The organism is Zhihengliuella alba (assembly GCF_039538765.1).
Taxonomy (GTDB): domain Bacteria; phylum Actinomycetota; class Actinomycetes; order Actinomycetales; family Micrococcaceae; genus Zhihengliuella; species Zhihengliuella alba.
Map to the genome: position 1 here is coordinate 1 of NZ_BAABCJ010000006.1, position 222,646 is coordinate 222,646.

At 71.7% G+C, this 222,646-nt stretch carries 210 protein-coding genes, 4 tRNA genes, 2 pseudogenes and 7 riboswitches (1 of these 223 cut by a window edge); of the genes and pseudogenes, 91 read left to right on the forward strand and 125 right to left on the reverse strand.

Annotation, left to right across the window (positions count from 1 at the left end; all coding sequences use genetic code 11):
• The 5 genes from ABD784_RS11545 to ABD784_RS11565 all read right to left on the reverse strand — a co-directional run.
• The coding region (locus ABD784_RS11545; RefSeq protein WP_344884676.1) for a hypothetical protein at window positions 1-371 on the reverse strand (371 nt) is incomplete at its 3' end.
• Window positions 372-871: 500 nt separating this feature from the next.
• Entirely contained in the window at window positions 872-1,549 is a 678-nt protein-coding gene (locus tag ABD784_RS11550) for an SRPBCC family protein (RefSeq protein ID WP_344884681.1), read from the reverse strand.
• A 194-nt stretch (window positions 1,550-1,743) separates the two neighbouring features.
• The gene (locus tag ABD784_RS11555) at window positions 1,744-3,360 is read right to left on the reverse strand and encodes an ABC transporter permease (protein WP_344884684.1); all 1,617 of its coding nucleotides are present in this window, start codon (window positions 3,358-3,360) and stop codon (window positions 1,744-1,746) included.
• Window positions 3,357-4,400, reverse strand: coding sequence for an ABC transporter ATP-binding protein (locus ABD784_RS11560; protein ID WP_344884687.1), 1,044 nt, complete (start codon window positions 4,398-4,400; stop codon window positions 3,357-3,359). Before ABD784_RS11560 ends, ABD784_RS11555 begins: the two co-directional genes overlap by 4 nt.
• On the reverse strand, window positions 4,400-5,113 hold the full coding sequence (locus tag ABD784_RS11565) for a TetR/AcrR family transcriptional regulator (protein WP_344884690.1): 714 nt from the start codon (window positions 5,111-5,113) through the stop codon (window positions 4,400-4,402). The genes ABD784_RS11560 and ABD784_RS11565 overlap by 1 nt, the downstream gene beginning before the upstream one ends.
• Window positions 5,114-5,269: 156 nt before the next feature.
• On the opposite strand from ABD784_RS11565, the gene ABD784_RS11570 reads away from it, so the two are divergent.
• The gene (locus tag ABD784_RS11570) at window positions 5,270-6,319 is read left to right on the forward strand and encodes a hypothetical protein (protein ID WP_344884693.1); all 1,050 of its coding nucleotides are present in this window, start codon (window positions 5,270-5,272) and stop codon (window positions 6,317-6,319) included.
• A gap of 25 nt (window positions 6,320-6,344) precedes the next feature.
• On the opposite strand, the gene ABD784_RS11575 is transcribed toward ABD784_RS11570, so the two are convergent.
• The gene (locus ABD784_RS11575; RefSeq protein WP_344884696.1) at window positions 6,345-6,665 is read right to left on the reverse strand and encodes a putative quinol monooxygenase; all 321 of its coding nucleotides are present in this window, start codon (window positions 6,663-6,665) and stop codon (window positions 6,345-6,347) included.
• 9 nt (window positions 6,666-6,674) lie between these two features.
• A complete protein-coding gene (locus tag ABD784_RS11580) occupies window positions 6,675-7,697 on the reverse strand; it encodes an NAD(P)H-binding protein (protein ID WP_344884699.1) in 1,023 nt (340 codons plus the stop codon).
• 150 nt (window positions 7,698-7,847) lie between these two features.
• On the opposite strand from ABD784_RS11580, the gene ABD784_RS11585 reads away from it, so the two are divergent.
• Entirely contained in the window at window positions 7,848-8,528 is a 681-nt protein-coding gene (locus ABD784_RS11585; protein WP_344884701.1) for a TetR/AcrR family transcriptional regulator, read from the forward strand.
• Window positions 8,529-8,557: 29 nt separating this feature from the next.
• On the opposite strand, the gene ABD784_RS11590 is transcribed toward ABD784_RS11585, so the two are convergent.
• Entirely contained in the window at window positions 8,558-8,938 is a 381-nt protein-coding gene (locus ABD784_RS11590) for an MmcQ/YjbR family DNA-binding protein (RefSeq protein WP_344884704.1), read from the reverse strand.
• Between the two features lie 23 nt (window positions 8,939-8,961).
• Between ABD784_RS11590 and ABD784_RS11595 the strand changes: the two genes are divergently transcribed.
• Window positions 8,962-9,789, forward strand: a complete 828-nt coding sequence (locus tag ABD784_RS11595; protein WP_344884707.1) for a DUF1206 domain-containing protein — start codon at window positions 8,962-8,964, stop codon at window positions 9,787-9,789.
• A gap of 39 nt (window positions 9,790-9,828) precedes the next feature.
• Here the strand turns inward: ABD784_RS11595 and ABD784_RS11600 are convergent, their stop codons facing one another.
• Window positions 9,829-10,278: a CoA-binding protein gene (locus tag ABD784_RS11600; protein WP_344884710.1), complete on the reverse strand. Its 450-nt coding sequence runs from the start codon at window positions 10,276-10,278 to the stop codon at window positions 9,829-9,831.
• Between the two features lie 113 nt (window positions 10,279-10,391).
• Between ABD784_RS11600 and ABD784_RS11605 the strand changes: the two genes are divergently transcribed.
• From ABD784_RS11605 to ABD784_RS11660, 12 genes are all read left to right on the forward strand, one after another.
• Complete coding sequence (locus ABD784_RS11605) at window positions 10,392-12,020, forward strand: DUF3375 domain-containing protein (protein ID WP_344884713.1); 1,629 nt, start codon at window positions 10,392-10,394, stop codon at window positions 12,018-12,020.
• Complete coding sequence (locus tag ABD784_RS11610) at window positions 12,017-12,940, forward strand: DUF4194 domain-containing protein (RefSeq protein ID WP_344884715.1); 924 nt, start codon at window positions 12,017-12,019, stop codon at window positions 12,938-12,940. Before ABD784_RS11605 ends, ABD784_RS11610 begins: the two co-directional genes overlap by 4 nt.
• Window positions 12,940-16,326, forward strand: a complete 3,387-nt coding sequence (locus tag ABD784_RS11615) for an ATP-binding protein (RefSeq protein ID WP_344884718.1) — start codon at window positions 12,940-12,942, stop codon at window positions 16,324-16,326. The genes ABD784_RS11610 and ABD784_RS11615 overlap by 1 nt, the downstream gene beginning before the upstream one ends.
• Window positions 16,327-16,495: 169 nt before the next feature.
• Window positions 16,496-17,497, forward strand: coding sequence for a LacI family DNA-binding transcriptional regulator (locus tag ABD784_RS11620; RefSeq protein WP_344884721.1), 1,002 nt, complete (start codon window positions 16,496-16,498; stop codon window positions 17,495-17,497).
• A 46-nt stretch (window positions 17,498-17,543) separates the two neighbouring features.
• Window positions 17,544-19,208, forward strand: a complete 1,665-nt coding sequence (locus tag ABD784_RS11625) for an ABC transporter substrate-binding protein (RefSeq protein ID WP_344884724.1) — start codon at window positions 17,544-17,546, stop codon at window positions 19,206-19,208.
• Window positions 19,209-19,339: 131 nt separating this feature from the next.
• Window positions 19,340-20,317 (forward strand): ABC transporter permease, encoded by a 978-nt coding sequence (locus ABD784_RS11630; protein WP_344884726.1) that lies wholly within the window; start codon window positions 19,340-19,342, stop codon window positions 20,315-20,317.
• A 13-nt stretch (window positions 20,318-20,330) separates the two neighbouring features.
• Entirely contained in the window at window positions 20,331-21,284 is a 954-nt protein-coding gene (locus ABD784_RS11635) for an ABC transporter permease (protein ID WP_344884728.1), read from the forward strand.
• A complete protein-coding gene (locus ABD784_RS11640; protein WP_344884730.1) occupies window positions 21,281-22,195 on the forward strand; it encodes an ABC transporter ATP-binding protein in 915 nt (304 codons plus the stop codon). Before ABD784_RS11635 ends, ABD784_RS11640 begins: the two co-directional genes overlap by 4 nt.
• Window positions 22,192-23,178: an ABC transporter ATP-binding protein gene (locus tag ABD784_RS11645; RefSeq protein ID WP_344884733.1), complete on the forward strand. Its 987-nt coding sequence runs from the start codon at window positions 22,192-22,194 to the stop codon at window positions 23,176-23,178. The genes ABD784_RS11640 and ABD784_RS11645 overlap by 4 nt, the downstream gene beginning before the upstream one ends.
• Entirely contained in the window at window positions 23,175-24,701 is a 1,527-nt protein-coding gene (locus tag ABD784_RS11650; RefSeq protein WP_344884736.1) for a glycoside hydrolase family 32 protein, read from the forward strand. Before ABD784_RS11645 ends, ABD784_RS11650 begins: the two co-directional genes overlap by 4 nt.
• Before the next feature lie 107 nt (window positions 24,702-24,808).
• Window positions 24,809-26,443, forward strand: coding sequence for a glycoside hydrolase family 32 protein (locus tag ABD784_RS11655; RefSeq protein ID WP_344884739.1), 1,635 nt, complete (start codon window positions 24,809-24,811; stop codon window positions 26,441-26,443).
• A 583-nt stretch (window positions 26,444-27,026) separates the two neighbouring features.
• Window positions 27,027-27,908: an alpha/beta hydrolase family protein gene (locus tag ABD784_RS11660; RefSeq protein ID WP_344884742.1), complete on the forward strand. Its 882-nt coding sequence runs from the start codon at window positions 27,027-27,029 to the stop codon at window positions 27,906-27,908.
• Window positions 27,909-27,981: 73 nt separating this feature from the next.
• On the opposite strand, the gene ABD784_RS11665 is transcribed toward ABD784_RS11660, so the two are convergent.
• From ABD784_RS11665 to ABD784_RS11675, 3 genes are read right to left on the reverse strand one after another with little or no spacing between them, the layout of a single operon-like run.
• Window positions 27,982-28,875 carry a carbohydrate ABC transporter permease gene (locus ABD784_RS11665; RefSeq protein WP_344884745.1) on the reverse strand — a complete coding sequence of 298 codons (894 nt, stop codon included), beginning with the start codon at window positions 28,873-28,875 and terminating at the stop codon, window positions 27,982-27,984.
• Between the two features lie 3 nt (window positions 28,876-28,878).
• Window positions 28,879-29,841, reverse strand: coding sequence for a carbohydrate ABC transporter permease (locus ABD784_RS11670; protein ID WP_344884748.1), 963 nt, complete (start codon window positions 29,839-29,841; stop codon window positions 28,879-28,881).
• Window positions 29,838-31,229: an ABC transporter substrate-binding protein gene (locus ABD784_RS11675; protein ID WP_344884751.1), complete on the reverse strand. Its 1,392-nt coding sequence runs from the start codon at window positions 31,227-31,229 to the stop codon at window positions 29,838-29,840. The genes ABD784_RS11670 and ABD784_RS11675 overlap by 4 nt, the downstream gene beginning before the upstream one ends.
• Before the next feature lie 237 nt (window positions 31,230-31,466).
• Here ABD784_RS11675 and ABD784_RS11680 point away from each other — a divergent pair, with 237 nt between their 5' ends.
• On the forward strand, window positions 31,467-32,408 hold the full coding sequence (locus ABD784_RS11680; protein WP_344884754.1) for a sugar-binding transcriptional regulator: 942 nt from the start codon (window positions 31,467-31,469) through the stop codon (window positions 32,406-32,408).
• Window positions 32,409-32,465: 57 nt separating this feature from the next.
• On the opposite strand, the gene ABD784_RS11685 is transcribed toward ABD784_RS11680, so the two are convergent.
• Genes ABD784_RS11685 through ABD784_RS11695 form a run of 3 tightly spaced genes read right to left on the reverse strand, consistent with a single transcriptional unit; the run spans window position 32,466 to window position 35,535 of the window.
• Window positions 32,466-33,596 carry a LacI family DNA-binding transcriptional regulator gene (locus tag ABD784_RS11685; RefSeq protein WP_344884757.1) on the reverse strand — a complete coding sequence of 377 codons (1,131 nt, stop codon included), beginning with the start codon at window positions 33,594-33,596 and terminating at the stop codon, window positions 32,466-32,468.
• Between the two features lie 31 nt (window positions 33,597-33,627).
• On the reverse strand, window positions 33,628-34,518 hold the full coding sequence (locus tag ABD784_RS11690; RefSeq protein ID WP_344884760.1) for a PfkB family carbohydrate kinase: 891 nt from the start codon (window positions 34,516-34,518) through the stop codon (window positions 33,628-33,630).
• Window positions 34,519-34,533: 15 nt separating this feature from the next.
• Window positions 34,534-35,535, reverse strand: coding sequence for an SIS domain-containing protein (locus ABD784_RS11695; protein WP_344884763.1), 1,002 nt, complete (start codon window positions 35,533-35,535; stop codon window positions 34,534-34,536).
• Window positions 35,536-35,807: 272 nt separating this feature from the next.
• Between ABD784_RS11695 and ABD784_RS11700 the strand changes: the two genes are divergently transcribed.
• From ABD784_RS11700 to ABD784_RS11715, 4 genes are read left to right on the forward strand one after another with little or no spacing between them, the layout of a single operon-like run.
• Window positions 35,808-37,124 (forward strand): ABC transporter substrate-binding protein, encoded by a 1,317-nt coding sequence (locus tag ABD784_RS11700; protein WP_344884766.1) that lies wholly within the window; start codon window positions 35,808-35,810, stop codon window positions 37,122-37,124.
• Window positions 37,093-38,154: a carbohydrate ABC transporter permease gene (locus ABD784_RS11705; protein ID WP_344884769.1), complete on the forward strand. Its 1,062-nt coding sequence runs from the start codon at window positions 37,093-37,095 to the stop codon at window positions 38,152-38,154. Before ABD784_RS11700 ends, ABD784_RS11705 begins: the two co-directional genes overlap by 32 nt.
• Window positions 38,154-38,987 (forward strand): carbohydrate ABC transporter permease, encoded by an 834-nt coding sequence (locus ABD784_RS11710; protein WP_344884772.1) that lies wholly within the window; start codon window positions 38,154-38,156, stop codon window positions 38,985-38,987. The genes ABD784_RS11705 and ABD784_RS11710 overlap by 1 nt, the downstream gene beginning before the upstream one ends.
• The gene (locus tag ABD784_RS11715) at window positions 38,984-39,844 is read left to right on the forward strand and encodes a TIM barrel protein (RefSeq protein ID WP_344884775.1); all 861 of its coding nucleotides are present in this window, start codon (window positions 38,984-38,986) and stop codon (window positions 39,842-39,844) included. Before ABD784_RS11710 ends, ABD784_RS11715 begins: the two co-directional genes overlap by 4 nt.
• Window positions 39,845-39,947: 103 nt before the next feature.
• Here the strand turns inward: ABD784_RS11715 and ABD784_RS11720 are convergent, their stop codons facing one another.
• The gene (locus tag ABD784_RS11720) at window positions 39,948-42,623 is read right to left on the reverse strand and encodes an ATP-dependent DNA ligase (RefSeq protein ID WP_344884778.1); all 2,676 of its coding nucleotides are present in this window, start codon (window positions 42,621-42,623) and stop codon (window positions 39,948-39,950) included.
• Between the two features lie 160 nt (window positions 42,624-42,783).
• On the opposite strand from ABD784_RS11720, the gene ku reads away from it, so the two are divergent.
• Window positions 42,784-43,890, forward strand: a complete 1,107-nt coding sequence (ku, locus tag ABD784_RS11725; protein WP_344884781.1) for a non-homologous end joining protein Ku — start codon at window positions 42,784-42,786, stop codon at window positions 43,888-43,890.
• On the forward strand, window positions 43,891-44,898 hold the full coding sequence (locus ABD784_RS11730; protein ID WP_344884784.1) for a DNA topoisomerase IB: 1,008 nt from the start codon (window positions 43,891-43,893) through the stop codon (window positions 44,896-44,898).
• On the opposite strand, the gene ABD784_RS11735 is transcribed toward ABD784_RS11730, so the two are convergent.
• Window positions 44,885-46,135, reverse strand: a complete 1,251-nt coding sequence (locus ABD784_RS11735) for an MFS transporter (protein ID WP_344884787.1) — start codon at window positions 46,133-46,135, stop codon at window positions 44,885-44,887. The two genes, ABD784_RS11730 and ABD784_RS11735, sit on opposite strands and share 14 nt — an antisense overlap.
• Window positions 46,132-47,154, reverse strand: coding sequence for a zinc-dependent alcohol dehydrogenase family protein (locus tag ABD784_RS11740; protein ID WP_344884790.1), 1,023 nt, complete (start codon window positions 47,152-47,154; stop codon window positions 46,132-46,134). Before ABD784_RS11740 ends, ABD784_RS11735 begins: the two co-directional genes overlap by 4 nt.
• 130 nt (window positions 47,155-47,284) lie before the next feature.
• On the opposite strand from ABD784_RS11740, the gene ABD784_RS11745 reads away from it, so the two are divergent.
• The gene (locus tag ABD784_RS11745) at window positions 47,285-48,256 is read left to right on the forward strand and encodes a helix-turn-helix domain-containing protein (protein ID WP_344884793.1); all 972 of its coding nucleotides are present in this window, start codon (window positions 47,285-47,287) and stop codon (window positions 48,254-48,256) included.
• Window positions 48,257-48,384: 128 nt separating this feature from the next.
• Window positions 48,385-49,488 (forward strand): PQQ-dependent sugar dehydrogenase, encoded by a 1,104-nt coding sequence (locus ABD784_RS11750; protein WP_425582978.1) that lies wholly within the window; start codon window positions 48,385-48,387, stop codon window positions 49,486-49,488.
• Between the two features lie 90 nt (window positions 49,489-49,578).
• Here ABD784_RS11750 and ABD784_RS11755 read toward each other — a convergent pair whose 3' ends face one another.
• Entirely contained in the window at window positions 49,579-51,141 is a 1,563-nt protein-coding gene (locus ABD784_RS11755) for a mannitol dehydrogenase family protein (RefSeq protein ID WP_344884799.1), read from the reverse strand.
• A gap of 350 nt (window positions 51,142-51,491) precedes the next feature.
• Here ABD784_RS11755 and ABD784_RS11760 point away from each other — a divergent pair, with 350 nt between their 5' ends.
• On the forward strand, window positions 51,492-51,899 hold the full coding sequence (locus tag ABD784_RS11760; RefSeq protein ID WP_344884802.1) for a hypothetical protein: 408 nt from the start codon (window positions 51,492-51,494) through the stop codon (window positions 51,897-51,899).
• Window positions 51,900-52,017: 118 nt separating this feature from the next.
• Here ABD784_RS11760 and ABD784_RS11765 read toward each other — a convergent pair whose 3' ends face one another.
• The 11 genes from ABD784_RS11765 to ABD784_RS11815 form a co-directional block, all read right to left on the reverse strand.
• Window positions 52,018-52,899: a MetQ/NlpA family ABC transporter substrate-binding protein gene (locus ABD784_RS11765; RefSeq protein WP_344884805.1), complete on the reverse strand. Its 882-nt coding sequence runs from the start codon at window positions 52,897-52,899 to the stop codon at window positions 52,018-52,020.
• Window positions 52,896-54,182, reverse strand: coding sequence for an acyl-CoA dehydrogenase family protein (locus tag ABD784_RS11770; protein WP_344884808.1), 1,287 nt, complete (start codon window positions 54,180-54,182; stop codon window positions 52,896-52,898). The genes ABD784_RS11765 and ABD784_RS11770 overlap by 4 nt, the downstream gene beginning before the upstream one ends.
• Complete coding sequence (locus ABD784_RS11775) at window positions 54,179-55,639, reverse strand: NtaA/DmoA family FMN-dependent monooxygenase (RefSeq protein WP_344884811.1); 1,461 nt, start codon at window positions 55,637-55,639, stop codon at window positions 54,179-54,181. Before ABD784_RS11775 ends, ABD784_RS11770 begins: the two co-directional genes overlap by 4 nt.
• A gap of 84 nt (window positions 55,640-55,723) precedes the next feature.
• Complete coding sequence (locus tag ABD784_RS11780; RefSeq protein ID WP_344884814.1) at window positions 55,724-56,431, reverse strand: methionine ABC transporter permease; 708 nt, start codon at window positions 56,429-56,431, stop codon at window positions 55,724-55,726.
• Window positions 56,424-57,260: a methionine ABC transporter ATP-binding protein gene (locus ABD784_RS11785; protein WP_344884817.1), complete on the reverse strand. Its 837-nt coding sequence runs from the start codon at window positions 57,258-57,260 to the stop codon at window positions 56,424-56,426. The genes ABD784_RS11780 and ABD784_RS11785 overlap by 8 nt, the downstream gene beginning before the upstream one ends.
• 5 nt (window positions 57,261-57,265) lie before the next feature.
• Window positions 57,266-57,376, reverse strand: a riboswitch (SAM riboswitch).
• A 166-nt stretch (window positions 57,377-57,542) separates the two neighbouring features.
• Complete coding sequence (locus ABD784_RS11790) at window positions 57,543-58,793, reverse strand: acyl-CoA dehydrogenase family protein (protein WP_344884820.1); 1,251 nt, start codon at window positions 58,791-58,793, stop codon at window positions 57,543-57,545.
• Window positions 58,794-58,803: 10 nt separating this feature from the next.
• Window positions 58,804-58,923: riboswitch (SAM riboswitch) on the reverse strand.
• A gap of 72 nt (window positions 58,924-58,995) precedes the next feature.
• Complete coding sequence (locus tag ABD784_RS11795) at window positions 58,996-59,823, reverse strand: ABC transporter permease (RefSeq protein ID WP_344884823.1); 828 nt, start codon at window positions 59,821-59,823, stop codon at window positions 58,996-58,998.
• Window positions 59,820-60,809: an ATP-binding cassette domain-containing protein gene (locus tag ABD784_RS11800; RefSeq protein ID WP_344884826.1), complete on the reverse strand. Its 990-nt coding sequence runs from the start codon at window positions 60,807-60,809 to the stop codon at window positions 59,820-59,822. The genes ABD784_RS11795 and ABD784_RS11800 overlap by 4 nt, the downstream gene beginning before the upstream one ends.
• Before the next feature lie 8 nt (window positions 60,810-60,817).
• Window positions 60,818-61,714, reverse strand: coding sequence for a DUF4097 family beta strand repeat-containing protein (locus ABD784_RS11805; RefSeq protein WP_344884829.1), 897 nt, complete (start codon window positions 61,712-61,714; stop codon window positions 60,818-60,820).
• Between the two features lie 11 nt (window positions 61,715-61,725).
• A complete protein-coding gene (locus tag ABD784_RS11810; protein WP_344884832.1) occupies window positions 61,726-62,250 on the reverse strand; it encodes a toxin-antitoxin system HicB family antitoxin in 525 nt (174 codons plus the stop codon).
• A gap of 100 nt (window positions 62,251-62,350) precedes the next feature.
• Window positions 62,351-62,920 (reverse strand): hypothetical protein, encoded by a 570-nt coding sequence (locus ABD784_RS11815; protein ID WP_344884835.1) that lies wholly within the window; start codon window positions 62,918-62,920, stop codon window positions 62,351-62,353.
• Between the two features lie 176 nt (window positions 62,921-63,096).
• On the opposite strand from ABD784_RS11815, the gene ABD784_RS11820 reads away from it, so the two are divergent.
• From ABD784_RS11820 to ABD784_RS11835, 4 genes are all read left to right on the forward strand, one after another.
• Entirely contained in the window at window positions 63,097-63,903 is an 807-nt protein-coding gene (locus ABD784_RS11820; protein WP_344884837.1) for an AmiS/UreI family transporter, read from the forward strand.
• A gap of 123 nt (window positions 63,904-64,026) precedes the next feature.
• Window positions 64,027-64,130, forward strand: a riboswitch (SAM riboswitch).
• A gap of 6 nt (window positions 64,131-64,136) precedes the next feature.
• The gene (locus ABD784_RS11825) at window positions 64,137-64,955 is read left to right on the forward strand and encodes an ABC transporter ATP-binding protein (RefSeq protein WP_344884838.1); all 819 of its coding nucleotides are present in this window, start codon (window positions 64,137-64,139) and stop codon (window positions 64,953-64,955) included.
• 109 nt (window positions 64,956-65,064) lie between these two features.
• Window positions 65,065-66,081, forward strand: a complete 1,017-nt coding sequence (locus ABD784_RS11830) for an aliphatic sulfonate ABC transporter substrate-binding protein (protein ID WP_344884841.1) — start codon at window positions 65,065-65,067, stop codon at window positions 66,079-66,081.
• Window positions 66,082-66,084: 3 nt separating this feature from the next.
• Window positions 66,085-67,014, forward strand: a complete 930-nt coding sequence (locus ABD784_RS11835; protein ID WP_344884843.1) for an ABC transporter permease — start codon at window positions 66,085-66,087, stop codon at window positions 67,012-67,014.
• 16 nt (window positions 67,015-67,030) lie between these two features.
• Here ABD784_RS11835 and ABD784_RS11840 read toward each other — a convergent pair whose 3' ends face one another.
• On the reverse strand, window positions 67,031-67,630 hold the full coding sequence (locus tag ABD784_RS11840; protein WP_344884846.1) for a hypothetical protein: 600 nt from the start codon (window positions 67,628-67,630) through the stop codon (window positions 67,031-67,033).
• A 138-nt stretch (window positions 67,631-67,768) separates the two neighbouring features.
• Window positions 67,769-67,872: riboswitch (SAM riboswitch) on the forward strand.
• Between the two features lie 5 nt (window positions 67,873-67,877).
• Between ABD784_RS11840 and acs the strand changes: the two genes are divergently transcribed.
• The gene (gene acs / locus ABD784_RS11845; RefSeq protein ID WP_344884849.1) at window positions 67,878-69,947 is read left to right on the forward strand and encodes an acetate--CoA ligase; all 2,070 of its coding nucleotides are present in this window, start codon (window positions 67,878-67,880) and stop codon (window positions 69,945-69,947) included.
• An 18-nt stretch (window positions 69,948-69,965) separates the two neighbouring features.
• On the opposite strand, the gene ABD784_RS11850 is transcribed toward acs, so the two are convergent.
• A complete protein-coding gene (locus tag ABD784_RS11850) occupies window positions 69,966-70,226 on the reverse strand; it encodes a hypothetical protein (protein ID WP_344884852.1) in 261 nt (86 codons plus the stop codon).
• Between the two features lie 93 nt (window positions 70,227-70,319).
• Between ABD784_RS11850 and ABD784_RS11855 the strand changes: the two genes are divergently transcribed.
• Window positions 70,320-71,309, forward strand: a complete 990-nt coding sequence (locus ABD784_RS11855) for an ArsR/SmtB family transcription factor (protein ID WP_344884855.1) — start codon at window positions 70,320-70,322, stop codon at window positions 71,307-71,309.
• Window positions 71,310-71,376: 67 nt separating this feature from the next.
• Here the strand turns inward: ABD784_RS11855 and ABD784_RS11860 are convergent, their stop codons facing one another.
• The 5 genes from ABD784_RS11860 to ABD784_RS11880 are packed head-to-tail and all read right to left on the reverse strand — an operon-like array spanning window position 71,377 to window position 74,733.
• Complete coding sequence (locus ABD784_RS11860) at window positions 71,377-71,763, reverse strand: hypothetical protein (RefSeq protein WP_344884858.1); 387 nt, start codon at window positions 71,761-71,763, stop codon at window positions 71,377-71,379.
• Between the two features lie 55 nt (window positions 71,764-71,818).
• Complete coding sequence (locus ABD784_RS11865) at window positions 71,819-72,826, reverse strand: DNA-3-methyladenine glycosylase 2 (protein WP_344884861.1); 1,008 nt, start codon at window positions 72,824-72,826, stop codon at window positions 71,819-71,821.
• 28 nt (window positions 72,827-72,854) lie between these two features.
• Complete coding sequence (locus ABD784_RS11870) at window positions 72,855-73,517, reverse strand: alpha-ketoglutarate-dependent dioxygenase AlkB family protein (protein ID WP_344884864.1); 663 nt, start codon at window positions 73,515-73,517, stop codon at window positions 72,855-72,857.
• Window positions 73,517-74,206 carry a methylated-DNA--[protein]-cysteine S-methyltransferase gene (locus ABD784_RS11875; RefSeq protein ID WP_425582975.1) on the reverse strand — a complete coding sequence of 230 codons (690 nt, stop codon included), beginning with the start codon at window positions 74,204-74,206 and terminating at the stop codon, window positions 73,517-73,519. The genes ABD784_RS11870 and ABD784_RS11875 overlap by 1 nt, the downstream gene beginning before the upstream one ends.
• A complete protein-coding gene (locus tag ABD784_RS11880; protein WP_344884867.1) occupies window positions 74,203-74,733 on the reverse strand; it encodes an RNA polymerase sigma factor in 531 nt (176 codons plus the stop codon). The genes ABD784_RS11875 and ABD784_RS11880 overlap by 4 nt, the downstream gene beginning before the upstream one ends.
• Window positions 74,734-74,896: 163 nt before the next feature.
• On the opposite strand from ABD784_RS11880, the gene ABD784_RS11885 reads away from it, so the two are divergent.
• Window positions 74,897-75,412 carry a lipopolysaccharide assembly protein LapA domain-containing protein gene (locus tag ABD784_RS11885; RefSeq protein WP_344884870.1) on the forward strand — a complete coding sequence of 172 codons (516 nt, stop codon included), beginning with the start codon at window positions 74,897-74,899 and terminating at the stop codon, window positions 75,410-75,412.
• 213 nt (window positions 75,413-75,625) lie between these two features.
• Here ABD784_RS11885 and ABD784_RS11890 read toward each other — a convergent pair whose 3' ends face one another.
• A complete protein-coding gene (locus ABD784_RS11890; protein WP_344884873.1) occupies window positions 75,626-76,237 on the reverse strand; it encodes a histidine phosphatase family protein in 612 nt (203 codons plus the stop codon).
• A 29-nt stretch (window positions 76,238-76,266) separates the two neighbouring features.
• Window positions 76,267-77,400, reverse strand: coding sequence for a DNA glycosylase AlkZ-like family protein (locus ABD784_RS11895; RefSeq protein ID WP_344884876.1), 1,134 nt, complete (start codon window positions 77,398-77,400; stop codon window positions 76,267-76,269).
• A gap of 84 nt (window positions 77,401-77,484) precedes the next feature.
• A riboswitch (SAM riboswitch) is annotated at window positions 77,485-77,579 on the forward strand.
• Window positions 77,580-77,691: 112 nt separating this feature from the next.
• On the opposite strand from ABD784_RS11895, the gene sfnG reads away from it, so the two are divergent.
• From sfnG to ABD784_RS11910, 3 genes are read left to right on the forward strand one after another with little or no spacing between them, the layout of a single operon-like run.
• Window positions 77,692-78,879 (forward strand): dimethylsulfone monooxygenase SfnG, encoded by a 1,188-nt coding sequence (gene sfnG / locus ABD784_RS11900; RefSeq protein ID WP_344884879.1) that lies wholly within the window; start codon window positions 77,692-77,694, stop codon window positions 78,877-78,879.
• The gene (locus ABD784_RS11905) at window positions 78,880-80,346 is read left to right on the forward strand and encodes an O-acetylhomoserine aminocarboxypropyltransferase/cysteine synthase family protein (RefSeq protein WP_344884882.1); all 1,467 of its coding nucleotides are present in this window, start codon (window positions 78,880-78,882) and stop codon (window positions 80,344-80,346) included. It abuts the gene before it with no gap.
• Window positions 80,343-80,858, forward strand: a complete 516-nt coding sequence (locus ABD784_RS11910) for a CoA-binding protein (protein ID WP_344884885.1) — start codon at window positions 80,343-80,345, stop codon at window positions 80,856-80,858. The genes ABD784_RS11905 and ABD784_RS11910 overlap by 4 nt, the downstream gene beginning before the upstream one ends.
• A 136-nt stretch (window positions 80,859-80,994) precedes the next feature.
• Here the strand turns inward: ABD784_RS11910 and ABD784_RS11915 are convergent, their stop codons facing one another.
• The 4 genes from ABD784_RS11915 to ABD784_RS11930 all read right to left on the reverse strand — a co-directional run bounded on the left by ABD784_RS11915 (window position 80,995) and on the right by ABD784_RS11930 (window position 84,837).
• Complete coding sequence (locus tag ABD784_RS11915; protein WP_344884888.1) at window positions 80,995-81,822, reverse strand: hypothetical protein; 828 nt, start codon at window positions 81,820-81,822, stop codon at window positions 80,995-80,997.
• Window positions 81,815-82,366: an RNA polymerase sigma factor gene (locus tag ABD784_RS11920; RefSeq protein WP_344884891.1), complete on the reverse strand. Its 552-nt coding sequence runs from the start codon at window positions 82,364-82,366 to the stop codon at window positions 81,815-81,817. Before ABD784_RS11920 ends, ABD784_RS11915 begins: the two co-directional genes overlap by 8 nt.
• Before the next feature lie 281 nt (window positions 82,367-82,647).
• On the reverse strand, window positions 82,648-83,427 hold the full coding sequence (locus tag ABD784_RS11925) for a carbon-nitrogen hydrolase family protein (RefSeq protein WP_344884895.1): 780 nt from the start codon (window positions 83,425-83,427) through the stop codon (window positions 82,648-82,650).
• Between the two features lie 120 nt (window positions 83,428-83,547).
• Window positions 83,548-84,837 carry an adenylosuccinate synthase gene (locus ABD784_RS11930; RefSeq protein WP_344884898.1) on the reverse strand — a complete coding sequence of 430 codons (1,290 nt, stop codon included), beginning with the start codon at window positions 84,835-84,837 and terminating at the stop codon, window positions 83,548-83,550.
• 310 nt (window positions 84,838-85,147) lie between these two features.
• Here ABD784_RS11930 and ABD784_RS11935 point away from each other — a divergent pair, with 310 nt between their 5' ends.
• Window positions 85,148-85,900 (forward strand): SDR family NAD(P)-dependent oxidoreductase, encoded by a 753-nt coding sequence (locus ABD784_RS11935; protein ID WP_344884901.1) that lies wholly within the window; start codon window positions 85,148-85,150, stop codon window positions 85,898-85,900.
• Between the two features lie 9 nt (window positions 85,901-85,909).
• Here ABD784_RS11935 and bioB read toward each other — a convergent pair whose 3' ends face one another.
• The 3 genes from bioB to kynU form a co-directional block, all read right to left on the reverse strand.
• Window positions 85,910-86,995 carry a biotin synthase BioB gene (gene bioB, locus ABD784_RS11940; RefSeq protein ID WP_344884904.1) on the reverse strand — a complete coding sequence of 362 codons (1,086 nt, stop codon included), beginning with the start codon at window positions 86,993-86,995 and terminating at the stop codon, window positions 85,910-85,912.
• Between the two features lie 138 nt (window positions 86,996-87,133).
• Entirely contained in the window at window positions 87,134-88,633 is a 1,500-nt protein-coding gene (locus ABD784_RS11945; protein ID WP_344884907.1) for an amino acid permease, read from the reverse strand.
• 47 nt (window positions 88,634-88,680) lie between these two features.
• Entirely contained in the window at window positions 88,681-89,958 is a 1,278-nt protein-coding gene (gene kynU / locus ABD784_RS11950) for a kynureninase (RefSeq protein ID WP_344884910.1), read from the reverse strand.
• 119 nt (window positions 89,959-90,077) lie between these two features.
• On the opposite strand from kynU, the gene ABD784_RS11955 reads away from it, so the two are divergent.
• Both ABD784_RS11955 and ABD784_RS11960 read left to right on the forward strand, forming a co-directional pair.
• Window positions 90,078-90,575 carry an Lrp/AsnC family transcriptional regulator gene (locus ABD784_RS11955; RefSeq protein ID WP_344884913.1) on the forward strand — a complete coding sequence of 166 codons (498 nt, stop codon included), beginning with the start codon at window positions 90,078-90,080 and terminating at the stop codon, window positions 90,573-90,575.
• Window positions 90,576-90,591: 16 nt separating this feature from the next.
• A complete protein-coding gene (locus ABD784_RS11960) occupies window positions 90,592-91,137 on the forward strand; it encodes a TetR family transcriptional regulator (protein ID WP_344884916.1) in 546 nt (181 codons plus the stop codon).
• 141 nt (window positions 91,138-91,278) lie between these two features.
• Here the strand turns inward: ABD784_RS11960 and fdhA are convergent, their stop codons facing one another.
• From fdhA to fbaA, 9 genes are all read right to left on the reverse strand, one after another.
• Window positions 91,279-92,496 (reverse strand): formaldehyde dehydrogenase, glutathione-independent, encoded by a 1,218-nt coding sequence (gene fdhA, locus ABD784_RS11965; RefSeq protein ID WP_344884918.1) that lies wholly within the window; start codon window positions 92,494-92,496, stop codon window positions 91,279-91,281.
• 110 nt (window positions 92,497-92,606) lie between these two features.
• On the reverse strand, window positions 92,607-93,230 hold the full coding sequence (locus tag ABD784_RS11970) for a thymidine kinase (protein ID WP_344884921.1): 624 nt from the start codon (window positions 93,228-93,230) through the stop codon (window positions 92,607-92,609).
• An 86-nt stretch (window positions 93,231-93,316) separates the two neighbouring features.
• Window positions 93,317-94,360, reverse strand: a complete 1,044-nt coding sequence (locus tag ABD784_RS11975) for a hypothetical protein (RefSeq protein WP_344884924.1) — start codon at window positions 94,358-94,360, stop codon at window positions 93,317-93,319.
• Between the two features lie 11 nt (window positions 94,361-94,371).
• Window positions 94,372-95,703: a hypothetical protein gene (locus ABD784_RS11980; RefSeq protein WP_344884926.1), complete on the reverse strand. Its 1,332-nt coding sequence runs from the start codon at window positions 95,701-95,703 to the stop codon at window positions 94,372-94,374.
• A 10-nt stretch (window positions 95,704-95,713) separates the two neighbouring features.
• Window positions 95,714-96,979, reverse strand: coding sequence for a WXG100 family type VII secretion target (locus tag ABD784_RS11985; RefSeq protein ID WP_344884929.1), 1,266 nt, complete (start codon window positions 96,977-96,979; stop codon window positions 95,714-95,716).
• An 8-nt stretch (window positions 96,980-96,987) separates the two neighbouring features.
• Window positions 96,988-97,320 (reverse strand): DUF6507 family protein, encoded by a 333-nt coding sequence (locus tag ABD784_RS11990; protein ID WP_344884932.1) that lies wholly within the window; start codon window positions 97,318-97,320, stop codon window positions 96,988-96,990.
• 116 nt (window positions 97,321-97,436) lie between these two features.
• Window positions 97,437-97,871, reverse strand: coding sequence for an SRPBCC family protein (locus ABD784_RS11995; protein ID WP_344884935.1), 435 nt, complete (start codon window positions 97,869-97,871; stop codon window positions 97,437-97,439).
• Between the two features lie 94 nt (window positions 97,872-97,965).
• Window positions 97,966-98,382 carry a DUF3151 domain-containing protein gene (locus ABD784_RS12000; protein WP_344884938.1) on the reverse strand — a complete coding sequence of 139 codons (417 nt, stop codon included), beginning with the start codon at window positions 98,380-98,382 and terminating at the stop codon, window positions 97,966-97,968.
• A gap of 4 nt (window positions 98,383-98,386) precedes the next feature.
• Window positions 98,387-99,409 (reverse strand): class II fructose-bisphosphate aldolase, encoded by a 1,023-nt coding sequence (fbaA, locus tag ABD784_RS12005; protein ID WP_344884941.1) that lies wholly within the window; start codon window positions 99,407-99,409, stop codon window positions 98,387-98,389.
• A 204-nt stretch (window positions 99,410-99,613) separates the two neighbouring features.
• Here fbaA and ABD784_RS12010 point away from each other — a divergent pair, with 204 nt between their 5' ends.
• Window positions 99,614-100,798: a TerC family protein gene (locus ABD784_RS12010; protein ID WP_344884944.1), complete on the forward strand. Its 1,185-nt coding sequence runs from the start codon at window positions 99,614-99,616 to the stop codon at window positions 100,796-100,798.
• 54 nt (window positions 100,799-100,852) lie between these two features.
• On the opposite strand, the gene ABD784_RS12015 is transcribed toward ABD784_RS12010, so the two are convergent.
• A complete protein-coding gene (locus ABD784_RS12015; RefSeq protein WP_425582979.1) occupies window positions 100,853-101,545 on the reverse strand; it encodes a TrmH family RNA methyltransferase in 693 nt (230 codons plus the stop codon).
• A gap of 182 nt (window positions 101,546-101,727) precedes the next feature.
• On the opposite strand from ABD784_RS12015, the gene nhaA reads away from it, so the two are divergent.
• Window positions 101,728-103,116, forward strand: coding sequence for a Na+/H+ antiporter NhaA (nhaA, locus tag ABD784_RS12020; RefSeq protein ID WP_344884950.1), 1,389 nt, complete (start codon window positions 101,728-101,730; stop codon window positions 103,114-103,116).
• A 181-nt stretch (window positions 103,117-103,297) separates the two neighbouring features.
• On the opposite strand, the gene ABD784_RS12025 is transcribed toward nhaA, so the two are convergent.
• The gene (locus ABD784_RS12025; protein ID WP_344884953.1) at window positions 103,298-103,720 is read right to left on the reverse strand and encodes a hypothetical protein; all 423 of its coding nucleotides are present in this window, start codon (window positions 103,718-103,720) and stop codon (window positions 103,298-103,300) included.
• Between the two features lie 97 nt (window positions 103,721-103,817).
• Window positions 103,818-105,335, reverse strand: coding sequence for a SulP family inorganic anion transporter (locus tag ABD784_RS12030; protein ID WP_344884955.1), 1,518 nt, complete (start codon window positions 105,333-105,335; stop codon window positions 103,818-103,820).
• A gap of 232 nt (window positions 105,336-105,567) precedes the next feature.
• On the opposite strand from ABD784_RS12030, the gene ABD784_RS12035 reads away from it, so the two are divergent.
• A complete protein-coding gene (locus ABD784_RS12035; RefSeq protein ID WP_344884958.1) occupies window positions 105,568-105,921 on the forward strand; it encodes a MerR family transcriptional regulator in 354 nt (117 codons plus the stop codon).
• A 10-nt stretch (window positions 105,922-105,931) separates the two neighbouring features.
• Here ABD784_RS12035 and ABD784_RS12040 read toward each other — a convergent pair whose 3' ends face one another.
• On the reverse strand, window positions 105,932-106,960 hold the full coding sequence (locus ABD784_RS12040) for a LacI family DNA-binding transcriptional regulator (RefSeq protein ID WP_344884961.1): 1,029 nt from the start codon (window positions 106,958-106,960) through the stop codon (window positions 105,932-105,934).
• 201 nt (window positions 106,961-107,161) lie between these two features.
• On the opposite strand from ABD784_RS12040, the gene ABD784_RS12045 reads away from it, so the two are divergent.
• The 4 genes from ABD784_RS12045 to ABD784_RS12060 are packed head-to-tail and all read left to right on the forward strand — an operon-like array spanning window position 107,162 to window position 112,914.
• The gene (locus ABD784_RS12045; protein WP_344884964.1) at window positions 107,162-108,505 is read left to right on the forward strand and encodes an extracellular solute-binding protein; all 1,344 of its coding nucleotides are present in this window, start codon (window positions 107,162-107,164) and stop codon (window positions 108,503-108,505) included.
• Window positions 108,506-108,551: 46 nt separating this feature from the next.
• Window positions 108,552-109,469, forward strand: a complete 918-nt coding sequence (locus ABD784_RS12050; protein ID WP_344884967.1) for a carbohydrate ABC transporter permease — start codon at window positions 108,552-108,554, stop codon at window positions 109,467-109,469.
• A 1-nt stretch (window position 109,470) separates the two neighbouring features.
• On the forward strand, window positions 109,471-110,391 hold the full coding sequence (locus tag ABD784_RS12055; RefSeq protein ID WP_344884970.1) for a carbohydrate ABC transporter permease: 921 nt from the start codon (window positions 109,471-109,473) through the stop codon (window positions 110,389-110,391).
• A 24-nt stretch (window positions 110,392-110,415) separates the two neighbouring features.
• On the forward strand, window positions 110,416-112,914 hold the full coding sequence (locus tag ABD784_RS12060; protein ID WP_344884973.1) for a glycoside hydrolase family 3 N-terminal domain-containing protein: 2,499 nt from the start codon (window positions 110,416-110,418) through the stop codon (window positions 112,912-112,914).
• Between the two features lie 90 nt (window positions 112,915-113,004).
• On the opposite strand, the gene xylB is transcribed toward ABD784_RS12060, so the two are convergent.
• On the reverse strand, window positions 113,005-114,387 hold the full coding sequence (gene xylB, locus ABD784_RS12065) for a xylulokinase (RefSeq protein ID WP_344884976.1): 1,383 nt from the start codon (window positions 114,385-114,387) through the stop codon (window positions 113,005-113,007).
• A gap of 147 nt (window positions 114,388-114,534) precedes the next feature.
• Window positions 114,535-115,728, reverse strand: a complete 1,194-nt coding sequence (gene xylA, locus ABD784_RS12070; protein ID WP_344884979.1) for a xylose isomerase — start codon at window positions 115,726-115,728, stop codon at window positions 114,535-114,537.
• A gap of 164 nt (window positions 115,729-115,892) precedes the next feature.
• Here xylA and ABD784_RS12075 point away from each other — a divergent pair, with 164 nt between their 5' ends.
• Both ABD784_RS12075 and ABD784_RS12080 read left to right on the forward strand, forming a co-directional pair.
• Complete coding sequence (locus ABD784_RS12075; RefSeq protein ID WP_344884982.1) at window positions 115,893-117,068, forward strand: ROK family transcriptional regulator; 1,176 nt, start codon at window positions 115,893-115,895, stop codon at window positions 117,066-117,068.
• Between the two features lie 82 nt (window positions 117,069-117,150).
• The gene (locus ABD784_RS12080) at window positions 117,151-118,161 is read left to right on the forward strand and encodes a magnesium and cobalt transport protein CorA (protein WP_344884985.1); all 1,011 of its coding nucleotides are present in this window, start codon (window positions 117,151-117,153) and stop codon (window positions 118,159-118,161) included.
• Here the strand turns inward: ABD784_RS12080 and ABD784_RS12085 are convergent.
• The 3 genes from ABD784_RS12085 to pyrE are packed head-to-tail and all read right to left on the reverse strand — an operon-like array spanning window position 118,158 to window position 119,549.
• Window positions 118,158-118,325: a hypothetical protein gene (locus tag ABD784_RS12085; protein WP_344884987.1), complete on the reverse strand. Its 168-nt coding sequence runs from the start codon at window positions 118,323-118,325 to the stop codon at window positions 118,158-118,160. The two genes, ABD784_RS12080 and ABD784_RS12085, sit on opposite strands and share 4 nt — an antisense overlap.
• Before the next feature lie 50 nt (window positions 118,326-118,375).
• Complete coding sequence (locus tag ABD784_RS12090; protein ID WP_344884990.1) at window positions 118,376-118,975, reverse strand: GNAT family N-acetyltransferase; 600 nt, start codon at window positions 118,973-118,975, stop codon at window positions 118,376-118,378.
• A gap of 13 nt (window positions 118,976-118,988) precedes the next feature.
• A complete protein-coding gene (pyrE, locus tag ABD784_RS12095; RefSeq protein WP_344884993.1) occupies window positions 118,989-119,549 on the reverse strand; it encodes an orotate phosphoribosyltransferase in 561 nt (186 codons plus the stop codon).
• 58 nt (window positions 119,550-119,607) lie between these two features.
• On the opposite strand from pyrE, the gene ABD784_RS12100 reads away from it, so the two are divergent.
• The 3 genes from ABD784_RS12100 to ABD784_RS12110 are packed head-to-tail and all read left to right on the forward strand — an operon-like array spanning window position 119,608 to window position 122,354.
• Window positions 119,608-120,066, forward strand: a complete 459-nt coding sequence (locus ABD784_RS12100; protein ID WP_344884996.1) for a MarR family winged helix-turn-helix transcriptional regulator — start codon at window positions 119,608-119,610, stop codon at window positions 120,064-120,066.
• The gene (locus tag ABD784_RS12105) at window positions 120,067-121,686 is read left to right on the forward strand and encodes a stealth family protein (RefSeq protein WP_344884998.1); all 1,620 of its coding nucleotides are present in this window, start codon (window positions 120,067-120,069) and stop codon (window positions 121,684-121,686) included. It begins immediately after the preceding gene.
• Between the two features lie 59 nt (window positions 121,687-121,745).
• Window positions 121,746-122,354: a PadR family transcriptional regulator gene (locus tag ABD784_RS12110; RefSeq protein ID WP_344885001.1), complete on the forward strand. Its 609-nt coding sequence runs from the start codon at window positions 121,746-121,748 to the stop codon at window positions 122,352-122,354.
• Window positions 122,355-122,447: 93 nt separating this feature from the next.
• Here ABD784_RS12110 and ABD784_RS12115 read toward each other — a convergent pair whose 3' ends face one another.
• The 4 genes from ABD784_RS12115 to ABD784_RS12130 form a co-directional block, all read right to left on the reverse strand.
• The gene (locus ABD784_RS12115; RefSeq protein WP_344885005.1) at window positions 122,448-123,797 is read right to left on the reverse strand and encodes an MFS transporter; all 1,350 of its coding nucleotides are present in this window, start codon (window positions 123,795-123,797) and stop codon (window positions 122,448-122,450) included.
• Window positions 123,798-123,856: 59 nt separating this feature from the next.
• Entirely contained in the window at window positions 123,857-124,849 is a 993-nt protein-coding gene (locus tag ABD784_RS12120) for a PDR/VanB family oxidoreductase (protein ID WP_344885007.1), read from the reverse strand.
• A 22-nt stretch (window positions 124,850-124,871) separates the two neighbouring features.
• The gene (locus ABD784_RS12125; protein ID WP_344885010.1) at window positions 124,872-125,981 is read right to left on the reverse strand and encodes an aromatic ring-hydroxylating dioxygenase subunit alpha; all 1,110 of its coding nucleotides are present in this window, start codon (window positions 125,979-125,981) and stop codon (window positions 124,872-124,874) included.
• Between the two features lie 276 nt (window positions 125,982-126,257).
• The gene (locus tag ABD784_RS12130) at window positions 126,258-127,223 is read right to left on the reverse strand and encodes a phosphodiesterase (protein ID WP_344885013.1); all 966 of its coding nucleotides are present in this window, start codon (window positions 127,221-127,223) and stop codon (window positions 126,258-126,260) included.
• A gap of 194 nt (window positions 127,224-127,417) precedes the next feature.
• Between ABD784_RS12130 and nadE the strand changes: the two genes are divergently transcribed.
• Window positions 127,418-128,239: an ammonia-dependent NAD(+) synthetase gene (gene nadE / locus ABD784_RS12135; protein ID WP_344885016.1), complete on the forward strand. Its 822-nt coding sequence runs from the start codon at window positions 127,418-127,420 to the stop codon at window positions 128,237-128,239.
• Between the two features lie 30 nt (window positions 128,240-128,269).
• Here the strand turns inward: nadE and ABD784_RS12140 are convergent, their stop codons facing one another.
• The 4 genes from ABD784_RS12140 to ABD784_RS12155 form a co-directional block, all read right to left on the reverse strand.
• Window positions 128,270-129,160, reverse strand: a complete 891-nt coding sequence (locus tag ABD784_RS12140; protein ID WP_344885019.1) for a thiazole synthase — start codon at window positions 129,158-129,160, stop codon at window positions 128,270-128,272.
• Window positions 129,161-129,162: 2 nt separating this feature from the next.
• A complete protein-coding gene (gene thiS, locus ABD784_RS12145; protein ID WP_344885021.1) occupies window positions 129,163-129,399 on the reverse strand; it encodes a sulfur carrier protein ThiS in 237 nt (78 codons plus the stop codon).
• Window positions 129,396-130,682 (reverse strand): glycine oxidase ThiO, encoded by a 1,287-nt coding sequence (gene thiO / locus ABD784_RS12150; protein WP_344885024.1) that lies wholly within the window; start codon window positions 130,680-130,682, stop codon window positions 129,396-129,398. The genes thiS and thiO overlap by 4 nt, the downstream gene beginning before the upstream one ends.
• Window positions 130,675-130,779: riboswitch (TPP riboswitch) on the reverse strand. Its footprint overlaps the gene before it by 8 nt.
• Window positions 130,780-130,781: 2 nt before the next feature.
• Window positions 130,782-131,798, reverse strand: a complete 1,017-nt coding sequence (locus ABD784_RS12155) for a CPBP family intramembrane glutamic endopeptidase (RefSeq protein ID WP_344885028.1) — start codon at window positions 131,796-131,798, stop codon at window positions 130,782-130,784.
• 130 nt (window positions 131,799-131,928) lie between these two features.
• On the opposite strand from ABD784_RS12155, the gene ABD784_RS12160 reads away from it, so the two are divergent.
• Entirely contained in the window at window positions 131,929-133,140 is a 1,212-nt protein-coding gene (locus tag ABD784_RS12160) for a sensor histidine kinase (RefSeq protein WP_344885031.1), read from the forward strand.
• Window positions 133,128-133,943 (forward strand): response regulator transcription factor, encoded by an 816-nt coding sequence (locus ABD784_RS12165; RefSeq protein WP_344885034.1) that lies wholly within the window; start codon window positions 133,128-133,130, stop codon window positions 133,941-133,943. The genes ABD784_RS12160 and ABD784_RS12165 overlap by 13 nt, the downstream gene beginning before the upstream one ends.
• A gap of 121 nt (window positions 133,944-134,064) precedes the next feature.
• On the opposite strand, the gene ABD784_RS12170 is transcribed toward ABD784_RS12165, so the two are convergent.
• From ABD784_RS12170 to ABD784_RS12180, 3 genes are read right to left on the reverse strand one after another with little or no spacing between them, the layout of a single operon-like run.
• The gene (locus ABD784_RS12170; protein ID WP_344885037.1) at window positions 134,065-134,832 is read right to left on the reverse strand and encodes a hypothetical protein; all 768 of its coding nucleotides are present in this window, start codon (window positions 134,830-134,832) and stop codon (window positions 134,065-134,067) included.
• Entirely contained in the window at window positions 134,829-135,803 is a 975-nt protein-coding gene (locus ABD784_RS12175; protein WP_344885040.1) for an ABC transporter ATP-binding protein, read from the reverse strand. Before ABD784_RS12175 ends, ABD784_RS12170 begins: the two co-directional genes overlap by 4 nt.
• Complete coding sequence (locus ABD784_RS12180) at window positions 135,800-136,231, reverse strand: GntR family transcriptional regulator (RefSeq protein ID WP_344885043.1); 432 nt, start codon at window positions 136,229-136,231, stop codon at window positions 135,800-135,802. The genes ABD784_RS12175 and ABD784_RS12180 overlap by 4 nt, the downstream gene beginning before the upstream one ends.
• A gap of 160 nt (window positions 136,232-136,391) precedes the next feature.
• On the opposite strand from ABD784_RS12180, the gene ABD784_RS12185 reads away from it, so the two are divergent.
• From ABD784_RS12185 to ABD784_RS12195, 3 genes are all read left to right on the forward strand, one after another.
• Entirely contained in the window at window positions 136,392-137,195 is an 804-nt protein-coding gene (locus ABD784_RS12185; protein WP_344885046.1) for an exodeoxyribonuclease III, read from the forward strand.
• A 2-nt stretch (window positions 137,196-137,197) separates the two neighbouring features.
• On the forward strand, window positions 137,198-138,049 hold the full coding sequence (locus ABD784_RS12190; RefSeq protein ID WP_344885049.1) for a hypothetical protein: 852 nt from the start codon (window positions 137,198-137,200) through the stop codon (window positions 138,047-138,049).
• A gap of 75 nt (window positions 138,050-138,124) precedes the next feature.
• Window positions 138,125-139,942, forward strand: coding sequence for a glycoside hydrolase family 13 protein (locus ABD784_RS12195; RefSeq protein WP_344885052.1), 1,818 nt, complete (start codon window positions 138,125-138,127; stop codon window positions 139,940-139,942).
• A 27-nt stretch (window positions 139,943-139,969) separates the two neighbouring features.
• Here ABD784_RS12195 and ABD784_RS12200 read toward each other — a convergent pair whose 3' ends face one another.
• The 8 genes from ABD784_RS12200 to ABD784_RS12235 form a co-directional block, all read right to left on the reverse strand.
• Window positions 139,970-140,617: a hypothetical protein gene (locus tag ABD784_RS12200; protein WP_344885055.1), complete on the reverse strand. Its 648-nt coding sequence runs from the start codon at window positions 140,615-140,617 to the stop codon at window positions 139,970-139,972.
• A 10-nt stretch (window positions 140,618-140,627) separates the two neighbouring features.
• Window positions 140,628-141,251 (reverse strand): hypothetical protein, encoded by a 624-nt coding sequence (locus ABD784_RS12205; RefSeq protein WP_344885058.1) that lies wholly within the window; start codon window positions 141,249-141,251, stop codon window positions 140,628-140,630.
• Window positions 141,248-141,595 carry a hypothetical protein gene (locus ABD784_RS12210; RefSeq protein ID WP_344885061.1) on the reverse strand — a complete coding sequence of 116 codons (348 nt, stop codon included), beginning with the start codon at window positions 141,593-141,595 and terminating at the stop codon, window positions 141,248-141,250. Before ABD784_RS12210 ends, ABD784_RS12205 begins: the two co-directional genes overlap by 4 nt.
• Window positions 141,592-141,801: a hypothetical protein gene (locus ABD784_RS12215; protein ID WP_344885064.1), complete on the reverse strand. Its 210-nt coding sequence runs from the start codon at window positions 141,799-141,801 to the stop codon at window positions 141,592-141,594. The genes ABD784_RS12210 and ABD784_RS12215 overlap by 4 nt, the downstream gene beginning before the upstream one ends.
• On the reverse strand, window positions 141,798-142,295 hold the full coding sequence (locus tag ABD784_RS12220; protein WP_344885067.1) for an Asp23/Gls24 family envelope stress response protein: 498 nt from the start codon (window positions 142,293-142,295) through the stop codon (window positions 141,798-141,800). Before ABD784_RS12220 ends, ABD784_RS12215 begins: the two co-directional genes overlap by 4 nt.
• A gap of 193 nt (window positions 142,296-142,488) precedes the next feature.
• Window positions 142,489-142,564 (reverse strand) — tRNA-Phe (locus tag ABD784_RS12225).
• Window positions 142,565-142,615: 51 nt separating this feature from the next.
• Window positions 142,616-142,689: transfer RNA gene (locus ABD784_RS12230), tRNA-Asp, on the reverse strand.
• 96 nt (window positions 142,690-142,785) lie between these two features.
• Window positions 142,786-142,858: transfer RNA gene (locus tag ABD784_RS12235), tRNA-Glu, on the reverse strand.
• Window positions 142,859-142,969: 111 nt separating this feature from the next.
• Here ABD784_RS12235 and ABD784_RS12240 point away from each other — a divergent pair.
• The 4 genes from ABD784_RS12240 to ABD784_RS12255 all read left to right on the forward strand — a co-directional run bounded on the left by ABD784_RS12240 (window position 142,970) and on the right by ABD784_RS12255 (window position 146,887).
• Window positions 142,970-143,341: a metallopeptidase family protein gene (locus tag ABD784_RS12240; RefSeq protein WP_344885070.1), complete on the forward strand. Its 372-nt coding sequence runs from the start codon at window positions 142,970-142,972 to the stop codon at window positions 143,339-143,341.
• 250 nt (window positions 143,342-143,591) lie between these two features.
• The gene (locus tag ABD784_RS12245; protein ID WP_344885073.1) at window positions 143,592-145,256 is read left to right on the forward strand and encodes a C40 family peptidase; all 1,665 of its coding nucleotides are present in this window, start codon (window positions 143,592-143,594) and stop codon (window positions 145,254-145,256) included.
• Window positions 145,257-145,315: 59 nt separating this feature from the next.
• Window positions 145,316-146,401 carry an NAD(P)/FAD-dependent oxidoreductase gene (locus ABD784_RS12250; RefSeq protein ID WP_344885076.1) on the forward strand — a complete coding sequence of 362 codons (1,086 nt, stop codon included), beginning with the start codon at window positions 145,316-145,318 and terminating at the stop codon, window positions 146,399-146,401.
• 120 nt (window positions 146,402-146,521) lie between these two features.
• Window positions 146,522-146,887 (forward strand): cupin domain-containing protein, encoded by a 366-nt coding sequence (locus ABD784_RS12255; RefSeq protein WP_344885079.1) that lies wholly within the window; start codon window positions 146,522-146,524, stop codon window positions 146,885-146,887.
• Between the two features lie 33 nt (window positions 146,888-146,920).
• Here the strand turns inward: ABD784_RS12255 and ABD784_RS12260 are convergent, their stop codons facing one another.
• The 5 genes from ABD784_RS12260 to ABD784_RS12280 form a co-directional block, all read right to left on the reverse strand.
• Window positions 146,921-148,138 (reverse strand): FAD-dependent oxidoreductase, encoded by a 1,218-nt coding sequence (locus tag ABD784_RS12260; protein WP_344885082.1) that lies wholly within the window; start codon window positions 148,136-148,138, stop codon window positions 146,921-146,923.
• Between the two features lie 2 nt (window positions 148,139-148,140).
• On the reverse strand, window positions 148,141-148,827 hold the full coding sequence (locus tag ABD784_RS12265; protein ID WP_344885085.1) for a class I SAM-dependent methyltransferase: 687 nt from the start codon (window positions 148,825-148,827) through the stop codon (window positions 148,141-148,143).
• Entirely contained in the window at window positions 148,828-150,210 is a 1,383-nt protein-coding gene (locus ABD784_RS12270; protein ID WP_344885088.1) for a type III polyketide synthase, read from the reverse strand.
• An 84-nt stretch (window positions 150,211-150,294) separates the two neighbouring features.
• Complete coding sequence (locus ABD784_RS12275; RefSeq protein WP_344885091.1) at window positions 150,295-150,873, reverse strand: GNAT family N-acetyltransferase; 579 nt, start codon at window positions 150,871-150,873, stop codon at window positions 150,295-150,297.
• 3 nt (window positions 150,874-150,876) lie between these two features.
• Window positions 150,877-151,860 (reverse strand): universal stress protein, encoded by a 984-nt coding sequence (locus tag ABD784_RS12280; protein ID WP_344885094.1) that lies wholly within the window; start codon window positions 151,858-151,860, stop codon window positions 150,877-150,879.
• 100 nt (window positions 151,861-151,960) lie between these two features.
• Between ABD784_RS12280 and ABD784_RS12285 the strand changes: the two genes are divergently transcribed.
• The gene (locus ABD784_RS12285; protein ID WP_344885097.1) at window positions 151,961-153,406 is read left to right on the forward strand and encodes an NCS2 family permease; all 1,446 of its coding nucleotides are present in this window, start codon (window positions 151,961-151,963) and stop codon (window positions 153,404-153,406) included.
• A gap of 88 nt (window positions 153,407-153,494) precedes the next feature.
• On the opposite strand, the gene ABD784_RS12290 is transcribed toward ABD784_RS12285, so the two are convergent.
• Genes ABD784_RS12290 through ABD784_RS12300 form a run of 3 tightly spaced genes read right to left on the reverse strand, consistent with a single transcriptional unit; the run spans window position 153,495 to window position 155,211 of the window.
• The gene (locus ABD784_RS12290) at window positions 153,495-154,334 is read right to left on the reverse strand and encodes a spermidine synthase (RefSeq protein WP_344885099.1); all 840 of its coding nucleotides are present in this window, start codon (window positions 154,332-154,334) and stop codon (window positions 153,495-153,497) included.
• A complete protein-coding gene (locus ABD784_RS12295; RefSeq protein WP_344885102.1) occupies window positions 154,334-154,861 on the reverse strand; it encodes a GNAT family N-acetyltransferase in 528 nt (175 codons plus the stop codon). Before ABD784_RS12295 ends, ABD784_RS12290 begins: the two co-directional genes overlap by 1 nt.
• Window positions 154,858-155,211: a thiamine-binding protein gene (locus tag ABD784_RS12300; protein WP_344885105.1), complete on the reverse strand. Its 354-nt coding sequence runs from the start codon at window positions 155,209-155,211 to the stop codon at window positions 154,858-154,860. Before ABD784_RS12300 ends, ABD784_RS12295 begins: the two co-directional genes overlap by 4 nt.
• A 237-nt stretch (window positions 155,212-155,448) precedes the next feature.
• Between ABD784_RS12300 and ABD784_RS12305 the strand changes: the two genes are divergently transcribed.
• From ABD784_RS12305 to ABD784_RS12320, 4 genes are all read left to right on the forward strand, one after another.
• Complete coding sequence (locus ABD784_RS12305; RefSeq protein WP_344885107.1) at window positions 155,449-156,894, forward strand: amino acid permease; 1,446 nt, start codon at window positions 155,449-155,451, stop codon at window positions 156,892-156,894.
• Window positions 156,895-156,908: 14 nt separating this feature from the next.
• Window positions 156,909-157,445, forward strand: a complete 537-nt coding sequence (locus ABD784_RS12310; protein WP_344885110.1) for an AAA family ATPase — start codon at window positions 156,909-156,911, stop codon at window positions 157,443-157,445.
• A 58-nt stretch (window positions 157,446-157,503) separates the two neighbouring features.
• Window positions 157,504-159,219 (forward strand): ABC transporter ATP-binding protein, encoded by a 1,716-nt coding sequence (locus ABD784_RS12315; protein WP_344885113.1) that lies wholly within the window; start codon window positions 157,504-157,506, stop codon window positions 159,217-159,219.
• Window positions 159,220-159,337: 118 nt separating this feature from the next.
• Window positions 159,338-160,189, forward strand: a complete 852-nt coding sequence (locus ABD784_RS12320; RefSeq protein WP_344885116.1) for a VOC family protein — start codon at window positions 159,338-159,340, stop codon at window positions 160,187-160,189.
• Between the two features lie 145 nt (window positions 160,190-160,334).
• On the opposite strand, the gene ABD784_RS12325 is transcribed toward ABD784_RS12320, so the two are convergent.
• From ABD784_RS12325 to ABD784_RS12375, 11 genes are all read right to left on the reverse strand, one after another.
• Window positions 160,335-161,816, reverse strand: coding sequence for an MFS transporter (locus tag ABD784_RS12325; protein ID WP_344885119.1), 1,482 nt, complete (start codon window positions 161,814-161,816; stop codon window positions 160,335-160,337).
• A gap of 196 nt (window positions 161,817-162,012) precedes the next feature.
• Entirely contained in the window at window positions 162,013-162,837 is an 825-nt protein-coding gene (locus ABD784_RS12330) for an IclR family transcriptional regulator (RefSeq protein WP_344885121.1), read from the reverse strand.
• Window positions 162,837-163,901 (reverse strand): D-2-hydroxyacid dehydrogenase, encoded by a 1,065-nt coding sequence (locus ABD784_RS12335; protein WP_344885124.1) that lies wholly within the window; start codon window positions 163,899-163,901, stop codon window positions 162,837-162,839. Before ABD784_RS12335 ends, ABD784_RS12330 begins: the two co-directional genes overlap by 1 nt.
• A 113-nt stretch (window positions 163,902-164,014) precedes the next feature.
• Window positions 164,015-165,013: an ABC transporter permease gene (locus tag ABD784_RS12340; RefSeq protein ID WP_344885127.1), complete on the reverse strand. Its 999-nt coding sequence runs from the start codon at window positions 165,011-165,013 to the stop codon at window positions 164,015-164,017.
• Complete coding sequence (locus tag ABD784_RS12345; RefSeq protein WP_344885130.1) at window positions 165,010-166,014, reverse strand: ABC transporter permease; 1,005 nt, start codon at window positions 166,012-166,014, stop codon at window positions 165,010-165,012. The genes ABD784_RS12340 and ABD784_RS12345 overlap by 4 nt, the downstream gene beginning before the upstream one ends.
• A gap of 91 nt (window positions 166,015-166,105) precedes the next feature.
• Window positions 166,106-167,803 (reverse strand): ABC transporter substrate-binding protein, encoded by a 1,698-nt coding sequence (locus ABD784_RS12350; protein WP_344885133.1) that lies wholly within the window; start codon window positions 167,801-167,803, stop codon window positions 166,106-166,108.
• Between the two features lie 177 nt (window positions 167,804-167,980).
• Window positions 167,981-168,295 (reverse strand): AzlD domain-containing protein, encoded by a 315-nt coding sequence (locus ABD784_RS12355; protein ID WP_344885136.1) that lies wholly within the window; start codon window positions 168,293-168,295, stop codon window positions 167,981-167,983.
• Complete coding sequence (locus ABD784_RS12360) at window positions 168,295-169,047, reverse strand: AzlC family ABC transporter permease (protein WP_344885139.1); 753 nt, start codon at window positions 169,045-169,047, stop codon at window positions 168,295-168,297. Before ABD784_RS12360 ends, ABD784_RS12355 begins: the two co-directional genes overlap by 1 nt.
• The gene (locus ABD784_RS12365) at window positions 169,038-169,901 is read right to left on the reverse strand and encodes a glycerophosphodiester phosphodiesterase (RefSeq protein ID WP_344885142.1); all 864 of its coding nucleotides are present in this window, start codon (window positions 169,899-169,901) and stop codon (window positions 169,038-169,040) included. The genes ABD784_RS12360 and ABD784_RS12365 overlap by 10 nt, the downstream gene beginning before the upstream one ends.
• A 70-nt stretch (window positions 169,902-169,971) precedes the next feature.
• Window positions 169,972-170,796, reverse strand: coding sequence for a hypothetical protein (locus ABD784_RS12370; protein WP_344885145.1), 825 nt, complete (start codon window positions 170,794-170,796; stop codon window positions 169,972-169,974).
• 9 nt (window positions 170,797-170,805) lie between these two features.
• Window positions 170,806-172,131, reverse strand: coding sequence for an endonuclease/exonuclease/phosphatase family protein (locus ABD784_RS12375; protein WP_344885148.1), 1,326 nt, complete (start codon window positions 172,129-172,131; stop codon window positions 170,806-170,808).
• Window positions 172,132-172,535: 404 nt separating this feature from the next.
• Between ABD784_RS12375 and ABD784_RS12380 the strand changes: the two genes are divergently transcribed.
• Window positions 172,536-173,645 (forward strand): LOG family protein, encoded by a 1,110-nt coding sequence (locus ABD784_RS12380; protein WP_344885151.1) that lies wholly within the window; start codon window positions 172,536-172,538, stop codon window positions 173,643-173,645.
• A 16-nt stretch (window positions 173,646-173,661) separates the two neighbouring features.
• On the opposite strand, the gene ABD784_RS12385 is transcribed toward ABD784_RS12380, so the two are convergent.
• Complete coding sequence (locus ABD784_RS12385; RefSeq protein WP_344885154.1) at window positions 173,662-174,135, reverse strand: VOC family protein; 474 nt, start codon at window positions 174,133-174,135, stop codon at window positions 173,662-173,664.
• Between the two features lie 150 nt (window positions 174,136-174,285).
• On the opposite strand from ABD784_RS12385, the gene ABD784_RS12390 reads away from it, so the two are divergent.
• Together ABD784_RS12390 and ABD784_RS12395 are read left to right on the forward strand one after the other, a co-directional pair.
• The gene (locus ABD784_RS12390; RefSeq protein ID WP_344885157.1) at window positions 174,286-174,681 is read left to right on the forward strand and encodes an ArsR/SmtB family transcription factor; all 396 of its coding nucleotides are present in this window, start codon (window positions 174,286-174,288) and stop codon (window positions 174,679-174,681) included.
• A 2-nt stretch (window positions 174,682-174,683) separates the two neighbouring features.
• A complete protein-coding gene (locus ABD784_RS12395) occupies window positions 174,684-175,631 on the forward strand; it encodes a cation diffusion facilitator family transporter (RefSeq protein WP_344885160.1) in 948 nt (315 codons plus the stop codon).
• A gap of 106 nt (window positions 175,632-175,737) precedes the next feature.
• On the opposite strand, the gene ABD784_RS12400 is transcribed toward ABD784_RS12395, so the two are convergent.
• The 3 genes and pseudogenes from ABD784_RS12400 to ABD784_RS12410 form a co-directional block, all read right to left on the reverse strand.
• On the reverse strand, window positions 175,738-176,268 hold the full coding sequence (locus ABD784_RS12400) for a DUF2087 domain-containing protein (protein WP_344885163.1): 531 nt from the start codon (window positions 176,266-176,268) through the stop codon (window positions 175,738-175,740).
• A 44-nt stretch (window positions 176,269-176,312) separates the two neighbouring features.
• Window positions 176,313-176,726, reverse strand: a complete 414-nt coding sequence (locus tag ABD784_RS12405) for a VOC family protein (RefSeq protein WP_344885166.1) — start codon at window positions 176,724-176,726, stop codon at window positions 176,313-176,315.
• A gap of 154 nt (window positions 176,727-176,880) precedes the next feature.
• Window positions 176,881-177,219: pseudogene (locus ABD784_RS12410) on the reverse strand (helix-turn-helix transcriptional regulator); the annotation flags it as partial.
• 149 nt (window positions 177,220-177,368) lie between these two features.
• On the opposite strand from ABD784_RS12410, the gene ABD784_RS12415 reads away from it, so the two are divergent.
• A complete protein-coding gene (locus tag ABD784_RS12415; protein WP_344885169.1) occupies window positions 177,369-178,208 on the forward strand; it encodes a GAP family protein in 840 nt (279 codons plus the stop codon).
• Window positions 178,209-178,313: 105 nt separating this feature from the next.
• Here the strand turns inward: ABD784_RS12415 and ABD784_RS12420 are convergent, their stop codons facing one another.
• Window positions 178,314-178,715 (reverse strand): VOC family protein, encoded by a 402-nt coding sequence (locus tag ABD784_RS12420; RefSeq protein ID WP_344885172.1) that lies wholly within the window; start codon window positions 178,713-178,715, stop codon window positions 178,314-178,316.
• 216 nt (window positions 178,716-178,931) lie between these two features.
• Here ABD784_RS12420 and ABD784_RS12425 point away from each other — a divergent pair, with 216 nt between their 5' ends.
• A complete protein-coding gene (locus tag ABD784_RS12425; protein WP_344885175.1) occupies window positions 178,932-180,443 on the forward strand; it encodes a catalase in 1,512 nt (503 codons plus the stop codon).
• 127 nt (window positions 180,444-180,570) lie between these two features.
• Here the strand turns inward: ABD784_RS12425 and ABD784_RS12430 are convergent, their stop codons facing one another.
• Window positions 180,571-180,948, reverse strand: a complete 378-nt coding sequence (locus ABD784_RS12430) for an ankyrin repeat domain-containing protein (RefSeq protein WP_344885178.1) — start codon at window positions 180,946-180,948, stop codon at window positions 180,571-180,573.
• An 80-nt stretch (window positions 180,949-181,028) separates the two neighbouring features.
• Here ABD784_RS12430 and ABD784_RS12435 point away from each other — a divergent pair, with 80 nt between their 5' ends.
• From ABD784_RS12435 to ABD784_RS12450, 4 genes are read left to right on the forward strand one after another with little or no spacing between them, the layout of a single operon-like run.
• Window positions 181,029-181,634 carry a helix-turn-helix domain-containing protein gene (locus tag ABD784_RS12435; RefSeq protein ID WP_344885181.1) on the forward strand — a complete coding sequence of 202 codons (606 nt, stop codon included), beginning with the start codon at window positions 181,029-181,031 and terminating at the stop codon, window positions 181,632-181,634.
• Window positions 181,627-181,863, forward strand: coding sequence for a hypothetical protein (locus tag ABD784_RS12440; RefSeq protein ID WP_344885184.1), 237 nt, complete (start codon window positions 181,627-181,629; stop codon window positions 181,861-181,863). Before ABD784_RS12435 ends, ABD784_RS12440 begins: the two co-directional genes overlap by 8 nt.
• A complete protein-coding gene (locus ABD784_RS12445; protein ID WP_425582976.1) occupies window positions 181,860-182,786 on the forward strand; it encodes an EamA family transporter in 927 nt (308 codons plus the stop codon). Before ABD784_RS12440 ends, ABD784_RS12445 begins: the two co-directional genes overlap by 4 nt.
• The gene (locus ABD784_RS12450; protein ID WP_344885187.1) at window positions 182,783-183,715 is read left to right on the forward strand and encodes a dihydrodipicolinate synthase family protein; all 933 of its coding nucleotides are present in this window, start codon (window positions 182,783-182,785) and stop codon (window positions 183,713-183,715) included. The genes ABD784_RS12445 and ABD784_RS12450 overlap by 4 nt, the downstream gene beginning before the upstream one ends.
• Before the next feature lie 35 nt (window positions 183,716-183,750).
• On the opposite strand, the gene ABD784_RS12455 is transcribed toward ABD784_RS12450, so the two are convergent.
• Window positions 183,751-183,826, reverse strand: a tRNA-Lys gene (locus tag ABD784_RS12455).
• Between the two features lie 148 nt (window positions 183,827-183,974).
• On the opposite strand from ABD784_RS12455, the gene ABD784_RS12460 reads away from it, so the two are divergent.
• The 3 genes from ABD784_RS12460 to ABD784_RS12470 all read left to right on the forward strand — a co-directional run bounded on the left by ABD784_RS12460 (window position 183,975) and on the right by ABD784_RS12470 (window position 186,486).
• Window positions 183,975-184,634, forward strand: a complete 660-nt coding sequence (locus ABD784_RS12460; protein ID WP_344885190.1) for a hypothetical protein — start codon at window positions 183,975-183,977, stop codon at window positions 184,632-184,634.
• A gap of 211 nt (window positions 184,635-184,845) precedes the next feature.
• Window positions 184,846-185,463: a DUF47 domain-containing protein gene (locus tag ABD784_RS12465; protein ID WP_344885193.1), complete on the forward strand. Its 618-nt coding sequence runs from the start codon at window positions 184,846-184,848 to the stop codon at window positions 185,461-185,463.
• A gap of 3 nt (window positions 185,464-185,466) precedes the next feature.
• Window positions 185,467-186,486 (forward strand): inorganic phosphate transporter, encoded by a 1,020-nt coding sequence (locus tag ABD784_RS12470; RefSeq protein ID WP_344885196.1) that lies wholly within the window; start codon window positions 185,467-185,469, stop codon window positions 186,484-186,486.
• Between the two features lie 46 nt (window positions 186,487-186,532).
• Here the strand turns inward: ABD784_RS12470 and ABD784_RS12475 are convergent, their stop codons facing one another.
• From ABD784_RS12475 to ABD784_RS12520, 10 genes and pseudogenes are all read right to left on the reverse strand, one after another.
• Window positions 186,533-187,999, reverse strand: a complete 1,467-nt coding sequence (locus ABD784_RS12475; RefSeq protein WP_344885199.1) for an FAD-dependent oxidoreductase — start codon at window positions 187,997-187,999, stop codon at window positions 186,533-186,535.
• A gap of 26 nt (window positions 188,000-188,025) precedes the next feature.
• Window positions 188,026-188,850 (reverse strand): annotated as a pseudogene (gene cobA / locus ABD784_RS12480) (uroporphyrinogen-III C-methyltransferase); the annotation flags it as partial.
• A gap of 38 nt (window positions 188,851-188,888) precedes the next feature.
• Window positions 188,889-189,788, reverse strand: coding sequence for an ABC transporter permease (locus tag ABD784_RS12485; protein ID WP_344885202.1), 900 nt, complete (start codon window positions 189,786-189,788; stop codon window positions 188,889-188,891).
• Entirely contained in the window at window positions 189,769-190,491 is a 723-nt protein-coding gene (locus ABD784_RS12490) for an ABC transporter ATP-binding protein (protein WP_344885356.1), read from the reverse strand. The genes ABD784_RS12485 and ABD784_RS12490 overlap by 20 nt, the downstream gene beginning before the upstream one ends.
• A 104-nt stretch (window positions 190,492-190,595) precedes the next feature.
• Window positions 190,596-191,705, reverse strand: a complete 1,110-nt coding sequence (locus ABD784_RS12495; protein ID WP_344885205.1) for an aliphatic sulfonate ABC transporter substrate-binding protein — start codon at window positions 191,703-191,705, stop codon at window positions 190,596-190,598.
• Window positions 191,702-193,183 carry a sulfate adenylyltransferase subunit 1 gene (locus ABD784_RS12500; RefSeq protein ID WP_344885208.1) on the reverse strand — a complete coding sequence of 494 codons (1,482 nt, stop codon included), beginning with the start codon at window positions 193,181-193,183 and terminating at the stop codon, window positions 191,702-191,704. The genes ABD784_RS12495 and ABD784_RS12500 overlap by 4 nt, the downstream gene beginning before the upstream one ends.
• A gap of 1 nt (window position 193,184) precedes the next feature.
• Window positions 193,185-194,198: a sulfate adenylyltransferase subunit CysD gene (gene cysD, locus ABD784_RS12505; RefSeq protein ID WP_344885211.1), complete on the reverse strand. Its 1,014-nt coding sequence runs from the start codon at window positions 194,196-194,198 to the stop codon at window positions 193,185-193,187.
• Window positions 194,195-195,001, reverse strand: coding sequence for a phosphoadenylyl-sulfate reductase (locus ABD784_RS12510; RefSeq protein WP_344885214.1), 807 nt, complete (start codon window positions 194,999-195,001; stop codon window positions 194,195-194,197). The genes cysD and ABD784_RS12510 overlap by 4 nt, the downstream gene beginning before the upstream one ends.
• The gene (locus ABD784_RS12515) at window positions 194,998-196,725 is read right to left on the reverse strand and encodes a nitrite/sulfite reductase (protein ID WP_344885217.1); all 1,728 of its coding nucleotides are present in this window, start codon (window positions 196,723-196,725) and stop codon (window positions 194,998-195,000) included. Before ABD784_RS12515 ends, ABD784_RS12510 begins: the two co-directional genes overlap by 4 nt.
• Before the next feature lie 96 nt (window positions 196,726-196,821).
• Entirely contained in the window at window positions 196,822-197,787 is a 966-nt protein-coding gene (locus ABD784_RS12520; protein ID WP_344885220.1) for a sirohydrochlorin chelatase, read from the reverse strand.
• Window positions 197,788-198,021: 234 nt separating this feature from the next.
• A riboswitch (SAM riboswitch) is annotated at window positions 198,022-198,136 on the forward strand.
• Between the two features lie 86 nt (window positions 198,137-198,222).
• Between ABD784_RS12520 and ABD784_RS12525 the strand changes: the two genes are divergently transcribed.
• From ABD784_RS12525 to ABD784_RS12540, 4 genes are all read left to right on the forward strand, one after another.
• Window positions 198,223-199,200, forward strand: coding sequence for a methylenetetrahydrofolate reductase (locus ABD784_RS12525; protein WP_344885223.1), 978 nt, complete (start codon window positions 198,223-198,225; stop codon window positions 199,198-199,200).
• 76 nt (window positions 199,201-199,276) lie between these two features.
• Window positions 199,277-201,631, forward strand: a complete 2,355-nt coding sequence (metE, locus tag ABD784_RS12530) for a 5-methyltetrahydropteroyltriglutamate--homocysteine S-methyltransferase (RefSeq protein ID WP_344885226.1) — start codon at window positions 199,277-199,279, stop codon at window positions 201,629-201,631.
• Window positions 201,632-201,806: 175 nt separating this feature from the next.
• Window positions 201,807-203,210 (forward strand): O-acetylhomoserine aminocarboxypropyltransferase/cysteine synthase family protein, encoded by a 1,404-nt coding sequence (locus ABD784_RS12535; protein ID WP_344885229.1) that lies wholly within the window; start codon window positions 201,807-201,809, stop codon window positions 203,208-203,210.
• Window positions 203,207-204,445 (forward strand): cystathionine gamma-synthase, encoded by a 1,239-nt coding sequence (locus ABD784_RS12540; protein WP_344885232.1) that lies wholly within the window; start codon window positions 203,207-203,209, stop codon window positions 204,443-204,445. Before ABD784_RS12535 ends, ABD784_RS12540 begins: the two co-directional genes overlap by 4 nt.
• Window positions 204,446-204,583: 138 nt before the next feature.
• Here the strand turns inward: ABD784_RS12540 and pstB are convergent, their stop codons facing one another.
• The 4 genes from pstB to pstS all read right to left on the reverse strand — a co-directional run bounded on the left by pstB (window position 204,584) and on the right by pstS (window position 208,737).
• The gene (gene pstB / locus ABD784_RS12545; protein WP_344885235.1) at window positions 204,584-205,363 is read right to left on the reverse strand and encodes a phosphate ABC transporter ATP-binding protein PstB; all 780 of its coding nucleotides are present in this window, start codon (window positions 205,361-205,363) and stop codon (window positions 204,584-204,586) included.
• 31 nt (window positions 205,364-205,394) lie between these two features.
• Window positions 205,395-206,519 carry a phosphate ABC transporter permease PstA gene (pstA, locus tag ABD784_RS12550; RefSeq protein ID WP_344885238.1) on the reverse strand — a complete coding sequence of 375 codons (1,125 nt, stop codon included), beginning with the start codon at window positions 206,517-206,519 and terminating at the stop codon, window positions 205,395-205,397.
• Entirely contained in the window at window positions 206,519-207,469 is a 951-nt protein-coding gene (gene pstC, locus ABD784_RS12555) for a phosphate ABC transporter permease subunit PstC (RefSeq protein WP_344885241.1), read from the reverse strand. The genes pstA and pstC overlap by 1 nt, the downstream gene beginning before the upstream one ends.
• Before the next feature lie 152 nt (window positions 207,470-207,621).
• The gene (pstS, locus tag ABD784_RS12560) at window positions 207,622-208,737 is read right to left on the reverse strand and encodes a phosphate ABC transporter substrate-binding protein PstS (RefSeq protein WP_344885244.1); all 1,116 of its coding nucleotides are present in this window, start codon (window positions 208,735-208,737) and stop codon (window positions 207,622-207,624) included.
• Window positions 208,738-208,913: 176 nt separating this feature from the next.
• Between pstS and ABD784_RS12565 the strand changes: the two genes are divergently transcribed.
• From ABD784_RS12565 to disA, 3 genes are all read left to right on the forward strand, one after another.
• Entirely contained in the window at window positions 208,914-210,107 is a 1,194-nt protein-coding gene (locus tag ABD784_RS12565; RefSeq protein WP_344885247.1) for an FUSC family protein, read from the forward strand.
• A 52-nt stretch (window positions 210,108-210,159) separates the two neighbouring features.
• Window positions 210,160-211,539 carry a DNA repair protein RadA gene (gene radA, locus ABD784_RS12570; RefSeq protein ID WP_344885250.1) on the forward strand — a complete coding sequence of 460 codons (1,380 nt, stop codon included), beginning with the start codon at window positions 210,160-210,162 and terminating at the stop codon, window positions 211,537-211,539.
• 68 nt (window positions 211,540-211,607) lie between these two features.
• Window positions 211,608-212,684: a DNA integrity scanning diadenylate cyclase DisA gene (disA, locus tag ABD784_RS12575; protein WP_344885253.1), complete on the forward strand. Its 1,077-nt coding sequence runs from the start codon at window positions 211,608-211,610 to the stop codon at window positions 212,682-212,684.
• Between the two features lie 36 nt (window positions 212,685-212,720).
• Here disA and ABD784_RS12580 read toward each other — a convergent pair whose 3' ends face one another.
• The gene (locus ABD784_RS12580) at window positions 212,721-213,362 is read right to left on the reverse strand and encodes a hypothetical protein (protein ID WP_344885256.1); all 642 of its coding nucleotides are present in this window, start codon (window positions 213,360-213,362) and stop codon (window positions 212,721-212,723) included.
• A 78-nt stretch (window positions 213,363-213,440) separates the two neighbouring features.
• Here ABD784_RS12580 and ABD784_RS12585 point away from each other — a divergent pair, with 78 nt between their 5' ends.
• The 3 genes from ABD784_RS12585 (at window position 213,441) to ABD784_RS12595 (ending at window position 217,030) form a co-directional block, all read left to right on the forward strand.
• On the forward strand, window positions 213,441-214,382 hold the full coding sequence (locus ABD784_RS12585) for an HhH-GPD family protein (protein WP_425582977.1): 942 nt from the start codon (window positions 213,441-213,443) through the stop codon (window positions 214,380-214,382).
• Between the two features lie 183 nt (window positions 214,383-214,565).
• Entirely contained in the window at window positions 214,566-216,011 is a 1,446-nt protein-coding gene (locus tag ABD784_RS12590) for an APC family permease (RefSeq protein WP_344885259.1), read from the forward strand.
• 59 nt (window positions 216,012-216,070) lie between these two features.
• On the forward strand, window positions 216,071-217,030 hold the full coding sequence (locus tag ABD784_RS12595; protein WP_344885262.1) for an Lrp/AsnC family transcriptional regulator: 960 nt from the start codon (window positions 216,071-216,073) through the stop codon (window positions 217,028-217,030).
• On the opposite strand, the gene ABD784_RS12600 is transcribed toward ABD784_RS12595, so the two are convergent.
• Window positions 216,959-218,437 (reverse strand): amidase, encoded by a 1,479-nt coding sequence (locus ABD784_RS12600; protein ID WP_344885265.1) that lies wholly within the window; start codon window positions 218,435-218,437, stop codon window positions 216,959-216,961. The two genes, ABD784_RS12595 and ABD784_RS12600, sit on opposite strands and share 72 nt — an antisense overlap.
• A gap of 219 nt (window positions 218,438-218,656) precedes the next feature.
• On the opposite strand from ABD784_RS12600, the gene ABD784_RS12605 reads away from it, so the two are divergent.
• The 4 genes in view from ABD784_RS12605 to ABD784_RS12620 are tightly spaced (at most 28 nt apart) and all read left to right on the forward strand, a layout consistent with a single transcriptional unit that may run on beyond the window.
• Window positions 218,657-219,412: a DUF5058 family protein gene (locus ABD784_RS12605; RefSeq protein WP_344885267.1), complete on the forward strand. Its 756-nt coding sequence runs from the start codon at window positions 218,657-218,659 to the stop codon at window positions 219,410-219,412.
• A gap of 28 nt (window positions 219,413-219,440) precedes the next feature.
• Window positions 219,441-220,136 (forward strand): hypothetical protein, encoded by a 696-nt coding sequence (locus ABD784_RS12610; RefSeq protein ID WP_344885269.1) that lies wholly within the window; start codon window positions 219,441-219,443, stop codon window positions 220,134-220,136.
• Between the two features lie 20 nt (window positions 220,137-220,156).
• Window positions 220,157-221,458 carry an amidohydrolase gene (locus tag ABD784_RS12615; RefSeq protein ID WP_344885271.1) on the forward strand — a complete coding sequence of 434 codons (1,302 nt, stop codon included), beginning with the start codon at window positions 220,157-220,159 and terminating at the stop codon, window positions 221,456-221,458.
• Window positions 221,455-222,646: the 5' portion of a CaiB/BaiF CoA transferase family protein gene (locus tag ABD784_RS12620; RefSeq protein ID WP_344885273.1), read on the forward strand. 26 nt of this gene lie beyond the right edge of the window; the window shows 1,192 of its 1,218 coding nt (coding positions 1-1,192); it begins with the start codon at window positions 221,455-221,457; its stop codon lies off the right edge, out of view. Before ABD784_RS12615 ends, ABD784_RS12620 begins: the two co-directional genes overlap by 4 nt.

Here is a 222,646-nt window from a genome sequence, read left to right on the forward strand (position 1 = left end):
AGCCGCTCCCCGGTGAGCGCCCGCCGGGGCAGGAGGGTCCGGGACAGCAGCAGCCGCCGGTTCGTCTCGGCGGTGCTGACCCGTTCGGCGTACCGGAACCAGTCCGCGGTGCCCTTGAACTCCGGAAGGCCCCTCCCCGTGCCCGCAGCGCCGGCCCCGGCCAGGTCCGCCTCGTCGGCGGCCCTGGCCCCCAGCACCCGCCCCTGATCCGAGCGACGGCCCACCGACTCGAGCACGTGCACCAGCGAGGCCGCGGCGTGGGCGTCCAGCGGGCCCGCGCACACCGCCTCGACCGTCTCGACCACCAACCCGTCCAACACGGCCGAGACCGCCTCCCACCGCTCCAACAGCCCCGCCACGTGCGGCGACACCGAAGCAGGGGACGAGGAAGAGATGTCGGCGGCAGTGGCAGCGGGAGCGGCTGCGGCTGCGGCTGCGGAGACCGTAGCGGCGGCATCCCCCACGGCAGCAGGCGAGGCGCCCGCAGCCACTCCTGGCTCCTCGCCCGCCCCGGTCGCTCCGCCGCTGAAATCCATACCCCCATCCTCCTCCCGCACCACCCTCACCACCCGGGACGGCAACCCGCCTGTGCACGACCAAGACCCTCAACAGTCCTGTGGAGGAAAAGCCGCTGGAGGAAGAGTCGTCGGAGGACGAGTCGCGGGAGAACGAGCCGTGGGAGGACGGCCGGGCGAAGGCTGCCGGATAGTCGGGCCGCCACAGACGACGGCGGGACGGCAGCGGATGCTCTCCGCTGCCGTCCCGCCTCTGCTCATCCATCAGTGGCACACCTGGATCGATGAGTTCCACGGGGCCACCTGTGGTGGAGCCGAGCTCCCCCAGTCAGGCGGATCCCGTGCCTGAAGCCCTCCTAGAGGCCGGCCGGGCCTGCCGTGCCCGGCGTCGTCCCCGGCGTCGTGCCGCCGGTGCCGCCCGGGCCACTCGTCTCCTGACCACCGTGGACCTCGCCACGCCAGCCACCCTCGGCGCCCTTCTCCTCGACGAGCTTTTTGAAGTTCTTCAGGTCCTTCTTCACCTGCAGGTCGTCGAGGCCCAGCTTCCCGCCGACCTTCTCGAGGAACGTGGCGTCGTCCCACGTGAACTCGACGTCGACGCGCGTTCCCTCCCGCGACCGCGGGGCCTGGGCGCCGGCATCGTCGGTCCGTCCGAGATCGGGGTCGAGCCCGCGCGCCGCAGCGCTGCCCTCGAGGCCGGCCATGCCGGGGCCCGAGTTCCTCGGGTCGAGGGTCTCGTCGTCGACGTCGCGCTCGACGACCTCGACGGGGTGGAATGTGACGCGACCGCTGTGGCTCTTGCCGTCGACGCTCTCCCAGGCGATGACCTGGTCCGGCACCTGATCGGTGATACGGGTGTCGAATTCGCGCTCGACCCCGCCGATCGAGGCGACCCAGTGGTTCGTGGTGTCGTCGATCTGGGTCACGCTCTCCACGGCGCCCATGAAGTTCGGGAACGACTCGAACTGGGTCCACTCGTTGTAGGCCGTCCGTACCGGTACGGCGACTTCGATGCTCTCGTTGACGGTTGCCATGATGCTCTCCTTCGATCGGGATTCGAGCTCTTTGCGCTGGTCTGCGACTCCGAGGCCTGCCAAGGGGCCCGGACTTTCACGCTAGGACCCGCTTCCGGCCCTGTGAACCCCGCCATGCTCCGAATCTGCTGGAAACAACCTGAGCGCGGCTCGCGGCCTTCCAATTGCCCCGATCCGCGCGCGCTCGCGTCGACTCAGAGTCGGAGGTCGCGCCTGCGGACCAGCGCCAGTCCCGCCGCGGCGAGGACGACGGCGGCTGCCGCGGCCGCCACCAGCGGCGTCGCGTCCGCGCTGCCCTCCCCCGCGAGCGTCAGGGCATCGATTCTGCCGAACGGCTCGATCTCCAGCACGGCCTCCGGCAGCTCGAAGAGCGGCCCGTACATCCCCACCACGAACACCGCGACGAGCACCGACCACAGGGGCACGTTGCTCCAGCCCAGCCCGTAAAGGAGCATCGCCGCGGCGATCCAGCACGCGACCAGCGGTCCGTACGCGAGGGCGGCGAGCGCGAACTCCCCGACGGCGCCGGTCCCTACCTCGGTCGAGGCGCCCACGCCCAGCCCGGCGCCGGCGACGGCCAGCAGCACGAGGCTCGCGCCGACGTGCACCAGCAGGGGGATCCCAGCCCAGCGCGGCCGCTGCACGGCACCGGCGAGGGCCAACTCGGCTCTCCCCTCGGCCTCGTCGGAGCGCAGTCGGTGGGTCGCTGCGAGCCCGTACACGGCCACGGCCATCGCGAAGAACTTCAGGAAGGCGCCCATCGCCTCGGAGACGAGGCCCGCCATGGCCTCCTCGTCCGCCGGGTCGACGCCGAGGACGGCGAGCAGCTGCGGCTGGGACGCCATCGTCTCGGCCATGGGACCGGCGATCGAGCCGGTCAGGGCACCGAAGACGAACAGGCCCACGGCCCACCACAGGATCCGCCCGCGCTCGAGCCGTAGCGTCAGCCCCGTCAGCGTCCTCCCGGCGGCCGTGGCGCGCTCGCGACCGCGACGGTCCGGGAGCAGGCCGGCGCCGACGTCTCGCCGTGCCTCCAGCGCGTACCCGAGCACCGCGCCGGCGACGGCGAGCGCGAGGAGCAGGAGCAGCGGCCACCAGCGCAGGTCCACGAAGAGCCGCATCTGCTGCGCCCACCCGATCGGCGAGGCCCAGGAGAGGGCGCTGCCGCCGCGTTCCTGGGCGTCGCCGACAGCCCGGAGGACGTAGGCGGCGCCCAGCACGGCGCCGGCCATGCCCGAGGCCGCGCGGGCATGGGAGCTCAGCTGCGCCGTCGTGGCGGCGATGCCGCCGAACACCAGTCCGACGGCGGCGATCGCCGTGCCGTACGCCCACGAGTCCGCGGCGGGCAGCCCGGCGACGAGGAGCGCCGCGGACAGCAGCGCTCCGACCACGGCGTTGGCGACCAGGAGCACCGTGAGGGCCGCCGCGAGCTGGGCGTGCCGACCCAGCGGCGCGGCGCGCAGCAGCTCGGTACGCCCTGCCTCCTCGTCACCCCGGGTGTGCCGGACGACGAGCAGGAGGGACATGATGGCCACTGCGACGCCGAGGAAGCCCAGCATCTCGTTGGCCATGAGGGCACCGATCGTGTAGTGGTCCAGGCCGTAGCCCGGCCCCGCCATCATGGCGCCGGCCGGCTCGGCCATGACGGCGGCGCGGGCCTGGAGCCCGTCCTCGCCGAAGACTCGGGGCAAGGCGAGGGACGCGTAGGCGGCGAAGCCGGAGAGCAGCAGCGCCCAGACGAGCAGTCGCGCGCGGTCCTCCGCGAGCATGGACCGGACCAGCCGCCCGGTCCCGGCGAACGTGGTGGTCATGCCCGATGCGCCCCCTTCGCCCGGACCGGCCCGGCGGCGGGCTCCGTGGGCTCCGGCGTCTCCGTGCGCTCCGGGACCTCCGGGGCCGCCGTGGTCTCCGGGGGCTCCTCAGTGCCTGTCTCGACGGGTGCGCCCCGGCGCGCGCCGGTCCCGCGCTCCGCGTCGCCGTAGTGGTGCACGAACAACTCCTCGAGGCTGGGCGGCGTGGCGGTGAGCGTCCGCACCTCGTGTCCGGCGAGCGCGCCGACCACGGTCCCCATGGCGCCGTCGTCGACCGTGAACCGGAGGCGCCCGGCCTCCGCCGCGACCCCGTGGACCCCGGGCAGCGCCTCGAGCTCCGCGGCGGGGACGTCGGCGTCGAGGAGCACAGTGCTCCGCGTCAGCCGGCGGAGCTCGGCGAGGGAGCCGGTCTGGACGTCGCGCCCGTCGCGGATGATGGTCACCCGCGAGCAGAGCGCCTCGACCTCGGCCAGGATGTGGCTGGAGAGGAGGACGGCGGTGCCGCGGCTGGCCGCCTCGCGGACGGTGTCCTGGAAGACGAGTTCCATCAGCGGGTCCAGCCCGGAGGTCGGCTCGTCGAGGACCAGGAGTTCGACGTCGGACGCGAGGGCCGCCACGAGCGCGACCTTCTGGCGGTTGCCCTTGGAGTAGGTGCGCCCCTTGCGCGTGGGGTCGAGCTGGAAGCGCTCGAGCAGCTGGGCGCGCCGAGCCTCGTCGACACCGCCGCGGAGGCTGCCGAGCAGGTCGATCGCCTCCCCGCCGGTGAGCTTCGGCCACAGCGTCACGTCACCGGGGACGTAGGCGAGCCGGCGGTGGAGTGCGACGGCGTCGCTCCAGGGGTCGCGGCCGAAGAGCCGGGCGGTGCCGGCGTCGGCGCGCAGCAGGCCGAGCAGGACGCGGATGGCCGTGGACTTGCCGGCGCCGTTGGGCCCGAGGAAGCCGTGGACCTCCCCCGGCTCCACGCGCAGTCGGAGTCCGTCCAGGGCGCGGACGGCACCGAAGTTCTTGACGAGGCCGTCGACCTCGATGATGGGTTCCATCAGTCCTCCCGGTGTGGTGCGGCGGTGCGTGGTGCAGCGGTGCGTGGTGCAGCGGTGTGCGAAGCGCCGGTGTCTGCAGGGTCCTCGCCGGTGCGGCCGGTGGCCTCCCTGAAGGCGTCGAGCGTGTCCGTGCCGGCGTACACGCCGTGGGTGTAGAGCTCGACCATGGACAGTCCGTGCTCCGCGATGTACTGGTTCAGGAACTCGGACAGCGTCGCGGGCGAGAGCTCGTCGGCGCCGTCCCCGGTGTAGAGGGTGAGGGCCAAGAGCGCCGAGCCGAACCCCATGACGGTGAGCGTGCGGGCCCGGGCCTCCTCGTCGAGCGAGGGCTTCAGGAGGCCGCTGGCGACGCCGTCGGCGATCCAGACCAGGGCGTCGGAGGCGAAGTGGTCGATCAGCCGGGCCGCGGCCGAGCCTCCGGCCTGGAGGCTGCGCAGGCAGTAGGCCACGGGGACCGCGTACGCCTCGATCCGGCTCATCGCCGCCAGCGATGCCATTGCCCCGCCGGCGACCGACTCCTGCTTGGCGGTCATGATCAGCCCCAGGACGTGGTCGTCGCAGGCGGCCCGCAGCCCCTCCTTGGATCCGAAGTGGTGATTGATCAGGCCCACGCTCACGCCGGCGGCCTGCGCGATGGAGCGCACGCTCGCCGAGTAGCCGCTGCGGGCGATCTGTTCGATCGCCGCGTCGCGGATCCTCGCGCGTGTGGTCACATCCTGCTCCGCCGTCACGTGATCCCCTCGATCGCAATTGAACGCTTGTTCAGGATGCTATACACGCGTTCAATCGCCGTCAAGGGATCATTTCAATCCCGTCACGACTGCGGTCTGACCAGTGACGCAGGACACGCCGTGCCTATGCTGGAGGGCATGGAGAGGAACCGGAGCAGCCAGCGGCCCCGCCGCACTCAACGTCCGGCACGGACGGTGCGCGGACGCCTCGCCCTCGCGGGCCTGGCCGTCCTGACGACGGCGGCCCTGACGGGGTGCGAGGTGCTGCCGGAGGTCTTCCCCAAGACCTTCCCCAGCACCGAGGCCAGCGAGGCTCCGCCGAGCGTGCGGGCGACGCCTGCCGCCGAGGGCGAGTGGAAGCAGGTGACCACGCAGGCCGGGGACATGTCCTTCTCGGTCCGCAAGGACTGGACCGTGCTCCCGGTCCCCGCGGACCCGACGAGCTCTACCACCGGGATCCCGGCCTACGAGGTCCTCGACGCGGAGGACCGCGTCCTGGCGACCCTCCAGCAGAATCCGGGCCGCGGGACCCGCACCGCCCTGCCGGGGTCGACCTTCACGCCGGTGGACACGGTCCCGGCGCCCGAGGCGACCTACCTGGACACGGGCGAGAGCGCCGTCGTGCTGGATCTGACCACGCACCTGAACGCGGACTCCGTGCTCTCCTACGGCCTGACGAGCGGCACGGAGGTCACCACCGCGGTGGCCCGCGGCGGGCAGGTGCCGCTCGGCGGCGGACTGCGCGGCTACCCGAAGCTTGCCGGCCCCCTGTTCTTCCAGGGGCGGGCCGACCTCGGCGCGGACGCCTCCCACACCCGGCAGGAGGACGCGCTCGCGTTCGCGGAGCAGTACGTCTTCACGCAGGAGTACGCCGACGTGGTGCACATGCTGCAGTCGCTGCGCTACCATCCGGAGCGCGCGACGCCCGCCGAGTGCGAGGGCGCGGCCTTCCGATTCGAGACGGTGAACGTGGACTGCGATGCGGTGCTGGACATCTACCACACGGCACGGATCGCAGAGGAGTTCGACGCCCGCACCGGCTCGCTGGCCCGCGTGCAGGAGCGGTGGCTCTGCCGGCTCAAGGAGCTCGGCGCGGAACTCGACGGTCTGCCGCCGGGCTACGGAATCGACGGCAAGTGCCGACTCGAGGACGGCTACGGCACCTTCACGGCATTCTGGAAGGAGTAGCCTCGAGCGCCCGCGGGGCACCCGGTCAGTCGACCTGGAGCTCGCCCATGCGGTCCCAGCCCTCGCCCTCGACCATGCGGCTGACGATCCGCGGCGTCTCGGCGAGCAGCGGGCGCATCGTCTCGAGTCCCCGCTTGAAGTGCTCGCTGGTCACGTGGGCCTCCCCGGCGTCGTCCTTGAAGGCCTCGACGAGGACGAACTCGTTCGGGTCCTCGACGCTCCGCGACCACTCGAACCAGAGGTTGCCCTCCTCGGCGCGCGTGGCCTCCGTGAACGCCCGGTTCTTCTCGATGAACGTCTCGGCTTCCTCCGGCTTGACCTTGTACTTCACCACGATGAAAATCATGCCTCCACCCTAGGCCCGACCACCCCGGGCTTGCAGCGCCTCCGCGCGTGAGGGCGATGACACCATCGCCTCGACGCTCCGCTGCCACGCGGTGGGCCCGCCGAGCGCCGCCTCGAGCTCGGCGCTCGCGACCAGGCTCGAACCCCGGCGCCAGAGCGGCTGCAGGCGCGCGATCTCCTTCATGGTCCGGCTCGCGGTCCCCAGCGCCGCGACGGTCCATTGCGGCACCACCCCGGGTCGGGAGCTCCCGGGCCGCGTCGTCCGCCCCTCCTGCACCCCGCGTGCCCCGCGCCCCGCCCCGCCGGAGTCGACGACGCGCTGCGCATGCTGGCAGACCTCGCGAAGGGTGGGCGCCGACGACGGGGCGATGAGCAGCCGGTGGCCGCCGGACCGGAGGACGGCGTCGGCGTGACCGCCCGCCCAGACCATCGCCGCGGCCAGGTCGGCGAGCTCGGTGAACCCATGGGGCACGTCGGGATCGCCCAGGAGCACCGGCCGGCGGCCGGCGGCGACCCGGTCGGTGACGGTCAGGCGGACGACGCTGGAGGCCGCGTGCGTGGCGGGGCCGATGAGGTCGCCCGCCAGGACGCTGAGGGCCCGGGCGGCGTGCTCCTCGCGGGCCTGGAGCAGCCGCTGCCGGACGCGGCCCTTGTGGTCCGCGGGTGCGAAGCCCGCGCGGTCGTGCAGGCGAGCGGCGTCCGCGGCGAAGGCGTAGGTGGACTCGGGGAAGACGACGACGGCGCCGGCGCCCGCGGCGGCGTCCAGGACGGTGCGCTCCAGCCGAGGGAGCGTACGCTCCCAGACGCGGGCGTCGTAGGCCGCGTGGAAGCAGGCGAACACGGCGTCGACGCCGCCGATCGCGGACGCCACGTCCCACTCGCTCCCGGCGTCGCCGACCCGGTGACGGGCGCCCTCCACGAGCCCCGCGGGCACGGAGCGGGACATCACCGTCGTCGCGACGCCCTGCCCCACGAGGTCCTCCGCGACCCTCGCGCCGATCTGACCGTGCCCGATCACCAGTGCCGATTCCATACCGTCTCCCTCATGTCACGACGCCACCGCGTCATTTGCGAGAGCGGTGCTCTCGTTTGGATGACACGAGCCTAGAGGTCCCGACGATAGAAAACAAGAGCACTGCTCTCAAAGGTGATGGCCGCTCTCGGAGTTGCTAGGATCCGGCCCATGGAGCAACCCGGGAAACCCTTGACGCCACGCCAGGCCGCGCGCCAGGAGACGGAGGCCGCGGTCCTGCGGATCGGCAACCGGCTCCTCGACGAGCAGGGAGCGGACGGGCTCTCCCTGCGAGCGATCGCCCGCGAGCTCGGCATGGTCTCCAGCGCCCTGTACCGCTACGTCGCCAACCGGGACCAGCTGATCACCCTGCTGATCACGCGGGCCTACAACGATCTGGCCGACGCCGTGGACGCGGCCCTGGAGCACCGCGAGGACAGCATCCAGGCCCTCGGGACGGCGATGCTGGCCTGGTCCCGCAGCCACCCCCAGCGCTGGGCGCTGCTGTACGGCACACCGCTGGCCGACTACCGGGCCCCGGCCGAGACGACCGTCGCCCCCGGCACCCGCGTCATGGCCCAGGTCGCCCGGCTCGCCGCGGCACTGCCGGAGCCCGGGCCCGACTGGCTCGGCGCCGAGGCGGCCGCGGACCATCCGGTCACACCGCTCCTGCAGGAGAGCCTGGCGGACCTGGGACTGACCGCGTCCCCCCGGGCGGCGCTGCGCGCTCTGTCGATCTGGGTGGGCCTGGTGGGAATGGTCAACGCGCTGCGCTTCCAGCAGCTCGGCCCGGGGTTCGACGGCGCCGAGGAGGCGTTGCTGCGCACGCACCTGGACTACCTGACCCGTTGATCCCGGACGGCACGGCCCCGGAGCGAGTCCTAGTCGCCGGCCAGCCACCGCCAGCCCAGTGCCTCGCGGTCCGCCGCCGGCAGCGACGCGACCACCAGGTCGTAGGAGTCCTCGATCAGGTCCCCGACCATGTCCGCCGGCAGCGCGGGGCAGTCCACCGTCACCCAGTGGCGCTTGTTCATGTGGTAGCCGGGCGTGATCGCCTCATGCGCCGCGCGCAGCTGCTCGCCGAGCGCCGGGTCCGCCTTCAGATTGGCCGTGGTCCCGTCCGTCCACACGAGCGCGAACATCTTGGCGCGCCCCGCCGACCGGCCACGGACCTTGTAGACATGCGTGTCCGGCCCGAACGGCTGATCCTCGAACGCGCCGGGCAGGGCCAGCAGGAGCCGGCGGAGTGCAGCGAAGTCCACCCGCTCACTCTATGCTGTCCGCTATGACGGGCACAGCACCCTCCCAGCGCGACTCGGGCGACTCCCGCCCGGTCGAGGCGGCGCGCTCCGCCGCCCACGACGGCCGCTTCGCCGCCGTCGCCCGTTCCGGCTACGCCACCAGCGGCCTGCTGCACATGGTGCTCGGCTGGCTGACGGCGATCGTCGCCTCCGGCGGGAGCGCCTCCGCGGACTACAGCGGCGCGCTGCAGGCGGTGGCCGCCCAGCCGTTCGGCGTCGTGGCACTCGTCCTCGCCGGCGCGGCCTGCGCACTGCTGGGGCTGTGGAACGCGGGCCGGGCGGTCTTCGGCCGCGACGGGGTGCGCAGCCGCCTGGGTGCCGCCGGGACGACCGCGGTCTACCTGGTCATCGGTCTCACCGTCCTGCGCTATGCATTCGGCGCGCGCAGCAGCGCGTCGCAGTCCACGCGGAGCCTCTCGGCGGAGCTGATGACCAACCCCCTCGGCTCGGGCCTGCTGATCGCCACCGGCGCGGTCATCCTGATCGTCGCCGGCTACCACGTCTTCAAGGGCGTCGCCCGGAAGTTCCTGGACGATCTCAAGGGCCTGCCGAACACCCCGGTGCGCGGGACCGTGACCGTGCTCGGCACCGCGGGGTACGTCGCGAAGGGCCTGGTGCTCGGCGCACTGGGACTGCTGTTCGTGGTGGCCACCGTGCAGCACGACCCGTCCGACTCGAGCGGGCTCGACGGCGCCGTGCAGGCCGTGCGCGACCAGCCGTTCGGCCCCTCGATCCTGCTCGCCCTCGCGATCGGCCTGGTCCTGTACGGGGCGTACCAGATCGTCCGGGCCCGCTACGACACCATGGAGTGAGGCCCGCACCGTCGGCCCGGGCTCCCGGGCGGGCGCCCTTCAGAGGCCCAGCCGGGGTGCCTCGATCTTGGGGCAGGTGTCCATGACGACGTCGAGCCCGGCCGCCCGGGCGCGTTCCGCTGCCGCGTGGTCCACCACGCCGAGCTGCATCCACACCGCGGATGCGCCGATCTCGATCGCCTGGTCCACCACGGCGCCGACCCGCTGCGAGTTCACGAAGCAGTCCACGACGTCGATCCGGCCCGGGATGTCCGCGAGCCGCGTGTAGCCGCGCTCGCCCAGGACGTCCTCGCCGGAGAGGTTCACCGGCACGATCTCCAGGCCGCGCACGTCGCGCAGCCAGGCGGCCACTCCCGGGGCGACCCGCCGGCGGTTGGTGGTGAGTCCCACCACGGCCCAGCGGCCCGGCGTGGTGAGGAGCCGGCGGACGACGGCGTCGTCGTTCCCCGGTCGGCGGTCCTGCGCTCTGTCCCCTGCTGCAGCGTCCATGGACCCAGCGTAGGCCTCCGGACCCACTCCGGGCTCCGCGGCGGCGTTCAGCCCCGTGCCCTAGAATCGGGTGCCGCCGCCAACTTCCGCCGAACCCTCCCAGAAAGCGACGCATGCTCCCCACCCATCCCGCTGCCTCCGCCTGGGCCGACCAGCTGGAGTTCCGCGAGTCCGCCGGGTGGAGGCTCCTCTCCGCGGCGCCGTGGGTGGCCGCGTTCCTGCGCACCGAGTTCGGCACCGCCTCCCCGCGCGTGGGCCTGGAGCCGTTCCACGCCTCGCTGGACGCCTTCCTGAAGCACCTGCGCGCGCAGACGCCCGCCGTCGTACTGAACGAGTCGTGGCAGGCGCAGCAGTACGCGGACTCCTGGGTGCGTTCCGGGTTCCTCGCCCGGCCGCTGATCGAGGGGCGCTTCGTCTACGAGCCGACGGCGCACACCGCCCGCGTGCTCCGCTTCCTCGACGCCGTGGCCGGCTCCGGCACCAACTTGAACTCCTCCCGCCTGAGCACGCTGCTGACCAGCCTCGAGTCGCTGGCGCACGAGACCGATCCGGACCCGCAGGCGCGCATCCGCCAGCTGGAGGCGGAGATCACCGAGCGCCAGGCCCGCCTGGACGCCCTGCGCAGCGGCGAGGAGCCGGCCCTGCTGCCGCCGGACAGCGCACTTGCGGCCGCCCGCAGCATCCTGGACCTAGCGGCGGACCTGCCCGCCGACTTCAAGCGGATGCGCGACGGCGTGCACCGGATGCTCCACGGCATCCGGCAGGAGATCATGGAGTCCTCGGTCACCAAGGGCGTCGCGGTGGGCCAGGTGCTGGAGGGCGACCGGCGGCTGCGCTCCACGCCGGAGGGCGAGACGTTCCGCGGGTTCACCGCATTCCTGAACGATCCGCAGCAGCAGGCCCGCTTCCGGCAGGCGGTCAACGACGTCCTGGAACGCGACTTCGTGGACGAGCTCTCCCCCGGCGAGCGCCACACCATCGCGAACCTGCTGCGCGAGCTGCGCCGTCAGGCGTCCGAGGTCCACGCGACCTACGGCAAGCTCTCCGAGTCGCTGCACGCGTACGTGCAGTCGGACGAGCTGCGCGAGTCGGAGCAGCTGCGCCGGGCCATCCGCACCGCCGAACTGGCCGTGGCGAAGTCGGCCGCCCTGCGCCCGCGCACGCCCGTCGCGCCGCTGCGCCTGTACGCCCCCGAGTTCGCGACGCTGTCCGGACTGGGGGTCTTCGACCCGGCCGAGCACGTGGCCCCGCCGCGCCTGGCCGCGCCGCCGGCCCTCAGCGCGGCGGACATCCACCGCACCCCCTCCACCCCGCCGGCGGACGCGGAGGCGCTGCGGACCGCCGTCGTCCGGGCGCTGGTGGAGGCCGCCGCAGCGGAGGGCCCGGGCACGACGCCGGAGTCCGGCCGGGCCGCCGCGCCGGCGGTCACGCTGGGCGAGGTCTTCGAGCGGCTCGACGCCGAGCACCGGCACCTGAACTCGGTGCGGTACCTCGTGGAACTGGCGCGCACGGCCGACGCCGAGGGGCCGGCCCCGCCGCCCGGGGACATGCCGACCGAGGGCACGGCGACGGACGGCACGGCGACGGAGAGCAGCGAGGCGGAGACGGCCGTGCTCGGCTCCCTGGACGCGGCCCGCTTCCAGAGCGTCTCCATCCGCCAGATCGACGGCACCGAGCGCACCGCCTACCTGCCCGTCGTCACCTACACGATGTCCGGAACCGCTACCGAGGAGTCCGCATGAGCAGCCACCCCACCGCGAGCAGCGTCGATGCGGATGCCGCCGAGCCCGATGCCGCCGAGCCCCGAGGGCCAGGAGTTCCCGACGACGCCGCCGGCACGGACCGTGCTGCAGGCCGGGTTGGGGGCCGCGCCGAGACCCGCCTGTTCGACGGGGACACGGGCCGGTTCGAGCTGCCGTTGCGCCAGGCCCTGGTCCGCCTCCTGCGCGGCCCGTATCTGGACGGGACGGCGGATGCGCGGCTCTGGCAGCTCGTGCTGGACCGGCGCGCCGAGATCGCCGCGTACGTCTCCGAGCTGTTCCTGCGCCTGGAGATCGACCAGGAGCGGAAGATCGCGCTGCTCTCCCCGGTAGAGGTCGATGCCCCGCACACCACCGCGATCGCGCCGCGGAAGCCGCTCAAGCGGGAGGAGACGCTCCTGGCCCTGCGGCTGCGACTGATGCTGGACCGGCACGCCGGCACCGGCACGGACCCGGTGATCTCGCGCGGCGGCGCCCGCGACATCCTCGAGGAGCACCGACAGCCCGGCGCGGTGGACGACAAGCGGCTCGAGGAGCTCACCGATGCCTCGCTGGCGCGCCTGCTCGCCCTGAAGCTGATCCTGCCCACCGAGCTGCCGGACGAGTACCGGGTCTCCGGCGCGCTCGCGCTGGCCCTGCCGTTCGCCACGGTGGACGAGATCCCGGCGTACATCGCCGCGATCGAACGGGGCGACGCCGCCCTCGACCTGGACCCGGACGCCGAACTGGGAGCGGAACCGGATGTCGAGCCGGACGCCGATCCCGGCGATCGCGGCGAACCCAGCGAACCCACCGATCCCGGCGACCCCGCCGATCCCGATCCCGAGCCCGATCCCGCATCCGGGAACACAGCCGTCGCACCGACCACCGCACACGAGACCACCGGACACGAGGAGGCGTAGTGGGCATCGAGTACACGCTCCCGCTCGGCGAGGCCGTCAACCCGGGCCAGCACCGGCTCGCCCGGATCCAGGTGGTCAACTGGGGCACGTTCCACGGCCGCCACGAACTCTACGTGGACCGCCACGGCACCCTGCTCACCGGGCACCCGGGCGTCGGCAAGTCCACCCTGTTCGACGGGATCGGGCACATCTTCCATGCCGTGCCCCGCCTGAACGAGTCCGCGCACGAGGCCTCGAGCCGCCGCGACCGCCGCACCACCTACTCCTACATGCGCGGCCGCCAGTTCAAGACGTCGGACGGCGTGGTGGCCCAGCGGCCGGGCGCCACCTGGAGCGCCATGGCGCTGGTCTACGAGGACGGCTTCGGCGGCCAGACCTGCATCGCCGCCCTGTTCGACCTGCCCGCGAACGGGCTCGAGGGCCAGGTCGGCAAGCACTACGCGATCGGCGACCGCCCCCTGGACACGGCGGCACTGGAGGACCACGGCCCCCGCCGGTTCTCGCCGTCGAGCCTGTCCAAGGCGCTGCCCGGCTTCGACGTCTACGACACGCACAAGACGTTCGCCGAGCGGTTCCGCCGTCGCCTGGGGATCGACCACGACAAGGCGTTCAGCCTCCTGCGCACCCTGCAGAACGGCAAGGGCCTGGACCGCGGGGTGAACCAGTTCTTCCGCCACGAGGTGCTCGAGGTCCCGGCGACGCTCGCCGCGGCGGCCGGCGCCGTGGAGGACTTCTCCCACCTGCGCGGCATCCACCGCCAGCTGGAGGAGGCCCGCGCCCAGCGCGACGCCCTCGAGCTGGTGCCCGTCCAGCACGCCCGCTACCGCGAGCTGCTGACGGAGCGCGCGGCACTGAGCCGGGCGTACGACGTCGTCCTGCCGCGGGTGCGGGCCGCCCGGACCGCCGAGGTGCTGGGGCACGAGACCGCGCGCCTCGAGGGCGACCTCGCCGACCGGCGCGCGGGAATCGCCGACGCGGCAGCCGCGAAGGAGCGCCTCGACGAGCGGGTGCGGTCCCTCCAGGAGCAGCACGACGCCCACGGCGGGCAGGCCGTCCGCACGCTCGAGCGCGAGCTCGAGGCGGCACGGGCGCGGCTGGCCGAACGGGAGAAGGCGGTCGCGAAGCTGATGGCGGAGGCCGAGGCCGCCGGGACGAGCCTGGCCTGGTCCGCGTCCGGCCTGGACGCGATGCGCCGCGAGGCGGCGGTCAGCGGCGAGCGGCTCGAGTCGATCGCCGCGGACACGCGCACGCTGGAGTACGAGGCGATGGCCAAGGTCATGGCCGCCCGCGACGAGCTGCGCCAGCTGCGCGCGGACATCGACTCCTACCGCCGCCGCGGCTCCAACATCGACGACCGCTCCGCGACCGCGCGGCGCACCATCTGCTCGGTCACGGGGCTGGACCCGGAGCAGCTCCCGTTCGGCGGCGAGCTGATGGACATGGCGCCGGAGGCCGCCGCGTGGCGCCCGGCGGCGGAGAAGGCGCTGCGGTCGCTCGCGACCACGCTGCTGGTGCCGGGCGAGCACCTGGCCGCCGTCACCCGCGCGATCGACGGCGGGGCCGTGGACTCCGTGCCGGGCATGGGCCGGCTGCGCTGGGTGGACATCTCGGTGGCTCCCCGCAGCGCCGAGGCGGGCGCGGCGGACCTGGTGACCAAGCTGGAGTTCAAGGAGGGCGCGGCCGGGGCCTGGCTGCGGGCCAAGATCGTCGCGGACCACGCCTTCGTGTGCGTGGAGGAGGACACCGCGCTGCACGGGCACGACCGTGCGATCTCGCTGGCGGGGACCCTGAAGACCGGCCGCGGGGCGTTCGAGCGGGACACCCGCCGGCTGCCCGCGTCCGACTACCTGCTCGGGTTCACGAACGAGGAGAAGATCGCCCAGCTGGAGGGCGAGGCCGCGGAGCTGGAGTCCCGGCGCCTCGCGGCGGAGGGCGTCGCCGACGAGCGCAGCCGCTCCACGCAGGACCTGTCCGCACGGGTGCGTGCCCTGCAGGCCCTCGCCGCGGACACGCGCGACTTCGCACAGCTCGACGCCGCCCCGGCCCGGGCCGCCGTGGAGGAGCTGGAGGCGCGGATCGCCGACGCGATGGGCGCGTCCGACGATCTGGCCTCCGTGCGCGAGGCCCTGGATTCCGCCCGCGCCGAGCTGGAGGCGACCGTCGGCCGGCTCGCCGTGCTGCGCAGCGACGCGGACGCCCTCGAGACGGCGGTCGCGCGGGCACGCCGGCAGCTCGACGCCGCCGGCGCAGCGTCGGCCGCGCCGACGTCGGACCGTTCCGGAGCCGGCGAGACCACCCAACCCGGTGCCGCAGCGCCCGGTACCGGGCCGGTGAGCGACGAGGAGCAGGCGGCCCTGCTGGAGCGGTTCGGCGCGCTCGCCGAGGCGACGGACGTCGCCCAGGTGGAGGCGGCGGCGTCGAACGCGGCCCTGGTCCTGACGGAGGAGCTGGGGCGGCTGCGGCAGCGGATCACCGGTGCCGAGGCGGAGCTCTCGGAGACGTTCCGGCAGTTCGCCCGCGACTTCGGGCCGAGCGCGGCCGCGTCCTACGGGACCGGGGCGGACGCGGCCCCGCAGTACGTGGAGCTCTACCAGTCGATCGTGGACGAGGGCCTGCCGCAGCGCGAGGACGAGTTCCGCGAGTACTTCTCCAACCGCTCCTACGAGCGCTTCTCGGATCTGCTGCAGCTGCTCGAGGAGGAGCGCCGGGCGATCGCCGAGCGCATCGAACCGTTGAACCAGATCCTCTCCGACGTCCCGTTCGAGCAGGGCTCGCGCCTGCGGCTGGAGCTGACGACGACGGTGCCGGACGAGGCGCGCACGTTCCGTGCCGAACTGAAGGAGGCCCTCGGCAACGCGTACGCCCCGGCGGGCGACGGCGCCCAGCTCACCGCACGCTACGAGCAGCTGGAGCGGCTGGTGGACGCGCTGGACGATCCGGGCCGCACGGCCTGGCGGGACACCGTGCTGGACGTCCGCCGGCACGTGACGATCAGCTGCAACGAGCACAAGGCCAATGGCGAGGTCGAGACCGGGCTGGAGCCGGGCACGCTGTCCGGCGGCGAGGGCCAGCGCTTCACCTCGTTCGTCATGGGCGCCGCACTGGCGTACCAGCTGGGGCTGGCGACGCAGGGGTTCACCACCTACGGGACGGTGATGATCGACGAGGCGTTCATCCAGGCGAACTCGGACTACGCGGCGGCGGGCATCAACGCGCTGCAGGAGTTCGGGTTCCAGCTGCTGCTGGCGGCGCCGGAGGACAAGGTGGACCTGGCCAAGCACCTGGGCTCCATCACGGACATCGTCAAGCACCCGGCGTCGAACGTCTCCGGGTTCGTCGCGACGGGCCTGTCGCCGGCGGTGGCGACGGACATCGTCCTGCGCTGAGGAGGCGCCCCTCTCAAGGCGAGCGGGCGCTCCGAATACTGCTGATGTGATCCTTGACACGTGTTAGTGAAGCGCGTTACCTTGGAATCCCAGCGTCAGTAACACGAGTTACTGAACGAGGAATCGAGCAGAGGTCGCCATGGAGAGCACACGGGAGAGGCCGGTCACGATGGCCGACGTCGCGCGCGCCGCCGGTGTCAGCCGGACGACGGTTTCCTTCGTGCTCAACGACCGCTCCGGCGTCAATATCCCGGGAACCACCCGGGAACGGATCCTGCACGCCGCCGAAGGCCTCGGGTACCGCCGCAACGCGGCCGCCCAGGCCCTGGCGAGTCAGCGGTCCGGCTTGTTCGGCCTCGTCACTGAGATCGTTACCTCCCCCTTCGCCGCCGATGTCATCAAGGGCGCGCAGTGGCGGTCCTGGGAGGACAACAGATTCCTCCTCATCGCACCCAGCGAGAACGAACAGATGATGGAGGCAGCGGCGATAGAGAAGCTGCTGGAGCAGCGCATCGAGGGCCTGATCATTGCCGCGTCCTGGCACCAGGCCATCGAAGTACCCGAGAACGCCCACCAAGTCCCGTGCGTGCTGGTGCACTGCTTCGACGAGTCGGGCCGGCTGCCGAGCGTCGTGCCGGATGAGGAGTCCGGGGGCAGGGCCGCCGCCCAGGAGTTGCTCGCGTACGGCCATCGAGAGGTTGCCCACATCACGCTGCCGCCCGGGATCCCCGCGCAGGTGGGCCGCTTGCGCGGATTCGGGGCGGAGCTCTCCGCCGCTGACGTCGCCCTCCCGGACCAGAGAATCGTCGCCGGCGATGGCACCGCGGAGAGCGGCTACCACGGAGCAGCCGAGCTCCTCGATGGGCCGAACCCGCCAACGGCGATCTTCTGCGGCAATGACCGCATGGCCATGGGTGCCTACGACGCCATCAAGGAACGGGGCCTGCGCATCCCCCACGAAATCTCGGTCGTCGGCTTCGACGATCAGCAAGCACTGGCCGACAGCCTTCGGCCAGGTTTGACGACGGTCGCCCTCCCCTTCGAGGAGATGGGAGCCGCCGGGGTCAGGAAACTGACCGCAATGACAACGGGCAGTCGGGATACGAGTTCGCACCTCGCCCTCGACTGCCCGTTGCATCGACGTTCCTCAGTTGGATTCGCACTCCGCTGAGGAACTTCCCTCCCGCACAACCACTTGACCGGAAGAGGACAATTTCATGATAGCCACATCACTGAGGCGCGGCATGCTCCGGGCCGGGGCCATCGCAGCCATCGGCGCTCTCGCCCTGACCGGCTGCAGTTCCGGTCCCGCCGAGGACGCCGACGCTACTGCGGGTCCTTTGCTGACCATCCCGCGTGAGGATATGGGGACCTTCTCGCAGAATTTCAATCCGTTCTCCCCGAACGCGGCCCCCATGACCACGCAGGCCATCTACGAGTCGATGCTGATCTACAACCCCGCCGACGGCAACACGGTGCCCTGGCTCGCGGAGTCCTGGGAACCCAGCGCCGACGGTCTCTCTGTCACCTTCAACCTGCGCAAGGACGTGAAGTGGTCCGACGGCGAGCCGCTCGTCGCCGCCGACGTCGTGACGACCTTCGAGCTGCAGCGCGAGCTGCTCGGCGGTTTCGACTACCTGGAGACAGTCGAATCCGTTGACGAGTCCACCGTGCTCTTCACGTTCAATAAGAAGTTCTCGCCGGCCCTATTCGAGCTGGGCCAGCAGGTCATCGTCCCCTCCCACGTCTGGTCAGAATTCGCGGAACCCGGCAACGAACAGAACTCGGTCCCCGTCGGCACCGGCCCCTACACGGAGGTCTCGAACTTCCAGGCGCAGTCCTTCGACCTGCTGCCGAACCCCGAGTACTGGCAGCCCGACAAGCAGAAGATCCCGGGCATCCGCATGCTCGCCTTCGCTGGCAATGACGGCGCCAACCTCGCGGCGATCAACGGCGACGTCGACTGGGCGCCGCAGTACATGCCCGACATCCAGAGCACCTTCGTCGACAAGGACCCCGACCACCGCCACTACTGGTTCCCGCCCACTGGCGCGGAGATCAATTGGCAGCTCAACACCACCCTGGACATGTTCGCCGACGCCGACGTGCGCAAGGCGCTGAGCATGGCCATCGACCGGGAGCAGATCGTCGATGTCGGCATGTCCGGCTACACGATCCCTGCCGACTGCACGGGGCTGTCCGGCAACTACGACGAGTGGCGCGACGAGGACGTCGTCGCGGACTGCGGTTGGACCGAGCACGACGCCGAGGCGGCAGCCTCACTCCTCGACGAGGCCGGCTACACCGCGGGCCCGGACGGGCAGCGGACGGCGCCGGACGGGGAGCCGTTCGCCTTCGACATCTCCGTCGGATCGACCTCCTCGGACTGGCTCTCGGTCGCGAACATCATCGCGCAGAACCTCCAGGACATCGGCGTCCAGGCCACCGTCGACTCGCCCGACTGGGCCGCGGTGGTCGCCGGCTACGAGACCGGCGAGTTCCAGACCGGCATCGTCTGGAGTGCCAACGCGCCGACGCCGTACCAGTACTACCGGAACATCATGTCCACCGAGTCGGTGAAGCCGGTCGGCGAGCAGACGTTCGACAACTACCACCGCTTCGGCAGCGAGGAGGCGGACGCGCTCCTGGCCGAGTTCGCCGCGACGACGGATGAAGCCGAGCAGCAGCGACTGATGTCGGAGCTGCAGACCCTCTACTCGGAGCTCGCCCCGGTCGTGCCGCTCTTCCCCGGCCCGGAGTGGGGCGCCTACACCACCGAGCGCTTCGTCGGCTGGCCCACCGAGGAGAACCCGTACGCGACGCTCGCGACGCGTGCCCCGACGACCGTCCTGGTCCTCACCTCGCTCGAACCGGTCGAGTAGGGCCTCGGCCGGACAGGCCCCTCGGTTCGACCCGGCGCCCGGCACGTCCCGGCGCTCACACCGTCGCGGCGGCGGCTCGCACTCCGCCGCCGCGACGGCCCGCACTCCTCCCCCTTTCGAAAAGGACAGCCATGGGCTTCATCCTGCGCAGGCTCGGTTTCTACCTGATCGCCTTCTGGGCCTCGATCACCCTGAACTTCATGCTCCCCCGCCTCATGCCCGGCGACCCCGTCACCCGGATGCTCTCCCGCTCCCAGCAGCGCCTGGACCCGCAGCAGATCGAATCGCTCCAGAGGCTGCTCGGCGTCGAGGGCGGACCGTGGTGGCAGGAGTACTTCTGCTATCTGGGGCGCGTCCTGACCGGCGACTTCGGGGTGTCCATCTCCCGGTTCCCGACCCCCGTCAGCGACGTCATCGCCGCCCAGCTGCCCTGGACGCTGCTCCTCGGCGGTGTCTCGCTGGTCATCGCCGTCATCATCGGCAACCTGCTGGGCATCCTCGCCGCCTGGCGGCGTGGCGGCATCCTCGACTCGGTGACGCCGCCGCTGCTGGTCTTCATCGGCTCCTTCCCGTACTTCTGGCTCGCGATGGGTGCGCTGTACGTCTTCGGCGTCACCCTCGGCTGGTCGCCCCTGCGTCACGCGTTCTCCGTCGGGATGACGCCGTCGTGGGATCTCGCCTTCATCGCCGACGTGGCGTCCCACGTGCTGCTGCCCGCCCTGTCGATCGTGCTCGTCTCGATCGGCGGCTGGATGCTCGGCATGCGGAACACCATGATCACCACGAACGCCGAGGACTACATCCTCATGGCCGAGGCGAAGGGCCTGCGGCCGCGGCGCATCATGTTCAACTACGCGGCGCGGAACGCGCTGCTGCCGTCCGTGACCAACATCGGCATGAGCCTCGGGTTCATCGTCGGCGGCGCGCTCCTGACCGAGGTCGTCTTCGCCTACCCGGGCGTCGGCTACCAGCTGCTGGCGGCCGTGCAGGGCCTCGACTACCCGCTGATGCAGGGCCTGTTCCTGACCATCACCGCCGCCGTCCTCCTCGCCAACCTGCTCGTCGACCTCGTCTACGTCCGTCTCGACCCGCGTGTGCGGGTCAGCTGATCCGGAGGATTCCATGGCTCTCCCACCCCCCGCCCCGGCACCCGGCCGTTCCCGCGGCCGTGCCTCCCTGCGACTCATTCGCACCCTGGCCCGCAATCGCAAGGCCGTCGTCGGCCTCGCCATCCTCGCGGTGTTCGTCCTCCTCGCTCTGCTGGCACCGGCCCTCTACCCGGAGGACCCCTCGCGTATCGGCTCCGGCGGCGCGACTCCGCCCAGTCCGGAGCACTGGCTCGGGACGACGGCGAAAGGCCAGGACGTCATGGCCCTGACCCTGTGGGGCGCGCGCTCGTCGCTCTTCGTCGGCGTCCTCGCCGGGGTCCTCGCGACCATCGTCGGCGTCGTCGTCGGGCTGACCTGCGCCTACTTCGGCAGGGCCGTCGACGAGGTCCTGTCCCTGCTGACGAACGTCTTCCTGCTGCTGCCCGGGCTGCCCTTGCTCGTCATCCTCGCCGCGTTCATGCCGCCCGGCCTGGGCACCGTGATCATCGTCCTCGTCATCACGGGGTGGGCCGGCAGCGCCCGCGTCCTGCGCTCCCAGTCCCTCTCCATCCGCGGCAAGGATTACATCGCGGCGGCCTTGGTGACCGGCGAGAGGCCGCTGCGGATCATGCTCCGCGAGATCCTGCCCAACATGGCCTCGATCGTCATGACCACACTGCTGGGCAGCGTGATCGGAGCCATCGGCGCGCAGGCCGGCCTCGAGTTCCTCGGCCTCGGCGACGCCAACACCATCTCGTGGGGCACCAACCTCTTCTGGGCGTCGACCGACGGTGCGCTCATGCTCGGGCAGTGGTGGATCTTCGTCCCCTCAGGCCTGGCCATCGCGCTGGTCGCCTACGCCCTGGCCATGTGCAACTACGCCGTCGACGAGATCACCAACCCGCGCCTGCGCAAGCCACGCCGGGCCGCGAGCGCCACGGCGCCGACCGCCGTGCAGGCCGCCGAGCCGCAAGGAGCCCACCAGTGAAACCAGTCCTCGACATCGAAGAGCTGACCGTCGAGTACGTCAGCGACGAGCGCTCCGTCCGCGGAGCCGACCGCGTCAGCTTCCACATCGCACCCGGCGAGATCCTCGGGCTCGCCGGCGAGTCCGGTTCCGGCAAATCCACGGTGGCGCACTCCATCATGCGACTCCTGAAGGACCCGGCCCGCATCACCCACGGGGCCATCCGGTTCGACGGTGAGGATGTCCTGTCCATGAGCGCCGACGAGTTGCGCTCGTGGCGCTGGCGCGAGGTCGCGATGGTCTTCCAGTCCGCCATGAACTCGCTCAATCCCGTCATGCGCATCGGCGACCAGCTCGCCGACGTGTTCACCACCCACGAGGGCCTCGGCAAGCGAGAGGCCCTGCGGCGGGCGGCCGAGCTGCTCGAGCTCGTGCGGATCCCTGCGGACCGCGTGAACTCCTACCCGCATCAGCTGTCCGGCGGCCAGCGGCAGCGCGTCGTCATCGCCATGGCGAGCGCCCTGCGCCCGCGCCTGCTCATCCTGGACGAGCCCACAACGGCCCTCGATGTCGTCGTGCAGCAGGAGATCCTGGCGCAGATCCAGGAACTCCAGGCGGAACTGGGGTTCGCGGTCCTGTTCATCACCCACGACATGTCGCTAATGCTCGAGATGTCGGACCGCATCGGCGTCATGTACGCCGGCCGCCTGGTCGAGCTCGCCCCGGCCGAGGCGTTGCGGCGGAGGCCGCTCCACCCGTACACGCAGGCCCTGATGGGCGCGTTCCCGCCGATCAGCGGCCCGCGGGTGAAGTTGACCGGGCTGAGCGAGGGTGTGCGCTTCACCGAGATCGGCGATCTCGAGGACACCGGCGGCGGTCACTTCGTCGCCCCGACCGACTCCACGCACCTCGAGAGGGAGGCACTCCGATGACGACGACGGCCCCAGCGAAGGTCACCGCCCCCGCAGTCCGGGTGCGGGGCCTGAACAAGACCTTCACGACCGGCAGCCTGCTGGCGCGGAAGCGGCTCCACGTCCTGCAGGACATCGACCTGACGATCGACGCCGGTGAGATCGTGGCGCTGGTCGGCGAGTCCGGTTCCGGCAAGTCGACGCTGGCCCGCTGCCTGGCGCGCCTCGAGCAGCCGGAGTCGGGTGCGGTCGAGGTTTTCGGCGAGGACGTCCTGCGCACCCAGCGCCGCGGCGCGTCTCGCCGGTACCGCAGCGATGTCCAGATGATCTTCCAGGATCCCTTCGGGTCGCTGAACCCGACCCACCGGGTCGAGTCCGTGCTGGAGCGTTCGCTCCGCCTGCACGGAGGGACCGGGCAGTCGGCGTCGGGGCTGCGCAGCCGGCTCGTGGAACTCGTCCGTACCGTGGACCTGGACCCGGCGGTCCTCAGCGCGTTCCCGCACGAGCTCTCCGGCGGCCAGCGCCAGCGCATCGCCATCGCCCGGGTGCTCGCCGTCGAACCGAAGATCATCCTGGCGGACGAGCCGACGTCGATGCTCGACGTCTCCGTCCGCATCGGCATCCTGAATCTGCTCGCCAAACTGCGGGACGAACGCGGCATCGCCATCCTCTATGTCACGCACGATCTGGCCTCCGCCCGCTATCTGGCAGACCGGACCATCGTCATGAACGCCGGACGCATGGTGGAGGGCGGGCCGTCGCTGGAGCTGCTCGATGACCCGCGGCACCCCTACACCCGCCTCCTCGTCAGCGCCGTCCCCGACCCGGAGCGCTCCGAGCCGTTCGACGCCGGTGCCCGCGCCGAGCTGCGGAAGGAGGTCGAGGCCTGGACCTCGTCGCCGCAGCAGGTAACCACCGCGGTCAGCACCGCAGGGGACGTCGGAGCCGCCGACGGACCGACCGATTCCGAGCACTGGGTGCTCATGCCACAGGAGAACAGATGATCCCGGCTTCCAAGCAGTCCACCGACCTGATCGCACAGGCACAGGCCGATCCCCTGCGCCCCCGCTATCACTTCACATCGCCGGCCGCCTGGCTCAACGACCCAAACGGGGTGGCCCAGTGGGACGGGCTCTACCACCTCTTCTACCAGTACAACCCGGAGGGCCCGTTTCACGACCGGATCCACTGGGGCCACGCGGTCAGCGAGGATCTGGTGCGCTGGCGCGACCGCCCCATCGCGCTCTCCCCGGGTTCCGGCCCGGACCGGGAGGGCTGCTGGTCCGGGGTCCTGGTCGACGACGGCGGGACTCCGACGATCGTCTACTCCGGCCGGGCCGACGGCCGGGAGCTGCCGTGCCTGGCCGTCGGCTCTGCGAACCTCGACGTCTGGACCCCTCTCGACCGTCCGGTCATCGACGCCCCGCCGGAAGGGCTGGAGGTCACCGAGTTCCGCGACCACTGCGTCTGGCGGGAGGCCGGGCGCTGGCGACAGCTGATCGGCAGCGGGATCGTCGGGGCGGGCGGCACGGCCCTGCTCTACGAATCCGAGGACCTCCGGTCCTGGACGGAGGTCGGCCCGCTGGTCGTCGGCGATGGCCAGCCGGTCCGACTCGACGACATCGACTGGACGGGGACCATGTGGGAGTGCGTCGACTTCTTCCGGCTCGCGCCCGGTCCGGACGGCGAGACCGGGCCGCCCGACGCAGACAGCGCCGACCCGCACCTGCTCGTTTTCTCGGCCTGGCACGAGAACATCACGCTTCGCCCGTTCATCGCCGTCGGCTCCTACGATGGCCGCCGCTTCTCCATCGACCGGGTCCAACGGCTCGATCTGGGCGGACGTCATGCCTACGCCCCGCAGACGTTCCGCGACGATCACGGGCGGCGCGTGCTCTGGTCCTGGATGCAGGAGGGGCGCGACGACGCCGCCCAGGCCACGGCCGGCTGGTCCGGGGCGATGACCATACCCCGTCGGCTCTGGCTCGACGCGGACGGCGGGGATGCAGCCGGCGTCGTGCGCGCCGAGCCGGTGGCCGAGGTGGAGTCCCTGCGCTCCCTGCCCCTGCTGCCGCTGCCCGCTCCCACCGGTCAGCGCGAGTTCGCCGGCACGGCGGCCGACGTCGAGATCGCGGCGCGGATCGAGACGGGCGACCGCCTCGACGTCGTCCTCTTCGCCACGGAGGACGGGGCCGAGCACACCGACCTGCGCGTCCACCGGCGGGCCGGCGGTGTCCTGGAGATTGTGCTGGATCGGGAGAGCTCGACGCTGGCGGGCGGGTGCGACACCTCGCCGCACGCCGGCGAGGTCCGCTCCACGGCCGTGGAGACGCAGATCCGGATCCTGCTGGACGCCTCCAGCGTGGAGGTCTTCGTCGACGGCACCGCGCTCACCTCGCGGGTCTACCCCACGCGGCCGGACGCGAGCCGCATCCGGATCGAGAGCCGCGGCGGGGCCACCGTCACGTCCGCACGCGCCTGGCGACTCGAGGGGACCGAGCAACCGGGGCGCGTGCTGCGCCCCTGAGTCCCCGCGCTCCCGTCACACCGTCCTGTCCCGGCCCGCCCACGGCCACTACCGTTCCGACACTCAGCGTTCCGCCACCGAACAAACCCCTGGAAGAGAGGCCACCCGTGTCCAAGAACCACGAGAACCAATCCGAGTCCCTGCCCCGCCGCGCACCGGCCGTCGGCCGACGTTCCATGCTCCTCGGTGCGGGAGGAGCGGCCGCTCTGGGCGGCCTGTCCCTCGGCGGGATCGCTCCCGCGGCCGCCGCGCCGGACCACGCCAACCCCGGCCGCCCGAGCGGAAAATCCGCACGGGCCGTCCCGGAACACTCCTACCGTCCCGCCTACCACTTCAGCGTCCCCGACAACTGGAAGAACGATCCGCAGCGGCCCGTCTTCGTGGACGGCGAGTACCTGTACTACTACCTCTACAATGCCGACTACCTCGACGGTGGCGCGGGGACGTCGTGGCGTCTGGCGACCACCCGGGACCATGTGTCGTTCGAGGAGCACGGCGTCGCGATCGAGAAGAACACGAACGGGAACGGCGACTGCTGGTCCGGCTGCGTCGTCGTCGACCATGACGACACGGCCGGCTACGGGGCGGGTGCCCTGATCGCCCTGGTGACGCAGGCGCCGTCGACCGGTCAGGCGCAGTACCTCTGGTACTCCACCGACAAGGGCCGGACGTTCACGCCCGGCGGGGAGGACCCGGTCCTGCCGAACCCCGGGCGTCATGACTTCCGGGATCCGAAGGTCATCTGGGACGCCGACCGCGGCCGCTGGTTCATGGCCAACGCCGAGGGCAACCGGCTGGGCTTCTACGCCTCGGCGAACCTGCGCGACTGGGAGGAGGTGGGCTCGTTCCATCGGGACGACCTAGGCCTGCTGGAGTGCCCCGACATCTTCCAGATGATCGCGGACGACGGCACAGCCCACTGGGTGCTGGGCATCAGCGCCAACGGCAAGGCGCGCGACCTCCCGGCCACGTACGCCTACTGGACGGGCACCTTCGACGGCGCCTCATTCACCCCCGACGCGGCCGAACCGGAATGGCTGGACCGGGGGTTCGACTTCTACGGGGCCGTCACCTACGAGCACTACGACGACGCCGGCCGGCTCGACCCGTCGTTGCGCCGGGCCATCGGCTGGGCGAACTTCTGGGACTACCCGCACAACTCCCCCAGCCTGCTCACGGACGGCTACAACGGCGACGACATGATCGTCCGTGACGTCCGCATGGTCCGCGCGGGCGGGAAGTACGTGCTCGTCTCGCAACCGACGGCGGCGCTGGCCGATTACACGTCGAAGGTGCACGAGATCGGAACCACGCGGCTCTCCGGCAACCGCGACCTGGAGCTGCGCTCCCGTGCCTACGAGCTGGCGTGCACGCTCGTCTGGGATCCGAGCAATCGCCCGGACAACATCGGGCTTGAACTGTGCCGGGCTCCCGGCGGCGGCCGCCACGTTGCAGCCGGGGCCTTCCTGGGTGGCGGCTTCACCTACGTCAACCGTCGACCGACGTTCAATCCCGGTCATGGCGGAGAGTCACAAGTTCCCTTCGACATTAGCTCGGGCCGCCTCGACGTGCGGGTACTCGTCGACCACGCCAGCGTCGAGCTCTTCGTCGGCGACGGACGGGTGGTGCACTCCCATCGGGCGTTCCCGCTGGCAGGGGACGACGGCATCCGGTTGTTCGTCCACGGCGGCGAGGCTTCCTTCGAAAACCTCCTGATTCGAGAACTCGACGTCGCTGACTGACGACGGCGCCTACCAGGGGCCGCCCCCCTGGTAGGCGGCCCGGGCCTGGCGCACAGCGCCATTCCCGCCGGGTATGGCGCAGTACCGATGCGGACTGAGCTCTCCCGCCGGGATCCGGCGCGCCATAGCCTGATGACCGTCCTGCCGGCGAGTGAAGCGGACGATTCGACGGCCGGCAAAGTGAACGGAGTTCCCTGACGCAGTGCACCGCCAAGAACCACCGCCAAGAACCACCGCTCCAAGACTCACCGCTCCTAGAAGCACTGCTCCGTGGAGGGGAGAGGCGCAAATGACGGCACTGCCTGAACTGACCGCGCCATCCGACCCCTCGGGCGACCCTTCCCGCGGTCGCGGCACCGAACCGCTCCTCCACCCATTGAGGAGGAGCGACGTACTGCGCGCGCGTGCGGACTGGCGAGACGTCCATTCACGGGTAGCGCACGGTGACGGCCATGACTCTCTCGCCGAGCCAGTCGAGACCTGCGTCGCTTCCCTGCTGGCCCCGTTCGCCCGGCTACTGCCCTCGGCGCGGGGCGGGGTCCCCGCCGCGCGGCTCCTCGACGAGGTGGAGGGAGCCGGCTACGTGCGGCAGCGCTGGCAGCTCGAGCTGTACGCGGGCACGCCTTTCGGCGTCTACGTGCTGCGGTCGACGACGCCCACCGTCGGCAACGGGAGCGCACCTGGCCGCGCGACGGCCAGCGGCCTCGGCCCCGGTGCCTCCTCGGCCCGCCCGACGGTGCTGGCGATCCACGGGCACGGGTATGGCAGCCGCCAGCTCGTCGGCCTGAACGCCGACGGGACGGTGGATACCGCCCGGGCCGACGGCCACGCCCACTTCGCGGAGTCGCTGGCCCGGCTGGGGGCGAACGTGGTGGTGCCCGACGTCCTCGGCTTCGGCCAGCGGGTCAGCGCGGCGGATCAGGACCCTGCCGAGACCTCGGCCTGTGCCCGCCTGAGCTCGCGCTTCTCGGCGCTCGGGCTGTCCCTCGCCGGCGCCCGCACGGCCGAGTTGGTCGGCGTCGTCGACTCACTGCCCGCGCTCGGGCTGGACGCCACCGCTCCCCTGGGCACGGCCGGACACTCCGGCGGATCCCTGCTGGCCATGCTGCTGGCGCTGGCCGACCGGCGGGTCTCTGCCATCGCGCTGTCCGGCTACGTGAACACGTTCGCCGCGAGCATCCTGGCGATGCGCCACTGCCCGTGCAACTACGTGCCCGGACTCCTCCGGGCCGGCGAGATGCCGGAGCTGCTGGCCGCGCTGGCGCCGCGGCCGCTCCTCGTCGAGGGAGGGACCGCGGACCCGATCTTCCCCATCGCGGGGTTCCGCACCGCCGTCGGGCACCTCCGGGAGGCGTACGCGGCGGCGGGCGCCGCGGACGCTTTCCTCGCCGTGGAGCACGGCGGCGACCACCGGGTCGACGGCGGGACGATCCACCCGGCGCTCGTGGCCGCACTGGGGAACTGACCGGCCCGCCCGCCGTCCTCCGGACGAGAGGGGAGCACGGCGGGCGGGCCGAGGGGCGAAGAGGCCGGGCGGTCTACTTCACGGCGCCCATCGACAGGCCGCGGACCAGCTGCTTCTGGGCCATCCAGCCGGCGAGGACCACCGGCAGCGAGGCCAGCACCGAGGCCGCGGAGAGCTTCGCCAGGAACAGCCCCTCGCTGGTCATGGTGCTCATGAGGAACACCGGGACGGTCGCGGCCTTGGCGGCCGTGAGGTTGAGCGCGAAGAAGAACTCGTTCCACGCGAAGATCACGCAGATCAGGGCCGTGGCCGCGATGCCCGGCGTGACCATCGGGATGAGGACCGAGCGCAGCGTCTTCAGCAGGCCGGCCCCGTCCATCGCGGCGGCCTCCAGCACCTCGCCGGGGACCTCCTGGAAGAAGGACCGCATCATCCAGACGGCGATGGGCAGGTTCATGGAGGTGTAGAGGATCACCAGCGTCCACACGTTGTCCAGGACCTTCAGCTGCCCGGCGATCACGTAGATCGGCATGATGACCGCGACCACCGGCAGCATCTTGGTGGAGATGAAGAAGAACAGGACGTCTGACGTCTTCTTCACCGGCCGGATGCTCAGCGAGTAGGCCGCCGGGACCGCCAGCACCACCACCAGGAGCGTGGAGACGCCGGTGGCGATCAGCGAGTTCAGGAAGTACGGGCCCGCGTTCATGGCCAGCACGTCCGCGTACTGCTGCAGCGTCGGCTCGAAGAAGAAGGTCGGCGGCGTCGAGGCGGCCGCGTTCTCCTGCTTGAAGGACGTCGCGACCATCCAGAGGACGGGCGCGAAGAAGATCAGGGCCAGCAGCCAGGTGATGACGGTCAGCAGGCGGCCGGTGGCGGTGGCGCGGGCGGAGGACTGCGGACGACGGCGTGCGGCCGTCGGGCGCGGCGCCTGCGGCGCGTCGGGGGTCGTCAGTGTGGTGGCCATGGCTCAGTCCTTCGTGTCGAAGCTGCGGAAGATGAGGCGCAGCGCGAACGTGGCGATGATGATCGTGGCGACGACGGTGACGACGCCCATGGCGGCGGCCTGGCCGATGTCGAAGCCCAGGAACGCGCGCTGGTAGATGTAGAACGGCAGGTTGGCGCTCGCGGTGCCCGGCCCTCCGGCGGTCATCAGGTAGATCTGGTCGAACGTGTTGACCACGTAGATGGCGCCGAGCAGGACCGCGAGCTCCATGTAGCGGCGCAGCTGCGGGAGCGTGACGTAGAGGAACGTCTTGCCCCAGCCGGCGCCGTCGATCGAGGCGGCCTCGAGGACGTCCTTCGGCTGGGCCTGCAGCCCGGCGAGGATCAGCAGCATCATGAACGGGGTCCACTGCCACACCAGCGCCATGACGACGGAGAAGAGCGGCAGCTGGGAGGTGAAGTCGATCGGCCCTGCACCGAAGAGCCCGATGACCCAGTTGAGGAGGCCGAAGCTCGGATTCAGCAGCGAGACGCTCCAGAGCATCGACGTCGCCGCCGGCATGATCAGGAACGGGGTGATCAGCAGGGTCCGCACCACGCCGCGGCCCAGGAACTCGCGGTCCAGCAGGAGCGCGAAGAGCGTGCCGAGCACCAGGGAGGCGAGCACGCAGGCGAGCGTGATGACGACGGAGTTCAGCGCCGCCCCGCGGAAGGTGGAGTCCAGGAAGATGTCCACGAAGTTCTGGAACCAGACGAACGTGGTGCCGTCCGGGCGGAGCAGGTTCCAGGACTGGAGCGAGTAGATGATCGTCAGCAGGAACGGGATCTGCGTGACGATGATCGTGAAGACGAGGGCGGGCAGCAGCGGGAGCCGGCGGGACCAGCCCTCGCGCCGGGCGATGCGGCGCTGCTCCGGGCTCTGCTTCGGCGGCCCCGGCCGGGCCGCGCGCCGCTCGGGGGCGGCGCCGGGGGCGAGTGAGGTGGTCATGCTCGGCCTTCCGTGTAGGTTCGGGCCACGCTGGTGGCGAAGATCTGCGCCTGCGCCAGGGCGTCCTCGACGCTCTGCTGGCCGGCGATGGCGGCGGAGACCTGCTGGCCCACGCGGGTGCCGAGGTCCTGGAACTCGGGGATGCCGACGAACTGGAGGCCCGGGTAGGGCACCGGCTGCACCATCGACGTGTCCTGGCCGGCCTGGCCCATCGCGGTGAGCGTGGGCTCGGCGTACCGCTCGGCGATCTCGGCGTACTCCGGGATCTCGTACGTGGACTGGCGGCTGCCCGGCGGCAGGCGCTCCCAGCCGATCTCCTCGCCGACCAGGCGCATGTACTCCTTGTTGGTCATCCAGGCGATGAAGTCCCAGGCGGCCTGCTTGTTGCGGCTGGTCTCGGGGATCGCGAGCGCCCAGGTGTAGAGCCAGCCGGCCGCCTCCGTCTCCTTGACGGGCGCGAGGGCGTAGTTGGTGCTGCCCACGACGGTGGACGACGCCGGGTCCTCGATCGAGGAGACCATGGCCGTCGCGTCGTACCACATGGCCGCGTTGCCCTGCGCGAAACGCGTGAGGCAGTCGCCGTAGCCGCTGGTGGCGGCGCCGGGTTGCCCGTGCTCGCGGACCAGGCTCACGTAGTCGCTCACGGCGGCGTGGACCTCGGGGCTGTCCAGGCGCGGCCGCCAATCCATATCGAACCAGCGGCCGCCGTACGTGTTGATGACCGTGTTCAACGGGGCCAGGTTCTCGCCCCATCCGGCGAGGCCGCGCAGGCAGATGCCGGAGAAGTTGTTGCCCGGGTCGTGGAGCTGCGCGGCGAACTCGCGGATCTGGTCCCAGGTGGGCTGCGCCGGCATGCTGAGCCCGGCCTCGTCGAACAGGTCCTGGCGGTAGACGAGGAAGGAGGACTCGCCGTAGAAGGGCACCGAGTACTGGCCCTCCCCCACCGTGAGGGCCTCGCGGATGCTCGGGATGAAGTCCTGCCGATCGTAGCCCGGCGTCCGGTCCATGAACGGCACCAGGTCGGTGATCCAGCCGTTCTCCGCCCACATCGGCGTCTCGTAGTTGGAGATCATCACCACGTCGAACTCGCCGCCTCCGGTGGCGACCGAGGCGGTGATCTTGGCCCGGGCCTCGTTCTCCGGGAGCGAGACGAACCGGACGTTCACCCCGGGGTGCTGCGCCCGGAAGTCGGACATCAGCGAGATGGCGTCCTGCATCTGCGGGTTGGACACTATCGCGACCACGATCTCGCTGCCGTCGCCGCCCGCGGCGTTGGCGCCGCTGCACGCGGACAGTCCCGTGGCGGCCGCGGCCCCGAGGCCGAGCCCCAGGAGCCGGCGTCGACTCAGCGACATCTCGCCGAGCGCTGCTCTGCGGTGGGGGATCATCTGCTCTCCTTGTCGGTGCTGCATCGTTCGCGGTGCCGGACGGCTGCCCGTGCCGGGATCGCCGAAACTCTCGCTCAGATGATTCAGCAGCACCGCTCATTTGATTACCTGTGACTCTAGCCACACGTGACCAAATGAGCAAGAGTGCCTTACGCTGGGGGTCCGGGGCGCTCAGATGAGCGGCTGCCCCGCCGGTCCGCGTTCCCCGCACGGCCGCCCCCGCCACGAAGGAAGCCCATGTCAACGCCGCACCACGAGCTCCTGGCCGACATCGCCTCGGCGTACTACGTGGACAACGCGTCCAAGGTCGAGATCGCCAAGACGCACGGGCTCTCCCGCTTCCAGGTCGCCCGCTACCTCGAGGAGGCCAAGCGGGAGGGCATCGTCACCATCTCCATCAACCGGCCGGCCCGCACCCTGATCGACACCGCTGCGCTAGCGCGGGCCCTGGGCCTCGAAGCGGTCGCCATCGCGGACCGCCCCGGCGCCGACGAGAGCGCCCGCGAGAAGGTCGCCGCGGAGGCCGCCGTCGTCCTCGAGTCCCTGGTCCGGCCCGGAGCCACCGTGGGAGTCTCCTGGTCCCGGACCCTCAACCTGATGGCCGCGCACCTCGAGCGCCTGCCCGAGTGCCAGATCGTCCAGCTCGCCGGCGACCTCAAGGTCGGGGACGACGGCGGCTCGGGCCAGCTCCTGCACCGGCTCGGCGCGGCGTCCGGCGGCCGGACGTGGCCGCTGCCGGCCCCACTGATCGTGGAGACGGCCGGCATGGCCGCCAGTCTCCGCCGCCAGCCGGAGATCTCCGAGGCCCTGGCCCAGGCGGACGGCCTGGACCTCGCCGTCGTCGCGGTCGGGACCTGGGCCCCCGGCGCGTCCACCGTCTTCGAGCGGCTCGACGAGCCGGAGCGGAGGGAGCTCGAGGGCCTCGGAGCCGTCGCCGAGGTCTCGGGCCGGCTCCTCGACGCCGACGGCCGGGCGGTCCAGAGCCCGCTGGATGCCCGCGTCCTCGCCGTCACGCTGGACCAGCTGCACCGGGCCGGCACCACGGTCGCCGTCGGCTACGGCCGCGCCAACCTGCCCGGCGTCACGGCGGCGCTGCGCGGCGGTTTCATCCAGCGTCTGATCGTCGACGACGAACTGGCACTCGCGCTCGCCGCGCAGGCGGGGCTGCCCGGGTCCTGAGGCCAGGTCGCCGCGATGGCCCGATGACGGCCGTCGACGCCGAGACGAGGCGGTCCGTCAGCCGCGCCGGGCGGACCCGTCGGCTGCCCGGGGCCGGCGGACCGACGCACGCTCGACGAGCCGGGTCTCGAGCGTGTGGAATGCGCTCGGCCCGCGCGGGGCGGCCGATCGGCCCTCGCCCGCGTCGATGGCCCCGAGCAGGATCTCGGCGGCCTTGGCGCCGAGCGCCAGCGTCGGCTGCTCGATCATCGTCAGGGGCGGCTCGATCACGGCCGCCCACGAGCTGTCGTCGAAGCCGATGAGCGAGATGTCCTCCGCGATCCGCAGGCCGGACTCGCGGATCGCCCGGAGCGATCCCGTCATCGCGTCGTTCTCCGTGCAGAACAGGGCCGTCGGCGGGTCCGGCAGCGCCAGCATGCGGGCGACCTCGGCCTGTGCGTGCTCCTCGGTCTTCGCGCCGACCATGACGAGGTCCGCGTCGAAGACGATGCCCTCGTCGTCGAGCGCGTCGAGATAGCCCTGGAGGCGCTCGCCGTCGGTCCAGAGGTTCCGTACGGCCCCGTCCACCAGATCGCGCCGTCTCCGGGGACGGCCCTCGATCGGCGGTCCCCAGACGAACCCGATCCGGCGGTGCCTGGCGTCGACCAGACGGGCGACCGCGCCCCGCGCGGCGGCCCGGTTGTCGATGAGGACGGCGTCGAGATCCAGCCCCGGCACGGCGCGGTCGACGAGGACCACTTTGATGCCGCGCGCCCGCGCCTGCTCGATGTGGGAGGCCGACGCGGCATCGAGCGCGGCCGACGCGACGATGATCCCATCGACCCGCTTGTCGATGAGCACGTTGATCGCCGCCACCTCCTCGTCGAGGTCCTCGTGCGTGCTGAGCACCAGCGTGTCGAAGCCGCGGGAGCGGGAGGCGTCGGAGATGCCGCGGACCACGCCGCCGAAGAAGGGGTTGGCGATGTCCGCGACGATCACGCCCAGGGTGTGGCTCACGCCCGTGGACATGCTGCGGGCCAGCGCGTTGGTCCGGTAGCCGATGCGCTCGGCCGCGGCGAGGACCCGTTCGCGCACCTCCGGGCTGACGTAGCCGTAGCCCCCGAGGGTCCGAGCGGCCGTGGAGCGTCCGACCCCGGCCTCGGCCGCCACCTCGGAGATGGTGGGCGGCACCGAGCGTTCGGACATCATCGCGCCGGCCCCCTTCCACGTCACTTCCTGCTCACCGTCCACCCACTGCGGACGGCGTCGTACTGGGGCGGCCGCGCGCGAACGCGCCCTCCACGAGACACTGGTCCCGCGCCGCCCACGCCCCCGCCTCGAGCCCGGCCCGCAGGCCGGACGCCCCCGGCGGCCTGCCACGGCGCCAGCCGGTGCCGTGCAGCTCGACCAGAAACCCGGCGAGGAACGCGTCGCCGCAGCCCATCGTATCGACAACGGGCGTGCCCTCCGGAACGAGCTGGGCCGGCGCCGCCGCGCGCAGGCTCCCGTCCGTCACGAGCGCCCCATCGGTCCCCCGCGTCCCGAGCGCGAGTCCCGCCCCGCGGCGCACGGCGTCGTCGAGCAGGGCGAACGCCTCATCCTCCTCCAGCCCGGCACAGGACAGGAGGACCAGGTCCGCCGACGGACCGATCCGGTCCAGGTACTCCGGCGTCCGGAAGTCCGGCTCGCTGGAGAGGTCGAAGCTGACGAGCACGTCATGCCGGCGGAGCCTGGCCAGCTCGGCCTCGGTCCCGGAGTAGACGCTGGAGTGCACGACGTCGAAGCTCGCCGCGTACTCCTCGCGGCCGTCCTCGAGGTCCACGGGGTGCCGGACCGTGACGCCTCCACCGTTCCAGCCCTGGAAGACCCGGTCGCCGTCGATCACGCGCAGCGACGAGACCCCCGACTCGCCGGCACGGACCACGCTGCGCTGCGTCCGGACCCCGGCGTCCTCGATCGCCCGGCGGAGGAACCCTCCGAGCTCGTCGTCGCCGAAGACGCCGAGATACTCCGCGTGCGCTCCGGCCCGGCGGGCATAGACCGCCACGTTGACGGCGTTCCCGCCCGGGTAGTCGAGGCCCCGGTCCAGGAAGCGGTCGACGATGTTGTCGCCGAATCCGAGCAGCCGCATTCCCCTGCCCGCCTCTCAGTACTGGAGGACGCGGTAGTAGCGGCGGAGGTCCAGCGAGTGGTCCCGCACGCGCTCCAGGTGCTTGCTGACGCGTCCCATCACGGTGTCCAGCACGATCGGGGCGATCAGCGCGCGGTTCTCGGGGCTGAAGCCCTCGAGCACGTAGTTGCGGGTGTCGAAGACGGTGACGTCCTCGGAGATGCGCTTGACGAAGTTCTCCGCCCGGTCGGTGAGGGGACGCGTCCGGTCCTCGCCCTGGAAGACCAGGACGGCGGTGTCCTTCTCGAGCAGCTCGAGGGAGCCGTGGAAGAACTCAGCGCTGTGCACGCGGGTGGTCCGCAGCCACTGCATCTCCTCGAGGATGCACATCGAGTAGAGGTAGGTGAACGCCCAGATGGGGCCGCCGCCGATGAGGAAGTAGTAGTCCGTGTCCCGGTGCGCCTCGGCGAAGGCCTCGGCCATCGGCTCGGCCTGCCGGGCGACGCCGACCATCGCCTCGGGCAGGTTCGCGAGCTCGTCCGCCAGGGAGGCGTAGCCGGCGAACTCGCCGCGGCGGTCCAGCAGTCGGCCCACGAAGAGCAGCAGCTGCATGTCGAACGGCCAGGTCTTGGGCTCGGAGACGAGCACGTGGTCGACGGCGGTCGCGATCGGGGACTCCGGGTAGCCCGTGAACGCGATCGTCGTCGCCCCGGCCGCCTGGACGTACTCGATCGCGCGCAGGACGTCCTCCGTGGTGCCGGTGACGGAGGTGAAGACGACGGCGGTGCGCTCGCCGAGCAGTGCATCGCCGGCGACGACGAGCTCGGCCGCGATCGCGGAGCGCACCGGCAGCGTGGAGCGCTCCCGGGCCAGCTGCTCGTAGGGCCACATCTGCGCGTAGGTGCCACCGGCGCCGACCAGCAGGACGTTGTCCACGCCGCCGGCGAGCAGCTCGTCGACCAGCTGCTCGATCCGTGGCCGCAGGGCGACGGCGCTGGCGAGCTGGGTACGGAATTCGTTCTCTTCGAAGCCGAGCATGTTTGTTCCTTTCTCGCGATCCGGCGCACGGGTCCCCGCAGAAACGGAATGTGGTACCGGTATCAGGTGCGCATCATCGTGGCACACGCGGACGAACAGCGTCAATCCCCTGAATCATGCGGGTTATGCAGTTCTCGAGATTGGTTTCGGGAAAACTCTGGTACCGGTATCAGGTTTTGGTTACACTCGCCTGACAGCCACGCACCGACGTTCCGGCGGCGGCCGGAGGCCGTCGCAGGCGGCACCGGGGCCGCACCCTCAGAGAGGCAGACATGAACACGAAACGCACCTTCTCGGTCGCAGCGACCGCAGCGGCCGCCCTGGCACTCGCCGGCTGCTCCAGCGGGGCGGCGCAGCCCCCGGCGGACGTGACGGCCGAGCCCGTCCACGAGGGCACGGTCTCGATCCTGACCAAGTTCGCGGGCGAGCCGCTGGAGACGTACTTCGCGGACATCGCCGCGGCGTACGAGGCGGAGCATCCCGACGTCGACGTCGAACTGATCCAGGAGACCGACCAGTCGATCAAGGACAAGACGAAGACGCTGACCGCCTCGCAGGCGCTGCCTGACGTCTACTTCACCTGGACGGGCGACTGGGCGCAGAACTTCGTGGAAGGCGGGCTCGCGGCGGACCTCTCGGAGCTCATCGCGCCCGGCACGGAGTGGGGCGACCGGTTCGGCGAGGCATCGCTGTCCGCCTTCGAGTACGACGGCAAGTACTACGGCATCCCCCTCTACAACAACGGCAAGTTCATGGGCTACAACGAGTCCGCCTTCGCCGACGCGGGGATCGAGGTGCCGACCACCTTCGGCGAGCTGATCGAGTCCTGCGCACCGCTGCGCGAGGCCGGCTACGAGCCGATCGCCTTCGGCAACAAGGACGGCTGGCCCGCCCTCCACTACCTGCAGCAGCTGTTCGCGCACAACGTGCCGAGCGAGGTGCTCCAGGCGGACTTCGAGCCGGAGACGGCGCAGTGGACGGACCCCGGCTACGCGAAGTCCCTCGAGCAGTTCCAGACGCTCGTCACCGAGTGCACGGACACGGGGACCGGGACCAACGGCGTCCTCTACACCACCGCCCAGGAGGCCTTCGCCGGCGGCCGCGCCGCCATGTACTACCAGGAGGTCCTGGAGTTCGACACCGTCACGGCCGAGGGCAGCGCGCTCGCCGCCGAGGACTTCGGGATCTTCCCGCTCCCCGCCCCGGCGGACGCCGCCGGCGACCCGCGGGCGCTGGAGGGCGCACCGGAGGGATACCTCATCAACGCCCGGTCGCCGCAGGCCGCCCTGGCCGCCGACTTCATGAAGTTCGCGACGCAGGAGGAGCACGCCAAGACGCTCTCGTCGGCTCCCTACGGGCAGCCGAGCAGCGTCGTCGGCGCCGTCACCGAGGAGACCTCCAGCCAAGCGGTGTTCGAGGGCATCACCGCGGTCAATGAGGCGTCGCAGCTCGTCGCGTGGCTGGACACCGTCACGGTGCCCGAGGTCGCCGGCGCCTGGCTCGCCGGCGGCGAGGCGCTGATCAGCGGCAGCTCCACCCCGGAAGAGGTGCTCGAGAGTGTTCGCGCAGCGAACGACGACGCCGAGTGAGGCGCGGGTGTCGGGCGGCCCCGCCCGGCACCCCGGCGCCGCCGCGCCGGCCCCCGTGCTCGAGCGTCCCCGGCCCGCACGGCCGGTCCCGGACCGCAGGCCCCGGCGCCGGTGGCGGCGCGGGGGCGTCGGCGGCGGCGCGGTGAAGTCCCGGCGGTCGCGCATCCTCGGGCTGGCCTGGGTCCTGCCGGCGCTCCTGGTCCTCGGCGTGTTCGTCTATCTGCCGCTGGTGCAGAACTTCGTCTTCTCCACGCAGGAGTGGGACATCTACTCCGGCGCCTCCGTGCCCGTGGGGCTCGAGAACTACGAGAAGCTCCTCGGCGACGCGGTCTTCTGGAGGGCGCTCGGCAACAACGTCCTGTACGCGCTGCTGTCGATCGTCTTCCAGGTGGCCGGCGCCCTGGTCCTCGCCGCGATGATCGAGAGCCTCCGCAGCGAGCGGTGGCGCAAGGCCCTCCGCGCGGTGTACTTCATCCCGTCCGCCATCTCGCTCACGGTCGCCGGCCTCCTGTTCTACTTCATCTACGAGCCGAACCTGGGGCTGTTGAACCACCTGCTGGACGCGACCGGGCTCGGTTTCCTGGCCCAGCCGTGGCTGGGCCAGGGATCTACCGCCATGGTGGCCATCATCGCCATGAGCCAGTGGCAGGGGTTCGGCTACTCGACGCTCCTGTTCGCGGTGGCGATCCAGCGCGTCCCCACCGAGCTCTACGAGGCCGCCGCACTGGACGGGGTCGGACCGATCCGCCGCTTCTTCAACGTGACCGTGCCGCTCGTGCGGGAGATGACCGGGCTCATGGTCATCATCACCATCTCGGGTGCATTCCAGGTCTTCAACGAGGTCATGGTGATGACCAGCGGCGGCCCCGACAACTCGACGCAGGTGCTCGCCACCTGGCTGTACCGCAGCGGCTTCGTGCAGAACGACTTCGGGTACGCGGCTGCGATCGCGACCGTGATCTTCGCGGTGACGCTCGCCGTCGCCCTCGGCCAGCTCTGGTACACACGACGCAGAAGGGTGGATTTCTGATGACCCGCACCGGATTCCTCGGCTCCATCGGCCGAGTCTTCATGTGGTCCTTCCTGCTGGCGCTCGTGGTGGTGGTCGCCTATCCCCTGCTGTGGATGGTGCTCAACGGCTTCAAGACCAATGCGGAGCTCTTCGGCAACCCCTTCGCCCTGCCGGTCCAGCTGAACTGGGAGAACTACACCCTCGCGTGGAACAACGGGGTGAGCGACTACCTGACCGCCAGCGTCCTGGTCACGGTGACGTCGACGGTCGCGACGGTCTTCATCAGCGCGTGGGCGGCCTATGGCCTGACGCGCGTGCGGATGCCATTCGGCGCCACGATCTCCGGCATCATCCTCGGTGGCCTGATGCTGGCACCCGCCGTCGCGCTCGTCCCGCTGGTGCGCATGTTCCAGGCCATGGGTCTCTACAACACGTTCTGGGCGCTGCTCATCCTCTACACCGCGTTCCGGATCCCGTTCACCACGTTCCTGATCCGCGCGTACATGATCGATCTGCCTCGCGAGATCGACGAGGCGGCCGAGGTGGACGGGGCGAGCCGCTGGACCACGTTCTGGCGGATCACCCTGCCGATGTGCAAGCCGATCATCATCTCCACCGTGATCCTCCACATCCTCTTCGCCTGGAACGAGTACCTCTTCGCGATGGTGTTCACGAGCGGCACCTCGGTCCAGACACTGCCCGTCGGCCTCACCAGCCTGATGAGCCGGCACGGGACCGACTATCCGGTGGTCTTCGCCGGCATGGTGGTCGCCGCGCTGCCGGTGATCGTGCTCTTCTTCGCCTGCCAGCGCTACTTCATCAAGGGCCTCTCGGAAGGGATCGGGAAATGACGCGGGCACCGCTCGTCGACCGCATCACCGGGTCGAACTTCGGCTACCAGCACTTCCCGCTCGAGCGGTGCCTCGACGATCTCGCGACCCTCGGCCGCACCAGCATGGAGTTGTGGGGCGTGGCCCCGCATGCGCACGTCCCGTGGCTCGAGGACGACGACGCCCGCAGCATCCGGCGCGCCGCGGAGATGCGCGGGCTCCGCATCGCCTGCTTGACGCCGGAGCAGGTCGCGTACCCCGTCAACGTGGCGTCGCCGGATCCGCAGCTGCGCCGGAGCAGCGTCGCGATGTTCCGGCGCGCGGCCGAGCTGGCCGCCGAGCTCGGCGCGCAGATGCTCCTCGTCACGGCGGGGCGGGGCGGCGAGGACGAGTCGCCGTCGGCGGGCTGGGCGCGCGCCGTGGACTCGCTGGGCGAGATCACCGCCCACGCCGCGGGGCTGGGCGTGGACTGCGTGCTCGAACCCCTGCAGCGGGTCGAGTCCAACCTCGTGAACTCGGCCGCGGACGCGGCGCGGATGCTGGCCGACGTCGCGGAGCCGCGTCTCGGCGTGGTCCTCGACACCGTCGGTGCCGCCGTGTCCGGGGATTCCGTCGACGACTACGCGCAGCTGCTCGGCGAGCGCCTGCGCCACGTCCACCTCGTCGACGGCGCTCCCGCCGGCCATCTGGCCTGGGACGACGGGCGTCTGCCGCTGGACGAGATCGTCGCGGCCCTCGACCGCTGCGGGTACGAGGGCCTGGCGACGGTCGAGCTGTTCGGCGACGGACGCTACGCCCTCGAGCCACGCCCCGCGCTCGAACGATCGCTCGACGCCGTCCGCCGCGCCGTCGCCGGCGCCGGCGGAAACGCCGGCTGACCGGTGCCGCACCCGCTGGGCGGCACCGGCGGAAAGCCGGTCGGCAGGGTTCCTTGGAGGGCGCCGCCGCGACCGGTCCGGCGGGTCCCTTCCGGGCCGAGCGTCACTCCTCCCAGCCGACGTCGTCCGCGTCCTTGTCCGGACGCCAGCCCCGCCAGACGGGGTGGCGGAGCCGGCCGCCGCCGGTGACCTCGGAGTAGCGGACCTCGCCGACCAGCCGCGGCGTCACCCAGTGGGCGTCCCGCGCATCGGCGCGGGGCACGTCCGCCGGTGGGGTCTTGCGCTCGATCCGGCGCAGCTTCTGGGCCGCCTCCTCGAGGTCGCGGTCGTCGAACCCCGTGCCGACGCGTCCGGCGTAGACGAGCCCGCCGTCCTCCGGCACCGCGACCAGGAGGGAGCCGATGCTGCCGGCGCGCGAGCCGAGGCCGGTCCGCCAGCCGATGACCACGACCTCCTGGTGCTTCTCGTTCTTGATCTTGATCCAGTTCCGGCTGCGCCGGCCGGGCTGGTAGGTCGAGTCGGCGCGCTTGGCGATGATGCCCTCGAGGCCCAGCTCCAGGCTGGACTCGATCGCGTCGTCGACGCCGCTGCGCCCGTCCGCGTCGTCGCGGCTGGTGCCGTGCGCCGGCGGCTGGTGGATGTGCTCGCCCTCCTCGACGGCGGCGAGGAGCGCCTCCCGCCGTTCGGTGTAGGGCTCGCGCATCAGGGCCCGGACGCCGCCGTCGTCCGGCACCCGCAGGGCGTCGAACAGCATCAGGTGCACCGGGACCTTCTCCGCCGCGGCCTCGATCTCCTTCTTCCTGGTCAGCTTCATCCGGGTCTGCAGGAGCCCGAAGTCGGGGCGGTGCCCCGCGCCGAGCGCCACGATCTCGCCGTCCAGGACCGCGCCGTGGAGGTCCGCCCCGTCGGCGCCGAGGCCGGCGAGCTCCTGCAGCTCCGGGTAGAGCGCCGACATGTCGCGGCCGTTCCGGCTGGTCAGCTGGGCCTTCCCGTCGACGATGCCGACGATCGCGCGGACGCCGTCCCACTTCATCTCGAAGACCCAGTCGTCGTCCGGCGCGAGGTCGCCGACGCCGCCGGCGGTCGCGAGCATCGGCGCCGGGGGCTCCTCCAGCTCCTCGGTCCAGCGGGCATCGCCCTGCCGGGGCTTCTTCGGCGCGGAGCTGCGCTGCGCCTCCCGCCGGGCAGCGCGGTCCCGCGGGGAGCGGGACTGGTCCTTCATGAGCTTCAGCAGCCAGTTGTCCTCGCCGCCCATGCCCGGCGCATTGATCAGCGCGAAGCGCCGCGGCACCCCGCCGAGCCCGCCGTCCGGCCGGCCGGAGAGCACCGCGATGACCTCCTTGCCCTCGCGCCACTTCTCGATCTCGATGGTCCCGCTGTCCCAGATCGAGACCTGCCCGGCCCCGTACTCGCCCTTGGCGATCTCGCCCTCGAACGTCGCGTACTCCATCGGGTGATCCTCGGTCTGGACGGCCAGGCGGTTCTCGTCCGTCTCGAGCGGCGGCCCCTTGGGGACCGCCCAGGAGACCAGGACGCCGGAGTGCTCCAGGCGGAAGTCGTAGTGCAGCCGCCGGGCGTGGTGCTCCTGGATGACGAAGATGGGCTCCTCCCCCTCGCGCGGCGCGGGCGACTCCTCGGGCACCGGCTCTCGCGTCTTCGTGGCATCCCGCTTGGCGCGGTACTCGGCGAGCCGGTCCGCGGGCGCCGGCGCAGCGCCGTCGTCCCCCTTCTTCCCCGTCCGGCCCGCGGCGCCGTTGCCGCCGGACTTCTTGGACTTCTTGGACTCCTTCGACTCCGAGGGTCCATCGCCGGCGGACGACGGCTGCTCGGCGGCCTTCCGGCCGGCCCGCGGCCCGGGCCCCTCGGTCTCCGAGGTCCCGTGCCAGCCCTGCTCGGCGATGGGGTCCAGCCCGGACTCGACGCGCTCGAGCACGTCCAGGTAGTCCAACTGGGCGAGGTCCGGGCTCTTGATCTCCTTCCAGGTGCGCGGCGCCGCGACCATGGGCCGGGCGCGGCCGCGCAGCGAGTACGGGCAGACGGTGGTCTTGTTGCCGTTGTTCTGACTCCAGTCCACCAGCACCTTGCCCGTGCGCAGGGTCTTCTTCATGTCGGAGACCACCAGGTCCGGATGGTCCGCCTCGAGCGCGCGGGCGAGCTCGTGCGCGACGTCGGAGACCTGCTCGGTGGTGTAGGTCCCGTCGAGCGCCACATAGAGGTGGATGCCCTTGGAGCCGGAGGTCACCGGCACGGCGGTGAGGTCCATCCCGTCGAGCAGCTCCCGGCACAGCAGCGCCACCTCGGCGCACTCGGCGAGCCCGGCCCCCTCCCCCGGGTCCAGGTCCAGCACCATCCGGTCCGGGTTCCTCGGCGTCCCGTCCGGGGCGAAGCGCCACTGCGGCACGTGGACCTCCAGCGCCGCGACCTGGCCGAACCAGGCGAGCACCGCCGGGTCGTTGGCCAGCGGGTAGGTGTTGGTGTGGTCCTTGTGCTTGATGGCCGCGCGCGGGATCCAGTCCGGCGCCGAGTCCTCCAGGTCCTTGCGGAAGAAGACCTTGCCGGGCTTGTCCTCGGTGCCGACCCCGTCCACCCAGCGCTTGCGCGTGACGGGCCGCCAGGCGGCCTGCGGGACCAGGACGTGGGCCACCCGGGCCAGGTAGTCCAGCACGTCCGCCTTGGTGGTGCCGGCCTCCGGGTAGAGGACCTTGTCCAGGTTGCTCACGCGCAGCCGCTGCCCGGCGACCTCCACCGTCTGCCGCTGCGATCCGCTCCGTCCCGCCATGCTCTCCTCCGTTCCCGCCTGCGTCCGCGCCGGCGGTCCCGCGTCCCACCAGGGGCGCAGGGCGCCGCACTGCTCCCACCCTGTCCGGCGGGGGCTGGCTTGGCCAGAGGACTCAGCGAATCCCTAGCCAACTCCAAAGGTCCGGTGGTTCACTGTGGCCATGAGGGCCATATGGACGGGCGCTGTCGCCTTCGGACTGGTCAACGTGCCGGTCAAGGTCTACGGCGCGACCACGGATCACGACATCCGCCTGCACCAGGTGCACGACGCCGACGGCGGGCGGATCCGCTACGAGCGCCGGTGCGAGGTCTGCGGCAAGAAGGTCGAGTACGAGGACATCGACAAGGCGTACGACGACGGCGACCGCACCGTGGTCCTCTCCGACGAGGAGATCGAGTCGCTGCCGGCCGAGAAGAGCGACGAGATCGACGTGGTGCAGTTCGTGCCGAGCGATCAGATCGACCCGCTGCTCCTGGACAAGAGCTACTACCTGGAGCCGATGTCCAAGTCGCCGAAGGCGTACATCCTGCTGCGGCGCACCCTCGAGGCCAGCGACCTCACGGCGATCGTCCGGTTCTCCCTGCGCCGACGCACCAACCTGGGCGCGCTGCGGGTACGGGACAAGGTCCTGATCCTCCAGCAGCTGCGCTGGGCCGACGAGCTGCGCGAGGTGGACTTCCCGGCCACCCAGAGCAAGGCCAAGGTCAGCGACCAGGAACTGAAGATGGCCTCTGCGCTCGTGGACCAGTTCTCCGGCGACTTCACGCCCGAGGACTACGTGGACGAGTACCAGGAGGAGCTCCAGGTGCTCATCGAGGAGAAACTGGAGCAGGGGGACGCGCTGGACACGGACGCCACCTTCGGCGACGCCGAGGCCGCACGCGAGGAGGCCGAGACCGATCGCGGCAACGTCGTGGACCTCATGGAGGCGCTCAAGCGCAGCGTCGAGTCCAAGCGCGGCGGCGGCTCCAAGCGCGCCTCCGCGGCTGACGCGGACGCCGACGAGAGCGACGACGACGCAGACGAGAAGCCTGAGCCGTCGCGGAAGTCGGCGTCCTCCAAGAGTGGGTCCAAATCGAGCGGGTCCAAATCGAGCGGAACCAAGTCGAGCGGATCGAAGTCGTCGGCCAAGAAGAAGGAATCGACGTCCGGGACCGCCAAGAAGTCCTCCGCGGCGAAGAAGTCCGGCACCGCCAAGAAGTCGTCGGGCTCGTCCGGCAGCTCCTCCTCCGACAGCAGCAAGAAGACCACCAAGAAGAGCGCGTAGGTGAGAGCCGAGTCCATGTCGCCCGCCGCGGACGGGCTGGTCCGCGTCGAGCCCGGGGAAGGCGGGATCCGCCGCCGTCGAGCCGGCAAGGGGTTCGCGTACTACTCGGCCAACGGGCGCAGGATCGGGCCCGGGCCGCTGCTGGAGCGCATCAAGGGACTCGTGATTCCGCCGGCCTGGACCGACGTGTGGATCTCCTCCGAGCCCCGGGCGCACATCCAGGCGACCGGGGTGGATGACGCGGGCCGCCGGCAGTACCTGTACCACCCCGAGTGGCGGGAGCACCGGGACGCGGAGAAGTTCGCGCATTCGCTGGCCTTCGCCCGGAGGCTGCCGGCCATCCGGCGGGCCGTCACCCGGGACCTGCGCCAGTCCGACGACGGGCAGCGCCGCGCGCTGGCGGCCGCTGTGCGGCTGATGGACCGCGCCGGCCTGCGCGTCGGTGGGGCGGAGTACGCGCAGGAGAACGGATCGTTCGGGGCGGCGACCCTGGAGCGGCGTCATGTGAGCCTCGAGCACGGGATCGTCCACCTGCGCTTCCGCGGCAAGTCCGGCAACGACTGGGACGTCCGCGTGGAGGACGACCTACTGCACGGCTTCTTCGAGTCCGTGCCCGCCGGACCGCGTCCGGCGCCGGCGCTGTGCTTCGCCACGACCGCCGGTCCAGGCCGGGGCGGGCGGCGCTGGGCATGCATCGACGCCGGAGGCATCAACGCGTACCTCGAGCGGATCGCCGGGCCCGGCTTCTCGGCCAAGGATTTCCGGACCTGGCAGGGCACCGTCGTCGCGGCGCGCAGCCTCGCCCGGTCCTACCGCGCGGGCGACACCTCGCCCGGCGCCGTCGCCGCCGCCATGAAGGCGGCGGCCGAGTGGCTGCACAACACTCCCACGATCGCCCGCGACTCGTATGTGGACCCGCGCGTGGTGGAGCTGTTCGAGCGCGGCCGGGTCGCGGACTTCTCCAAGCAGCCGGACCGGGCTGTCCTGGCGCTCCTCACCGCGGGCTGAGGGCGTCGGCCGGGGGCAGGGCCTCGGCGTGGGCCTGCTCCGAGCGCGCACGACGGCGGTCGATGAGTCCGAGGGCCGCCGTCGGGATCAGCGTGAGCGCGATGACTGCGGTGCCCACTGCGGCGGGCCCGTCGAGCCCCAGCGGCGTGTCCAGCGCCGCGCCGGCGATCGGCGTGACGGTGGCGGTGCCGAGATTGAAGGCGGCGACGCTCAGTGCCGAGCCGAGCGCCGCTGCCCTGCCGGAGAAACGCACGGCGAGATGGATGAGGACGCCGTTCGCGCTGAGGCCGACGAGGCCCAACAGTGCGACCGTGGCGACGAGCGCCCACGGCGAGCTCGAGAACAGGGCGATCGAGGCCATCAGGACCGTGGAGACTGCCGGCGTCACGATGGTCACCGCATGCGGGTGCCGGTCCCCCAGACGGCCGGCGAGGAGCGTCCCGGCGAAGGAACCGATCCCGAAGACGCTGAGCACCAGGGGGACCGCCGCGGTGGACAGACCCGCCCGGTCGGTGAGCACCGGCGCGATGTAGGAGTACGCGGCCAGGACGCCACCGCTCGTCGTAGCGCAGGCGAGGAGAACCAACCACAACCTGGGGGAGAGGAGGTCGCCCAGGTCCGCGACGATGTCGCCGGCTGCGCTGCCACGGTCGGGCTGGTCACGCGGCACCCGCCGGAGGACCAGCACGGTCACGAGGGCGGCAGCCGCGGCGAGCGTCCAGAAGGTTCCGCGCCACCCTGTCACGTGGGCGATGTACGCGCCCAGGGGGACGCCGAGGACCGTGGCCAGCGACCCGCCGGCAGCGACGACGCCGACGGCGCGCGAGGCCAGGCCGGGACCCGCAGCGCGGCTCGCGACGACGGCGGCCACGGCCCAGAAGGCGCCGGTCGCCACGCCGGTGACGAACCGGGCGGCGACGATCTGCCCAGCGTCGGCGGCCAGTGCCACCCAGACGTGCCCGAGCACGAAGATCCCGAGCGCGATGAGCAGGGTCAGTCGCTGCGAGAGCCGGACCGTGAGCACGGTCATCAGCGGCGCTCCGATGATCATGCCGACGGCGAAGACGGTGATGAAGGATCCGACGCGGGCGAGCGACACCCCGAGTCCCCCGGCGATGTCCGGCAGGATGCCAGCGACGACGAACTCGGTGGTCAGCATCAGGAACGTGCCGACGGCGAGGACGTAGACGGCCAGGGGCAGGCGGTGGCGTCCCGCCCTCTCCGCAGGAATGCTCACAGCGTCAGGAGCACCTTGGTGGCGCGGCGCTCGTCCATGGCCCGGTAGGCCTCGGCCGCCTGCTCGAGGGGCAGCTCGAGGTCGAAGACGGCGCCCGGATCGATCTCGTCCCTCATGATCAGGTCGATCAGCTCCGGCAGGAACCGACGCACGGGCGCGGGCCCGCCGAGCAGGCTCACCGTCGCGAAGAAGAGGTCCAGGCCGTCCAGTTCCACGCCGTGGCTGACGCCGACGTAGCCGACGTGGCCGCCGGGCCGGGTCGCGTGGATCGCCTGCAGCATCGACTCCTGGGTGCCGACGGCCTCAATGGTCGAGTGGGCCCCGTAGCCGCCGGTCAGCTCCTTGATCCGGGCCACGCCGGCGTCGCCGCGCTCCTCGACGATGTCCGTGGCGCCGAACCCCTTCGCCAGTGCCTGGCGGTCGGCGTGGCGGGACATCGCGATGACGCGTTCGGCGCCGAGCCGCCGGGCGGCGAGGATCGCCAGCAGTCCCACGGCGCCGTCGCCGACGACGGCCACGGTCTTGCCGGGCCCGGCCTCCGCTGCGACGGCGCCGAACCATCCGGTCCCGAGCACGTCGGAGGCGGCGAGGAGGCTGCGCAGCTGCGCCGGGGTGGGCTCGCCGTCGACCTTGACCAGGGTGCCGTCCGCCAGGGGAATCCGGGCGTACTCGGCCTGCGTGCCGACCGAGCCCATCATCACCTGGTGGATGCAGCGGGACTGGAAACCGGCCGCGCAGATCTCGCAGGTGTTGTCCGAGGCGACGAACGACCCGACGACGAAGTCGCCGACGGCGACGTCCTGGACGGCGTCTCCGGTGGCTTCGACGACGCCCACGTACTCGTGGCCCATCGGCGTGGGTCCGCGGACCTCCTCGATCCCGCGGTAGGGCCAGAGGTCGGAACCGCAGACGCAGGTGGCGGTGACGCGGATGACCGCGTCGGTGGGCTCGACGACGGTGGGCTTCTCGATCTCGTCGACCCGGATGTCTCCGGGGGCGTGCATGACGACGGCGCGCATGGCTTCTCCTCGTGTCAGTTCATTCATCGCCGTCCACCACACCACGGCCCGGCGGCGCGTGGGAGTCCCGCTCGAGACGGGTACCGGCAGGGACTCCCCCGGGACCGGTTCCCGTCCTACCGTTGGAGCCATGGACAACCGATCCGAGGTCCGCGACTTCCTGGTCACGCGGAGGGAGAAGGTCTCGCCGGGCGATGTGGGGCTGCCGGCGGGCACCAATCGCCGCGTCAAGGGCCTGCGCCGCAGCGAGGTCGCGGCTCTGGCCGGGGTGAACGTCGAGTACTACACCAAGCTGGAGCGCGGCGCGATCAGCGGCGCCTCCCCCGAGGTACTCGACGCCCTCGCCAAGGCGCTGCAGCTGGACGACGCCGAGCGGGCCTACCTGTTCGACCTGGCGCACGCCGCCAGCCCGGTGGCGCGTTCGCCCCGCCGTCGCAACTCGAAGGGGTGGCAGCCCCACCCGAGCCTGCAGTGGACGCTCGACGCGATCACCGCCGGCCCGGCGTTCCTGCGGAACGGCCGCCTGGACCTGCTCGCTGCCAACGCCCTGGCGCGGGCGTTCTACCAGGACGTGTATGACATGCCGGGCCAGCCGCCGAACCTGGCCCGCTTCACGTTCCTCGACGAGCGGGCCCACCGGTTCTACCCCGACTGGGACGCGTTCGCCGAGGTGACGGTCTCGATCCTCCGCACCGAGGCCGGGCGGGACCCGCACAACAAGGAGCTCCACGACCTCATCGGGGAGCTCTCCACCCGCGACGAGGTGTTCCGGCGTCTCTGGGGAGCCCACAATGTGCGGCACCACGGCACCGGTTTCAAGACGTTCGACCATGCGGTGGTGGGCGAGCTGACCCTCGCCTACGAGGGCATGGCGCTGGAGGCGGAGCCGGGGCTGACACTGACGGTGTACGCGGCCGAACCCGGGTCGCCGTCCGCCGAGCGCCTGCAGCTGCTCGCCTCCTGGGCGGCCAGCGGGGAGCGGGCCCCGGCCGGCGAGGACCTCGCCTCCACCGGTGAAGGCGCTGCTCCGACCCGCCGGGACCAGGCGCCGGCCGCCCCGGCCGCGGACCGTCGGCGGTCCGCGCGCGGCGAGACGGCCTAGAGGCGGGCCCGGTGAACGGCAGGTCCGCCGGAACAGATCGCCCCCACGATGGTCGAGGTGGCAGGGGGCCGCGGCTGGCACGCGGCTCGGCAGCCGTGCTGCATCCGGTGGTGGCGATCGGCTCGGTGATGGTGCTCGCGGTGCTGTCCGGGTGCGCGGGCGGCCCCGCGAGCGAGCCGGGCGGGTCCGCCGCGCCGGGCCGGACTGAGTCAGGCCAGACCACGGCGAGCGCGTCAGCTGACGAGCCGTCGGCGCTCGACGTCTCGACGATCGCGTCCGGCCTCGACGCGCCGTGGTCCATCGCCTTCCTCGGCGACACGGCCCTGGTGAGCGAACGGGACTCGGGGAGAATCGTCGAGCTCGGCGCCGACGGTGCCGCGCGCGACGTCGGCACGGTGGCGGGCGCGACGCCGCGTGGCGAGGGCGGCCTGCTCGGAATCGCCGTCCGCGAGGACTACCTGTACGTGTATTTCACGGCCGAGGACGAGAATCGGATCGAGCGGTACCCGTTGACGGGCGACCCGGGCGCTCTGGGCCTCGGCGAGCCTGAGCCCCTCCTCGGCGGGGCGGACGGCCTCGACGGGTTCGACGCGCCGGACGCCGCGAGCTATCACAACGGCGGCCGGATCGCGTTCGGACCGGACGGCATGCTCTACGCGACCGTCGGCGACGCGGGCGATCCATCCAGCGCCCAGGACCGGCGGGACCTGAACGGCACGATTCTCCGCCTGACCCCCGGCGGCGGGGTGCCCGAGGACAATCCGTTCGACGGCTCCCCCGTGTACAGCTACGGGCACCGCAACCCGCAGGGTCTCGCCTGGGACGCGAACAGGACGCTGTACGCGAGCGAGTTCGGCCAGAACACGTGGGACGAGCTCAACGTCATCGAGCCCGGCGCGAACTATGGCTGGCCCGAGGTCGAGGGCGTCGGCGGGGACGACCGCTTCACCGACCCGGTCCAGCAGTGGTCGCCCGCCGACGCGAGTCCGAGCGGCGTGGCGGTCGCCGGGAGCGGCCTCTGGATCGCCAACCTGCGCGGTGAGCGCCTCCGCGAGGTCCCCCTGGACGATCTGGCGGGCTCGACGGAGCACCTGGTCGGCGAGCACGGGCGACTCCGCGACGTCGCCGCGGCACCGGACGGCTCGCTGTGGATGCTCACCAACAACACCGACGGCCGCGGCACGCCCGGCCCCGACGACGACCGCATCCTGCGCGTCGAGCTGACGCCCTAGCCCGGTCAGCCTGGGAATCGCTGCCGCACCGTCGGCAGCGGCCTGCCCGGCCGCAGCGGGGTCACGGAACCGGGCCTCCCGGTCCGCGGATCAGGCCAGGCCGGCCCAACCCGAGTCGCGGAGCGCCTCGAGCGTCGCCCGCGAGCCCACCGCCTTGAAGCTGCGCAGCGCGGCGAGGTAGTGCCGCGCGAACTCCTCGTGCTCCACCAGGTCGCCGAACAGCTCTGGATCGCGCAGGAACGCGAGCTCGTCCTCGCCCTGGCGGGCCGCCGCGGCCATCACCCGGTCCTTGAGCCGGTCGACGACGTCGATCGGCTCGCCGGCCTCGTCCACGCCCTCCGCGTAGCGCGCCCAGGACGCGACGATCGCCGCGCTCAGGGCGACGGACCGCCCGGCGGACGCGCCGCCGTCGTTCAGGTTCTGCACGATCACCGGGACCAGCCAGGTGGGGATGCGGTCCGAGGACTCGGCGCAGAGCCGGGCGAGGGTGTCCCGGACCTGCTCGTTGGAGAACCGCTCGAGGAGCTTGGCCTGGTAGGCGGCCAGGTCGATGCCGGGGACCGGCTTGAGCGTGGGCTCGCCCTCGCGGCGCATGTACTGGGCGAAGAACTCGGCGAACAGGGGGTCCTGCGCGGCCTCGTGCGCGTAGCGGTAGCCGGCCAGGTAGCCGGTGTAGGCCATCGCCTGGTGCGTGGCGTTGAGCAGGCGCAGCTTCATGAGCTCGTAGGGCTCGACGTCGTCCACCACCTGGACGCCGGCCTGCTCGAACGGCGGTCGGCCGGCGGGGAAGTCGTCCTCGAGCACCCACTGGATGTAGTCCTCGCAGACCACGGGCCAGCGGTCGGCGATGCCGTACTCGGCGGCGACGGCGGCCCGGTCGGCGTCCGTGGTCACCGGGGTGATCCGGTCCACCATGGAGTTCGGGAACGCGACGTGCTCGCGGATCCAGGCGGCGAGGTCCGGGTCCTTGGCCTCGGCGAACGCGGTGAAGACCGTGCGGGCCAGGTGCCCGTTGCCCTGGATGTTGTCGCAGCTCATCACGGTGAACGGCGCGGTGCCCGCGGCACGACGGCGGCGCAGCGCCTCGGTGATGTAGCCGAACGTGGTGGTGGGGGTTGCTCCGGTGCCGGATTCGGCGGTGAAGTCCGCGGCGAGGTCGGCCGCGACGGCGGGGGTGTCCGCGAGGAACTCCCCCGTGCGGGGGTTGTAGTTGTAGCCGCCCTCGGTGACCGTCAGGGAGACGATCCGGACGCCCGGATCCGTCAGCCGGGCGAGGACGGCCTCGGGCTCGTCGGGCGCGAAGAGGTACTCGGCGAGGGAACCGATGACGCGGGCGTCGCGGCTGCCGTCCGGGGATTTCTCGACCAGCGTGTAGAGGCCGTCCTGGGTCGTGAGCGCATCGCGCATCGCGGCGTCGTGCGGCATGAGGCCCACGCCGCAGATCGCCCAGTCCAGGGCCAGACCGCTGTTCATCAACCGGTCCAGGTAGAGCGCCTGGTGGGCGCGGTGGAAGCCACCGACCCCGAAGTGGACGATCCCCACGCGCCGGGCGGCGGGATCGTAGCCGGGCACCCGGGCCCCGCCGGTGGCGGCGGCGTCGAGCGTCCGGAGCGAGAGGTCGACGGCGGATTGCGCCGCAGTGGGTTCGTTCATGACTGACTCCGCTCGTCTAGTGGGCGCGGCGCCGCCTCTCCGGGCCTCCGGCCACTCGGGGCGGCCCGGTCGGGTGATGCGGCGCACAATCGTGGACCCAGCCTAACATTTGAGCGCAAGCCTTGTCTCATATGAGCGGGTGGACTTCTCGTCGGCGCACGCTCTGGACTTCCGGCCGGGGGTCGGCTGGACTGGCGAGACCCGGCGAGACCAGACCGGCGAGTCCGAATCGGCGAGACCAGGCAGGGCCGAGCAATGAGAGGCGATGATGCGAGATGACCGATCAGATGCGCACACGGAGGGGCACACGGTCGGGCACGGGCTCGGACACACGGTCGAGTGCGGCCGGCGTGGCAGGAGCCCTCCTCTGGCTGGTCGCCGGACTGGTGCTCGGAGCCGCCGTCTTCTACGTGGGCAACTGGGGCTACTCCACCCTGTTCGGCGCGTCCGCCGGGGCCGGGGCCGGGGCCCTGCTCGGCGCCCTGCTGGTCCTGCTGGCGGTCCTGGCCACCGCGCTCCTGGCGGCCCGGTCGCGGGCCGCCGCGCTCGGGCTGCTGCTCTGCCTCGTCGCCCTCGCCGTCGCGGGGGTGCTGCCGCGACTGCTCGGACTCCCCTTGGCCTTCAGCGGGCTCGGCCCCCTCCCGGGCTTCGCGGAGCTCCTCGACTCGACCCGGATGAGCCCGGTGACGTTCCTGCTGATCGGTCTGGCCGGCGGCCTCCTCATTCCCCGGAGGGACCGGGGCCGCCGGGCGGAGTGACCGCGGGCCGAGTGACCGCGGGCGGGGCACCGAGCGGTCCGGCGCCGCTGCGGACAGCGGCGGGCCGCGCCCACCGGGGTGGACGCGGCCCGCGCTGGGGACGCTTCGGGGGCTCGGGTCAGCCCTTCGGCTTCCACTGCTCGAAGTCGGCGGCGACATCGCGGTCCCACGGGGTCCCGAGGGCGCCGTCGATGTAGTCCTGGAACCAGGCCTCGACCTCCGGCGACTGGAGGGCCGCCTGCAGCGCCTTGCCCTTCTCCGTCTCGGCGAAGCCGGGCTGCCCGGCCACGAGGCAGATGTACGGCAGCGCCTCCTCGATGGACTCGAAGGCCAGCGCATCGGCCGGCGTGTGGCCGATCTCGGCGGCCAGACGGACGAACATGAAGCCGGCGTCGACGTCGGGCAGCGTGGTGGCGAGGGACTGCTGGTCCACCTCGACGAACTCGAAGTTCTTCGGGTTCGCCGTGATGTCCCGCTGGGACAGCTCGATGACGGACTTGGACTCGTCCACCTCGATCAGCCCCGCCTGCGCCAGCAGCTTCAGGCCCCGGCCGTTGTTGGAGGGGTCCACGGGCAGGGCGATCTGCGCCCCGTCCGGCAGCTCCTCGAGGGAGGCGTGCTTCTCGCTCCAGAGGCCGGCGGGCGACGAGTAGACGTAGAAGCTCGCCTCGAGCTCCAGGTTGTTGTCCGCCGCGAACTGCTCCAGGTAGGCCCCGTGCTGGAAGAAGTTCGCATCGTACTCGCCATTGGCGACGGCGATGTTCGGCTGGACGATGTCCGTCACGAACGTCGGCTTCAGCTCCCACCCCTCCTCCGCGAGCAGCTCCTTCGCGATCTTCAGCGGCTCCTGGTAGGGCGCGGACTCGGTGGCGATGATGGTGATGGTCTTGTCCTCGGCGGCGCCGGCCAGACCGCAGCCGGTGGTGGCGGCCAGGCCGGCGATCGCCGCGGTGGCGGCCAGTCCGCGCAGTGCGGTGCGGCGGGTGATGTCGAAGGTCATGCGTTCTCCTTGAGTTCCTCGGATGCGAGCGGTGAGGTCTGCGTGGCGGCACCGCCGCGGACGGCGTCGCCGATGGCGCTGAGCCCCTCCGGGGTGGTCCCGTTGATGTAGTAGTCCCCGAGCGAGCGCGCCCGGAAGGCGATGGGGTTGTGGGTGGCCACCGTCTGGGCGTTCCGCCAGTGCCGGTCCAGCCCCTTGGCGGAGCTGGTCGCCGAGGCGCCGACGGTCTGGAAGAGGGCCTGCGCGGCGCCGAGCGCCAGCTCGGGGACGCTGACGTGGGCCGCCTCGACGGCGAGCTCGGCGGCGTACGCCTCGGCGGGCACGTCGCCCGGTTCGCTGGAGCGGCGGACCGCGCAGACATCCCAGGCGGCGTCGAGCGCGCGCGCCGCGGCGACCACGGCGGCCTCCGCCGCGAAGGCCTGCGCCGCGATCCGCCCCACCTCCGCCTGGATCAGCGGGTCCTCCCGGAACGGCACGCCGGATCCCGTGTTGAAGGTGCGCTTGCGGCCGGCGACGAGCGCGGCGGCGTCGTCCCGGGCCGCGCGCGCGATCCCGGCCTGCACGGCGAGCAGCACCAGCTGGAAGAAGGCCGCCTCGTGCACCGCCTCCTGGCTGCCCTTCACGCGCGGCAGGACGTCGGCGTCGTCCACGGCCACCGCGTCGAACTCGGTGGTGCCCGTGCCGGTGAGACGCTGGCCGAAGCCGTCCCAGTCGTCGTGCACCCGCACGCCGTCGGCGTCGACGCGGACGACGGCGAACTGCCGTTCCCCGGTCGACTCGCCGCCCGGCCCGGTCACCTGGGCGCTGACGCGCGTGTAGGTGGAGTAGATGGTGCCGGTGCAGTAGTACTTCTCCCCGGTGAGCCGCCAGCCGCCGTCCGCGCCGCGGGCGAGCGAGGTGTTGAGCTCGCCGAGGGCGTTGCCGCCGCGCTCGGTCGACGCGTTGCCCACCGTCTCCCCCGCGACCAGCCGGGCGTACCACCGGGCCCGGACGTCCTCGGGCTGCCAGAAGAGGGTCTCGGCGAACCCGAAGTGGGACCGGTACAGGTGCCCCACGTTGGAGTCGGCGGCGGAGAGGTCTACGAGCAGGCGGATCACCGTCTCGAGGCTCGCGCCGTAGCCGCCGTGCTCGGTGGGGACGCGCAGGGCGCCGAACCGCTCGGCGTCCAGCCAGGCGACCGGCTCGAAGGGGAGGACCCGCTCGCGGTCGCGCTCCCAGGCGCCGGCGGCGATGCGGGCGAACACGGGGGCGAAGCGCTCCCGCAGGATCTCGTACGTGCTCACGCGTTGACCCCCTCCGGTGCGGCGGCCGCAGGGCCGGTCGCCGCGAGCCCGGCGGGCACCGCGGGCGAGTCCAGGTCCGCGCCCCGCCCGCGGAAGGCGGCCGCCGGGTGCGAGGGCTCGAGGCGGGCGCCGCGGCCGAAGACCTTCTCGCGCAGGGTGCCCGGCGCGTACTCGGTCTGGGCGAGTCCGCGGCGGCGCAGCTCGGGCAGGAGTCCCTCGATGAAGTCGGTGTAGGAGTCGGGGAGGACCTGGTTCATGACGTTCACGCCGTCGATCCCGGCGTCCTGCCACTGCTCCAGCCGGTCGGCGATCTGCTCCGGGGTGCCGGCGATCTGCTGGCCGAAGGCCCGGGCGCGGGCGATCTCGCGCAGCGACGGGTTCCCGTCCGGCGAGAGCCGCCGCAGCGTCTCCAGGTGGCCCTGCGTGCCCTCGGTCTGCACGGAGCCGGCGCCGAGGTCGTCGAGCCGGGCGTCGAGGTCGTGCCCGCCCAGGTCGACGCCGAGCCCGCCGCCGATGTGCGCCAGGATGTACTCCAGGTCCAGGGACGCCTCGAGGCTCTCCTGCTTGCGGCGGACCTCGTCCTCGGTGCTGCCGACGACGAACGAGAGCCCGGCGAAGACCTTCACGTCCTCCGCCTGCCGCCCGGCGGCCACGGCCTGCTCGCGCACCAGCGCACTGCTGCGGGCCGCGCTGGACGGCGACGGGGCGAAGATGAAGGTGGCCTCGGCGTGCCGGCCGGCGAAGGCGCGTCCGCGCGGGGAGGATCCGGCCTGGAAGAGGAACGGGGTCCGCTGCGGGCTCGGCTCCACCAGGTGCGGCCCGTCGATGCTGTAGCGCTCGCCGCGGTGGTTGATGCGGCGCACCTTCGCCGGGTCCGCGTAGCGGCCGGACGCCTTGTCGGCGAGGACGGCGTCGTCGTCCCACGAGCCCTCCCACAGCGCGTAGACCGCCTCGGCGTACTCCTCGGCCCAGGCGTAGCGCTCGTCGTGCCGCTCGAGCTCGGCCGCCCCGAAGTTGCGGTGCGCGTTCTCGAGGACGCTGGTGACGATGTTCCACCCGACGCGGCCGTCCGTCAGGTGGTCCAGCGTGGAGAGCTGCCGGGCGAACTGGAACGGCTCGGCCTGGATGATGGAGCTCGTCAGGGCCAGACCGATGTCCTCGGTGGCGCCGGCGAGCGCGGAGACCAGGACCAGCGGATCGTTCGCCGGCACCTGCAGGCCCTTGCCGACGTGATGCTGCCACCCGCCGTCGTACTGGCCGTAGAGGCCGGCGACGTCGGCGAAGAACAGGGCGTCGAACTTGGCGTCCTCCAGCTGGCGGGCCAGGCCCGTCCAGAGGGAGAGCTCGTTGAAGCGGTGCTGCTGGGCCTCGGGGCGGCGCCAGTGGCCGCCGAGGATGTGGTTCGGGGTGTTCATCAGGAACGCGCTGAGGAGCAGGCGCGGGCGGGGTGCGGGCATGGGTGTCCTTAAGCCGTGGGACGGTGTGCAGTGGGACGGTGTGCGGTGACGGGGATCGGGTGCGGGTGCTCGCGGCCGCCGCGGCTAGCGCTTGTCCAGCACGCGGGCCAGGCGGGTGCCGCCGAGCTGGACGAACTGGACGAGCACGATCATGAGGACGATCGCGACGAGCATGACGATGGTCTCGTACCGGTAGTAGCCGTAGCGGATGGCGAAGTCGCCGATGCCGCCGCCGCCCACCAGGCCGGCCATCGCCGAGTAGCTGATGAAGCTCACGGTCATGATGGTGATGGAGCCGATCAGCGCCGGGCGGGCCTCCACGAGCAGCACGTCGCGGACGATCTGCCCGCGCGTGGCGCCCATGGCCCGGGCCGCCTCCACCACGCCGCTGCCGAGCTGCGTGAGGTTCTGCTCCACGAAGCGGGCGAAGTACGGGATGGCGTTGATGGTCAGCGGGACGATGACCGCGGCCGTGCCGATGGTGGTCCCGACGATGAACCGCGTGATCGGGATGATGGCGATCAGCAGGATCAGGAACGGGAAGGACCGGATGGTGTTGACCAGGGAGTCGACGATCCGGTGGGCGCGCGGCCGCGGCTTCAGGCCCACCGGCGACGCCGAGTAGAGCCACACGCCCAGCGGCGTGCCGAGGAGGATCGCCAGCGGGATCGCGACCAGCAGCATGGTGAAGGTCTGCCCCATCGCGACGCCGATCTCCGGCAGGAGCTCGACGATGCGGTCCAGCCCGAGGCCGGAGTCGGTGCCCGTGGTGGGGGCGGAGGCGCTAGGCATGGATGAGCTCCTTCCCGTCGCGTCCGCGCAGCGGTGCGCCGGAGGCCGGGTCGCGGCGGCCGGCGAGCGGCGTGCGGTCCAGATGGATCTCCTCGTCGAGGAGGTAGCGGCCGATCTCGGTGCCCGGCTCGAACGCTCCCGAGGCGAGGTCGGCGACGTCGAACCGCTCCACGACGGCCCCGTCCTCCATGACGGCGACGTTGTCGGCGATGGCCTTCACCACGTTCAGCTCGTGGGTCACCACCACCGTGGTGATGCCGAGGCTCTGGTTGATGTCGGCGATGTACTGCAGGACCGAGGCGGTGGTCCGGGGGTCCACGGCGGAGGTCGGCTCGTCGCAGAGCAGGACCTTCGGGTGGGTGACGAGGGCGCGGGCGATTGCCACGCGCTGCTTCTGTCCGCCGGAGAGCTGCGCGGGGTAGCTCTTGGACTTCTCGGCGAGGTCCACGATCTCGAGGGCCTCCTGGGCACGACGGCGGCGCTCGGCCTTCTCGATCCCGGCGAACTTCAGGGACAGCTCGACGTTCTGCAGCGCCGTCCGGTTGTTGAGCAGGTTGAAGTGCTGGAAGATCATGCCGATCTGGTGCCGCTCCCTGCGGAGCCGCTCGTCGTCGAGGCCGGTGAGGTCCACGCCGTCGAGCACCACCTGGCCGTGCGTGGGGCGCTCGAGCAGGTTGATATTGCGCAGCAGCGTGGACTTGCCCGCCCCGGAGAAGCCGATGATCCCCTGGATCGAACCGGCCGGGATGTCGAGACTGACGTCGTTCACCGCGGTGAAGTCGCCGTCCTTCCCCCGGAAGGTGGTGGACACATTGCGAAGACTGATCATGCTCTCCTCCATCGGTTCTGGCGTTAGCACCGTTGCCGGTCCGCCCGCGGAGGGCGGCGACCGGGTGGTTGCTGCGGCGTCGTCGAGCCAGATCTCTCAGCCGCTCTGGATGGTTTTTCGCGAATAGTTCTCTGTGGTGCGGGGCTCGCGATTCCCGCTCCCTCTACTGAATCGTGTGACGCTCGGCCGACACAAAACGCCGGACTCCGGGAGTCACCCGGCGACCCGGGGCCCGTCACATGACAGCTTGTGAAGCGCACATGACGTTCTGTGACGCGCCGGTCAGGCGTAGGACTCCGGGACGTCCCCGGCGGAGTCGTGCGTCACCGGGGCCCGCCCGTTGACCTCGTAGTCGCCCACGATCCGGGCACGGTAGATGGCCGGGTTGTGGGTGGCGATGGTGCGGGCGTTGCGCCAGTGCCGGTCGAAGTTGCAGCTGGTCGAGGTGGACGAGGCGCCGAGCCCGTCGAACATCTTGGAGGCGGCGGCGAGCACCAGCGGCTGCACGGCCGTGTGGGCGCGATTCGCCGTGAGCTCGCAGACCAGGTGGCGCTCGTCCTCGCTGAGTCCCTCGTCGGCCAGCAGTGCCTCGACCTCTCCGACCGCTGCGAGCACGATCGACTCGGTGGCGAGGACCTGGCCGGAGATCTCGCCGATCAGCTGCAGCACCTGCGGCTCGTCACGCAGCGGCACGCCGGTGCCCGTGGTGAAGTTGCGGGTGCGCGCCTGCACGGCGAGCCGGGCATCGGCCAGGACGGCCCGCGCGATGCCGGCCTGCACCGCGAGCAGCACCAGCTGGAAGACCGTGGACTCGACGTGCTCGAACTGGTCCACGGGCACGATCAGGGTGTCGACCGGGACCGTGTCGAACTCGGTGGACCCGGTGCCGGTGAGCTGCTGGCCGAACCCGTCCCAGTCGTCGTACATCTTCACGCCGCTGTGCTGCGTGGAGACGACGGCGAGGTGGCGGCCCGGGCGCTGCGGGTGGGTGGCGGCCACCACGGTCCAGTCGGCGAAGATCGTGCCGGTGCAGTAGTACTTGGTCCCGGAGACGAAGACGCCGTACGGGGTGGCGCTGATCGCCGTGTTCCAGGTGCCCAGGGCGTTGCCGCCGCGCTCGGTGTAGGCGTTGCCGACGATCTGCCCGGCGACGACGCGGTTGATCCACTTCTCCCGGACGGCGGGGTCCGGGTGCATCTGGATCTGCTCGACGAACGCGATGTGGGCCCGCAGCAGGTGCGCGACCTGCGAGTCCGCCTCGGCGAGCTCGATGAGCAGGCGGAACGTGTCGAGCAGGGAAGCGCCGAAGCCGCCGTGCTCCTGCGGGATGCGCAGGGCGCCGAAGCGGGCCGCGTTGAGCCAGCCGACCTGCTCGATCGGGAGCTGCCGCTCGGCGTCGCGCTGGCGGGCCCCCTCGGCGATACGGGCGAAGACCGGACGGAACACTCCGGCGAGGTAGTCGTAGTGGTCGCCCACCGGTGTCCCGGGCGTGAGCTTGATGAGGTGCCGGGGCTCGCTGGCAACGTCGGTCATGAGAGATCTCCCTCCATCGGTCCTGGCGGTAGCACCTTCCCGTTGCCGCGCGAGCCGGGGTGGGTCGCGTTCGGGTCGGGGGTTGCTGCGGCGTCGTCGAGCCAGATCTCTCAGCCGCTCTGGATGGTTAGTCGTCTACATTGCGCCACAGTCCGACGCATTCTGACAAACAGCGAGCGGCTCACGGCGTCACATTCTGTCCTCAGCTCCGGGTCTGGCTGGCCGAGTAGCGCGTCAGCGCCCAGGCGGCGCCCACCGCCGTGATGACACCGCACCAGAGCAGCGTCTGCCAGCCGTAGGGGCCGGCGTCGGTCCCCATCAGGAGGCTCCGGACGGTCTCGGTGAACCGGGTGAACGGCTGGTACTCCGCCACGGCGCCGAGCCATGCGGGCATGGACTCGGTCGGCACGAAGCCGCTGCTGAGGAAGGGCAGGAAGGCCAGCGGCATCGGCAGGTTGCTGGCGGTCTCGATCGTGTCGGAGATGATCCCGAGAGCCAGGCAGAGCCACGTGATGGCGAACGCGATGAGCGCGACCGCCCCGAGGGCTGCGAGCACGCCCGGCACTCCCCCGGCGGGTCGGAAGCCGAGAAACACGGCGACGGCCCCGACGGCGACGGTGGCGAGCAGTGCCTGCACCACGCTGACGATCGCGTGCGCGGTGAGGATGGCGGCGCGCGGAACGTCCATCGTCGCCAGCCGCGCGGCGATGCCCTGGCGCATGTCCATCGCGATGTAGATGGCGGTGCCGGCTCCCCCGGAGCCGATCGCCATCAGGATGATGCCCGGGACCACGTACTGCAGGTACGCCCCGGTGCCTCCACCGGTGCCGAGCTGCGCTCCGAGCATGCCGCCGAAGACGTAGACGAACATCAGGAGGAAGACCACCGGGAGCCCGATCATCATGACGATCATCGAGGGGTAGCGGACGAGCCGCCGCAGTCCGCGCCCGGTGAGCGTCACGACGTCGGACATGGAGCGGCGCACGTGGTCGGCGGCACCGAGACGCGGCGAGATGCTGGCGGTGGTCATGAGGACTCCTGGGTGGACGAGGCGGACGAGGCGGACGAGCCGGTGAGGGCGAGGAAGACGTCGTCGAGATCCGGGGAGGCCGTCCCCACCTCCGCCGGCTCGAGACCGACGGTCGCGAGGAGGTTCAGCACGTCGCGGATCTCGCCGGGGCCCGCGGTGAGCGGGACCCTCAGCTCGTGCCCGGCGTCCGGGAGCGAGAGGTCGGCGCCGGGCCTGCCGGCCAGGATCCGGTGGGCCGCGGAGGCGTCCTGCCCGGTCTGGAACCGCAGACGCAGTTGCTCCTCGCCCACCATCGCCTTCAGTTCCGCGGGCGTCCCCTCGGCGACGATCCGTCCGCCGTCCAGCACCGCGATCCGGTCGGCCAGCTGGTCGGCCTCCTCGAGGTACTGCGTGGTCAGCAGGACGGTGACGCCGGTGGCGACGAGTTCCCGGACCACCTGCCACATGGCATTGCGGCTGCGCGGGTCGAGCCCCGTGGTCGGCTCGTCGAGGAAGATGATCTGCGGGTCTCCGACGAGCGTCATGGCCAGATCCAGCCGACGGCGCATGCCGCCCGAGTACGTCGAGGCGGGACGCTGCGCCACCTCGACGAGGTCGAAGCGGCGCAGCAGCCCGCTCACGAGACCCTCGGCCTCGCGCCGGGCGACATGGCGGAGTCTCGCCATGAGCCGCAGGTTCTCGGCGCCGCTGAGGAGCTCGTCGACGGCGGAGAACTGGCCGGTGACACCGATGGTCGCCCGTACTCGGCCGGGCTGCTCGGCCACCGAGTGACCGCCGACCAGTGCGCTGCCGGAGTCGGCCGGGATGAGCGTCGAGAGGATCTGGACCGCGGTCGTCTTGCCGGCGCCGTTGGGGCCGAGCAGCGCGAGGACGGTTCCCCGCTCGACGGCGAGGTCGACGCCGTCGAGGACCGGGGTGCCGCCGTAGCTCTTGCGGAGGCCACGGACCTCGAAGGCGAGATCCGTGCCGAGGGCTGTGCTGGTCATGGCGTCTCCTAGAGGACGGCCGCGCGATAGGCGCGGACGCTTCCATACGTGGTGCGGGCGACGATCTCGAGCCGGTCATCCGACTCGGCGTCCCCGGGGTCCTCTCCCACGGTCTGCGCGGCGCCGTCCCGGGACGCGGTGGAAGGCTGCAGCTCGTTCCGCACCGCGCCTTGCTTGGAGTCGAGGTCGAGCCAGGTCAGGCTGCCCTCCCGGATTCCGACTTCGATGTCTCCGTAGCCGACGTCGAGGCCGGCGGCGCCGTGGACGGCGTCGTCGATGCGGATGCGCCCGTGCGCCGAGCGCGCCTGGAGCCGGCCCATGAGCGTGCGGACGTCGATGTTGCCGTAACCGCTGACGGCCTGCGCCTCGCCCATGACCATCCCGAGCGAGACGTTGCCGTGCGAGGCCTTGGCGGTCGTGTCGCCGTAGACCTCGCCCACGCGGACGCTGCTGGCGGACAGGCGGCTGGTGCCGCTGGCGCGCTCTACCGCGATCTCTCCATGCGAGGTCTTGGCCTCCAGCTCGGCGACGTCGCCGGCAGCGATGTCGCCGTAGGCGGTCACCAGGGTGGACGGGCCGATGAGCCCGAGGACGCGAATGTTCCCGTAGGCCGACCGGACATCGAGGCGCGAGCGGCGCGGGACGCGGACGTGGACGTCGATGAACCACCCCTTGTTGACCCACGTGCTGATGAGGTTCTCGCGCCTCTGGACGATGCTCAGGCGTCCGTCGGCGAACGACACCTCCGTGTTCTCCGCCGAGCGGACGTCGGCCGCCCGGTCGGCTTGGGTAGGGGCTACGTCGACGGTGATCTCGTCGACGTCGTCCGCGGTGATGACGAGCTCGGCCATCTGGAGATTGATGGCCGCCTCGACGGGGCCCTGTGCGGGGTAGGCGTGATGCATCGGGTTCTCCTCTACCGGACCCAGCCGGTGAATCGGTTGCCGCTGTTGTTGGGGGGCGCGGCCGGGGCGGCCGTCCTGTCGCTGAGGGCGGCGGCCACGGCGCGGACGAGCCAGGTGTTGACGGACAGACCCTCAGTGGCGGCGGCCGCCTCCGCCCGGGTCTTGAGCTTCTCCGGGAGCCTCAGGGTGGTCCGGGTGGCGCGGCCGTCCACGGTGTAGTCCTCGCTCGACGCCGGTTCCTGATCCTGCTGACCCGCAGACGCCGCTTCCGACACTGCCGTGGTGTCATTGGATGCAGGTGGTGTCACCACGAACTCGGGGTTTCGGCCACGGAGCCGGACGTCGACGGAGCCAGGGGCGAGGTCGGCCGTGATCTCCGCCGCGGCCTCCGACAGCGCATCGAGGAGGACCAGCGTGAAGGCGGAATCGAGCGAGCGCGTCAGCCGACGGGCGACCTCGACCGCGGGCTCGCCTGCGGGTCCGGCCGACTCGACCAGTTGCTCCTGGAGTTCCTGTACATGTCTCGAGATATCCACGACTCCATAGTGACACCACTGTGGTGTCACGTCAATACCGCTCGCTTCGCCCTCTGCCGTCGGAGCCGCAGAGGCATCCGCCGCACGCCCGGAGCCAGCCTCAGGGGCGGGGTCGGCTCGGCACCCCGCTGCGATTCAGACGGCACTGGAGTCCTGCCAGCACGCACAGCGCCAAAGGCGGCACGGCTCCGCCGGCGAGCCCGAGGACCGCCGCGCTCGACGCGACGCCGGAGCCGTCCGGCGTCGTCCCGCCGCCACCGAACGGGAGCAGCAGCGCCACCAGCGCGACGGCGGCGCCGATCACGAGGAGTCGCCGCCGCAGCAGGGCCGCCCAGAGGGCCAGCGGGACGGCGAGCTGCACCGTGAGCGAGCCGAGCATGAAGAGGAGCACCGCCGCCAGGACGGCCAGCACCATGGATGCGACCGCGACAGTCCACAGTCCGGGTCCCCTCCGGTAGCCGCTGCTTCCGGCGGCCCGGACGGCCGCCGCCGGGGCCAGCACCGGGACCAGCATCGCCAGGTAGACGAGTGCCACCCAGGCGTCCGTCCCGGCGAACCACGGCACGAACAGCTGGGGCACATACGCGAGGGCGTGGATCCACAGCAGCCGTTCGGTGAAACGCTCGGCGGCCCCGGCGCCGCCGTCCTGTCCTCCTGGTCCGCTGCTCATTGCCCCGAGTCTGCCGCCGGTCGGCCCGAATTCACAGCCGGCAGTCCGTGCGGCCGGCACCGGCCCGTCGCATGCGCGCTCCGTGGAACGACCCGCCCACCCGTGGCCTATGATCCTCGCAGGGGCACGGCGCGTTCGGCACCGGAGGCCTCTCTACTGTTTCCCCGGGAGTTCTCATGTCCAGTGTCGGACTTCTCTACGTCGGCGCGGTGCTCTGCGTCAACGGTCTGGTCCTGATCGGCCTCGTCCGCCCGCGCGGCGCGACCGTCCTCAACTTCCTCGTCGGCGCCCTGCAGGTGGTCTTCCCGACGATCCTGCTGATCGAGGCCGACGGCGACCCGGCCGCGGTCCTCGCGGCGTCCGGTCTGTACCTGTTCGGCTTCACCTACCTCTGGGTGGGCGCCATCAACACCTTCGATCTGCCGGCCGAGGGCTTCGGCTGGTTCAGCCTCTACGTGGCGATCGCCGCCGTGGTCTTCGGCGGGGCGGCCATCGCCCTCCAGGCGGATCCGGTCTCGGCCGCCATGTGGTGGCTGTGGGCCGCTCTCTGGTTCCTGTTCTTCCTGCTCGATGGGCTGGGGCACACCTGGCTGCGGGTCCCGATCGGCTGGTTCGCGATCTTCTGCGGTGTCGGCACGTGCACCGCTCCGGCCCTCCTCCAGCTCCTCGGGCTGTACGCCCCCTCCCCCGCCGCCGGTGCCGCCCTGGGTCTGGCGGGCATCACGGTTCTCGTCCTCGCCCTCCTGCTGGGTCGGCGCTCGCTGCGGGCCCGCCGCATCGAAACCGAGGCCGAGCTCACCGGCGATCCCGAGGCGGCGGTCGCCCGGCCGGTCTCGGCTTCCGCCACAGCACCAAGCCAGCCGGACGCGGAGTCCGGGACGATGCGCTCGAGCGGTACGAGTTCGGGATCCGGGCGCACCGTCGCCGACTCACCGGAGCCCGGCTCCACGGAGATCGCGGCGAGAATCATCACGCGGGGCTGATCCCGCCCTCGACTGCTCACCGCCCGGCCTCGTCCGGCACCGATGCGTACCACCGCGGGAAATGTGACGCCGCGTTGATGCGGGATTTTGCCATGGAGACGTCCGTGTCGTTTCGTTGACTCACCACCATCCCGAGCGGCCGAGAGATCTGGCTCGACGACGCCGCAGCAACCACCGGTGACCGCACCCCGCGGCCCGGACGGTGCTACCGCCAGGACCGATGGAGATGATTCATGGCTTCCACGCTGTCCGTGTCCCGCAGTACCGAAACTGCGCCCGCAGTGGCCTCGGAGAACCCGCTGCCCGTCACTTTCGAATCCGTCACGAAGCGATTCGGAGGGCGCACCGTCCTGAACGGCATCGACTTCTCCGTGCATGCGGGCGAGGTCCTGGCCATCGTCGGCCCAAGCGGCTGCGGCAAGTCGACGCTCCTGCGGACCGTCGCTGGCCTCGATCAGCCGACGTCGGGATCCGTCTGGATCGGCTCGTCCCCTGTTTCCGGGCTGAGCGAGGCCTCGGCCTTCGCCTTCCAGGAGCCACGGCTGCTGCCGTGGCAGACGATCCGGCGGAATGTCGCACTGGGCCTCCCCCGCGGCACCGACCAGGCGGCCGGCGCCGCCCACGTGGACGAACTGCTCGAGCACGTGGAGCTCTCCGCCCACGCTGACCACCGGCCCCGCGAGGTCTCCGGGGGCATGGCCCAGCGGGCCTCGCTCGCCAGAGCGCTCGCCCGCCGGCCCGGCGTGCTGCTGCTCGACGAGCCGTTCGGAGCGCTCGACGCCCTCACTCGGCTCAAGATGCAGGACCTGCTCCTGGACATCCACGCCAAGCATCCGGCCACGATCCTGCTCGTCACCCACGATGTCGACGAGGCCCTGCAGCTCGCCGACCGGATCCTCGTCCTCGGTGCCGCCGACGACCTCGAAGGGGCCGTCGTCGCCAATGTCATCGACGTTCCGGGTGTTCGGCCCAGGGACCGAGCCTCCGCCGAACTCGGCGTCCTCCGTTCCACCCTTCTCGAGAACCTGGGCGTCGACACGCACCGCCGCTGACTCCGGCATGAGTCCGGACGTCGGCGGAGTCCGGTGCGTTCCTGCACCGGCCACCGCTTCGCCTCGTCGCATCCCTCCATCCAGCACGCCTTCGTCGCAAAGGAACACCATGAGCATCCCGAACCACCACACCCGCCGCCGCCTCCTGGGCATGGCTGCAGTCGTCGCGGCCGCTGCCGCACTGACCGGCTGCGCCGGCGAGGACGCCGAGGCCACGGCAGAAACACTGAACATCGACTTCGCCACCTACAACCCGCTGAGCCTGATCATCAAGGAGAAGGGCTGGCTGGAGGCGACCCTCGAGGACGAGGGCGTCGAGGTCAACTGGCTCCAGTCGGCCGGTTCGAACAAGGCCAACGAGGGCCTCCGCTCGGAAGCGCTGCACGTCGGTTCGACCGCGGGGTCCGCGGCCCTGCTGGCCCGGGCCAACGGCGCACCGATCAAGACGATCGCCCTGTACTCGCAGCCGGAGTGGTCCGCCATCGTCACGCCCGAGGGCTCCGACATCGAATCCGTCGAGGATCTGAAGGGCAAGAAGGTCGCGGCCACGAAAGGGACCGACCCGTACTTCTTCCTGGTGCAAGCGCTCCAGGCCCACGGCCTGACGGTCGACGACGTCACGATCGAGAACCTGCAGCACGCCGATGGCTGGGGCGCGCTCAACAACGGTTCCGTCGACGCGTGGGCGGGGCTCGACCCGATCATGGCCGGTGCCGAGGAGGAGGGCGCCCAACTGGTCTACCGGAACCTCGACTTCAACACGTACGGGTTCCTGAACGCCACGGAGGAATTCCTGGAGAACGAGCCCGAGTTGGCTCAGGCCGTGGTCGACGCATACCAGAAGGCTCAAGAGTGGGCCGCGGAGAACCCGGAGGAGACGGCGCAGATCCTGGCCGAGGAAGCCGGTCTCGAACAGCCCATCGCGGACAAGGTCATCCTGGAGCGCTCGAACCTCGACGTCGATCCGGTCCCAGGCGAGGCCCAGCGGGAGGTCCTCGAGGCCGTCGGACCGATCTTCGTCGAGATCGGGGACGTGTCCGAGCAGGCCAGCATCGACGAGGCGGTCGACACGCTGTTCGAACCGTCGTTCGCGGAGGATGCCGACGCCTCCACCCTCAAGGAGTAGGGCATGAGCGCCTCCTCCGAAACGCAAGACCACCGGAGCAACCAGGTCTATGGCGGTACAGCTCACGTCTCCGTGGGCTCGTACGGGTCCAGCGCGGCGGGGTCAGGTGACACCCCCGAGGCCTCCGGCGTCGCACCGCAGACGGGCGCGGCGTCCGGACGCCCGCGCCGGCAGCTGCTGAACACTGCGGGAGGGCGCGTGCTGGTGGGCCTCATCGTGCCCGTCGCCATGCTGGCCGCCTGGTACGTCACGACGGCCGCCGGACTCTTCTCCCCCGTTCAGCTCCCCTCGCCCGCATCGGTCTGGAGCGCGGCAGACGAGCTGGTCCACCGCGGCGAGCTGTGGAATCACATCGGTATCTCGACGCAGCGCGTGCTCCTCGGGTTCGGCATCGGTGGGTTCCTGGGTCTGGCTGTCGGTTCCCTCGTCGGCCTGTCCCGGATCGCTGACGCCTTGTTCAGCCCCACGATCGGCGCGTTCCGTGCCGTCCCCTCACTGGCCTGGGTGCCTCTGCTCATCCTCTGGATGCAGATCGGCGAGGACTCCAAAGTCACGTTGATCGCCATCGGCGCGTTCTTTCCGGTCTTCACCACCGTGTACCTGGCGTTGCGGCACGTCGACCGGAACCTGATCGAGGCGGCCCGGGCCTTCGGCCTACGCGGTCTTCAATTGCTGACCACGGTCCAGCTGCCCGCCGTCGTTCCCTCGATCTTCTCCGGACTGCGATTGGCCTTGGCCCAGGCATGGCTGTTCCTCGTCGCGGCCGAGCTCATCGCTTCTTCGATGGGTCTCGGTTTCCTGCTGACCGACTCCCAGTACAACGGACGCACGGACCGGCTGCTCCTGGCGATCGTGCTGCTGGCGGTCATCGGCAAGACCTCGGACGCGCTCCTGGGACTTGTGGAACGCTGGGCCATCAGACGCTGGGCGTGAAGGCCTCCCTCGACGGCTATCCGGCCGGTGCCGCGTTCCGGCGGAACTGGATGACCGCCAGCACGAGGAGCGTCGCCGGCGGCACGATCCGTACCGCCCAAGCCAACGCCGACCCGTCCAGCAGGAACAGAGGGCCGTCGAGGGCCACGACGATGTCCTCGGCGACCTTGGGCAGGGCGACGACGACGAAGGCGACCCCCGTGCCGAGCATCAGCAATCGATGGCGCAGGATGAGCGCCCAGAGGATGAGCTGAACGATCAAGGCCATGACGAGATGCCCGGTCACCACCGTCGCCCCGACGGCGACGGCACCCACTTGCCATGCGGTTCGGCGGAAGTCGGGGAAGCGGCGCGACGTGAGCAACACCGCCGCCGCAGCCAGCAGCGGTACGGCCATGAGGATCAGGGAGGTCCAGAAGGCCCAGCCCAGGGCCTCCGGGGTCGGGGTGGAGCTTCTCAGGACCATCATCCACGCGAGACTCGGCAGATAGGCCACGCCGAAGATCACCAGCAAGCGCGCCACGAAGGCATCGTCCTGGGCGGTCGCGGGCGGCGGGAACGACGGCGTGCGGCTCCCCTGCCCGTTCGTCGCGTCATTCAGCATCGGCTTCCCCATGCCCCGAGTCTGCTTCCCGCCGCACGGGAAAGCCACCCCCGCACCGATCACGGTTCCGTTCCGATCTCCTCCATCACATTGTTGCGCGCGAGGTCACCGGTTTTGCGCCCCGTTCGGTCACGGCGTTTAGTGGTGGGGAACCCATCCCGAGCGGCCGAGAGATCTGGCTCGACGACGCCGCAGCAACCACCGGGGACCGCGCCAGCGGGACCGGACGGTGCTACCGCCAGGACCGATGGAGATGAGCATGAGCGCTTCAGCACCCCACGCCGTCGTACCCGCGAGCCACGCCGCGGGCCGTGCAGCGTACCCGCACCCCGCCCGGCCCCGCACGGAGGCCGAGGCCGCCGAGCAGGAATGGACCGAGGCCGAGCGGCTCGCCCACTGGGACGCCGTGGCCCGCCGCCTCGACTGGGCCGAGCCGTGGCACACCACGCACACCTGGGTCCCGGCGGACCCGGAGACCAGGCGCGGACCGCAGATCTCCTGGTACGACGGCGGCCGGCTCAACGCCGCGGTCAACTGCGCGGATCGGCATGTGGCGGCCGGGCGCGGCGACAAGGTCGCGCTGCACTTCGAGGGCGAGCCGGGCGACCGCCGGACCATCACCTACGCCGAGCTGACCGAGCGGGTCTGCCAGGCGGCCAACGCGCTCGAGGAGCTCGGCATCGGCCAGGGGGACCGCGTGGTGATCTACCTGCCCGTGCTCGTGGAGACCGTGGTCATCACCCTGGCGTGCGCACGCATCGGCGCCGTCCACTCCCTGGTCTTCGGTGGGTTCTCCGCCGAGGCGCTGAGGTTCCGGGTCGAGGACACGGGGGCGAAGCTGCTGGTCACCACGGACGGGCAGTTCCGCCGCGGCCGCGCGGTGCCCGTGAAGGAGAACGCGGACGCCGCCGTGGCCGGGGAGAACAGCATCGAGCACGTCCTCGTGATCGACCGCACGGGTCTGGCCGACATCCCGTGGACGGAGGGGCGCGATGTCTGGTGGCACGACGTCGTCGACCGGCAGCCGCGCACCCACACGGCCGAGGCGTTCGATTCCGAGGCGCCCCTGTTCATCATGTACACCTCCGGCACCACGGGGAAGCCGAAGGGGCTGGTGCACACCACCGGCGGCTATCTGGTCAACGCCAGCTGGTCCCACGAGTTCCTCTTCTCCCACCCCGACCCCGCCCGGCGCGAGCGGGACGTGCACTGGTGCACCGCCGACCTGGCCTGGGTCACTGCGCACACCTACGAGATCTACGGGCCGCTCTCCAACGGCGTCACCCAGGTCATCTACGAGGGGGTGCCGAACGCGCCGCACCCCGGCCGTCATTTCGAGATCATCCAGCGCTACGGCGTGACCAGCTATTACACGGCGCCCACCCTGGTCCGCTCGCTCATGGGCTGGTTCCCGGACGGCGTCCCGGCCGACTACGACCTCTCCTCCATCCGCCTGGCCGGGACCGTCGGCGAGGCCGTGAACCCCGAGGCCTGGCGGTGGCTGCGCGCGCAGGTGGGCCGCGACTCCCTGGTGGCGGGCGATCCGGCCGCCGGCATCCCCATGGTGGACACCTGGTGGCAGTCCGAGTCCGGGGCTACGGTCCTGTCGCCGCGACCGACCGACACGACGTTCAAGCCGGGATGCGGCACGCGGCCGCTGCCGGGCGTCGCCACGGACGTGGTGGACGACGACGGTCGCCGGACGCCGCCGAACGTCCAGGGCAGCATCGTCCTCACCCGGACCGGACCGTCGATGGCGCGGACCGTGTGGGGCGACCCCGAGCGCTACTACGCGTCCTACTGGGAGAAGTTCGTGGAGCAGGGCTGGTTCCTGGCCGGCGACGGCGCCAAGCTGGACGACGACGGCGACGTCTGGATCCTCGGGCGGACCGACGACGCCCTCAACGTCTCCGGGCACCTGCTCTCGACCATCGAGATCGAGTCGGCGCTGGTCTCCCACCCCGCGGTCGTGGAGGCCGGCGTCTGCCCCACCGCCGATCCGAAGACGGGGCAGGCGGCCACGGCGTTTGTCGTCCCGGTCGACCAGTCGCTCGTCGGCGGCCCGGGCTCGGGCACCGCGGAGGCCCTCCCCTCCGCGGCGCGGCGTGCCCTGGTCGAGGAACTCCGGGCGCACGTGGCCCGCGAGATCGGGCCGATCGCCAAGCCGCGCGACGTCGTGTTCGTCCCCGACGTGCCGAAGACCCGCTCCGGCAAGATCATGCGCCGGCTGCTGACCCAGCTGTTCGAGGGCACACCGCTCGGGGACACCACCAGCCTGCAGAACGAGCCCTGCATCCCGGAGCTGCGGCGGATCTGCGGCCCGGAGTAGGTCGGCGCGGGCGGCGGATCACATCCGCCCGCCGGTCTGGACCCAGTACGTCCGGAGGTTCTCCTCCTTGATCCGCAGGTACTCGCTCTCCTGCGCGGCGGCCCGCTCCCAGTTCACCCGGTAGAAGCGGGCGATCGCGCGGAGGGCGCCGAGCACGCTGCGGGCCGGGCTTCTGCGGTCCGGGGTTCTGCGGTCTAGGCTTCTGCGGGGTGGGGCGCTGCGGACCGAGGCCCGGGCGGTCTTCGTCTGCCATGATCCGAGGGTGCTGTTCGTCGTCATGGACTCAGCGTCCGCGCCGCGGCCGAGGGTCGCCACGATTCGGTCCACACCGAATCGTCGGGCGTCGGGATGGCTGGGCCTACGCTGATGCACATGCACATCAGACTGACGGCCGAGGACCTCACCAAGATCCGTTTCGAGTCCTCGCCCCTGTGGGAGGCCGCCGCCAGCATCCGTGCCCTGCAACGCCAGCCGGCCATCCACCGGCCATGGATCGAGGCGACCACATCGGCTCTGGCCGCGTCCACGGAGCCGCACAAGTCGCGCCACCTGGACATCTTGACCACGCTCGTGCGTCCACGGGGCTACATGGCGGACGCTCTGACGCCCACGCCGAGTCGCCAGGGGACCTTCGCCGACTCGCTGGCCGACGTCGCGGCCGTCGACCACGAGGTCTGGCGGGAGAGCCTCGCGTATCTGCGCGGTCACGAACCGACGCCGCGCATCCTGGCGACCCTCGATCTGCTGGAACGGGACCTGCCGGCCGGCCTCGAGATGATCGTCGAGGCCCTGGCCTGGTACTGGGAGATCGCCCTCGAGCCATGGTGGCCGCGCCTGCGCTCCCTGCAACTGGAGGACATCGACTGGCGGCTGGCGCAGATCTCACGGAACGGCATGGCCGAGGTCCTGAAATCCCTGCACCCGAGCGTCGTCCCCACACCCGACGGCCTGGACATCGTGCGCGGGTGCGACGCGACCGGCCACCCCGATCCGGGTGCCGGGCTGATCCTCGTTCCGAACGCGTTCATCTGGCCGGAGACGCTCGTGCTGAACGTCGCCCCGTTCGTGCCGACGCTGACCTACGCCCCGCGCGGCGTCGGGCGCCTGTGGGAGTCCGCCCCGTCGTGCCCCGACGCACCGTTGGCCAAGCTCCTCGGGCGGACGCGGGCGCAGATCCTCGCCCAGCTCGACGTCCCGATGACGACGACGCAGCTGGCCTGCGCGCTGGATCTGGCGCCGGCGACGGTCAACACCCACCTCAAGGTCATGTCGGAGGGCGGCCTGGCCGAGTCCCTCCGCACCGGGCGCGAGGTCTTCTACCGTCGCGCCGACGTCGGGGAGAGCCTCCTCGCGAGACGCTGAACCGGTCCGCGGGCAGGAGCGGCCTGCTCTGGCTGGGGCGTCCAGCGACGGCGGAAGCCAAGCCCGTTCAATCCGCGTCGCTGCGCTCCTCGGCCCTTGCCCGCTCCGCACGCTCGAGCGCTTGCCGCCAGAAGCTGAGCCCCATGAGGTACGCGATGACGAGCGTGAGGGCGCCCAGGAGAATGTTCCAGAGGCCCGGGTCGCTGCCCGCGATGAACGACGCCGCGATCGCGACGGCGAACGGCAGCAGCAGTCCGTCGCCGGCGCGGAGCCCGGGTCCAGCGAACCGCTGCCGGATTCCCCGGTCGGTCGACGGCGGCACCACGATGACGGCCACGGCGAGCGCAGCGACGACGAAGACGGCGATCTTCCCGAGGGTCGGCGTCAGCGCGATGGCCGCCATGGCGACTGCGTAGGCCGCGCTCGAGGCGTACCGGTAGGCGTCGGTCGACATGTCTCCCCTTCGTAGAAGCGCCACCCACGCTACCGCAGGACGGCCTGTCCGGGCTTCAGCGCGTGGACTCCTCCGGGACCGCGTAGGCCTCCGAGGCCCAGAGGTGGAGCAACGCATAGGTACGCCAGGGACTCCAGCGGGCGGCGTGGGCGGCGGCCTGCCGCGGCGTCAGTGGACCCGCACCCAGCGCGCCCGCGAGGGCTCTACGGGCCACCAAGTCCCCGGAGATGAAAGTGTCGGCATCGCCGAGGAGCCGGACGGCCAGGTACTCGGCCGTCCACGGTCCAATGCCCGGCAGCGCCAGCAGCGCGGCCCGGGCTTCCCCGGGTGGGAGCGCATCGAGGCGGAAGCCCTCCGACCACGCCGCGACGACTCCGGCCAGGGTTCTGGCGCGGGCGCCGGTGATGCCGACCGCCTGCTGAAGCTCCGCCGCCTCGAGGCCGGCGTACCGTTCGGGCCCGGGGAACGGCACCAGTCCCAGCCCTTCCCCGGAGTCCCGACCGCGCCCCGCCCCCGGGGAGTCCCCCGGCGCCCCCGACGCCGGGTCGGGGCGAGCCGCGGCGACGAACCGCCCGGCGAACGTCCGGCAGGCGGCCAGCGAGACCTGCTGTCCCAGCACCGCTGTGACGACCGCCTCGAACTCGTCGACGCACCCGGTCACACGCAGCCCGGGCCGCTCCGCCAGCAGCGGCGCGAGCACGGGGTCGGCGGCCAGGGCGGTCCGCGCCGGTCCCAGGTCGTCCTCCAGCCCGAACCACCGCGCCACCAGCCGCTCCAGGTCCCGCTGCGTCTCGCCACCGGATCCCGCGTCGGCCGAGGTGGGAGGCAGCCCCTCCTCCGGCGCGGCCCGGCCGAGGGAGCCCCCTGTCCGCTGGACGAGGACGTCGATCCCGGCGTCCTCGACCAGGGTGAGCTCCACCTGGACGTCACGTCCCGCAGCCCGGACCCAGCGCCGGTGCAGGCGGCCCGCGACGTCCGTCGAGGAGACGCCCGGGACGTCGTGCGCGGCGAGCACCCGCGCGGACGTCCCCGCGTCGAACAGCCCGTTCGCCTCGACCCTCACGTCTCCGCCCCCTCGCACCCCCGCCGCCTCATGCGCCGAGCCCGGTCTCCCGCAGCGTGATGTTGATCCGTCCTGCCCCGAGGCCGCATCCGGCCGGGGCGGTTCCGGCGTGGATCCGGGGCACGCCGTGGTACGCGAGCCGGGCCGGCCCGCCGAAGACGAAGACGTCCCCGGAGGCGAGCAGGACGTCCTCGTAGGGCCGGTTGCGGTGCTCGGTGTTGCCGAACCGGAACGTGCAGGCATCCCCGATCGAGAACGAGACCACCGGTGCGGCGGAGTCCTCGTCCTTGTCCTGGTGCATGCCCATCCGGGCCGAGTCATCGTAGAAGTTCACCAGCGCGGCATCGGGCGTGTAGGCATCCGCCGCGAAGTCGGTCTCGGCGAGCGCGAGCCTCCCCGCCCGGGCCAGCCAGTCGGGGAACGGGAGGACCCGCGCGCCGTTCACGTCCGAGGCCTCCCGCGAGTAGCGGTACGGCTGCCAGTGCCAGCCGAGGCAGACGGTCTTGACGGACATCTCGTGGCCGGCCACCTTGGCACCACGCGGGGGCACCGGGCCCTGCGACCAGTCCCAGTAGCGCTCGACGATCCAGCGCTGCTGCTCCGGCGCCAGCCACCCCGGGAGGTGATAGGCACCGGGGGCGACGCGGCGCGGTTCCCGGGCACCGAAGTCGGCGTCGAACAGGGCGTCCATCAGGCGTCCCCGGCCGACCCCGGGACGGGCAGCGGCGCGGTCCCCCGCTCGAGGTCCAGGAGGGCAGCCTTGGCGGCGAGCCCGCCGAGGTATCCGCCGAGCGAACCGTCCGTGCGCAGAACGCGATGGCAGGGGACGACGACGGGGAGCGGGTTGGTCGCGCAAGCGGTCCCGACCGCGCGGACGGCCCGGGGATTGCCCACCAGCTCCGCCATCTCCCGGTAGGACATCGTCCGTCCGTATGCGATCCCGGTCAGCTCCCGTTGGACCGTCTGCCGGAAACCGCTCGAGAGAGAGAAGTCCAGCGGTACATCGAACTCCTGCAACCGGCCCGCGAAGTAGGCGTCCAGCTCGCGGGCCGTCTCGTCCAGCCGGCGGCGGAGCGTCCCCGGCGTGTGAGCGGTGCCGGCGCCGCTGCGGAGGATCCGCGGGCTGATCCGGTCGCTGAGCGCCTCGAGGACGGCGTCGTGCCCCTCCGACTCGAAGGCGACGCGAACCAGTCCGCGCTCCGTGGTGGCCACGAGCAACCGTCCGACCGGGGAGTCGACCGTGCGGTAGGCGACGTCGATGAGATCCGCCGCCCCGGCCTCGTGCTCGAGACGGCCGCGGAGCCGGGTCAGCAGCTCCTGCTCGATCCGGCTCAGCGGCCCGTCGGTCCGCCCCGGTTCGTGATCGAGTGTCTGGTTCACAGCATCGCCTTCCTGAGTTTCTTCATTCCGTCGGCCGCCGCCCGGCGTACCGCCTCCGGCGTCCCGCCGATCTCGGCGGCGATCTCGGCGTAGGGCAGTCCGGCCAGGTGGTGATAGGCCACGGCGAGCCGTTGCCGCTCCGGCAGGGTGACGATGGCCTGCCAGAGGTCTCCCCGGTCCTCGAGCAGCCCGGGCACCGAGCCGATCCCGTCCCGGACCCCGAGATGCTGGCTGCCCTGCCCGTTGCGGACCTCGTCGAGGTCGGCTCCGTCACCGGACGGCAGCGCCCTGCGTCCCGCGGCACGGTAGACGTCGATGGCCTTCCGGTGCGCGATGCGCACCAGCCAGGCCTCCACATTGGCGTCCGCCGGGAGGTCCGGGTACGCCCCGAGGGCCGCGAGGAAGGTCTCCGACCACGCGTCCTCGGCGTCGTGCTGGCCCAGAGCGGCGCGGCACACGCGCAGCACGGTCACGCCGTGGCGCTCCACGATGGTCTCGAAGGGCGGCTTGGCCGCGCTGTGCTTCACCTGGCTCACAATCTGTAGACGTCCGTCCCGGCCGAAACGTGAGACGGTGACCGGAATTCCTCTGTCGACGCGCCGCCCGGACGCCCCGGATCATGGCCGCTCGCGGCTTTGACGTGTAGTTTCATGATCACAGGAAGCCTCATCACTGCCAGGAGGACATTCGATGCGCAATCAGGATCCCACCTCGCCCGACGCCGGCGCCACGCCCACGGGTTCCGATGCCCGGGACCTCGGCGGCGAGACCGCCGACAAGATGGAGCCCGAGGCGACCAATTCGCAGGCCGAGGTCGCCGGGATCGTGCGGGACCCCCGCGACGAGCCGACGTCCACCGAGATCGCCGCGGACCGCCGGAACGCCGAGAAGCAGTCCGCGGAGACGCCCGGGACGGACTCGAAGGACGACGAGTACCGCGACCGGATGACGACGACGCGCTCGGGCGCGGTCTGGGCGACGACCATCTTCTCGCTGATCATCCTCGTGCTCCTGATCATCTTCATCGCCCAGAACCAGGAGACCACCACGCTGCGCTACTTCGCGTGGGAGGGCACCGTGAACGTGGGCCTCACGGTTCTGGCCGCGGCCGTCGCCGGAGGCATCATCGTCGCGCTGGCCGGCGCGGCGCGGATCATCGCCCTCAAAGCGCAGCGCCGCCGTCAGCGCCGGCACTCCCGCAGCTGAGCGGTCCGCCGGGTGCGATCCCGGCGCGATCGGCACCCCGCCGCCGCTTGTCCACAGGCTCGGGAGTGCTACTAGCTGGCGTTCAGGTTCGCCCTCTAGTGTCTTCATGTCGCTTGAAACATAGCGGCGAGGGCGGCTACCCGTGTTTCCCCCCAACGATCCGGGTGGCCGCCTTCTTCATGCCTCGAGGGCCCCTCGCTCCCCGGGTCCGCCTCAGGGGGTCGGTTGGTGCTCCGACTCCTCGGCCGTCCCGGGCGTATTGGACCCGGTGCTCGCCACGAACTCGGCCAGCCGGGCGGCGTCGATCTCCACCGCCACCCCGTTGGGGATGCGGGGTGTCTTCTGGTCGAGGATCCGGTTGGCCGTGAGCCGGATCAGCGTCCCGTGGGCGACCACCACGACGTTGCCGCCCGGATGGTGCGCGGCGATCCGCGCCAGCGCCGCTGCCCCTCGGGTCGCGACCTGGGCCTCGGGTTCCGCCGTCACGATCAGGCGCTGGCGCTCTTCGTCGTCCATCTCTGCGCCCACGCGGCCCTCGAGCTCGCCGTAGGCCCGCTCGACCAGGTCGTCGTCCTGGTCGCCGAGCTCGAGCCCGAGCGCCTCGGCGATGAGTTCGGCCGACTCGACGGCCCGGCCCAGCGGGGACGATGCCACGGCATCCCAGACGAAGCCCTCCTCCGCCGCACGGCGTGCCAGCGCCTCGCCGGCCTCCCGCGCCTGCGCCTTCCCGGCCTCGTTCAAGGGGATGTCGACCTGTCCCTGCAGCCGACCGGCGGCATTCCAATCCGTCTCGCCGTGCCGTACCATCACCAAACGTTTAGCCATGGGCCAAGACTAACCGGCGCCGGAGCGCGTTACGGCAACACCAGGTCGCCTCCGAGCTGCCGGGCCAGATGGGTGCCGGCCCGCCGGGCGGCCGCCCGGAAACTCCGATTGGTCACGCCGTGCTCGGGATAGAGGCCGTGCAGGCGCAGGTCCCGGCCCTCGCGCTGGGCGTCCACCCGGCCCACGAACCGGTCGCCGTCCAGGACGGACATGACGTAGGCGCCGTACACCCGTTTCGCCGCCGGGACGTACGCCTCGAACAGGTACTCGTAGCCGAAGACCCGCGCCGCCCGCCGCCGGTTGCGCAGCAGGTTGTCGAAGGGGCCGATGAGCCGGCTCCCCCGCGCCTGCGTGACCGGCACCTCCGACAGGTCCGGATCCGGCAGCGCGTAGCCGGGCTCGCCCCAGCCCTCGATGTCCAGGACGACGGCGCCGGCCGCCTCCAGCCCGTCCCGGACCTCGTCGGCGGTGAGCCGGTAGTGCCGCCGCAGGTCGGCGATCGTGGCGATGCCCAGCGCCCGCAGCGCCGCGGCGATCAGACCGGCGCAGGCGTCGTCGTACGACGGCCTGGCCTCGAGGAGGTGCGTCGGGACGCGGCGCTCCGGGAGGTCGAAGACCCGCTTGATGCCGCGGCGGTGCGTGCAGACCAGTTCGCCGGACCACAGCATGAACTCGGCGGCGCGCTGCCGGGCACTCCAGCTCCAGTTGCCGCCGCGCTCCGCACCGGCCTCCAGGTCGCCGATCGTGGCACCGTCCGTGGCCTCGGCCGCGATCCGCAGCACCTCCCGGCGGGGTCCGGCCAGATCGTCCGCGAACTCCTCCGCGTGCCGGTCGCGGAACCACTGCCGGGAACGCTCGAACAGCGGCCAGTCCTCGATCGGGAACAGGCAGGCGACGTCGGTGAACGTCTCGAAGGAGACCGCCTCGCCACCGGACCAAAGGACGTCGTCGTACTCCTGGGCACGGCGCCTCGCCGGCAGGCGGGCCCCGCAGGTGAGACGGTGGGCCTTGTCCACGCGGCTGATCCCGTCCAGCTGCAGGAGCCGCTCGTTCCGCAGGACATCCAGCGCATCGCCCGCCTCCGGGGTGAAGTGCGCGTTGACGACGGCGCGGCGGGACTCCGCGGCCGAGAGCCCGGCGGCCCGGCTCGAATCGATGCTCATGCCCCCACCCTACGGAGCCCTCGGCTGAAACCCGGCTACACATTCCTTGCCGATCCGCCCGACGCACCTCAGACTGGGTGGTGCACACCATCCCGAGCGGCTGAGAGATCTGGCTCAACGACGCCGCAGCAACCATCCGGACTCCCCCGGAAAGGTGCTACCGCCAGAAACGATGGAGAATGCGTCAGCATTTCGATCCACCGCAGGCCGGCGTACCGGCCTGTCCGCCGTGGATCGCCGTTGTTCCGGGAGCCCCACCACGCGCACCGCGCCAGCACGTCAGGAGCCTCGATGACCACCACCGTCAGTCCGATCGCCGACCTCGAAGCGCCGCTGAAGTTCGCGTACTGGGTGCCCAACGTCTCCGGCGGGCTGGTGGTCTCCACCATCGAGCAGCGCACCAGCTGGGACTTCGACTACAACAAGAAGCTCGCGCGCATCGCCGAGCGCTCCGGCTTCGAGTACGCCCTGACGCAGACCCGCTACGCCGCGAGCTACGGGGCGGACAAGCAGCACGAGGCCACGAGCTTCTCCCTGGCGCTCCTCGGCGCCACCGAGCGACTCAAGGTCATCTCCGCCGTCCACCCGGGCATGTGGCACCCCGGCGTGCTCGCGAAGTTCATCATCACGGCGGACCACATCTCCGGTGGGCGCTCCGCCGTCAACATCGTCTCCGGCTGGCTGAAGGACGAGTTCACCAAGTTCGGGCTCCCGTGGCTGGAGCACGATGCCCGGTACGACCGCACGCAGGAGTTCATCGACATCCTCCGCGGCCTCTGGACGGAGACCGGCTTCTCCTACAGCGGCGACTACTACGACATCGACGAGTTCACGCTCAACCCGCCGCCCCTCGACATCCCCGGGCGCGCGCACCCGGAGGTCTTCTTCGGCGGCAACTCGACGGCGGCGCAGTTCGCCGCCGGCAAGACCGCGGACTGGTACTTCTCCAACGGCCGCTCCCTCGAGGGCTTCCAGGAGAACATCGCCGGGGTCGTGAAGTCGGCCGCGGCCGGCCGCCGCGCCCCGAACCCGCCGAAGTTCGGCCTCAACGGCTTCGTCATCGCCCGCGACACGGAGGCCGAGGCCACCGAGACGCTCCGTGAGATCATCGCCAAGGCGCACCGTCCGGCCGTCGAGGGCTTCGCCGAGGCCGTCAAGGAGGCCGGCCAGTCCACCCGGGACGGCAAGGGCATGTGGGAGGACTCGACGTTCGAGGACATGGTCCAGTACAACGACGGCTTCCGCTCCAAGCTGATCGGCACCCCGGAGCAGATCGCGGAGCGGATCATCGAGTTCAAGAAGATCGGCGTGAACCTCATGCTGACCTGCTACCTGCACTTCCAGGAGGAGGTCGAGGCATTCGGCCGCGACGTCCTCCCGATCGTGCGCGAGCTCGAGGCCGACCTGGCCCGCCGGAACGGCACCGAACTGAACACCGACCTCCTGCCCAGCACCGACCTCGAAGGGGCCCTCGCCTAGATGACAGACCACCAGTTCGGCTTCCGGACCCGCGCTCTCCACGCCGGCGGCACCCCCGACGCCGAGCACGGCGCCCGGGCCGTGCCGATCTACCAGTCCACGAGCTTCGTGTTCAAGGACACGGACGACGCCGCCAATCTGTTCGCGCTGCAGAAGTACGGCAACATCTACTCCCGCATCGGCAACCCCACGGTCGCTGCGTTCGAGGAGCGGATGGCCTCGCTCGAGGGCGGCATCGGGGCGGTCGCCACGGCGTCGGGCATGTCCGCCGAATTCGTCACCTTCGCCGCGCTCGCCCAGGCGGGCGACCACATCGTGGCGTCGTCGAAGCTCTACGGCGGCACCATCACGCAACTGGACGTGAGCCTGCGCCGCTTCGGCATCGACACCACGTTCGTGGACTCCACCGAGGCCGCCGACTTCGAGGCCGCGATCCAGGAGAACACCAAGGCGCTCTACACCGAGGTCGTGGCGAACCCCTCCGGAGACGTCGTCGACCTGGACGGACTCGCCGCAGTGGCCCGCCGGCACGGCATTCCACTGGTCGTCGACTCGACGCTGACGCCGCCGTACCTGCTGCGCCCGATCGAGCACGGCGCGGACATCGTCATCCACTCGGCCACCAAGTTCATCGGCGGGCACGGCACCACGCTCGGCGGCGTGGTGATCGAGGCCGGCACGTTCGACTGGGGCAACGGCAAGTTCCCCACGATGACGGCCCCGGTCCCGAGCTACGGCAACGTCTCCTGGTGGGGAAACTTCGGCGAGTACGGCTTCCTGACCAAGCTGCGGTCGGAGCAGCTGCGCGACTTCGGGCCGGCCCTGTCGGCCCAGTCCGCGTTCCAGCTGCTGCAGGGCGTGGAGACCCTGGCCCAGCGGGTGGAGAACCACGTGGCGAACGCCCAGCGGGTGGCCGCCTGGCTGGAGGCGGATCCCCGAGTCACCTACGTGAACTACGCGGGGCTGGAGTCCCACCCGCAGCACGATCGGGCACGGGAGCTGTTCCCGCGCGGCGTCGGCTCGGTCTTCAGCTTCGGCGTCGAGGGCGGCCGGGAGGCGGGCGAGCGCTTCATCGAGACGCTGCAGCTCGCATCCCACCTGGCGAACATCGGCGACGCGCGCACCCTGGTGCTGCACCCGGCGTCGACCACGCACCAGCAGCTGACCCCGGCGCAGCTCCTGGCCGGGGGCGTGCCGGAGGACCTCGTCCGACTCTCCGTGGGCATCGAGGACGTCGAGGACATCCTGTGGGATCTGGACCAGGCGCTGGAGGCCTCGCAGCGGCGAGCCCCGGCGAAGTCGGGATCCGCCACGGCGTATGCCGAGCCCACCTACGACGGCGCCGCGTGCGCCCTCCCGGCCACCGGGACCGCACCCAGCACCGAGTCGTCCAGCAGCGAGGCGTCCAACACCGAGTCATCCAACACCGAGTCATCCAGCACCGCGCAGATCGGAGCCGCCCAGTGACCGCCGAAACCACCGCAGCGGCCGCGCCGGCCCGTTCATGGCGGGGTCCGAGCGCGGCCGAGCGCCTGCGGATCCTCGGGGAGACGACGTCGATCGCGATCGTGGGCGCGTCCAACAAGCCCTCGCGCGCCAGCTACTTCGTGGCGACCTACCTCCTGTCCTCCACGCGGTACCGGGTGTACTTCGTGAACCCGGTGGTGGACGAGATCCTGGGCCAGCCCGTCTACAAGTCCCTGGCTGATCTGCCGGAGTCCCCGGACCTGGTGGAGGTCTTCCGCAAGCACGACGACCTGCCGGGCGTCCTGGAGGAGGCGAAGGCCGCGGGCGCGAAGACCCTGTGGCTGCAGCTCGGCTCGTGGCATGAGGACGTCGCCCGCGACGCCGAGGCGGCCGGGATGAACGTGGTGATGGACCGCTGCGTGAAGATCGAGCACGCCCGCTTCCACGGTGGGCTACACCTGGCCGGGTTCGACACCGGCGTGATCAGCTCCAAGCGCCAGCTCCTCGCCTGACCGGACGGATCCCGACCGGACGGATGGGGTCCGCCGTCGACGACGGCGGGCCCAGCCGTTCCGTCACGGCCGGAGCGTCAGCGAGGCCGCCGCGGCCTGCTCCTCCCGGGGCGGTCGCCGTGACCGGGTGGCGAGGCTACTTCCCGTCCTTCTTCGGCGTGCCCTTCCCGCCCTGGTCCGCAGCAGCGTCCTTGGCGGCCTTGCCATTGACGGCCGGCTCGCCCGAGCCCTGGTCCTTCGGCGCCTTCTGGGCGGCCTTCCCGGCCTGCCGCTCCGCAGCCTCGCGGGCCTTCCGGGCCTCCTGCGCTGCCTTGCGCTCGGCCCGCTCTCGCGCGCGCTCGGCCTGCTCGGCCTCCTGCGCAGCGTTCCGCTCGGCCCGCTCCGACCGGTCCGCCGAAGACTCCGAGGCGCTCGACGACTCTGAAGCGCTCGAGGCCGGGCCCGCCGTCGAGGGATCGCCGGGGACGCTCGACGGTGCCTCGGCCTCGTCCGTGCCGGTGGTCGTCGGCGCTGCCGAGGACTCGACGAGGGGGACGTCGAGCGGCGTGGGCTCCGCCTTCGGCGACACGTGGACCACCAGGCTGATCTCCGGCGGCTCGGGACGGTCCGAGTCGGCGGCGGCGGTCCCGGCGATCCCCGCTGCACCGAGCGCGACGATCGCGAAGCCCGCGGTGAAACCGCCACGACGACGACGGCGGCGGGACGCCGCCAGGTCAACCACGGGGGCCGGCGCCTGTGCTCCGGCGGAGCGCTGGATCTCGTCGAGGCCCACCTCGCCGGAGAGGAGGTCGGCCAGCGGGCCGGTGGGAGCCGGGGGCTCGACGCGTGCGGCCGCGGCGAGCTCGGCGATCTCCTCGCGCACTCCGGCGACGCTGAGGAGCTCCGCCTCGGTCAGGGCCTCGCGCAGGACCTCCTCGGCGCGCTGGTAGTCACCGGGTCCGGGCGTCGGTTTGGGCTCATGCATGCTCGCCGGCCTCCTCGAGGGACCTGCGCATCGCCAGCAACCCGCGCCGCTGGAGCTGCTTGACGGCTCCGGCCGTCTTGCCGAGGATCTCGGCGGTCTCGTCGACGCTCATTCCGGCGACCACGCGCAGGAGGATGCACTCGCGCTGCTCGGAGGCGATCGAGTCGAGGACGCCGCTGAGGTGGCTCGATTCCAGCTGGTCCAGCAGTGCGTCCTGGGGCGAGGGCTCCAGGCGGGGGTCCGCGCCGGCGTCGTACTCCACGACGTAGGGCGCGCGCGCCCGGGCGCGCGTGGCGTCGACCATCCGTGCGTGGGCGACGGAGAACGTGAATCGGCGCAGCCCATCGACTCCGCCGGTCACTTCGGCAAGACGGGAGAACACGGTTAGGAAGACCTCCTGCGCCGTGCCATCCGGATCCTCGACGCCTCTGGCGGTGAGATAGCCGGTGACCTGGCCTGCGAGTGACTGGTAGATGAGGGTGAGGGCTTCGGGCTCGCCGCGCCGAGCCTGCTCGAGCACGTCATGCGTCAGCGCTGCGGCCATCTCACCCCCCGATCAGTTTCGAGACTTCCGTGTCGAAACTATATCAGCGGGGAAGAAGAAGGAGCCGGACCGAAAATCGTTGGGGGGAAACTCTCGGCCCGGCTCCACAGACGTAATCGCGCGGCCCGGCCCGTAAGTTACGGTCACGGCCAACTTTTCTGAGAATTATCTGCGACTGCCCGGGATTCGCATGATTCCGGGGTTTTCGATTCGTCCGAGCTTGAGCCCGCCTTGAGACTGGTACGCCTAGAGACTCGGCCGCCGAGGACCGCCGCGTCCGGTCAGAGCCGACGATTGGCGAGGACGGGGAGGAACTCCCGGACCTCGTCGATCCGCCTGCGGGTCACGTCCACGGTGACGAGCCCCTCCGGCTCGTCGTCCAGATAGTCCACCGGGATGCCCAGGGGGTCCAGCACCGCCGAGTGGCCGACCGTGTTGGCGGAGCTGGTTCCGGCGGCCGCGATCCAGACGGTGTTCTCCACGGCGCGGGCCTTCAGCAGCGTCTCCCAGTGCTCGATCTTGTGGTCGCCCTTGAACCAGGCGGCTGCGACGAGCAGGAGGTCGGCCCCGTCGACGGCGAGACGGCGGGCCATCTCGGGGAAGCGGATGTCGTAGCAGGTCATGACGCCGACCTTGAGGCCGCCGAGCTCGAAGACCCCGATCCCGTCGGTGTCGCCGGCCATGATCCGGCTGGACTCCTGGTAGCTGAAGGCGTCGTACAGGTGGACCTTCCGGTACGTCCGCACGATTCGACCGGTCTCGTCCACCACCACGAGGGTGTTGTACGGGCGCTCCTCGCCGCTCGACTCGTAGCCGCCGGCGACGATCGCGATCGACTCATCGGCCGCGATGAAGCTCAGCTGCTGGACGAACGTGCTCCAGTCCCGATCGACGGCGGCGCGGAGGTCCCCCTCCACGTGGCGGACGGTGAACATCGTCTCCTCCGGCAGGAGGATCAGCTGGGCACCCTCCTGCCTGGCCTGTCGCGTCAGCCGGCGCACGGTCTGCAGGTTCTCCTGCAGGTCGCCGGACGGGTTGAGCTGACCGACACTGATTCTCATCGCTGCCTCCTGAGGGCGGGACCGGTCTGATGCGTCCACCCTACGCACCGGAGGGGGTTGGCGCACTGGATCCGAGGACGACGACGTAGGCGCCGTCGGCCGCGACCGTCCGTGCCCCGCTCAGCCCTCGATCAGGTCGTGGCGCACGATCGTCTGCTCGCGGTCCGGGCCCACGCCGATCGCCGAGATCCGCGTCCCGGACATCGCCTCGAGGGACAGCACGTAGTTGCGCGCATTCTCGGGGAGGTCGTCGAGCGTGCGGGCCCCGGTGATGTCCTCGGTCCAGCCGTCGAAGTACTCGAAGATGGGCTTGGCGTGGTGGAACTCGGTCTGCGTCATCGGCATCTCGTCGTGCCGGACGCCGTCGACGTCGTACGCCACGCAGACCGGGATCCGGTCGAGCCCGGTGAGCACGTCGAGCTTCGTCACGAAGTAGTCCGTGAAGCCGTTGACGCGCGAGGCATGGCGCGCCAGCACGGCGTCGTACCATCCGCAGCGGCGCGGCCGGCCGGTGTTCACGCCGAACTCCCCGCCGGTCCGCTGCAGGTACTCGCCCATGTCGTCGAAGAGCTCGGTGGGGAACGGGCCGGCGCCGACGCGGGTGGTGTAGGCCTTGATGATGCCCACGGACCGGTCGATCCGGGTGGGGCCGATGCCCGAGCCCACGGACGCGCCGCCCGCGGTGGGGTTGGAGCTGGTGACGAACGGGTAGGTGCCGTGGTCCACGTCCAGGAACGTCGCCTGGCCGCCCTCCATGAGGACCACCTTGCCCTCGTCCAGCGCGTTGTTCAGCTCCAGGGTCGCGTCGATCATCAAGGGGCGCAGGCGCTCGGCGAAGGAGAGGAAGTACTCGACGATCTCCTCGACCTCGACGCTGCGCCGGTTGTAGACCTTGAGCAGCAGCTCGTTCTTCTGCCGCAGCGAGCCCTCCACCTTCTGGCGGAGGATCGACTCGTCGAAGACGTCCTGCACGCGGATGCCGAGGCGGCCGATCTTGTCCATGTACGCGGGGCCGATGCCCCGGCCCGTGGTGCCGATGGCGCGCTTGCCGAGGAAGCGCTCCGTGACCTTGTCCATCGTCTGGTGGTACGGGGCCACCAGGTGGGCGTTGGCGGAGACGCGGAGCTTCGACGTGTCGGCGCCGCGGGCCTCGAGGCCGTCGATTTCCTCGAACAGGGCCTCGAGGTTCACCACGCAGCCGTTGCCGATGATCGGGACGGCGTTCGGCGAGAGGATGCCGGCGGGAAGGAGCTTGAGCTCGTACTTCTCGCCGCCGACGACGACGGTGTGGCCGGCGTTGTTGCCGCCGTTGGGCTTGACCACGTAGTCGACGCGGCCGCCGAGCAGGTCAGTCGCCTTGCCCTTGCCCTCGTCGCCCCACTGGGCCCCTACGATCACGATTGCTGGCATGGGATCCTCCCCCTTGCTTGGGTCAGCGTCCGGTCCTTGGCTGCGCCGACCGCCGGTGGGCGGGGCGGCGCGGAACCGGGTTCCGGTCTGGACCGGACACACGAAAGCCCCTGGTCTCCCACCGGCCATGGTCCTCGTCGAGATCCGCATCGGTTCAGCGATCCGGGCATGCCAGTTGTAAGAGTCAGGGGCTCTTACAACCTGAGTTTACCGTTCGGCGGTGCTTTCCGCGAGCTTCCGCTACCGGTACGTCCGTATACTTCGAGAAATTCCGCCGTTCCCCGACGGCCCTATCCATGAAGCGCGATCCATGAAGCGAGGGACTGTGCCCTACACACTCGTCACCGGCGGCGGCCGGGGCATCGGGGCGGCGGTCTGCCGCCGGCTCGCCCGGGACGGGCACGACGTCGCCCTCGGCTACGCGCACGACGGCGACGCGGCGGAGCGCGTGGCCGCCGACGTCCGAGCCCTCGGACGTGCCGCCGTCGTACTCCGCGCCGACGTGACGGACCCCGGCCAGGTGGAGCGGCTCTTCGCCGAGGCCGGCGCGGCAGGTCGCCTCACGGGCCTGGTCAACAACGCCGGCGCCGCGACCGCCGTCGGACCGCTGGCCGACCTCGACCCGGAGGCCATCCGGCGGGACCTCGAGGTCAACCTCTACGGCGCCGTCCTCTGCGCCCGAGCGGCCGTGCGGGCGTTCCTCGCCGACGAGGCGGCACCCGGCGAGCGCAGTGCGATCGTGAACATCTCTTCGGCCGCGGCGCAGCTGGGCGGCCCGGACACGTACGTCCACTACGCGGCGGCGAAGGCGGGCGTCGAGGCGCTCACGGTGGGGCTCGCCCGGGAGGTCGGCCCGCAGGGGATCCGGGTCAACGCGGTCTCGCCGGGGACGATCTGGACGGACTTCCACGCGGACCCCGGACGTCCGGCCCGCGTGGGTGCGGCAGTGCCGCTGGGCCGCGCCGGCGAACCGGACGAGATCGCCGGAGCGGTCTCCTGGATGCTCTCGGCCGATGCGTCCTACGCCAACGGCAGCGTCCTCAAGGTCGCCGGCGGACTGTAGCGGGGCGGATCAGGCGTTGGGCGCGGCCGCGGTTCCGGCGCCGCGGCGGCGCAGAGCCGGGGCGTCGACGCCTGCGGCACCGGGGGCCGACGGTGGAGCGGCGCGGCCGAGGACGGTGAAGCCCGCGTCGGCGATCATCTGGAGGTCCTGCTCCGCCGCCTGGCCCTCGCTGGTGAGGTAGTCCCCCAGGAAGAGGGAGTTCGCGACCTCGAGGGCGACCGGCTGCAGCGAGCGCAGGTGCATCTCGCGTCCGCCGGCGATGCGGACCTCGCGGTCCGGGCAGACCAGGCGGACCATCGCCAGGATCCGCAGGCACTTCAAGGGGGTCAGCTCCCACGTCCCCTCCAGCGGGGTGCCCTCGAAGGGCATGAGGAAGTTGACCGGGATGGAGTCTGCGTCCAGGTCGCGGAGGGCGAACGCCGCCTCGACGAGCTGCTCGTCGCTCTCGCCCAGGCCGACGATCAGTCCCGAGCACGGGGACATGCCGACGGCCTTGGAGGCCTCGACGGTCGCCACCCGGTCGGCGTAGGTGTGCGTGGTGCAGATGTCCTGGTACTTGGACTCGGCGGTGTTGAGATTGTGGTTGTAGGCGTCGGCGCCTGCGGCGGCCAGCTTGGCCGCGTGCCGTTCCTTGATGAGGCCGAGGCACGCGCAGACCTCCACGCCCGGGTTCTCGTCCTTCACCCGCACGATCATGTCCGTCACCCGGTTCACGTCCCGGTCCGTGGGACCGCGGCCGGACGCCACGAGGCAGACGCGCGAGGCCCCGCCCTGCACTCCCAGCCCAGCCTGCTCGGCGGCGTCCTCGGTGGAGAGCCACTTGTACTTGAGGATCTGCGCCTCGGACCCCAGCCGCTGGGAGCAGTAGGTGCAGTCCTCGGGACAGAGGCCGGACTTCAGGTTGACCAGGTAGTTCACCTTGACGGTGGCGCCGAAGCGCCTTCGGCGCAGGCGGCCCGCCTCCGCGACGAGCGCGAGCGTCCCCGCATCGGGCGTCGCGAGGACGGCGAGCGCCTCCTCCGCGGTCAACGCGTGACCGTCCGCGATCCGCTCCACGAGCTCGGCCACCCCCGCCGTCCAGACTTCTTGCCCCATCGCCGCACTCCTCGTCCGAAAAAGATTCTCTTGAACGGTGTTCAATTCGTGGGTTCACGGTACACCACGAGGGGGCCGGCGCAACGCGCCGACCCCCTCCTCCCGGCCGTGTGACGGCGGCCGGCGCCGTCGGCCATGTCAGCCGCCGCGGACCGACTCGGCCGAGACTCCCTCAGGTGCGGCGGTGGCTGCCGCTTCGGGCGAGGCACCTGCCGTGACGCCGGTCGCCGCACTGGGCACCGCACCCGACGCGACGACGTCGGGACCGCCCGCCGGACCGCCCGCCCCGCGGGACCGGCGGCGCATCACGAAGTACGCGACGACGACGAGCCCCGCGAACGGGACGCCGAAGATCAGCGTCATCCGGAACTCCTCGGTGAACAGTGTGGTGACGAGCAGCGCGAGCATGAGCAGCGCCCCGAGCAGCGACCCGGCGGGGTAGAACGGCAGGCGGTAGGCCAGGGCGGCGCCCGTGCGGCGGTGCTCGCGGCGGAAGAACAGGTGGGTGACGAAGATGATCATCCAAGTGCTCATGGCGCCGAACATGGACAGCGCCATCATGATCGTGAACCCCGTCTCCGGGTTGGCGGCGTAGACGATCGCCGCCACCGCCACGCCGGCGGCGGAGAGCAGGAGGGCGTTCACGGGCGCCCCGTTCCTGCGCAGCGCGCCGAAGACGCGGGGCGCGTGCCCTCCCCGGGAAAGCGAGAACATCATCCGCGTGGAGATGTAGAGCTGGGAGTTCATCGCGGACAGGGCCGCGACGATCAACACGAAGTTCAGCAGCGAGTCCGCGAACGGGAGGCCGGCCACCTGCATGACCGTGACGAACGGGCTGCCGCCGGCGAGCAGGGCGGAGACCGGTGCGATCGCCAGGATCAGGGCCAGGGTCGCGATGTAGAAGAGGAACAGCCGGACGATCGTGACCTTGAAAGCCTTCTTCACGGCGGTGCCGGGATCCTTCGCCTCACCCGCGGCGATCGCGATCATCTCGATGCTGAGGTAGGAGAAGATCGCCACGATCACGCCGAACCACACCCCGGTGAAACCGCCGGAGAAGAAGCCGCCCTCACTGGAGTAGTGATGGAAGCCGTAGGACTCGCTGCCGCCGAACACCAACGACGCGGCCACGACGATGAACGCCACGATCGCGAACACCTTGGTCGCCGAGAGCCAGTACTCGAGCGTGCCGAAGACCTTCACATTCATCATGTTCACGCCCAGCAGCAGAGCCGAGAAGGCCAGCACCCAGACGAGCGGCGGCACCGCCGGGAACCAGTGCTGCATGTACTCACCGACGGCCGTCACCTCCGTACCGACGGCGAGCACGATGCAGGACCAGTACAGGTACTTCACCATGAAACCGGCCAGCGGGCCGATGTAGTGCTCGGCGAACGCGCCGAAGGACCCTGTGGTGGAGTGGCTCGCGGTCATCTCGGCCAACGCCCCCATGACCAGCAGCGCGATGACGCCCCCGATTCCGTAGCTGACCAGGACGCTCGGACCCGCGAATCCAATCGCGAACTTGCTGCCGAGGAAGAGGCCGGTACCGATCGCCCCGCCCAGCGCGATCATGCTCAACTGGCGTCCGGTCAGCCCCCGGGAGAGGCCCTGCTCGCGTTCCGCGAGCAGTTCCATGCTTGTTCTCATCGTGACCTCGTTGTCGTGAGGCCGTGGTGGAGTGATCAGGTGACCGCGTTGCGCCGCCGGTGCTCGGGCGCGTCCCAGGCGCGGGTGTCGAGGATGTCGCGCAGATGCTCGACGGCGTCCCACACGTCCGCGTAGGACGTGTACAACGAGGTGAAGCCGAAGCGCATGGCCCCCGGCTCCCGGTAGTCGCCGATGACGCCCCGGCCGATCAGCGCGCTGACGATCGCGTAAGCATCCGGGTGCGCGACGCTCACGTGGCTGCCGCGCTCGGCGTGCGCCCGGGGCGTGATGACCTCCAGTCCATGGCCGGCGCAGCGCTCCTCGAGCAGCTGCATGAAGAGGTCCGTCAGCGCGAGCGACTTGGTCCGCAGCACCGCCGGGTCGGCTTCGAGCGAGAGGTCCAGGCCGCATTCGAGCGTCGCCAGCGAGATGACCGGCTGGGTCCCGCACAGGAACCGCCCGGCACCGTCGTCCGGCTCGTAGCCGTCGGCCATGGCGAACGGCCGGGCGTGGGACCACCAGCCGGACAGCGGCTGCCAGAAGCGGTTCTGGTGGCGCCGGTTCACCCAGATGAAGGCGGGCGAGCCGGGGCCGCCGTTGAGGTACTTGTAGGTGCAGCCGACGGCGTAGTCGGCGTCCGCCGCGTTCAACGCCACCGGCACTGCCCCCGCCGCGTGGGCGAGGTCCCAGATCGCCAGGGCGCCGGCGTCGTGGATCTGCGCCGTCACGGACGCCATGTCCCACATGGCCCCCGTGCGGTAGTTGACATGGGAGAGGGACACGACGGCGACGTCGTCGTCCAGCGCCTCGGCGAGACTCAGGTCCTCGTCGATGAGACGGACCTCGTAGCCGCCGCCGACCGAGTTGAGCAGATCGGCCAGCCCCTCCGCGATGTAGATGTCGGTGGGGAAGTTGTCCCGCTCGGTGACGATCACGCGGCGCCCGGGCGCATCCTGCTGCTGGATCCGCACGGCGGAGGCGAGCGCCTTGAAGAGATTGAGGGTGGTGGTGTCGGTGACGACGCACTCGCCGTCTGCACCGCCGACGAGCCGGGCGAGCTTGTCGCCGAGCCGACGCGGCAGGTCGAACCACCCCGCGGTGTTCCACGACCGGATGAGGCCCTGGGCCCACTCCTGCTCGACGACCTCGGCGGCGCGAGCGGCGGCACCGCGCGGGCTCGGCCCGAGGGAGTTGCCGTCCAGGTAGACCAGGCCGTCCGGCAGGACGAAGCGGGACCGGAATCCGGCGAGCGGGTCGGCGGCGTCGCGCTCGACGCAGCCCTGGCGGTCGTGGGTCGCGGTCTGCTGGACCATGGGGCACCTTTCGGGGACGGACGGTGGAGCCGGGCGCTCCCAGCCTGAGTCAGCGTAGAATCTGGGGCACGTCGGGGCCAGCCCTGCCGAATATCTGCCAAGAGGAGCGACGATCCGCCGTGCTGAGTTCACGAACCGTCGACAACTACCAGTCCGGGCGAAATCCCGTTCGACTGGACGAGACCGACCTGGTCATCCTGCGCGAGCTCGCCCGCGACGCGCGCCTGGCCAACAATGTCCTGGCCGCACGGGCCGGGGTAGCGCCCTCGACCTGTCTCGGCCGGGTCCGGGCGCTGAGGGAGGCCGGCGTCATCCGCGGGTACCACGCCGACATCGATCCGCAGGCGCTGGGCCTGCAGATCCGCGCGATCATCGCGGTGGTCCTGCGGCCGGAGATGCGCGACCGCATGCTCGCGGCGGCCCGGCAGCTCCGTCGGCGCCCCGAGGTCACGGACGTCTTCGTCCTGGCCGGGACGGTGGACCTCCACGTGCACGTCCTCTGCCCCACGGTGGAGGCACTGCGCGACTTCACGGCCGCCCAGCTGGGGGCGAACCCGGCGTTCGCGTCAACGCAGACGTCGCTGGTCTTCGAGCAGATCCGCGACGACGACGATTGATCCCTAGACTGAGCGTATGGCGCTGACGCAGGAGACCGTGGTGGAGACGGCCGTCGGGCTGCTGCGCCGGTTCGGACTGGGAGACTTGTCGATGCGTCGGCTCGCGCGGGAGTTGGATGTCCAGGTCGGAGCCCTCTACTGGCATGTGAAGAACAAGCAGGAGCTGCTGGTGGAGGTCGCGGCTGCCGTGCTCGCCGCCCCCGCGCTGACGGCCCCCTCCGAACCGACGGGCGACGGCGTCGACGCCCGCGGGCGGATCCTGCACCTCGCCTCGACCCTGCACCAGACCCTGCTGCCCGTGCCGGACAGCTCCGAGGTCGTGAATGTGGCGCGCGTGCTCGCCCCGGGCCGGCTCGAGGCCCTGACACGGTTGACCGAGTTGCTCGCCGCCGCGGGGCTGGACCGTTCCGACGCCGGCAGCGCCCAGGCCCTGATCGTCAACCACGTGCTGGGCTCGGTGGCGGCGGCGCAGAACCGCGCCGACTTCGACGTGCCCGGCAGCGAGGCACCCGATTTCCGGTGGGCGCTCGAGCGCGCTCTGGACGGCCTGCTGCGCGGCTGATGCTCGGCTCCACGGCGCCCCGTGGGGGATTCCCGGTTGCAGGGGAGTCCACCCGACGGGGCCCGGGACGACGCAGGCCGGCCGGACCATCGCGGTCCGACCGGCCTGCCTCGCTGGCCCCCGCCGAGGGCCGCCGCGACGCTAGTTGCGTGTGATCATGCCGTGCGGGTCCAGGACGAACTTCTGTGCGGCGCCCTCGTCGAACGCGGCGTAGCCCTTGGGCGCCTCGTCGAGCGAGATGGGCGTGGCCTTCACGTTCGCGGCGATGCTCACCTTGTCGGAGAGGATCGCCTGCATGAGGCCGCGGTGGTACTTCATCACGGGGCACTGGCCCGTGACGAAGGTGTGGGACTTCGCGAAACCGAGGCCGAAGCGCATCGAGAGGGAGCCGACCTTGGCGGCTTCGTCGGTAGCGCCCGGGTCGCCGGTGACGTAGAGACCCGGGATGCCGAGGCTGCCGCCGGCGCGGGTGATCTCCATGAGCGAGTTCAGCACCGTGGCGGGCTGCTCCTTGCCGGCGTCGTGCCCGTGGCCGCGGGCCTCGAAGCCGACGGCGTCGATGCCGCAGTCGACCTCGGGGGTGCCGAGGATCTGGGCGATCTGCTCGCCCGGGTCGCCGAGCGAGACGTCCACGGTCTCGCAGCCGAAGCTGCGGGCCTGGGCGAGACGGTCCGCATTGAGGTCGCCCACGATCACGGTCGCCGCGCCCAGCAGGTGAGCGGAGGTGGCGGCGGCGAGCCCGACCGGGCCGGCGCCCGCGACGTACACCGTCGAGCCGACCGTCACGCCGGCGCCGACGGCGCCGTGGAAGCCGGTGGGGAAGATGTCGGAGAGCATCGTCAGGTCCAGGATCTTCTCCAGGGCCTGATCGCGGTCCGGGAACTTCAGCAGGTTCCAGTCGGCGTACGGCACCAGCACGTACTCGGCCTGCCCGCCGACCCAGCCGCCCATGTCCACGTAGCCGTAGGCCGACCCGGGACGGTCCGGGTTCACATTCAGGCAGATGCCCGTCTGCCGCTCCTTGCAGTTCCGGCAGCGGCCGCAGGAGATGTTGAAGGGGACGGAGACGACGTCGCCGACCTTGATGAACTCCACGTCCCGGCCGACCTCGACGACCTCGCCGGTGATCTCGTGGCCGAGCACGAGGCCCTCTGGGGCCGTGGTGCGGCCGCGCACCATGTGCTGGTCCGAGCCGCAGATGTTGGTGGCGATCGTCTTGAGGATGACGCCGTGGTGGACCTTCCGGCCGACGTTGGCCGGGTTGACCCCGGGGCCGTCCTTGAGTTCGAACTCGGGGTAGGGAGTGTCGATGACCTCGACCTTGCCGGGTCCTGCGTAGCTGACTGCCTTGTTACTCATCTTCGAGCCGCCCATCTCTGAAATATCAGTCGCCTATTAGTTTGGCTTCAGCCAGTCTGCTGACCCGGCGCGGCGCCTGTCAATGGTTTCGGGCGAACTCGCTCCAGTCGTCAGCCCAACCGGCCGCCGGACGCCTCCAGATAGCAGGTCGCACACAGCGACTCGTACTGGACGTCCTCGCCGTCGATGGCGACCTGGTCGCCGTCGAACACGTACTCCGAGCCGACGCGGCGCGTGTTGAAGACGGCCTTGCGCCCGCAGCTGCAGATGGTCTTCAACTCCTCGAGGCTGTGCGCGAGCTCCATCAGGCGGGCCGAGCCGGCGAACGCCTCGGTCCGGAAGTCCGTGCGGATCCCGTAGGCCAGGACGGGCACGCCGTCGAGCACGGCGATGCGCAGCAGGTCGTCGACCTGCTGACGGGACAGGAACTGGGCCTCGTCGATCAGCAGGCAGGCGACGGGCTCGACGTCGACGTGCTCGAGGAGCGCGTCGGGGTCGTCGCCGGCGGCCTGGCGGCGGAACACGGCGCGGACGTCGTCGTCCGGTGCAATGGTGAAGTCGACCGCCCGGGCGACCCCGAGCCGGGACACGATGGTCGAGTCGCCCTTGGTGTCGATGGCCGGCTTGGCCAGCAGGACCCGCTGTCCGCGTTCCTCGTAGTTGAAGGCCGCCTGCAGCAGACCCGTGGACTTTCCGGAGTTCATGGCTCCGTAGCGGAAGTACAGCTTGGCCACTGGGCGGAGTTCCTTTCGAGAGGCGCGACGGCGGATCGGCGGCGGGATCCGCCGCCCCATCCTATGCGCGCGGGACCGCCTCCGGCTCAGCTCGACCGACGGACCGCACCGGGCTCCAAGGCCTCCAACCACGAGCGCTCCAGCGCGGCAACCTCTACCGTGCGTCCGTCCACGGTGAAGGAGCCGTCCGGCTGACGCTCGATCGTCCCCCACAGCTCGCCGTCGACGAAGGCACGCCAGACCGCCCCGGGAGCCTCGGTGTCCCGGAGGAAGTCACCCGCCCAGCGGCCGGTCGATGCCGGATCGATGAAGTCCAGCCGGTAGGGCGTGTTCACTTTCCTGCGGGTTCCGTGCGTGGCCATCAGGCGCAGCCGCTGCTGGACGGAGCGCTCGTCCGTCAGCGCGCGTTGATCTCCCGGCCACCAGTCCTCCTGCCAGAGGACGACGCCGTTGGTCTCGTCAGCGCGCAGGATGAAGTCGCGGTGCTCGTCGGCGGGGCCGCTGCCGATCGGACGGGAGACGGCGACGTACAGGTTCGCTGCGGCACGGCGCAGCGGCATCGCCGCGCCGTGCACCTCGGGCACCGCCCGACCGTCTCCGTCGAGCATGCCCCGGTCCCGGAGGGCCTCCGACTCGGCGGACTGCGCGAAGCGCTTCCAGCCGTGCCCCATCCAGTTCCGATACAACCAGTCGACGGCAGCCGGCCCGAGGATGGGGCCCCGACTGCCGGCGAGGGCCGTTCCTGCGCGTGCGGCCGACCACTCCGGAAGTGGCACCGACGTCCCGTCAGCGGTGGTCACGTCCGCGATGCCCTCACCCTCACGGACCCAGCGCGGTCTCAGCGCTCGCGGCAGATGGCCGTAGCCGAACCAGACTCCTGCCGCGAAGAGGAGTAGAGCCACGAACCCCAGGCCGCTGAGAGTCCATTGCAGTGCCGATGCCATCGAATCGCGACCCTCGTGACTGACGGCCCCGGTGACGAGGGAGACGCACCCCCACAGGAGCACCGCGGCACCCGTGAACAGCATCCCCGAACCGAAGTAGGGGAAGACGACGTTCCAGGGACGCCAGACGCCGCGGTAGTTCAGGTAGCCGAGACCGGCGAACGCCGCGCCCAGGACCAGCATCACTGCACCGAAGACTACGATGGTGCTCCCTCCTCGGATGGGTGACGATCAACCGCCGCATCGAAGAGCCGACGGAGCTCCTGCCAAACGCTGAACGATGGAGCCGGTGTGAGCCGGACCCGAGAGTAGTCGTCGATGTCCTCGATGGCGAAGTGGCCCGCTTCTCCCGCGTTGATGAATCGGAGGCCGCGCTCGAGTTCGGGGATGCCGACGGTCCACTCGACCCACGGCCGCCCCCAGAAGCGTTCAAACCCGCGGGGGCACGGCATGCCATCGGTCCCGGCCGGGCCGCCCGAGCGAAGCGTGCCGTAGAGAGGTTCCGCGTCCACGACGACGGGCGCGCCCAGCGTCCAGGCCGGCGCAAGCCCGACCCATTGAGCGACTGCCCCGATGCACGTGGAGAGACCCATGAGCTCGTGCGGTCTGGTCTCGGGGTCGGGCACCGCACCCTCGAGGAGGTCGTGGTACGACGGACCGGTCAGCGCAGTCGCCATGTTCTGGCCGGCGAAAAGGTCGAACTGGCTCAGCCGCTCACCGAAACGCAGCGTCGTCTGGGCATAGAACCTCCGGTTCCTGAAGCCGTCGGCCACCCGATGGCCCAGCGGGGTCCACTGTGCCCGGCCGTCCATGAGGCCGAGGCCGGCGAGCTGCTCGATCTCTCGACCGAACGCGCCAGCCTCCAATCGCCCCAGCGGCCCCTCACGGGTGGCGGTGGTGGCCAGGAAGTCAAAGCTCGCCCTCGGCAGTACCGGCCCCTGAAAAGGCCACCTGTTGGCCCACTGGAGCTTGCGCAGGCGTTCAAGCGGCTGTCCCCATGCCTCCATCGCGTCGTCGTCCACCTTTGGCTCCCTGCCCGGGAGTCCGGCGGCCGCCCCGGCGGAGGGCTGATGTTCGTCGACCCGCATCTCGGACACCATCGATCGCATGAGCGACTCCATGCGATCGGAATCGGCGACCGCATAGGTTGCCGTGGCCTCCACTGCGCTGGCCCCAGCGGGGACGAGCCAGCGCTGGGAGGCGATCTGCTCCAGACCGCTGCGGTAGAGGACCAGGTGCATGCGGCCCAGACCGGTCGCGGTCTCCCAGACATCGTCAGAGATGAAGCGCGGTTCATGGAGCAGTTCGCGGTCGGCCGCCAACGCCACAGTGGAGAGCCACGCCATGCTCGTTTCCTCCGACCGCGGGATGACCTTCAGCACGAGGCTCGGCCGGAAAGTGACCGCCTCCTCGGGGTGGACGAAGACGGCGCCGAGACCCGTCAGCGCCGACTCCCAAGCATCGGGGACGGGAAGCCGTGCGGGCCCGACCTCGTGCCAGGTGCAGGCCTGAGTCTGCTGTGTCGACATGATGTTCACCTTAGTCCCACAAGGAATTCCAGCCGTCGGAGATCGCTCCCCCGACATCGGAGACGACTTCCCCGACTTCGCCGACGACCTCCTTGACCGGTTCCGGCGTGATCGTCTCGTAGACGTCCTCCACGACGTCAGCGGCGGCATCGGCCAGTCCGAGCGCTTCGGCCCCGTAGGCCAGCACGCCTCCGACCGCCAATCCGATCACGCCTCCGGCCAGAGTGCCGACACCCGGAATGGGAATGGCCGTGCCGATGGCCATTCCCATCATGCCGGCGCCGGCGATGACAGCGACCTTGGTGCCTCCACGCACCAGACCGGCCTGTCCCGCCTCGTTCTCGAGCTCGTCCTCCGACAGGTCGGGGCGCGTGCGCAGAAGCTCGTTGTAGCGCTCCTCGTACTCGCTGTTGATCGTGATGACCCCGCCGGCCACATTGACGATCCAGCCACCGGCGCGCATCGCCGTCGGCATCTTCAGGTTCTGCCGCTGGGCCTCGGCCGGGTCCACGACGCTCCATGGATTCTGGTGCCGCACCACGTAGCGCTCGGGCGCCGGCAGTGTCACGCCCGGCTTCATGTAGGCGGCGTACTTGACCTGACCGTTGGCGGTCACGATCTTCTTGGTCGTGTAGTAGTCGCGTGGATCGTAAGCCGGCGTCCTGTAGCCGTAGACCGGCACCTTTCGACTCGGGTCGATCCGGACGAACCCCGTGGAGTTCCCCGCGACCGTCAGAGCAGCCGTGCCCCAGGGGCCGGCGATTCCACCGCCCTGGTCGAGAACCTTGTCGTAGATGCCGTTGAGCGTGTTGGCGCACGCCTTCTCGGCATTCTCGTAATTGGTCTGAGTGCCGTCCACGAGTCCCTGCAGCCAGCGCTGAGTTCCTTCGGCCTCCGCCACGGCTGTCGCGTCCGTCTCGTCGAGGTTCGCGACCTCGCCCCGGAAGTAGGCGATCTGTCCCAGGATGTTCTCCACGATCCCGAGTTCCGCGTCGACGGTGTCGGCGAAAGCCTTCAGCGCCGCCTCCGCCTTTTCGCCTCCGTCCGCGACGAATCCCCCATGTCGTTTGATCTCGACGAATGATTCCTTGAACTGAGTGGAGGACGAATAGTCGTCGATCTCGATGAAGGACTGCAGCGATCCCCAGGTGGTGCTGCACGTGTCGACGTCCGTCTCGACGTTTCCGGCCTTCTTGCCCAGGTCGCTGGCAGCCGTTCGGATCGTCTCGGGGTCAGCCCAGCCCTCATAGCAGCTGGTATCAACTTCATAGGCCATCGTCGTCGCTACCGCTCGTGGAAATCGGGGGTCTTCTGGATCGTGCTGTACGCGTCATCGGCCATCTGCTGGTCCGACTGGATAATGGCGCGGCGGATCTGTGCCGCGCCGTCCCGGGCGTTCGTCCCACGCTGCCAGGCCGCTTCGCTGTTGGCCCCGACGACCTCGTCGTGGAGGCTGGTGAGAGCCTCGGAGATCTTCGAACTCTTGACGGCCGTCTTGGCGTCTTCGACCGAAGTCTTGAGTTCGGTCTTGGAGGTCTCGACGTCTCCGAGGTTCTCGCCCAGCGTATTCAGGACACCAAGGTAGCCGGACCTCAGCGTGTATCCCTCCAGCGCCACCGCTCACTCCTCCTGCAGGAACCGACCACTTCTGCGTCGAGTATTGCGCATCGGGGTCCGCCGTGCGATGGGGAGAAGTCCCCACGCGGAGAGAGGGCCGTCCGCTGGAGGCTCGCCTACGGGGCCTTCTCGGCGTAGGCGCGGAACGCCTCCAGCTGGCCGGACTCCGCCTCCGCCAGGGCCTCCCGCAGCTCGTCCGCGCCGTCCGCTGCGGCGTGGTCCAGGCGGATGCCGACGCGCAGGCGCAGCCGGGTCCGGTCCCCCTCGGCGACCAGGAGGTACCCGTACTCGACGCGCACGTCCGCCCCGTCGGAGCCGGCGGCCAGCGTCAGGGCACTGCCGGGCTCGACCGTCGCGACGGTCAGCTCCCGCTCGTGGTCCGCGGACCGGTAGCGCAGGGTCTGCCCGGGCACCGCGGGGCCGACGGCGAGCATCGAGTCGACGCCCGGCATCCAGAGCGGTGCCGACACCCAGTCGGTCAGCAGATCCCACACCCGCCACTGCGGGAGGTGGATGAGTACCTCGTCCTCGAGCGCGGTGATCGACTCCATGAAAAGCATCCTCCCCCTTCCGCCGTGATGACGAAAGGGGGAGGATGCGGTCGCACCGCCGTGGGGCGCGAGGAGGCCGCGAGGAGTTCGGGCGCTACGCCTCGATCGCGGCGCGGGCGGCCGGGTCGGAATCGTCCAGGAAGCGGTTGATCCGCTCCACCTCGTCCAGCTCGCCGATCGACTCGGCGGCGCGGCCGAGTGCGTAGAGGGCGCGGAGGAAGCCGCGGTTCGGCACGTGGGTCCAGGGCACCGGGCCCTGGCCGCGCCATCCCGACTTCCGCAGCGCATCGAGGCCGCGGTGGTAGCCCACGCGGGCGTACGCGTAGGACTCGACGTGACGGCCGGCGTCGTACGCCTCGTCGGCGAGCGCCGCCCAGGCGAGGGACGACGTCGGATGGCTCGCCGCGACGTCCGCGGCCGGCTCGCCCGCGGCGAGACGGGACTCGACGTCGGGCTCCTCGGGCAGCAGCGTCTCCGGGATGCCGAGCAGGTTCTTGCCGATCTCGCTCATGCGGCTACTTGATCGACTTCCCGGCCGAGCCGAGCTGGCGTGCGGCCTCGAAGACACGGGCGGCCATCGACGCCTCGGCCTTGGCGCCCCAGACGCGGGGGTCGTAGGTCTTCTTGTTGCCGACCTCGCCATCGACCTTCAGGACGCCGTCGAAGTTCTGGTACATGTGGCCGGCGACCGGACGCGTGAACGCGTACTGGGTGTCGGTGTCGATGTTCATCTTGATCACGCCGTAGGAGACCGCGTCGGCGATCTCCTGCTCCGAGGAGCCCGAGCCGCCGTGGAAGACCAGGTCGAACGGCTTGTCCTGGCCGAGCTTCGCGCCGACCTCGGCCTGGATCTCCTGGAGGATCTCGGGGCGCAGCTTCACGCCGCCCGGCTTGTAGACGCCGTGCACGTTGCCGAATGTCAGAGCGGTGATGTAGCGGCCGTTCTCGCCGGCGCCGAGGGCCTCGATGGTCGCCATCGCGTCGGCGACGGTGGTGTAGAGCTTGTCGTTGATGGCGTTCTCGACGCCGTCTTCCTCGCCACCGACGGTGCCGATCTCGACCTCGAGGATCTGCTTGGCGGCCGCGGAGCGGGGCAGCAGGTCGGCGGCGATGCGGAGGTTCTCCTCCAGCGTCTCGGCGGAGCCGTCCCACATGTGCGAGTTGAAGATCGGGTCGCGGCCGGCCTTGACCTCGGCCTCGGAGGCCTCGAGCAGCGGCAGGACGAACTCGTCCAGCTTGTCCTTGGGGCAGTGGTCGGTGTGCAGGGCGATGTTCACGCCGTAGGACTTCGCGACCTCGCGGGCGAACGCGGCGAAGCCGAGCGAGCCCGTCACCATGTTCTTGACGGAGGAGCCGGACCAGTAGGCGGCACCGCCGGTGGAGACCTGGATGATGCCGTCGGACTCGGCCTCGGCGAAGCCGCGGATGGCGGCGTTGAGGGTCTGCGAGCTCGTGACGTTGACGGCGGGGAAGGCGTATCCGCCCTCCTTGGCCGCGTCGATCATGGCGTTGTACTTGTCCGGGGTAGCGATCGGCATTCCGTCTCCTGACGTTGTGCGAGATATATGGTCTGGACAACACTGTCGGGACCATCCTAGGCCAGCAGTGGTCTCCGGCACGGTCCGTTTGACGGCCGTCGTCGTATTCTTACCGGGACCGCACCCGAGGCACCACCGCACGATCCACCGCACGATCCACCGCTCCTCCGCACCTCCGACGCGTCTCCTGTGAAAGGGCTTCCGATGACCGTTCCCGGCTGGCTCTGGGCTGCCACCATCGTCTTCATCCTGCTGCTCGTCGCCTACGACTTCTTCTTCCACGTCCGCAAGGCCCACACCCCCACGCTCAAGGAGGCGTCGATCTGGTCGGCCCTCTACGTGGGCATCGCGCTCGTGTTCGGCCTGGGCCTCTGGCTCCTCGGCGGGCACCAGGCCGGCGGCGAGTACTTCGCCGGCTACATCACGGAGAAGGCGCTCTCCGTGGACAACCTCTTCGTCTTCCTGGTCATCATCTCCAGCTTCCGCGTCCCCCGCGAGGACCAGCAGAAGGTGCTGCTGTTCGGCATCGTGTTCGCGCTGATCGCCCGCACGGGCTTCATCTTCCTCGGCGCGCAGCTGATCAACACCTTCGCGTGGATGTTCTACCTCTTCGGCCTGATCCTGCTGCTCACGGCGGGCAACATGCTCAAGAAGGACGACCACTCCGACGATGCGGACAACTTCATCATCCGGCTCGCCAAGCGCTTCCTGCCCACCACGGACAAGTACGACGGCGACCGCCTGTTCACGGTGCAAGACGGCAAGCGGGTGCTCACCCCGATGCTGCTGGTCATGGTGGCCATCGGCGGCACCGACATCCTGTTCGCGCTCGACTCGATCCCGGCGATCTACGGCCTGACGCAGGAGGTCTACATCGTCTTCACGGCCACCGCGTTCTCGCTGCTCGGCCTCCGCCAGCTCTACTTCCTGCTGGACGGGCTCCTGGACCGCCTGATCTACCTGTCCTACGGGCTCGCCGCGATCCTGGGCTTCATCGGCGTCAAGCTGATCCTGCACGCGCTGCACGAGAACAACGTGCCGTTCGTCAACGACGGCCAGCCCGTGCCGGTCGTGGAGATCTCCACGCAGCTCTCGCTGAGCGTCATCATCGGCGTCCTGGTGCTGACCGTGCTGATGTCCCTGTTCTCCAAGGCCGGCAAGGCCAACACCGCCGTCTCCAACGCCCGGCGCCACGCCCAGAACTACCTGAACCCGGACTACACCTCGGACGAGTTCGAGCGCGAGCGGGTGTTCCGCCTGCTGCTGGACGAGGAGAAGCAGATCGCCGGCATGGAGAAGAAGTACCGGGACCGGGTGAAGGACATCGAGGAGATCCGGGCCCGAGTCGCCGAGGCCCACGAACTCCACACCCGCATCACCAGGTTCTAGGCGGCGGGCGGGCGGCTCCCCTGACACGTGATCCCCGGTCCCGGGGACCACGTGTCAGGGGCGCTGGCCGAAGGGGTGCCGCCTGATCCAGGCGTGCATCGCGATCGCGGCGGCCGAGCCGGCGTTGATGGACCGGGTGGATCCATACTGCTCGATGGAGAGGGTGGCGTCCGCGGCCCGGTGGACCTCCTCGCTCAGCCCGGGGCCCTCCTGGCCGAACACCAGGACGCAGCGCCGCGGCAGGTCGAACGTCTCCAGCTGCTGGGAGTCGGGGAAGAGGTCGACGGCGATGACGGCCAGCCCCTCGCCCCGCGCCCAGGCGACGAAGTCCGTGACGGTCGGGTGGTGGCGCACGTGCTGGTACCGGTCGGTGACCATGGCGCCGCGCCGGTTCCAGCGCCGGCGTCCGATGATGTGCACCTCCCGGGCCAGGAAGGCGTTGGCCGTCCGCACCACGGTGCCGATGTTGAAGTCGTGCTGCCAGTTCTCGATGGCGACGTGGAAGTCGTGCCGGCGGGAGTCCAGGTCGGCCACGATCGCCTCGTGCCGCCAGTACCGGTACTGGTCCACGACGTTGCGCCGGTCCCCCTCGCGCAGGAGCTCGGGGTCCCAGTGGTCGCCCTCGGGCCAGGGGCCCTCCCAGGGTCCGACGCCGACCTCGGCGACCGCCGGGACGTCCGGCGTCGCGCCGGAGGCCGCGGCACCGGCCGCCGGCTCCCCCGCCGTCGTGCCCGGAACGGCGGCCATCCCCGCCTCCGGGGCGCGCCCCTCGGTCCCGTGTTCCGTCCCGTCCGCCGGGTTCGCCCTGTGAGTCACCGGCCCAGCCTATTTCAGTCGTCGTGATGCCCGTCGCCTAGACTGGTACGCGGTGAGCCGGGAAGTCTGGTCGGCAGTGACGTATTCGAACGACCCGAAGGATTGACGTTTATATGGCCAACAAGCCAGGTCCCGAGACCTCCGACGGCCCCCCGGGGGCCCCGTCCCAGGGACAGACCCGCCCGCTGATCGGCTGGGGCTCCTACTCCGAATCGCGGCGCATCGGCGAGATCCTCCGCAAGGAGACCGTCGGCGGCCTCATGCTCGTCGCCGCGGCGGCCATCGCCATCATCTGGGCCAACTCGCCGGCCTCCGACGCCTACTTCTCGCTGCGCGACTTCCACGTCGCGATCGGCCCCGAGTCCTGGCACCTGGACCTCAGCCTCGGCCACTGGGCCTCGGACGGGCTGCTGGCCATCTTCTTCTTCCTCGTCGGCCTCGAGCTGAAGAAGGAGATCGTCGCCGGGGACCTGCGCACGCCGAGCAAGGCGATGGTCCCGGTCATGGCCGCCGTCGGCGGCGTCATCATCCCCGCCGGCATCTACGCCCTGATCAACATGGGCAGCGCGACGGCGCTGCACGGCTGGGCGATCCCCACCGCGACGGACATCGCCTTCGCCGTCGCCGTGCTGGCGATCATCGGCTCCCACCTTCCCTCGCCCCTGCGCATCTTCCTGTTGACGCTGGCCGTGGTGGACGACCTCATCGCCATCCTGATCATCGCCGTGTTCTACACGGACGAGATCAATTTCGTCCCGCTGGCGCTCTTCGTGGTGCCGGTGATCATCTACGCCGTCCTGGCGCAGAAGTTCCGCCACTTCCTCGGCACGCACGCCTGGGCCCCCTGGGCCATCCTGCTGCCGCTCGGCCTGGTGGCCTGGGCGCTCCTGCACGCCTCCGGCATCCACGCGACCATCGCGGGCGTGGTGCTCGGCTTCGTGGTGCCGGTCATCATCAGCAAGGAGGGCCAGGCCAAGGGCGCCAAGCACGGCCTGGCCGAGGACCTGGAGCACCACCTCCGGCCGCTCTCCAGCGGCGTCGCGGTGCCGATCTTCGCGTTCTTCTCCGCCGGTGTGGCGATCGGCGGCGCGGAGGGCTTCGCGTCCGCCCTCACCGACCCGGTCACGATCGGCGTGGTCGCCGGCCTGGTGCTCGGCAAGCCGGTCGGCATCCTGCTGACCACGTGGTGCATGGCCAAGTTCACCAAGGCGCAGCTGGACGCCTCGATCCGCTGGATCGACCTCTTCGGTGTGGGCCTCCTGGCGGGCATCGGCTTCACCGTCTCCCTGCTCGTCGCCGAACTCAGCTTCGGCATCGAAAGCGAGCACAACGACCACGCCAAGGTCGCCATCCTCTCCGCATCGGTCCTCGCGGCCCTGTTGGCCGCCGCGATCCTCGGGGTCCGCAACCGCCACTACAAGCGGATCGAGGAGGAGGCGTCCATCGACGCCAACGCCGACGGCATCCCGGACGTCTACGAGGAGGACTCGAACAAGCGCTGACCGGTCCGGCCCCGCCGGGGCCGCCGACGCTTGAGACGCAGAAGGGGAGCGCACCCGCGGGTGCGCTCCCCTTCTGCATTCCTTCTGCGTTCTGTCCCCGTCGGCGCCGCTCGATCAGTGCCGCAGGAGCAGTGCCGCAGGAGCGATGCCGCGGGAGCGGTGCCGCGGATCCGCCGCGGAACTACCCGGCGGCCTCGTCGACCGTGGAGAACCCGATCTCCTCGAAGGTCGCGGCGTCGTCCTCTCCGCCGACCAGAGCGTAGAGCACCTCGGCGCCCTCGCCGTGCGCATTCACCGCGAGCCGGGCGACGATCGCGGCCACATGGGCGGTGGCGACGTCGCCGTCCTCCTCCACGGGGTGCACCGGGGCGAGGACGGCGAAGCCGTCGCCGTACGCCACCCGGCCCCGGGCCACGGGCTGGTCGAAGTGCGTCAGCTCGACGACGTCGTACTCGTCCAGGGGCGCCTCGAACAGTGCGTACTCGTCCGGCAGGGCCTCGACCGCCTCGACCTCCAGCGGGTCGGCGCTCAGCAGGATGGCACCCTCCGGGCGCTCGGATTCGAGGACGGACCAGACGGGCTCCCAATCGTGTTCAGCACTCATGCCAGCAGGCTACACCCGGGCCCGGGCGGCGTGGAGGGGGCCGGTCGCCGCCGCGGGACGGGCCCGTCGGGCATCGCCGCGCCGGCCATCCTCGGCGTCAGTGCCCGCCGGCGAGTTTCCCGGCGAGCCGCCGATGCATGTCCGAGCTGGCCTGGTTGAGGCCCACGACCTCCGCCGTCTTGCCGTACTTGGCGTACTTCTCCTGGATGCTGTCCAGCGCGGCGATGGTCGAGGCGTCCCAGAGGTGGGAGGCGTGCATGTCGATGATCACGCGGTCCGGATCGAGGGCGTACTGGAACTGGTAGTAGAGGTCGTTGGAGGACGCGAAGAACAGCTCGCCGTCGACCACGTACGTAGCGACCGCACCCTCCCCCTCGCCGGCGACGGACCGCTCCACGGTGACGAAGTGCGCGACGCGCCGGGCGAAGAGCACCATGGCCATCAGCACGCCGGCTGCGACGCCGATCGCCAGGTTGTGGGTCCAGACGGTGGCGACCACGGTCACGAGCATGACGGCGGTCTCCGACTTCGGCATGCGGCGCAGGGTGGCCGGATGGATCGAGTGCCAGTCGAACGTCGCGATGGACACGAAGATCATGACCGCCACGAGCGCGGCCATGGGGATGATCGCCACCACGTCGCCCAGCGCCACCACGAGGACCAGCAGGAGGAGGCCGGCGAGGAACGTGGAGATCCGGGTGCGGGCGCCGGAGGCCTTGACGTTGATCATGGTCTGGCCGATCATCGCGCAGCCGCCCATGCCGCCGAAGAAGCCCGTGACGAGGTTGGCGACGCCCTGGCCCCAGGACTCGCGCGTCTTGTTGGAGTGGGTGTCCGTGATGTCGTCCACGAGCTTGGCGGTCATGAGGGACTCGAGCAGGCCGACGAACGCCATGGCCAGCGAGAACGGGAAGATGATCTGCAGCGTCTCCAGGGTCAGCGGCACGTCCGGGAAGAACAGGGCCGGCAGCGACTCGGGCAGGTCGCCCTTGTCGCCCACGGTGGGCACGGTGATGGAGGCCGCGACGGTGATGGCCGTGAGCAAGACGATCGCGACCAGTGGCGCAGGCACCACGCGGGTGATCCGGGGCAAGCCGAACACGATCAGCAGCCCGAGCGCCGTCAGCGGGTACACGAGCCACGGGACGCCCAGCAGCTCCGGCACCTGGGACATGAAGATGAGGATCCCCAGGGCGTTGACGAACCCCACCATGACGGAGCGCGGGATGAAGCGCATGAGCTTGGCGACGCCGACCAACGCGAGCACCACCTGCAGGACGCCGGCGAGGATCACCGCCGCGATGAAATAGTCCAGCCCGTGGCTGGCCACCAGGGGCGCGATGACCAGCGCGATGGCCCCGGTCGCGGCGGAGATCATCGCGGGGCGGCCCCCGACGAAGGCGATGGTGACGGCCATCGTGAACGAGGCGAAGAGCCCGAGGCGCGGGTCGACGCCGGCGATGATCGAGAAGGCGATCGCCTCCGGGATCAGGGCCAGGGCGACGACGAGGCCGGCCAGGACCTCGGTCTTCAGCAGGCGCGGCGAGCGGAGCGTGCGCAGGGTCGACTGGCGCTGCTCCGGGGTGAGCTCCGCGGCCTCGGCGGTGGTGGGCATGCTGGCCTTTCCGCCCCGGCCCGATCGCGGCAGCCGCGGGGCGGCCGGCCGCAGCGAGGCGGGGGAAGTTCTGGGGGTGGCGGTTCGTAGAATGGAGCCCGCGTCGGGGGCTTCGGGCACCGAGGTGCCGCCGGCGGGCACGATCCAGACTACCCTAACGTTACGTGAGGGTTGAAGGCCTGTGACCGACGCGACCCGGGCGACGCCCCACGATTCACGACCGAGGAGAGACATGCAGATTGGCGAGCTCGCCGAGGCCGTGGGCCTGTCGCTGCGCACCATCCGGCACTACGACGACGTCGGCCTGCTCCCGGCGTCCCGCACCGAGGGCGGCTACCGCGTCTACACGGACGAGGACCTGCGGCGGATGCTGGTCATCCGGACGCTGAAACCGCTCGGCTTCAGCCTCGAGGAGCTGCGCACAGCGCTGAACTGCCTGGATGACGCCCGGTCCGGCACGCCGGAGGCCCAGGAGCAGCTGGCTGCACTGGTCGAGCAGATCCGGGAGCGCCGCGATCAGATGGAAGTGAATCTGCGCCGGGCCGACGAGCTCCTCGGGGACCTCGACCACCGACGCGACGGCTGACCGCGGCTAGCTAGTCCTCCAGTCCGGCGGGCGGCGCCGTCGAGGCCCGCGGGACGAGCCGGGTCTCCAGCTGGAAGGGGTGGGCGAAGCGCTGCGGGTCGTTCGCCAGCGCGAGCGCCCGCTCGACGGCCACCTGCCCCATCGAGTCCAGCGGCTGGCGGACCGTGGTCAGCGCCGGCGACATCCAGGACGCCGCCGACGTGTCGTCGAAGCCGATGACGCTGAGCCGCTCGGGGACGCCGATCCCGAGCTCCTCCGCCCCGCGCAGCACACCCAGCGCGACGTCGTCGGACACCGCGAAGATCGCCGTGGGCGGCTCGTCGGCATGGAGCATCCGCAGCGCGGCGTTCCGGCCCGCCTCCGGGGTAAAGCCGCCACCGAGCACCAGTGACTCGTCGACCGGCACCCCGGCCAGCTGCATGGCGGAGCGGAACCCCTGCAGGCGCTCCCCCGCGGGCACCGAGTCGTCCGGCCCGCGGACCATGCCGATCCGCCGATGCCCCAGGGACAGCAGGTGGTCGGTGGCCTGCTTGCCGCCGTTCCAGTTGGTCGAGCCGATCGAGACCACCTCCTCCTGGTTCCGCGACGCCGGATCGACGGCGATCAGCGGCAGGCCGTTCTGCCGGCACCACCGGATCTGCGCGTCGGTGATCGAGGTGGTGACCACGATCAGGCCGGCCGTCCCCGCCCTCACCAGGTCGCGCAGCCAGGGCATGGACAGCACCTCGTGGCCGGCGGCGTCGCCCTCGATGCACGTGGTGCTCAACTCCACGCCGGCACGCTTGGCCGCATGGATAGCCCCGTTGAGGATGGCCACAGCGTACGGACTGCTGAAGTGGTCGAAGACCATCGTGAGGCGCAGCGGGGCGTCCCGACTGGTCACTCGGCGCCTCGGCGCATACGAAAGCTCCTCCGCAATTTTTGCGATCCTCCGGCGCATCGCCTCGCTGACGTCGCCGCGCCCGTTGAGCGCCTTGGAGGCCGTCGCAACCGAGACCCCGGCCGCCGCAGCGATGTCCTGAAGCCGCACAGTCGTCATATCCTCCTCCTTCGAACCGCCCCCCGGATGCGCCGGGGAAATCATCGCACGCACCCCTTGACGTGACTCGGAACACACCATACCTTTTCTCCGCCGAACACAAGTTTCCGAAAATTTCGTGACGTCTGACCGACGCCTCGGACCGACGCGGGAACCCGCATCCGATCGCAGAGCACCTGCCATGTTCAAGGGAGTGCACCCATGCCCAGCCCCAGCAACCACAGCACCGCCGCCCCGACCAGGAGCCGCATCACCCGCCGCAGCGTCCTCGCCGGCGCCGCGCTGATCGCACCGCTGGTGCTCTCCGCCTGCGGCGGAGCCCAGCCCGGCGGCGCCACCGCCTCCGGCGACGGCCTCTCCGCGTGGACCCTGACGGGCGCCCAGCAGTCCGTCTTCGAGGACTCGTTCGCCGCGTGGAGCGAGGCGCACCCGGAGCAGGCGATCTCCGCCGAGTACTTCGCCAACGACGCCTACAAGGAGAAGATCCGCACCGCCGTCGGCTCCGGCAACGCGCCGACGTTGATCTTCAACTGGACCGGCGGCACGCTGGCCGACTACGTGGCGAACGAGCAGGTCGTGGACCTCACCGGCCGGGTGAACGAGCTCGGCGAGCGCGTGATCCCGTCGATCATGCAGGCCGGCGAGGTGGACGGGAAGCAGTACGCGGTCCCGAACAACAGCACCCAGCCGGTCATCCTCTACTTCAACGAGAAGCTCTTCGAGCAGGTCGGCGCCGAGCCGCCCACCACGTGGGAGGAGACGCTCGACGTCGTCGAGAAGTTCAAAGCGGAGGGCATCACGCCGTTCGCCGTCGCGGGTCAGAGCCAGTGGCCCTACCTCATGTGGATCCAGTACCTCACGGACCGCATCGGCGGCCCCGAGGTCTTCCAGGCCATCCAGGACAACGAGCCGGATGCCTGGAGCCACCCGGCCGTGACGGAGGCGCTCACGAAGATCCAGGAACTCGTCGACGCGGGCGCCTTCGGCGAGTCGTACGGCTCCGTCGTCGCCGACAACAACGCGGACGTCGCCCTGCTCCACACCGACCAGGCGGCCATGCTCCTCCAGGGCAGCTGGGTCTACGCCAGCTTCAAGACCGACGCGCCCGAGTGGTTCGCGGAGGGCAACCTCGGCTACACCGAGTTCCCGGGCATCGAGGGCGGGGCGGGCGATCCGGCCAACGTGGTCGGCAACCCGGCGAACTTCTGGTCCGTCTCCGCGGCGGCGTCCGAGGACCAGCAGCAGGCGGCCGTCGACTACCTGAACGAGGTCAACCTCGACGAGGGCGCCGTCGACGCGCTGCTCGACGCCGGACTGGTCCCGTCCACCACGGGCGCCGAGGAGAAGATCGCCGCGCACGAGGAGTCGGACTACCTGTCCTTCGCCTACGGGATGGTCCAGGACGCGCCGAACTTCCAGCTCTCCTGGGACCAGGCCCTCGCGCCCGCTCAGGCGCAGGAGCTGCTCACGAAGCTCGCCCAGATCTTCCAGGGCACCATCACGCCCGAGGAGTTCGTGGACGCCATGAACGCGACCATCAAGTGACCCGTCCCGTGACCGCCCCGAACCCAGGAGACCGGACAGCTTCCCCATGAGTTCACACGCCATCGCCATCCGCCGATCGCCCCGGCAGCGGGACCGCACCGCAGGACCTAGCACGTGGATGCTCGCGCCCGCGCTGACCTTCTTCGGGGTCTTCGCGATCATCCCCCTGCTGGGCGTGGCCGTCCTGTCCCTCATGAGCTGGGACGGCCTCGGCACCCCGGAGTTCGCCGGCCTCGCCAACTGGCAGCGGGTCTTCTCCGACCCGGTCACCCTCAACGCCATGTGGCTGACGCTCGGCATGACGGTCCTCAGCTACGCCGTGCAGGCGCCCCTGTCCATCCTGCTGGGCGTCTTCATGGCCGGCAGCGAGAAGTACCGGGCCCTCTTCTCGGTCCTGTACTTCCTCCCGCTGCTCTTCTCGGCCGCCGCCGTCGGCATCACCTTCAAGGCGCTGATGGACCCGAACTTCGGACTCGCCAAGGCGTTCGACGTCGGCTGGCTCGCCCAGGACTGGCTGGGCAACCCACAGCTGGCGTTCTACGTGCTGATCCTCGTGATCTCGTGGTCGTTCGTGCCGTTCCACTCGCTGCTCTACCAGGCGGGGGTGCGGCAGATCCCGAACTCCCTGTACGAGGCGGCCATGCTCGACGGCGCGGGCCGGGTCCGCACGTTCTTCTCCGTGACGCTGCCCCAGCTGAAGTACACGGTGGTCACCAGCTCCACGCTGATGATCGTCGGCTCCCTGACGTACTTCGATCTGGTCTTCGTCATGACGGCAGGCGGACCCGGCAACTCGACCCGCATCCTGCCCCTGGACATGTACCTGACCGGGTTCCGCAGCTACCAGATGGGTCCGGCGAGCGCGATCGCGCTGATCCTGGTGGTCGTGGGCCTGATCGTCTCCCTGGCCCTGAACAAGTTCAGCGGCTCCGACCAGATGGAAAGCCAGATGGAGGGCGCCTGAGATGACCGCAACGACCCACGACACCGCCCCCGTCACGCCGGCGATCCGCCCCGAGGCGGGACCGCAGCCGTCCCCGCGGCGGCGTCGCCCCTCGCTCCTGAGAGCGGGGCAGGCCCCCAACGTCCTGGGCGGCCTCGCCGGGACGTTCTGGCTGCTGGTCACGATCGTCCCGATCTACTACATCGTGGTCACCAGCCTGCGCCCGCGCGAGGAGTACTACAGCGCCAACCCGCTCTCGCTGCCCGCGAACCCCACGCTCGGGGCCTACCAGCGGGTGCTGGAGAACGAGTTCCTGCTGTACTTCGCCAACAGCGCCATCGTCGCGGTCGCGACCGTCGCCGTCGTGCTGGCCATCTCGCTGCTGGCGAGCTACGTGATCGTCCGCAACCGCGGGCGGTTCGCGCGGTTCTCCCACCGGCTGTTCCTGCTGGGCATCGCCATCCCCATCCAGGCGACCATCATCCCGGTGTACTACCTGATCGTGCAGCTGGGGCTCTACGACAGCCTGCTGGCGCTGATCCTGCCGGGCATCGCCTTCGCGATCCCGATCAGCGTCCTGATCCTCACGAACTTCCTGCGCGACATCCCGACCTCGCTGTACGAGGCGATGACGATCGACGGCGCCTCGCACTGGCAGATGTTCAGGCTGCTGGTGCTGCCGCTGTCGAAGCCGGCGATCGTGACGGTGGGGATCTACGACGCCCTGCAGGTGTGGAACGGCTTCCTGTTCCCGCTGGTGCTCACCCAGAGCTCGGAGGTGCGCGTGCTGCCGCTGTCGCTCTGGAGCTACCAGGGCGAGTTCGCGGTCGACGTCCCCGCGGTGCTGGCCGCCGTCGTCCTCTCCTGCGTCCCGATCCTCGCCGCGTACATCCTCGGCCGCAAGCAATTGATCTCCGGCCTGACCGCCGGCTTCAGCAAGTAAGACCTCGACCTGCAAAGGAATCCCATGACCACCGCAGAACACCGCTGGCAGGACGCCCGGCTGCCGATCCCCGACCGCGTCGAGGCGCTGCTGGCCGAGCTGACCCTGGAGGAGAAGGTCTCCCAGCTGGGCTCGTACTGGATCCGGCCGGAGGAACGGAAGGAGCAGGGCGGGGGCGACGGCAACGTCGCGCCGATGGAGGACACCTTCTCCAGCGGCCGCCCGACGTTCGAGGAGGAGATCCGAGGCGGGCTCGGCCAGATCACGCGGGCCTTCGGCTCGGCACCCCTGGACCCCGCCGAGGGGCGCGAGCGGCTGGCCCGCCTGCAGCGGCAGGTGCTCGGCGCCAACCGGCTCGGCCTCCCGGCGCTCGCGCACGAGGAGTGCCTGACCGGCTTCACCACCATGGCCGCGACCTGCTACCCGGCGTCGATCGCCTGGGCGGCCTCCTTCGACGCGTCGCTGGTGCGGGACATGGCGGCACGCATCGGACGCGACATGAGGAAGACCGGCGTCCACCTGGGCCTCTCCCCCGTGCTCGACGTCGTCCGGGACTACCGCTGGGGCCGCGTCGAGGAGACCCTCGGCGAGGACCCGCACCTCGTCGGCGAGCTCGGCACCGCGTACGTCCAGGGGCTGCAGTCCGGGGGCGTGCACGCGACGCTCAAGCACTTCGCCGGCTACGCCGCCTCCCGGGCCGGCCGCAACCACGCGCCGGTGCCGATGGGCAGCCGTGAGTTCGAGGACGTGGTCCTGCCGCCGTTCGAACGGGCGGTCCGCGAGGGCGGCGCCCGCTCGGTCATGAACTCGTACGCCGACGTGGACGGCGAGGCCCCGGCGGCCAGCCACCGCCTGCTGACCGGGATCCTGCGCGAGCGCTGGGGCTTCACCGGCACGGTGGTGTCCGACTACTGGGCCATCAGCTTCCTGGAGACCATGCACCGGGTCGCCGAGGACCAGGACGACGCCGGCGTCCTCTCCCTCACCGCCGGCATGGACGTCGAGCTGCCGGAGACGAACGCCTTCCGGAACCTCGCCCGCGCGGTCGGGTCGGGGCGCTTGGACGCCGAGGTGCTCGACACGGCGGTCCGCCGGGTCCTGACGCAGAAGGCCGAGCTGGGCCTGCTGGACGCCGACTGGTCCCCGGAGGATGCGTGGGAGGGGGACGACGTCGACCTCGACTCGGCCGGCAACCGCGCGCACGCCCGCCGCATGGCCGAGCAGTCGATCATCCTGCTCAAGAATGACGGCGTCCTGCCCCTAGGCGGGACCGCGGCATCGGGCGGGACCGCGGCATCGGGCGGGACCGCGGCACCGGACGGGGCCGCTTCGCCGGGCGGGGCCGCCACGCCGTGCGGGGCCGAGGGCGGGCCGCGCCTCGCCGTCGTCGGCCCCTCCGCCGGGCAGCCGCGCACCCACCTGGGGTGCTACTCCTTCACCAACCACGTGTACTCGCGGTTCTTCGGGGAGGACGAGCACGGGATCGACCTGGTCTCGATCCTCGACGCGCTGAGGGCCGCCCCGGCGCTGTCCGGCGCGGAGATCGTGCACGAGCGCGGCGTGGACTTCACCGACCCGGACGGCTCCGGACTCGAGGCGGCCGTCGCGGCGGCCCGGGACGCGGACGTCGCGATCGTGACGGTCGGCGACCTGGCCGGCCTGTTCGGCCGCGGCACCTCGGGCGAGGGCTGCGACGTCGTCGACCTGGGGCTTCCGGGCCGCCAGGCGGAGCTGGTGGAGGCCGTCCTCGCCACGGGGACGCCGACCGTGCTGGTGCTCGTCACCGGTCGGCCGTACTCGCTCGGGGCGTTCGCCGACCGGGCGGCGGCGATCGTGCAGGCGTTCATGCCGGGCGAGGAGGGCGGCCCCGCGCTCGCCTCCGTGCTGACGGGCGCGGTGAACCCGTCCGGGAAGCTGCCGGTGCAGATCCCGGACCATGTGGGCGGGCAGCCCGGCACCTACCTGACCCCGCCGCTGGGCTGGTACTCGGACGGTGTGTCCAACCTCGACCCGCGGCCGCTGTACCCGTTCGGCTACGGCCTGTCCTACACGTCGTTCGCGGTGAGCGACCTGGAGCTCTCCGCGGAGGAGATGGGGAACGACGGCGTGCTCACCGTGGCGGCGTCCGTCACCAACACGGGCGGCCGGGCCGGCGCGGAGGTGGTGCAGGCGTACCTCGAGGACGAGGTGGCGTCCGTGGTGCGGCCGCGGCTCTGGCTGACCGGCTTCGCGAAGGTGGAGCTGGAGTCCGGCGAGTCGGCCCGGGTCGAGTTCCGGATCCACGCCGACCGCACGTCCTTCACCGGCGTGGAGGGGAAGCGGATCGTGGAGCCGGGCGCCTTCTCCGTGAAGGTGGGCACGAGCAGCGAGGACCTGCCCCTCGCCGGCCGATTCGCCGTCTCGGGGCCGGTCCGCGCGGTGCCCGAGGGCCGCGTGCTGGACACGCCGGTCCGCGTGATCCGCGAGGCCGCCGAGGCGGTCCTGGCCGCGGGACCGGGCGCCGCGCAGGAGGCCGGCGTCTGACGGCCGCAGCCGCGGCAGGACGGTGAGGGGGCGGGGTTCCACGTGGAACCCCGCCCCCTCACCGTTCGCTCGCTGGGCTTCGCGTGCGTCCTACCAGTCGGCGGTGTTGGCGCGCAGCGTCCTGTACTGTTCCATGACCTGCGGAGTGGGCTCGGCCGTGTAGACCTCCGCGCCCTGGACCTCCCAGGCCGGCCGCTCCCCCGTCAGGGCCCAGGCGGCCTGGCGGGCGGCGCCCAGGGCCACGTACTCGCGCTCGGCCGGGACCACGACGTCGCGCCCCAGGATCGCCGGGGCCAGTTCGCGCACGGCCCGGGACTTGGCGCCGCCGCCGATGAGGAAGATGCGCTCGGCACTCGTGCCGGTGGTCGCCTCGAGGTGCTCCACCGCGTCGGCGAGCGAGCAGAGCAGCCCCTCGACGCAGGCCCGCGCGATGTCGGCCTGCGTGGTGGCCGTGGTGAGGCCCGCCAGCGTCCCCGTGGCGTCCGGGCGGTTCGGCGTCCGCTCGCCGTCCAGGTAGGGCAGCAGCGTGGTGCCGTTCGCTCCCGGTACGGACTCGAGCGCCAGCTCGGCCAGCCGGGCGTGGTCCACGCCGAGGATGCGGGCCCCGAAGTCGAGGATCCGGGCCGCGTTCAGCGTGCAGGCCAGCGGCAGGAACTGACCGGTGGCGTCCGCGAAGCCGCTCACCAGGCCGCTGGCGTCCGTGGTCGGGACCGGGGAGACCATCGCGGCGACGCCGGAGGTCCCGATGGAGAGGGAGACGTCCCCGCGCTTGAGGTCGAGCCCGAGCGCGGCGGCGGCGTTGTCCCCGGTGCCGGGCCCGATCCTCGCGCCCCAGGCGGTCTCCCCCACGACCGCATCCGGTGCTGCGACCTCGGGCAGCTCGATCGCGTGCCCGAGCGCCTGCTCGGCGAGTTCCGGGAGCCAGGCGTTCTCCACCGTGGAGAAGTAGCCGGTGCCGGAGGCGTCGCCGCGGTCCGTGGTGAAGCGGGTCTTGTCCGCGTTGAGGTGCCACGTCAGGTAGTCGTGCGGCAGGAGCACGCGCTTGATCCGGGCGGCGTGCTCCGGCTCGTGGTCCCGCACCCAGCGCAGTTTCGTGGAGGTGATGGAGGGGACGAGCACGCTGCCGGTCGCCTCGGCCGCGGCCCGCGGGCCGCCGAGCTCGGCGATGAGGTCCTCGGCCGCCTGGGCCGAGCACGTGTCGTTCCACAGCAGGGCGTCGCGGACGACGTCGTCGTTCTCGTCCAAGGCGACCATGCCGTGCTGCTGGCCGCCGACGGCGACGGCGGAGGCGCGCTCGAGCAAGCCCTCCCCGGCCCGGTCCAGTGCGGTGATCCACGCACGCGGGTCCACCTCGGTGCCGTCCGGGTGCGGCGCACGGCCCTCGTCGACGACGTCGCCGGTCTCGGCGTCGACCAGCAGGACCTTGGTGGACTGGGTGGAGGAGTCGATCCCGGCGACAAGCGTGCGGCTCATGTGCTGTTCCTTGCAGTTCGTGTGGGTCTTCCAGGGGGAGCGTAGCGCTCCCGTGGCGCGCGGCGGGGCCGAGTGCTCTGGGCACTGCGTTGGGCACTGCACCGGGCACTGCATCAGGCACCCGGCCCCACCGGCGGCCGTGAGGGGTTACTTGCCGAAGCCGAGCAGGTGGCGCATGGCCAGCTGGTGCAGGCGGACGAAGCCGTAGTTGCGGTCGGCGGCGCGCTGGACGTCGAACTCCTCGTAGGCGGAGCGGTCCGCGAGCAGGTCCTCGAGCGACTCGCCGGACGCGATGGTCGGCTGCGCCAGCTCGTTGACACCGGCCTCCTCCAGGGCCTCCTGGACCTCGGCATCGGCACGGAAGGCCTTGGCCCGCTCGGCGAGCATCAGGTACATCTCCATATTCGCAGCGGCGGAGTCCCACTGGCCCTTGGTGTACTCGGTGCGGGACGGCTTGAAGTCGAAGTGGCGGGCCCCCTCGAAGGCACCCGGCTTGGACGGGAAGCCGTTCTCCAGCAGGTCCACGGTGAAGAACGCGTTGATCAGGTCGCCGTGGCCGAACACCAGGTCCTGGTCGTACATCGGGCCGTGCTGGCCGTTGAGATCGATGTGGAACAGCTTGCCGGACCACAGCGCCTGCGCCAGGCCGTGGTTGTAGTTCAGGGTGGCCATCTGCTCGTGGCCGGTCTCCGGGTTCACGCCGACGATGTCGCCGTGCTCCAGCCGCTCGATGAAGGCGAGGGCGTGGCCGATGGTCGGCAGGAAGATGTTGCCGCGCGGCTCGTTCGGCTTCGGCTCCAGGCCGATGCGCAGGTCGTAGCCCTTGGACTTGATGTAGCCGGCGACCGTGTCGATGCCCTCGGCGTAGCGCTCGTGGGCCACCAGCAGGTCCTTCGACGAGTCGTACTCGGAGCCCTCGCGGCCGCCCCACATGACGAAGGTCTTGGCGCCGAGCTCTGCGGCCAGGTCCACGTTCTCCAGGACCTTGCGCAGGCCGTAGCGGCGCACGCCGCGGTCGTTGGAGGTGAATGCCCCGTCCTTGAAGATCGGGTGCGCGAAGGTGTCCGTGGTGACCATCTCGACCACCAGGCCGGTCTCGTCGATGGCGCCCTTGAGGCGGGACAGGATCGCGTCGCGCTCCGAGGCCGAGGCGCCGAACGGGATCACGTCGTTGTCGTGGAACGTGAAGCCCCAGGCCCCGAGCTCCTTGAGGTGGTGCAGGGAGTCGACCGGGTCGATCGCCGGGCGGGTGGCGAGGCCGAACTGATCGCGGGCCTCCCAGCCGGTGGTCCAGAGGCCGAAGGCGAACTTGTGCTCGGGGGCGGGGGTGGGGACAGACATGGGGAGTCCTTCCGGGCGTGAATAGTTATGAATAATTACTTAGTATGATCATCCGAAGCCCTCAACGCAATACCCGTTGCTCCCGGGGCCATGGGACCCGGGGGCGAGCAGCCCCCGGACCGCCCGCGCCGACCGATAGAGACCGCCCGAAGGAGGGCCCGCCCGTGCAGCTGGCCAACGTACGCGAGCACAACCTCTCCACCCTCCTCAAGGTCCTGGCCGCTGCGGAGACGCCCCTCTCCCGGGCCGAGCTCGCGCAGGCGACGTCCCTGACGAAGCCGACCGTCTCCCGGCTCGTCGACGACCTGCTCTCGGCCGGGCTGCTGGCCGAGCAGGCGCCGGCCCGGACCGGCACGGGCGGCCGCCCGGGCACGCCCGTGGCACTGGCGGCGGCGTCGGTCGTCGCGCTCGGCGCGCTGGTCAGCGCCGACCACGTGGCCGTCGATCTGGTCGATCTCCGCCAGGAGGTCGTCGCCACGGCCTCCGTCCCGGTGACACACCCCCCGACGCCGCGCGATGCCGTGGTCCTCCTCGCCGACCTGGCCCGCGAGCTGCTCACGGCGCACGCGCACGACGCGGTCGCCGGACTGGTGGTGTCCGTCCCGGGGCGCCTGAGCCCGGACGGACAGCGGGTGCGCTCGGCACCGAACCTGGGCTGGGACGACGCGCCGCTGGTGGAGCTGCTCGAGGCCGCCCCCGGGTTGGCCGGGATCGCCGTGACGCTCGAGAACGACGCCCGGCTGGCGGCCGAGACCGAGGCGGTGGCGCGCCTGCGCGACGGCGCGCGGGACTTCGTCCTGGTCTACGGCGAGACGGGGATCGGCGGCGCGGTGGTCAGCGAGGGCGAGGTCCTGCGCGGCCGTCACGGCTGGGCCGGCGAGATCGGGCACCTGTGCCTGGACGCGGACGGCCCGGAGTGCCGCTGCGGGCGGCGCGGCTGCCTAGAGGCCTACGCGAGCTACTGGGCCCTGGCGCGGGAGTCCGGCCACGCCGGCGGCATCGGCGAGTACTTCGAGGCGCTGGCCGGGGCCGAGCGGCGCGCCGTGGTGGAGCGCATCGGCACACGGCTCGGGCTGGCGCTCTCGCAGGTGCTGAACATCGTGGATCTGCCGCTGGTGGTGCTCGGCGGCTACTTCCGGCCCCTCGCCGCGGAGCTCACCCCGTTCCTCGAGGCCGAGCTGGCCGCGCGCGCCCTGGCCGCCGAGGCCGGCGACATCGAGGTGGATGCGACAGCGGCGCCCGCCGAGCCGTCCCTCCTCGGCGCCGGCCTGCGCGCCATCCAGCCCGTGTTCGACGATCCGGCGGCCTGGATCCGGAACGCGCAGGCCCTCCGCGGATAGCAGCGGCCGCCGCTTCTCGTCGCCGCGGGCGGCTCCGTGCGTCCCGCACCCTCCGGAGTGCCGTGGGTCCTACTCTGGAACCATGCCGATCGTCGACAGCGCCATCTACGTCAGGGGCGAGCGCATCGCCTCGCCCGAGGACTTCGACTCCACCGTGGAGCACCTGCGGAAGCACCAGGGGACCTGCTGGCTGGGCATGTACCGGCCGACGGTCGAGGAACTCGGGGCGGCGGCGCGCGAGTTCGGCCTCCACGAGCTCGCGGTGGAGGACACGCTCGAGGCGCACCAGCGCGCCAAGATGGACTCGTACGGCGACCACACGCTGCTGGTCCTGCGGCCCGCCCGCTACCTCGACGACGTGGAGAAGGTCGAGTTCGGGGAGCTCCACGTCTACACGGGCCCCGACTTCGTGATCACCGTCCGGCGGGCGGAGGCACCGGACCTGGCGAGAGTCCGGCGGCGCATGGAGGACAATCCTCAGCTGCTCGCGATGGGCACGGTGGCGATCCAGTACGCGATCATCGACCACGTGGTCGACGAGTACGAGCCCGTGGCGGACGGCCTCGAGAACGACATCGAGGAGATCGAGGTGGACCTGTTCGCCGGGCGCTTCGGTGTCTCCCGGCGGATCTACGAGCTCTACCGGGAGGTCTCGGAGTTCCAGAAGGCCGTGGCCCCGCTCGCGGGAGTGGTCGATGGACTGCGCGGCCGGATCGCCGCGGACTCGGAGGACGACGACGCGGCGCCGCTCGAACTCGACCGCTACCTCGCCGACGTCGAAGACCACCTGGAGCGCCTGTACGAGCGGATCGCGAGCATGCGGAACCTGCTGACCAACGCGCTCTCGCTCTCCTCCACGCTCAGCTCCCAGGCGGCGGCCCAAGCCAGCGTGGAGCAGAACGAGCAGATGAAGAAGATCTCCGCGTGGGCGGCCATCATCTTCGCACCGAGCCTCGTGGGCGCCATCTACGGCATGAACTTCGAGTACATGCCGGAGCTGGAGTGGCGGTTCGGCTACTACGGGGCGCTCGGGCTGATGGCGGCGGTCGCCGTCGGCCTCTGGGCGGTCTTCCGCCACAACAAGTGGCTCTAGCCGCCCCGGGCGACCCGCCGCTCGTGCTCGTTCACGTCGATCAACGCCTTGCGGATCGCGGAGCGGAGGACTGCGTGCAGGATCCACGCGCCAACGGCGATCAGGATCGCGGAGACAACGACGTACACCGCCAGGCCCAGGGCGAAAGCTTCCATACCGAACATGGCTCGAACACTAGGCGGGGTCTCCACGTCCGGCAATGCCTCGGTACTGGTCAAACCCGGATCCGTGCGGCACGGCGGACGTAGACGTCCACGTCGTCGGCTCCGGCCCCGCCGGGGCGCGGGACGGCCTCGCGGGCGACGCAGTCGAAGCCCAGGCCGCGGACCGCCGCGGCGCTGGGGAGGTTCGCCGGCTGGATCCGGGCCACGAGGTCCGCGGGCGGACGGCCGGCTCGGCGCAGGCCGGAGTCCACCCAGTCGACGACGGCGGCGACCATCGGGCGCGCCAGACGCCGGCCCCAGTAGTCGGGGTCCAGCCAGTAGCCGATCTCGATGGCGTCGTCGCCGGCCGCGAATTTCGCGACGCACAGGCCGATGCGCTCGGTCTGCGGCTCCACGCCGACCTCGTCGCCCGGGCTGCCGGCCGCGGCGGGCCCGGTGAGGCCGTCGCACCAGACGATGCCCCAGCGGTCGCGGCCCACCTCTCCCCAGTCGCCGGGGTTCAGTGCCTGCCTGGCGCGCTCGGCGATGCGCGCGTCGGACCACGGCCTTCCGTCGCCGACATACCGCACCACCCGCTGGTCGCGCGCCAGCCCGGCGAGCAGTTCGACGTCGTCCTCCGTAAACCCACGGATCCGCACCGAGCGTTCCATCCGGGCGGTGGCCTCAGAGGCCGAGCTCGTCGAGGCCGAAGGCGAAGAGGTAGGGCACCCCGGCCTCGGCCTCGATGCGCTCCTTGGCCCCGGTGTCCCGGTCGACGATCACGGCGACGGCCTTCACGTTGCCGCCGGCGTTGCGGACGCCCTCGACGGCGGTCAGCGCAGACCCGCCAGTAGTCGACGTGTCCTCCAGTACGACGACGTCGCGCCCCTCGACGCCGGGCCCCTCGACCTGGCGGCCCATGCCGTAGGACTTCTGCGCCTTGCGCACCACGAACGCGTCGACTGCACGGTCCTGCGCCGCGGCCGCGTGCATGAGCGCGGTGCCGACGGGGTCGGCGCCCATGGTGAGTCCGCCGGCGGTCTCGAACTCCACGCCGGCGTCGTCCAGGAGCTGCAGCATGACCTCGCCGACCAGGCGCGACGCCTCGTGGTGCAGGGTCACCCGGCGCAGGTCGATGTAGTAGTCCGCCTCCTTGCCGGAGGACAGGGTCACCTTGCCGCGGACCACGGCCAGTTCCTTGATGAGTTCGAGCAGGCGGGCGCGGGCGTCGGCAGGGGAAGTCATGCGTCGATTCTAGTAGCTCGCCCCTTGCTCCGCGCCGCGTCGGGTCTAGTCTGGGCGTATGGAACCTCATGATGAACGCAAGCCCCTTGGCTACTGGCTCAAGTTGGTCGACTCGCTCATCAACGAACAGTTCGCCGTCTCGTTGGATGAGCACGGGATCACCCGTCTGCAGTGGCAGCTCTTGAACTCGCTCGCGCAGGAGCCAGCGACGCTCCGGCAGCTCTCCCACCGGCTGGCGCCGTTCCTGGCGCCCACGCCCGACGACGAACCGGACACCATCGCGGAGCACCTCGCGGAGCTCGTGGACTCCGGGTGGGTCACGGACGCCGCCGGCTCGCTCACCCTGACGGACCAGGGGCGCCTGGGCTGGGAGAAGCTCGACGAGACGGTCGCCGGCATGCGCGAGGCGTCCGGCGAGGGCATCCCGCGGGAGGACTACGCCACCACCGTGCGCACACTGCACCGGATGGCGATCAATCTGGGTTGGAACGATTCCACGGCAGAAGGAGACAACTAGGTGGCAGAACAGAACACGGGCCTCGAGGCGGTCACACCGGAGATCTACTACGCGTCGCCCGAACCGGAGACGACGACCAGTGAGTTCCAGGAGATCACCAGCGCCGAGGCGCGTGCACGGTTCAGCCACCGCGACGACGTCCTGCGCCACAAGGGCCGCTATGCCCTGATCAACAAGAGCGTCACGCCGCACGAGGCGATGGTGAACGACCTGCTCTTCATCCGCGACGCGCTCGACGACGCCGGCGTGGACTACCTGCTGGTCCGCGGCAACGACGCCCGCCCGGTCATCGCCGCCAACTGGCGGGACCGCAAGCGGCTGCGCGCCACCCTGGTCAACGCCTGCCGGGACGAGCCGTTCTACTCGCTGCCGGTCGACGCCCGCGGGGCCTCCGCCCTCCTGGTCGCCGACGGCCAGCTCAGCGCCAGCAGCAAGGCGCGCATGTTCCGCCTGTACCGGCCGCGGGTGGATCCGGTCGGCGGGCTCGCGTACGGCCGCGGCACGGGTGTCCAGATCGAGCTGTGGAAGTGGGACGACGACGGCACCATCAAGCTGCCGGTCGAGAACTCGCTGACCCGCCGGACCATCCCGGCCGACGAGGCGGTGCGCGGCACGGTCCAGCGCTTCGGGCGCATGTGGCCGACCATCGAGAACATGTTCGCCGACCACGCGACGGACATCGACTTCTCCGTGGACATGGTCTTCTCCTGGGTGGACGGCAACGACCCCGAGTTCCAGCGGTACCGTGCCTCCTTCCAGGAGAACGTCGTGGTCGGCGAGGGGGACGACGCCGAGGCGCGCTTCCGGCAGATCAACGAGCTGAAGTACGCGCTGCGCTCGCTGCATATGTTCGCCCCCTGGATCCGGCACATCTTCATCTGCACCGATTCGCCCGTGCCGGAGTGGCTGGACGCGGAGCACCCGAAGATCACGATCGTCCGCGCGGAGGACCACTTCCGGGACCCGACGGTCCTGCCGACCTTCAACTCGCAGGCCATCGAGTCTCAGTTGCAGCACATCGACGGGCTCTCGGAGCACTTCCTGTACTCCAACGACGACATGTTCTTCGGCCGGCCCCTGGGGCCGGACACCTTCTTCTCCCCGGGCGGAGTCACCAAGTTCATCGAGGCGGAGACCCGGATCGGCCTGGGCAGCAACCACATCGACCGCTCCGGATTCGAGAACGCGGCCCGGGTGAACCGGCGCCTGCTGAAGGACCGGTTCGGCCGCATCACCACGCGCCATCTGGAGCACACGGCGGCGCCGTTGCGGCGCAGCGTCCTCTTCGAGATGGAGGAGGTCTTCTCCACCGAGTTCGCGGCGACGGCGGCCAGCCGGTTCCGCGCCAAGGACAACATCTCCGTCACCAACTCGCTGTACCACTACTACGCGCTGCTAACGGGCCGGGCGGTGACCCAGACGGGCTCCAAGGTGAAGTACATCGACACCACCATGTACTCCGGGCTGGACCGGCTCGCCAAGCTGCTGCGCAAGCGCAATCAGGACTTCTTCTGCCTCAACGACGGCTCCTTCCCCGAGGTCCCCGCGCGCGAGCGCCAGGAAGTGGTGACCGACTTCCTGGAGAAGTACTTCCCGATCCCCGCGCCCTGGGAGAAGTAGCCGCCCGCGCAGCGCCCCTAGGATGGAGCGTGTCTTCTGGGCACGAGGGAAGGAACCGCTTGAGTCTCCGCTACGCACTGCTGGCTCTGCTGAACGTGGATGCGATGACCGGCTACGACCTGTGCAAGGTCTTCGACTCCTCGGTCGGACACGTCTGGTACGCGCCCGACTCGCAGATCTACCCGCAGCTGCGCAAGATGGAGCGCGAGGGCCTGATCGACGGCGAGGACGTGCCGTGGGGGAAGAACGCCACCAAGCGTCGCTACCACATCACCGAGGCCGGGGTCGCGGACTTCACCGCCTGGATGAACTCCCCGCTGGAGTACGCCCGCGTCCGCGACCCCGCCCATCTGCGCGCCGCATACCTCGAGTGGGCCAGCCCGGCCGCCGTCCGGGAGCAGATGCGGGCCCACATGGCCCACCACTCGTTCCTGCTCGAGGCCTGGCGCACTCGGGTCCATGAGATCGAGAACGGGGGCAGCCAGATGCTGAACCGCCGACTGGAGCGGACGGCTCCCCAGGACCGGCACCGGACGATCGCCTTCAAGCGATTCGCCTACGAGGGCCTGATCGCGCGGGCGGAGGCCGAGATCGCGTGGGCCGAGCGCGGCCTGCGCCTCGCTGACGAGCTCTACGGCCCCGAGGACTCGGCGCCGGATGGCTCCTGACGTCTTATTCTGACGTCGGGACTGGCCCCGCAGCGTCCCCCGCACCGCCGGGCCCTGGGGGCCGGGCGGTGCCGGGGCTACATCGACCGCCCCTCAGCGGGCCGCCGTCGCCTCGGCGTCGGAGGCCGCCTCGGGCGCGGGCTCGACCCAGGGACGCAGTCGGAGCGCGACGACCGCTGCGCCCAGCACCACCACGGCGACGCCGATGTAGAGCTGGAGCGGGCTCCATCCCGCGTCCAGCAGGGTGCCCACGACGATCGGGGCGAGGATGGCCCCGGCGCGCCCGACGCCGATGCCCCAGCCCACGCCGGTCGTCCGGATCGCCGGTTCGTAGGACTGCGGCGCGACCGTGTAGAGGCCCGCAACGCAGCCGTTGATCAGCATGCCCACCACGATGCCGCTGGAGAACGCCAGGAGCGGCACCGACGTCGTGGTGATGAAGAGGACCAGCGTGACCGCGGAGAATGCGCTGAACACGGACAGTGTTCCGCGCGCACTCCAGCGCGTGGTCAGCACGCCGTACAGGAGCGATCCGAAGGTGCCGCCCATGCTGAGCATGAGTCCGCCGATGATGCCCTGCTGCTCGGTCATCCCGGACTCGACGAGGAGCTTGGGCGTCCACGTGTTGGCGAAGTAGAAGCCGAACATGATGAGGAAGAAGCCGGTCCAGAGGAGGAACGTGGTGGTGCGGTAGCGACGATCGAGCAGCCGGCCCACACCGGGGCGGCGACGGGAGCCCGTCCCGGGTTCGAGCACCGCCGGTCCGGTCAGGCCGATTCGCCGCGCGATGCGGGCGAGCCGCTCATCCAGGTCCGCGGGACGGCGTACGCGCAGGTAGTCGACCGACTCCGGCAGCAGGGCCGCGGCCGCGATGATGGCGAGGACCGTCAGGATGCCGCCGGTGAGGAAGACCGAGCGCCAGCCGAACTCCGGGATGAGCTGCGTGGCGCCCATGCCGCCCAGAGTCGCCCCGACGCCGTAGCCGGCGGTGAAGATGCTGATCGCCATGCCGCGATGCTTCCGGTTGGAGTACTCGCTGGTGATCACGGTGATGGTCGCCAGGATCCCTCCGACGCCGAGGCCGGTCACCACGCGCCAGGCGCCTAGCTGGCCGGCGCTCGTCGCCGTGGCCGAGAGGAAGAGGCCCGTAGCGTTCACGGCCAGCGCGAGCAGCAGGATGCGCCGGCGGCCGAATCGGTCGGCCAGCGGCGCCAGTCCTATCGAGCCCGCGGCCATGCCGAGCAGCCCGGCGCTGAGCAGCCATCCCAGCTGGCTGCCGGAGAGGGCGAACTCGCCGGTGACGGCGTTGGCGGTGAACGCCATGGCCAGGACGTCGTATCCGTCCAGGGCGTTGAGGAAGGTCGCGACGGCGACGATGAGCCACTGGTAGTGGGACATCTTCGCGGCGTCGATCCGATGACGGATGTCGTGCTCGGGGCTCATGGACGTGCCTTTCGGAGGAGTGGTGGTGCGCGTGGCGAGGGAAAGGGGTGCTCGAGGCGTCAGCCGACGTCGAGGGTGAGGACGGATCCCCCGGGCGCGGCCTGCTGCCCCGCGATGACGCGGGAGACACAGGCGCAGAGCTTGCCGCCGTTGTTGTGCTGGCGTTCGCTGAAGAACACGTCGCGGTGGTCGATCTCTCCCTCGAGGTCGAGGACTCGCACCTGGCAGATGCCGCACTCGCCCTTGCGGCAGTCGGAGAGCATCGCCACGCCGGCGTTCTCCAGGGCCTCGAGGAGCGAGCAGCCGGACGGCACCTCGGTCCGCACGCCCAGACGCGGGACCTGGACAGTGAACGGTTCGGCGTCGAACCAGCCCGAGTTGCCGAACGTCTCGTAGCGCAGGCTGCTGGGTTCGCGGCCGGCCCCGGCCCAGCTGCGCCGGACCGCGTCCATCAGGCGGATGGGCCCGCACATGTACAGCTCGGCGTCGGCCGGGGCGCCCTGCACGAGCCCCGGGACGTCGAACCGGCCCGATTCGTCGTCGGCGTGCAGCTCCAGCCTGTCGCCGTGCTCGGCCTCGAGCTCATCCACGTAGGCCATGGCCTCGCGGCTGCGCCCGACGTAGTGGAGCCGGTAGTCCGCTCTGACGGACTTCAGCACGGCTGCCATGTGCGCGATCGCAGTGATGCCGATGCCGCCTGCGACCAGCACGTACGCCGGTGCCCCGATGCGCAGGGGGAAGTTCTGGAGCGGCTGGGTCATCCGCAGGCGGTCGCCCGGCTCCAGCGTGTGCATGAACTGGGAGCCGCCGCGCGAGTCCTTCGTCCTCAGCACGCTGATCGCCAGCCGGCGGCCCTCGTCGACCGACTCCACGACGGAGTACGAGCGCCGGACGGGGTCGCCGTCCAGCTCCAGGCTCACGTCCACGTGACTGCCCGGCGACGCCGCCACGGGCTGCTCCGGTTCGACGACGATCCGGCGGATTCCGCGCGCGACGGTCCGGGCCTCGACGACCACTGCGTCCTGCCATACGTCCTGACTGGTGACTGCCATGGTTCCGTGTCTCCTCCCGGGTTCAGGCGCGTGCGCCCGAACGCCCCTCGGCGGCGAGCATGCCGTCGAGGATGCGCCGCACCCACATGCTGCCGGCGTCGATGTTCAGGGAGTAGAACTCGTGATCGGGGTTGGCGTCGATCGCTTCCTGCTGCGCCTGGAGCATGGCCTCGTCCTCGCCGAACACCCCGTGCACGCCGTTGCGGAGCTGAGTGGTGATGAGCTGGCTGTCGAGCCGGTAGTTGCGCATGAAGGCCCAGAAGTAGTGCGAGGTGCGGTCGGTCTCCGGGGTGATGGTGTTCATGACGTACCCATTGACGCCCTGGCTGCGGTCCCCGCGCTCCGCCCCGGTCCCCGCCTTGGCCACTCCCACATCGATGCGGATCGTCGAGGGCGCCTCGAAGTGGATGATCTGCCACCGGTCCACCCGGCCCTCGAATCCGGGGAACTTGTCCCGCATGTTCTTCAGCCAGAACGGCGGGGCGTCGATGTCGAACATCCAGCGCGAGACCGTGACGGTGTTCCCGTCGTGGACGGTCTCGAATTCCGACTCGCTCAGCTCCTCCTGCCCGATCGAGGACGAATGCACGAACTCCTCGTGGGTCAGGTCCATGAGGTTGTCCAGGATCAGCTGGTAGTTGCAGTCCGCGTGGATCGTCTCCCCGTCGCCGGCCCACTCCGGGTCGGTCATCTGGGACATGTCCGGGACGGCGTCCGGATCGGCGAGCAGCGGATCCCCCAGCCAGACCCAGACATAGCGGTAGCGCTCCACGACCGGGTAGGAGGGGACTGCGGCGCTGGGATTGACCGTCTCCTGCGCCGGCATGGAGATGCAACGGCCGGCCGAGTTGTAGACGATGCCGTGATACGGGCACTGGATCCCGTCTCGGCCAGTGGTCTTGCCCAGCGACAGCGGGGCGAGCCGGTGCCAGCAGGCGTCTGCGAGCGCCACGGCCCGCCCGTCCTCCGTGCGGTAGAGGGCCAGAGGCCGATTGGCGATGCGCCGCGACATGGGCTTCCGGGTGACCTCGTGGTCCCATGCGGCCACGTACCAGGCGTTCAACGGGTGGGGGAAGACCTTCGCAGCAACGCTGCCCTGTTCGGTCGCGGGTCGACTTGCGGTCGTTGTCATGGCGTTCGCACCTTTCGGGAGCCGACTATCTATATCGATAGTTATGTTCTGCGTCACACAATAACTATGCATATAGGTAGTTGGCAATGGCTGCGCCGAATCACCGATGCCCACGCGATCCGCGCCGGAGGGCTGACGCACAGAAGCCCGCGTCGTCGACCCCGGGCCGCCCCTCGGGCGACCCGCGTCGACAACGCGGGCTCTTCGTGGGCCCCTGGGGCCCTGGACTCAAACGGTCACGGCGTCAGATGGACCTGGGCCCGGACGCCTCTGGCTTCAGACGCTGCTTCGCTCCCCCGCCGACCGGTGGCGCGCGGCGCCGGTCTCCGCGCCGCCGTCGTACTCGATCCCGTGCTGGTGCAGCCGCTCCTGGACCTCGGCCGGCGTGAGGACGTCGCCGAAGCTCTCCCCGCCAGCCGCCGGGACGACCGAGTGGACCACCGTCTCGGGGAACACGTGCACCAGGTTGTAGGCCTGGGCCGAGTCCCGGCCGCGCGTGCCGCGGATGCCCGTGGCCGGGTCGACGGCGGCCGCGAGGTCCTGCGTGTAGCAGGTCGCCGAGGCGACCGAGACCGGGATGCCGGCGAAGGTGGCGCTGGTCGAATAGTGGAGATGTCCGCCAAGGATGGCCCGGATGTCGGTGCCCTCCAGCACCTCCGCGAGCGCCGCCTGGCCGCGGAGCTCCACGAGGATCGCGAGCGGCTGGACCGACGGGACCGGCGGGTGGTGCAGCGCCAGGATGGTCCCCTCCGGGGCCGACGAGGAGAGCTCCGCGGCGAGCCAGTCGAGCTGCTCGGGCGAGACCTCGCCGTGGTGCGCGCCCGGGACGCTGGTGTCCAGCACGATCACGCGCAGGCCGCCCAGCCAGTGGACGGCGTCGAGGGGCGCGAAGCTCGGCTCCTCGTCCAGGAGACCCTGCCGGAGCGCGGCGCGGTCGTCGTGATTGCCCATCGCCCAGATGACGCTGGCGCCCATGCTCTCCGCCGCGGGCTCGACGATGGCCCGCAGCTTGGCGTAGGCCTCCGGGGCACCCTTGTCCGCGAGGTCCCCGGTGAAGATCAGCGCCTCCGGGCGGCATCCCGAGGCCTCCAGGTCCGCGAAGACCAACTGGAGCCTCGCCTCCGCGTCGATGGTTCCGCCGAGCGCCACATCCTCGGCCGTGAGGTGGGTGTCGCTGATGTGGAGCAGGAAGTGCTCCGGGCGCGGATGCTCGGGAGTGTGTGCCGACCGTCGAGTGGTCATGTCCAGTCAATCCTTCACGGATCGCTCAGTGGCCGTATGGCCGCTTCCATTCGTTACAACACGCGGGACTGCGCGATGCTTCCCTCCCCATCCAAACAAGTGAGATCGACGGGTCAAGTGTTTCCCCGTGAATCTGAGGTTTTGTTTTGGTTACGTCTAGCCGCCACCGACCCCGCCGCCGGTATGCTGGCGCCATGCGTGAGTTGCAGGCGAAGATCATCCAGGAAATGGGCGTCAAGCCGGAGATCGATCCGGCGGAGGAGGTGGCGCGCCGCGTCCAGTTCCTCAAGGACTACCAGCTCGCCACCGGGACCAAGGGCTTCGTGCTCGGCATCTCCGGCGGCGTCGACTCCACGCTCGGCGGGCGGCTGGCTCAGCTCGCGGTCGACGAGCTGCGTGCCGAGGGGCACGAGTCCGACTTCGTCGCCGTCCGGCTGCCGTACGGCGTCCAGGCGGACGAGGACGACGCGCAGCTGGCCCTCGACTTCATCCAGCCGACCACCACCTGGACCTACAACGTCAAGCCCGGCGTGGACGGGCTCCAGGACGAGTTCCGGACGACGACGGGCCGGGAGATCACCGACTTCAATCGCGGCAACATCAAGGCCCGCATCCGCATGGTGGCCCAGTACGCGCTGGCCGGCGAGCGCGGCCTGCTGGTGCTCGGCACCGACCAGGGCGCCGAATCGGTCACCGGCTTCTTCACCAAGTTCGGCGACGGCGGGGCCGACATCCTGCCGCTCTTCGGGCTCAACAAGCGCCAGGTGCGCCAGGTGGTGAAGCACCTGGGCGCCCCGGAGCAACTGTGGGCCAAGGTGCCCACGGCCGACCTGCTGGACGACCAGCCCGGCCGCGCCGACGAGGACGAGCTCGGCATCAGCTACGAGCACATCGACGACTATCTCGAGGGGCGCCAGATCCCGGCCGACGAGGCCGAGAAGATCGAGAAGCGCTACCTCGCCACCCGGCACAAGCGCACCGTGCCGGTGACCGTCTTCGACGAGTGGTGGCGCTGAGCCTCCCCTGAGTCAGACGGACGGCGTTCGTCAGCCAGCCGAGCCGACCAGGCCGGCCATCGGCGATGAGGCCTGCGCGTGCTCGCGCTTGGGGATCCGGCCTGCGCCGCGGGCCAGCCGACCCGCGGCCACCGCGTGCCGGAAGGCCGCGGCCATCCGGACGGGGTCCTGCGCGCGGGTGACCGCGGTGGCGAGGAGCACGGCGTCGCACCCCAGCTCCATGGCCAGGGCGGCGTCCGAGGCCGTGCCGATGCCGGCGTCGAGCACCACCGGAACGGACGCACGGGAGACGATCAGCTCGATGTTGTGCGGGTTGAGGACGCCGAGGCCCGTGCCGATCGGCGCGCCCAGCGGCATGACGGCGGCCGCCCCCACCTGCTCGAGGCGCAGCGCGAGCACCGGATCGTCGTTGGTGTAGGCGAAGACCTTGAACCCGCGGCCCACGAGCTGCTCAGTCGCGTCGAGCAGCTCCACCGCGTCCGGCAGCAGGGTCTCCTCGTCGGCGACGACCTCCAGCTTCACCCAGTCCGTCCCGAGGGCCTCGCGCGCCAGCTCCGCCGTGAGCACCGCGTCCCGGGCCGTGAAGCAGCCGGCAGTGTTGGGCAGCACGCGGATGCCGAGGTCCTCGAGCAGCTCGAACAGGGAGCTTCCGGTCTCGGGGCTGTAGCGCCGCATGGCCACGGTGGTCAGCTCGGTGCCGGACGCCTGCAGCGCCGCGCCGAGCCCGTCGAGACTGGGCGCGCCTCCCGTGCCCATGATGAGGCGCGAGCCGAGTGCGACGCCGTCGATCACCAGCGGATCGACGGGTGCGGTGTTCGCGGCGAACCCGGGCGCACTGTCTGTAGCTACAGACAATCCGGTCGGGGCCGCACTCCCGGAGGTGATGCTCCCGGATGTGGTGCTCTCTGATGTGGTCTGCATGGTCAGCCTCCCTGGACGGCGGTCAGGATCTCGATGTCGGTGCCGTCGACGACGGCGGTGCGGCTCCAGCTGCTGCGCGGCACGACGCCGGCGTCCACCGCCACCGCCACGCCGAGCCGACGCCCGTCGCGGGGGCTGCCGGCGTCGTCGAGCTCGCGGCCGATGGTGAGTGCGACGACGTCGCGCAGCGTCGCGCCGTCGTCGAGGACCGCCGGGCGGCCGTTGATGCTGACGTTCACAGGGTGCTCCTTGCGGGGGTGGGTCGGGCCGGCTGCAACACCGGCCGGGAGAAGCGGTCGGGGCGGAAGGGCGCGAGATCGAGGGAGCCCAGCTCGCGTGGGCTCTGCTCGTGTGGGTCCAGCTCGAGTGGGCCCTGCTCCACGAGGTCGGCGCAGATCCTGGCCGCCGCCGGGGACAGCAGGACGCCGTGGCGGAAGAAGCCGGTCGCGATCACGAGCCCGGGGACATCGCTCCCGTCCGCCCGGCGGCAGCGGCCCAGCAGTGGCGCGTTGTCCGGGGTCCCCGGCCGCGCACGGCTGGTGACCTCGACGAGCTCCAGCTCGGCGACGGCGGGGACCAGGGCCTGGGCGTCGCGCAGCAGCTCGTACACGCCGCCGGCGCTCGGTCCGGGCGCCGAGTCCTCGCGCTGGGTGGCGCCGATGACCACCGTCCCGTCCTCCCGCGGGACCAGGTAGACCGGCCGTCCGTGGACGAGCCCGCGGACCGTGTGCTGCACCAGCGGGCGCAGGCGCTCCGGGACGCGCAGTCGCAGGATGTCGCCGTGGACCGGCCTCAGCCGCAGGTCCAGCCCGGCGGGCAGGCCCGCCACGGCCGAAGCCCCGAGACCGGCGGCCAGCACCGTCTCGTCCGCCTCGACTCGCTCGGCGGAGCGCAGTTCGGCGCACCTCAGCTCCGCGCCCGTGACCCGCTCGGGGTCCGCCGGGTCGGTGTGCAGGAGTTCCACGGCGGTCGCCGCCACCGTGCGCACGTGCGGCAGGGCGGCCAGCGCCGCCCGCAGCGAGGCCACCATGGCGCGCGGGTCGATCTGGTGGTCGCCCGGGGCCACCTGGGCGCTGGTGAGGCCGGGGCTGAGGAGCGGCTCCCGCCGTCGGGCCTCGCGGGTGCCGAGGTGCTCCACCTCGAGGCCGTTGGCGCGCTGGGCGGCGGCGAGGTCGGCGAGCGCGGCGCGGTCGGCGGAGTCGAGGCCGACCACCATCGTGGGGGTCCGCCGGTAGGCGGGATCGGTGCCGCCGGCCGCCGCGAGGTCGCGGACGAATCCCGGATAGGCGGCGGCGGACACCAGCGTCAGCTGGAGCAGGTCCTGCTCCTGGTAGTGGAACTCGCTCACCGGAGCCAGCATGCCCGCGGCGGCGAAGCTCGCCCCGCCGCCGGGATCCGGATCGGCGAGCGTGACGGGGTGGCCGCGCCGCGCGAGCTCCCACGCGGTCGACAGGCCGACGACGCCCCCGCCGAGCACGAGGGCGCGCGCGGCGGCGCCGGGCGATGGCGCGTACAGGTTCATGAGGAGTCCTCCCTACGCCGGTCTCAACCGGATCAGGTTCTTACGGTCGGCGCCGAACGCCCTCTCAGCCCGTGGCCGGGCTCCCGTGGAGTCTCCAGTCTATGGCGTACGGCACACCGGCAAAATCGGGGCGCCCGTGTTGCGTCCGCCGTCGTGCGCGCCGCCGCCGTCGTGCTCGCCGGCGTCGCGGGACCACCAGCGGCGCTTACGCGCCACGATCGCCGTGTAGGCGAGGGTCAGCCCCACGGAGACGACCACGGCGAGCGGCTCGATCTCCGTGGCGTTCAGATCCGCGAGCCCGAACGCCCCGAGCGCGAAGACCGTGCAGTTACCGACGACGTGCAGGCCGATGGCCGCCTCGAGCCCGCCGGTGCGCCAGGTCAGCCAGCCGGCGGCGAGGGCGAAGACCAGGATGTCCGTCTGCCCGGCCCAGTCGTAGGCGTGGCCCAGCACGAACAACGGCGCCGGCAGCAGGATCGCCCAGGCCGGGTGCCGCAGCCAGGAGCCGATGGCCTGCATCAGCAGGCCCCTGAACGCGTACTCCTCGGCCGCCGCCTGGAACGGCACCACGAGGACGGCGATGAGCAGCAGCCACAGGCCCTGCCCGGTGAGCAGGGGCCCGCCGTCGAGCACGCCGCCGGGCAGTCCCTCGGGCGCCTCGCCGGGCGGAGCCACCAGCAGTCCCACCGTGTTGACCACGGCGTGGAGGACGACGGCGACGGCCGCGCACCGGGCGAGCAGCCCCCAGCGGAGGCGCCCGACGACCGACGAGACGGAGCCAGCCGGCCTCCACCCGCCGACGCGCACGCCCAGCAGGACCGCCGGCAGTCCCGCCGCGAGCATCAGCAGCATGACCAGGGCGGTGGCCGGATCGTGCAGGTCGCCCGGCCCGGCCGCCGTCAGCGCCTCGTCCAGCGAGACCCCGAGCCCCGGGGCGGCCAGCGAGACGAGGACAGCCGCGACGCCGAGGACCAGCACGATCGCGCACCAGACGCCGAGCGTCGTGACGAGGGCCAGGAGGGGCCGCCACCAACGGTAGGACCGGTACCGGCGGGCCAGCCGATGGAAGGGCAGCGGGGTGTTCATGCGCTCTGCGGCGCTCAGGCGAGCCGTCATGGAACCAGCCTGGGCCGGTGGCGGCCGCGGCGGTATCGGCCGCGCGTCCCCTCTTGCCTGCCGGAGGGATGAGGCAGGTTCATCCTCTTGGACGACACCGGGAGGCGGATGCGGTCCCTACGCTGGGGGCATGGGAATGAGGACCAGCGGTTCGGCCTGGCGCACCGCCGCGACCGTGCTGGCATCGGCGCTGGTCGGGGTGCTGGCGTTCGTCGTGGCGCGCGGCAGCATGCTGCCCGATGACCCCGGATCGGTGCCTCCGGACGAGTCGCTGCGGTTGATGCTGCTCCTGTTCGGCGACCTGTTGCTCGGACTGGTCGCGCTGGCGGTGCTGCCCGTCGCCCTGCGAGCGCGCGACGCCTGGTGGACGCTCGCGGCCGGCGTGGCCGTGGTCGCGACGACGGCGGTGTCCAGTCTCGCGATGGCGGCGTGCGTGGTGGTCCTCGCGTCGTTCGCGGGACGGCGGCCCCTGCCCTGGTTCTGGACGCTCACCGGCGTCTTCTTCGCGGCCGTGGCGCTCAGCGTCCTGGTGATCGAGCCCGAGCCGGTGGACCCGGGGATGGCCACGCCGTGGTGGGCGGTGGTCCTCATCGCCGCCTCGGTGCCGGCCGTGGCCGGCCTGGTCGGTGCCGCCCAGCGCAGTCGCCGCGAGCTGATCAGGTCCCTGCGCAACGAGGCCGCGACGGCCCGGCGCGAGCGGGCCGCCCACGCGGAGCAGGTCCGGGCGGCCGAGCGGACGCGCATCGCCCGCGAGATGCATGACACCCTCTCCCACCGGCTGAGCCTCATCTCGCTGCACGCCGGCGCCCTGGAGTACCGGGCCGACCTCGACCCGCAGACGGTCAGGAGCACGGCGACGCTGGTGCGCGAGACCGCGCGGACCGCGTCGCAGGAGCTGCGCACGGTGCTGACCGTGCTCCGCGAGGAGGACCATGGCACCACGCCCGACGCGACGCTCGCCGCGCTCGAGGACCTGGTCGCGACCGCCCGGGACAGCGGGACCCCGGTGGAGCTGACCGCGTCCGGACCACTGGCGGAGCGGACCGCCGCCGACCTGCCGGAGGTGACCTCGCGGGCCGTCTTCCGGTTCTTCCAGGAGTGCCTGACCAACGCCCTGAAGCACGCACCCGGGCGCCCGGTGCGGCTGGGCCTCTCGGGCGGCCCGGGGCCGGGCATCGTGCTGACCGCCGAGAACCCGTCCGTCGCCGGGCCGCGGGCCGGCGAGGGCGGCTTCGGCCTCATCGGGCTGCGCGAGCGGGTCGAGCTCCTCGGGGGCCGCCTCGAGGTCCGGCCCGCCGGTGGGACCTTCGCGGTGGAGGCGTGGCTGCCGTGGCAGGGCTGAACGGCGACGCCCGCGCCGCGGCCGGAGCGCCGGTGCGCGTCCTGATCGTCGACGACGAGCCGCTCCTGCGTGCCGGGCTGCGCATGATCCTCGACGGTGCCGGCCAGGCCGCGGTCGCGGACGACGGCGGTCGCGGCCCAGTCGGGCCCGACGCGGCAGGAGACCGCGGGCCCGACGTCGGACGGGCAGCCGACGGACGGGCAGGCGATGCGCGGGCAGCCGACGAGCGGGCAGCCGACGGGCGGATCGGCGTCGTCGGCGAGGCCGGCGAGGGGACCGCCGCCGTCCGGCTCGTCGGAGAGCTGCGGCCTGACCTCGTCCTCATGGACATCCGCATGCCGGGCTGCGACGGGATCGAGGCCGTGCGGCGCCTCCGCGCCGCCGGCTCCGCCGTGCGCATCCTCATGCTCACCGCGTACGACACCGACGACTTCGTCCTCGACGCCCTGGAGGCCGGTGCGGACGGCTTCCTCCTGAAGGACACCCCGCCGCGGGACCTCGTCGCCGCGGTCCGGCAGGCCGCGGCGGGGACCATGGCCCTCTCCCCCGCCGTGCTGGCCCGGCTGGTGGCCGTCGCGACGCGTCACGGCCGGCGGACGACGCGGGACGACCCGCTGGCCGGGCTCAGCGAGCGGGAACGCGAGGTGGCGGACCGCGTCGCTGCGGGGCTGACGAACACCGAGATCGCCGACGAGCTCTACCTGTCCGTGCCGACCGTGAAGACGCACCCGGGGCGGATCTTCGCCAAGCTCGGCGTGGACAACCGCGTCCAGCTGGCCGTCCGCGTCCTCGAGAGCCGCTGAACCCCGCGGCGGGCCGTAGCCGCAGCGGGGTTCAGCGTCCCAGCGGGGTTCAGCGCCTCAGCCGGATGCAACGTGCCTACCGGATTCAGCGTTCCAACCGGATTCAGCGTCCCAACCGGATTCAGCGTCCCAGCGGCGCCCTCCGCAGGACGAGCCACGAGCCGAGCGCGCTGACCGCGGAGATGCCCAGCAGGACGGCCGCGACCTTCCAGAACCCGAACGGGACGAACCAGGCGACCACGTCGATCTCGAGCGAGAGGACCAGGGCGACCAGGCCGAGGAGCACCAGGACCGTGCCGGCGATGCAGGCGACCACGCCCTTGCCGCCCCAGCGCATCCAGAGGGCGGCGAAGAGGCTGCCCAGGAATAGCATGGCGGCGGAGAGGCCGAAGCCGATCGCAAACAGGCTGCCGTAGTCGCCGTTGCCGGTGAGGTAGGTGTCGAACATGCGGGCGCCCGTGAACCAGTGGCCGGTCAGCCGCTCGAGGAACAGGAAGACGACCATCATGACGGCGATGACGAGCGCCTCCAGGGCCAGGGCGACGGTGGTGCCCCAGAAGTACTGTCGACGCGTGGCGCCCAGGCCCATGGCGTAGGGCATGGTGCGGGCGTACGCCATGACCCCGATGTTCATGAAGTAGCCGCTGAGGCACCAGATCGCCGCCTGGTTGTAGCGGAACCCCTCGGACAGCTCGGCCCGCGGGACGTCCGTGAAGGAGACCAGCAAGACCATGACCAGCACGACGACGACCACGACGCCGCCCATGATGAGCAGGGGCCCGTCGATCATGCGGGACCGGTCCACGAAGTGGAGCCGGACGATCTTGCCGAGCGGGTGGCCGCGGCGGGCCGGGGCGGCCGGCGCGGCGGCTGCGGTGGCGGAACTCATCGGGAGACCTCCTCGAAGTCGGATGTGCGGGACCCAGCGGGGCGCTGGGGCCGGGGTGCCTCGTCCAGGAGGCCGTAGGCGGAGACGAGCTCCTGCAGCCCCACCGGGCCGATCTCCAGTCCGCGCTCCGCGGCGTGCCGGCGCAGGGCGGCGTCGGCCGCGCCCTCGATGGTGACGGACCGCAGCCCGCCGAGGGACTGGGTGCGCAGGATGCGGCGCCCGGCCACCACGTCGTCGATCGCCGTCGCGGATCCGGCGACGGTGAACGCCGCGTCCCGCGCGTCCTCGACGCTCGTGTCCAGGACCTTGCGGCCCCGGTCGATCACGATGACCTTCTCCAGCAGGTTGGAGACCTCGTCGATCAGGTGCGTGGACATCAGGATGGTCCGCGGGTGCTCCATGAAGTCGCGGAGCAGGTAGTCGTAGAAGAGGCCGCGCGCCGTGGCGTCGAGTCCCAGGTACGGCTCATCGAAGATCGTCAGCGGGGCGCGCGAGGCCATGCCCACGATGATCGCGACGGCGGAGAGCTGCCCGCGGGAGAGCTTCTTGATGGGGGTCTTCACCGGGAGCCGGAAGACCTCCACCAGCTCCTCGGCGAGCCCGGCGTCCCAGTTCTCGAAGAACCAGGGCCCGGTCTTCAGCACGTGCCGCGGCTTGAAGTCCTCTGGGTACTTCTGGCTCTCGCGGACGAAGCACATGCGGGCGAGGACCGCGGCGTTCTCGAACGGCTCCGCGCCGAGAACGCGGACGTCGCCGCGGGTCTTCGGCTCCTGGCCGGAGAGGATGGACATGATGGTGGTCTTGCCGGCGCCGTTGCGGCCGAGCAGACCGGTGATGGTGTTCTGCTCGATCGAGAAGTCGAGGTCCTCGAGCACCCGGGTCCTCCCGAAGCTCTTGGTCAGTCCGGTGACCCGGACGACGTCGTTCCCGGACTCCGCGCCGGAGACCGATCCTGGCGTGGGGGTAGTCATGAGTTCGCTCCTGTGGTGGCGGTGGTCTGGCCGGTCCGGACGGTGCCGGCCGCGTTGATCATGCTGATGAGCTCGTCGCGTCCGAGGCCCAGGTAGGCGGCCTCGCGGACCAGCGGTTCGATGTACTCGTCGGCGAAGGCCTGGCGCCGTGCGTCGATGATCCTGGCGCGCGCCCCGGTGCGGACGAACATGCCGATGCCCCGTTTCTTGTAGAGGATGTCCTGGTCGACCAGGCGGTTGATTCCCTTGCCGGCCGTGGCCGGGTTGATCCGCAGGAAGGCTGCGAACTCGTTGGTGGAGGGCACCTGCGCCTCCTCGGCGTAGGTGCCGTCGAGGATGCCCTCCTCGATGCGCTCGGCGACCTGCAGGAAGATCGGCCGCGACTCATCCACGGCCCCCACCTCCGCCGCCGAGGTTGTTAGGTTCATTACTCATGTAATGAACCATTGCACCGATGCGGTTACCCGTCAAGACCGCGCCGTCGAGACCGTGCTGTCGAGACCCGCGCTCGCTGCCTGCAGTCGGCCTGCGTCCGGGACGGGCGTCCCCGCTGGTGGCGCGCCGGGGCGGGATTGATAGGTTGGACCCGTGCTGATCGCTACTTGGAATGTGAACTCGCTGCGCGCCCGCGCCGACCGCGTGGAGGACTGGCTGCGCCGCACGGACGTCGACGTCCTGGCCATCCAGGAGACCAAGTGCAAGGACGAGAACTTCCCCTGGGAGCTCTTCGAGATGAACGGCTACGAGGTCGCGCACTTCGGCGTCAACCAGTGGAACGGCGTGGCCATCGCCTCCCGCGTGGGCCTCGACGACGTCCAGCGGACGTTCCCGGACCAGCCGGCCTTCGGCAAGGGCGGCAAGGACCCCCTCCAGGAGCCGCGCGCCATCGCGGCGACCTGCGGGGGCGTGCGCGTCTGGAGCCTCTACGTGCCCAACGGTCGCGCCCGCGACGACGAGCACATGCCCTACAAGCTGTCCTGGCTCGACACGCTCAACCGGCAGGCCGCCGGCTGGCTGCAGGAGGACCCCGACGCGCAGATCGCGCTCATGGGCGACTGGAACATCGCACCGCAGGACGAGGACGTCTGGGACATCGACTACTTCGTGCAGAACGAGCTGACCCACGTCTCCGAGCCCGAGCGCGCCGCGTTCTCGGCGTTCCTCGAGACCGGCTTCGTCGACGTCGTCCGGCCGCACACGCCCGGCCCGGGCGTCTACACCTACTGGGACTACACGCAGCTGCGCTTCCCCAAGCGGCAGGGCATGCGGATCGACTTCGCCCTCTGCTCCCCGGCCCTCGCCGGCCGCGTGACCGGCGCGTCGATCGACCGCGAGGAGCGCAAGGGCAAGGGCGCCTCCGACCACGCGCCCGTGCTGGTGGAGCTGGCCTGACGATGGCCGCAGGGGGTGCGACGGCGCGGCGCCGGCTTCCACCGACCGCCCACCTGCGCGTGTTCGAGCCGCTGCGCGCGTTCGACGAGCGCGAGCAGCTGCTGCTCCAGCAGCTCCGGCCGGAGCCCCGGGCGGAGGCGGAGGAGCGGCTGGCCCGCGAGGCCCTCCGGCGGGTCCTGCGCACGGTCTCCGATCCGTACCCGCCGGCCGGCGTCGAGCACTACCGGGTCCTCCACTACCCGGGGCACCATGCGGCGACCACCCCGTTCTACTGCCCGGACCAGCTCTCCACCCGGGCGACGCTGGCCGCGGAGCAGCTGGACCGGCTGATGCGGCCGCAGCTGCTGTCCCTCGTCATCCCCGAGCCGGCCCGCGCCGCGAACGCCGAGCGGCTGGACTCGGACGAGTTCGCCGACGACCTCGCCCACCTCCACACGCGCACGTCCGTCTGGGGCGTGCCGCTGGAATGGTTCGTGGCCGTGCACGAGGACGATCACGCCGAGCTGGACGAGGACGGCGACACCCTGGTCGGCGTGCGGCTCAGCGCACCCCTGGTGCAGGTGCTGGAGCGTGTGCGGCTCGCCGCCGCGTCGCTCGCGGTGAACGCCCCGGAGATGGACCTGCTGGACGATCTGACCGGGCTGGCGGAGTGGCTCCAGACCTTCCACGACGACTCGGTGGTGGAGCTGGACTACGGGCTCCTGGCCGAGTTCGTGTGGCCGGACGAGTCGCCGCAGGACCTGCGCCTGGGCATCGAGTCCCTGCGCGAGGGCGACATGCTCGGCGCCGCCGCGGCCTACCGGAGGCTGACCAACCGCTGGGCCGCCGTGCGCCACCGCGCCCGCTCCAATTGAGGCCGGGGCCGGTTTAGACTGGCCGCACCCGGGCAACGACGCCGACAACAGACCGCAACTCGAGGGGACTCTGCTTTGACTACGCCCGATTCGAACGCCGCGCTCCGCGCCGACGGCCCGTGGTGGGCCGACGCCGTCATCTACCAGGTCTATCCACGCTCCTTCGCCGACTCCAGCCGCGACGGCATGGGCGACCTGGGCGGCGTGACCGAGCACCTGCCCTACCTCCGGCGCCTGGGCGTGGACGCCGTCTGGCTCTCGCCCTTCTACAAGTCGCCGCAGGCCGACGCCGGCTACGACGTCGCCGACTACCGCGACGTCGACCCGCTCTTCGGCACGCTCGAGGACTTCGACCGGATGCTGGAGGAGGCCCACGGCCTCGGCCTGCGCATCATCGTGGACCTCGTCCCCAACCACACCTCGGACGAGCACGTCTGGTTCCAGGAGGCCCTGGCCGCGGGCCCCGGGTCGCCGGAGCGCGACCGCTACATCTTCCGCGACGGCAAGGGCGAGGGCGGCAACGAGCCGCCGAACAACTGGCAGTCCGTCTTCGGCGGTGCGGCCTGGACCCGCGTGGAGGACGACGGCGGCGCGCCGGGCCAGTGGTACCTGCACCTCTTCGACAGCAAGCAGCCCGACCTGAACTGGGGCAACGCGGACGTCCGGGCCGAGATGGAGGACGTCCTGCGCTTCTGGCTGGACCGCGGCGTCGACGGCTTCCGGGTGGACGTCGCCCACGGCATGGTCAAGGCCGAGGGCCTGCCGGACTGGTCCAGCAAGGTGGCGATGGTCGGCGGCGGCGATGACGCGCCGGCCGCGGAGGAGGCCTCCCGGGACGAGGAGATCGAGGCGACGGAGAAGCCCGTCGACCTGCCCGCCGAGGACCAGGGCGTCCCCCGGGTCCCCGAGAAGAACATGACGCCCTCCGGGGACGCCGCCCCGCCCTACTTCGACCAGGAGGGCGTCCACGAGATCTACCGGTCCTGGCACCGGGTGCTCTCCGAGTACGACGGCGACCGGATGATGGTCGCCGAGGCGTGGGTGGAGCCGATGAGCCGCCTGTTCCGGTATGTGCGCAGCGACGAGATGCAGCAGGCCTTCAACTTCGGCTTCCTGCTGGCGGGCTGGAACGCGCGGAACGTCCTCGAGAACGTCACGGAGACGCTCGCCGAGGCCGCCGCCGTCGAGGCCCCGCCGACCTGGGTGCTGTCCAACCACGACATGGTCCGCCACACGTCCCGGTTCGGGCTCAGCGATCCGACGTCGTTCCCCAAGGGGATCTCCGCCGAGGACGAGCAGCCGGACGAGGAGCTGGGGCTCGCCCGCGGCCGCGCGGCCGCGATGGTGATGCTCGCCCTGCCCGGCTCGGCGTACGTCTACCAGGGCGACGAGCTCGGCCTGCCCGAGCACACCACGCTCCCGGCCGAGGTGCGGCAGGACCCGAGCTTCTTCCGCACGGACGGTGCCGAGCGCGGCCGCGACGGCTGCCGCGTCCCGCTGCCGTGGATCGCCGACGCTCCCGCGTACGGCTTCTCCGGCCCCGAGGGCGGCGAGGACCCCTGGCTGCCGCAGCCGGAGAGCTTCGCCCGCTACGCCGCCGACCAGCAGGTCGACGTGCCCGGGTCCACCCTGGAGCTCTACCGCGAGCTGATCTCCGTGCGCGCCGATCGCGGGCTCGGCACCGGCTCGCTCGGGTGGCACGAGCTGAACGCGCCGGACGCCGGCATCCTGGCCTACACGAACGGGGGCATCGTGGTGGTCGCCAACATGGGCGGCGAGCCGATCGACCTGCCCGTCGGCGAGCCGCTGCTGCTGGTCAGCTCGCCGGACGCCGTGGTGGAGTCCGAAGGCGTCAACCGTCTCTCGCCCGATGCGGCGGTCTGGCTGGGCTGAGGCCCAGGGGCCGGCCGGCCCGCGCGATCAGCGGACGCGCTCGGCCCGGGACATGCGGGTCCGGGCGCCGGCGGCCAGGTGGATGACCACGAGCGAGCGGCGCCCCAGGGCCGCGTCGATCTCGCCGATGGTCTCCGCGATCTCGCGCGAGATCTGCAGGGGTGCGGCGCCGAGCCGGGGCTGGACCTTGATCTGCAGGCCGGCGTCGCCCCCGGTCTCCCACGTGGAGACGTGCGTGGACACGAGGTCCGTCCGGCCCACGAGCGCCGCCTTCACGGCCTGCTCGGGCACGGCGGCGCCGAGTTCGACGCTGCCCGGGGTGGCCGGGGCCGCCGCCGTCCGCGCGGCCGGGTCCTCGGCGCCCGGGAAGTAGGCCTCGGCGAAGACGCCGGTGCGTCCCTTGCCCTGCACGGCGATCCAGCCCACCATGAGCAGGACGATGCCGATCAGCGCGATGACGACGACGACCCAGATCCACGACGTGGACTGGCCGGCCATCGCGGTCTCGCGGAGCCCGTGCTCGACGGCCTCCCCCACGGAGTCGGCGAGGCCCCGCCATCCCGCGGCGTAGCGCGGCAGCGCCGAGATCAGCAGGCCGTGGAGGCCCACGGCCGCGAACAGCAGGCCGATCACGACGAGGAGCGTGCGGTTCAGCCCGCGCGGTGTCTGGTTCACGATTCCCTCCTCACTGCCCGACCACGCCGGACTCGGAGATGCGGACGCGGACCTTCGGCAGCGGGTCCACGAGGTTGCGGACCAGCTCGTCCTCGACGGCCCGCTGGATGGCGTCCGTCCGCAGCCGGATGCCCGACGTCGGACGGACGTTCACGTCCACCAGGGTGTGCCCGACGACGACCATCACCTGCTCGGGGCTGACGTTGGCCTCCGTCCGGGCCCGGCGCGCGAGCGTCGCGGCGATGACCTCGTGGTCCACCAGGACCACGGCGCGGTCGTTGGGGAGGATCCGACGCGCCTTCCGGCCGGGCAGGATCCCCTGCAGGAGGAAGTACAGCCCGATCAGGAGCAGCAGCAGGCTCGCGAGCGGCAGCAGAACGGGGTCGGCGGTGCGCGGCAGCTGCGCGAACCAGTCCCACCACTGGCCCGGCGACTTGATCCAGACGTCCTGGCCGATCGACTTCATGGCCGCCTCGAACATGAAGTACAGGCAGATCGCCGCGACCAGGAGGGCGGCCACGATGGACGCGAACGAGCGCGGGGAGCGCAGCTGGCGCCGCGCGATCCGGGCGCGCTCGCGCTCCCGGGCGGCGTCGTCCGTCCGCTCCTGCGGCCCCGTCGGGTGCGGATTCACGCCGGCCTCCCTTCGATTCGTCCGGTGCGCGACCGGTGGTCCGGCTGGAGCAGTCCGGTGACGCGCACATCGATGCGGCTGACCTCCGATCCGGTCAGCCGGGTGAACCGGTCGCGGACCTCGTCCCGGGTGAGGACGGCACGGTCCCAGACGCTGGCGCCCTGCGGCCCCGGCGCGTGCAGCGGCAGCGGGAGATTGAGGCCGATCGCCAGACGGCCCAGGTCGTCGTCGAGCACCACATTGATGCGGCCCGGGGGGACGGCGAACAGGTCGGAGGCGATCGCCCTGGCGACGCCGCTGAGGGCCTGCGTGCTGATGCGCGTGTGCCCCGCGAGTTGGCTCACGAAGACGACCGCCGTCCCGTCAGGAGCTCCCAGAACTTGCGGGCGTCGATGCGCCCGTCGACCATGCGGGCGATCAGGACGCCGACCAGGAGGAAGACCGCCATGAGGATGAAGCCCCCGACCCCGTGCTCCAGGGCGGCCCAGGCGAGGGCGATCGCCACGAGCAGGCTGACGGCGACGGGCGGAAGCGGAGTCGGGTAGTTCATGCGGTCTCTCCCTTGGACGGGTGGGTCTCGACGGGCTGGTCGCCGCTGGGCAGCGGAGCGGTGGGCGGCAGCTGGATGTCGCCGATCTCGACGTTCACCTCGATGACGCGCAGCCCGGTCAGCTCCTCCACCGAGGAGAACACCGCGGCCCGCACGTCGTCCGCGATGTCGTGCAGCGGACGGCCGTACTCGGCCGTGAGGACCACGTCGACGGCGACCTCCACCCGGCCGACCTCCACGCTGACGCCGGCCGTGGACTCGTTGGCCCCGGCGACGCGGCCGCGGAGGGCGCCGAGGGCCCGGCCGGCCCCCGTGCCGAGCGAGTAGACGCCCGGGACCGTGCGGACGGCGGCGGCTGCGACGCGGGCGACGGCGGCCTCGGAGATCTGGGTGGCTCCGGGCACCTGCCCGGTCGGCGCGGGAACGCTCGGACCGGCGGCGGGCCGGCCGTCCGCCGACCCCGGACCGTGCTGCGGAATCTGCTCCGAATCCATCGCTGCCATGCCTTTCGAGGGGTGCTGCGCCGCACCTCACGTGCGGCTTTAAACAGCCTACCGCCGCCCCTCTCCGGCGGGCACGAACATCACCGGGTGCGGAGGGCAACCCGGCACCGGAGAGCACCCGGGACCAGAGAGAACCGGGCACGAAGAAGCCCCCGGAGGGAATCCCTCCGGGGGCTTTTCAAGCTGGTGGCTCCGACCGGCGTCGATCCGGTGACCTTTCGATTTTCAGTCGAACGCTCTACCAACTGAGCTACAGAGCCTGGCATCATCTTCGATGATCACCGAGATCTTCCGTTGCCGGAACATCCAAGCGACCCTGACGGGACTTGAACCCGCGACCTCCGCCGTGACAGGGCGGCGCGCTAACCAACTGCGCTACAGGGCCTTGCAGTTTGCGAGGACCAGCCTCGCTCACAAGACCTAAACCCTACCAGAGCCTTCACGAGCTTCGCAACTCTGACTTGGTGTGATTCAGGTCTCGTACCCCCAACGGGATTCGAACCCGTGTCGCCGCCGTGAAAGGGCGGTGTCCTAGGCCACTAGACGATGGGGGCCGGACTCAGCCCGATCGCTCGCGCTGTGAACCCAGACAACTATACGGCAGACGTTCTGGCAACGCCAAAAGCCGCGCGGACGTTCATACGCGGGCGACTAGAGTCGTTCCCATGCCCTTCCAGATGACCGAGGACGACTTCGAGGCGGCCGTCGACGAGGCCCTGGGGTCCATCCCCGAGGAGCTGCTGGACATGATGGACAACGTCGCCATCTTCATCGAGGACCGCTACGTCCCGCAGCCGGGCGAGGATCCGGAGACCGTCCTGCTCGGGCTGTACGACGGCGTGCCGCTCACCGAGCGCGGCATGGACTGGGGCGGCGTGACCATGCCGGACCGGATCTTCATCTACAAGGACGCGATCCTCGACCTCTGCGCGTCGGAGAACGAGGTCGTGGAGGAGATCGGCATCACCGTGGTCCACGAGATCGCGCATCATTTCGGCATCGACGACGAACGGCTCCACGCGCTCGGCTGGGGCTGACGGGGCCCGCTCCCCGGACGTCGCACCAGCCCGTGGGCCCGCATCCGTGCCGCCGGCGCGGTGGCGCTCGACCCCGGACGGACACGCGATGGTCACGAAATGACACCGCTGTGATTCGTGTGGCGCGTGATCTTACTGTTGCCTGTGATGCGACTGTGACATATGGTCACTTACGGTGTGTCACTCTTGACCACCGCTGGGCCGGCCCCGTGTCGGCGCAGAACGGCACGTCACTCGATGGGGAATCTCTATGGCGCAGCGGAAAGTCTTCGTTACAGCTCTGTGCTCCTTGGCCATGGTCGCCGGCACCGCTCTCGCCGGAACGTCCGCGGCCGCCGCCCCGCTCGCCGGGCCACTCCCCTCCGCCGTCGGCTCCTCGTTCGTCCCCTCCTCCTTCGTGTCGACCACGCGCCTGCCCTCGGCCGAGGAGATCGAGGCCGCCAAGTCCGACCCCGCCCAGCTCGACGCCATGATCGCCCGCGTGGAGCAGGCCATCCTCGAGTCCAGCGCCCGGCTCGGCGAGGCCGAGGCCTCGGCCCTGGTGGAGCAGGAGGCGGCCACCGCCGCCCAGGAGGCCCTCGCGGTCCAGACGGCCGCGGCCGAGGAGGCCCGCCAGAACGCCGCCAAGGCCGAGGAATACTACAGCGCCGTGAAGTCGCAGGTCGGCGAGATCGCCAGCGACCTCTACCGCAACGGCGGAGTGAACCCGGCGGTCAACGCGCTGCTCACGCAGAACGACGAGTCCAACGACGTCCTCTACAAGACCGCCACGATGACGGCCCTGGCCTCCAACCGGGCCGACACGCTGGCCTCGGCGACCCAGGCCGCGCAGCTCTGGGAGCAGTGGCGCACCTACGCCTCGGACCTGGAGGAGGCCGCGGCCGACGCCGCCGGCGTCAGCGAGGAGGCGCTCGCCTCCGCGGAGCGGGAGCGCGCCGACTACGAGGCCGCGCTGGCCGCGCAGCAGGAGGCCCGCACCCAGCTCGTGAACCAGCTCGCCCAGCTGCGGGAGACCACCGCCGCGGAGGAGTCCGCCCGCATGGCCCAGGTCGAGGAGGAGCAGCGCGAGGCCGAGCTGGCGGAGGCCATGGAGGTCGTCCCGGCCGCCGCCCCGGAGGCCCCGCAGCCGGTCGCCGCCCCGGACCTGCCGGCGCCGCCCCCGGCCGTGCCGGCCGCCGCGCCGTCCAACACCATCGTGAACCGCCCGACCCCGGAGCCCGGCCCGGCCGCCGAGGCGGAGGCCGCCGCCGAGCCCGCGGCCCGCGAGACGCGCGCGCCCCAGCCCGCACCCGCGGCGACTCCGACCCGGGAGACGACCCCCACGCCGAAGGCCACGCCGAAGCCGACTCCCAAGGCGACTCCCAAGCCGTCCCCGAAGCCCACGCCCACGCCCACGCCGACGCCGACGCGCACCGCGACGCCCGCGCCGTCGCCCACCCGCACCCAGGCGCCCGCTCCGGCCCCGGCGCCCGCGCCGAAGCCCAAGCCCAAGCCGAAGCCGGCCCCCGAGCCCGTCCAGCCCGTCGCCTCCGGCAGCAGCAAGGAAGCGGCCATCTCCTGGGCCCTCAACACGGCGGCCGACAACAGCAACACGTACAGGTACGGCGCCAACGGCCCCAGCCAGTGGGACTGCTCGAGCTTCACCCAGCGCGCCTTCGCGCAGTCCGGCGTCTCGCTGCCCCGCACGTCGGGCAGCCAGTACGGTGCCGGCACCAAGGTCCCGCTGAGCCAGCTGCGCCGCGGCGACCTGGTGTTCTCCGCGAACTCGGGCGGCAGCATCTACCACGTCGCCATCTACCTCGGGAACGGCCAGGTGGTCCACGCGCGCAACCCCAACGTGCCGGCCGCCCAGCAGATCTCCGTGACGTCGCTGGCGTACGTCAACAACATCGTGTCCTACGGCGTCCGCTACTGACCCCCGGCCCGCGGGCCGGTACGGTCGACGCGGGCCGCCCCGTTGCCTAGGGTGAGGGCATGAGCCGAGTTGCCGTAGTAGGTGCAGGAATCATCGGTCTCGCGACGGCGTGGGCGCTGCGCCGACGCGGAGCCGAGGTGGTCCTCTACGAGTCGGGGCGGACCGGCGGCGGGCAGTCCGCCGGCGAGTCCCGGATCTTCCGACACGCGCACGACGACGCCCGGCTGGCGTCCTTCGTCAGCCGCAGCCGGACGCTGTGGCGCGAGTGGGAGGCGGAGTTCGGCCGGCCGCTCGTCTCCGGTGCCGGGGCCGTCGCGATCGGCGACGGCATCGAGGACAAGCTCCGGGTGCTGGACCAGGTCCCGGGCGTTCCGACGCGCCGGCTGGAGGCGCAGGAGCTGAGCGATCTGATGCCCCTCCTCGCCGAGTACTCCGGACCGGCGATGCTGGACGTGGACGGCGGCACCATCCACACGCTCAGCGCCATCGACGCCCTCACTGCCGCGCTCTCCGACGTCCTGGTGCCGGACCACGTCCTCTCCGTCCGCCACGCCGGCGCCGGAGCGGAGGTGCGCACGGGGACCGGTGTCGGCGCGTTCGACCGTGTGGTCCTCTGTGCCGGCCGCGGCACCGCGCCGCTGGCCCGCGGGACCGGCCTGGAGATCCCGGTGGAGCTCAGCGCCCACGTCCGGGTGACGTTCGGGGTCCGCGAGCCGCCCGCGGTCCCCCTGCCGACCTTCCAGGACACCAGCGGCACGTTCGGGGAGACCGGGGTCTACGCCGCGCCGACCGAGGACAACCGCCGCTACTCCGTGGGCCTCAGCGGTTCCACCCCGGTGTCGCCGGACGGCAGCCTGGCGGACCCGTCCGAGCTGGACTCGCTCGCCGCCCGCGCCGCGGAGTACGTGTCGCGGGCGCTGCCCGGGCTCGACCCGGAGCCCCTGGGCCACGTCCACTGCTGGGTCACCAAGCTGCCCTGGGGCTCGGACGGCGTGGGCCTCTGGTCCACGGGGCGCATCACCGCGGTGGCCGGGCACAACCTCTTCAAGCAGGCGCCCGCGCTCGGCGAGGCGCTGACGGACGCGGCACTGACCGACGTCGTCCCCGACCTTCTCCGGCCGGAGTCCCGCCTCGGCGCCTCCTGACGCTGCACCGGCCCAGCGGCACCCGCCGGAGCCATTGAGCTCCCCGGAGCCGCTCAGTACTCTACGAGCAGGCGTTCCCGAGTACCGCTCGGTACTCCGCCGACTCGAGAAGAGAAGAGCATGGCATTCCACGGCACGGTGGTGCACCGGGACGGGCTGCGGGCCGGGACGTCGGGCACGGCGCGCTTCGTCGGGGCCGAGCACGGCGCCGGCGTCTCGTTCTTCTGGGTCGATGCCGAGCCGGGCGCGGGTCCGGCGACCCACCGGCACCCGTACACCGAGACGTGGGTGGTCCTGCGCGGCGAGGCGGTCATCCGGTCCGACGGCGAGGAGCTCCGCGCCGAGGCCGGCGCGATCGTGACCGTGCCGGCCGGGGCGCACCACCGGTTCCGCAGCGCCGGGCCCGGGAACCTGGAGATGCTGTGCATCCACGCCTCGCCGGAGATCATCCAGGACTTCGTCCCGGACCCAGCGGACCCGGCGTAGCTCTGCGGACCCGGCGCAGCCCCTCGCGGGCCGTCAGGCGTTCATCGTGAAGACGCGTGCGACGGCGTCGTGCACCGGATCCGCCGCAGCAGCCCGCCCGATGGCCCTGTTGCGCAGGCCCAACCACGGGGCCGCGAGGGGCCGGCCGAGCGCCATGTTCAAGTGCGCCTGCCGTGCAGCGGCCAGAGCTGCGCGGCGGCGCACGGTGCCATACCGGCGCAGGCCCGCGCCGCCCCCGTCCTGGAGGGCCTCCAGCACGCTGGGGGCGAGCAGCGCCGCATCCAGCCAGCCCAGATTCATGCCCTGACCGCCGATCGGACTGACCTCGTGGGCCGCGTCGCCGACCAGCGCCACCCTCCCGCTCACGAACCGGTCCGCGATGCGCCGGCGCACCCCGAAGGAGCTCAGCATCGAGTTCCCCGCCGGGTCCAGTGCGACGCCGGTGCGCGCCTCCACCGTGGCCGCCAGCCAGTCGGCGGTCGGGTGCGCGACGAAGGACCGGGTGCGCACCACCCAGCGCCGGACCCCGCCCGGCAGCGGGAAGGACTCGACGATCCCGCCGCGCTCCAGGTAGAGCACGGCTCGGCGGGCGCCACCGGGCGCCGCCTCCGCGGCCGCGTCGGCGAAGTCGCCCATCGCGTAGGTGTCCGGGTAGCGCCGGATCCGCGCGCCGATGCCGGAGGCCCCGCGGACGGTGCTGCGCGCGCCGTCGGCCCCCAGGACGAAGCGTGCGCGGAGCAGCCCGTCCGACGTCCGCAGCTCCACCCCCGGCGCACCGCCCGCGCTCCCCGGATTGCCGCTCCCCCGACCGGCGAGACCTCCGCCGGCGAGACCGCCGTGGCCTGGGCCTTGCCGGAGTCCGCGGACCTCCACGTCCCGGCGGAGGTCCGCGCCGGCGGAGAGGGCCCGCTGCTCGAGGATGGCCTCGGTGCGGAACTGCGGAACGGCGAGGACGAAGCGGTGCTCGCCCGGGACGCCGTCGAACGAGAGCCGTGCGACCCGGCGACCGCCGCAGCGGGCCTCGCCCTCGACGATGCGCACGCCCGCCTCGACGAGGTCCTCCGCCGCCCCTACGCGTCCGAGGGCGGCCAGCGCCGGCGGGTGGATCCCGATGGCACGGGAGTGCGCGGTGCGCTCACGCCGCCGCTCCAGCACGACGACGTCCGCCCCGGCAGATGCCAGGAGGGCCGCCGCATACAGGCCCACGGGTCCGGCCCCGACCACCGCCACGTCCGCGTCGTGCCCGCGCATGCTCACCCCCGGCGGACCAGCAGGTTGCGGAACGGGATCTGCGACTCCACCCGCCAGCCCGCGGGCACCGCGGCGCGGAGTTCGTCCGGCCGGTAGCTGCGACGGATCGACGTCAGGCCGTCCGCGCGGATGAAGGACCCCGGCAGCGGGAGCGTGCCCGCGGAGAACAGGGCGTAGCCGAGCCTGGTGCGGGCGATGTCGCTGTGGACCGCGAGCCGGCCGGCGAGCGCCGCGGAGTCGCGGAGCAGCCCGTCCAGCTGCCCGGCGTCCAGGTGGTGCAGCAGGTGGTTGGACGTGACGACGTCGTACCGGGCGCCCTCGGCGACGAGGTCGGCGGTGTGGGCGCGGCGGACCGTCAGGCCCGGCAACGGCGGCAGCGAGCGCAGGTAGGCGTGGGCCCTCTCGTCCGGATCGATGGCCGTCACGTGGAGCGCGAAGCCGTCGCGGGCCGCCCAGCGGACGAAGGCGCGCGGGATGTCACCGGCGCCGGAGCCGACGTCCAGCAGCGTGGTGGGACGGGACGTCGAGAGGACCGGGCGGACCAGGCGCGCCCACGTCAGCTGCCATCCGGACACCGCAGCGTTGACCAGGCGGAATTGGCGGTAGGTGTTCTCGAGGCGGACCGGATCGCAGTCGGTCCGGTCCATCTCCTCGACCGCGTGCTCGTCGCGGCGGGCCAGGAACTGCATTCAGGCGGAGACCTTGGTGAGCAGGGCCGTCTCCACGGTCAGGCCGGGCCCGAACGCCATGGCGCACACGCGCTCGCGGCGCACCCCGCCGGCGGCCGAACCGGCGACCGGGCCGGCCGTCGTCCTCTCCTCGTCATCGACCCCGTCCGATTCGGCCGTGGACGGCTCGAGGTCCTCGGTGTCCTCCGGCCGGAGCACGGGTGCAGACGCGGGTGCTGACGACGAGGCCGCCGTCGGTTTCAGTGCCGGGGCAGCGGACCTGCTGGCATCGCGCCGGGTGTGCTCGAACTGCTCGTCGGCCTCGGTGCCGGTGCTGTGGTCGGTGCCGTGGTCATTGCCGTGCTCGAGGATGTGCTTGAGCACGAACATCACGGTCGCGCTGCTCATGTTGCCGTAGTTGCGCAGCGTCTCGCGCGCCGGCACCAGCTGCTCGTCGCTCAGGCCCAGCCGGGCCTGCACCTTGTCCAGGATGCTGCGCCCGCCCGGGTGGATGCCCCAGTGCTCGATCTCCCGGTAGTCCAGGCCGCGCAACGACGCGTCGCGCTCCAGCAGCGGGTCGAGTGCCCCCACGATGTGGTCGTCGATGATGTGGGGGACATAGTTGCCCAGCACCATCTCGAACCCCTCGTCGCCGATGTTCCACGCCATGGAGTCCTCGCCGACCGGCGTCAGGGTCGTCTCGAAGTGGTCGAGCGTCAGGTAGGCGCCGGAGGGCGCGGGCAGGTCGGGCCGCCCGGAGATGATCGCGGCTGCGGCCCCGTCCGCGAAGAGGGACGTGCCGACGATCGTGTCGGGGTCGTTGGACGAGCGCACGTGCAGCGAGCAGAGCTCAGCGCTGACCACGAGAACGACGGCGTCGGGGTCGGCGTCGCAGAAGAGCTTGGCGGCCCGGAGGGCTGGGAAGGCCGCGTAGCAGCCCATGAATCCCAGGTGGTAGCGCTGAGCCGAGGGGTGCAGCCCGAGCGCGCGGACGATCTTGTAGTCGGGGCCCGGATTGAAGAAGCCGGTGCAGGACACGGTGACGACGTGCGTGACGTCTCCGGGCCCGATGCCCTCGGCCGCGTCCAGCGCCTTCTGCGCCGCCTCGACGAACAGCTGGGTCCCGGCCTCCGCGTAGACCTCGTTCCGGGCCTTAGTCCCGGGCCGGAGGATCTCCATCGTGGCCGCATCGAAGAAGACCGGGTCGTCGCTCTGCTGATCGAGTGTCAGCTCCTCGACGGCCGTATAGCGGGTGTCGATGCCGGACGAGTCGAAGGCCGCCGTGACCAGGCGCTTGCCGAGCCTGCTGAGGCCCGGTTGCGCCGCGAAGACGTCGCGCACCACGGGCTGGACCATGACTGTTGCGGGAACGGCTGTCTCGAGAGACCTCATGAGCGCTGTCATGGTTCATTCTTAGGTGACGCCGCGACCGAAGACAACAGGTTGGGCCGCCGGGTGGGCCGGGTCGGCGATTTTCCAAGTCAGCGTTCAGGTTCGCGCGTGGGCCGTCGCATCCGCGGGCAGTCCCCGGAGCGGGAGCAGACGGAGGTCCGGCGCCGGGTCGGTCGCCAGCCGCGCGTGGAGCTCGACGTCGTACCGGTCCTGCCCGTAGCGCAGCTTCTGCCGCTCGATCCCCTCGGCGAGGAACCCTGCGCGCGTCGCGACTCCGCACGAGGGAGGATTGTTGGTCCGGTGGCCGAGCTCGAGTCGGAACAGGCCCTGTTCGAAGGCCCACGCCGCCACGGCGGCCAGACCGCGGGCGGCGACGCCACGCCCTCGGACCGGCGCGCTCAGCCAGTAGTACGTCCACGCGGTCCCGTGGCGGTGCTCGATGGCGGACAGGCCGATGTTCCCGACCGCCGTGCCGTCGACGTCGACGGCCCAGTTGCGCGAGGACGCCGGTCCGGGACCGGCCGGCTGCAGGAGGTGCTGCTCGATGAACGCCCGTGCAGCGCCGACCTCACCCAGGTCGGCGTCCCCCGTCTGCGGGCCGAGATCGGCGCTGACCGTCCAGGCGTCCACCAGGGCGGGAGCGTCCTCGGGCCGCCAGGGCCGGAGGTGAGTCACCGCTTAGGCGGCGCTCTCGTCGTCGAAGTCCGGGCGGGTGGCCAGCCGGGGGTCCTCCCCGTCCGGGACGACCATGACCGGGCCGCGGGCGTGGTGGAGGACGCCCTGGCTCGTGGAGCCGAGCAGCATGCCGGCGAAACCGCCGCGGCCGCGCGTTCCGACGACCGTCAGGCGCGCACCCTCCGACTCCTCGACGAGCATCTCGATGGGCGGACCGAGCACCACGTCCGTCTCGACCTCGAGGTCCGGATAGTAGCTCTTGAGCCAGCGAGTGCCGTTGGACAGGTGGTGGCGGACGTCGGCGAGGAGCGCCTCCTGGTCCACCGTGGCGGGCATCCACGCCAGCGCGCCGCTGATCGGCGGGATGCCGCAGACCACCCGCAGGGGCACACCGCGCGCCATGGCGACCTCCGCCGCCACCAGGACGGCGAGGCGCGCCCGGTCGGAGCCGTCGACGCCGACGACCACCACGTCGCGGCGCTGCGGCGCATCGGCCGGGACCTCGCTGACACACTGCGGGACCACGACGGTGGGGCACTTGGCGTGCGCCGGCAGCGCGGCGCTGACGGAGCCGAGCATGCGGCCCACGAAGCCGCCGCGGCCGCGGGTCCCGACCACCATCAGATCCGCCTCGCTGCTCAGGTCCAGCAGGACTCCAGCGGGATCTCCCGACTCCACGCGGGACCGCAGCTCGAGGCCGCTCGCGTCGAAGTCGGCCAGCGCCTGCTGGAGGACTTCCTCGGCACCCTCCCGGATGACGTCGTCGTCCAGGGTCGCGTAGCCGGCATCCATGCTGGAGGCGGCGAAGACGGGGATGGTGTAGGCGGTGATGACGTTGAGCGGCAGGTTCCTGCGGCGGGCCTCGGAGGCGGCCCACTTGAGCGCGCACTTCCCCGCCTCGGAGCCGTCGACCCCGACGACGATCCCGTCGGCCGGTGTAGTGGAGGGCTCCGGGCGGCCCATCGACCTGTTGCTGTTCGCGGTCATCTTCGACTCCTTCAGCTGTGGCTCGTCGCCATAGTTATATTGTTCACCTTTCCCCAGTTGTGGTCCATAACGCAAAAAGCCGCGCCATACCATTGAAGCCATGCAGAAAACTGGTGCCGGTCTGCTCGACCGCTATTTCATGATCACGGAGCGCGGTTCCTCCGTGTCGCAGGAGATCCGCGGCGGCGTCGCCACCTTCTTCGCCATGAGCTACATCGTGGTGCTGAACCCCCTGGTCCTCTCCGGCGCCGATGCCACGGGTTCCGAGCTCGGACCGGCCCGCGTGGCGGCCGCGACGGCACTCGTCGCCGGCATCATGACCATCCTCATGGGTGCTTGGGCAAAGCACCCGTTCGCCATGGCCACGGGCCTCGGCGTGAACGCCTTCCTGGCGATCACGGTCGCCACCAACCCGGGTCTGACCTGGCCGGACGTGATGGGCCTGGTGGTCATCTCCGGCACCACCATGCTGATCCTCGTGCTCACCGGCTTCCGCACGGCGGTCTTCCGGGCGGTCCCGCCGTCGCTGAAGACCGCGATCGTCGTCGGCATCGGCATGTTCATCGCGCTCATCGGCCTGGTCAACGCCGGGTTCGTCCGCCGCATCCCGGACGAGGCCGGCACCACCGTCCCCGTGGGCCTCGGCTTCGACGGCGAGCTGATCGGCTGGCCCACCCTCGTCTTCATCGTCGGCCTGCTCGTCACGGCCGCCCTGGTGGTGCGCAAGGTCCGCGGCGCCATCCTGATCGGCATCATCGTCGCCGCCGTCCTGGCCAATATCCTCGAGGCCGTCTTCCACATCGGCTCCAGCGCCGAGAACCAGTTCGGCTGGTCGCTCGTGGTCCCATCCATGCCCACGTGGTCCTCCCCCGACCTGAGCCTCATCGGCGAGTTCAACCTCTTCGGCGCGTTCCAGAGCCTCGGCGTCACCGCCGCCGCACTGCTGGCGTTCGTGATCCTCCTGTCCATCTTCTTCGACGCCATGGGCACCATGGTCGGCCTCGCGAACGAGGCAGGGACGGTCGACGCCGAGGGCAACATCCCGAACGTGGACCGCGTCCTCCTGGTCGACGCGGCCGGCGCGGTCGTCGGCGGCGGCGCCTCCGTCTCGTCGAACCAGCTGTTCGTCGAGTCCGGCGCGGGCATCGGCGAGGGCGCGCGCACGGGCCTGGCGTCGATCGTCACGGGCATCCTGTTCCTGCTGGCCATGTTCCTCACACCGCTGGTGCACCTCGTCCCGTTCGAGGCCGTGGCACCGGCGCTCGTCGTCGTCGGCTTCATGATGATCACCCAGGTGGTCAAGATCGACTGGAGCGACTGGGGCGTCGCCCTGCCGGCGTTCCTGACCTTCGCCCTCATGCCCTTCACCTACTCGATCGCCAACGGCATCGGCGCGGGCTTCGTCGCGTTCGTGTTCCTGCGTGCCGTGCAGGGCCGCGCCAGGGAGATCCACCCGCTCATGTGGGTGGTCGCGGCGGCGTTCGTCCTGTTCTTCGGCATCGGCGTGATCGAGCAGGCCATGGCCGGGGGCGAGGTCCCCGCCTGATCCCGGCACTCCGACGGCGTGGCGCCGCTCCTCTCGAGGGGCGGCGCCACGCCTTTTCTGGCCTGGGTGGTCGGCCTGCCGGTTGTGATCAGCGGGCGAAGCCGCGGACCCTCGCATCGTCCCAGTAGGTGGCGGGCACGCCGCCGCCGAGCAGCTCGCGGCCCAGCTCCGGCAGGGCGACCTCCGGCAGGATCGGCGACTGCGACGCCGCGATCACCACGTTGCCGCGCCGGCGCCCCTTGAACATCGCGGGGTCCGCGATCGCGGCCACGTGCTCGAACACCGCCCCGAGGACTGCGGCCTCGCGCCGGAACTCCGCGAGATCCGGGGCGTTGCCGCTGTTGACCACGTAGATCCCGCCGGGTGCGAGCACACGGTCCGCGTCGGTCGCGGTCGCCTCGCCGGTCAGCCCCGCCGGCGTGCGGTCCCCGGCGAACACGTCCCGGATGATCACGTCGCGGGTGGACTCGGTCAGACTGCCGAGGACCTCCCCGGCCTCGCCCACGCGCAGCCGCAGCAGGGGGGCCCGCGGCAGGTCGAACCACTCGCGCACCAGCCCGGCCAGTCTGCCGTCGAGCTCGACGACCACTTGGCGCGCCTCCGGGTAGGCCGAGTGCACCCAGCGGGCCATGGAGCAGGCGCCGCCGCCGAGGTGCAGCGCGCGCAGCCGTGCATCGGCCGGGAACCGGGCGCGCAGCAGCGCCGCCATCCAGCGCATGTACTCGAAGTCCAGTCGCCCCGGATCCGCCAGGTCGACGTGCGACGACGGGACGCCGTTGACCTGCAGGATCCAGCCGGTGTCGCTGTAGGGGTCGCGCTCCAGCGTGGCGACGCCGGTGTCGATCGGGTAGTCGCCGGGAGCGGGCCCGGCGGCGGCCGGTTCGGGTGCCGCCGCGCCCGCGGAACGGCGTCCGCGGCCCCTGGCCACTACCGCCGCACCAGCCGTACCTCGTTCAGGCCGGTCCAGTCGACGCCGTCGCCCCAGTCCCCGCACGGCTCGACCCGGCCGTCGGGCGCGAAGCCGTGCTTGCGGTAGAAGGCGATCGCGCGCTCGTTGCCCTGGACCACCCATGCCAGCGCGGGCCCCACTCCGACGGCGGTCTGCAGCAACCGCTCGCCCAGTCCGGTCCCGTAGTAGGCGGCGCGGACGTAGAGCATCTGCAACTCGACCGGGACGCCCGTGTCGGCGTCGTCGTCCTGGACGGGAGTCCCGCCGGCGCAGCCGATGACCGCGCCGTCGGCGTCGAGCGCGATCCAGAACTCCGCGCCGGCCGCGAGGCCGCGCAGCCACCAGTCGGTCTCCTTCTCCAAGCCCGCCTCCTTGGCGGCGAAGAAGGACTCGGGGCGGACGTCCCCGTAGGTCTCCCGCCACGCGGCGAGCTTCATCTCGAGGGTCGGACGGACGTCCTCGGCGGTGGCCTTGCGGATGGCGACGCTCAGGCCGGCGGGGCTCACGCCTCGCCCGCGGCGCCGGAGTCCGGGCCGGTGGCCCGCTCGCCCGTTCCCTGCTCGTCGAGCGCGCGCTCCAGCCGCTCGATCTTGCCGTCCAGCTCTCCCGTGCGGCCGGGGCGGATGTCCGCCTTGAGCACCAGCGAGACGCGGTCGCCGTAGGCGCCCACGGCCTCGGTGGCACGCTTGACGACGTCCATGACCTCGTCCCAGTCCCCCTCGATCTCGGTGAACATCGAGGACGTCCGATTCGGCAGGCCGGACTCGCGGACCACGCGCACGGCGGCCGCGACGGCGTCGTGCACCGAGCCGTCGTCGTGGGCGGAATTGGGGGCTAGTGAGAAGGCGACGATCATGCCTCAAGAGTGCCACGGCGGGTCGGTGGATGCCACGGCGCACACGCCGCCCCCGCGTCCCCGCACCGGCGTCCCACTACCGCGTTTCCACCCCCGAACGCAAGGCAAACCGACTCAATGTGACCGAGACGTCATCTTCGTGACACACTTGACGCTGCTGTTTCGGGACAAGGCCGTCCCGAGGCCTCCGGACCGATCGTCATCGGACCGAGCCGCACGATAGACCCGAGGACCTGCATGACCTCCACGACCACGTCGACGCCTGCCGTCGCCAGCCAGGAGCTGGACCGCAAGCTGTCGCTGCGCCACATCCGCTTCATCGCCCTGGGATCAGCCATCGGAACGGGCCTGTTCTACGGCTCCTCCGAGACGATCCAGGCGGCCGGACCCGCCGTCCTCATCGCCTACCTGATCGCCGGCTGCGCGGTCTACGCGGTGATGCGGGCCCTCGGCGAGATGGCCGTCCGCCACCCCGTCGCGGGCTCCTTCGCCCAGTACTCCGGCCGCTACACGAGCCCGCTGATGGGCTTCCTGACCGGCTGGACCTTCGCCTTCGAGATGATCATCGTCGCGATCGCGGACATGACGGCCGCCGCGACGTATATGAAGATGTGGTACCCGGAGACCCCGGGCTGGATCTGGATGGTCGCCGCGCTGGTGCTGATCTGCGGCCTGAACCTCATGCGCGTGAAGGTCTTCGGCGAGCTCGAGTTCTGGTTCACGCTGATCAAGATCGTCACCATCGTCGCGATGATCGTCGGCGGGCTCTACCTGATCGTGTTCGGCATCAGCCTCGGCGGCTTCGAGCCGGGCCCGCACAACCTGTTCGAGCACGGCGGCTTCGCGCCCTTCGGCGTCTGGGGCATCATCATGAGCCTCGGCATCGTGGTCTTCTCCTTCGGCGGCGTCGAGACCCTCGGCATGACGGCCGGCGAGGCCGGCGACCCGGCGCGCGCCATCCCGCAGGCCGTGAACACCGTCCCGGTCCGCATCCTGATCTTCTACATCCTGACCATCGGCGTGATGCTCTGCCTGATCCCCTGGACCGAGGTCGGCTCCGGCGAGTCGCCGTTCGTCCTCGTCTTCTCCCAGCTGGGACTGACGGCGGCCCCGCACATCATCAACGCCGTGGTGCTCACGGCGGCGCTGTCCGCGATGAACTCGATCACCTACGCGGCCACGCGCACCATGTACGGCCTGGCCGAGCAGGGCCACGCGCCCAAGGCCTTCACCCGGATCTCCCGCTCGGGCGTGCCGACCTGGCCGGTCGTGATCGTGGCGGCCTGCCTCGTGGTCGGGCTGTTCGTCTACCTCCTGATCCCGGACCAGCTCTTCGTGATCGTCGCGTCGATCGCCACGTTCGCGACCGTGTTCACCTGGGCCTCGATCCTGCTGGCGCACCACGGCATGCGCACGGAGATGAAGCGCGACGGCGTGGTGTCCGCCGGCTTCGCCGCCCCGCTGTGGCCGGTGCTGAACTACGTGACGCTCGGGTTCATGGCGCTGGTGGTGCTGATCCTGGCCTTCACCGACGCCGGACGGACCGCGCTCGTGGTCGGCGCCGTGTGGATGGGCCTGCTGGTGGTCGGCTACAAGCTCTTCATCGGCACCGAGGGCCGCGAGCGTCCCGTGCTCGCGCTCCGCGAGGAGCTGCCCGAGGCCCGCCGGACCGCCGCCGAGTAGCGGATACTGGTCCCATGAGCCGCCTCATCGTCGTCGCCGGGCTGCCCGGCACCGGGAAGTCGACGACGGCGGCCGCCCTGGCGGCGCGGCTGCGGGCCGTGCTGCTGGGGGTGGACCCGCTGGAGGCGGCGATCGTCTCCGCCGGGGTGCAGCAGCAGCGGCAGCCGACGGGCCACGCCGCCTACGCGGTGGTCGAGGCGGCGGCCGAGCCGCAGCTGCGCCACGGCCTGGACGTGGTGGTCGACGCCGTGAACGACTCCTCCGAGGCACGCAGCCAGTGGAAGCGCCTGGCCGAGCGCACCGGCGCGGAGCTGACCTGGTTCGAGGTGGTCTGCTCCGATCCCACGGTGCACCGCATGAGGCTTCAGCAGCGCAGGCGGGACGAGGACGCCCACATCGGCGCGCCCACGTGGATCTCGCTGAACCGGCGCCGGCTCCAGCTGGCCCTCTGGAAGGATCCCCGCCACGTGCTCGACTCGCGGCACGCGACGCCGGAGGAACTCGCCGCCCGGGCGGAGGAGCTCCTCGACGCCGGGCGGCCGTCCAGCTGAGGGCACGCCGCCTGTGATGTGAAGCACATGGCGAGCATGTTTGAGGCAGGATGGACCCATGACCGATTCGCAGCCCGCCGCCGGCACCGCCCCGCTCCTGGAGATCTCCGACCTCGCCGTCGACTTCAAGACCACCCACGGCACCGTCTCCGCCATCCACAGCGCCTCGCTGACACTGGAAGCCGGGCGGACGCTGGCCATCGTCGGGGAGTCCGGATCCGGCAAGAGCACCACGGCGATGGCCGCCATCGGCCTGCTCCCCGGCAACGCCCGGCTCAGCGGGAGCATCAAGCTGGAGGGGCGGGAGCTGCTGGGACTCGACGAGACGGAGCTCCAGAAGATCCGGGGCAAGCACATCGGCATGGTGCCCCAGGACCCGATGTCCAACCTGAACCCCGTGACGCGGATCGGACAGCAGGTCGCCGAGACACTCCTGGCGCACGGCATGGCCACCAAGAAGACGGTGGACGCGAAGGTGGTCTCCACCCTGGAGGCCGCCGGCATCCCCGACGCCGCGGCCCGGGCCAAGATGTACCCGCACGAGTTCTCCGGCGGGCTCCGGCAGCGGGCGCTCATCGCGATCGGCCTGGCCTGCCAGCCGCGCCTGCTCATCGCCGACGAGCCGACCAGCGCCCTGGACGTCACCGTCCAGCGGGTGATCCTGGACCAGCTGCAGCAGATGACCGAGGAGCTGGGCACGGCCGTCCTGCTCATCACGCACGACCTCGGCCTCGCCGCGGAGCGCGCCTCGGACCTGGTGGTCATGCACCGCGGCCGGGTGGTGGAGGCGGGCCCGGCACGGCAGATCCTCGAGGACCCGCAGGAGCCCTACACCCGCTCCCTGGTCAGCGCGGCGCCCTCGGTCGCCGCGGCGCGGCTCACGCCCGGGGCGTACGCCGCGGACGCGGCCGAGCGCGAGGAGGCCGCGGCCGCCGTCGCACGGGAGAAGGGCCTGGACCGCGAGAAGGCCACGGACAACATCGTGGAGCTGCGGGACCTGACCAAGGTCTACAAGCGGCGCGGATCCCACGAGGACTTCCACGCGGCCAAGAACGTGTCGCTGGAGCTGCCGCGCGGCTCGACGGTCGCGATCGTCGGCGAGTCCGGGTCCGGCAAGACGACGACGGCGCGGATGCTGCTGAAGGTGATCGAGCCGACCAGCGGGACCATGCTGTTCGACGGCCAGGACGTCGCCACCCTGGACAAGGCCGCGCTGCGCGACTTCCGGCAGCGCGTGCAGCCGGTGTTCCAGGACCCCTACTCGTCGCTGAACCCGATGTTCACGATCGGACGGATCATCGAGGAGCCGCTCAAAGCGTACAAGCGCGGGACGGCCGCCGAGCGCTCGGCCCGGGTGCGGGAGCTGATGGACCAGGTGGCGCTGCCGCAGTCGATGCTGCGCCGCTACCCCTCCGAGCTCTCCGGCGGCCAACGCCAGCGCGTCGCGATCGCCCGCGCCCTGGCGCTGAACCCGGAGCTGCTGGTGTGCGATGAGCCGGTCTCCGCGCTCGACGTCCTGGTCCAGGACCAGATCCTCAAGCTCCTCGGCACCCTGCAGCGCGAGATGGGGCTGAGCTACCTGTTCATCTCCCACGATCTGGCCGTGGTCCGGCTGATCTCCGACTACGTGTGCGTGATGAAGGACGGCGAGCTCGTCGAGGCGGCCACCTCGGAGGAGATCTTCACGAACCCCCGGCATCCGTACACGCGCCGCCTCCTGGCGTCGATCCCGGGCAACGAGCTGGACATCGAGATCGACCCCGAGGCCGCCTGAGCGGTCCCGGACCCGCCTCCGGCCGCCGACGCCCCGGAACAGCGTGGACGCCCCGGAATAGCCCCACCTGAATGGTTGTTGGTTCAAGTAATCCTCAGTCCGATTGCCAGGAGGCAGCATGCCGGTCCTCGACCGCCTCGACGCGCGCAGCACGGTCGGCACCGTGACCCTGCGGGTCGCCGATCTCGATGCCCAGATCCGTTACTACACCGAGGGCGTGGGCCTCTCCGTCCTCGAGCAGCACGGGCCGACCGCGGTCCTCGGCCGCCCAGGACGCCCCGCCGTCGTCCTGGAGCACTCCCCCGCGCTGCGCCACGCACCGGCCGGATCCGCTGGCCTGTTCCACACGGCCATCCTGTTCGAGTCGCGCGCGGACCTGGCCCAGGCCATCGCGTCCGTGGCGCGGCGGTACCCGGGGCGGTTCTCCGGCGCGGCCGACCACCTGGTCTCGGAGGCGTTCTACTTCGACGACCCCGAGGGGAACGGCGTGGAGCTGTACTTCGACCGCCCGCGCGAGACCTGGACGTGGGACGGCGCGCACGTCCGGATGGCGACGAACTACCTGGACCCGCAGCAGTACGTGGCCCGCCACCTGCGGGAGGACGCCCCGGCGGCCGAGGCGTCCGTGGGGCATGTGCACCTGAAGGTCGGCGACGCGTCCACGGCACGCGATTTCTATGAGTCCGTGGTCGGGTTCGACGTCACGGCGACCGCCGGCACGCAGGCCGTGTTCTTCTCCGTGGGCGGCTATCACCACCACCTGGCCGCGAACACGTGGGCGTCCCGTGGCGCGCTCGGCCGGACCCCGGCGCTGGGCCTGGGCGAGATCGACCTGGTCCTACCGGACCGCGAATCGATCGGCGCCCTCGCGGAGCGGCTCGCCGCCCGCGGCGTGGACCGGTACGACGACGGCCGCACGCTCACGTTCGAGGACCCCTGGCGCAACGCTCTCCGCGTGACGGCGGGCTGACCCGGCGAGTCGATCCGGCCGGCTGAACCAGCGCGCCGACCCGGTAGCGCGGCACCGGCCCGGACCCGCACCGGCCCGGACGCGCACTGGCCCGCCTCCGTCGACGCGGTGGCGGGCCAGGCCGGTCCGGAGCGAGCCGTGCGCCCTACCGGAGGGCGTCCTCGCGGTCGCGTCCTCCGCCGCGGTCGGCTCGGGCCGCGGCGAACGTCGTGGCCGCCGCGGCCCGGCCGGCCGCCACGGGCTGACTGCCGGAGAGCCAGACGTCGTCGCCGGCCTCGGCCGGGGAGATCTTCACGGCGTCGTCCGTCCTGGTGAGGTCCCGGCGGAGGGTCTCCGGGACCAGGAACGTCGAGACGGTCGTGATGGCGGCCAGCCCCGTCATGTAGAGACCGATCACCAGCCAGTTCGCGTCGGTCACGGCGATCAGGTACGCGCCGAGGACGCCGCCCAGGCCTCCAGCGAGGACCGCGGAGATCTCCCGCGCCATGGCCACACCCAGGTAGCGGTGGCGACTGCCGAAGAGCTCAGGCAGCATGGCGCACTGCGGGCCGAGCATGCTGTTGACGGCGATGCCGAGCCCGATCGCGACGACGGCGACGGCGAGGTACGGGTTGCCCAGCGTCAGCGCCCACCACGCTGGCAGCGAGTAGACCAGCAGGAACACCGCGCCGAAGCGGTAGACGGCCCGGCGGCCGAACCGGTCGGACAGCGCGCCGGAGAGCGGCGTGGTGACGATGCCGATCAGGGCGCCCAGCGTGACACCCCAGGTGAGGATGCCCTTGTCCGCGTCGGAGCCGACGACGGCGACGAAGAAGCTCAAGGCCAGCGTCTGGAACATGTAGGACCCGCCGTTCTCCGCCATGCGGAGGCCGATGCCGACCAGCACGCCGGGGAAGCCGGTCCGGAAGAGCTCCCGCACGGGCTTCTCGGCGACCTGGTCCTGCTTCTCCAGCTCCACGAACGTCGGGGTCTCGCGCAGTCGCGAGCGGATGACCACGGCCAGGACGATCAGTACGAACGAGCAGAGGAAGGGCACGCGCCAGCCCCACGTCATGAGCGCCTCCTCCGGCAGGAGCGTCAGCAGCGAGAACACGACGGCAGCCAGGAGCGTTCCGGCCTGGATGCCGATGAACGGCAGGGCCGAGAAGAAGCCCCGGCGGCGGATCGGCGCGTACTCGGCCATGAGCACCGTGGCGCCCGCCTGCTCGGCGCCCGCCCCGAAGCCCTGCAGGAGCCGCAGGACCACCAGCAGGGCCGGGGCCCAGAGCCCGATCTGGTCGTAGGTCGGGAGCACGCCGATCAGCGTGGAGGCCCCACCCATCAGGGTGATCGTGATGACGAGGACCAGCTTCCGGCCGAGCTTGTCGCCGAGGACGCCGAACACGAGCCCGCCGAACGGGCGGGCGACGAAGCCCACGCCGAAGGTCGCGAACGCCGCCACGGTCGCCATCGCGGGATCGTCCTGCGGGAAGAAGAGGACGTTGAAGATCAGGGCGGTCGCCAGGCCGTAGAGGGCGAAGTCGAAGTACTCCAGCGCACTGCCGATGCTCGAGGCGAGCGTGGCACGGCGCAGGTTGTCGGCGTACTCCGGATCGTCCTGGACGGCGGGAGTCGGTGGTGTCTGCACGAGGGTCTCCTTCGACGAGTGATCGGTGTCACAACGGTGCTGCTCGAAAGAAACTACCATTGCTGCGAACGCCGTACAACATATTGGACGCATTCGCGTGGAAAGGTCTGAGATGCCGTCCGGGGAGACAGCGAGGGGGCGGCCCGACGCAGGTCGGACCGCCCCCTCGGCTCCGGCGCAACAGGCCGGGCGGACTTCAGCCGCGCGCGGTGCGAGCCCTCCAGGGGTTCTCGAGCCGGGCGGCGACCTCGCGCAGCGCGGTCCCGGTGGCGGCGATCCGGGCGGCGTCGGCCTGGTCGGCCGGGAGCGCCGCACCCATGGCCAGGGGCGGATCGCCCGGGGACCACGCGGGCAGGGGCACCGCCACGCCGCACAGGCCCGTGATCGAGTGCCCCTCGTCCACCGCGTAGCCCCGCTCGCGGGTCTCCTGCAGGCGCCCCCGCAGGCCCTCGAGCGTCAGCTCCAGCCCGTCGATGCTGGAGCGGGCCGGGAGGACGGAGCCCACGCACCGCTCCAGCTCCTCCTCGTCGAGCCCGCAGAGCAGGGCGTTGCCGGCCGCCGTGAAGACCGCGGGCAGCCGCGAGCCCAGCGGGGTGCCGAATCGGTAGGGCGCGCGGCCCTCGTGGCGGGCCAGGTAGAGCGCGTCGGCGCCGTCGAGCATGGCGATCTGGACCACCTCGGTGTGCAGCGTGGGCGAGGCCGCCACGAGCCCGAAGAATTCGCGGATCTGATTGAACTGCACCGCGAACGCGCCGCCCAGCTCCGCCGTCCGGCGCCCCAGGGCGAACCCCTCGGTCACGCGGCGGATCATCCCACCGTCCTCGAGCGCCTGGCAGAGGTTGGCGCAGGAGGACTTGGCCAGCCCGAGGCCGCGCGAGATCTCGCTGAGGGAGAGGGGCTTGCCCTCGGCGTCGGCGAGCAGCGTCAGGATGCCCAGGGCGCGGGTCACCGCCGGGGCGGGGTCGCGCGCCGGACGGGACGCCGGGGCCGTGCCGTCGACCTCCTCGGCCGGCCGGGGCATCAGTAGAACTCCACGGTATCGACGCGGTTCAGCAGCGGCTCGCCGTCGAGCAGCCGGGTGGCGTTGCGGGCGAACAGCTTCGCGATGCGGCGACCCTCCTGCCGGCTCAGCGCCGCCGTGTGGGGGCTGACCAGGACGTTGGGGTGGGACCACAGGGGGCTGGCCTCCGGGAGCGGCTCGGTGGCGAACACGTCGAGGGCAGCGAAGCCGATCCGGCCGTCCTCGAGCGCGGGCAGCAGCGCGTCCTCGTCGACGACGGTGCCCCGGCCGACGTTCACCAGGATGGTCCCGGGCCGCACGGCCGCGAGGACCTCCGCGCCGATGAGCCGCTCGGTCGACGGCGTGCCGGGCAGGGTCACCACGATGGCGTCCGCCTGACTCGCCGCGGTCGCCAACTCCTCCAGCGGCACCACGCGCTCGACGTGCTCGACGGGGCGCCCGCTGCGCGAGGTGCCCCAGACCGTGGAGCCGCAGGCGGCGAAGCGGGAGGCCGCCGCCGCGCCGATCCCGCCGAGACCGACGATCAGCACGGTCATCTCGTCCAGGTGCCGCATCGCGCGCCGCTCGGAGGACCAGTGCCGGCTGGCCTGGTCGCGCTCCAGCCGGCGCAGGTCCTTGGCGCCCGCCAGCACGCCGAAGAGCGCGAACTCCGCGAGCGTCGAGCCGTGGACGCCGGCGCTCGTGGTGAAGGCGACGCGCTCCAGGTCCGCCGGCGCGAGACCGGCCGTGCGCACCTGCGCGCCGCCGCCGGCCGCCGTCGTGTGCACCCAGCGCAGCCGCGGATTCGCCCGGACGGCACCGGCCAGCCGTGCCGGGTCGACGTCGGGGATGCCGAAGAGGGCATCGGCCCCCTCGAGGAGCTCCGCGAACTCCCGCTCCTGCTCGTGCGTCCGGGTGAAGCCCGGGTCGCCCTCCCAGTCGGCGTCCCAGCGCGCGGGGCGGTTGAGATCGGGGCGGTGCAGTACGCGCACGCGGGGTTCCAGGTGCTCGATCATCCGGCAGTGCTCGGCCGGGAGGTCGACCGCGACGGCGACCTGTAGCCTGCTGTCTGAAGTGGGGCTCATGTCCGTGGTTCCTTCCTGTCCCCGCCAGCATAGCCAAGCGGCCAGCTGACTGAACAGTGTTCGTCATACTGGCCGCTGGTGGGGACTCGCTCCGGGCTCCAACTGCCTCCCGGTCAGCGCGCGCGTGACTTCGGATCCAGCGCCTCGCGCAGCGACTCCCCCAGCAGCGTGAACCCGAGCGCGGTGATCGCGATGCAGAGGCCCGGCAGGAACGCCAGCTGCGGCGCGATGCCCAGCTCGGCCTGCGCGTACGTCAGCATGCGCCCCCACTCGGCCTCGTACGGCACGCCGCCGCCGAGACCCAGGAAGGACAGGGCGGCCGCGTCGATCACGGCGGTCGCCAGTGTCAGGGTCGCCTGCACGATCACGGGTCCGATCGAGTTCGGCAGCAGATGGCTCATCGTCACGGTGGTGCGGCTGAGGCCGAGCGTCTGCGCCGCGAGGACGTAGTCTGACCCCTTCTGCGAGAGCATCGACGAGCGCAGCAGGCGCGCGAAGATCGGCACCGCGGAGACGCCGATGGCCACCATGATGGCGTGCTCGCCCTGGCCCAGCACCGCGGCGATGGACACCGCCAGGAGCAGGTTCGGCACGGAGAGCAGGATGTCCACGAACCGCATGATGAGGCTGTCCACCCAGCCGCCGAATCCGCCGGCGAGCAGGCCGAGCACCATGCCGCCGACGAGCCCGAGCCCCGTGGAGACGATGCCGATCATCAGCGAGGACTGCGCACCCCAGATCAGCTTCGAGAGCAGGTCGCCGCCGAAGCGGTCCAGCCCCAGCGGATGCCCCGCCAGCTCGCCCGGCCCCGGGATGGTGGTGGGCGTGACCTCCGTGCGGCCGGGCAGCGCGAGGGCCCCGTACGGGGCGATCACCGGGGCGAGCACGGCGACGAGGAGGAACAGGGCCACGATCGCGGCACCGATGATGGCCGCCGGGTTGCGGCGGAGCCGGACGAACGCCTCGCCCCAGACGCTCATGCCGCGGACCGCGCCGCGCTCCGGACCGCCCCCGGCGGTGTCGCCGCCGGGCAGCCCGCCGGGGGCGGGCGCGGGCGTGCCGGAACCGGTCGGCACGGCCGCGCCGGAGGTGGGAGGAATACTCTGGGTCATTGCACACGCACCCTCGGGTCGATGAGGCTGTAGGACACGTCGACGAGCAGATTGATCAGCGAGTAGATGAGCGCGATGAAGATGATGAACCCCTGCAGCACCGGGTAGTCGAGGTAGAAGATCGCATCGCGCAGGAACCGTCCGATCCCGTTGAACGCGAACACCGTCTCCGTGAGCACGGCGCCGGAGATGAGGAGGCCGAGCTGCAGGCCGATCGTCGTCGTCACCGGGAGCATGGCGTTGCGGAGGATGAAGCGGTTGCGGATCAGGTCGGCGCCGATGCCCTTGGCCCGCGCGGTGCGCACGTAGTCCGCGTTCATGACCTCCAGGACGGAGGCGCGCGTGATGCGCACGATGATCGCCAGCGGGATGGTCCCGAGCGCGAGGCCCGGGAGGACCAGATGCAGGAACGCGTCCCAGACGGCGTCCCACTCCTGCGTCATGACCCCGTCCAGCAGGTAGAAGTCGGTGTAGTGCGTGGCGTCGATCCGGGGGTTCTGCCGCCCGTCGGTGGGCAGCCATCCGAGCTTGATGGCGAAGATCCACTTGAGGATGAACGCCAGGAAGAAGACCGGCACCACGATCCCGCCGAGCGACAGGAAGACCGAGAGCTGGTCCTGCCAGCGGCCCACGTGGCGCGCGGCCCAGTAGCCGAGCGGGATGCCGACGCCGATCGCGAAGACCAGCGCGAACGCGGTCAGCTCCAGCGTCGCCGGGAAGCGCGTGGCGAACTCCTCCAGCACGGGCCGGCCGGAGCGCAGGCTGACGCCGAAGTCGCCGGTCAGCAGCTTGCCCATGTAGGTGCCGTACTGGGCGAGGAGGGGCTCGTCGAAGCCGTAGAGCTCGTTGATCCGGGCCACCGCCTCCGGGGTGGCCTTGTCCCCGAGCAGGGCGGTCGCCGGGCCGCCGGGGAGGCTGCGGACCCACAGGAACAGCAGGATGGACAGGCCGAACAGCGTGGGCACCAACAGCGCGAGACGTCTGCCGATGGTTCGTAGCACAGCGTCCTTTCGTGGAGAGTCGAGGCGGAGGCGGGAGTACGACGGCGGCGCGGGCCGCCGTCGTACTCCCGCCCGGGCGCGGGGCCGGGTGCTACTCGGTCAGGACGATCTTGTTGAAGACCTCGTCGTTGACCGGGCTCGTCGGGTAGGACTCGACGCGCGGGTCGAAGGCCAGCGACGGGGCCGGGTGGGCGAGCGGGATCGCCGGGACGAACTCGGAGATGTCCTTGTTGATCTCCTCGTACAGGGGCGTCTGCTCCTCGACGTCGGGGACCGTGCGGGCCTCGGCGATCTTGCCGAACAGCTCCGGGTTGTCGAAGCCGAACTCCGGCTTCTTGCCGCCGAAGAAGACGCCGACGAAGTTGTCGGTGTCGTTGTAGTCGCCGGTCCAGCCGAGGAGGTGCAGGCCGTGGTCCGCGCCGCCCTGGATGCGGTCCAGGTAGTCCGGGCTCCACTTGTTCGGCTGCGCCTCGACCGTGATGCCGACCTCCTTGAGCTGGGCCGAGATGTTGGAGAAGACCTGCTCCGGCGTCGGCATGTACGGGCGGGAGACGCCGGTCGGGTAGTTGAACTGCACGGTGAAGCCGTCCGGGTAGCCGGCGTCGGCGAGCAGCTGCTTGGCCTTCTCGGGGTCGTACTCGTACTTGGTGACGTCGTCGGTGTGCCCGTTGACGCTGTCCGGGACGAACTGCGTGGCCACCTCGGTGCCCTCCGGCAGCGTCTGCGAGACGAGGGCCTCCTTGTCGATCGCGTGCGCGATCGCCTGGCGGACCTCCGGCTTCGCCAGCTGCTCGATCTCGTGGTTGATGCCCAGGTAGAGGATCGTGAACGGATCGCGGGCCTCGATCTTGAAGCCGGCCTCCTCGAGGGCGGCCGTGTCCGCCGGGGCGACCAGGTCGTAGCCGTCGATGTCTCCGGCCTCGAGGGACTGGCGGCGGGACGTCGGCTCGTCGATCACGCGGAAGATGATCTCCTGGACCTGGCCCTGCTCGCCCCAGTAGTCCTCGAACGCCGAGAGCTGGATGCTCGATCCGGTCTCCCAGGAGTCGAACTCGAACGGGCCGGTGCCCACCGGGTGGCCCGTGGCGTACTCGGAGAGGACGGGGGCCTCGGCGGTGCCGGAGACCTCGTCGGCGCCGTACTCCTCCATCGCCGTCGGGGACTGCATGGCGAACGCCGGCAGGGAGAGGGCCGCGATGAAGCCGGCGAACGGCTTGGCCAGCTTCACCTGCACCTCGTTGTCGCTGGTGACCGAGCAGGACTCGTAGACCGCGTTCTCCGGGCTGTCGGCGTAGCCCTTGAAGAGGGAGTTGTAGTAGTAGCCGACCGATTCGGCCTGCTGGATCCCGGTGAAGTTGTACCAGCGGTCGAAGTTGGCGCACACGGCCTCGGCGTTGAAGTCCGTGCCGTCGTGGAACTTCACCCCCTCCTTGAGGGTGAAGTCGTAGGTCAGCCCGTCCTCGGACTGCTCCCACGACTCGGCGAGCAGCGGCTCGGGATCGGCGGTCCCCTCCTTCACCCCGACGAGTCCCTCGAAGATCTGGCGGGACACGCGGAACGATTCGCCGTCGGACGCGAACGCCGGGTCGAGGGACTGTGGATCGGAGGACGCGGCGAAGACGAACGTCGAGTCGACGTCGGACCCGCCGCCGCCCTCCGGGGCGTCGTCGCGCTGGGATTCGGCGCACCCGGTCAGCGCGAGCGCGCCGATCGCCAGGGTGGCAGTCAGGGCGGCGAGGCGCCGACGTGGGCGCCCGGCCTGACCGGCGGCTTTGCCAGTCTTGAACATGGCTTCTCCTCAAGGTCGAGATCAGCACCCGGGGTCCATGCCCCGCCGATCGCCGACGGGCGGCGATCAGTGCCTGAAGCGAGCCTATCGGGAAAGTGTGGAGGAAATGTGATCCACATCATGCGTGCCGGGATTTCCCGCCCGGTTCCGTGCCGCGGCCCCGCCGTCGAGCCGCGTTCAGCCCCAGCCGAGCAGGCGCGTGCCGGCCGCCGCGGCGGCGCCGACGATCACGACGACGAGGAACGGGGCCCGCAGGAGCAGGGCGACGCCCGCGGCCGCCAGGGCCGCGATCCGTGCGTCCAGGACGATCGCCTGGCCCGCCGCGAAGGTGTTGACGGCAGTCAGCGAGGCGAGCAGGCCGATGGTGACCGCGCCGGCGCCGCGCAGCATGCGCGGGTTGTCCAGGAGCCGCGAGGGCACCAGGTAGCCGAGCAGCTTCGTCGCGTACGCCACGGCGCAGGCGAGCAGGATCCAGAACCAGAGACCGTCCATCACGCGTCCCTCCCGTGCGGGCGCCCGTCCAGGCAGTCCTCGTGTGGCGGCTCGGCGCCGGCCTCGTCGGGCACCGGGGCCACCGGCACGGTGCGCCGGTCGACCCAGCCCCAGCCGGCGGCGACGACCGCGGCCAGGAGGATGGGGACGCCCGCGGGGACGACGGGCACGGCCAGCACGGTGACGACGGCGCAGAGGACCGCGAGCGCCACGGGGTCCCGGCCCTTGAGCCGCGGCCACAGGAGGCCGAGGAACGCGGCCACGGCGGCGCCGTCCAGCCCCCACGCGGCCGGGTCGCCCAGGGCGTCGCCGAGCAGCGCGCCGAGGACCGTGAACGCGTTCCAGAGCACGAAGACGCCGACGCCGGCGACCCAGAACCCGCGGCGCTCCTCGGCGGGATCGGTCTGGCTGGCGGCGACGGCCACGGACTCGTCGATGGTCACCTGCGCGGCGGCGAAGCGCCGCCAGCGGCGGGGCCGCAGCATGACGTTCATCTGCATGCCGTAGACGGCGTTGCGGACGCCCAGCAGGGTGGCGGCGCCGAAGGCCGCTCCCCCGGTGCCGGCACCGGCGATCACGCCGATGAAGGCGAACTGGCTGCCGCCGGTGAACATCAGCGCGCTGAGGGCGACGGTCTGCCAGAGGCTCAGTCCGGCCGCGACGGCCAGGGCGCCGAAGGAGATCCCGTACAGCCCGGTCGCCAGCGCGACCGAGAGGCCGACCTTGACGGCCGGGGTGGGCTTCAGCTGCATGCCTCCAGTTTATTCTCCAGATAGCCCTTGATCAGCGCAGGGAAGTCGCTCGTGAACTCGGTGAAGCCCAGATCCGCGAGGAACTGCGCGTCCTCGACCGTGTTCACCGTCCAGGCGCGGCCGCGCAGGCCGCGCTCGAGCCAGCTGCCGACCCGTTCGGGGTACTTCCGGGCGTACGCGACGCCGGGGCCGGCGAGCCCGACGGCGCCCGAGTCGAGGCGCTCCATCGCGCCGCCGTGGATGCGCCCCATGACGTAGCGGATGGCATTGCGCGTGATCAGGCCCAGGCCGCTCTGCTGCTCCTGCTCCAGCACGGTCACGAGCATGCACAGGTGGTAGCCGGGGATCGTCTCCAGCAGGTAGTCGATCGCGGCCGGATCGAAGCTCATCAGGGAGATGCGGACGTTGCCGATCCGGGAGGTCTCGGGGTCCCACCCCAGCTCCATGAGCAGCGCCAGGACCTTCTCCTCGAGCCGGCGGCCGAAGGGGCTCGGGTGCTTCAGCTCGATGGCCAGGCCCAGCTCGCGGGGGACCCGGCGCATCATGGTGATGAGCTCCTCGAGCGTGACCACCTGCTCGCGGCTGCTGCCGTACTGCTCGGGGACGGTGGCCCCCGCCCAGGAGACGACGTCCAGGGCCCGGATCTCCGCCAGCGTCATCCCGGAGATGGGGCCGGAGCCGCTCGAGGTGCGGTCGACGGTCGAGTCGTGGAAGCAGACGAGCACGTCGTCGGCGGTCAGGTGGACGTCCGTCTCGATGCCGTCCGCACCCTCGGCCAGCGCGTGCAGATACGCGGCTCGCGTGTGCTCGGGATAGGTCCCGCTGGAGCCCCGGTGCGCGTAAACGGTGAACATGCCCCCAGAGTACGCGCGGGCTCCGGGGCGGGGCAGACGGCCGCGTGAAATCGCGGGGAACGTCGCGTTGCTACTCGGCTTCCCCCGCACGGCGGCGGCGCTCGGCCTCGATCGCCCGCTCGACCTCCGCGGAGGGGTCCTCGCCGCGAGCGGCCGCCGGGGCGTCCGGGCGTCCGTCGACGACGTCGGCGGGGATGGTCTCCGGGAGCGTGGCGAAGGCCTGGCGGGCGCTCTCGATGACCTTCTTGGCGAGCAGGTGGTTGCCGACGCCGCCGATCGCGGCACCGATGCCGAAGGGGATCACGCGGCCCAGCGTGCTGGCGCCCTGGGTGGCGACGAGCCGGCGCAGGAAGCGCTTCTGCAGCTTGGAGGCGATGCCGCCCCAGAGACCCTTCTGGGAGGAGGCACCGAAGACGGAGCCCCAGCCCTGGACGGGACCCGCACCGCGGCCGGCGGCCTGGTGGGTGAGGGAGGCGATGAGCGAGCTGCCCTCGTCGCCCATGATCACGGCCATGACGAGCACTCGCGCCTTCTCCGGGTCCTCCGTGCTGATGCCGTGCAGCTCAGCGAGCGACTGCGCGTAGAGGGCGCTGGCCTCGAGGAAGCCGACGGTCGCGGCGGCCGACAGGCCCAGCGAGGTGACCGTGCCGATCCCCGGCACCGCGGCGGTCGCACCGATGGCGGCGCCGCCGCCGGTGACGGCCCGGTGGTAGTCGCGCTCGATGAGGGCGGCGAGCTCGTGCGCGGAGGCGTCCGGGTGCCTGCGGCGCTGCCGGTCGAGGTACTTGATCACGAGCGGGCGCTGCACCCCGAGGGCCTTGAGGATGGCGCCCTGGACGCCGGCTGCCGGCTTGCCGTCGGGGCCGAGGATGACGTCTGGGATTCTGTCCTTCACGCGCCCACTCTAGGACGCGGTGCGCACGTCTGCCCAGACCAGCCGGTGATCGCTGCTCCGCGGCGGGTCCATGGCGACCAGCTCCGCCCCGGGCTGGCCCGGGTTCGGCCAGAAGATGCCGGCGTCGACGACGTCGAGGGTCTTGGACGGGAGCACGTAGTCGACGCGCAGGGTGCCGGTCTCGGCCCCGAAGTCAGCGGTGCCGAGGGCGCGGGAGGGATCCGACCGGCCGCTCTGGGACTGCGGGGCGGGGAGGTCGAGATAGCGGCCCAGGCCGCTGGACGGCTTCGCCGGCACCACGGTGCGGCGCGGCGCGGGGTCGGTCACGAGCGGGTGCTCGGTGACGTGGGCGGCGGCGTTGTCGTAGGAGTCGCCGCGGTTCGGGTCCGCGTTGAGGTCGCCGAGGATCACGAAGTCGGAGCCGGACGGGAGGCCGCCGGCGACGCCCTCGTCGTCGTAGATGTACTCCGCGGTGGAGCCGCCCGAGACGTAGTCGGCGAGGAGCCGGATCTCGTCGTGGTTGCGGCGCCCGTTGCGCTGCTCCTCGCCGTCGAAGGCGGGGGGCGTGGGGTGCGCGGCGAGCAGGTGGATGGTGCGCCCATTCACCGAGACCGGGACGTCCCAGTGGCTCTTGCTGCTCAGGCGGAGCATGCCGCTGACCAGCGGGCCGTAGTAGTCCGTGGGCAGCAGGCTCCCCGGCATGTCCTGCCAGCGGAACTCCTGGAACGTGCGGACCTGGTCGGCGAGGATCGGGTGCTTGGAGAAGAGGACCATGCCGTACTGGCCCTCGAACTCGCCGTAGCCGTACGCATCGTCCGGGCCGCCGACGGTGCCGTCCTTGTTCAGGTCGGCACCCGTCTGCAGGCCGGTGTTGGACGGGGCGGTGTAGAAGTAGGGATAGTCCTGCCCCGGCTGGCCGTTCTGTCCAGCGGCGAGGTAGTTGTCCCGGAACAGCTCGGCGGCCTCACCGGACCCGTCGTAGTCGAACTCGTTCAGCAGGACGACGTCGGGCGCGGTGCGCTGGATGATCTCCGCGACCGCCTGCGCCTGCTCGTCGCCCGTGGTGCGGAGGTCCCGCGCCAGCTCTCCCTCGCGGTCGCGGTAGAGGGAGGCGTTGAAGGTGGCGACCCGCAGGGTGTCCTCGGACTGCTCCTCGGCGTCCTCCTGGGGTGCGGCGCCCGGCGTGGCGGAGATCGAGTGGCTCATGCCGACCTGTCCCATCGTGGTGGCGCCTGACTCCCCGACCGTCGGGCCTGCGTGCGCCGGGGCCACCGGGAGCACTGCGAAGGCAGCGACGGCGATGGCGCCGGTGGCGGCCTTCAGGAGCTTGCGCATGCTCACCAGACTAGGGCAAGGAGGGGACAGCGGGCATCGACTCCCGCGGGGCTGTGGAGGGGGCCCCGATCCGTCACCGACCGACGCCTCCAAGCCGCGCGAGTCCACTTGAACCGCCTAGTCAGCCGGCGTTTAGCGGATTCCCCACCGAGCGCCACCCTGGGCCTGGGGCGCGGCTCCGGGCGCGGGATCGCCCCGATTGGACCGATTCATTGTTGCGGTATCGATATGTCTATTCACTCGTTGATACCGGGCATCAGCGTCCGACCTTCGCGGCCTTCCGCGCGGATGGCCGGGTTTCAGGTTCCTCCGGGGCGTGGAGTTTCCCTCAGTGAATATGCCCGCTGCTGCATAACTACTCCGGCCCCGTGCCCCGACGGCCCCGCCTCTCCCATACTGGAGGCATGAAGCCCACGCGCGGACGCTTCGTCCTGGTCGAATCGCTCACGGAGCTGGACCGCCGCCTGTCCCGCGGTACCCGCGACCTCACGGGCTGGCGGCTCGTCGGGCTCGACCTCCGCCGGCACTCGGAGACGCTGGCCGCCTGCGACACGTCCCGGACCACCTTCGCCGGCTGCACGCTCGCGCCCGGCGACGAGACCGAGCACCTCCGCCGCGGGGCCCTGGTCCTGCCGGCCGTGGGGATCACCCCGGTCGACCCCCGGCGCGCGACGCTCTACGCGCCGGAGGAGCTCTATGACTACCCGGACTACCAGCGCACCCTGGACGGGCGCGCCTACGCCTGGCAGCAGGAGGACGCGGGCCCCGATGCGGCGATCGCCCAGACGCTGCACGACCACGCCGTGGACGTCGCACTCGGTGCCTGGGTGTCCGGGCGGGAGCTCGCCGGGGTCATGGGCGGGCATGCCGCCCGGCGGGGAAGCCGTGCGTACGACGACGCCGCGCGCCTCGGGTGCGCCCTCGGGACGGAACTGACGGTCGCGACCGGTGGCGGGCCGGGCGCCATGGAGGCGGCGAACCTCGGCGCCCGCTTCGCGCGCTCCGGCGGCGACGCACTCGCGGGCGCGCTGGAGCGGGTGGCCGAGACGGCGTCGTTCCGCCCCTCCATCGACGCATGGGTCTCCTCCGCGCGGCGGGCCCTGGAGCTGTGCGCGGAGCCGGTCGAGTCGCTCGGCATCCCGACCTGGCACTACGGGCACGAGCCGCCGAACCTGTTCGCGACGGCCGTGGCGAAGTTCTTCCGGAACGCCCAGCGGGAGGCGATCCTGCTCCAGCTGTGCAACCGGGGCATCGCGTTCCTGCCGGGGGCCGGCGGGACGGTCCAGGAGATCTTCCAGGATGCGTGCGAGAACTACTACGCCTCGGAGGACTCCGTGGCCCCGATGGTGCTGATCGGCACCGAGTACTGGACGGAGCGCCACCCGGCCTGGCCGCTCCTGCGCTCGCTCGCGGCCGGCCGCCCCATGGAGGACCGGATCCACCTGGTGGAGACGGTCGAGGAGGCGGCGGCCATCATGCTGGAGGTCCCGGGGCGGCCGCAGCCACGGCTCTAGCGGCGGACGACGGCGGTCACGGCGCCGGGGTGCCGGGCGGGAGGTCCGCGAAGACCACGGACCCGTCCTGGGCGACGCGCCAGCCGGGGTTGTGCGCGATCTCCCAGACCACGCCGTTGGGGTCCTTCACGTGCGCATGGAAGATCCCGCCGAAGGCGCCGTCCTCGGGCGGGGTGACGACCTGCCCGCCCGCCTCCTCCATCGCCGCGACGACGCTGCGTACCTCGGCGCGGTCGCCGACGTTGTGCGCGAGGGTGACGCCGGAGGCGGCCTGCACGTCCTCCGGGTCCAACCCCAGGTCCTGCTGGAAGCTCCGCGCGTCGAAGAGGCCGAGCACGGTGCCGGGGGCGATCTGGAAGAAGACGATCTCCCCGGGCACGTCGAGCAGCGGCTCCCAGCCGAGACCGCGGACGTAGAAGCCGCGCGCGGCCTGCAGGTCGGGGGTGGACAGGGTGATGAAGTGGACGTTCTGGCTGACTGGGATGGTCATGACCTCTCCTCGGGTGCCTCGTTGCCGTCGCCCGCCTCCGGCTCTGCGCCGTCGGGAGCGCCCGGTCCACCCCACTCTGCCGCCCGCACCCCCTCGCGACAAGACGACCCGGACCTGTCATTCATCGCCGAGAAGCGATACCGTCGACCCATGACGATGCCGGTGCTCGCCCCCGTGGAGCGGACCGCGGTGCTCGACGGCGCCGCCACCGCGGCGTACGCGGACCTCTTCCACGCCCTCTCGGACCCGACGCGGCTGGCCATCCTGCAGCACCTCGCGACCGGGCCGCACCGCGTCTGCGACCTCGTGGACCACCTCGGCTTCGCGCAGTCGACCGTGAGCAAGCACCTGGCCTGCCTGCGCGGCTGCGGCCTGGCAGAGCTGCGGACCGAGGGCCGCGCCTCGTGGTTCTCACTGGCCGAGCCGCGCCTGCTGGCGGACCTGCTGCGCGGCGCGCAGGCCATGCTGGCGGCCACGGGAGAGCAGGCGACCCTGTGCGAGCACCTCATGCACCCGGGCGCCGCCGAGACGACGGACGGGGACTGACCATGGGCGCCGGACACCACCACGGGCACCAGCACCCCGGCGCGGTCGGCCCAGACGCGCACGCGAACAAGCGGCGCCTCTCCTGGGCCTTCGGCGTGACCGCCGCGATCGTCGTGATCCAGTTGGTCGGCGCCCTCCTCACGGGCAGCCTGGCCCTGCTCACCGACACGGTCCACGCCATCACGGACTCCACGGGTCTGCTCGTGGCCCTCATCGCCTCCTCCCTGGTCCTGCGCCCGGCCACCGACAAGCGCACGTGGGGCTTCCGCCGGGTCGAGGTCCTCGCGGCACTCGGCCAGGCCGTCCTGCTGCTGGCCGTGGGCGTCTACGCGGCGATCGAGGGAGTCCGCCGGCTGTGGACGCCACCCGACGTCCCGGGCACCGAGCTCCTGGTCTTCGGCGTCCTCGGCCTGGCCGCCAACGTGGCGGCCATGGCGATCCTCGCGTCCAGCCGCTCGGCGAACTTCAACATGCGCGCGGCCTTCCTGGAGGTCCTCAACGACGCGCTCGGCTCGCTCGGCGTGATCGTCGCGGCGATCGTCATCCTGACCACCGGGTTCCAGCAGGCCGACGCCCTGGCCGGCCTGCTCATCGCGGCGCTGATCGTGCCACGGGCCGTGGTGATCATGCGCGAGACGGTGGCAGTGCTGATGGAGTTCACACCGTCCAACCTGGACCTGGACGCGGTGCGCCAGCACATTCTGGCGCTGGACCACGTCAAGGACGTCCACGACCTGCACGCCTCCACCGTGGCCACCGGCCTGCCGACGCTCTCCGCGCACGTGGTGGTCAAGGACGAGTGCTTCCACGACGGCCACGCGCCGGACGTCCTCCTGGACATCCGCGACTGCGTGGCCCAGCACTTCGAGGTGTCCGTGGAGCACACCACCTTCCAGCTGGAGACCGAGCGCTTCCGCGCGCTGGAGCCGAACTGCTCGGCCCACGCGTGAGCGTCCCGGGCCCGCGGGCCCTGTGACTCCGTGAAGCCATGACGCCGTCCGACCGCGACTCCGTCCGACGGCGGTCCCGGCGGGAAGCGGCCCCGGCGGGCGGCGCTCAGCCGTCGAGGCGGTAGGCCGTCCCGTCCTTGAGCCGTGAGAGCAGACCGAAGTCCACGAGGTACCGCCGCAGGGTCGCGTGCTCGTCGGTGACCCGCTGCAGCCGCTCGTTGACCGCCTGCTCGGAGAGCTCCTCGTCGGCACCGAAGAGTTCGCGCGCCAGGTGCTCGAGCAGTTCGCGCCGCTCGCCCGGCCTCGCCGGGTAGTCGCGGAGCCGGCCGTCGGCGGTGAGGAAGCGCTCGACGACGGTGCGCCCGCCCGCCGGCGTCTGCCCTGCGGTCAGGAGGCTGGCGAGCTTGGCGTCGTCGAGGTGGAGCGTGCCGTCCGCGTCGGCGTACGTGTAGGGCTCGAGCTTCCTCAGCGCGCCGCGGGCCTTCCGCGCGCCGAGGCCGGGGACGTTGTCGGCAGTGACCCGGCCCAGGACGATCTCCGCGAGCGCGATGCGGGACGCGTCCCCGAGCAGCGCCGAGACCAGTCCCCGCCATTCCTCCGGGGCCGGACGGTCGCTCCCCCTGTGTGCTGCCTCCATGGCCTCCATCACATCCGATCGGCGGGGCCGCTGCAACACGCGCGTCAGGCGGCGGCCGGGGCCTCCGCGATCCGGAGCATGTTGCCGGAGGGATCCCGCAGGCCGAAGTCGCGGGGACCCCACTCCTTCTGCGTGGGCTCCTCGAGCACGTCGACACCGGAGTCCAGGACCTTCCGGTAGACGGCGTCCAGATCCGGCGTGGTGAGGATGACCGGGGGCATGGCGCCCTTGGCGACCAGGCGCGCCAGGGCCTCGCCGTCCTCCGGCGAGCGCCCGGCGTCGGTCTCGAAGAGGACCAGGCCCAGGCCGGGCTGGCCGGCCAGTCCGAGCGTGACCCAGCGGTTCCCCTCGTAGGAGACGTCGAGGGTGATCTCGAGGCCCAGGACGTCGCGGTAGAAGCCGACGGCGGCGTCGATGTCGGTGACGTTGATCGGTGAGGACTGCAGTGAGATGTTCATGGCTCCCACGCTAGGCCGGTGCCTCCGCGGCCGCTTCTCCATTCCTGCTCACCCGCGGCGGGCCCTGCGCGTCGACGCCGCCGGGGTCGCCGGTCCGGCCCTGGTCTCCGGTCCCGCCCGGCCGGCCGCCCGGGCTCGCTTCTCCGGGGGCCGGCCGCACGGGGCGGGTCAGGAGCCGCGCGACGCACCCGGGCATGGCCTCGACGTCGTCGTGCTCCCGGGCGCGGTACGCGCTCGGGGTCTCCCCCACGATCGCCGTGAACCTCGAGCTGAAGGAGCCCAGCGACGCAGCACCCACCGCCATGCAGGCGTCGGTGACGGACATCCCCGAGCGCAGGAGCGCCTTGGCGCGCTCGACGCGGCGGGTCATGAGGTACGAGTACGGGGTCTCCCCGTAGGCGGCCCGGAACTCCCGGGAGAAGTGCGCCGGCGACATGTAGGCGCGGGCGGCGATGGCGGCGACGTCCAGGTCGCGGGCGTACTCGCGGTCCATGAAGTCGCGGGCACGGCGCAGGTGGGCGAGCGTCTCGATCCTCTGCGGTGCCACACGAGCGAAGCTACCACCGGGCCCCCGCGGAATGGAGGCAAGATCAGCCTTCCGGCCGATGCCTGCCGTCCGGCCGTCCGGGCAGACTGGCGGGCATGGACTCACTGGACCAGCTGATCGGGGCGGGAGCCGCCGGGTCGCCGTTGATGCTCCTGGGGGTCCTGGCCGTGCTCGCGCTCATCGACTCGACGAGCTTCGGGACGCTGCTGATCCCGGTGTGGCTGCTCATGGCGCCGGGCCGGCTGCGGGTGGGACGGATCGTCCTCTACCTGCTGACGGTGGCCGGTGCGTACGCCGTGGTGGGGCTCGTGCTCCTGGCCACTCTGTCCCTCTTCGGCGACGCCCTCCTGCGCGCCTTCGAGTCGGTCGGGGACTCCGCCCCGTACCTCTGGGCGCAACTGGCGGCCGCGGTGCTGCTGATCTGGCTCAGCTCGCGGATGGACCCGCTCACGGAGTGGGGCAGGAAGCGCAAGCGCGAGCGCGACGCCGCCAAGGACGGGCCGGGCCGCCTGCAGCGGTTCCGCGCCCGCGCCGTCGGCGGAGTGGACGACGGCGGCGGGGCCGGCGACGGCCGGGGCCAGGCCGCCGCGCGACGGGAGGGCTCTGGTGCCCTGGTGGGGCTGGCCCTCGCTGCCGTCGCGATCGAGATCGCCACCCTGCTGCCGTACCTCGCGGGCATCGGACTGGTGGCGGCGCAGGGCCCGGCCGGGCCGGCGTCGTCCGCCTACATCCTCTTCTACTGCGCCGTGATGATCCTGCCGGCGGCCCTGCTGCTGCTCCTCCGGGCGACGGCGGGCCCGCGGACGGACCGGCTGCTGGGCCGGTTCGAGGCCTTCCTCTCCCGGCACGCCAACGGCACGGGCGCGCTGGTGCTGTTCCTGATCGGCCTGTTCCTGGGGCTGAACGCCCTGGACGGGCTCGGCATCACGGGCTGAGACCGGCCGCTCCGGTCAGCACGGACCCGTCCGGCCCTCAGAATCGGGCAACGACTCAGGGCCGAGCGCCGAGCCAGGACCGGCACCGGCGAGTCCGCGGCGGAGTTAGGGCCGCCGGCCGGCGAGCACGCAGAACTCATTGCCCTCCGGGTCCGCGAGCACGACCCAGCTCGGCCCGTCGGCGCCACCAGTCCCGCCAGCGCCCTGGCCCACGTCGGCCGGTCGGGCGCCGAGGGACAGGAGGCGGCGGACCTCCTCGTCCTGGTCCCGGTCGGTCGGATGGACGTCGAGGTGGACCCGGTTCTTGACGGTCTTGGCCTCCGGCACGGGGGCGAACGTCAGCACGGGCGGGACCGGACCGGCGGGGCTCTCCGCGACCGGCGGCCCGATCGTCACCAGCCCGTCCTCGGCCTCGAGCACCTCGTAGTCGAGGACGGCGCACCAGAACCGGGCCAGCGTCGCGGGGTCCGAGCAGTCGATCGCGAGCTCGGTGAATCTGCTGGTCACGAGGGCCCTCCCAGGGGTCTCCGGGCGCCCCGGACGGGCGGTCCGCTGCCACGACGATCGGCGGGCCGGCGACGATTGTCAACGGGGCCGACGTCGTACCCGATCTTTTCTGGAATGATTCCAAAAAGGGTGGTAGTTTCGAAGTAAGCACAGACCGGATCTCCGGGCGTGCGCAGTGATCGTGGATCCCCAGGACATCGAAAGGCAGACCCACATATGCCCGAGTACAACAACACCCAGCCGCTGACCACCGCGGCCGGTGCGCCCGTCACGGAGAACGACAACTCCGTCACCGCCGGCCCGCGCGGCCCGATGCTCCTGCAGGACGTCTGGTTCCTGGAGAAGCTCGCCCACTTCGACCGCGAGGTCATCCCGGAGCGCCGCATGCACGCCAAGGGCTCCGGCGCCTTCGGCACCTTCACCGTCACCAACGACATCACGAAGTACTCGCGTGCCGCGATCTTCAACCAGGTCGGCAAGAAGACCGACATGTTCGCCCGCTTCTCGACCGTCGCCGGCGAGCGCGGCGCGGCCGACGCCGAGCGCGACATCCGCGGCTTCGCCCTCCGCTTCTACACCGAAGAGGGCAACTGGGACATGGTCGGCAACAACACGCCGGTGTTCTTCATGCGCGATCCGCACCACTTCCCGGACCTGAACCGCGCCGTCAAGCGCGACCCGAAGACCAACCTGCGCTCCGCCGAGAACAACTGGGACTTCTGGACCAGCCTGCCCGAGGCGCTGCACCAGATCACGATCGTCATGTCCGACCGCGGCATCCCCGACGGCTACCGCCACATGCACGGCTTCGGCTCGCACACCTACTCGTTCTACAACGAGGCCAACGAGCGCTTCTACGTGAAGTTCCACTTCCGCACCCAGCAGGGCATCAAGAACCTGACGGACGCCGAGGCCGCCAAGGTCGTCGCCGAGGACCGCGAGTCCTCCCAGCGCGACCTGTTCGAGGCCATCGAGCGCGGCGACAACCCGAAGTGGACCTTCTCCATCCAGGTCATGCCGGAGGCGGAGGCGGAGACCTACCGCTTCCACCCGTTCGACCTCACCAAGGTCTGGTCCAAGAAGGACTACCCGCTGATCGAGGTCGGCGAGTTCGAGCTCAACCGCAACCCGGAGAACTACTTCCAGGACGTCGAGCAGGCCGCGTTCACGCCGGCCAACGTCGTCCCGGGCATCGGCTACTCCCCGGACCGCATGCTCCAGGGCCGCCTGTTCTCCTACGGTGACGCCGCCCGCTACCGCCTGGGCGTCAACCACCACCAGATCCCGGTCAACTACCCGCACGGTGCCAAGGTCGTCAACACCTACCACCGCGACGGCCAGGGCCGCGTGGATGGCAACCAGGGCGCCGTTCCGGGCATCACCCCGAACTCGGTGGGCAACTGGCCGACCTCGCCGCAGTACGCCGAGCCGGCCCTGCCGATCTCCGGCCCGGCGGACCGCTTCGACTTCCGCGAGCACGACGACAACTACTTCGAGCAGCCGGGGGACCTGTTCCGCCTGATGACCCCGGAGCAGCAGCGCGTCCTCTTCGCCAACACGGCGCGGGCGATCGACGGCGCGAGCGACCACATCGTCGCCAAGCACATCGATCACTGCACGAAGGCCGACCCGGCCTACGGCGCCGGCGTTCGCGCGGCCATCGATGCCCTGAAGGCCGGCACGCTGGACGAGCTCGAGGCGAACCCGAACAACCAGCCGGTGGCCTGATCCCACGGATCGCCGCTAGCACCGGATAAGACGAACGGCTCGGACACCAGATGGTGTCCGAGCCGTTCGTCGTTCCGGGGGCCAGGGGAGCCGGCGAGGGCCGCCGGCCCCGCGGCCGCCGCGTGCCTCAGTCCAGCAGGTCGGTCTTGTTGAACATCTCCGCGGTCGCCCGGGCACTGGGCGTGCCGGCATCCAGATCCGCGCCGGCCGCGCGGAGGAGCCGGACGATCTCATCCTCGCCCTTGAAGACGGCGCCGGCGATCGGCGACTGGTCGCGCTGATTGCGCAGATCGACGTCGGCCCCGCGCTCGATGAGCGCGCGCACGGTGTCCGCGTGGCCGTGGTAGGCGGCGAGCATCAGGGCGGTGTTCCCCTCGCCGTCCTGGACGTCGAGCGGGAGCCCGTGGTCGAAGAATTCGAGGAGCTCGGGGGTGTCCCCGCTGCGCGCGTAGTTCATCGCGAGCGCGATGATTTCCTGGGTCTGTTCGTCATCGAGCTGTGCCATGACCCGATCATATCGGCCGCGTCCACGGTGTCGACCAGCGAGGGTACACAAGTGCCCCTTTAAGGCACTAGGATGCACTCATGGACTCCCACGCAGAATCGCTCGCACGCGCCATCGGCGCGCGCGTGAAGACGGAGCGCCGCGCCCGCGAGCTGACCCTGGACCAGCTCGCCGCCGCGGCCGGCGTGAGCCGGCGCATGCTGGTCAACGTGGAGAGCGGCGCGGTCAACCCCAGCGTGGGCTCCCTGCTGCGCATCAGCGACGCCCTCGGCGTCGGGCTCCCCGCGCTGGTGGAGCCGCCGACGTCGAAGACCGTCAAGATCACGCGCGCCGGCGAGGGCGCCGTCCTGTGGACGGGCGGGCACGGCGGCCGCGGCGTACTGATGGCCGGCACGGAGCCGCCCGACGTCGTCGAGCTCTGGGACTGGACCCTCGCCCCCGGCGAGCGCCACGAGACGCCCCCGCACACCGCCGGAACCCGGGAGCTCCTGCAGGTCCTGGAGGGCCGCCTCCGGCTGGAGGTCGACGGCAACGGCAGCGAGCTGGTCGTCGGCGACGCAGCCGTCTTCCCGGGCGACGCAGCCCACGCGTACTCCAACCCCCACGACGAGCCCGCCCGCTTCACGCTCACGGTCTTCGAACCCGGCGTCGGCATCGCGGGCAGAACGGAGCACCCCGATGCCTGAGCAGCCCCTCCACGAGTTCCTCGCCGCCGCGGCGATCGACCCGGCCGTGCACGCCCTCCGCCCCGACTACCGCGCCTTGCTGCTGGCCGCCGACGGCCTCGAGCCCGGCGGCGACGCCGGCGGCGCCGTGGACGAGCTCGTCGCCGCCGCGGAAGCGCACGCCCGCGCCCTCCTGGCCGAGCTCGGGTCCTCCGTGGCCGTGCGGCGGCGCCTGGTGGGCGCCCCGTGAGGCGCGGCCCGGCCACGGGCGCGGACCGGGTACCGGTGCCGCCGTGGGCGATGGCGGTCGCGGCGATGATGCTGATCCAGCTGAGCTCGGCCCTGTCCGTGGGGCTCATCGACCAGATCGGCGCGATGGGGACCGCGTGGCTGCGCCTGACCATGGGCGCGCTGATGTTCCTGCTCATCGCGCGCGCCCCGCTGCGGTCGGTACGACGGCGGGACGTCCCCGGGCTGCTCGGCCTCGGCGCCGCGTCCGGCCTCATGACGGTCGCGTTCCTGTCCGCGATCGACCGGATCCCCCTCGGCACGGCGGTCGCGATCGAGTTCCTCGGCCCGCTGACGGTCGCCGCCGTGCGCAGCCGCAGTCCGCGCATGCTCGCGTGGCCGATGCTGGCGCTGGTCGGCGTGGTGCTCCTGACGGAGCCGTGGCAGGGCGAGGTGGACCCTGTCGGCGTGGGCTTCGCCCTTCTGGCCGGCCTCGGCTGGGGCGTCTACATCCTGCTGACCCAGAAAATCGGCGACCGCTTCTCCGGCATCACCTCGCTCTCGCTGACGATCCCCATCGCCGCGGTCATGGCGGCGTTCGTGGGCGTGCCGGAGGCCGGCGGCAGCCTCGACCTCTGGGTGCTGCTCACCGCCGCGGGCCTGGCGCTGCTGGCGCCGGTCCTGCCGTTCGGGCTGGAGATGCTGGCGCTGCGGCGGATGACGCACACGGCATTCGGCACGCTCATGGCGCTCGAGCCGGCGTTCGGCGTGCTCCTCGGGCTGTTCGTCCTGCACCAGATCCCGTCGGTCCTTCAGGTCGCGGGCATCGTGCTGGTGGTCGCGGCCGGGGCCGGGGCCCAGCTCGGGGGCCGGCGCGAGCCGGCCGCGCCCGACCCGGACCCGGAGACCGACCTCCAGAACCGCATCGTCGAGGAGTTCTCGTGACCAGCCCTTTCACCGGCCTCAGTGCCTTCCCGCTCACCCCGCTGCCCTCGGACCATCTGGACGAGCCGGCGTTCGCCCGGCTGGTCCGGCGGCTGGCCGGCTCGGGCGTCGACTCGATCACCGCGCTCGGCTCCACCGGCTCCTACGCGTACCTCACGGCTGAGGAGCGGGCCCGCGTGGCGCGGCTCGCCGTGGAGAACGCGGACGGCACCCCGGTCCTCGTGGGTGTGGGTGCGCTGCGCACCTCGCACGTCCTGCGTCACGCGGACGACGCCGCCGCGGCCGGGGCGGCCGGACTGCTCCTGGCGCCGGTCTCCTACCAGCCGCTCACGGACCACGACGTGCTGGAGCTCTTCCGCACCGTCACCGAGCACAGCGGACTGCCGGTGGTGGTCTACGACAACCCGGGGACCACGCACTTCCGGTTCAGCACCGAGCTCTACGGGCGTATCGCCGAACTGCCCGGCATCGCATCGATCAAGATCCCGCCGCTGCCCGCCGACGCCGCCGAGGCTCGGGCCCGGGTGGAGGAGATCCGGGCGGTCATCCCCGAGCACGTCACGCTCGGGATCTCCGGGGACGGCTCGGCCGCCGCGGGCCTGACGGCCGGCTGCGACGCCTGGTACTCGGTCCTCGCCGGGACGCTCCCGGAGCCGGCCCTGCGGATCCTGCGCGCCGCGCAACGGGGCAGGCTGGCGGATGGGGAGGCAGAGGATGGCGCGGCGGAGGACGCCGCCGCGGAGTCGAAGCGCCTGGAGCCGCTGTGGAAGCTGTTCGCGGAGTTCGGCAGCCTGCGCGTGATCGCTGCGGTTGCCGAGGAACTGGGTCTGGTCCCGCACCGGTGCCTGCCGCTGCCGCTGCAGGGCCTGACCGAGGAGCAGCGCACCCGCGTCGCGGACACCCTGGACATCCTCGGGCTGGACGGCTGAGCCGCGGCGATGTCGCGCGGACGTCGCCTGGGAACTGGTGGGCCCTGCGGGGATCGAACCCGCGACCAGCGGATTAAAAGTCCGATGCTCTACCACCTGAGCTAAAGGCCCATGCGGTCCGTGGCGCGCGGCTGAGCCGCGCGGAAGAACCGCCACCATGCTACCCCACTGGGTCCGTGAGGCCGCCCCGCGGGCACCCTCGGCCCCGGCCCGGCAGAACCCTCTACGGGCGACGGTGCACGGGAGTATCCTGACGGGCATGAGCGCTCACCCAGCCCGCCAGAACCAGGCCGCTCCCTTCCGGCACCACAAACCGAAGCCGTTCGAGCCGGCCGACTTCGAGCCGTTCGAGGGCGGGACCGACCCCGCCCGGATCTCCGAGGCCGCGCACCTGGCCGCGCAGGCGCTGGTCCACCACGGCCGCGGCAGCGACGACCCGGCGGTCACCGAGCGGCTGGTCAGGCTCGCGGACAAGGAGGGCCTCGAGGCGATCGCCGAGATGTGGGCCGAGAGCCCCGCGCACTCGCTGCCCGGCGCGCTCTGGCGGCTGTACGCGCTCCGCACCGCGGTGGTGCAGGATCCCGAACGGATGGCGTCCTACTTCAATACCGGCCGCCACGCCGCCCAGGTGGCCCACGCGGTGGCCGGCGTCGCCGAGCCGCCGGGGGCCGACGAGCTGCGGGACATGACGGACTCGATCCTCTCCGGGGCGTTCGACGGCGAGTTCGACGTGGCGCTGGAGCGCACCTCGGCCTTCTGCCGGGTCATCGCGCTGGGCCAGGCCGAGCACGCCCACGCGGTGGAGCCGAGCAACGACTCCCACGCCCGGCGGCTGACCCGGAATGCGGGCCAGTTGATCGGCACGGCGGAGGACCTGGAGACCTGCGCCAAGATGTGGCGCCGGGGCGAATTGGACTGATGACCAGGCTTGTTGACACCGACTTTCGAGAGGTGGACACTGGAGACCGGCGTCGGGCCGAGGTAACCCCGGGCTCCAACATTCAGCCGCTTCGAGCGGCCTTCCGCCGAGAGGCGTTCCCGGTTCGGCGCCGCACAAACCACCCCGCCCCGCGTGCGCGGCGTACACTGATCCCGCATCGTGTTCCCCTAGCACCCCGGCGGTTCCCCACGTGAAGTTCAGCCTGTTCCCGCGCCAGACGCGGGGTCTGGATCTGCTCGGCGACCTCTGCACGAACATCCAGGGCTGCGTGCAGCAACTCTCCGAGATCCTCGGGCTCCTCGCCGAGGACACCACCGGCCAGCTCGCCGCGCTGGAACGCGCCGAGAGCGCCGCGCTGGACACCCACTACGCACTCCTGACGCAACTGCGCACCAGCTATGTCACCCCGGTCCCGCGCGAGGACCTCTACACGTTCTCCCGCCTGCTGCACGACACGGTCGGCGAGCTCCGCAGCGTCGGCGAGCTGATGCACAGCTCCGATCTGACCTGGATCTCCCAGCGCGCCGCGGACCAGCTGGAGCTGATCGGCCGGCAGGCCACCCTGACCTCCAACGCCCTCGGCAGCCTGGACCGCCTGGACGACCTCGAGGACACGTGGCTGCAGCTCATGCGCGTCACCAAGCGGGTGGGCCGCACCCACCACGCCTGGGTGGGCGAGACCGCGGACCTCCAGCGCTCCTCCACGATCATCCGCCACCGCGCGGTGGCGGACCAGATGCTGGCCGCCTCCACCCGCCTGCACGCGGTCGCCGACCATCTGGGCCGCGTGCTGGTCAAAGAGTCCTAGGGCATGGAGACCGCACTCCTCGTCGCCGTCACCCTCGCCACGTGCGCATTCGCGCTGCTCAACGGCTTCCGCGACGCCGCGAACTCCGTCGCCGCCTCGGTCCGCACCCGGGCGCTCGGCCCGCGCGTCGCCGTCGTCTCGGCAGCGGTGTTCACGTTCGCCGGCACCATGATGTCCACGCGGTTCTCCGAGGCGCTGGTGGACCTGGCGGACTTCCACTACGAGTCCGTGGCCGAGGGCCTCGCCGTGCTCCTGGTGGCGCTGCTCTCCGGCGGCGCCTGGTTGTTCTGGTGCTGGCGGCGGGGCATGCCGACGTCCTCCGGGCACGCACTCTTCGCGAGCCTGGCCGGGGCGCTGCTGGGGCACTCGCTGCTGCACCCGGAGGAGCCGCGCAGCGTGCCGCTGATCCTGCTGTTCGGCATCGCGCTGCCGATCGTGGTCACACCGCTGGTCGCGCTGGTCCTGGCCTACGTGGTCACCATCCCCACCACGTGGCTCATCCGCCACGCCTCCCCCACCGACGCTGCCCGCGGCGGCCGCGCGGCGCAGGCCATTGCCTCGCTCGCCGTGGCGCTGGGCAACGGCCTGCAGGACGGCCAGCGCAACGCGGCGTTCCTGACCCTCGGGTTCGTGATCATGGGCAGCACCACGGCGGAGGACAGCATCCCGCTCTGGATCCAGCTGCTCTGCGCCACCTGCATGGGGCTGGGGGCGCTGGGCGGCGGCTGGCGGATCGCGCACACCATCAGCAACCGGATGGTCCGGTTCGATCCGGTGCGCGGCGCCTCCGCCCAGCTGGTCGCGGCGACCATGCTGTTCCTCGGCGCGCAGGTCTTCCACCTGCCACTCTCCACCACCCAGGCGGTGACGTCCGCGATCGTCGGCGCGGGCGCGAGCCAGCGCTTCGAGACGGTCCTCTGGGCGAACGTGGGCCGCGTGATGCGCTTCTGGGTCCTCGGGCCGGTGGTCTGCTGCGCGGCGGGGACCGTCCTGATGCTGGCCGTGCACCCGCTCGTCGTCTAGCTGGCGGGGCGACGACGGCGGGTGCGGCGGGTGCGGCGGCCGCGGGTCAGGACTCGACGGGCTCCAGGACCGCCGCGGCCGCGTGCTCCAGCATCGCGTCGCGCTCCACGACCTTGATGCGCTCGCGCTCGACCGGGCCGAACCGCGTCTCCACGGTCCCGGCGGCGGCGCCGAGACCGCGCTCGTGCTCGTCGAGGGCCAGCCAGCCGGCCCAGTCCGTGTAGCGGACGCCGCGCTCGGCGAGCAGCTCCTCGATGGGGGCCGTGCCCGGCGCTGCGGGGACCGGCAGTGCCGCCAGGTCCTCGAGCAGGTGCGTGACGGTCTCCTGCGCGTCGCCCTTCGTGTGGCCGATCAGGCCGACCGGGCCGCGCTTGATCCAGCCGGTCGTGTACACGCCGGGGACCGGGGCGCCCTCCCGGTCCAGGACCCGGCCGCCGGCGTTCGGGACCACGCCGCGGGCGCCGTCGTACTCCAGGCCCTCCAGGGCCGACCCGAAGTAGCCCACCGCCCGGTAGACCGCCTGCAACGGGTAGTCCACCAGCTCGCCGGTGCCCCGGGCGTTGCCCGTGCCGTCCAGCTCCTGGCGCTCCATCCGCAGTCCGGCCACGCGGCCGTCCTCGCCGAGGATCTCCACCGGGGACTGCAGGAAGTGCAGGTGCAGGCGGCGGGAGGCCCGCGGGGTCTCCTCGCCGGACTCCTCCCGCTCCTCCTGCTCCACGAGCCAGTTGGTGAGCGTCGAGACCATGGTCTTGACCTGGTTGTTGGTCTTGATCGCCTCGTCGGAGGCGGCGTCGAACTCGAAGTCCTCCGGGTAGAGGACGATGTCCACGTCCTTCGAGTGGGACAGCTCGCGCAGCTCCAGCGGGGTGAACTTCACCTGGGCGGGACCGCGGCGCCCGAAGACGTGGACGTCGGTCACGGCGGAGCCCTGCAGCTGCGCGTAGAGGTGCTCGGGGATCTCGGTCTCCAGCAGCTGGTCGGCGTGCTTGGAGAGGATGCGCGCGACGTCGAGGGCGACGTTGCCGTTGCCGATCACGGCGACCTCGCGGGCCGAGAGGTCCCACGTGCGCGGCACGTCCGGGTGAGCGTCGTACCAGGAGACGAAGTCCGCGGCCCCGTGCGAGCCCTCCAGGTCGATCCCCGGGATGTTCAGGTCCGCGTCCTTCTGGGCGCCGGTGGCGAAGACGACGGCGTCGTACCGCTCCTGCAGGTCGGCGAGCGTGACGTCGCGGCCGAAGGAGACGTTGCCGACGAACCGGATCTGCTCCTTGTCCATGACTTTGTGCAGGGCCGTGATGATGCCCTTGATCCGCGGGTGGTCCGGGGAGACGCCGTAGCGGATGAGGCCGAACGGGGTGGGCAGCTCGTCGAACAGGTCGATCGCGACGTCGAGCTCGCCGGAGGCCACCGGCTGGGACTTGGTGATCAGGTCCGCGGCGTAGATGCCGGCCGGGCCGGCGCCGACGATGGCGACGTGGAGCTTGCGGTCGGTCAGGTGGGCGGGGATGGTCATGTGCCGTTCCTTCGGTTCGAGGGGATTCAGGGAGTCGCAGGGAGCTCGGCGGGGAGCGGGGCGGGCGGCTCGGCGGCCAGCGGGGCGGCCAGCGGAGTGGAGGGCTGGCTCTCGAGCGGGTCGGCGGCGGTCGCCCGGCGGGCGAGCTCCTCCGGCGCGGACGCCACGCGGACCACGTCGCCGACGACGATCACGGCCGGGTTGGCCACGCCGGCCCGGCCGGCGGCGTCGACGATCGTCCCCAGGGTGGCGATGGTGGTGCGCTGCTCGGGCGTGCACCCGTTCTCCACGATCGCCACCGGCGTCGCGGCGGGCAGTCCGCGGCGGGCCAGCTCGGCGGCCGTCTCCGGCAGCCGGGCCACGCCCATGAGCACCACCAGGGTGTGCGCCGGGTCGGCGGGGACGCCGGCGAGCTGGGCGTGGCCGGTGACCACGGAGAACCCGGCGGCCAGGCCCCGGTGCGTCACGGGGATGCCGGCGGCGCCGGGCACCGCCACGGCGGAGGTGATCCCGGGGATGACGCGCACGTCGAATCCGTGCGCGCGCACGTACTCGACCTCCTCGCCGCCGCGGCCCAGGACGAACGGGTCGCCGCCCTTGAACCGGACCACGTGGTGCCCCGCCGCCGCCTCGGCGACGAGGAGCGCGTTGATCTGGTCCTGGGTGGCGACGTGCGCTCCCGGGCCCTTGCCGACGTCGTGCACGCGGACGTGCGGCGGCAGGTCGGCGAGCAGCTCGCGCGGGGCGAGGCGGTCGGCGAGGACCACGTCCGCGCTCATCAGGGCGCGCAGGCCGGCCACGGTGATGAGGTCCGGGTCGCCGGGGCCGCCGCCGACCAGGGTGACGCGGCCCGCGGGCCTGGTCCGGGGCGGGCCCGGCTCGTGCGGGCTCATGCGGCGTCCTCCGTGCGCTTCAGGCCCCGGTCGGCGAGCAGGCGCCGCTCCCACGGGGCGAACAGGGCGAGTTCGACGGCGGCGCCGATCGCGAGGATAACCAGCACCACCAGGATGACCAGCGGCAGGTCCGCCAGGTCGCGGCCGCGCTGGAGCAGCGAGCCGACGCCGAGGCCGAGCGAGCCGCCGACCGCGATCAGCTCCGCGGCCATGAGCGAGCGCCACGAGAACGCCCACCCCTGGCGCAGGCCGGCCGCGTAGCCGGGCAGCGCGGCCGGCAGCTCGATCAGCACGATGTGCTGCAGCCGCCGCGCGCCGAGCACCCGGGAGAGGGACCGGTACTGGGCGGGGATCAGGTCGATCCCGGCGAGCAGGCCGTTGATGATGGACGGGATGGCGCCCAGCAGGATCACCGCGTAGATGGTCGCGTCCGTCAGGCCGAACACGATGATCGCCGCGGGCACCCACGCCACCGAGGGCAGCACCTGCAGGGCGGAGATGAAGGGTCCGACGGCGCGGCGCAGCCACGGGGTGTGCGCCAGCAGCAGCGCCGCCGGGGTCGCCACGACGAGGGCGATGAGGAAGCCGCTCAGGCCGCGGCCGAGCGAGGTCCCGACCGCCGCGGCGAGCGTGCCGTCGGAGAGCAGCCGCGGCAGGACCGCGGCCACGTCGACCGGGCCGGGGAAGAGGTCGTCCCGCACGGGCGTCGCCCAGGAGGCGAGCTGCCAGACGCTGAGCAGGACCAGGAGCGCGATCGTCGGGGGCAGGGCGCGGTCCGCCAGGCCACGGCCCCGCCGGCGGCGGGCGGCCGGACGGGCCGGGGCGGGCGCCGGGGCGCCGGCACCGGACGGGGCCGCCGTGCCGCGGGCGGGCCGGTCATCGAGGAGCGCTGTCATGCTTCTCCTGCTCCTTCCGGAGGGTGTCGGTCAGTTCGGCGGCGAGGGCCTCGGCCCCTGCCGGGTCGGCGCGCAGGGCGTCGGTGACGGTGCAGATCTCGGCGATGCGGCCGGGGTCCGAGGAGAGGACCACGATCCGCCCGGCGAGCCGGATGGCCTCGCGCACGTTGTGGGTGACGAAGACGATCGTCGCGCCCGTCGCCCGCCAGACGGCGTGCAGCTCGTCGTGCAGCAGGTCGCGGGTGATCGCGTCCAGGGCCGCGAACGGCTCGTCCATCAGCAGCAGTCGCCGGTCCTGCGCCAGCGCACGGGCCAGGGCCACGCGCTGGCGCATGCCGCCGGAGAGCTCGTGCGGCTTCCGGTCGTGGGCCCGGACGAGGTGCACGCTGTCCAGGAGGCGGCGGGCCCGCGGGCCCCGCTCGGCACGCGGGACACCGGCCAGCCGCAGCGCCAGCTCCACGTTCTGCTGGGCGGTCAGCCAGGGCAGCAGCGCCGAGTCCTGGAACATGAGCGCAGCACCGTCCACGGGGACGTCCACCCAGCCGGCGGTCGGCGCCGTCAGCCCCGCGAGCACGTTCAGCAGGGACGACTTACCGCAGCCGGACGCGCCGAGGATGGAGACGAACTCGCCCTCCGCGATGCCCAGGTCCAGGCCGTCGAGCACGGGCGGGCCGTCGCCGTAGCGCAGCCCCAGCCCGTGCAGCTCGACGGCGAGGCGGGCCTCGTCGGAGCCGGCGTCGGGAGTCGCTCCGGTGGGCGTGGTGCCGGCGGTGGTGATGCCGGCGGTGGTGGTGTCGGCGGCGGCGCTCACTGGCCCTCCCCCTCTCCTGCTGCGGCGGCGGCCTCGCGCCACCAGTGGTCGTCGACGAGCCCGGCGAGGTCGACGTCCCCCCAGCCCGGGGCGGTGCCGAGTGCGGCGGCCCCCTCGGCGAGCTCCGGGTACGTCCCGGCCAGCGGGTCGCCGGTGAACTCGAGCCGGCCCAGGGCGCGCCGGATCACGTCCGGGTCCAGACTGTCGCCCCCGGCCCGGACGCTCCCGTCGACGACGGTCGAGACGACGTCGTCCTCCCCCGCCCCGCCGAGCCAGGCGAGGCTGCGGGCGTGGGCGTCGGCGAGGCGCTGGACCGTCTGCGGGTGCTCGGCGGCGAAGCGCTGCGAGACCACCAGCAGGGCGGTCGGGAAGCGCCCCTCCGGCCAGAGCTCGCGCTCGTCCACGAGGACGTGGCCGCCGCTGGCCTCCAGCAGGGAGGCCCACGGCTCGGGCTGCCAGGCGGCGTCGATCTGCCCGCGCTCGAAGAGCTGGGCAACCGTGCCCGAGGTGGCGTGGCTGATCTCCACCTGGTCGGTCAGGCCGCGCTCCTCCAGGAGCGCGCGGGCGGCGAGGTCCTGCGTGTTCGCGTACTGCGGGGTGGCGATCTGCCCGCCGGCGAGGTCCTCCACCGAGTCGATCCCCTCGCGGGCCACGAGGGCGGCCCCGCCGCTGGCGGCGCCGGCGACCACCACCAGGGACTCGCCGCCGCTGGTCGCGTAGGAAGCGAGGGCCGGCGACGGGCCGAGGTAGGCCGCGTCGATCGCGCCGGCGTTGAGGGCCTCGACGGCGGCCGGGCCCGCGGTGAAGACCTGGGTCTGCAGCGCGGTGCCGTCGCGGCCGAGCTCCTCGGCGAAGAGGCCGTGCTCCACCCCGGCGAGCGCCGGGGCGTGGGTCACGGTCGGGAAGTAGCCGAGCCGCAGCGCGTCCGCCGGGCGGGCGGCCGCGCCGGAGGCCGGCGCGGCGGTCCACGGGGCGGGCACGAAGAGGCTCGTGACGGCCGCGGCCACAAGCAGCGGCACGACGGCGGCCACGGCGATCCGGGCGCGGCGCCCGGATCGCGGCGTGCCCGCGGGCGCGGCCGGGCTGTAGCGGCGGCGGGTGCTCATGCCCGGGCCGCTCCGGCCAGCTCGGGCTCGTGCGCGTCGGCGGCGTCCGCCGCCGGGTCGCCGCCCGCGAGCGGGGCCGGCTCGATCATGCCCGCGGCCAGGGTGTTGCCCTCGGCCGGGTCGATGACGAGGAACGAGCCGCCGGCGCGGCTGCGCGAGTACGCGGTCGCCGCGAGGGGCTTGGCGGTGCGCAGCCGGATCAGGCCGAGGTCGTTCAGGCCGAGGGACGTGGCCGGCTCCCGGGACAGATCGCTCAGCCGCAGGACGTTGTCCACGGCGTCGATCCGGGCCGGGACCACCTGGGTGCCGTGCTTGACCAGGACCCGCTGACCCGGCGTGAGCCGGGCGTCGGCCAGCACGCACACGGCCGCCCCGAACTCGCGGACGGCAGCGACGGCGTCGTGCGCCTCGCCGGGCTGGGACTCACCGGGCTGCGACTCGCCGGGCTCGGTCGCGGCGGGCTCGGTCGCGGCGGACTGGGTGCCGGCGGACTGCGTGGTGTCCACCTGCTCGGCGACGAGCGTGGCTCCGCGGGCGATGTCCAGGTCGGCGTCGAGCGTGACGACGACGGCCTGGCCGGCCTCGGCGCGCCCGGACTCGCCGGCCGGGGTGCGGACCCCGGTGATGCGGGCGCGGTGGCGCTGGCCGTCGTTGTAGACGGTGACGCCGTCCCCGACCGCCAGCGGGCCGTCGGAGACGGTGCCGGCGTAGCCGCGGAAATCGCGCAGCGCGTCGGCCTCGGCGGCGAGCTCCGGGGCGAGGGCGCCCTGCGGGCGCAGCACCAGCTGCACGTCGAGCCGGGCCGGGGACTCCTGTCCGCCGGCCGGGCCGGCGGGCAGCGTCTCCAGCAGGTCCAGCACGGTGGGGCCGGTGTACCAGGGGGCGGACTCCCCGCGGTCCACGACGAAGTCGCCCTGCAGGGCGCTCACCGGGACCACCCGGACCCCGGGGACGCCGAGGCGGTCGGCGACCGCCACGACGTCGTCCCGGATGGCCGCGAACGCGGCCTCGTCCCAGTCGATCAGATCCATCTTGTTGACCACGACCACGACCTGCGGCACCCCGAGGAGCCCGAGGACGCCGAGGTGCCGGCGGGTCTGCTCCACGACGCCGTTGCGGGCGTCGACGAGGACCAGGGCCGCGTGGGCGGTGGAGGCGCCGGTGACGGTGTTGCGGGTGTACTGCACGTGGCCGGGGCAGTCGGCGAGGATGAAGCTGCGCCGCGGCGTGCTGAAGTAGCGGTACGCGACGTCGATCGTGATGCCCTGCTCGCGCTCCGCGCGCAGCCCGTCGGTGACGAGCGCGAGATCCAGCGCGGGGGTGTCGCCGCCGAATCCGCGCTCGGCGGAGACCCGGCGGATGTCGTCGAGGGAGTCGGCGAGGATCGCCTTGGCGTCGTGCAGGAGGCGGCCCACGAGGGTGGACTTGCCGTCGTCGACGCTGCCGGCCGTGGCCAGGCGGAAGAGTGTGTCACTCATCTTAGAAATACCCTTCCTTCTTGCGGTCCTCCATGGCGGCGGAGGAGATCCTGTCGTCGGCGCGGGTGGCCCCGCGCTCGGTGAGCGTGCTCAGCGCCAGCTCGTCCAGCACCTCGGCGACCGTCCCGGCCGCGGAGAGCACCGCGCCGGTGCAGCTGGCGTCGCCGACGGTGCGGTAGCGGACGGTGCGCTCGGTGACGGGCTCGTCCTCGCGGGGCCGGCTGACGTCCGTCACCGCGTAGACCATGCCGTCGCGCTCGAACGTCGGGCGCTCGTGGGCGAAGTAGATCGGCGGCAGGGCGATGCCCTCGCGGTCGATGTAGGACCAGATGTCCGCCTCGGTCCAGTTGCTGATCGGGAAGGCGCGGACGTGCCCACCCGGGGCGTGGCGCCCGTTGTAGAGGCTCCACACCTCCGGGCGCTGGTTGCGCGGGTCCCAGCCGCCGAACTCGTCGCGCAGCGAGAGGATGCGCTCCTTGGCGCGGGCCTTGTCCTCGTCGCGGCGGGCGCCGCCGAAGAGCGCGTCGAACCGGTGCTCCTCGATCGTGTCCAGGAGGACCCGGGTCTGGAGGCGGTTCCGCGTGCCGTTCGCCGGCTCCACCAGGCGGCCGTCGTCGATGTAGTCCTGCACGGAGCCGACCACCAGGTCGATCCCGTACCGCTGAACCGTGGCGTCGCGGAACGCCAGGACCTCGGGGAAGTTGTGGCCGGTGTCCACGTGGACCACCGGGATCGGCACGCGGGCCGGGGAGACGGCCTTGGCCAGCAGGTGCAGGACCACCACGGAGTCCTTGCCGCCCGAGAAGAGCAGGCCGGGCCGCTCGAACTCGGCGAGCACCTCGCGGATGATGTGGATCGACTCGGACTCCAGCGCGTCCAGGTTCGCGGCGCGGTGGGCGGCGGACCGCTCGGCGGCCAGCGCGTCGTCGTCGGACGGGCGGTCCCCGGCGGACGGCGCGGCGGACGGGCTGCCGGTGGGGCTGGCGGCGCGGGGGCCGGACGTGGTGACGGTCATGGGGTGGTCTCCTCGGGACTCTCGGCGGTCGAGGCGGTGTCGGCGGCGCCGGGCGCGGCGACGTGGATGCCGCACTCGGTCTTGGCGGAGCCGGCCCAGCGGCCGGCGCGGGGATCCTCGCCGGGGGCGACCGGGCGGGTGCAGGGGCGGCAGCCGATGGACGGGTAGCCGTTGGACAGGAGCAGGTTCACGGGGACGGCGTGCTCGGCGGCGTAGTCCACGAGCTGGTCGAAGGTCCAGGTGGCGACCGGGTTGAACTTCACCAGGCCGTGGACCTCGTCGAAGGACACCAGGGGGGCGTTCGCCCGGGTGGGCGACTCCTCCCGGCGGACGCCGGTGAACCAGGCGCCGTAGCCGGCGAGGGCGTCCCTGAGCGGGTCCATCTTCCGGATCCGGCAGCACTCGCCGGGGTCCCGGGCGAAGAGGTCCTTGCCGTACTGGGACTCCTGCTCGGCGATCGTCAGCTTCGGCATGACGTCGACGATCCGGACGTCGAGGCGCCGGGCGACCTCCGCCCGCGTCGCGTGGGTCTCGTCGAAGTGGTATCCGGTCTCCAGGAAGAGGACGTCCACGCCGGGCAGCTCGGCGGCGACGAGGTGCGGGAGCACCGCGTCGGCCATGGAGCAGGCGACGGCGACGTCGCGAACCCCGAAGTGCTCGGCGGCGAAGCGGACCACGGCCTCGGCCGGGGCGTCGAACCCGAGCTGCTCGGCGCCGAGCGCGGCGATGCGCCGGAGCTCGGCCTCGCCCCGCGGCGCGGCGGGTGCGCCGGCGGTGCTCGTAGCGTTCGTGGAGAGGGTCATACCAGTTCCTCCTCGTCGACTCGGTGGGCCCAGGCGGCGAAGGACTCGCCCTCCTCGGCGGTCTCGGCATAGCGCTGCAGCAGGCCGTCGACGTAGTCCGGCAGCCGGTCGGCGGCGACCTTGAGCCCGCGCACGGTGCGTCCGAGGGTCGGCTCGTCGTCCTCGCTCGTGGCGAGGGTCCCGCCGAGGTGGACCTGGAACCCGGCGACCTGCTCGCCGTCGTCGTCCGTGATGAGCTGGCCCTTGAGGCCGATGTCCGCGGTCTGGATGCGGGCGCAGGAGTTGGGGCAGCCGTTGACGTTCAGGCTCAGCTTCCGCGGCACGCGGCCGGAGCGGTCCGCGAGGCGGCGGTCCAGCTCCCGGGCCGCGGCGGCGGCCGTGTCCTTGGTGTCGACGATCGCGAGCTTGCAGTACTCGATGCCCGTGCAGGCGATCGCCGAGCGGGAGACGAGGCCCGGGCGGGCCTCGAATCCGAGCTCGCGGGCGGCGGCGATGAACGGCTCCACCCGGTCCTCCTCGAGGTCCAGCGCGATCACCTTCTGGTGCGGCGTGGTGCGCAGCCGCTGGGACCCGTGCTCCTCGAGCAGGCGTGCGAGGCCGCTGAGCGCCGTACCGGAGACCCGGCCGACCAGCGGCGTGAGGCCGACGTAGAAGCGGCCGTCCTTCTGCCGGTGGACCCCGGAGTGGTCGCCGGGTCCGGTGGGCGCCGGGGCGGCGTCGCAGTCCGGCAGCGCGTAGCCGAGGTACTCGTCCTCGAGGACCTGCCGGAACTTCTCCGGCCCCCAGTCGGCGAGGAGGAACTTGAGGCGGGCACGGTTGCGCAGGCGGCGGAACCCGTAGTCGCGGAAGATCGAGGTGACGCCCTCCCAGACGTCGGGGGCGGCGTCCTCGCCGACGAAGACGCCGAGCCGCTCGCCGAGGCGGGGCGCGGCGGAGAGCCCGCCGCCGACCCAGAGGTCGTAGCCGGGGCCGTGCTCCGGGTGGACCACGCCGACGAGGCCGAAGTCGTTGATCTCGTGCACCACGTCCTGGCTCGGGTGGCCGGTGATCGCCGTCTTGTACTTGCGCGGCAGGTTGGAGAACTCGGGGTTGCCGACGTAGCGGCGCGCGATCTCGGCGATGACCGGGGTCGGGTCGATGATCTCCTCGGCGGCGATGCCGGCGACCGGCGAGCCGAGGATCACGCGCGGCACATCGCCGCAGGCCTCGGTGGTGCTCAGGCCGACGGACTCGAGCCGGCGCCAGATCTCCGGCACGTCGCGGACGTCGATCCAGTGCAATTGGATGTTCTGGCGGTCGGTGACGTCGGCGGTGTCGCGGGCGAACTCGGTGGAGATCCCGCCGATGACCTCGAGCTGCTCGGTGGTCAGGGCGCCGCCGTCGATGCGGACGCGGAGCATGAAGTACTCGTCCTCGAGCTCGTGCGGCTCGAGCGTGGCGGTCTTGCCGCCGGGGATCCCCTGCTTGCGCTGGGTGTAGAGGCCCCACCAGCGGAACCGGCCGTGGAGGTCCTCGGGTTCGATCGACGCGAAGCCGCCGTGGGCGTAGACGTTCTCGATGCGCTCACGGACGTTCAGACCGTTGTCCGCGGCCTTCATCTCCTCGTTGGCGTTCAGCGGCTCGGTGCCGTCGATCTTCCACTGGCCGTTGGGCTTGGCGGAGCGTCGGCCGGCGGTGCCGCCAGCAGCCGCTTTCCGTGGGATGCGTTCCGTCACTTGAGTCATGGATCGACCGTAGGGCCACCGGCGGGCGGGGCGGCAGGCGTGCTACCGGAGGTGAATGCACGTTGCGCCGGCCCCGTGACAAAACGTCTCGCGACGTCACGAACGGTCCGTGCGCAGCCCCTCGAGCACCGTTTCGACGAGACATTCGGTCAACATGGCGGCGGATGACGCCTCCGGTGACAGCAGCGGGGGGCTGACGTACTGTGCCCCGGTCGCCCGGAGGCGCTCCTGGAAGAACCCCTCGCCCAGCAGGACGCTCAGGACGGCGACCTCGCGTCCCTCGTCCCGGTGGCGCTTCACGACGTCGCCGATCCGCGGTTCGGCCGCCGAGCAGAACGCCGCCTCGACACGGGAGCCGAGCACGGCCGAGACGAGCTCGGCGAGCCGCAGCGCCTGCGCCCGCCCCTCCGGCCGCCGGGTGCCGGCGACGGCCAGGACCACGGCGGGCTGCTCCGGCGCCGGCGACCAGCCGAGCGTGGCCGGGGAGTCCGGTGTGGGAGGGGAGCCCGGTGTGGGAGGGGAGCCCGAGGCGGCGGGCCCGGTCTCGGGGGCGGCGGGGACCAGGGCGGCGGGGACCAGGGCGGCGGGGACCAGGGCGGCCAGCCCCCGCGCCAGCCGGAGGGCGGCGGCGCCGGCGGCGATCGGGGGCAGCGCCCCGGTGCTGGGACGCTGCACGACCGCGTCGGCGATGTCGTGGACGGTGTGGACGCCGTCGCAGACGAGCATCGGCAGGACCACGGCGGTCTCCCCCGCGGGCAGCGCCGCCAGGACGTCGCCCAGCCGCGGCTGCTGCACGTCCACGTAGGCCTCGTGGACCCGCACCCGGACGGCGGAGCCCGCGAGCGCCTGGCGCAGCCGGTCCTCGACGCCGGCGCGGAGCCCGTCGATCATCCCGCGGCCCTCGGGGGAGTCGGTGCCGTGGGCGACCGCGACGACGTGCACGACGCCCCGGCCGTTCCCGCCGGACGCCGGGAGGCCAGCGTGGGGCGCCGGGGGCTCCCAGCGCGGGTCCTCCCGGGGCCCTCGGCTCGGAGCGGTCGGGTGCGGATCTCGATGCTGCATGGGTGCAACCTACCGAGCGATCCGGGCCCGGGCCGCACCCGGGTGGGGTCGGCGCGGGGCCGGGTCACGAACCGTCACACGGGCTCTTTGTGACGGCCGGAGTCCCCCTCGGCCCCGGTTCTCCGCGTCACAACTGCGATTCGAGCGTCATCGGCTTTCACATTCCCGACTGTGAAGCGCCCGGGGCGGCCGTGTTTGCCGGACCGGTGCGCCGGGCCCTTACATGGTGAGCACCACCCATCAAGAGCGGCCGAGAGATCTGGATCGACGACGCCGCAGCAACCATCCGCCTCCCCGGCATCCCGGCCGGACGACGACGGAACGGTGCTACCGCCAGAAGCGATGGAGACGCATCGACGCCACGCCCTCCGCCCGGCACCCCGGGCTGCGGTGCGGCGCCGTCGTTCCTCCTTCGCGTCAATGCGAGGAGACAGAATGAGCCTGAACCACACCGCAGCGCCGCCCCCGGCGCTGTCCTACGAGCTCTACCCGCCCCGCAACGCCGAGGCCCGCGCCCGGGCCGTGGACGTCGTCGCGGAGCTCGAGGCGAGCGGCCCCGACTACGTGTCCGTCACCTACAACGGCACGCCGGAGCGGCGCCGGGCCTCGATCGAGCTGATCGGCCACCTGATCGAGCACACCCGGCTGCGGCCGCTGGCCCATCTGACCTGCGTGGGCGAGACCCGCGACTCGCTGGACCGGCTGGTCAACCACCTGGTGGCGCTCGGCGTCCGCGGCGTCCTCGCCCTGCGCGGGGACCAGCCGGAGGGCACCGACCCGGACCACCCGGCCGCCTACGGCGAGCTGCCGTTCGCGCGCTACCTCGTGGAGCTGATCCGGGAGGTCGAGGACCGCAGGTCGGCCTCGCTCGGCGCCGGACGGCTCGCGATCGGCGTCGCCGCGTACCCGACGCGCCACCCGGAGTCCCCCTCCTTCCGGCACGACGTCGAGGTGCTGCTCGCCAAGGAGCGCGCCGGTGCGAACTTCGCGATCACGCAGATCTACTTCGACGCCGCCGACTACACCGGGCTGGTGGAGGCGGCGCGGACCGCGGGCGTCACCATCCCGATCGTCCCGGGCATCATGCCGGTCAACAACGAGCGACGGCTGCTGCGCCTCTGCGAGCTCTCCGGGCTGGCCCCGGACGAGGGCCTGCGCGCCCGCCTGGCCGACGCGGCCACGGACGCCGAGCGGCACCGCATCGGCGTCGACCACGCGGCCGGGCTGGCCCAGGCCGCGTTCGACGCCGGGGCGCCAGGGCTCCACCTCTACACCTTCAACGACGCCCGCGGGCCCCTGGACGTGGTCCGGGCCCTCGGCCTGACCGGCGCCGGCATCACCGACGCCCGCGACGGCGCCGACTACGGCGACGTGCACGCGCTCGTCGGCGCAGCCCGGCTCGCCAACGCCTGACCGCCGCCACCGAACCACCCACCGACCACCGACATCCCTTTCCCGCACCACCCTTTCCCGCACGAAGGAGCACGCCATGACCACGTTCCCCGCCGCCACCATCCTCGGCTACCCGCGCATCGGCCCGAACCGCGAGCTGAAGAAGGCCGTCGAGGCCTACTGGGCCGGCCGCATCGACGAGGCCGCCCTCGACGCGGCCTCGCACGAGCTGCAGGACCGCACCATCGACCGCCTCGTCGGCCTCGGCCTCTCCGCGACCGACTCCTCCATCCCGGCGGACTTCGCGCTCTACGACCAGGTGCTGGACACCACGGCCGCCCTCGGCGCCCTGCCGCAGCGCTTCGCCGACCTGGCCGGCACCGACGGCGAGGTCGGCACCGACGCCTACTTCACGCTGGCCCGGGGCGACAAGGAGCGCCAGCCGCTGGAGATGACCAAGTGGTTCGACACGAACTACCACTACCTGGTCCCCGAGATCGGCCCCACCACGGTCTTCCGCCCGCTGGCCGACCGCCTCGCGGGGATCGTCAAGCGCCAGTCGGCCCGCGGCAACACGCTCCGCCCGGTCCTCGTCGGCCCGGTGACCTACCTGCTGCTGTCCAAGCCGGAGGAGGGCGCCCCCGAGGGCTTCGACCCGCTGGACCGCCTGGACGACGTCGTCGCCGCCTACCGCGGCATCATCGCCCAGCTGGGCGCCGCCGGCGCCGAGTGGGTGCAGCTGGACGAGCCGGGCCTGGTCACCGAGCGTGGCAGCGCCCTGGTCCCCCTCGCGGAGCGCGCGTACCGGACCATCGCCGGCGAGCGGGAGTACGACGGCGCCGCCCGCCCGTCGCTGCTCGTCACCACCGGGTACGGCACCGCCGGCGACATCGCCGCCCCGGGCTCCGGCCTCGCGGCGCTGGCCGCGACCGGCGTCGAGGCCGTCCACGCCGACCTGATCCGCGGCGCACTGCCGACCACCGAGCAGCTCGCGAAACTCGGCGCCACCCGCCTCGTCGCCGGCATCGTCGACGGCCGCAACATCTGGCGCAACGATCTCTCCGCCTCGCTGAAGACCCTGGTGGAGCTGGAGGCCGCGGCCGCCGGCGGCCTGTCCGTGGCCACCACCACCTCGCTGCTGCACGTCCCGCACGATGTCGCCCTGGAGCAGAACCTGCCCGAGCACCTGCCGGAGTGGCTGGCGTTCGCCGACCAGAAGGTCGCCGAGGTCCTCACGCTCTCCCGCGGGCTCGTCGGCGGCCCCGCCGCCGTGGAGTCCGAGGTCGCCGCCTCCGATGCGGCGATCGCCCACCGTGCGGCGTTCGCCGGCACCCGCGTCGAGTCGGTCCGCCAGCGCCAGGCCGCGCTGACCGCGCAGGACATCGACCGCGCCCCGGCCGAGGAGCGCGCCGAGGCCCAGCGCGCCCGCCTGGACCTGCCGGACCTGCCGACCACCACCATCGGCTCCTTCCCGCAGACCGGCGAGGTCCGCAAGGCCCGCGCCGAGTTCCGCGCTGGCCGGATCACGGCCGAGCAGTACGACCAGTTCCTCAAGGACGAGATCGCCCGCGTGGTCCGGCTCCAGGAGGACCTCGGCCTCGACGTGCTGGTGCACGGCGAGCCGGAGCGCAACGACATGGTCCAGTACTTCGCCGAGAACTTCGACGGCTTCGCCGCCACGGAGAACGGCTGGGTCCAGTCCTACGGCTCCCGCTGCACCCGCCCGTCGATCCTCTGGGGCGACGTCACCCGCCCGGAGGCGTTCACGGTGCCGTGGATCAGCTACGCGCAGTCCCTGACGCAGAAGCCGCTCAAGGGCATGCTCACCGGCCCGGTGACCATCCTCGCGTGGTCCTTCGTCCGCAACGACCAGCCCCTCGGCGAGACCGCCGACCAGGTGGCCCTGGCCCTGCGCGACGAGATCGCGGACCTCGAGGCCGCCGGCATCGCGGCGATCCAGGTCGACGAGCCGGCCCTGCGCGAGCTGCTCCCGCTGCGCGCCGCCGACCAGCCGTCCTACCTGAAGTGGTCCGTGGACTCCTTCCGGCTGGCGACCTCCGGGGTGCGCACCGAGACGCAGATCCACACGCACCTCTGCTACTCGGAGTTCGGCGAGGTCATCGCCGGCATCGACGGGCTGAACGCGGACGTCACGAGCATCGAGGCGGCCCGCTCCAAGATGGAGGTCGCGGTGGACCTGGCCGAATTCGGCTACCGCCGCGGCGTGGGCCCGGGCGTCTACGACATCCACTCCCCGCGCGTGCCCTCCACGGAGGAGGTCGAGTCGCTCATCCGCACCGCCCTGGCCAACGTGCCGGTGGCGCAGCTCTGGATCAACCCGGACTGCGGCCTGAAGACGCGCGGCTACGAGGAGACCGTCGAGTCCCTGCGCAACGTGGTCGCGGCCACCGAGTCGGCCCGCGCCTCGCTGCTCGCCGAGGTCCCGGCCTAACCGGTCCCGGCCTAACCGGCCCCGGCCAGCCGCCCTCGGGAGGCCCCCGCCGGGCCTCCCCCGCGGATCGCGTGCGTCCGGCCCCTCCCCGGGGCCGGACGCACCCCGCACCCCCGTTCCATCCCCCGCCGCGGCCCGCCGGCTGCGGGAACTCAGGACCTAAGGAGCCCCTTCCATGAGTTCGACCACCACCATCCACGCCGGGTACGCCCCCGCGGGACCGCACTTCCCCGTGGCGGTCCCGGTCCACCAGACCACCGCCTACGAGTTCCCGTCCTACGCCGACGCCCGCGAGATGTTCGCCCTCACCAAGCCGGGCTTCACCTACTCGCGCACCGGCAACCCGACCGTGGCCGTGCTGGAGCAGCGCGTCGCCGAGCTCGAGGGCGGCACGGCCGCCGTCGCACTGGCGAGCGGCCAGTCCGCCGTCGCCCTGGCCCTCCTGGCGCTCCTGGGCCGCGGCGACGCCGAGCGCGCCGGGGCGGACGGGCACGACGGCGGCCCACGGACCGTGGTGGCCGCCCGCCAGCTCTACGGGGGCACCCTGGACCTGCTGACGGACACGTTCGCGGACTTCGGGTACCGGGTGGACTTCGTGGACCACCAGGACCTGGACGCCTGGCGCGCGGCGATCACGCCGCGGACGCGGGCGGTGCTGCTCGAGTCGATCACCAACCCGCTGGCCGAGCTGGCCGACGTGCCGGCGATCGCGGAGATCGCCCACGCGGCCGGCGTCCCGGTGGTCGTGGACAACACGCTCGCGACGCCGGTGCTCTACCGGCCGCTGGAGCACGGCGCGGACATCGTGGTGCACTCGGCCACCAAGTTCCTCGGCGGGCACGGCAGCGCGCTCGCGGGCGTGGTGGTGGACGGCGGCCGCTTCGACTTCGCCGCGGACCCGGCCAAGTGGCAGCAGCTCGCCGCCCCGAAGGCCCGCTACGCGGCCGGCAGCGGGGCCGGCGCGTCCCTGGTGGAGCGCTACGCGTCCTGCCCGTTCGCCGCCCTGGTGCGCAGCAAGTACCTGCACGACCTCGGCCCGGCGCTCGCACCCGACGCCGCGGCCAGCATCCTGCGCAGCATCGAGACCCTGAATCTGCGCGTCGCCCGGCACGGGGCCAACGCCCGCGCCGTGGCCGCGCACCTGGCCGGGCACCCCGCCGTCGCACGCGTCCACCACCCGGCCGTCCTGGCCGGGACGGACCCGGAGTCGACGACGGCGCGCATCGCCGCCCGCGACTACCCGCGCGGGGCCGGCTCCGTGTTCGCCTTCGACCTGGCCGTGGATCCGGACCGGGACCCGGACGCCGTCGGCCGCTTCATCGACGCCCTGGGCCTGTTCAAGCTGGTCGCCAACCTCGGGGACACCCGGTCCCTGGTGGCGCACCCGGCCGCGATGACGCACTGCCGCATGACGCGGGAGCAGCGCGCCGCCGCCGGCATCGCCGAGACCACCGTCCGGGTGTCGATCGGGCTGGAGGAGCCCGAGGACCTCGTCGCGGACCTGGATCAGGCGCTGCTGACCGTCGACGCGGCCCGCGCCGGCGACCTCGACCCACAGGAAGGACGCGTGGCCTCGTGAGCACCCCCGGATTCAACACCACGGCCATCCACGCCGGCCAGGAGCCGGACCCGCTGACCGGCGCGGTCATCCCGCCGATCTACCAGACCTCCACGTTCGTGCAGGACGGCATCAACGTGCTGCGCGCCGGCCACGAGTACTCGCGCGGCTCCAACCCGACCCGGGACGGCTTCCAGACCCAGCTCGCCGCCCTCGAGGGCGGGGCCGCCGGGTTCGCCTTCGCCTCCGGACTGGCCGCCGAGGACGCGCTGCTGCGCGGGGTGCTCCGGCCCGGCGACCACATCGTGCTCGGCGGCGACGGCTACGGCGGCACCAACCGGCTGGTCAACCACCTGCTGGGCCCGTGGGGCGTCACCAACACCGCCGTGGACATCACGGACCTCGGCGCCGTCGCCGCCGCGGTGCAGCCCGGGCGGACCGCGGTGCTCTGGCTGGAGACGCCGTCCAACCCGCTGCTGTCCATCGCGGACGTCGCCGGGTGGGCGCGGGTCGCGCACGCCGCGGACGCCCTGCTCATCGTCGACAACACGTTCGCCTCGCCCTACCTGCAGCGGCCGCTGGCGCTCGGCGCGGACGTGGTGGTCCACTCGACCACCAAGTACATCGGCGGGCACTCGGACGTCCTCGGCGGCGCCGTCGTCGTCCGCGACGGGCAGTTCCGCGGCAGGGCGCTGGCGGAGACGGTTGGCTACCAGCAGTTCGCCGGTGGCGCCGTCGCCGGGCCCCAGGACTCGTACCTGGCCGCGCGCGGGTTGAAGACCCTCGGGCTGCGCATGGAGCGGCACGGGGCCAACGCGCTGCGCGTGGCCCGGTGGGCGCAGGAGCAGCCCGGCGTGGAGCAGGTGCTGTACCCGGGGCTGGAGGACCATCCGGGGCATGCGCTGGCGGCGCAGCAGATGGACGGCTTCGGCGGCATCGTCTCGCTGCGGCTCGGGAGCGAGGCGGCGGCGCGCGCGTTCGCGGAGTCCACCCGGCTGTTCGGCCTCTCGGTCAGTCTCGGCGGGGTCGAGTCGCTCGTCTGCTACTGCTCCGAGATGACGCACGCCTCCGTGCGCGGCACCGAGCTGGCCGTGCCCACGGACCTGGTCCGGCTCTCCGTGGGCGTCGAGGACGTGGACGATCTGATCGAGGACCTCGGCCAGGCGCTGGACTGCTCGCGAGAGGCCGGCCGGGCCGCCGCGCGGCAGTCGGCCGCTGCACCCGCGGGCCATGAGACGGTGACCGCGGGCGTCTAGCGGCCACCCGGGAAGACGGAACGGCGGGCGTCCACCGAATGGTGGGCGCCCGCCGTCGATCCCCCTCAAGATCCCCGGAAGATTCCCCCTTCCGGGCCCCCGCCCCGTCCGTTCGTCGGGGCGGAAACTCAGTGCGGCTCAGCCGAAGCGGCCGGAGACGTAGTCCTCCGTGGCCTTCTCGCGCGGCGTGCTGAAGATCGTGGACGTCTCCGCGTATTCGATCAGCTTGCCCGGCTTGCCGGTGCCGGCGATGTTGAAGAACGCCGTCTTGTCGGAGACGCGCGCGGCCTGCTGCATGTTGTGCGTGACGATGACGACCGTGTACTGGTCCTTCATCTCGTTGATGAGGTCCTCGATCGCCAGGGTGGAGATCGGGTCCAGCGCGGAGCACGGCTCGTCCATGAGGATCACGTCCGGCTCCACCGCGATGCTGCGGGCGATGCAGAGGCGCTGCTGCTGACCGCCGGAGAGGCCCGAGCCCGGCTTCTCCAGGCGGTCCTTGACCTCGTTCCAGAGGTTGGCGCCGCGGAGGGACTTCTCCACGATCGTGTCCGCGTCGCCCTTGGAGATCCGCTTGCCGTTCAGGCGGATGCCCGCCAGCACGTTGTCCCGGATGGACATGGTGGGGAACGGGTTGGGGCGCTGGAAGACCATGCCGATGGTCGAGCGGACGGAGACGGGGTCCACGCCGGGAGCGTAGATGTCGTCTCCGTCCAGGAGGAGCTTGCCCTCCACCCGGGCGCCCGGGATGACCTCGTGCATGCGGTTCAGCGTCCGCAGGAAGGTGGTCTTGCCGCAGCCGGACGGGCCGATGAAGGCCGTCACGGACTTGGGCTCGATGGAGATGTTCACGCCCTCCACAGCGAGGAACTTGCTGTAGTAGACGTTGAAGTCGATGGCGTCGATGCGCTTGGACATGTGGTTCCTTCGTGAAAAGTCTCGAGGGGGCTCAGCGGCCGGTCTTCTTGGGCGCGAACGCCTTGGCGATGAAGCGTGCGGTGAGGTTCAGGAGCATGACGATGATGATCAGCACCAGGGCCGCGGCCCAGGCGCGCTGCTCCGAGGCGTCCGGGGCGGCCGGGGCCGTCGGGAACATCATCTGCCGGTAGATGTATACCGGCAGGGACATCATCCAGTCCTTGGCCAGGTTCCAGTTGGTGCTCACCGCGACGCCGGCCGTGACCAGGATCGGGGCGGTCTCGCCGATGACGCGGGCGATCGCCAGGGTGACACCGGAGGCGATACCGGAGATCGCCGTGGGGATGACGACCTTCAGGATGGTCCGCCACTTGCGCACGCCGAGGGCGTAGGACGCCTCGCGGAGCTCGTTGGGGACCACCCGGAGCATCTCCTCGGTGGAGCGGACGACGACGGGGATCATCAGCACGGACAGGGCGATCACGGCCGTGAAGCCCATGACGTTGTCGCCCGGGCCGACCAGCGTGAGCATGAGGCCGGCCGCGAAGAGGCCCGCGACGATCGACGGGATGCCGGTCATGACGTCCACGAAGAACGTGATGGCCCGGGAGAACGTCCCGCCGCGGCTGTACTCCACCAGGTAGATGGAGGTCAGCAGACCGATCGGGACGGAGATGGCGGTGGCCCCCAGCGTCATGACGAGCGAGCCGATGAGCGCGTGCTTGACGCCGCCCAGGATCGCCGTGCCGTCCTCGACGGAGGCCTGGTCGACCGCGCCGGTGATGCCGGTCATGTCCGAGGCCAGGAAGCCCGGGGCCAGCAGGCCCGGCAGGCCGATGGACAGGACCGTCCAGACCACGGAGATCAGCGGCAGCAGGGCGACCAGGAAAGCGCCCACCACCAGGTTGGTCCAGAGCTGGTCGGTGGCCTTGCGCCCGTTCTCCATGATCCGCGTGACCGCGTAGTTGGAGACGACGTAGAAGATGGCGGTCAGGACCGCCCAGCCGGCGACGTTGAAGCCGAGGACGGCCATGATGGCCGAGGCGACGATGAGCGAGCCGGCGAGGCAGGCGATCCAGGTCCAGCGCGGCTTGCGCCCCTGGATCAGCTTGGACTTGCCGATGTTCTCGCGGTTCTCCTGCAGTACCTGTGTCATCAGTTGGCCCCCGAGAATTCCTTGTGGCGGCTGACGATCCAGCGCGCGATCATGTTGACGGCCAGCGTAATGACGAAGAGGACCAGGCCCGCCGCGATCAGCTCGTGCTGGCGCATTCCGAACGCCTCGGGGAAGTTCAGGGCGATCTCCGACGGGATCGTCTGGTTTCCGACGTTGATGATGTTGGCCGAGAGCGCGCCGGGCGAGAGGACCAGCGTGACGGCCATGGTCTCGCCGAGGGCGCGGCCGAGGCCGAGCATGATGGCCGAGACGATGCCGGCGCGGGCGAACGGCAGGACGGACATCTTGATCATCTCCCAGCGGGTCGCGCCGAGCGCGAGCGCCGCCTCCTCGTGGAGCTTGGGGGTCTGGACGAAGATCTCGCGGCACAGGCTGGTGATGATCGGCAGGATCATCACGGCCAGCACCACCGAGGCGGTGAAGAGGGTGCGCCCGGTCTGCGAGTAGCCGCCGGCGAACAGCGGGATCCAGCCGGCGTTCTCGGCGAGCCAGGCGTAGATCGGGACCAGCTGCGGGCCGAGGAAGGCCATGCCCCAGGCGCCGTAGACCACCGACGGGATGGCCGCCAGGAGGTCGATCACGTAGCCGAAGGCCTGGCTGACGCGCTTGGGGGCGTAGTGGGAGATGAAGAGCGCGACGCCGATGGCGACGGGCGTGGCGATCACCAGTGCGATCGCGGAGGCGATCACGGTGCCGATCATCATCGGCCAGACGTAGGACCAGAAGCTGGTCTTGCCGTGGCTCAGCTCGCCCTCGCCGGCGGTGAGCGCGGGGATCGACTCGACCACCAGGTAGAGGGCGACGAACGCCAGGATGGCGAGGATGACGATGCCCGCCGTGAGCGCGGTGCCGGAGAAGATCTTGTCTCCGGCCCGCCCGGCCGCCGACTTGGGGTCGTGCAGCCCGGATGAGGGGGAAGTGACTGTCACAAGTGTCCTTCGAACGGTAGGAGTGACACGGACTCGCACACGGCCGGAGCCGCGCGCTTCTCTGCTCTACGCGCGGCCGTGGTCCCCGCCGCGGGGGATCGCTGCGGGGACCACGACCTGGGTGCGCGTGAGCGGCGCGATTCAGTTAGAGCTTAGCCCTGAACGCCGATGCCGCCGATGGACTCGAGCGCGCGCTCGCGGAGGGACTCGGAGAGCGGGGCGTTGCCCGCGGAGCCCTCGGCCGTGGTCTGGCCGTCCTCGGAGACGACGTACTCGGCGAAGGCCTTCACCAGGTCGGCGGTCTCCTGGTCCTGGTAGGCGTTGCAGTAGATGTGGTAGGAGACCAGGACGATCGGGTAGGTGCCGGCCGCGGTGGTGTTGCGGTCCAGCTCGACGGCCATGTCGTTCTCCGCGGCGCCCTCGACCGGGTTCGCGTTCTCGACGGCCTTGGCAGCGGCCTCGGCGGAGTACGGGACGTACTCCTCGCCGACCTTCACGGCCACGGTCCCGAGGGAGCCGACGGCGGAGGCGTCGGCGTAGGTGATCGCACCGTCGGTGCTGGAGACGAGGCCCACGACGCCGGCCGTGCCCTGCGCGTTGTCCGCGACGATCTCCTGCGGCCAGTCCTCGACGACGTCGTAGGTCCAGTTCTCCGGGGCCGCGGCGGTCAGGTAGTCGGTGAAGTTCTCGGTGGTGCCCGAGGAGTCCGAGCGGTGGACCACGGTGATCGGGGTCTCGGGGAGCTCGGCGTCCGGGTTCTGCTCGGCGATCTCCGGGGCGTTCCAGGCGGTGATCTTGCCGGCGAAGATGCCGGCGATGGTCTCCGCGTCCAGGTTCAGCGTGTCCACGCCCTCCAGGTTGAACGCGACGGCGACCGGGGAGATGTAGGCCGGGATGTGGAAGGCGCCGTCCGGGCCGCAGACCTCCTTGGAGCTCTCCAGCTCCTCGGCGTCCATGGCGGCGTCGGAGCCGGCGAAGGAGTACTGGCCGGCCAGGAAGCCCTCGCGGCCCGAGCCGGAGCCGACCGGGTTGTACTGGACGGTGGCCTCGGGGGCCACGGACGAGAAGCCGTCCGTCCAGGCCGTCATCGCTGCCTCCTGCGAGGACGCGCCGCCGCCGGAGAGCGTGCCGGTCACCTCGGACGCCGCGCCGCCACCGGCCGAGCCGGAGGCCTCGGTGGTCGGGTTGTTGGAGCCACCGCAGGCCGTCAGGGCGACGGCGGCGACGGAAAGGACGGCTGCGGACTGAGCGAAGTGGAGCTTCTTCACGTGTTTCCCCTTGTACGTTCGTACGTTCTGGATCAGGACCAGTCTCGAAACTAGGCGGGACAGGTAAAGGGCCCGGCCGTTAAAGGTGAACGGCAGGTTAACGGCGCTCGTAGCTTCGACTATTTGCGGCGAGCATCACACGAAGTGAGGCCAGCATCACATGAAAGACTGGTCCCATGGAAGGGGACGCTCCGGCACGCAGCGGCGGCACAGCTCGAAGGGCCGGCACGGGTCAGGGCGGCGCACAGACCGGCACGGCCCTGGGCCGCGCGCGCGGCTTCATGGCGAGCCGCAGCCGCGTCGGCGCCCTGCGCGTGAGGTCCTCGCTCTGGAAGATCGTCCAGATCACGTTCTGCTCGGTCGCCGCCTACTGGGTGGCGGAGCAGCTGCTCGGCCACTCCGCGCCGCTGTTCGCGGCGACGAGCGCCATGATCGCGCTCGGCTTCGGCCACGGCACCCACCTGCGGCGCACCGTCGAGGTCGCCGCCGGCTGCACGCTCGGCATTCTCATCGGGGACCTGCTGCTGGCGCTGGTGGGCACGGGCATCCTGCAGGCGGCCGCCGTCGTGGCGGTGTCCCTGATCATCGCCCGGTTCCTGGACAGCGGCACCATCTTCAGCACCCAGCTGGGCCTGCAGTCCCTGCTGGTGGTGCTCCTGCCCGCCCCGGAGGGCGGGGTGTTCACCCGCAGCATCGACGCCCTGGTGGGAGGCGTCATCGCGCTCCTCGTCGTCGTGCTCACGCCCCGCAATCCCCGGCTCGAGCCGGCCGACCGGCTGCGGGAGGTGATCGAGGACCTCGCCGGCGTCCTCCGGGAGAGCGCGACGGCGGTCCGTGGGCTCGACGCGACGGCGGCGTGGCACGCCCTGGTGCAGGCCAGGGCCACGCAGAAGAACATCGACGATCTCCCGACCATGCTGCGCGGGGCCAACGAGATCGCCACGATGGCCCCGGCCTACCGGGGCCAGCGCGCCGAGCTGCGGCGACTCAAGCGCGTCGCCGACCAGGTGGACCTGGGCGTGCGCAGCTCTCGCGTGATCGCCCGCCGGCTGGCCAGCGCGATCACGCACGGCTCCGTCGACGAGGCCGACGCGGACGCCCTGTCCACCTATCTGGACTCGCTGGCGGACGCCATGCTGCACCTGCGCCGGTCGGTGACGGAGCCGACGACGTCCGGGCGGACGAGCGCCGAGTACCTCGCCCGGCAGGAGCTGGCCGAGTGCGCGTCCCGCCTGGACCCGGCGGAGTTCGGCGTGACGGGCCTGGAGTGCCAGTCGCTCATCATGATGCTGCGCCCCCTGACGGTGGACCTGCTGATCGGCGCCGGCGCCGAGCGCGAGGAGGCGGTCGGCTACCTGCCGCGGCTGTGACCCTGTGGACCCAGCACCATGCTGCGGGTGCGGGCCGATAGAGTCGGTGACCGTGCCAACCAAGTCGACAACGCGCAGCAAGAGCCCCGGCTACCGGTGCGCCGAATGCGGGTGGACCACCGTCAAGTGGGCCGGCCGCTGCGGCGAGTGCCAGGCGTGGGGAACGGTCGCGGAGATCGGGCAGGTCGCCGCCCGGACCCAGGCCTCCAGCGTCAGCCAGCCCGCGCCCGTCATCACGGACGTGGACGCCAGCGCGGCCACCTACCGCCCCACCGGCGTCGGAGAGCTGGACCGCGTGCTCGGCGGCGGCCTGGTCCCGGGCGCGGTGATCCTGCTCGCGGGCGAGCCCGGCGTTGGCAAGTCCACGCTGCTGCTGGACGTCGCCGCCCGCACCGCGCGGAACGGGCAGACGGTCCTGTACGTCACGGGCGAGGAGTCGGCGGCGCAGGTGCGGCTGCGCGCGGACCGGATCGACGCCCTGGCCGAGACCCTCCACCTCACGGCGGAGACGGACCTGGGCATGGCCCTGGGGCAGGTCGAGCGGATCGCCCCGGACCTGCTGATCGTCGACTCCGTGCAGACGCTCTCCTCGGCGGAGGTCGAGGGCAGCGCCGGCGGCGTCACCCAGGTGCGCGAGGTCGCGTCCTCACTCATCAACGCCGCGAAGAAACGGAACATGACGGCCATCCTGGTGGGCCACGTGACCAAGGAGGGCTCCATCGCGGGGCCCCGGCTGCTCGAGCACCTGGTGGACGTGGTCTGCCAGTTCGACGGCGAGCGCCACTCGAGGCTGCGGCTGATGCGGGCCGCGAAGAACCGGTACGGCCCCACGGACGAAGTCGGCTGCTTCGACCTGACCGAGACGGGCATCGAGGGACTCGCCGATCCCAGCCGCCTGTTCGTGACGCCGACGAAGGACCCGGTCTCCGGCACGTGCATCACCGTGACCATCGAGGGCCGGCGGCCCCTGCTGGCCGAGGTGCAGGCGCTCGTGGCCCGGAGCGCCACGTCTCAGCCGCGGCGGGCGACCAGCGGCCTGGACTCCGCCCGGACCGCCATGATCCTCGCGGTGCTCGCCGCGCGCGCGAAGATGGACCTCACCGGCATGGACACGTACGTGGCCACCGTCGGGGGCGTCCGGCTGGCCGAACCCGCCGTCGACCTGGCCACGGCCCTCGCGATCGCGAGCGCGGTGCTGGAGCGGCCGCTGCCGCCGCAGCTCGTGGCGTACGGCGAGGTGGGCCTCGCCGGGGAGGTCCGGCAAGTCCCGGAGATCACCCGGCGCATCAACGAGGCCGAGCGCCTGGGGTTCCGCTACGCCGTCGTCCCCGCGAGCCCCAACGGGCCGGGCACGCTGCCCAACGGGTTCCGGGTGCGCGAGGTCGGCACGCTCAGCGAGGCGCTGGAGGCGGTCTTCCCGAACCTCGGGTGACGCGGGCGCGTCCACGGCCGGGACTCCCGCCTAGAATCGAGGGCAAGGACCGGCCGGAGGGGTTTGCCATGACCAAGAGCACGCACGACGCGCTGCGCAGCACGCTCGCGCGCATCGCGCCGGGGACCCAGCTGCGCGACGGCCTCGAGCGCATCCTGCGCGGGCGCACCGGAGCCCTGATCGTCCTGGGCTACGACAAGACGGTGGACGGCATCTGCTCCGGCGGCTTCGACATCGGCATCGAGTTCTCCCCCACGCGCCTGCGCGAGCTGGCCAAGATGGACGGGGCGATCGTCTGCGACCGCAACGCGTCCACGATCATCCGCGCCGCCGTCCAGCTCGTGCCGGACCACCGGATCCCGACGCAGGAGTCCGGGACGCGGCACCGCACGGCCGAGCGCGTCGCCATCCAGACCGGCGTGCCGGTCATCTCGGTCTCGCAGTCCATGCAGATCATCGCGATCTACGTGGACGGCGTCCGGCACGTCCTCGAGGGCTCCGAGCCGATCCTCGCCCGGGCCAACCAGGCCCTGCAGACCCTGGAGCGCTACCGCGACCGGCTGGACCAGGTCACCCGCTCGCTGTCCGCCCTCGAGATCGAGGCGCTGGTCACCGTGCGGGACGTCGCCCTGGTCCTGCAGCGCCAGGAGATGGTCCGGCGGATCGCCGAGGAGATCTCCCAGTACGTCCTGGAACTCGGCGTCGACGGCCGCCTGCTCTCCCTGCAGCTGGACGAGCTCAACAGCGGCCTCGGGCCCGGCAGCGACATGCTCCTGCGCGACTACTCCCGCGAGAGCGTCGACCACGCCGACGTCGACGAGGCGCTGGCCCGGCTCCGCTCGTTCTCCTCGGCCGAGATCATCGATCTGACGCGCATCGCGACCGTGTTCGGCTACGGGACCACCGCCGACAACCTCGACACTCCCCTGCGGCCCAAGGGCTACCGCCTGCTGGCGGGCATCAAGGCGCTCCCCCGCTCCGTGGCCGCCCGGCTGGCCGAGAACTTCGATGACCTGCAGCAGCTGATGGCGGCCAACATCTCCGACCTCATGTCGGTGGAGGGCATCGGCGAGCAGCGGGCCAAGAAGGTCCGCGAGGACCTCTCCCGGGTCGCCGAGACCAGTCTGCTCGAGCGCTTCTCCTAGCGGGCCCGGCCCGCACCGGCCGACGCGCCCGAGCGGCTACTGGAGCTGGAAGACGGCGCCCTTGCTCTCGCGGTCGCCCAGCTTGGCGGTGAACCCGTACGTCCCGGGGCGCGGATTGGAGCTCACCGGCTCGCAGCCGGGCGCGCTGCGCACGCGCTCCCACGTGAAGCGGGCCGTCTCGGCCTGCCCGGGCTCCATGGTGATCCGCAGGTCGGAGGCCTCCGCCAGGCAGTCCTTGGTGGAGAAGATCCGGTCGTCGCCGCTCATCACCAGGAACTCCTGCTCGCCCGTGCCGACGTTCACGTCGCAGGGCGCCTCGCCGGTGTTCTCGATGGTCATGATCAACACCGGATTGGCGTCCGGGCCGTAGGAGGCGGCGTCGGTGGAGGATCTCACCACCACGTCGTCCGGCTGACAGTCCCCCGCTGCGCCGGACACGGTGCCGTCGCTGGGGCCCGGGGCCCCCGATGCGCTGGGATCGGCGGGGGCCGACGCCCCGGCCTCGCCTCCGGCCTGGGCGGTCGGCCCGGCGTCGTTCCCGCGGACCATGCCGACCACGGCGCTGACACCCCAGACGAGGAGCGCGAGCACCACCAGCAGGGCCACGAGCGCTACGAGCCGGCGGCGCCGGTACACGGCGGGGCTGGGCCGGCGCGGCGACGGTGCGGAGGAGGACATGCGCCCAGCTTAACGCCCACCCGGGCGCGCACCCGGGAGGCGCACGCAGCGCTGGCCGGGCTCCCTTAAAGTGGTCTGGTGCCCCGCCCACCAGCCGTCGCCGACCCCGCCCGCCTGCCCGCCGATCTGCCGCGCGTCCACGCCGGGATCGCCGCGTGGTTCGCCGTCCACGGGCGCGACCTGCCGTGGCGCCGCCCCGACGCCGGGCCGTGGGGCGTGATGGTGAGCGAGTACATGCTCCAGCAGACGCCGGTGGTGCGCGTCCTGCCGGTGTGGCTCGAGTGGATGGAGCGCTGGCCGACGCCGGCGGACCTCGCCGCCGAGCCGTCCGGGGAGGCCCTGCGGGCCTGGGGCCGGCTCGGCTACCCGCGCCGGGCGCTCCGCCTGCACGCCGCGGCCCGGCGGATCGTCGAGGACCACGACGGCGCGGTGCCGGAGCGGTACGAGGACCTCCTGGCGCTCCCGGGTGTCGGCGCCTACACGGCGGCCGCGATCTCCTGCTTCGCGTTCGGCCGCCCGGAGACCGTGGTGGACACGAACATCCGCCGCGTCCACGCGCGGCTCTTCACCGGCAACGCACTGCCGGAGCCCGCCTACACGGCCGCCGAGGCCCGCCTCGCCGAGGCGCTGATGCCGGACACGGAGCACGACGGCGGCGCCCTCGCCAACGCCTGGAACGCCGGCGTCATGGAGCTCGGCGCACTGGTGTGCACGGCGCGGGCGCCCCGGTGCGACGACTGCCCCGTGCGGGACGCGTGCGCCTGGCTGCGCGCCGGGCAGCCGGCCCCGCACTACACGCCCCGGGGGCAGCCGTGGGCGGGCACGGACCGCCAGGTCCGCGGCGCGTTCATGGCGGCGCTCCGGGACGCGGACGCCCCGGTGGGGCGGGAGGAGCTGCTGCGTGCCGACGTCGTGCTCGCCACCGGTGCGCCGGCCGACCAGCTGGAGCGCTGCCTCGCCTCGCTCCTGGCGGACGGCCTCGCCCACGAGGGCCGGCACGGGGTCGCGCTCCCCCACTGAGGCGCTCCCGCCGAGTGGGCCGCACCGAGAAGAGCCCGCCCCGGCCCGGGCCCCGCGGCGCGTAACAAACGGCCCGGCACGGCGAGCGCTGGCGCAGGCACCCGGACCGGGTGCAAGAATCTCCCTCCGGCAGGACGGCCGCCGACGACGGCGGCGGCACGCGCAGAAAGGGACGCTCGCGACATGAGCAGCACGCAGGACAGGACTCTCTCCAAGTCCCTCGGGAACATCGACGCGCTGGCCCTCGGCTTCGGCGCCATGATCGGCTTCGGCTGGGTGGTGCTCACGGGCGGCTGGCTGGAGAGCGCCGGAACGCTCGGCGCGGCCCTCGCCATGGCGGTGGGCGGCGGCATCATGGCCGTCGTGGGGCTGACCTACGCGGAGCTCACCGGCTCCATGCCCAAGGCCGGCGGCGAGCACAACTTCATCCTCCGCGCGCTCGGCCCGCGCCCGTCCTTCCTCGGCTCCTGGGCCATCACCGGCGGCTACGTCACCATCGTGGCGTTCGAGGCCGTCGCGCTGCCCCGCACGGTGGAGTACATCGTGCCGGGGATGAGCCGGGTCCCCCTGTGGACGGTGGCGGGCTTCGAGGTGAACCTGACCTGGGCCCTGGTGGGCGTCGCCGCCGCGATCCTGCTGACGTGGATCAACATCCGCGGCGTCAAGCAGGCCGGCGTGGTCCAGACGTTCACCGTCCTGTTCCTGCTGGCCATCGGCGCGCTGCTGCTCCTGGGCTCCTTCACCGGCGGCGAGGCGCAGAACATGCAGCCGCTGTTCACCGGCGGCATGGCCGGCTTCTTCGCGGTGCTCGTGGCCGTGCCGTTCCTCTTCATCGGCTTCGACGTCATCCCGCAGTCCGCCGAGGAGGTCAACATCCCCGCCCGGAAGATCGGCTCGCTGGTGGTCCTGGCCGTGGTGCTGGCCACCGCCTGGTACGTCATGGTGGTCCTGACGACGTCGACCGCGATGCCCGCCGGCGAGCTCGCCGCGGCCGACATCGCGACCGCCGACGGCTTCGGCGCCCTGTTCGGGTCCGAGCTGATGTCCAAGGTCCTCATCGCCGGCGGCATCGCCGGCATCCTCACGTCCTGGAACTCGCTGCTGCTCGGGGCCTCCCGCCTGATCTACTCGCTGGCGCGCAGCGGCATGCTGCCGGAGTGGTTCGCCGATCTGCACCCGAAGTACCGCACCCCGCACAAGGCGCTGATGTTCATCGGCGGCATCTCGATGATCGCCCCGTTCTTCGGCGCCGAGATGCTCGGCTGGCTGGTGGACTCCGGCGCGCCGAGCATCATCGTGGCCTACTTCCTGGTCTCCGTGACGTTCCTGGTGCTGCGCCGCCGCGAGCCGGCCATGGACCGCCCGCTGCGCGTCGGCGGCGCGGGCCGCGGCGGCGAGCTCATCGGCTGGGCCTCGGTGATCCTGACCGCCGCCCTCTTCAGCCTCTACATGCCGGGCATGCCGGCGTCGCTGAGCTGGGAGCCCTGGCTGATCTTCGCCGCGTGGTGGGCCCTCGGCGCCGTGTTCTTCTTCCGCGTCCCAGCCGGAATCCCCGCCGGCGAGGACGCGGAGGCGAAGGTGCTCGCCGCCGTCCGGGCCCGCTCGGGAGCCGGCGCGGCCGCTCGCTGACCCGCCGCCGGCGGACGCCGACCCGCTAGGCTTCCCCCAGCAGCGTGGAAGGGAACCGCATGGACGCTCTCGACGAGCTGGAGCGCCGCATCGTCGCGGCGCTCCAGATCAATCCGCGCGCCTCGTGGCGGACGGTCGCGGCGGCCCTCGGCGAGCACGAGCGCTCGGTCGCGCGGCGCGGGGCCGAGCTGCTCGACGGCGGGCGGGTCGCCGCCGTCGGGATCCGGGCCCGGGAGGCCTCCCTCCTGGTCCGGGCCCGGTGCGTGCCCGGCTCGGCGCCGGTGACGGCGGAGTCCCTGGCGAACCGGGCGGACTCGAGCTTCTCCTACATGGTCACCGGCTCGACCGACGTGGTCGCGGAGATCCTGACGACGCGCGGCCAGCTGGCCCATCTGCTCAGCGTGGAGCTGGCGACGACGCCGGGGGTCGCCCGCGCGGAGACGCTGCCGGTTCTGAAGTACTTCCGCACCATCCGCTCGTGGCGGGTCGGCGCCCTGACCCCGCACGAGAGCGAGGCGATGGGCGAGGGCCGGCGGCCGGAGGCCAACGACCGGCCGACCGACCGGCCGCTGTCGGCGCAGGACCAGGACATCGTGGGCTGCCTGATCTCCAATGCGCGGATGAGCTTCGAGGAGATCGCCCGCCGATCCGGGGTCTCCGAGACCACGGCGCGGCGCCGGGTCGACTGGCTGCTCGCCAACGACGTGGTGCAGCTGCGCGTGCTCGTCGAGCCGGCCGCCGTCGGCCTCCCACTGGAGGCCCTGGTCTGGCTGCGCGTCGCCCCGGACCGGCTGGAGCGGATCGGCCAGTCCCTGCGCCGGGACCCCCGGGTCCGCTACGCCGCCGCCCTCGCCGGCAGCAGCCAGCTCGTGGTGGACGTGACCCTGGCGACCAGCGAGGACCTCTACCGCTTCGTCACCGAGTCGGAGTGGTCCTCCGGCGTCGAGTCATTCGACATCAGCATGGTGGTGCGGGCCCGCAAGCGCGGGGGCCGTCTCAACGATCCGTCCGTGGTCTGAGACCTCCGGGGCGCGCTGGGCGTAGCCCGTCGCCGCCTCGTAGACGCGGGCCCAGCGGAGCAGCTGGGCGTCCCGGTAGTGGAACGCCGTCAGCTGGACCCCGGTGGGCAGGCCGGCCCCGTTGAACCCGGCCGGCATCGCCAGGGTCGGCAGGCCCGTGGCCGAGAGCACGCACGCCGAGCGCATCCAGTCCAGGTACGTCTCCGACTCGACCCCGGCGACGCGCTCCGGGTAGCGGAGGGCCGCGTCGAACGGGACCACCTGGGCGCCGGGGGTGAGGAGCAGGTCGTGTCCGCTGAAGAATGCGCGGACCCGCTCCTGGAGCCGGGTCGCGGCGGCGGTGGTCTCGATGATCTCGCGGGCGTCCAGCGCCCACCCCTTGCGCACATTCCAGATCACCTCCGGCTTGATCAGCTCCGGCACGGTGTCCACGAGGGAGCCCAGCCCGGACGCGAAGTCCAGGGCGCGCGTGTTGCCGAAGACGCGGTCCGCCTCGGCGAGGTCGATGCACGCCTCCTCGACCGTCGCCCCGAGCGACTCGAGGACGGCGGCCGCCCGGTCCAGTGCCTCCAGCATGTCCGGCTCCACGGGGATGCCGAGCCCGAAGTCGCGGGAGATCGCGACCCGGACGCCGCGCAGGTCGTCCGGCGCCGGCCCGCCGAACGCGGACGCCTCCAGGGGCGCCTGCAGCTGCAGCTCCTCGGCCGGGCCGGCGACCGAGCGCAGGAAGAGCTCGAGGTCGCGGACCGTCCGGGCCATCGGCCCCGTCCGGCCGAGCCACGCCCACGCGTTCCGCTCGGCCGGCATCGGGACCACGCCGAGCGAGGGCCGGAAGCCGAAGACGTTGCAGAAGGAGGCCGGGATCCGCAGGGAGCCGCCCATGTCGCTGCCCTCGCCCAACGGCTGGATGCGGGCCGCGACGGCGGCCGCCACGCCCCCGCTGGAGCCGCCGGCGCTGAGCGTCGTCGCGTAGGGGTTGGTGGTGGTCCCGAAGACCGGGTTGAACGTGTGGGAGCCGGCCCCGAACTCGGGCACGTTGTTCTTGCCGGTGGCGACCACCCCTGCGGCCCGGAGCCGGGCGATCAGTAGGTCGTCGCGCTCCGGCACGTGGTCGGCGAACACCGGCGACCCGCTGGTGGAGCGCATCCCGGCGACCCGGTGGGTGTCCTTGTGGGTCATGGGCAGTCCGTGCAGCGGGCCGGCGGGGCCGGAGGCGGCGAACCGGCGGTCGGCCTCGGCGGCGCGCCCCAGCGCGCCCTCGGCGTCGACGGTGGCGACGGCGTTGATGGCGCCGTCGACCTCCTCGATGCGGTCCAGGTGGGCCTGCGTCAGCTCGCGCGACGAGAGCGCGCCGGAGGCGAGCAGCGCCACGAGTTCGGTGGCCGACTTCTCGAGCAGGTCTGTCATGGCTACTCCTGTGGTGGTGGGACCGGGTGCGACGGCACCGGGCCGCGCTGGTCCCTCGAGTGTGTCCGGCATCACTGCCCACTGGGAAGCGGCCTCCGCAGATTGGGCCCAGGTGGCGGATCTGGACAGATTCGGGTCCAGAACCGCCAACCGTTGAACGCGCCTCCCTGCGGTGTGAATGTTGTGGACATCACATTCGGCGCACTGGAAGGACATTCCATGAGCAGCACATCAGCGGTCGCCACCGCGAACGGGGCCTCCACCGACATCGCGGCCGTCGCGAACTCGCCGATCCTCTGGATCTGCGCGCTCGGCGTCTTCGCGGTCATCTTCGTCCAGACGGCCATCTACATGAAGGCCAGCCGGACGGCCGGCGCCTCGGTCGGCCTGGACAACCGCGACCTCACCCGGGCGCTGCGCTCCGGGGCGATCTCCTCGATCGGCCCGTCCCTGGCCGTGGTCATCGTGGCCATCGCCCTGCTGGCGCTCTTCGGCACGCCGGCCGTCCTGATCCGCATCGGCCTGATCGGCTCCGTCTCGACCGAGGTCGCCTCCGCCTCCATCGCCGCCACGTCGCTCGGCGCGGACCTGGGCGGGCCCGACTACACGCAGCAGGTGTTCGCCATCGCGTTCATCGCGATGTGCCTCAGTGGCGGGGCCTGGATGCTCGCCACCCTGCTCCTCACCCCGCTCCTCAAGCGCGGCGGCAACAAGCTGGCCGAGGTCAACCCGGCGGCGATGGCCCTCATCCCGGGGGCCGCGCTCCTCGGGGCGTTCTCCACGCTGACGGTCGCCGAGCTGCCGAAGTCCTCGCTCGGCGCCGCGACCGTGGTCGTCTCCAGCGTCGTGATGGCTGGCCTGCTCTTCGCGGCGAAGAAGCTCCACGCCGGCTGGCTCAAGGAGTGGGCGCTCGGCATCTCGATCCTCGTCGCCCTGACGTTCGCCTACATCGCGCACACGGCCACCGCGGCCTGACCCGCCCGCCAGAACCAGGAGTCCGATCATGTCCACCCCCACCCTCACCACCGCACCCGCCGGCATGCAGGCGTTCGAGCGGACCACGTCCCGCTGGGGCCGCCTCACCATGCTGGCCGGGCTGATCCTCTCGCTCGCCGGCCCCCTCTACGTCGCCCTGTTCATGGACGTCGGCGTCACGGTGGGCCACATCGTCACCGCCTACACGGCCGTGGCCGCCACGTTCCTCGTGTTCGCCGTCGTCGAGCCGGTCACCTATTTCCCGATCCTCGGCCAGGCCGCCATGTACCAGGCGTTCATGATCGGGAACATCTCCAACAAGCTGCTCCCGGCGGCGATCTGCGCGCAGAGCAGGATCGACGCCAGGCCCGGCACCCGCCAGGGCGACCTGGCCGCGGTGATGGGCATCTGCGGCGCGGCCCTCGTCCACCTCACCTCGCTGCTGATCTTCGTCGGCGTGTTCGGCACCTGGCTGCTCAGCGCCATCCCGGAGCCGGTCATCGAGGTGGCGCGGATCTACATCCTCCCCGCGATCGTCGGGGCGGTCCTCGTCCAGGCCATCGCCGCCGTCGGCCAGCTGCGCCCGACGCTGATCGCGCTCGGCGTCGCCGTCGTGGTGGTCTTCGGGATCATCCCGGCCTTCCCCGCGCTGACCTACTTCGGGACCGCATTCGGAGTGGTCGGCACCGTCCTGATCGCATGGTTCGCCCGGAAGCGCGCCTGATGACCCCGGAGGAGAACACCATGAACCGGACCCTGGACCCGATCCGCCCCCTGGACGCCGCCGGCCGGGAGCACATGCTCTCGATCTACCGGCACCTGCACGCCCACCCCGAGCTCAGCATGCAGGAGCACGCCACGGCGGACTTCATCGCCGCGGAGCTGGACGCCCTCGGCATCGAGAACTTCCGCTGCGGCGGGACCGGCGTCGTCGGACTCCTGCGCAGCGCCGAGCGGGGCGCCGAGAACGACGGCGTGAACGGCTCCGGCCCCGTCGTCGCCTTCCGCGCCGACACCGATGGCCTGCCGATCGCCGAGGACACGGGCCTGGACTACGCGTCGACGGCGACCGGCGTCCTCCCGGACGGCACGGAGGTGCCGGTCATGCACGGGTGCGGGCACGACACGCACGTGGCCGCCCTGCTCACGGCGGCCCGGCTGCTGGCCGGCTCCCCCGGGGCATGGTCCGGCACGGTGGTGCTGGTCTTCCAGCCCGGCGAGGAGACCGCCGCGGGGGCCCGGGCCATGGTCGACGACGGCCTGTGGGACCGCGCGCCTCGACCGGCGGCGGTGCTGGGCCAGCACGTCATGCCGCTGCGCGCCGGGACCGTCACCATCGCCAGCGGCACCGCCATGGCGATGGCGGACGCCCTCCGCGTGGTGGTCCGCGGCCGGCAGTCGCACGGCTCGCAGCCTCAGCACTCCGTCGACCCGATCGTGCTCGCCTCGTCGATGGTGACGCGGCTGCAGACGATCGTCTCCCGCGAGCTGGACCCGCAGGACCCGGCCGTGGTCACGGTCGGCACGTTCCATGCCGGGCTGAAGGAGAACATCATCCCGGACCGGGCCGAGTTCACCCTCAACATCCGCACGCTCACCCCGGCCGTCCGCGCCCAGGTGCTGGCCGCCGTGGAACGGATCGTGAGCGCCGAGGCCGCGGCCTCCGGGGCGCCCGAGCCGAGCGTCGAGAGGCTCTACGACTTCCCGGAGAACTACAACGACCCGGACGCAGCGGCGCGTGTCACCGCCGCCCTGGACGACGCCCTCGGGGCGGAGAACGTCCGCCGCACCGGGCCCCTCATGGGATCGGAGGACTTCGGGCACCTCGGGTCCTCGATCGGGGTCCCCACCGTGTACTGGATGTTCGGCGGGTTCGACGGCGACGAGGACCTGCCGGTGAACCACTCGCCGCACTTCGGGCCCGTGCCGGAGCCGACCCTGACGACCGCGACCCGCGCCGCACTCGCCGCCCTGCTCGCCTGGGTCGGCACCAAGGCCGCGCCCCGGACGGGCACTGAATCCAACGGAGAGAGGAGCGACGCATGAGCGCGCCGACCGCCACCGCCGCCGCCGGCCCCCTCGCGGGGACCACGGTCCTGGACCTCAGCCGGGCCCTCGCCGGCCCGCATGCGGGCATGATGCTGGGCGACCTGGGCGCCCGCGTGATCAAGGTGGAGAGCGGCGTCGGCGACGACACCCGCCGCTGGGGCCCGCCGTTCGTGGGCCCCCAGGAGGACCCGCAGGCCACGTACTTCCTCTCCTGCAACCGGAACAAGGAGTCCGTGGCGCTGGACCTCAAGGACGCCGCCGGCCGGGGCGCCCTGGAGGCGCTGGTCGCCGATGCGGACGTGCTGATCGAGAACTTCCGGCCCGGCGTGATGGACCGGCTGGGGCTCGGCTTCGAGCATCTGCACCGGCTGAACCCGCGGCTGGTGATCCTGTCCATCTCCGGCTTCGGCCACGACGGCCCCGAGTCCCACCGCAGCGGGTACGACCAGATCCTGCAGGGCGAGGCCGGGCTCATGTCCCTGACGGGCTCGGGTCCGGACGACCCGCAGCGGGTCGGCGTCCCGATCGCGGACCTGCTCGCCGGGATGTACGGCGCGTACGGCGTGGCCGCCGCCCTGACGGAGCGCGAGCGCACCGGCCGGGGCCAGGTGGTGCGCACGTCGCTGCTCGCCGCCGTCGTCGGCGTGCATGCCTTCCAGGGCACCCGGGTGACGGTCGCCGGGGAGGTCCCCCGCGCGGCCGGCAACCACCACCCCTCGATCGCCCCCTACGGGCTGTTCCGCTGTGCGGGCGGGCAGGTCCAGATCAGCGTGGGCAGCGACCGGCTGTGGGACTCGTTCGTCGAGGCGTTCGGTCTGTCCGGCCGCGTCGACGGCCTCGCCACCAACGCGGACCGCGTGCGGGACCGGGAGCGGCTGATCGCTCTCGTCGAGGAGGCCTTCGCCGCGTACGGCCCCGAGGAGCTGCTGCGCCGCCTGGACGACGCCGGGATCCCGTCGGGCCGGGTCCGCACACTGGACGAGGTCTACGCCTGGGAGCAGGTCGAGTCCCAGCACCTGATCGTCGACGTCGACCATCCGGTCCTCGGCCAGGTGCGCCTCCCCGGCCCGGCGGTCCGGTTCTTCTCGCCCGAGGGCGAGGAGGTCACGCGGCTCGAGCACTCGGCGCCGCCGACCCTGGACCAGCACGGCGAGGCCATCCGGAGCACCGCCGCGGCGACGGCCG

Bases quoted from the DNA above. Each gene is read 5' to 3' on its own strand.
- ABD784_RS11550 (WP_344884681.1), bottom strand. From the start codon at position 1,549: ATGGCAACCGTCAACGAGAGCATCGAAGTCGCCGTACCGGTACGGACG.
- ABD784_RS11555 (WP_344884684.1), bottom strand. From the start codon at position 3,360: ATGACCACCACGTTCGCCGGGACCGGGCGGCTGGTCCGGTCCATGCTC.
- ABD784_RS11560 (WP_344884687.1), bottom strand. From the start codon at position 4,400: ATGGAACCCATCATCGAGGTCGACGGCCTCGTCAAGAACTTCGGTGCC.
- ABD784_RS11570 (WP_344884693.1), top strand. From the start codon at position 5,270: ATGGAGAGGAACCGGAGCAGCCAGCGGCCCCGCCGCACTCAACGTCCG.
- ABD784_RS11575 (WP_344884696.1), bottom strand. From the start codon at position 6,665: ATGATTTTCATCGTGGTGAAGTACAAGGTCAAGCCGGAGGAAGCCGAG.
- ABD784_RS11580 (WP_344884699.1), bottom strand. From the start codon at position 7,697: ATGGAATCGGCACTGGTGATCGGGCACGGTCAGATCGGCGCGAGGGTC.
- ABD784_RS11585 (WP_344884701.1), top strand. From the start codon at position 7,848: ATGGAGCAACCCGGGAAACCCTTGACGCCACGCCAGGCCGCGCGCCAG.
- ABD784_RS11595 (WP_344884707.1), top strand. From the start codon at position 8,962: ATGACGGGCACAGCACCCTCCCAGCGCGACTCGGGCGACTCCCGCCCG.
- ABD784_RS11600 (WP_344884710.1), bottom strand. From the start codon at position 10,278: ATGGACGCTGCAGCAGGGGACAGAGCGCAGGACCGCCGACCGGGGAAC.
- ABD784_RS11605 (WP_344884713.1), top strand. From the start codon at position 10,392: ATGCTCCCCACCCATCCCGCTGCCTCCGCCTGGGCCGACCAGCTGGAG.
- ABD784_RS11610 (WP_344884715.1), top strand. From the start codon at position 12,017: ATGAGCAGCCACCCCACCGCGAGCAGCGTCGATGCGGATGCCGCCGAG.
- ABD784_RS11620 (WP_344884721.1), top strand. From the start codon at position 16,496: ATGGCCGACGTCGCGCGCGCCGCCGGTGTCAGCCGGACGACGGTTTCC.
- ABD784_RS11625 (WP_344884724.1), top strand. From the start codon at position 17,544: ATGATAGCCACATCACTGAGGCGCGGCATGCTCCGGGCCGGGGCCATC.
- ABD784_RS11630 (WP_344884726.1), top strand. From the start codon at position 19,340: ATGGGCTTCATCCTGCGCAGGCTCGGTTTCTACCTGATCGCCTTCTGG.
- ABD784_RS11635 (WP_344884728.1), top strand. From the start codon at position 20,331: ATGGCTCTCCCACCCCCCGCCCCGGCACCCGGCCGTTCCCGCGGCCGT.
- ABD784_RS11645 (WP_344884733.1), top strand. From the start codon at position 22,192: ATGACGACGACGGCCCCAGCGAAGGTCACCGCCCCCGCAGTCCGGGTG.
- ABD784_RS11650 (WP_344884736.1), top strand. From the start codon at position 23,175: ATGATCCCGGCTTCCAAGCAGTCCACCGACCTGATCGCACAGGCACAG.
- ABD784_RS11665 (WP_344884745.1), bottom strand. From the start codon at position 28,875: ATGGCCACCACACTGACGACCCCCGACGCGCCGCAGGCGCCGCGCCCG.
- ABD784_RS11670 (WP_344884748.1), bottom strand. From the start codon at position 29,841: ATGACCACCTCACTCGCCCCCGGCGCCGCCCCCGAGCGGCGCGCGGCC.
- ABD784_RS11675 (WP_344884751.1), bottom strand. From the start codon at position 31,229: ATGATCCCCCACCGCAGAGCAGCGCTCGGCGAGATGTCGCTGAGTCGA.
- ABD784_RS11680 (WP_344884754.1), top strand. From the start codon at position 31,467: ATGTCAACGCCGCACCACGAGCTCCTGGCCGACATCGCCTCGGCGTAC.
- ABD784_RS11685 (WP_344884757.1), bottom strand. From the start codon at position 33,596: ATGATGTCCGAACGCTCGGTGCCGCCCACCATCTCCGAGGTGGCGGCC.
- ABD784_RS11690 (WP_344884760.1), bottom strand. From the start codon at position 34,518: ATGCGGCTGCTCGGATTCGGCGACAACATCGTCGACCGCTTCCTGGAC.
- ABD784_RS11695 (WP_344884763.1), bottom strand. From the start codon at position 35,535: ATGCTCGGCTTCGAAGAGAACGAATTCCGTACCCAGCTCGCCAGCGCC.
- ABD784_RS11700 (WP_344884766.1), top strand. From the start codon at position 35,808: ATGAACACGAAACGCACCTTCTCGGTCGCAGCGACCGCAGCGGCCGCC.
- ABD784_RS11710 (WP_344884772.1), top strand. From the start codon at position 38,154: ATGACCCGCACCGGATTCCTCGGCTCCATCGGCCGAGTCTTCATGTGG.
- ABD784_RS11715 (WP_344884775.1), top strand. From the start codon at position 38,984: ATGACGCGGGCACCGCTCGTCGACCGCATCACCGGGTCGAACTTCGGC.
- ABD784_RS11720 (WP_344884778.1), bottom strand. From the start codon at position 42,623: ATGGCGGGACGGAGCGGATCGCAGCGGCAGACGGTGGAGGTCGCCGGG.
- ku (WP_344884781.1), top strand. From the start codon at position 42,784: ATGAGGGCCATATGGACGGGCGCTGTCGCCTTCGGACTGGTCAACGTG.
- ABD784_RS11740 (WP_344884790.1), bottom strand. From the start codon at position 47,154: ATGCGCGCCGTCGTCATGCACGCCCCCGGAGACATCCGGGTCGACGAG.
- ABD784_RS11745 (WP_344884793.1), top strand. From the start codon at position 47,285: ATGGACAACCGATCCGAGGTCCGCGACTTCCTGGTCACGCGGAGGGAG.
- ABD784_RS11750 (WP_425582978.1), top strand. From the start codon at position 48,385: ATGGTGCTCGCGGTGCTGTCCGGGTGCGCGGGCGGCCCCGCGAGCGAG.
- ABD784_RS11755 (WP_344884799.1), bottom strand. From the start codon at position 51,141: ATGAACGAACCCACTGCGGCGCAATCCGCCGTCGACCTCTCGCTCCGG.
- ABD784_RS11765 (WP_344884805.1), bottom strand. From the start codon at position 52,899: ATGACCTTCGACATCACCCGCCGCACCGCACTGCGCGGACTGGCCGCC.
- ABD784_RS11775 (WP_344884811.1), bottom strand. From the start codon at position 55,639: ATGCCCGCACCCCGCCCGCGCCTGCTCCTCAGCGCGTTCCTGATGAAC.
- ABD784_RS11780 (WP_344884814.1), bottom strand. From the start codon at position 56,431: ATGCCTAGCGCCTCCGCCCCCACCACGGGCACCGACTCCGGCCTCGGG.
- ABD784_RS11785 (WP_344884817.1), bottom strand. From the start codon at position 57,260: ATGATCAGTCTTCGCAATGTGTCCACCACCTTCCGGGGGAAGGACGGC.
- ABD784_RS11790 (WP_344884820.1), bottom strand. From the start codon at position 58,793: ATGACCGACGTTGCCAGCGAGCCCCGGCACCTCATCAAGCTCACGCCC.
- ABD784_RS11795 (WP_344884823.1), bottom strand. From the start codon at position 59,823: ATGACCACCGCCAGCATCTCGCCGCGTCTCGGTGCCGCCGACCACGTG.
- ABD784_RS11800 (WP_344884826.1), bottom strand. From the start codon at position 60,809: ATGACCAGCACAGCCCTCGGCACGGATCTCGCCTTCGAGGTCCGTGGC.
- ABD784_RS11805 (WP_344884829.1), bottom strand. From the start codon at position 61,714: ATGCATCACGCCTACCCCGCACAGGGCCCCGTCGAGGCGGCCATCAAT.
- ABD784_RS11815 (WP_344884835.1), bottom strand. From the start codon at position 62,920: ATGAGCAGCGGACCAGGAGGACAGGACGGCGGCGCCGGGGCCGCCGAG.
- ABD784_RS11820 (WP_344884837.1), top strand. From the start codon at position 63,097: ATGTCCAGTGTCGGACTTCTCTACGTCGGCGCGGTGCTCTGCGTCAAC.
- ABD784_RS11825 (WP_344884838.1), top strand. From the start codon at position 64,137: ATGGCTTCCACGCTGTCCGTGTCCCGCAGTACCGAAACTGCGCCCGCA.
- ABD784_RS11830 (WP_344884841.1), top strand. From the start codon at position 65,065: ATGAGCATCCCGAACCACCACACCCGCCGCCGCCTCCTGGGCATGGCT.
- ABD784_RS11835 (WP_344884843.1), top strand. From the start codon at position 66,085: ATGAGCGCCTCCTCCGAAACGCAAGACCACCGGAGCAACCAGGTCTAT.
- ABD784_RS11840 (WP_344884846.1), bottom strand. From the start codon at position 67,630: ATGGGGAAGCCGATGCTGAATGACGCGACGAACGGGCAGGGGAGCCGC.
- acs (WP_344884849.1), top strand. From the start codon at position 67,878: ATGAGCGCTTCAGCACCCCACGCCGTCGTACCCGCGAGCCACGCCGCG.
- ABD784_RS11850 (WP_344884852.1), bottom strand. From the start codon at position 70,226: ATGACGACGAACAGCACCCTCGGATCATGGCAGACGAAGACCGCCCGG.
- ABD784_RS11855 (WP_344884855.1), top strand. From the start codon at position 70,320: ATGCACATCAGACTGACGGCCGAGGACCTCACCAAGATCCGTTTCGAG.
- ABD784_RS11860 (WP_344884858.1), bottom strand. From the start codon at position 71,763: ATGTCGACCGACGCCTACCGGTACGCCTCGAGCGCGGCCTACGCAGTC.
- ABD784_RS11870 (WP_344884864.1), bottom strand. From the start codon at position 73,517: ATGGACGCCCTGTTCGACGCCGACTTCGGTGCCCGGGAACCGCGCCGC.
- ABD784_RS11885 (WP_344884870.1), top strand. From the start codon at position 74,897: ATGCGCAATCAGGATCCCACCTCGCCCGACGCCGGCGCCACGCCCACG.
- ABD784_RS11890 (WP_344884873.1), bottom strand. From the start codon at position 76,237: ATGGCTAAACGTTTGGTGATGGTACGGCACGGCGAGACGGATTGGAAT.
- ABD784_RS11895 (WP_344884876.1), bottom strand. From the start codon at position 77,400: ATGAGCATCGATTCGAGCCGGGCCGCCGGGCTCTCGGCCGCGGAGTCC.
- sfnG (WP_344884879.1), top strand. From the start codon at position 77,692: ATGACCACCACCGTCAGTCCGATCGCCGACCTCGAAGCGCCGCTGAAG.
- ABD784_RS11905 (WP_344884882.1), top strand. From the start codon at position 78,880: ATGACAGACCACCAGTTCGGCTTCCGGACCCGCGCTCTCCACGCCGGC.
- ABD784_RS11915 (WP_344884888.1), bottom strand. From the start codon at position 81,822: ATGCATGAGCCCAAACCGACGCCCGGACCCGGTGACTACCAGCGCGCC.
- ABD784_RS11920 (WP_344884891.1), bottom strand. From the start codon at position 82,366: ATGGCCGCAGCGCTGACGCATGACGTGCTCGAGCAGGCTCGGCGCGGC.
- ABD784_RS11925 (WP_344884895.1), bottom strand. From the start codon at position 83,427: ATGAGAATCAGTGTCGGTCAGCTCAACCCGTCCGGCGACCTGCAGGAG.
- ABD784_RS11930 (WP_344884898.1), bottom strand. From the start codon at position 84,837: ATGCCAGCAATCGTGATCGTAGGGGCCCAGTGGGGCGACGAGGGCAAG.
- ABD784_RS11935 (WP_344884901.1), top strand. From the start codon at position 85,148: ATGAAGCGAGGGACTGTGCCCTACACACTCGTCACCGGCGGCGGCCGG.
- bioB (WP_344884904.1), bottom strand. From the start codon at position 86,995: ATGGGGCAAGAAGTCTGGACGGCGGGGGTGGCCGAGCTCGTGGAGCGG.
- ABD784_RS11945 (WP_344884907.1), bottom strand. From the start codon at position 88,633: ATGGAACTGCTCGCGGAACGCGAGCAGGGCCTCTCCCGGGGGCTGACC.
- kynU (WP_344884910.1), bottom strand. From the start codon at position 89,958: ATGGTCCAGCAGACCGCGACCCACGACCGCCAGGGCTGCGTCGAGCGC.
- ABD784_RS11960 (WP_344884916.1), top strand. From the start codon at position 90,592: ATGGCGCTGACGCAGGAGACCGTGGTGGAGACGGCCGTCGGGCTGCTG.
- fdhA (WP_344884918.1), bottom strand. From the start codon at position 92,496: ATGAGTAACAAGGCAGTCAGCTACGCAGGACCCGGCAAGGTCGAGGTC.
- ABD784_RS11980 (WP_344884926.1), bottom strand. From the start codon at position 95,703: ATGTCGACACAGCAGACTCAGGCCTGCACCTGGCACGAGGTCGGGCCC.
- ABD784_RS11985 (WP_344884929.1), bottom strand. From the start codon at position 96,979: ATGGCCTATGAAGTTGATACCAGCTGCTATGAGGGCTGGGCTGACCCC.
- ABD784_RS11995 (WP_344884935.1), bottom strand. From the start codon at position 97,871: ATGGAGTCGATCACCGCGCTCGAGGACGAGGTACTCATCCACCTCCCG.
- ABD784_RS12000 (WP_344884938.1), bottom strand. From the start codon at position 98,382: ATGAGCGAGATCGGCAAGAACCTGCTCGGCATCCCGGAGACGCTGCTG.
- fbaA (WP_344884941.1), bottom strand. From the start codon at position 99,409: ATGCCGATCGCTACCCCGGACAAGTACAACGCCATGATCGACGCGGCC.
- ABD784_RS12010 (WP_344884944.1), top strand. From the start codon at position 99,614: ATGACCGTTCCCGGCTGGCTCTGGGCTGCCACCATCGTCTTCATCCTG.
- ABD784_RS12015 (WP_425582979.1), bottom strand. From the start codon at position 101,545: ATGGCCGCCGTTCCGGGCACGACGGCGGGGGAGCCGGCGGCCGGTGCC.
- nhaA (WP_344884950.1), top strand. From the start codon at position 101,728: ATGGCCAACAAGCCAGGTCCCGAGACCTCCGACGGCCCCCCGGGGGCC.
- ABD784_RS12025 (WP_344884953.1), bottom strand. From the start codon at position 103,720: ATGAGTGCTGAACACGATTGGGAGCCCGTCTGGTCCGTCCTCGAATCC.
- ABD784_RS12030 (WP_344884955.1), bottom strand. From the start codon at position 105,335: ATGCCCACCACCGCCGAGGCCGCGGAGCTCACCCCGGAGCAGCGCCAG.
- ABD784_RS12035 (WP_344884958.1), top strand. From the start codon at position 105,568: ATGCAGATTGGCGAGCTCGCCGAGGCCGTGGGCCTGTCGCTGCGCACC.
- ABD784_RS12040 (WP_344884961.1), bottom strand. From the start codon at position 106,960: ATGACGACTGTGCGGCTTCAGGACATCGCTGCGGCGGCCGGGGTCTCG.
- ABD784_RS12045 (WP_344884964.1), top strand. From the start codon at position 107,162: ATGCCCAGCCCCAGCAACCACAGCACCGCCGCCCCGACCAGGAGCCGC.
- ABD784_RS12050 (WP_344884967.1), top strand. From the start codon at position 108,552: ATGAGTTCACACGCCATCGCCATCCGCCGATCGCCCCGGCAGCGGGAC.
- ABD784_RS12055 (WP_344884970.1), top strand. From the start codon at position 109,471: ATGACCGCAACGACCCACGACACCGCCCCCGTCACGCCGGCGATCCGC.
- ABD784_RS12060 (WP_344884973.1), top strand. From the start codon at position 110,416: ATGACCACCGCAGAACACCGCTGGCAGGACGCCCGGCTGCCGATCCCC.
- xylB (WP_344884976.1), bottom strand. From the start codon at position 114,387: ATGAGCCGCACGCTTGTCGCCGGGATCGACTCCTCCACCCAGTCCACC.
- xylA (WP_344884979.1), bottom strand. From the start codon at position 115,728: ATGTCTGTCCCCACCCCCGCCCCCGAGCACAAGTTCGCCTTCGGCCTC.
- ABD784_RS12080 (WP_344884985.1), top strand. From the start codon at position 117,151: ATGCCGATCGTCGACAGCGCCATCTACGTCAGGGGCGAGCGCATCGCC.
- ABD784_RS12085 (WP_344884987.1), bottom strand. From the start codon at position 118,325: ATGTTCGGTATGGAAGCTTTCGCCCTGGGCCTGGCGGTGTACGTCGTT.
- ABD784_RS12090 (WP_344884990.1), bottom strand. From the start codon at position 118,975: ATGGAACGCTCGGTGCGGATCCGTGGGTTTACGGAGGACGACGTCGAA.
- pyrE (WP_344884993.1), bottom strand. From the start codon at position 119,549: ATGACTTCCCCTGCCGACGCCCGCGCCCGCCTGCTCGAACTCATCAAG.
- ABD784_RS12100 (WP_344884996.1), top strand. From the start codon at position 119,608: ATGGAACCTCATGATGAACGCAAGCCCCTTGGCTACTGGCTCAAGTTG.
- ABD784_RS12115 (WP_344885005.1), bottom strand. From the start codon at position 123,797: ATGAGCCCCGAGCACGACATCCGTCATCGGATCGACGCCGCGAAGATG.
- ABD784_RS12120 (WP_344885007.1), bottom strand. From the start codon at position 124,849: ATGGCAGTCACCAGTCAGGACGTATGGCAGGACGCAGTGGTCGTCGAG.
- ABD784_RS12125 (WP_344885010.1), bottom strand. From the start codon at position 125,981: ATGACAACGACCGCAAGTCGACCCGCGACCGAACAGGGCAGCGTTGCT.
- ABD784_RS12130 (WP_344885013.1), bottom strand. From the start codon at position 127,223: ATGACCACTCGACGGTCGGCACACACTCCCGAGCATCCGCGCCCGGAG.
- nadE (WP_344885016.1), top strand. From the start codon at position 127,418: ATGCGTGAGTTGCAGGCGAAGATCATCCAGGAAATGGGCGTCAAGCCG.
- ABD784_RS12140 (WP_344885019.1), bottom strand. From the start codon at position 129,160: ATGCAGACCACATCAGAGAGCACCACATCCGGGAGCATCACCTCCGGG.
- thiO (WP_344885024.1), bottom strand. From the start codon at position 130,682: ATGAACCTGTACGCGCCATCGCCCGGCGCCGCCGCGCGCGCCCTCGTG.
- ABD784_RS12155 (WP_344885028.1), bottom strand. From the start codon at position 131,798: ATGACGGCTCGCCTGAGCGCCGCAGAGCGCATGAACACCCCGCTGCCC.
- ABD784_RS12160 (WP_344885031.1), top strand. From the start codon at position 131,929: ATGGGAATGAGGACCAGCGGTTCGGCCTGGCGCACCGCCGCGACCGTG.
- ABD784_RS12170 (WP_344885037.1), bottom strand. From the start codon at position 134,832: ATGAGTTCCGCCACCGCAGCCGCCGCGCCGGCCGCCCCGGCCCGCCGC.
- ABD784_RS12175 (WP_344885040.1), bottom strand. From the start codon at position 135,803: ATGACTACCCCCACGCCAGGATCGGTCTCCGGCGCGGAGTCCGGGAAC.
- ABD784_RS12180 (WP_344885043.1), bottom strand. From the start codon at position 136,231: ATGAACCTAACAACCTCGGCGGCGGAGGTGGGGGCCGTGGATGAGTCG.
- ABD784_RS12190 (WP_344885049.1), top strand. From the start codon at position 137,198: ATGGCCGCAGGGGGTGCGACGGCGCGGCGCCGGCTTCCACCGACCGCC.
- ABD784_RS12215 (WP_344885064.1), bottom strand. From the start codon at position 141,801: ATGAACTACCCGACTCCGCTTCCGCCCGTCGCCGTCAGCCTGCTCGTG.
- ABD784_RS12220 (WP_344885067.1), bottom strand. From the start codon at position 142,295: ATGGATTCGGAGCAGATTCCGCAGCACGGTCCGGGGTCGGCGGACGGC.
- ABD784_RS12240 (WP_344885070.1), top strand. From the start codon at position 142,970: ATGCCCTTCCAGATGACCGAGGACGACTTCGAGGCGGCCGTCGACGAG.
- ABD784_RS12245 (WP_344885073.1), top strand. From the start codon at position 143,592: ATGGCGCAGCGGAAAGTCTTCGTTACAGCTCTGTGCTCCTTGGCCATG.
- ABD784_RS12250 (WP_344885076.1), top strand. From the start codon at position 145,316: ATGAGCCGAGTTGCCGTAGTAGGTGCAGGAATCATCGGTCTCGCGACG.
- ABD784_RS12255 (WP_344885079.1), top strand. From the start codon at position 146,522: ATGGCATTCCACGGCACGGTGGTGCACCGGGACGGGCTGCGGGCCGGG.
- ABD784_RS12260 (WP_344885082.1), bottom strand. From the start codon at position 148,138: ATGCGCGGGCACGACGCGGACGTGGCGGTGGTCGGGGCCGGACCCGTG.
- ABD784_RS12265 (WP_344885085.1), bottom strand. From the start codon at position 148,827: ATGCAGTTCCTGGCCCGCCGCGACGAGCACGCGGTCGAGGAGATGGAC.
- ABD784_RS12270 (WP_344885088.1), bottom strand. From the start codon at position 150,210: ATGACAGCGCTCATGAGGTCTCTCGAGACAGCCGTTCCCGCAACAGTC.
- ABD784_RS12280 (WP_344885094.1), bottom strand. From the start codon at position 151,860: ATGACCGCGAACAGCAACAGGTCGATGGGCCGCCCGGAGCCCTCCACT.
- ABD784_RS12285 (WP_344885097.1), top strand. From the start codon at position 151,961: ATGCAGAAAACTGGTGCCGGTCTGCTCGACCGCTATTTCATGATCACG.
- ABD784_RS12300 (WP_344885105.1), bottom strand. From the start codon at position 155,211: ATGATCGTCGCCTTCTCACTAGCCCCCAATTCCGCCCACGACGACGGC.
- ABD784_RS12305 (WP_344885107.1), top strand. From the start codon at position 155,449: ATGACCTCCACGACCACGTCGACGCCTGCCGTCGCCAGCCAGGAGCTG.
- ABD784_RS12310 (WP_344885110.1), top strand. From the start codon at position 156,909: ATGAGCCGCCTCATCGTCGTCGCCGGGCTGCCCGGCACCGGGAAGTCG.
- ABD784_RS12315 (WP_344885113.1), top strand. From the start codon at position 157,504: ATGACCGATTCGCAGCCCGCCGCCGGCACCGCCCCGCTCCTGGAGATC.
- ABD784_RS12320 (WP_344885116.1), top strand. From the start codon at position 159,338: ATGCCGGTCCTCGACCGCCTCGACGCGCGCAGCACGGTCGGCACCGTG.
- ABD784_RS12330 (WP_344885121.1), bottom strand. From the start codon at position 162,837: ATGCCCCGGCCGGCCGAGGAGGTCGACGGCACGGCCCCGGCGTCCCGT.
- ABD784_RS12335 (WP_344885124.1), bottom strand. From the start codon at position 163,901: ATGAGCCCCACTTCAGACAGCAGGCTACAGGTCGCCGTCGCGGTCGAC.
- ABD784_RS12340 (WP_344885127.1), bottom strand. From the start codon at position 165,013: ATGACCCAGAGTATTCCTCCCACCTCCGGCGCGGCCGTGCCGACCGGT.
- ABD784_RS12350 (WP_344885133.1), bottom strand. From the start codon at position 167,803: ATGTTCAAGACTGGCAAAGCCGCCGGTCAGGCCGGGCGCCCACGTCGG.
- ABD784_RS12355 (WP_344885136.1), bottom strand. From the start codon at position 168,295: ATGGACGGTCTCTGGTTCTGGATCCTGCTCGCCTGCGCCGTGGCGTAC.
- ABD784_RS12360 (WP_344885139.1), bottom strand. From the start codon at position 169,047: ATGCAGCTGAAGCCCACCCCGGCCGTCAAGGTCGGCCTCTCGGTCGCG.
- ABD784_RS12365 (WP_344885142.1), bottom strand. From the start codon at position 169,901: ATGTTCACCGTTTACGCGCACCGGGGCTCCAGCGGGACCTATCCCGAG.
- ABD784_RS12375 (WP_344885148.1), bottom strand. From the start codon at position 172,131: ATGCGCAAGCTCCTGAAGGCCGCCACCGGCGCCATCGCCGTCGCTGCC.
- ABD784_RS12380 (WP_344885151.1), top strand. From the start codon at position 172,536: ATGAAGCCCACGCGCGGACGCTTCGTCCTGGTCGAATCGCTCACGGAG.
- ABD784_RS12385 (WP_344885154.1), bottom strand. From the start codon at position 174,135: ATGACCATCCCAGTCAGCCAGAACGTCCACTTCATCACCCTGTCCACC.
- ABD784_RS12390 (WP_344885157.1), top strand. From the start codon at position 174,286: ATGACGATGCCGGTGCTCGCCCCCGTGGAGCGGACCGCGGTGCTCGAC.
- ABD784_RS12395 (WP_344885160.1), top strand. From the start codon at position 174,684: ATGGGCGCCGGACACCACCACGGGCACCAGCACCCCGGCGCGGTCGGC.
- ABD784_RS12400 (WP_344885163.1), bottom strand. From the start codon at position 176,268: ATGGAGGCAGCACACAGGGGGAGCGACCGTCCGGCCCCGGAGGAATGG.
- ABD784_RS12405 (WP_344885166.1), bottom strand. From the start codon at position 176,726: ATGAACATCTCACTGCAGTCCTCACCGATCAACGTCACCGACATCGAC.
- ABD784_RS12415 (WP_344885169.1), top strand. From the start codon at position 177,369: ATGGACTCACTGGACCAGCTGATCGGGGCGGGAGCCGCCGGGTCGCCG.
- ABD784_RS12425 (WP_344885175.1), top strand. From the start codon at position 178,932: ATGCCCGAGTACAACAACACCCAGCCGCTGACCACCGCGGCCGGTGCG.
- ABD784_RS12430 (WP_344885178.1), bottom strand. From the start codon at position 180,948: ATGGCACAGCTCGATGACGAACAGACCCAGGAAATCATCGCGCTCGCG.
- ABD784_RS12435 (WP_344885181.1), top strand. From the start codon at position 181,029: ATGGACTCCCACGCAGAATCGCTCGCACGCGCCATCGGCGCGCGCGTG.
- ABD784_RS12440 (WP_344885184.1), top strand. From the start codon at position 181,627: ATGCCTGAGCAGCCCCTCCACGAGTTCCTCGCCGCCGCGGCGATCGAC.
- ABD784_RS12460 (WP_344885190.1), top strand. From the start codon at position 183,975: ATGAGCGCTCACCCAGCCCGCCAGAACCAGGCCGCTCCCTTCCGGCAC.
- ABD784_RS12470 (WP_344885196.1), top strand. From the start codon at position 185,467: ATGGAGACCGCACTCCTCGTCGCCGTCACCCTCGCCACGTGCGCATTC.
- ABD784_RS12475 (WP_344885199.1), bottom strand. From the start codon at position 187,999: ATGACCATCCCCGCCCACCTGACCGACCGCAAGCTCCACGTCGCCATC.
- ABD784_RS12485 (WP_344885202.1), bottom strand. From the start codon at position 189,788: ATGACAGCGCTCCTCGATGACCGGCCCGCCCGCGGCACGGCGGCCCCG.
- ABD784_RS12495 (WP_344885205.1), bottom strand. From the start codon at position 191,705: ATGAGCACCCGCCGCCGCTACAGCCCGGCCGCGCCCGCGGGCACGCCG.
- ABD784_RS12500 (WP_344885208.1), bottom strand. From the start codon at position 193,183: ATGAGTGACACACTCTTCCGCCTGGCCACGGCCGGCAGCGTCGACGAC.
- cysD (WP_344885211.1), bottom strand. From the start codon at position 194,198: ATGACCGTCACCACGTCCGGCCCCCGCGCCGCCAGCCCCACCGGCAGC.
- ABD784_RS12510 (WP_344885214.1), bottom strand. From the start codon at position 195,001: ATGACCCTCTCCACGAACGCTACGAGCACCGCCGGCGCACCCGCCGCG.
- ABD784_RS12515 (WP_344885217.1), bottom strand. From the start codon at position 196,725: ATGACTCAAGTGACGGAACGCATCCCACGGAAAGCGGCTGCTGGCGGC.
- ABD784_RS12520 (WP_344885220.1), bottom strand. From the start codon at position 197,787: ATGCAGCATCGAGATCCGCACCCGACCGCTCCGAGCCGAGGGCCCCGG.
- ABD784_RS12525 (WP_344885223.1), top strand. From the start codon at position 198,223: ATGAGCCTGAACCACACCGCAGCGCCGCCCCCGGCGCTGTCCTACGAG.
- metE (WP_344885226.1), top strand. From the start codon at position 199,277: ATGACCACGTTCCCCGCCGCCACCATCCTCGGCTACCCGCGCATCGGC.
- ABD784_RS12535 (WP_344885229.1), top strand. From the start codon at position 201,807: ATGAGTTCGACCACCACCATCCACGCCGGGTACGCCCCCGCGGGACCG.
- pstB (WP_344885235.1), bottom strand. From the start codon at position 205,363: ATGTCCAAGCGCATCGACGCCATCGACTTCAACGTCTACTACAGCAAG.
- pstA (WP_344885238.1), bottom strand. From the start codon at position 206,519: ATGACACAGGTACTGCAGGAGAACCGCGAGAACATCGGCAAGTCCAAG.
- ABD784_RS12565 (WP_344885247.1), top strand. From the start codon at position 208,914: ATGGAAGGGGACGCTCCGGCACGCAGCGGCGGCACAGCTCGAAGGGCC.
- disA (WP_344885253.1), top strand. From the start codon at position 211,608: ATGACCAAGAGCACGCACGACGCGCTGCGCAGCACGCTCGCGCGCATC.
- ABD784_RS12580 (WP_344885256.1), bottom strand. From the start codon at position 213,362: ATGTCCTCCTCCGCACCGTCGCCGCGCCGGCCCAGCCCCGCCGTGTAC.
- ABD784_RS12590 (WP_344885259.1), top strand. From the start codon at position 214,566: ATGAGCAGCACGCAGGACAGGACTCTCTCCAAGTCCCTCGGGAACATC.
- ABD784_RS12595 (WP_344885262.1), top strand. From the start codon at position 216,071: ATGGACGCTCTCGACGAGCTGGAGCGCCGCATCGTCGCGGCGCTCCAG.
- ABD784_RS12600 (WP_344885265.1), bottom strand. From the start codon at position 218,437: ATGACAGACCTGCTCGAGAAGTCGGCCACCGAACTCGTGGCGCTGCTC.
- ABD784_RS12605 (WP_344885267.1), top strand. From the start codon at position 218,657: ATGAGCAGCACATCAGCGGTCGCCACCGCGAACGGGGCCTCCACCGAC.
- ABD784_RS12610 (WP_344885269.1), top strand. From the start codon at position 219,441: ATGTCCACCCCCACCCTCACCACCGCACCCGCCGGCATGCAGGCGTTC.
- ABD784_RS12615 (WP_344885271.1), top strand. From the start codon at position 220,157: ATGAACCGGACCCTGGACCCGATCCGCCCCCTGGACGCCGCCGGCCGG.